The organism is Sphingobium sp. DEHP117 (genome assembly GCF_030867385.1).
Classification (GTDB): domain Bacteria; phylum Pseudomonadota; class Alphaproteobacteria; order Sphingomonadales; family Sphingomonadaceae; genus Sphingobium.
Window position 1 is genome coordinate 672,336 of the sequence record NZ_JAPFBJ010000001.1, and the last position, 227,429, is coordinate 899,764.

Annotated in this window: 214 protein-coding genes, 3 tRNA genes and 1 pseudogene (2 of these 218 cut by a window edge); 146 read left to right on the forward strand and 72 right to left on the reverse strand. The window is 62.8% G+C overall.

Annotated elements, in window-relative coordinates; all coding sequences use genetic code 11:
* Positions 1-573, reverse strand: partial view of a hypothetical protein gene (locus OOT33_RS03385; protein WP_307748606.1) — the 5' portion only. Its footprint begins 36 nt before the window's first position; 573 of the gene's 609 nt are visible here — the first part of the coding sequence; it begins with the start codon at positions 571-573; its stop codon lies beyond the left edge, outside the window.
* Positions 574-819: 246 nt separating this feature from the next.
* Between OOT33_RS03385 and OOT33_RS03390 the strand changes: the two genes are divergently transcribed.
* On the forward strand, positions 820-1,863 hold the full coding sequence (locus OOT33_RS03390) for an MBL fold metallo-hydrolase (protein WP_307748608.1): 1,044 nt from the start codon (positions 820-822) through the stop codon (positions 1,861-1,863).
* Between the two features lie 84 nt (positions 1,864-1,947).
* On the opposite strand, the gene OOT33_RS03395 is transcribed toward OOT33_RS03390, so the two are convergent.
* On the reverse strand, positions 1,948-2,814 hold the full coding sequence (locus OOT33_RS03395; RefSeq protein ID WP_307748609.1) for an MBL fold metallo-hydrolase: 867 nt from the start codon (positions 2,812-2,814) through the stop codon (positions 1,948-1,950).
* A gap of 63 nt (positions 2,815-2,877) precedes the next feature.
* Between OOT33_RS03395 and OOT33_RS03400 the strand changes: the two genes are divergently transcribed.
* The 3 genes from OOT33_RS03400 to OOT33_RS03410 are packed head-to-tail and all read left to right on the forward strand — an operon-like array spanning position 2,878 to position 4,506.
* Positions 2,878-3,210 carry a metalloregulator ArsR/SmtB family transcription factor gene (locus OOT33_RS03400; RefSeq protein WP_307748610.1) on the forward strand — a complete coding sequence of 111 codons (333 nt, stop codon included), beginning with the start codon at positions 2,878-2,880 and terminating at the stop codon, positions 3,208-3,210.
* Complete coding sequence (locus tag OOT33_RS03405) at positions 3,207-3,737, forward strand: rhodanese-like domain-containing protein (protein WP_307748613.1); 531 nt, start codon at positions 3,207-3,209, stop codon at positions 3,735-3,737. Before OOT33_RS03400 ends, OOT33_RS03405 begins: the two co-directional genes overlap by 4 nt.
* 1 nt (position 3,738) lies before the next feature.
* Positions 3,739-4,506 carry a TSUP family transporter gene (locus OOT33_RS03410; protein WP_307748616.1) on the forward strand — a complete coding sequence of 256 codons (768 nt, stop codon included), beginning with the start codon at positions 3,739-3,741 and terminating at the stop codon, positions 4,504-4,506.
* A gap of 7 nt (positions 4,507-4,513) precedes the next feature.
* On the opposite strand, the gene OOT33_RS03415 is transcribed toward OOT33_RS03410, so the two are convergent.
* From OOT33_RS03415 to OOT33_RS03425, 3 genes are all read right to left on the reverse strand, one after another.
* Entirely contained in the window at positions 4,514-7,105 is a 2,592-nt protein-coding gene (locus OOT33_RS03415; protein ID WP_307748618.1) for an HAD-IC family P-type ATPase, read from the reverse strand.
* 73 nt (positions 7,106-7,178) lie between these two features.
* Positions 7,179-8,069, reverse strand: a complete 891-nt coding sequence (locus tag OOT33_RS03420; RefSeq protein ID WP_307748620.1) for a ribose-phosphate diphosphokinase — start codon at positions 8,067-8,069, stop codon at positions 7,179-7,181.
* Entirely contained in the window at positions 8,066-9,553 is a 1,488-nt protein-coding gene (locus OOT33_RS03425; RefSeq protein WP_307748622.1) for a thymidine phosphorylase, read from the reverse strand. Before OOT33_RS03425 ends, OOT33_RS03420 begins: the two co-directional genes overlap by 4 nt.
* A gap of 188 nt (positions 9,554-9,741) precedes the next feature.
* Here OOT33_RS03425 and OOT33_RS03430 point away from each other — a divergent pair, with 188 nt between their 5' ends.
* The 4 genes from OOT33_RS03430 to OOT33_RS03445 are packed head-to-tail and all read left to right on the forward strand — an operon-like array spanning position 9,742 to position 15,644.
* On the forward strand, positions 9,742-10,476 hold the full coding sequence (locus tag OOT33_RS03430) for an ATP-binding cassette domain-containing protein (protein WP_307748623.1): 735 nt from the start codon (positions 9,742-9,744) through the stop codon (positions 10,474-10,476).
* Complete coding sequence (locus tag OOT33_RS03435) at positions 10,473-12,836, forward strand: FtsX-like permease family protein (protein ID WP_307748625.1); 2,364 nt, start codon at positions 10,473-10,475, stop codon at positions 12,834-12,836. The genes OOT33_RS03430 and OOT33_RS03435 overlap by 4 nt, the downstream gene beginning before the upstream one ends.
* On the forward strand, positions 12,836-13,990 hold the full coding sequence (locus OOT33_RS03440) for an efflux RND transporter periplasmic adaptor subunit (RefSeq protein WP_307748627.1): 1,155 nt from the start codon (positions 12,836-12,838) through the stop codon (positions 13,988-13,990). The genes OOT33_RS03435 and OOT33_RS03440 overlap by 1 nt, the downstream gene beginning before the upstream one ends.
* A gap of 58 nt (positions 13,991-14,048) precedes the next feature.
* On the forward strand, positions 14,049-15,644 hold the full coding sequence (locus OOT33_RS03445; RefSeq protein WP_307749280.1) for an MBL fold metallo-hydrolase: 1,596 nt from the start codon (positions 14,049-14,051) through the stop codon (positions 15,642-15,644).
* Positions 15,645-15,697: 53 nt separating this feature from the next.
* On the opposite strand, the gene OOT33_RS03450 is transcribed toward OOT33_RS03445, so the two are convergent.
* The 4 genes from OOT33_RS03450 to OOT33_RS03465 are packed head-to-tail and all read right to left on the reverse strand — an operon-like array spanning position 15,698 to position 17,781.
* Positions 15,698-16,390 carry a VIT1/CCC1 transporter family protein gene (locus OOT33_RS03450; RefSeq protein ID WP_307748628.1) on the reverse strand — a complete coding sequence of 231 codons (693 nt, stop codon included), beginning with the start codon at positions 16,388-16,390 and terminating at the stop codon, positions 15,698-15,700.
* On the reverse strand, positions 16,387-16,863 hold the full coding sequence (locus tag OOT33_RS03455) for a hypothetical protein (protein ID WP_307748630.1): 477 nt from the start codon (positions 16,861-16,863) through the stop codon (positions 16,387-16,389). The genes OOT33_RS03450 and OOT33_RS03455 overlap by 4 nt, the downstream gene beginning before the upstream one ends.
* Before the next feature lie 53 nt (positions 16,864-16,916).
* Positions 16,917-17,540, reverse strand: coding sequence for a cytochrome b/b6 domain-containing protein (locus OOT33_RS03460; RefSeq protein ID WP_307748632.1), 624 nt, complete (start codon positions 17,538-17,540; stop codon positions 16,917-16,919).
* Positions 17,533-17,781, reverse strand: a complete 249-nt coding sequence (locus OOT33_RS03465; protein WP_307748633.1) for a hypothetical protein — start codon at positions 17,779-17,781, stop codon at positions 17,533-17,535. The genes OOT33_RS03460 and OOT33_RS03465 overlap by 8 nt, the downstream gene beginning before the upstream one ends.
* Before the next feature lie 378 nt (positions 17,782-18,159).
* Here OOT33_RS03465 and OOT33_RS03470 point away from each other — a divergent pair, with 378 nt between their 5' ends.
* Both OOT33_RS03470 and OOT33_RS03475 read left to right on the forward strand, forming a co-directional pair.
* Entirely contained in the window at positions 18,160-19,794 is a 1,635-nt protein-coding gene (locus OOT33_RS03470) for an MFS transporter (RefSeq protein WP_307748635.1), read from the forward strand.
* Positions 19,795-20,132: 338 nt separating this feature from the next.
* Positions 20,133-21,344, forward strand: coding sequence for an integrase arm-type DNA-binding domain-containing protein (locus tag OOT33_RS03475; RefSeq protein WP_307748636.1), 1,212 nt, complete (start codon positions 20,133-20,135; stop codon positions 21,342-21,344).
* Here the strand turns inward: OOT33_RS03475 and OOT33_RS03480 are convergent.
* Positions 21,319-21,510 (reverse strand): helix-turn-helix domain-containing protein, encoded by a 192-nt coding sequence (locus tag OOT33_RS03480; RefSeq protein ID WP_118072437.1) that lies wholly within the window; start codon positions 21,508-21,510, stop codon positions 21,319-21,321. The two genes, OOT33_RS03475 and OOT33_RS03480, sit on opposite strands and share 26 nt — an antisense overlap.
* The gene (locus OOT33_RS03485) at positions 21,507-21,713 is read right to left on the reverse strand and encodes an AlpA family transcriptional regulator (RefSeq protein WP_118074540.1); all 207 of its coding nucleotides are present in this window, start codon (positions 21,711-21,713) and stop codon (positions 21,507-21,509) included. Before OOT33_RS03485 ends, OOT33_RS03480 begins: the two co-directional genes overlap by 4 nt.
* A 408-nt stretch (positions 21,714-22,121) precedes the next feature.
* Here OOT33_RS03485 and OOT33_RS03490 point away from each other — a divergent pair, with 408 nt between their 5' ends.
* The 9 genes from OOT33_RS03490 (at position 22,122) to OOT33_RS03530 (ending at position 33,632) form a co-directional block, all read left to right on the forward strand.
* The gene (locus OOT33_RS03490; RefSeq protein ID WP_205525240.1) at positions 22,122-22,337 is read left to right on the forward strand and encodes a helix-turn-helix domain-containing protein; all 216 of its coding nucleotides are present in this window, start codon (positions 22,122-22,124) and stop codon (positions 22,335-22,337) included.
* Positions 22,334-25,330, forward strand: coding sequence for an HsdR family type I site-specific deoxyribonuclease (locus OOT33_RS03495; RefSeq protein WP_307748637.1), 2,997 nt, complete (start codon positions 22,334-22,336; stop codon positions 25,328-25,330). The genes OOT33_RS03490 and OOT33_RS03495 overlap by 4 nt, the downstream gene beginning before the upstream one ends.
* Positions 25,320-25,952 (forward strand): hypothetical protein, encoded by a 633-nt coding sequence (locus OOT33_RS03500; RefSeq protein WP_307748638.1) that lies wholly within the window; start codon positions 25,320-25,322, stop codon positions 25,950-25,952. The genes OOT33_RS03495 and OOT33_RS03500 overlap by 11 nt, the downstream gene beginning before the upstream one ends.
* A gap of 58 nt (positions 25,953-26,010) precedes the next feature.
* Entirely contained in the window at positions 26,011-27,381 is a 1,371-nt protein-coding gene (locus tag OOT33_RS03505; RefSeq protein ID WP_307748129.1) for an IS1380 family transposase, read from the forward strand.
* Positions 27,382-27,582: 201 nt separating this feature from the next.
* Positions 27,583-28,269 carry a restriction endonuclease subunit S gene (locus OOT33_RS03510; protein WP_307748639.1) on the forward strand — a complete coding sequence of 229 codons (687 nt, stop codon included), beginning with the start codon at positions 27,583-27,585 and terminating at the stop codon, positions 28,267-28,269.
* Complete coding sequence (locus OOT33_RS03515; RefSeq protein ID WP_307748640.1) at positions 28,266-29,348, forward strand: AAA family ATPase; 1,083 nt, start codon at positions 28,266-28,268, stop codon at positions 29,346-29,348. The genes OOT33_RS03510 and OOT33_RS03515 overlap by 4 nt, the downstream gene beginning before the upstream one ends.
* Before the next feature lie 11 nt (positions 29,349-29,359).
* Positions 29,360-30,985 carry a type I restriction-modification system subunit M gene (locus OOT33_RS03520; protein WP_307748641.1) on the forward strand — a complete coding sequence of 542 codons (1,626 nt, stop codon included), beginning with the start codon at positions 29,360-29,362 and terminating at the stop codon, positions 30,983-30,985.
* Positions 30,986-31,902: 917 nt separating this feature from the next.
* Positions 31,903-33,030, forward strand: a complete 1,128-nt coding sequence (locus OOT33_RS03525) for a hypothetical protein (RefSeq protein ID WP_307748642.1) — start codon at positions 31,903-31,905, stop codon at positions 33,028-33,030.
* An 11-nt stretch (positions 33,031-33,041) separates the two neighbouring features.
* Complete coding sequence (locus OOT33_RS03530; protein ID WP_307748643.1) at positions 33,042-33,632, forward strand: hypothetical protein; 591 nt, start codon at positions 33,042-33,044, stop codon at positions 33,630-33,632.
* 25 nt (positions 33,633-33,657) lie between these two features.
* On the opposite strand, the gene OOT33_RS03535 is transcribed toward OOT33_RS03530, so the two are convergent.
* Together OOT33_RS03535 and OOT33_RS03540 are read right to left on the reverse strand one after the other, a co-directional pair.
* Complete coding sequence (locus OOT33_RS03535; RefSeq protein WP_373690520.1) at positions 33,658-34,005, reverse strand: conjugal transfer protein TraD; 348 nt, start codon at positions 34,003-34,005, stop codon at positions 33,658-33,660.
* Positions 33,944-34,249: a conjugal transfer protein TraD gene (locus OOT33_RS03540; protein ID WP_307748644.1), complete on the reverse strand. Its 306-nt coding sequence runs from the start codon at positions 34,247-34,249 to the stop codon at positions 33,944-33,946. The genes OOT33_RS03535 and OOT33_RS03540 overlap by 62 nt, the downstream gene beginning before the upstream one ends.
* A gap of 172 nt (positions 34,250-34,421) precedes the next feature.
* On the opposite strand from OOT33_RS03540, the gene traA reads away from it, so the two are divergent.
* Both traA and OOT33_RS03550 read left to right on the forward strand, forming a co-directional pair.
* Positions 34,422-37,307: a Ti-type conjugative transfer relaxase TraA gene (gene traA, locus OOT33_RS03545; protein ID WP_307748645.1), complete on the forward strand. Its 2,886-nt coding sequence runs from the start codon at positions 34,422-34,424 to the stop codon at positions 37,305-37,307.
* A gap of 10 nt (positions 37,308-37,317) precedes the next feature.
* Positions 37,318-38,097, forward strand: coding sequence for a DUF6118 family protein (locus tag OOT33_RS03550; RefSeq protein WP_307748646.1), 780 nt, complete (start codon positions 37,318-37,320; stop codon positions 38,095-38,097).
* 143 nt (positions 38,098-38,240) lie between these two features.
* Here the strand turns inward: OOT33_RS03550 and OOT33_RS03555 are convergent.
* Positions 38,241-38,327, reverse strand: a tRNA-Leu gene (locus OOT33_RS03555).
* Positions 38,328-38,487: 160 nt separating this feature from the next.
* Here OOT33_RS03555 and OOT33_RS03560 point away from each other — a divergent pair.
* The 5 genes from OOT33_RS03560 to gltB all read left to right on the forward strand — a co-directional run bounded on the left by OOT33_RS03560 (position 38,488) and on the right by gltB (position 47,113).
* Positions 38,488-39,417, forward strand: coding sequence for an NAD-dependent epimerase/dehydratase family protein (locus OOT33_RS03560; protein ID WP_307748647.1), 930 nt, complete (start codon positions 38,488-38,490; stop codon positions 39,415-39,417).
* 5 nt (positions 39,418-39,422) lie between these two features.
* Positions 39,423-40,226 (forward strand): undecaprenyl-diphosphate phosphatase, encoded by an 804-nt coding sequence (locus tag OOT33_RS03565; RefSeq protein WP_307748648.1) that lies wholly within the window; start codon positions 39,423-39,425, stop codon positions 40,224-40,226.
* 175 nt (positions 40,227-40,401) lie between these two features.
* Complete coding sequence (locus tag OOT33_RS03570) at positions 40,402-41,859, forward strand: FAD-dependent oxidoreductase (RefSeq protein WP_307748649.1); 1,458 nt, start codon at positions 40,402-40,404, stop codon at positions 41,857-41,859.
* Positions 41,856-42,578 (forward strand): DUF2059 domain-containing protein, encoded by a 723-nt coding sequence (locus OOT33_RS03575; protein ID WP_307748650.1) that lies wholly within the window; start codon positions 41,856-41,858, stop codon positions 42,576-42,578. The genes OOT33_RS03570 and OOT33_RS03575 overlap by 4 nt, the downstream gene beginning before the upstream one ends.
* A 17-nt stretch (positions 42,579-42,595) precedes the next feature.
* Positions 42,596-47,113 (forward strand): glutamate synthase large subunit, encoded by a 4,518-nt coding sequence (gene gltB, locus OOT33_RS03580; RefSeq protein ID WP_307748651.1) that lies wholly within the window; start codon positions 42,596-42,598, stop codon positions 47,111-47,113.
* Between the two features lie 121 nt (positions 47,114-47,234).
* Here gltB and OOT33_RS03585 read toward each other — a convergent pair whose 3' ends face one another.
* Both OOT33_RS03585 and OOT33_RS03590 read right to left on the reverse strand, forming a co-directional pair.
* Positions 47,235-47,396 (reverse strand): hypothetical protein, encoded by a 162-nt coding sequence (locus OOT33_RS03585; protein WP_164975560.1) that lies wholly within the window; start codon positions 47,394-47,396, stop codon positions 47,235-47,237.
* Between the two features lie 61 nt (positions 47,397-47,457).
* Positions 47,458-49,056: an isocitrate lyase gene (locus OOT33_RS03590; RefSeq protein ID WP_307748652.1), complete on the reverse strand. Its 1,599-nt coding sequence runs from the start codon at positions 49,054-49,056 to the stop codon at positions 47,458-47,460.
* 176 nt (positions 49,057-49,232) lie between these two features.
* Here OOT33_RS03590 and OOT33_RS03595 point away from each other — a divergent pair, with 176 nt between their 5' ends.
* Complete coding sequence (locus OOT33_RS03595) at positions 49,233-50,627, forward strand: short-chain fatty acyl-CoA regulator family protein (protein WP_307748653.1); 1,395 nt, start codon at positions 49,233-49,235, stop codon at positions 50,625-50,627.
* A gap of 62 nt (positions 50,628-50,689) precedes the next feature.
* Here the strand turns inward: OOT33_RS03595 and OOT33_RS03600 are convergent, their stop codons facing one another.
* On the reverse strand, positions 50,690-51,658 hold the full coding sequence (locus OOT33_RS03600; protein ID WP_307748654.1) for a DUF4349 domain-containing protein: 969 nt from the start codon (positions 51,656-51,658) through the stop codon (positions 50,690-50,692).
* Between the two features lie 77 nt (positions 51,659-51,735).
* Here OOT33_RS03600 and OOT33_RS03605 point away from each other — a divergent pair, with 77 nt between their 5' ends.
* Genes OOT33_RS03605 through OOT33_RS03620 form a run of 4 tightly spaced genes read left to right on the forward strand, consistent with a single transcriptional unit; the run spans position 51,736 to position 58,548 of the window.
* Positions 51,736-53,124, forward strand: a complete 1,389-nt coding sequence (locus OOT33_RS03605) for a TIGR03013 family XrtA/PEP-CTERM system glycosyltransferase (protein WP_307748655.1) — start codon at positions 51,736-51,738, stop codon at positions 53,122-53,124.
* 12 nt (positions 53,125-53,136) lie between these two features.
* Positions 53,137-55,245: an XrtA/PEP-CTERM system histidine kinase PrsK gene (gene prsK, locus OOT33_RS03610; RefSeq protein ID WP_307748656.1), complete on the forward strand. Its 2,109-nt coding sequence runs from the start codon at positions 53,137-53,139 to the stop codon at positions 55,243-55,245.
* Positions 55,245-56,624: a PEP-CTERM-box response regulator transcription factor gene (gene prsR / locus OOT33_RS03615; protein ID WP_307748657.1), complete on the forward strand. Its 1,380-nt coding sequence runs from the start codon at positions 55,245-55,247 to the stop codon at positions 56,622-56,624. The genes prsK and prsR overlap by 1 nt, the downstream gene beginning before the upstream one ends.
* Complete coding sequence (locus tag OOT33_RS03620; RefSeq protein ID WP_307748658.1) at positions 56,608-58,548, forward strand: tetratricopeptide repeat protein; 1,941 nt, start codon at positions 56,608-56,610, stop codon at positions 58,546-58,548. Before prsR ends, OOT33_RS03620 begins: the two co-directional genes overlap by 17 nt.
* Here OOT33_RS03620 and kdsA read toward each other — a convergent pair.
* The 4 genes from kdsA to OOT33_RS03640 all read right to left on the reverse strand — a co-directional run bounded on the left by kdsA (position 58,545) and on the right by OOT33_RS03640 (position 62,164).
* A complete protein-coding gene (gene kdsA, locus OOT33_RS03625) occupies positions 58,545-59,378 on the reverse strand; it encodes a 3-deoxy-8-phosphooctulonate synthase (RefSeq protein ID WP_307748659.1) in 834 nt (277 codons plus the stop codon). The genes OOT33_RS03620 and kdsA overlap by 4 nt on opposite strands.
* Complete coding sequence (locus OOT33_RS03630) at positions 59,375-60,172, reverse strand: 3-deoxy-manno-octulosonate cytidylyltransferase (protein WP_307748660.1); 798 nt, start codon at positions 60,170-60,172, stop codon at positions 59,375-59,377. The genes kdsA and OOT33_RS03630 overlap by 4 nt, the downstream gene beginning before the upstream one ends.
* Positions 60,173-60,181: 9 nt before the next feature.
* Entirely contained in the window at positions 60,182-61,162 is a 981-nt protein-coding gene (locus OOT33_RS03635) for a KpsF/GutQ family sugar-phosphate isomerase (RefSeq protein WP_307748661.1), read from the reverse strand.
* A 72-nt stretch (positions 61,163-61,234) separates the two neighbouring features.
* A complete protein-coding gene (locus tag OOT33_RS03640; protein ID WP_307748662.1) occupies positions 61,235-62,164 on the reverse strand; it encodes an alpha/beta hydrolase fold domain-containing protein in 930 nt (309 codons plus the stop codon).
* Positions 62,165-62,270: 106 nt separating this feature from the next.
* On the opposite strand from OOT33_RS03640, the gene thiE reads away from it, so the two are divergent.
* The 5 genes from thiE to OOT33_RS03665 all read left to right on the forward strand — a co-directional run bounded on the left by thiE (position 62,271) and on the right by OOT33_RS03665 (position 65,976).
* Positions 62,271-62,966 (forward strand): thiamine phosphate synthase, encoded by a 696-nt coding sequence (thiE, locus tag OOT33_RS03645; RefSeq protein WP_307748663.1) that lies wholly within the window; start codon positions 62,271-62,273, stop codon positions 62,964-62,966.
* A 130-nt stretch (positions 62,967-63,096) separates the two neighbouring features.
* Positions 63,097-63,606, forward strand: coding sequence for a DapH/DapD/GlmU-related protein (locus OOT33_RS03650; protein WP_307749282.1), 510 nt, complete (start codon positions 63,097-63,099; stop codon positions 63,604-63,606).
* On the forward strand, positions 63,603-63,917 hold the full coding sequence (locus tag OOT33_RS03655; RefSeq protein WP_307748664.1) for a phosphopantetheine-binding protein: 315 nt from the start codon (positions 63,603-63,605) through the stop codon (positions 63,915-63,917). The genes OOT33_RS03650 and OOT33_RS03655 overlap by 4 nt, the downstream gene beginning before the upstream one ends.
* Positions 63,896-65,257: an AMP-binding protein gene (locus OOT33_RS03660; protein WP_307748665.1), complete on the forward strand. Its 1,362-nt coding sequence runs from the start codon at positions 63,896-63,898 to the stop codon at positions 65,255-65,257. The genes OOT33_RS03655 and OOT33_RS03660 overlap by 22 nt, the downstream gene beginning before the upstream one ends.
* Positions 65,257-65,976: an SDR family oxidoreductase gene (locus OOT33_RS03665; RefSeq protein ID WP_307748666.1), complete on the forward strand. Its 720-nt coding sequence runs from the start codon at positions 65,257-65,259 to the stop codon at positions 65,974-65,976. The genes OOT33_RS03660 and OOT33_RS03665 overlap by 1 nt, the downstream gene beginning before the upstream one ends.
* 559 nt (positions 65,977-66,535) lie before the next feature.
* Here OOT33_RS03665 and OOT33_RS03670 read toward each other — a convergent pair.
* From OOT33_RS03670 to OOT33_RS03680, 3 genes are all read right to left on the reverse strand, one after another.
* Positions 66,536-67,516, reverse strand: a complete 981-nt coding sequence (locus OOT33_RS03670) for a hypothetical protein (RefSeq protein ID WP_307748667.1) — start codon at positions 67,514-67,516, stop codon at positions 66,536-66,538.
* 203 nt (positions 67,517-67,719) lie between these two features.
* Positions 67,720-69,090, reverse strand: a complete 1,371-nt coding sequence (locus tag OOT33_RS03675; protein WP_307748129.1) for an IS1380 family transposase — start codon at positions 69,088-69,090, stop codon at positions 67,720-67,722.
* 312 nt (positions 69,091-69,402) lie between these two features.
* Positions 69,403-69,687, reverse strand: coding sequence for a hypothetical protein (locus OOT33_RS03680; RefSeq protein WP_307748668.1), 285 nt, complete (start codon positions 69,685-69,687; stop codon positions 69,403-69,405).
* A gap of 384 nt (positions 69,688-70,071) precedes the next feature.
* Here OOT33_RS03680 and OOT33_RS03685 point away from each other — a divergent pair, with 384 nt between their 5' ends.
* On the forward strand, positions 70,072-70,701 hold the full coding sequence (locus OOT33_RS03685; protein WP_307748669.1) for a transposase: 630 nt from the start codon (positions 70,072-70,074) through the stop codon (positions 70,699-70,701).
* A 344-nt stretch (positions 70,702-71,045) separates the two neighbouring features.
* On the forward strand, positions 71,046-71,513 hold the full coding sequence (locus OOT33_RS03690; RefSeq protein WP_307748670.1) for a hypothetical protein: 468 nt from the start codon (positions 71,046-71,048) through the stop codon (positions 71,511-71,513).
* Between the two features lie 105 nt (positions 71,514-71,618).
* Here OOT33_RS03690 and OOT33_RS03695 read toward each other — a convergent pair whose 3' ends face one another.
* A complete protein-coding gene (locus OOT33_RS03695) occupies positions 71,619-71,834 on the reverse strand; it encodes a hypothetical protein (protein WP_307748671.1) in 216 nt (71 codons plus the stop codon).
* 166 nt (positions 71,835-72,000) lie between these two features.
* On the opposite strand from OOT33_RS03695, the gene OOT33_RS03700 reads away from it, so the two are divergent.
* From OOT33_RS03700 to OOT33_RS03710, 3 genes are read left to right on the forward strand one after another with little or no spacing between them, the layout of a single operon-like run.
* Positions 72,001-72,630, forward strand: a complete 630-nt coding sequence (locus OOT33_RS03700; protein WP_307748669.1) for a transposase — start codon at positions 72,001-72,003, stop codon at positions 72,628-72,630.
* A 46-nt stretch (positions 72,631-72,676) separates the two neighbouring features.
* The gene (locus tag OOT33_RS03705) at positions 72,677-72,868 is read left to right on the forward strand and encodes a hypothetical protein (protein WP_307748672.1); all 192 of its coding nucleotides are present in this window, start codon (positions 72,677-72,679) and stop codon (positions 72,866-72,868) included.
* 46 nt (positions 72,869-72,914) lie between these two features.
* Positions 72,915-73,106, forward strand: a complete 192-nt coding sequence (locus OOT33_RS03710; RefSeq protein WP_307748672.1) for a hypothetical protein — start codon at positions 72,915-72,917, stop codon at positions 73,104-73,106.
* Between the two features lie 30 nt (positions 73,107-73,136).
* Here OOT33_RS03710 and OOT33_RS03715 read toward each other — a convergent pair whose 3' ends face one another.
* The 3 genes from OOT33_RS03715 to OOT33_RS03725 form a co-directional block, all read right to left on the reverse strand.
* Positions 73,137-74,036 carry a hypothetical protein gene (locus tag OOT33_RS03715; protein ID WP_307748673.1) on the reverse strand — a complete coding sequence of 300 codons (900 nt, stop codon included), beginning with the start codon at positions 74,034-74,036 and terminating at the stop codon, positions 73,137-73,139.
* Between the two features lie 437 nt (positions 74,037-74,473).
* On the reverse strand, positions 74,474-74,998 hold the full coding sequence (locus tag OOT33_RS03720; protein WP_307748674.1) for a hypothetical protein: 525 nt from the start codon (positions 74,996-74,998) through the stop codon (positions 74,474-74,476).
* An 801-nt stretch (positions 74,999-75,799) separates the two neighbouring features.
* Positions 75,800-76,735 carry a DUF808 family protein gene (locus OOT33_RS03725; protein ID WP_307748675.1) on the reverse strand — a complete coding sequence of 312 codons (936 nt, stop codon included), beginning with the start codon at positions 76,733-76,735 and terminating at the stop codon, positions 75,800-75,802.
* Between the two features lie 260 nt (positions 76,736-76,995).
* Between OOT33_RS03725 and OOT33_RS03730 the strand changes: the two genes are divergently transcribed.
* Together OOT33_RS03730 and OOT33_RS03735 are read left to right on the forward strand one after the other, a co-directional pair.
* On the forward strand, positions 76,996-79,140 hold the full coding sequence (locus tag OOT33_RS03730; RefSeq protein WP_307749283.1) for a DPP IV N-terminal domain-containing protein: 2,145 nt from the start codon (positions 76,996-76,998) through the stop codon (positions 79,138-79,140).
* 71 nt (positions 79,141-79,211) lie between these two features.
* Complete coding sequence (locus OOT33_RS03735) at positions 79,212-80,432, forward strand: aromatic amino acid transaminase (RefSeq protein WP_307748676.1); 1,221 nt, start codon at positions 79,212-79,214, stop codon at positions 80,430-80,432.
* Between the two features lie 15 nt (positions 80,433-80,447).
* Here OOT33_RS03735 and OOT33_RS03740 read toward each other — a convergent pair whose 3' ends face one another.
* Complete coding sequence (locus OOT33_RS03740) at positions 80,448-81,857, reverse strand: patatin-like phospholipase family protein (RefSeq protein WP_307748677.1); 1,410 nt, start codon at positions 81,855-81,857, stop codon at positions 80,448-80,450.
* A 148-nt stretch (positions 81,858-82,005) separates the two neighbouring features.
* Here OOT33_RS03740 and OOT33_RS03745 point away from each other — a divergent pair, with 148 nt between their 5' ends.
* Positions 82,006-83,031, forward strand: a complete 1,026-nt coding sequence (locus OOT33_RS03745) for an aspartate-semialdehyde dehydrogenase (protein ID WP_307748678.1) — start codon at positions 82,006-82,008, stop codon at positions 83,029-83,031.
* A 5-nt stretch (positions 83,032-83,036) separates the two neighbouring features.
* Positions 83,037-83,801, forward strand: coding sequence for an alpha/beta fold hydrolase (locus tag OOT33_RS03750; protein WP_307748679.1), 765 nt, complete (start codon positions 83,037-83,039; stop codon positions 83,799-83,801).
* Here the strand turns inward: OOT33_RS03750 and OOT33_RS03755 are convergent.
* A complete protein-coding gene (locus OOT33_RS03755) occupies positions 83,798-84,280 on the reverse strand; it encodes a redoxin family protein (protein ID WP_307748680.1) in 483 nt (160 codons plus the stop codon). The two genes, OOT33_RS03750 and OOT33_RS03755, sit on opposite strands and share 4 nt — an antisense overlap.
* A gap of 131 nt (positions 84,281-84,411) precedes the next feature.
* On the opposite strand from OOT33_RS03755, the gene OOT33_RS03760 reads away from it, so the two are divergent.
* From OOT33_RS03760 to trxA, 10 genes are all read left to right on the forward strand, one after another.
* Positions 84,412-85,005 (forward strand): YqgE/AlgH family protein, encoded by a 594-nt coding sequence (locus tag OOT33_RS03760; protein ID WP_307748681.1) that lies wholly within the window; start codon positions 84,412-84,414, stop codon positions 85,003-85,005.
* Between the two features lie 148 nt (positions 85,006-85,153).
* On the forward strand, positions 85,154-85,645 hold the full coding sequence (locus OOT33_RS03765) for a hypothetical protein (protein ID WP_307748682.1): 492 nt from the start codon (positions 85,154-85,156) through the stop codon (positions 85,643-85,645).
* A gap of 159 nt (positions 85,646-85,804) precedes the next feature.
* Positions 85,805-87,196 carry an adenosylhomocysteinase gene (ahcY, locus tag OOT33_RS03770; RefSeq protein WP_373690521.1) on the forward strand — a complete coding sequence of 464 codons (1,392 nt, stop codon included), beginning with the start codon at positions 85,805-85,807 and terminating at the stop codon, positions 87,194-87,196.
* A 112-nt stretch (positions 87,197-87,308) separates the two neighbouring features.
* A complete protein-coding gene (locus OOT33_RS03775) occupies positions 87,309-89,675 on the forward strand; it encodes a PAS-domain containing protein (RefSeq protein ID WP_307749284.1) in 2,367 nt (788 codons plus the stop codon).
* 5 nt (positions 89,676-89,680) lie between these two features.
* Positions 89,681-90,133: a tRNA (adenosine(37)-N6)-threonylcarbamoyltransferase complex ATPase subunit type 1 TsaE gene (tsaE, locus tag OOT33_RS03780; RefSeq protein ID WP_307748684.1), complete on the forward strand. Its 453-nt coding sequence runs from the start codon at positions 89,681-89,683 to the stop codon at positions 90,131-90,133.
* Entirely contained in the window at positions 90,130-91,119 is a 990-nt protein-coding gene (locus tag OOT33_RS03785; protein WP_307749285.1) for a phosphotransferase, read from the forward strand. The genes tsaE and OOT33_RS03785 overlap by 4 nt, the downstream gene beginning before the upstream one ends.
* On the forward strand, positions 91,116-91,835 hold the full coding sequence (locus tag OOT33_RS03790) for a sugar phosphate nucleotidyltransferase (RefSeq protein ID WP_307748685.1): 720 nt from the start codon (positions 91,116-91,118) through the stop codon (positions 91,833-91,835). Before OOT33_RS03785 ends, OOT33_RS03790 begins: the two co-directional genes overlap by 4 nt.
* On the forward strand, positions 91,828-94,818 hold the full coding sequence (addB, locus tag OOT33_RS03795; protein ID WP_307748686.1) for a double-strand break repair protein AddB: 2,991 nt from the start codon (positions 91,828-91,830) through the stop codon (positions 94,816-94,818). The genes OOT33_RS03790 and addB overlap by 8 nt, the downstream gene beginning before the upstream one ends.
* Positions 94,815-98,246, forward strand: a complete 3,432-nt coding sequence (gene addA, locus OOT33_RS03800) for a double-strand break repair helicase AddA (protein WP_307748687.1) — start codon at positions 94,815-94,817, stop codon at positions 98,244-98,246. Before addB ends, addA begins: the two co-directional genes overlap by 4 nt.
* A gap of 70 nt (positions 98,247-98,316) precedes the next feature.
* Complete coding sequence (trxA, locus tag OOT33_RS03805; RefSeq protein WP_307748688.1) at positions 98,317-98,637, forward strand: thioredoxin; 321 nt, start codon at positions 98,317-98,319, stop codon at positions 98,635-98,637.
* On the opposite strand, the gene truA is transcribed toward trxA, so the two are convergent.
* A complete protein-coding gene (gene truA, locus OOT33_RS03810; protein WP_307748689.1) occupies positions 98,634-99,371 on the reverse strand; it encodes a tRNA pseudouridine(38-40) synthase TruA in 738 nt (245 codons plus the stop codon). The two genes, trxA and truA, sit on opposite strands and share 4 nt — an antisense overlap.
* Positions 99,368-100,273: a methionyl-tRNA formyltransferase gene (gene fmt, locus OOT33_RS03815; protein ID WP_307748690.1), complete on the reverse strand. Its 906-nt coding sequence runs from the start codon at positions 100,271-100,273 to the stop codon at positions 99,368-99,370. The genes truA and fmt overlap by 4 nt, the downstream gene beginning before the upstream one ends.
* A gap of 55 nt (positions 100,274-100,328) precedes the next feature.
* On the opposite strand from fmt, the gene recR reads away from it, so the two are divergent.
* The 3 genes from recR to rmuC all read left to right on the forward strand — a co-directional run bounded on the left by recR (position 100,329) and on the right by rmuC (position 103,022).
* Positions 100,329-100,925, forward strand: coding sequence for a recombination mediator RecR (gene recR, locus OOT33_RS03820; RefSeq protein WP_307748691.1), 597 nt, complete (start codon positions 100,329-100,331; stop codon positions 100,923-100,925).
* A 48-nt stretch (positions 100,926-100,973) separates the two neighbouring features.
* Positions 100,974-101,504, forward strand: coding sequence for a peptide deformylase (def, locus tag OOT33_RS03825; RefSeq protein ID WP_307748692.1), 531 nt, complete (start codon positions 100,974-100,976; stop codon positions 101,502-101,504).
* Positions 101,505-101,582: 78 nt separating this feature from the next.
* Positions 101,583-103,022, forward strand: a complete 1,440-nt coding sequence (gene rmuC / locus OOT33_RS03830; protein WP_373690488.1) for a DNA recombination protein RmuC — start codon at positions 101,583-101,585, stop codon at positions 103,020-103,022.
* Between the two features lie 289 nt (positions 103,023-103,311).
* Here the strand turns inward: rmuC and OOT33_RS03835 are convergent, their stop codons facing one another.
* From OOT33_RS03835 to OOT33_RS03845, 3 genes are all read right to left on the reverse strand, one after another.
* Positions 103,312-104,160 carry a flagellin gene (locus OOT33_RS03835; protein ID WP_307748693.1) on the reverse strand — a complete coding sequence of 283 codons (849 nt, stop codon included), beginning with the start codon at positions 104,158-104,160 and terminating at the stop codon, positions 103,312-103,314.
* A 352-nt stretch (positions 104,161-104,512) separates the two neighbouring features.
* Positions 104,513-105,361 carry a flagellin gene (locus tag OOT33_RS03840; protein WP_307748694.1) on the reverse strand — a complete coding sequence of 283 codons (849 nt, stop codon included), beginning with the start codon at positions 105,359-105,361 and terminating at the stop codon, positions 104,513-104,515.
* Between the two features lie 90 nt (positions 105,362-105,451).
* A complete protein-coding gene (locus OOT33_RS03845; RefSeq protein ID WP_307748695.1) occupies positions 105,452-105,631 on the reverse strand; it encodes a hypothetical protein in 180 nt (59 codons plus the stop codon).
* Between the two features lie 97 nt (positions 105,632-105,728).
* On the opposite strand from OOT33_RS03845, the gene OOT33_RS03850 reads away from it, so the two are divergent.
* The 25 genes from OOT33_RS03850 (at position 105,729) to queE (ending at position 127,486) form a co-directional block, all read left to right on the forward strand.
* Positions 105,729-107,036 (forward strand): sigma 54-interacting transcriptional regulator, encoded by a 1,308-nt coding sequence (locus tag OOT33_RS03850; RefSeq protein ID WP_307748696.1) that lies wholly within the window; start codon positions 105,729-105,731, stop codon positions 107,034-107,036.
* Between the two features lie 20 nt (positions 107,037-107,056).
* Positions 107,057-107,422, forward strand: a complete 366-nt coding sequence (gene fliE, locus OOT33_RS03855; protein ID WP_307748697.1) for a flagellar hook-basal body complex protein FliE — start codon at positions 107,057-107,059, stop codon at positions 107,420-107,422.
* Positions 107,423-107,453: 31 nt separating this feature from the next.
* A complete protein-coding gene (fliF, locus tag OOT33_RS03860) occupies positions 107,454-109,235 on the forward strand; it encodes a flagellar basal-body MS-ring/collar protein FliF (protein ID WP_307748698.1) in 1,782 nt (593 codons plus the stop codon).
* A complete protein-coding gene (gene fliG, locus OOT33_RS03865; RefSeq protein WP_307748699.1) occupies positions 109,228-110,259 on the forward strand; it encodes a flagellar motor switch protein FliG in 1,032 nt (343 codons plus the stop codon). The genes fliF and fliG overlap by 8 nt, the downstream gene beginning before the upstream one ends.
* A 1-nt stretch (position 110,260) precedes the next feature.
* Positions 110,261-110,890, forward strand: a complete 630-nt coding sequence (locus OOT33_RS03870; protein ID WP_307749287.1) for a flagellar biosynthesis protein — start codon at positions 110,261-110,263, stop codon at positions 110,888-110,890.
* Entirely contained in the window at positions 110,887-112,215 is a 1,329-nt protein-coding gene (locus OOT33_RS03875; protein ID WP_307748700.1) for a FliI/YscN family ATPase, read from the forward strand. Before OOT33_RS03870 ends, OOT33_RS03875 begins: the two co-directional genes overlap by 4 nt.
* Entirely contained in the window at positions 112,212-112,658 is a 447-nt protein-coding gene (locus OOT33_RS03880; RefSeq protein ID WP_307748701.1) for a hypothetical protein, read from the forward strand. The genes OOT33_RS03875 and OOT33_RS03880 overlap by 4 nt, the downstream gene beginning before the upstream one ends.
* 2 nt (positions 112,659-112,660) lie before the next feature.
* Positions 112,661-114,496 carry a hypothetical protein gene (locus tag OOT33_RS03885; protein ID WP_307748702.1) on the forward strand — a complete coding sequence of 612 codons (1,836 nt, stop codon included), beginning with the start codon at positions 112,661-112,663 and terminating at the stop codon, positions 114,494-114,496.
* A gap of 38 nt (positions 114,497-114,534) precedes the next feature.
* Positions 114,535-115,212: a flagellar basal body-associated FliL family protein gene (gene fliL / locus OOT33_RS03890; protein ID WP_307748703.1), complete on the forward strand. Its 678-nt coding sequence runs from the start codon at positions 114,535-114,537 to the stop codon at positions 115,210-115,212.
* A gap of 54 nt (positions 115,213-115,266) precedes the next feature.
* Positions 115,267-116,136, forward strand: a complete 870-nt coding sequence (locus OOT33_RS03895; protein WP_307748704.1) for a FliM/FliN family flagellar motor switch protein — start codon at positions 115,267-115,269, stop codon at positions 116,134-116,136.
* A gap of 13 nt (positions 116,137-116,149) precedes the next feature.
* Complete coding sequence (fliN, locus tag OOT33_RS03900) at positions 116,150-116,476, forward strand: flagellar motor switch protein FliN (RefSeq protein WP_307748705.1); 327 nt, start codon at positions 116,150-116,152, stop codon at positions 116,474-116,476.
* Between the two features lie 4 nt (positions 116,477-116,480).
* A complete protein-coding gene (locus OOT33_RS03905) occupies positions 116,481-116,774 on the forward strand; it encodes a flagellar biosynthetic protein FliO (protein ID WP_307748706.1) in 294 nt (97 codons plus the stop codon).
* A 58-nt stretch (positions 116,775-116,832) separates the two neighbouring features.
* Complete coding sequence (gene fliP / locus OOT33_RS03910; protein ID WP_307749288.1) at positions 116,833-117,579, forward strand: flagellar type III secretion system pore protein FliP; 747 nt, start codon at positions 116,833-116,835, stop codon at positions 117,577-117,579.
* Positions 117,580-117,592: 13 nt separating this feature from the next.
* Positions 117,593-117,868: a flagellar biosynthesis protein FliQ gene (gene fliQ / locus OOT33_RS03915; protein ID WP_307748707.1), complete on the forward strand. Its 276-nt coding sequence runs from the start codon at positions 117,593-117,595 to the stop codon at positions 117,866-117,868.
* Positions 117,869-117,890: 22 nt separating this feature from the next.
* Entirely contained in the window at positions 117,891-118,673 is a 783-nt protein-coding gene (gene fliR / locus OOT33_RS03920; protein WP_307748708.1) for a flagellar biosynthetic protein FliR, read from the forward strand.
* A 3-nt stretch (positions 118,674-118,676) separates the two neighbouring features.
* On the forward strand, positions 118,677-119,819 hold the full coding sequence (gene flhB, locus OOT33_RS03925) for an EscU/YscU/HrcU family type III secretion system export apparatus switch protein (protein ID WP_307748709.1): 1,143 nt from the start codon (positions 118,677-118,679) through the stop codon (positions 119,817-119,819).
* Between the two features lie 59 nt (positions 119,820-119,878).
* Positions 119,879-120,337 (forward strand): hypothetical protein, encoded by a 459-nt coding sequence (locus OOT33_RS03930; RefSeq protein WP_307748710.1) that lies wholly within the window; start codon positions 119,879-119,881, stop codon positions 120,335-120,337.
* 65 nt (positions 120,338-120,402) lie between these two features.
* On the forward strand, positions 120,403-121,815 hold the full coding sequence (gene fliD / locus OOT33_RS03935; protein ID WP_307748711.1) for a flagellar filament capping protein FliD: 1,413 nt from the start codon (positions 120,403-120,405) through the stop codon (positions 121,813-121,815).
* A 39-nt stretch (positions 121,816-121,854) separates the two neighbouring features.
* Positions 121,855-122,247 (forward strand): flagellar export chaperone FliS, encoded by a 393-nt coding sequence (gene fliS, locus OOT33_RS03940; RefSeq protein WP_307748712.1) that lies wholly within the window; start codon positions 121,855-121,857, stop codon positions 122,245-122,247.
* A gap of 219 nt (positions 122,248-122,466) precedes the next feature.
* On the forward strand, positions 122,467-123,654 hold the full coding sequence (locus tag OOT33_RS03945) for an acetylornithine transaminase (RefSeq protein ID WP_307748713.1): 1,188 nt from the start codon (positions 122,467-122,469) through the stop codon (positions 123,652-123,654).
* A 17-nt stretch (positions 123,655-123,671) separates the two neighbouring features.
* Positions 123,672-124,598, forward strand: coding sequence for an ornithine carbamoyltransferase (argF, locus tag OOT33_RS03950; RefSeq protein WP_307748714.1), 927 nt, complete (start codon positions 123,672-123,674; stop codon positions 124,596-124,598).
* Positions 124,599-124,608: 10 nt separating this feature from the next.
* Positions 124,609-125,538, forward strand: a complete 930-nt coding sequence (locus OOT33_RS03955; RefSeq protein WP_307748715.1) for an Hsp33 family molecular chaperone HslO — start codon at positions 124,609-124,611, stop codon at positions 125,536-125,538.
* Positions 125,539-125,662: 124 nt separating this feature from the next.
* The gene (locus OOT33_RS03960; protein WP_307748716.1) at positions 125,663-126,091 is read left to right on the forward strand and encodes a hypothetical protein; all 429 of its coding nucleotides are present in this window, start codon (positions 125,663-125,665) and stop codon (positions 126,089-126,091) included.
* A gap of 52 nt (positions 126,092-126,143) precedes the next feature.
* Positions 126,144-126,842 (forward strand): 7-cyano-7-deazaguanine synthase QueC, encoded by a 699-nt coding sequence (queC, locus tag OOT33_RS03965; RefSeq protein ID WP_307748717.1) that lies wholly within the window; start codon positions 126,144-126,146, stop codon positions 126,840-126,842.
* Positions 126,839-127,486: a 7-carboxy-7-deazaguanine synthase gene (gene queE, locus OOT33_RS03970; protein ID WP_307748718.1), complete on the forward strand. Its 648-nt coding sequence runs from the start codon at positions 126,839-126,841 to the stop codon at positions 127,484-127,486. Before queC ends, queE begins: the two co-directional genes overlap by 4 nt.
* A 14-nt stretch (positions 127,487-127,500) precedes the next feature.
* Here the strand turns inward: queE and OOT33_RS03975 are convergent, their stop codons facing one another.
* Together OOT33_RS03975 and lipB are read right to left on the reverse strand one after the other, a co-directional pair.
* Entirely contained in the window at positions 127,501-127,827 is a 327-nt protein-coding gene (locus tag OOT33_RS03975; protein WP_307748719.1) for a hypothetical protein, read from the reverse strand.
* A 31-nt stretch (positions 127,828-127,858) separates the two neighbouring features.
* Entirely contained in the window at positions 127,859-128,542 is a 684-nt protein-coding gene (lipB, locus tag OOT33_RS03980) for a lipoyl(octanoyl) transferase LipB (RefSeq protein ID WP_307748720.1), read from the reverse strand.
* Positions 128,543-128,617: 75 nt separating this feature from the next.
* Between lipB and OOT33_RS03985 the strand changes: the two genes are divergently transcribed.
* Entirely contained in the window at positions 128,618-129,379 is a 762-nt protein-coding gene (locus tag OOT33_RS03985; protein ID WP_307748721.1) for a hypothetical protein, read from the forward strand.
* Here the strand turns inward: OOT33_RS03985 and OOT33_RS03990 are convergent, their stop codons facing one another.
* The 3 genes from OOT33_RS03990 to OOT33_RS04000 are packed head-to-tail and all read right to left on the reverse strand — an operon-like array spanning position 129,380 to position 131,290.
* The gene (locus OOT33_RS03990; RefSeq protein ID WP_307748722.1) at positions 129,380-129,964 is read right to left on the reverse strand and encodes a GNAT family N-acetyltransferase; all 585 of its coding nucleotides are present in this window, start codon (positions 129,962-129,964) and stop codon (positions 129,380-129,382) included. It lies immediately after the preceding gene.
* 7 nt (positions 129,965-129,971) lie between these two features.
* Positions 129,972-130,835 (reverse strand): oxygen-dependent coproporphyrinogen oxidase, encoded by an 864-nt coding sequence (gene hemF, locus OOT33_RS03995; RefSeq protein ID WP_307748723.1) that lies wholly within the window; start codon positions 130,833-130,835, stop codon positions 129,972-129,974.
* On the reverse strand, positions 130,832-131,290 hold the full coding sequence (locus OOT33_RS04000) for a TrmH family RNA methyltransferase (protein WP_307748724.1): 459 nt from the start codon (positions 131,288-131,290) through the stop codon (positions 130,832-130,834). The genes hemF and OOT33_RS04000 overlap by 4 nt, the downstream gene beginning before the upstream one ends.
* A 232-nt stretch (positions 131,291-131,522) precedes the next feature.
* Between OOT33_RS04000 and petA the strand changes: the two genes are divergently transcribed.
* Genes petA through OOT33_RS04015 form a run of 3 tightly spaced genes read left to right on the forward strand, consistent with a single transcriptional unit; the run spans position 131,523 to position 134,284 of the window.
* Entirely contained in the window at positions 131,523-132,092 is a 570-nt protein-coding gene (gene petA, locus OOT33_RS04005) for a ubiquinol-cytochrome c reductase iron-sulfur subunit (RefSeq protein ID WP_307748725.1), read from the forward strand.
* Between the two features lie 11 nt (positions 132,093-132,103).
* A complete protein-coding gene (locus OOT33_RS04010; protein ID WP_307748726.1) occupies positions 132,104-133,423 on the forward strand; it encodes a cytochrome b N-terminal domain-containing protein in 1,320 nt (439 codons plus the stop codon).
* A 15-nt stretch (positions 133,424-133,438) separates the two neighbouring features.
* A complete protein-coding gene (locus OOT33_RS04015) occupies positions 133,439-134,284 on the forward strand; it encodes a cytochrome c1 (protein ID WP_307748727.1) in 846 nt (281 codons plus the stop codon).
* Between the two features lie 156 nt (positions 134,285-134,440).
* Here the strand turns inward: OOT33_RS04015 and OOT33_RS04020 are convergent.
* From OOT33_RS04020 to purM, 3 genes and pseudogenes are all read right to left on the reverse strand, one after another.
* Positions 134,441-134,515: transfer RNA gene (locus OOT33_RS04020), tRNA-Val, on the reverse strand.
* 126 nt (positions 134,516-134,641) lie between these two features.
* Positions 134,642-135,229, reverse strand: a pseudogene (gene purN / locus OOT33_RS04025) (phosphoribosylglycinamide formyltransferase); the annotation flags it as partial.
* Positions 135,219-136,340 (reverse strand): phosphoribosylformylglycinamidine cyclo-ligase, encoded by a 1,122-nt coding sequence (gene purM, locus OOT33_RS04030; protein WP_307748728.1) that lies wholly within the window; start codon positions 136,338-136,340, stop codon positions 135,219-135,221. The gene purM and the pseudogene purN, both read right to left, overlap by 11 nt.
* 107 nt (positions 136,341-136,447) lie before the next feature.
* On the opposite strand from purM, the gene OOT33_RS04035 reads away from it, so the two are divergent.
* Genes OOT33_RS04035 through OOT33_RS04050 form a run of 4 tightly spaced genes read left to right on the forward strand, consistent with a single transcriptional unit; the run spans position 136,448 to position 141,992 of the window.
* Positions 136,448-137,698, forward strand: a complete 1,251-nt coding sequence (locus OOT33_RS04035; RefSeq protein WP_373690489.1) for a heavy-metal-associated domain-containing protein — start codon at positions 136,448-136,450, stop codon at positions 137,696-137,698.
* Positions 137,695-138,330 carry a chromosomal replication initiator DnaA gene (locus OOT33_RS04040; protein WP_307748729.1) on the forward strand — a complete coding sequence of 212 codons (636 nt, stop codon included), beginning with the start codon at positions 137,695-137,697 and terminating at the stop codon, positions 138,328-138,330. Before OOT33_RS04035 ends, OOT33_RS04040 begins: the two co-directional genes overlap by 4 nt.
* Positions 138,331-138,332: 2 nt before the next feature.
* Positions 138,333-140,471, forward strand: a complete 2,139-nt coding sequence (locus OOT33_RS04045) for an RNA degradosome polyphosphate kinase (RefSeq protein ID WP_307748730.1) — start codon at positions 138,333-138,335, stop codon at positions 140,469-140,471.
* Between the two features lie 3 nt (positions 140,472-140,474).
* Positions 140,475-141,992 carry a Ppx/GppA family phosphatase gene (locus OOT33_RS04050; RefSeq protein WP_307748731.1) on the forward strand — a complete coding sequence of 506 codons (1,518 nt, stop codon included), beginning with the start codon at positions 140,475-140,477 and terminating at the stop codon, positions 141,990-141,992.
* A gap of 4 nt (positions 141,993-141,996) precedes the next feature.
* Here OOT33_RS04050 and OOT33_RS04055 read toward each other — a convergent pair whose 3' ends face one another.
* The gene (locus OOT33_RS04055) at positions 141,997-142,329 is read right to left on the reverse strand and encodes an I78 family peptidase inhibitor (protein ID WP_373690490.1); all 333 of its coding nucleotides are present in this window, start codon (positions 142,327-142,329) and stop codon (positions 141,997-141,999) included.
* A complete protein-coding gene (gene rnd, locus OOT33_RS04060; protein WP_307748732.1) occupies positions 142,326-143,501 on the reverse strand; it encodes a ribonuclease D in 1,176 nt (391 codons plus the stop codon). Before rnd ends, OOT33_RS04055 begins: the two co-directional genes overlap by 4 nt.
* Positions 143,502-143,615: 114 nt before the next feature.
* On the opposite strand from rnd, the gene aspS reads away from it, so the two are divergent.
* The 7 genes from aspS (at position 143,616) to OOT33_RS04095 (ending at position 149,746) form a co-directional block, all read left to right on the forward strand.
* A complete protein-coding gene (gene aspS, locus OOT33_RS04065; RefSeq protein ID WP_307748733.1) occupies positions 143,616-145,397 on the forward strand; it encodes an aspartate--tRNA ligase in 1,782 nt (593 codons plus the stop codon).
* Between the two features lie 51 nt (positions 145,398-145,448).
* On the forward strand, positions 145,449-145,820 hold the full coding sequence (locus OOT33_RS04070; RefSeq protein WP_307748734.1) for a DUF6364 family protein: 372 nt from the start codon (positions 145,449-145,451) through the stop codon (positions 145,818-145,820).
* The gene (locus tag OOT33_RS04075; RefSeq protein ID WP_307748735.1) at positions 145,817-146,200 is read left to right on the forward strand and encodes a PIN domain-containing protein; all 384 of its coding nucleotides are present in this window, start codon (positions 145,817-145,819) and stop codon (positions 146,198-146,200) included. Before OOT33_RS04070 ends, OOT33_RS04075 begins: the two co-directional genes overlap by 4 nt.
* Positions 146,201-146,210: 10 nt before the next feature.
* The gene (locus tag OOT33_RS04080) at positions 146,211-147,002 is read left to right on the forward strand and encodes a polyphosphate kinase (RefSeq protein ID WP_307748736.1); all 792 of its coding nucleotides are present in this window, start codon (positions 146,211-146,213) and stop codon (positions 147,000-147,002) included.
* A gap of 74 nt (positions 147,003-147,076) precedes the next feature.
* On the forward strand, positions 147,077-147,799 hold the full coding sequence (gene epsC, locus OOT33_RS04085) for a serine O-acetyltransferase EpsC (protein ID WP_307748737.1): 723 nt from the start codon (positions 147,077-147,079) through the stop codon (positions 147,797-147,799).
* Complete coding sequence (locus OOT33_RS04090; RefSeq protein ID WP_307748738.1) at positions 147,799-148,140, forward strand: DUF2794 domain-containing protein; 342 nt, start codon at positions 147,799-147,801, stop codon at positions 148,138-148,140. Before epsC ends, OOT33_RS04090 begins: the two co-directional genes overlap by 1 nt.
* A gap of 163 nt (positions 148,141-148,303) precedes the next feature.
* Positions 148,304-149,746 (forward strand): porin, encoded by a 1,443-nt coding sequence (locus tag OOT33_RS04095; RefSeq protein WP_307748739.1) that lies wholly within the window; start codon positions 148,304-148,306, stop codon positions 149,744-149,746.
* 22 nt (positions 149,747-149,768) lie between these two features.
* Here OOT33_RS04095 and phoB read toward each other — a convergent pair whose 3' ends face one another.
* The 7 genes from phoB to OOT33_RS04130 form a co-directional block, all read right to left on the reverse strand.
* Positions 149,769-150,467 (reverse strand): phosphate regulon transcriptional regulator PhoB, encoded by a 699-nt coding sequence (gene phoB, locus OOT33_RS04100; protein WP_307748740.1) that lies wholly within the window; start codon positions 150,465-150,467, stop codon positions 149,769-149,771.
* Between the two features lie 14 nt (positions 150,468-150,481).
* The gene (gene phoU, locus OOT33_RS04105; protein ID WP_307748741.1) at positions 150,482-151,171 is read right to left on the reverse strand and encodes a phosphate signaling complex protein PhoU; all 690 of its coding nucleotides are present in this window, start codon (positions 151,169-151,171) and stop codon (positions 150,482-150,484) included.
* A 29-nt stretch (positions 151,172-151,200) separates the two neighbouring features.
* Positions 151,201-151,971, reverse strand: coding sequence for a phosphate ABC transporter ATP-binding protein PstB (pstB, locus tag OOT33_RS04110; RefSeq protein WP_307748742.1), 771 nt, complete (start codon positions 151,969-151,971; stop codon positions 151,201-151,203).
* A 7-nt stretch (positions 151,972-151,978) separates the two neighbouring features.
* Entirely contained in the window at positions 151,979-153,253 is a 1,275-nt protein-coding gene (gene pstA / locus OOT33_RS04115) for a phosphate ABC transporter permease PstA (protein WP_307748743.1), read from the reverse strand.
* On the reverse strand, positions 153,250-154,581 hold the full coding sequence (pstC, locus tag OOT33_RS04120) for a phosphate ABC transporter permease subunit PstC (RefSeq protein ID WP_373690522.1): 1,332 nt from the start codon (positions 154,579-154,581) through the stop codon (positions 153,250-153,252). Before pstC ends, pstA begins: the two co-directional genes overlap by 4 nt.
* Before the next feature lie 113 nt (positions 154,582-154,694).
* Positions 154,695-155,756, reverse strand: a complete 1,062-nt coding sequence (locus OOT33_RS04125; protein ID WP_307748745.1) for a substrate-binding domain-containing protein — start codon at positions 155,754-155,756, stop codon at positions 154,695-154,697.
* Positions 155,757-155,848: 92 nt separating this feature from the next.
* Complete coding sequence (locus OOT33_RS04130) at positions 155,849-157,129, reverse strand: ATP-binding protein (RefSeq protein WP_373690523.1); 1,281 nt, start codon at positions 157,127-157,129, stop codon at positions 155,849-155,851.
* Positions 157,130-157,204: 75 nt separating this feature from the next.
* Between OOT33_RS04130 and OOT33_RS04135 the strand changes: the two genes are divergently transcribed.
* Genes OOT33_RS04135 through OOT33_RS04150 form a run of 4 tightly spaced genes read left to right on the forward strand, consistent with a single transcriptional unit; the run spans position 157,205 to position 159,799 of the window.
* Positions 157,205-157,648 carry a hypothetical protein gene (locus OOT33_RS04135; RefSeq protein ID WP_307748747.1) on the forward strand — a complete coding sequence of 148 codons (444 nt, stop codon included), beginning with the start codon at positions 157,205-157,207 and terminating at the stop codon, positions 157,646-157,648.
* A 5-nt stretch (positions 157,649-157,653) separates the two neighbouring features.
* A complete protein-coding gene (locus OOT33_RS04140) occupies positions 157,654-157,959 on the forward strand; it encodes an HPr-rel-A system PqqD family peptide chaperone (protein WP_307748748.1) in 306 nt (101 codons plus the stop codon).
* Positions 157,944-158,810 carry an HprK-related kinase A gene (locus OOT33_RS04145; protein WP_307748749.1) on the forward strand — a complete coding sequence of 289 codons (867 nt, stop codon included), beginning with the start codon at positions 157,944-157,946 and terminating at the stop codon, positions 158,808-158,810. Before OOT33_RS04140 ends, OOT33_RS04145 begins: the two co-directional genes overlap by 16 nt.
* The gene (locus OOT33_RS04150) at positions 158,807-159,799 is read left to right on the forward strand and encodes a nucleotidyltransferase family protein (RefSeq protein ID WP_307748750.1); all 993 of its coding nucleotides are present in this window, start codon (positions 158,807-158,809) and stop codon (positions 159,797-159,799) included. The genes OOT33_RS04145 and OOT33_RS04150 overlap by 4 nt, the downstream gene beginning before the upstream one ends.
* On the opposite strand, the gene OOT33_RS04155 is transcribed toward OOT33_RS04150, so the two are convergent.
* Positions 159,796-160,461, reverse strand: coding sequence for an HAD-IA family hydrolase (locus OOT33_RS04155; protein WP_307748751.1), 666 nt, complete (start codon positions 160,459-160,461; stop codon positions 159,796-159,798). The genes OOT33_RS04150 and OOT33_RS04155 overlap by 4 nt on opposite strands.
* A 163-nt stretch (positions 160,462-160,624) precedes the next feature.
* Between OOT33_RS04155 and glmU the strand changes: the two genes are divergently transcribed.
* The 4 genes from glmU to trxB all read left to right on the forward strand — a co-directional run bounded on the left by glmU (position 160,625) and on the right by trxB (position 165,686).
* Entirely contained in the window at positions 160,625-161,920 is a 1,296-nt protein-coding gene (gene glmU, locus OOT33_RS04160; protein ID WP_307749291.1) for a bifunctional UDP-N-acetylglucosamine diphosphorylase/glucosamine-1-phosphate N-acetyltransferase GlmU, read from the forward strand.
* 34 nt (positions 161,921-161,954) lie between these two features.
* On the forward strand, positions 161,955-162,785 hold the full coding sequence (locus tag OOT33_RS04165; protein ID WP_307748752.1) for an AIM24 family protein: 831 nt from the start codon (positions 161,955-161,957) through the stop codon (positions 162,783-162,785).
* A gap of 35 nt (positions 162,786-162,820) precedes the next feature.
* Positions 162,821-164,644: a glutamine--fructose-6-phosphate transaminase (isomerizing) gene (gene glmS / locus OOT33_RS04170; RefSeq protein WP_307748753.1), complete on the forward strand. Its 1,824-nt coding sequence runs from the start codon at positions 162,821-162,823 to the stop codon at positions 164,642-164,644.
* A gap of 76 nt (positions 164,645-164,720) precedes the next feature.
* Positions 164,721-165,686 (forward strand): thioredoxin-disulfide reductase, encoded by a 966-nt coding sequence (gene trxB, locus OOT33_RS04175; protein WP_307748754.1) that lies wholly within the window; start codon positions 164,721-164,723, stop codon positions 165,684-165,686.
* 9 nt (positions 165,687-165,695) lie between these two features.
* Here trxB and OOT33_RS04180 read toward each other — a convergent pair whose 3' ends face one another.
* Both OOT33_RS04180 and OOT33_RS04185 read right to left on the reverse strand, forming a co-directional pair.
* Complete coding sequence (locus tag OOT33_RS04180; protein ID WP_307748755.1) at positions 165,696-165,992, reverse strand: phosphopantetheine-binding protein; 297 nt, start codon at positions 165,990-165,992, stop codon at positions 165,696-165,698.
* Positions 165,993-166,008: 16 nt separating this feature from the next.
* Positions 166,009-167,013, reverse strand: coding sequence for a GNAT family N-acetyltransferase (locus OOT33_RS04185; RefSeq protein WP_307748756.1), 1,005 nt, complete (start codon positions 167,011-167,013; stop codon positions 166,009-166,011).
* Between the two features lie 30 nt (positions 167,014-167,043).
* On the opposite strand from OOT33_RS04185, the gene OOT33_RS04190 reads away from it, so the two are divergent.
* The 12 genes from OOT33_RS04190 (at position 167,044) to OOT33_RS04245 (ending at position 182,541) form a co-directional block, all read left to right on the forward strand.
* Positions 167,044-168,591: an acyl-CoA ligase (AMP-forming), exosortase A system-associated gene (locus tag OOT33_RS04190; RefSeq protein ID WP_307748757.1), complete on the forward strand. Its 1,548-nt coding sequence runs from the start codon at positions 167,044-167,046 to the stop codon at positions 168,589-168,591.
* A gap of 2 nt (positions 168,592-168,593) precedes the next feature.
* On the forward strand, positions 168,594-169,832 hold the full coding sequence (locus OOT33_RS04195; protein ID WP_307749292.1) for a pyridoxal-dependent decarboxylase, exosortase A system-associated: 1,239 nt from the start codon (positions 168,594-168,596) through the stop codon (positions 169,830-169,832).
* Positions 169,833-169,987: 155 nt separating this feature from the next.
* Positions 169,988-170,638 (forward strand): XrtA/PEP-CTERM system exopolysaccharide export protein, encoded by a 651-nt coding sequence (locus tag OOT33_RS04200; protein WP_307749293.1) that lies wholly within the window; start codon positions 169,988-169,990, stop codon positions 170,636-170,638.
* A gap of 18 nt (positions 170,639-170,656) precedes the next feature.
* A complete protein-coding gene (locus OOT33_RS04205) occupies positions 170,657-172,177 on the forward strand; it encodes an XrtA system polysaccharide chain length determinant (protein WP_307748758.1) in 1,521 nt (506 codons plus the stop codon).
* A 14-nt stretch (positions 172,178-172,191) separates the two neighbouring features.
* Positions 172,192-173,151 (forward strand): AAA family ATPase, encoded by a 960-nt coding sequence (locus OOT33_RS04210; RefSeq protein WP_307749294.1) that lies wholly within the window; start codon positions 172,192-172,194, stop codon positions 173,149-173,151.
* A 6-nt stretch (positions 173,152-173,157) separates the two neighbouring features.
* On the forward strand, positions 173,158-174,747 hold the full coding sequence (locus tag OOT33_RS04215) for a hypothetical protein (protein WP_307748759.1): 1,590 nt from the start codon (positions 173,158-173,160) through the stop codon (positions 174,745-174,747).
* A gap of 28 nt (positions 174,748-174,775) precedes the next feature.
* Complete coding sequence (locus tag OOT33_RS04220; protein WP_307748760.1) at positions 174,776-175,984, forward strand: XrtA/PEP-CTERM system-associated ATPase; 1,209 nt, start codon at positions 174,776-174,778, stop codon at positions 175,982-175,984.
* 24 nt (positions 175,985-176,008) lie between these two features.
* The gene (locus tag OOT33_RS04225; RefSeq protein ID WP_307748761.1) at positions 176,009-176,878 is read left to right on the forward strand and encodes an XrtA system polysaccharide deacetylase; all 870 of its coding nucleotides are present in this window, start codon (positions 176,009-176,011) and stop codon (positions 176,876-176,878) included.
* Positions 176,860-177,921 carry a FemAB family XrtA/PEP-CTERM system-associated protein gene (locus OOT33_RS04230; protein ID WP_307748762.1) on the forward strand — a complete coding sequence of 354 codons (1,062 nt, stop codon included), beginning with the start codon at positions 176,860-176,862 and terminating at the stop codon, positions 177,919-177,921. The genes OOT33_RS04225 and OOT33_RS04230 overlap by 19 nt, the downstream gene beginning before the upstream one ends.
* Before the next feature lie 6 nt (positions 177,922-177,927).
* Positions 177,928-179,139: a TIGR03087 family PEP-CTERM/XrtA system glycosyltransferase gene (locus OOT33_RS04235; protein WP_307748763.1), complete on the forward strand. Its 1,212-nt coding sequence runs from the start codon at positions 177,928-177,930 to the stop codon at positions 179,137-179,139.
* Entirely contained in the window at positions 179,136-180,635 is a 1,500-nt protein-coding gene (gene xrtA / locus OOT33_RS04240; RefSeq protein WP_307748764.1) for an exosortase A, read from the forward strand. The genes OOT33_RS04235 and xrtA overlap by 4 nt, the downstream gene beginning before the upstream one ends.
* 13 nt (positions 180,636-180,648) lie before the next feature.
* On the forward strand, positions 180,649-182,541 hold the full coding sequence (locus OOT33_RS04245) for an XrtA/PEP-CTERM system amidotransferase (protein ID WP_307748765.1): 1,893 nt from the start codon (positions 180,649-180,651) through the stop codon (positions 182,539-182,541).
* Here OOT33_RS04245 and OOT33_RS04250 read toward each other — a convergent pair.
* The 3 genes from OOT33_RS04250 to argJ are packed head-to-tail and all read right to left on the reverse strand — an operon-like array spanning position 182,538 to position 185,193.
* Positions 182,538-183,338, reverse strand: a complete 801-nt coding sequence (locus OOT33_RS04250; protein ID WP_307748766.1) for an inositol monophosphatase family protein — start codon at positions 183,336-183,338, stop codon at positions 182,538-182,540. The genes OOT33_RS04245 and OOT33_RS04250 overlap by 4 nt on opposite strands.
* On the reverse strand, positions 183,335-183,964 hold the full coding sequence (locus tag OOT33_RS04255) for a LysE family transporter (RefSeq protein WP_307748767.1): 630 nt from the start codon (positions 183,962-183,964) through the stop codon (positions 183,335-183,337). Before OOT33_RS04255 ends, OOT33_RS04250 begins: the two co-directional genes overlap by 4 nt.
* Before the next feature lie 5 nt (positions 183,965-183,969).
* Positions 183,970-185,193, reverse strand: coding sequence for a bifunctional glutamate N-acetyltransferase/amino-acid acetyltransferase ArgJ (argJ, locus tag OOT33_RS04260; RefSeq protein ID WP_307748768.1), 1,224 nt, complete (start codon positions 185,191-185,193; stop codon positions 183,970-183,972).
* Positions 185,194-185,479: 286 nt separating this feature from the next.
* Between argJ and OOT33_RS04265 the strand changes: the two genes are divergently transcribed.
* The 3 genes from OOT33_RS04265 (at position 185,480) to secA (ending at position 189,745) form a co-directional block, all read left to right on the forward strand.
* Positions 185,480-185,878 (forward strand): winged helix DNA-binding protein, encoded by a 399-nt coding sequence (locus OOT33_RS04265; protein ID WP_307748769.1) that lies wholly within the window; start codon positions 185,480-185,482, stop codon positions 185,876-185,878.
* Between the two features lie 99 nt (positions 185,879-185,977).
* The gene (locus OOT33_RS04270; RefSeq protein WP_307748770.1) at positions 185,978-186,898 is read left to right on the forward strand and encodes a TonB family protein; all 921 of its coding nucleotides are present in this window, start codon (positions 185,978-185,980) and stop codon (positions 186,896-186,898) included.
* A 126-nt stretch (positions 186,899-187,024) separates the two neighbouring features.
* Positions 187,025-189,745: a preprotein translocase subunit SecA gene (gene secA, locus OOT33_RS04275; protein WP_307748771.1), complete on the forward strand. Its 2,721-nt coding sequence runs from the start codon at positions 187,025-187,027 to the stop codon at positions 189,743-189,745.
* Between the two features lie 15 nt (positions 189,746-189,760).
* Here the strand turns inward: secA and OOT33_RS04280 are convergent, their stop codons facing one another.
* A complete protein-coding gene (locus OOT33_RS04280; RefSeq protein WP_307748772.1) occupies positions 189,761-190,273 on the reverse strand; it encodes an N-acetyltransferase in 513 nt (170 codons plus the stop codon).
* A gap of 113 nt (positions 190,274-190,386) precedes the next feature.
* On the opposite strand from OOT33_RS04280, the gene OOT33_RS04285 reads away from it, so the two are divergent.
* The gene (locus tag OOT33_RS04285; RefSeq protein ID WP_307748773.1) at positions 190,387-190,779 is read left to right on the forward strand and encodes a dihydroneopterin aldolase; all 393 of its coding nucleotides are present in this window, start codon (positions 190,387-190,389) and stop codon (positions 190,777-190,779) included.
* Between the two features lie 6 nt (positions 190,780-190,785).
* Here the strand turns inward: OOT33_RS04285 and OOT33_RS04290 are convergent, their stop codons facing one another.
* On the reverse strand, positions 190,786-192,579 hold the full coding sequence (locus tag OOT33_RS04290; protein WP_307748774.1) for a cation:proton antiporter: 1,794 nt from the start codon (positions 192,577-192,579) through the stop codon (positions 190,786-190,788).
* Positions 192,580-192,707: 128 nt separating this feature from the next.
* Entirely contained in the window at positions 192,708-193,928 is a 1,221-nt protein-coding gene (locus OOT33_RS04295) for an NADP-dependent isocitrate dehydrogenase (RefSeq protein ID WP_307748775.1), read from the reverse strand.
* 174 nt (positions 193,929-194,102) lie between these two features.
* Between OOT33_RS04295 and OOT33_RS04300 the strand changes: the two genes are divergently transcribed.
* A complete protein-coding gene (locus OOT33_RS04300; RefSeq protein WP_373690491.1) occupies positions 194,103-194,858 on the forward strand; it encodes a phosphatidylserine decarboxylase in 756 nt (251 codons plus the stop codon).
* On the forward strand, positions 194,855-195,622 hold the full coding sequence (locus OOT33_RS04305) for a CDP-alcohol phosphatidyltransferase family protein (RefSeq protein ID WP_307748777.1): 768 nt from the start codon (positions 194,855-194,857) through the stop codon (positions 195,620-195,622). The genes OOT33_RS04300 and OOT33_RS04305 overlap by 4 nt, the downstream gene beginning before the upstream one ends.
* 158 nt (positions 195,623-195,780) lie before the next feature.
* Here the strand turns inward: OOT33_RS04305 and OOT33_RS04310 are convergent, their stop codons facing one another.
* Positions 195,781-196,011 carry a hypothetical protein gene (locus tag OOT33_RS04310; RefSeq protein ID WP_307748778.1) on the reverse strand — a complete coding sequence of 77 codons (231 nt, stop codon included), beginning with the start codon at positions 196,009-196,011 and terminating at the stop codon, positions 195,781-195,783.
* A 234-nt stretch (positions 196,012-196,245) separates the two neighbouring features.
* Between OOT33_RS04310 and rpsB the strand changes: the two genes are divergently transcribed.
* From rpsB to rpmE, 12 genes are all read left to right on the forward strand, one after another.
* Complete coding sequence (gene rpsB / locus OOT33_RS04315) at positions 196,246-197,007, forward strand: 30S ribosomal protein S2 (RefSeq protein WP_307748779.1); 762 nt, start codon at positions 196,246-196,248, stop codon at positions 197,005-197,007.
* Positions 197,008-197,104: 97 nt separating this feature from the next.
* Complete coding sequence (tsf, locus tag OOT33_RS04320) at positions 197,105-198,031, forward strand: translation elongation factor Ts (protein ID WP_307748780.1); 927 nt, start codon at positions 197,105-197,107, stop codon at positions 198,029-198,031.
* Between the two features lie 98 nt (positions 198,032-198,129).
* The gene (pyrH, locus tag OOT33_RS04325; RefSeq protein WP_307748781.1) at positions 198,130-198,864 is read left to right on the forward strand and encodes a UMP kinase; all 735 of its coding nucleotides are present in this window, start codon (positions 198,130-198,132) and stop codon (positions 198,862-198,864) included.
* Between the two features lie 21 nt (positions 198,865-198,885).
* Positions 198,886-199,443 (forward strand): ribosome recycling factor, encoded by a 558-nt coding sequence (gene frr, locus OOT33_RS04330; RefSeq protein ID WP_307748782.1) that lies wholly within the window; start codon positions 198,886-198,888, stop codon positions 199,441-199,443.
* The gene (gene uppS, locus OOT33_RS04335) at positions 199,433-200,161 is read left to right on the forward strand and encodes a polyprenyl diphosphate synthase (RefSeq protein WP_373690492.1); all 729 of its coding nucleotides are present in this window, start codon (positions 199,433-199,435) and stop codon (positions 200,159-200,161) included. The genes frr and uppS overlap by 11 nt, the downstream gene beginning before the upstream one ends.
* Entirely contained in the window at positions 200,161-200,889 is a 729-nt protein-coding gene (locus OOT33_RS04340; RefSeq protein WP_307748783.1) for a phosphatidate cytidylyltransferase, read from the forward strand. Before uppS ends, OOT33_RS04340 begins: the two co-directional genes overlap by 1 nt.
* Positions 200,871-202,055, forward strand: a complete 1,185-nt coding sequence (locus tag OOT33_RS04345) for a 1-deoxy-D-xylulose-5-phosphate reductoisomerase (protein WP_307748784.1) — start codon at positions 200,871-200,873, stop codon at positions 202,053-202,055. Before OOT33_RS04340 ends, OOT33_RS04345 begins: the two co-directional genes overlap by 19 nt.
* Positions 202,052-203,185, forward strand: a complete 1,134-nt coding sequence (gene rseP / locus OOT33_RS04350) for an RIP metalloprotease RseP (RefSeq protein WP_307749296.1) — start codon at positions 202,052-202,054, stop codon at positions 203,183-203,185. Before OOT33_RS04345 ends, rseP begins: the two co-directional genes overlap by 4 nt.
* A 73-nt stretch (positions 203,186-203,258) precedes the next feature.
* Positions 203,259-205,928, forward strand: a complete 2,670-nt coding sequence (bamA, locus tag OOT33_RS04355; RefSeq protein WP_307748785.1) for an outer membrane protein assembly factor BamA — start codon at positions 203,259-203,261, stop codon at positions 205,926-205,928.
* Positions 205,928-206,602, forward strand: a complete 675-nt coding sequence (locus OOT33_RS04360; RefSeq protein WP_307748786.1) for an OmpH family outer membrane protein — start codon at positions 205,928-205,930, stop codon at positions 206,600-206,602. Before bamA ends, OOT33_RS04360 begins: the two co-directional genes overlap by 1 nt.
* Before the next feature lie 6 nt (positions 206,603-206,608).
* The gene (fabZ, locus tag OOT33_RS04365; RefSeq protein ID WP_307748787.1) at positions 206,609-207,091 is read left to right on the forward strand and encodes a 3-hydroxyacyl-ACP dehydratase FabZ; all 483 of its coding nucleotides are present in this window, start codon (positions 206,609-206,611) and stop codon (positions 207,089-207,091) included.
* Between the two features lie 111 nt (positions 207,092-207,202).
* The gene (rpmE, locus tag OOT33_RS04370) at positions 207,203-207,427 is read left to right on the forward strand and encodes a 50S ribosomal protein L31 (RefSeq protein ID WP_307748788.1); all 225 of its coding nucleotides are present in this window, start codon (positions 207,203-207,205) and stop codon (positions 207,425-207,427) included.
* 65 nt (positions 207,428-207,492) lie between these two features.
* Here rpmE and OOT33_RS04375 read toward each other — a convergent pair whose 3' ends face one another.
* The 4 genes from OOT33_RS04375 to OOT33_RS04390 form a co-directional block, all read right to left on the reverse strand.
* A complete protein-coding gene (locus tag OOT33_RS04375; protein ID WP_307748789.1) occupies positions 207,493-207,954 on the reverse strand; it encodes a hemerythrin domain-containing protein in 462 nt (153 codons plus the stop codon).
* 99 nt (positions 207,955-208,053) lie between these two features.
* Positions 208,054-208,608, reverse strand: coding sequence for a dCTP deaminase (gene dcd / locus OOT33_RS04380; RefSeq protein WP_307748790.1), 555 nt, complete (start codon positions 208,606-208,608; stop codon positions 208,054-208,056).
* A gap of 73 nt (positions 208,609-208,681) precedes the next feature.
* On the reverse strand, positions 208,682-209,368 hold the full coding sequence (locus OOT33_RS04385) for a GH25 family lysozyme (protein ID WP_307748791.1): 687 nt from the start codon (positions 209,366-209,368) through the stop codon (positions 208,682-208,684).
* Positions 209,369-209,373: 5 nt separating this feature from the next.
* Positions 209,374-209,856: a UPF0262 family protein gene (locus OOT33_RS04390; protein ID WP_307748792.1), complete on the reverse strand. Its 483-nt coding sequence runs from the start codon at positions 209,854-209,856 to the stop codon at positions 209,374-209,376.
* Between the two features lie 115 nt (positions 209,857-209,971).
* On the opposite strand from OOT33_RS04390, the gene OOT33_RS04395 reads away from it, so the two are divergent.
* Positions 209,972-211,459: a replicative DNA helicase gene (locus tag OOT33_RS04395; protein ID WP_307748793.1), complete on the forward strand. Its 1,488-nt coding sequence runs from the start codon at positions 209,972-209,974 to the stop codon at positions 211,457-211,459.
* A gap of 28 nt (positions 211,460-211,487) precedes the next feature.
* On the opposite strand, the gene OOT33_RS04400 is transcribed toward OOT33_RS04395, so the two are convergent.
* From OOT33_RS04400 to lepB, 5 genes are all read right to left on the reverse strand, one after another.
* Positions 211,488-212,558, reverse strand: a complete 1,071-nt coding sequence (locus OOT33_RS04400) for a L,D-transpeptidase (protein ID WP_373690524.1) — start codon at positions 212,556-212,558, stop codon at positions 211,488-211,490.
* 122 nt (positions 212,559-212,680) lie between these two features.
* A tRNA-Leu gene (locus OOT33_RS04405) sits at positions 212,681-212,764 on the reverse strand.
* A 74-nt stretch (positions 212,765-212,838) separates the two neighbouring features.
* Positions 212,839-213,753 carry a GTPase Era gene (era, locus tag OOT33_RS04410; RefSeq protein ID WP_307748795.1) on the reverse strand — a complete coding sequence of 305 codons (915 nt, stop codon included), beginning with the start codon at positions 213,751-213,753 and terminating at the stop codon, positions 212,839-212,841.
* Positions 213,743-214,417: a ribonuclease III gene (gene rnc / locus OOT33_RS04415; RefSeq protein WP_307748796.1), complete on the reverse strand. Its 675-nt coding sequence runs from the start codon at positions 214,415-214,417 to the stop codon at positions 213,743-213,745. The genes era and rnc overlap by 11 nt, the downstream gene beginning before the upstream one ends.
* 11 nt (positions 214,418-214,428) lie before the next feature.
* Positions 214,429-215,250 carry a signal peptidase I gene (gene lepB / locus OOT33_RS04420; RefSeq protein ID WP_307748797.1) on the reverse strand — a complete coding sequence of 274 codons (822 nt, stop codon included), beginning with the start codon at positions 215,248-215,250 and terminating at the stop codon, positions 214,429-214,431.
* Positions 215,251-215,386: 136 nt separating this feature from the next.
* Between lepB and pgi the strand changes: the two genes are divergently transcribed.
* From pgi to OOT33_RS04435, 3 genes are read left to right on the forward strand one after another with little or no spacing between them, the layout of a single operon-like run.
* A complete protein-coding gene (gene pgi / locus OOT33_RS04425) occupies positions 215,387-216,895 on the forward strand; it encodes a glucose-6-phosphate isomerase (RefSeq protein ID WP_307748798.1) in 1,509 nt (502 codons plus the stop codon).
* Positions 216,892-218,241 carry a glutathione-disulfide reductase gene (gor, locus tag OOT33_RS04430; protein ID WP_307748799.1) on the forward strand — a complete coding sequence of 450 codons (1,350 nt, stop codon included), beginning with the start codon at positions 216,892-216,894 and terminating at the stop codon, positions 218,239-218,241. Before pgi ends, gor begins: the two co-directional genes overlap by 4 nt.
* 11 nt (positions 218,242-218,252) lie before the next feature.
* Positions 218,253-219,074 (forward strand): TSUP family transporter, encoded by an 822-nt coding sequence (locus OOT33_RS04435; protein WP_307748800.1) that lies wholly within the window; start codon positions 218,253-218,255, stop codon positions 219,072-219,074.
* Positions 219,075-219,077: 3 nt separating this feature from the next.
* Here OOT33_RS04435 and OOT33_RS04440 read toward each other — a convergent pair whose 3' ends face one another.
* Positions 219,078-220,493, reverse strand: coding sequence for a short-chain fatty acyl-CoA regulator family protein (locus tag OOT33_RS04440; protein WP_307748801.1), 1,416 nt, complete (start codon positions 220,491-220,493; stop codon positions 219,078-219,080).
* A 122-nt stretch (positions 220,494-220,615) separates the two neighbouring features.
* Here OOT33_RS04440 and OOT33_RS04445 point away from each other — a divergent pair, with 122 nt between their 5' ends.
* The 6 genes in view from OOT33_RS04445 to bioB are tightly spaced (at most 53 nt apart) and all read left to right on the forward strand, a layout consistent with a single transcriptional unit that may run on beyond the window.
* Positions 220,616-222,148, forward strand: coding sequence for a carboxyl transferase domain-containing protein (locus OOT33_RS04445; protein ID WP_307748802.1), 1,533 nt, complete (start codon positions 220,616-220,618; stop codon positions 222,146-222,148).
* 21 nt (positions 222,149-222,169) lie between these two features.
* A complete protein-coding gene (locus tag OOT33_RS04450; RefSeq protein WP_307748803.1) occupies positions 222,170-223,354 on the forward strand; it encodes a beta-ketothiolase BktB in 1,185 nt (394 codons plus the stop codon).
* Between the two features lies 1 nt (position 223,355).
* A complete protein-coding gene (gene mce, locus OOT33_RS04455; protein ID WP_307748804.1) occupies positions 223,356-223,799 on the forward strand; it encodes a methylmalonyl-CoA epimerase in 444 nt (147 codons plus the stop codon).
* Positions 223,796-224,566: an enoyl-CoA hydratase-related protein gene (locus tag OOT33_RS04460; protein WP_307748805.1), complete on the forward strand. Its 771-nt coding sequence runs from the start codon at positions 223,796-223,798 to the stop codon at positions 224,564-224,566. The genes mce and OOT33_RS04460 overlap by 4 nt, the downstream gene beginning before the upstream one ends.
* Positions 224,566-226,692, forward strand: a complete 2,127-nt coding sequence (scpA, locus tag OOT33_RS04465) for a methylmalonyl-CoA mutase (protein WP_307748806.1) — start codon at positions 224,566-224,568, stop codon at positions 226,690-226,692. The genes OOT33_RS04460 and scpA overlap by 1 nt, the downstream gene beginning before the upstream one ends.
* 53 nt (positions 226,693-226,745) lie before the next feature.
* Positions 226,746-227,429, forward strand: partial view of a biotin synthase BioB gene (gene bioB, locus OOT33_RS04470; RefSeq protein ID WP_307749297.1) — the 5' portion only. Its footprint extends 261 nt past the window's final position; the window shows 684 of its 945 coding nt (coding positions 1-684); its start codon is at positions 226,746-226,748; the stop codon falls past the right edge of the window.

A 227,429-nucleotide genomic window follows, 5' to 3' on the forward strand; every position in this document is an offset into this window, starting at 1 on the left:
GCGATGCAGGATGACCTTGCCGGCGTCCTCCTCCAGGCACGCCGCTTCGAAGTTCACGACGCCAAGATCATTGGGCGTCAGAATGATGCGCACTGCGCCATGATCATTATCGTCAAGCATTATTCGCCCGGACGTCAGTTGATGCATCGGCACGCTCAGCTCGACCCAGCGCGGCACCCTCATGTCGCCTTCCGGCATCGACCAGCCGTAACTCTGGGTGTAGCCTTCCAGGGGTTCGCCGCTGTCGAAGCCGATGCGGAAATCGACCCCAGCGATGCCCCCACCATCGGGCCAGGTGACCAACAGCGTCGGCGTGGCGCCGTCAATGGAGACGAGCGCTCCCCTTGAAAACGCGGGCGGGACCGGCTTCGGCTCGGTGAAAAGGCAGGTCTTGCCCTCCACGATCTGCCAGCGCCCTTGCGCGCTTTCATCGAGCGCGCCAGCAGCGAGACCGTAGCGAAACCTGCCATCGGCGGTCAGCTCCAGCCCGCCTGCGACATCAGGCCCTTCGGCAAGCCGGTATCGACCGACCAGCGCCGGCGCCGCCAGGCCGGCCTCGGGGATCAGTATCATCGCCGCAGCGATCAAGGCAGGAAGACGTCGCACGGCGGGATAGTGAAGCCAATCCCCTTAAAGCGCCACAGATTTTCACGCGTCGGGCGTGCTAGGGCTTCCTCCGGGCTATGCAACCGGGTCTGCAGATGGTAACCGGCGACGCACAAGAAGCGCACGCATGCGAGCGTTTCCAAGGCTTTGTGCGACGTCTTCTTGGAGGGGTTGGAATGCAAAGCCCTTCAACAGTTGACGAAATGACGAACAATGTCGGACCTGAATAACGGACTAGATTATCTCAAAGCGCAAAGGCCAGCCATCGGCAGCGGCGATCAGGTTGAAATCGCGCCGGGCGTTCACTGGGCCGCGATGCCGCTGGGAGGGCGGCTGGAGGCGATCAACGTCTGGGTGCTGCGTGACCGCGCCAACTGGTCGATTGTCGACACCGGTTTGCGCAACGCCGCGACGATCACGGCATGGCGAGCCTTGATGAACAGCCTGTTCGATAATGGACGGCCTGACCGGATATTCTGCACCCATATGCATCCAGACCACGCCGGCCTTGCAGGCTGGTTCGCCGCCGATTTCGGGGCGCGTTTATGGATGTCGCGCCTCGAATATTTCGTCTTGCGGATGCTGACGGCGGATCAAGGCAAGGCAGCACCGGGAGAGGCGATTGATTTCTATCGCTCGACTGGCTTTAGCGATGCCTCGATCGACCAGCTGAGGTCGCGCTTCGGCGAATTCGGGCGTATGGTCTATCCGCTGCCTCAGGCCTTTCATGCCGTGGCACATGCCGACCTGATCGATATCGACAATGACGAATGGCAGGTGATCGTGGGGGAGGGGCACTCACCCGAACATTGCTGTCTCTACAACCCATCGCGCAAGCTGTTCATATCGGGGGATCAGGTGCTGCCGACCATTTCCAGCAATGTGTCGGTTTACCCCTATGAGCCGGATGCCGATCCGCTGACGCGCTGGTTGTCCACCTTGCAGCGTATCAAGGAGATGGTACCTGCCGACGTGCTGGTCCTGCCCGCACATGGCCAGCCTTTCTTCGGCCTGCATCAGCGTATTGACCAGTTGCTGGAAGAGCATGAGCGCGGGCTTGCAGCACTGGACGAAAAATTGTCTGTTCGCTCGCGACCGGTCGATCTTTACGGCGCTCTGTTTCGCCGCGAGATCACGCCCGTCCTTGAAATCATGGCGGTCGGCGAGACGCTCGCTCATCTCGCGTGCCTTCGGTCGCGGGGGCAAGCGGCGATGGAGATGGATGACGCGGGCATCCAGTGGTGGTCGCGGTCCTAGGGGCTGTGGGGATTCAGCCGATAACTTGAGCGGAACGAATACGTCTGCCTTTCTCGTTGAAGACCGGCTTGCGCATTTGCTCCTTCAGATCGCGTTCATTGGCAGCTTCAGGTAGACGTGGCCATTTTGTGTAATGGGAGGTAGCGCGCCTCCGCGAATATTCACCTGCAGAGAGGGCAGGATGAGAAGCGGCGCTTCGAGCTGCGCATCCCGCGCCCGGCGCATCGCAACGAAGTCGGCCTCGCTGACGCCCTCATGCATGTGGACGTTACCGGCGTTTTGCTGGGCAACGCTCGTTTGCCAACGATACTCCTGGCGCCCTTCGGGAAGATAATCATGGCCCACAAACATCCGCGTATCGCCCGGCAGGGCAAGGATCTTCCGGATCGAGCGATAGAGGGCCTCCGCACTGCCGCCAGGAAAATCGCTACGTGCTGTGCCATAGTCAGGCATGAACAGCGTATCGCCTACGAAAGCAGCGTCGCCGATGTGATAGGTGACACACGCAGGCGTATGACCCGGGGTATGCAGCACGCGGATTTCGAGTTCACCCAGCGGGAGTGTGTCGCCGTCATCAACAAGCCGGTCGAACTGGCTGCCGTCTGGCGCAACGTCATCAGCCTCGAACAGCGTCGCGAACACCTTTTGCACCTCGGTGATGTGCGCGCCGATCACCACCGGCGCGCCCGTCTTTTCGCGCAGATAATGCGATGCCGAGAGATGATCGGCATGCGCATGGGTTTCAAGCAGCCATTTCAGCTGCAACCCCCTGGTCTGGACATAGTCGAGCAGTTTGTCGGCTGACTGGGTCGAGGTGCGCGCATTGCGGGGGGTGAAATCCAGCACGGGATCGATGATCGCGGCGTGGAGGGTGGCGGGGTCGTGAACCACATAGCTCACGGTGAAGGTGGCGGGATCGAAGAAGGCTTCGACATGAGGTTGCGAGGACATGGGCGTCTCCTTTCTCACTATATTAGGTGTTGCTAAATTAGAATCAATACATATATTGCACACATGTTTGATTTGACCCGCTTCGACCTTAGCCTGTTCCAAGAAAGCGCCCACCGCGCGGCCGCCCTGTTGCGCCTGTTGGGCAATGAAAAGCGCCTCATGATCCTCTGCCAGCTCGTCGATGGCGAGCTGTCGGTGGGGGCGTTGCAGGCGCGTATCGGCCTATCGCAATCGGCGCTGTCGCAACATCTCGCGCTGCTTCGGGAAGAAGGTATCGTCGCCACCCGGCGGGAAAGCCAGACTATCCACTACCGCATTGCCGATCCTGCGGCGTTGCGGGTGATCCAGACACTGGCGGAGCTGTTCTGCCCGCCCGAACTGAGGAAAGACGTATGACCGCCATGCTTCACAAGCTTTCGCCGCGGGATGTGCAGGGCCGCCTGGCAGCCGGCCGCGCCGTGCTGGTCGATATCCGCGAGCCGGACGAATTCGCCCGCGCCCATATCCCATCCGCTGTTTCCCAACCCCTATCCGCTCTCGAGCAGGCGCACCTGACGGTCGATCCCGGCACCGACGTGATCTTCACCTGCCGCACCGGCATGCGGACGGCTGGCGCCTGCGACCGCCTCGCCGCACGGGTCGAGGGTGATGCCTATGTGCTCGACGGTGGACTCGATGCCTGGGCAAAGGCCGGTCTGCCGATCGAGCAAAACCGCAGGGCACCGCTGGAAATCAACCGGCAGGTCCAGATGACCGCAGGCTTGCTGATCCTCACCGGCGTCGCCCTTGGCTTTGCGGTTGCGCCCGCATGGTTCGGCCTTTCCGCCTTCGTCGGTGCGGGGCTCACCTTCGCGGGCGTGACCGGGACATGCGGCATGGCACGGCTTCTTATGCTCGCGCCATGGAACCGCGTGCGGGCCTGAGATGGGGTGGGAGGCCTTTTTTCTGGCAGCAGCCGGGGGCGCCCTGGTCGGATTTCTGCTGACGCTGTTTGGTGGCGGTGGGTCCGTTCTGGCGACGCCGTGGCTGATCTATGTGGTGGGCCTCGCTGATACCCATGTCGCGATAGGCACTTCGGCGGCAGCGGTTGCAGTGAACGCCGCCGCTGGTCTCGTGGCACAGGCGCGGGCGGGCAAGGTCAAATGGCCCTGCGCCACGGTGTTCGCCCTCGCCGGACTGTCAGGAGCGCTGATCGGCGCCCATGTTGCGAAGGAGATCGATGGTCGCGCGCTCCTGTCCTGGTTCGCGATCGCGATGATCGTGGTGGCCCTCTCGATGCTGGTTCCCCGTCGCAGCGAAGGCGACCCAGGGGTACATCTGACGCCCGCCCTCGTGCTCAAGCTTGCGCCGGTAGGGCTCGTCACGGGCCTCGCCGCGGGGTTCTTCGGGATCGGTGGCGGGTTCCTCATCGCGCCCGGCCTTATGGCCGCGACCGGCATGACGCTCGCCAACGCCGGCGCGTCCTCGCTTGTATCGGTGGCGTTGTTCGGCTCTGCCACAAGCGCCTCGTATGCCGCCTCGGGACTGGTATCGTGGCCGCTGTTCGGAGCGTTGGTGCTGGGCGGAATAGCCGGTACTTTCGGCGCGATGCCGGTTTCGCGGAGGCTGGCAGGGCAGCCTCGTGTGGCGCGCGCTATGTTTGCAGCGATGGTCATTGGCGTAGCGGTTTTCATCCTTTTAAACCGGCACTGACTGCCTTTTATTCCAGCAGCAGGCTTCGCCACATTGGCTTGACCCGTTCAAGCATCAGCACCGCCACGATACTGGCGACCACGATAACGGCCATTTCGTGCATGCCGACGGGAGTAAAAGCGAACAGGCTGGTGACCGGGGCAACAAACTGCGTCGCCAACAATATGATGGCCACACCGCCCAAGACCCATCCCAGCGCGGGATTTGGTCTGCGCAACGCAGATGTCACCGACGCGCTGAAGCGGCGGTTAATGAGGATAAGCCCCGTGATCCCCAGCACCAGTGCGATGAATGCGGCCGCACGAAGCTGTTGGGCCTCTAGACCTGAGTGCCAGAAATACAGGGTAAGACCTCCGGTAAACCCTGTTATGACGGCTCCCTGTATCAGCGACCAAAAAACCAGCCGCCGCGAAAGCAGGGGTGTATCGACCCGGCGGGGCGGCCTTTGCATCACGTCCTTTTCTTCCACCTCTGCCTCAAAGGCGAGCGAACAGACCGGATCGATGATCATTTCGATAAAGGCGATGTGGATCGGCCCCAGCAGCAGCGGCATACCCGTCAGCAAGGGCAAAAGCGCCATGCTAGCCACGGGGATATGCACTGCGATGATGAAACCCATCGCCTTGCGCAAATTGTCATAGATCCGCCGCCCCATCCGCATCGCCTTGACGATAGACCCGAAATCATCGTCGAGCAGAATGATAGCCGAAGCTTCCCGCGCCACGTCCGTTCCACGGCCGCCCATGGCGATACCGATATGAGCCGCCTTGAGCGACGGCGCATCGTTGACACCATCACCGGTCATGGCGACAACTTCACCGGCAGCCTTTAGTGCTTCGACCAGGCGCAGCTTTTGTTCGGGCATGATGCGTGCCCATATACGGACAGAGGCAATGCGTTGCTGAAGCTCCCTATCATCCATCGCCGCAAGGTCATTGCCGGTCAGGATGTCACCCGCGTCTATTCCTGCCTGCTCCGCTATGGCGCGGGCAGTCTGCGGATAATCGCCGGTGATCATGACGACGCGAATGCCAGCCTGGCGGCACAACCGAACCGCGTCAGGAACGGATGGCCGCAAGGGATCGGCAAGACCAACGAGCCCCCTAAAGTTAAAAGAAAATTCCCGCTGGGACATGGGAAGGTCCCGATCAGGCCAGCGGGCATCGGCAATTCCCAGTACGCGCAGGCCGCTGGCTGCCATGGCATCAACCGTTTCGTTCAACGCGCTTCTGGCGTCTGCGGACAAACCGCAGAGGTCAGCAATGGCCTCGGGCGCACCCTTGGTGGCGACAATCCGCTCGTTGCCCTGCGCGTCATTGCCCCACACATGCGACATCGCCAACAGCTCCGGATCAAGCGGATAGTGACGGTGCAGCGTCCAGCCTGCCTGCTGGCGCCTCCTGACTGTGTCGGGCGCGTGTTGATCGCCCAGTTCATGAAATGCGACTTCCATCGGGTCGCTGGCCTGCTGGGCACTCGCAAGGATGCCCAGTTCAGCCAGCAGGTGGAACCCGTCCTCCGGTTGCAGGTCGCCAACTCCATCGCGGACGAGCACACGACCATCAGGCAGATGCAATTCGGCGATCCGCATGCGGTTCTGGGTCAGAGTGCCCGTTTTGTCGGTGCACAGAACGGTTGCGGAGCCCAGGGTTTCGATCGCGGCGGCGCGCCGCGTAAGCACCCGCTCGCCTGACATACGCATGGCTCCCATTGCCATGAAGATCGTCAGCACTACCGGAAATTCTTCCGGAAGCATCGACATGCCGAGCGCTATCCCCGCGAGCGTCGCTTCCAGCCAGCTTCCGCGGAACATCCCGTACAGGACAATGGCCAAAAGGCTGGCAGTTGCGCCTATGGCCGCAAACCAAAGGACCACCCGGCGCGTCTGCTCCCTCAGTCGAGGCGTCTCGGTCTCCAGGGTGGAAAGGACCTGTCCGATCCGGCCGATTTCGCTGGCGGTGCCGGTCGCGGTGACGGAGCAACAACCGCTACCGCGAACCACAAGCGTTCCCGAATAGACGAATGGCAGATCATCTCCACCGGGACGCTCAAGCTTGTCCGGCGGGTTTGGGCCGCAAGCAGATTTGCGGACGGCGACGGACTCGCCCGTCAAGAGCGATTCATCGATATGGAGCCCATCACATTCGCAAAGCCACCCGTCCGCAGGGACACGATCGCCCTCGCGGAGCAAGACGAGATCCCCGCTTACCACTTCGCGGCTGGGGATGCGTTTGCGCATACCATCACGGATAACCAGAGCATGCGGGCTTGTCAGATCGCGCAAGGCTTCCAGCGCATGTTCGGTGCGGGTTTCCTGCACAACGGTAATCACGATCGACAGGCAGGCGAAGGCGACGAGAATCAATGCTTCATGAAGATCGCCCAACAGAAGGTAGATGAAGCCCGCCGCCACCAGCAACGCGATCATGGGTTCGCGCACGACATCCACGACAATCCGAAGGACCGTCCGCCCGTTCGATCGTGGCAGTTCGTTGGGGCCGTCCGCAAGGAGACGCGCCGCCGCTTCTGGTTCGCTCAGACCGGAACGGCCAAGCAATCTCCCTGCCTGCAGGGACTCAGGATTTGCAGCGGCTGTCATGCCTCAGGCCTCGCTCCTGTCACCCCATATACTGTGTGTTGATGCCTCGATGAGAAGTGTGGACCCGCCGGCATCAGACGAAGTTGTGCGCGCAAATGGCTTCGGCCAGTGCCGGTGCAATAGAAATATCAGCCGCTGGCCCCGGAATCGTATCCGTGGCACGCACCGGGTCGATCCCGTTCTCGAAAAGACTATCAAGATCCTTCCCGTTGGCCAGGCAATGCGTTGCCACAGCGCTTATTCTTGTGGCGCCGCCCGCTCTGAGCAATCTGGCACATGCATTGAGGGTGCCTCCGCTGGAGATGATATCGTCTACCAGCATGACCGGGCGACCGGACGCCCGGCTTTTATCGGGCAGAGCGATTTCCACTGTGCGATCGCCCCGCCTTGTTTTCGTGCAGATCATAACGTCCAGCCCCAAGGGGGCGGCGATAGCGTCCACCCATTGCCGCGATTCCTCGTCGGGTCCGACGAGCAGCGTATCGGGCGTTGTCATCGTTGCAAGAGTGCGCGCAATGGTGGCAGCCGCTGATACCGTGATTGCAACGATGCCCGGCGCGACCGCTTGCAGGGACGGCGTGCGATGCAGATGCGGATCGACCGTGATCAGGCCATCGAAACTGGCGGCGATCAGCTTCCCGATCACGCGCTGAGAGACCGCTTCACCGGCCGAGAACGCCCTGTCCTGTCGCATGTAACAGAGATAGGGAGCGATCAGGACAATGCGGTTGGCACCGCCGTCCCGCAGCGCCGACGCGGCGAGAAGCAACGGGACCATCTTGGCGTCCGGTCGATCCAGCGAACAATACAGCAAAGCCGTAGAGGTGCTCTTGCCGACCCGCACGAAGCTCTCACCGTCCGGGAACGGACGCGTTTCTATGGGCAGGCTCGCGATCCCAAGCCCAGAGGCCAATCGCTGTGCTTCGGCCCGGTTGGCCATGAAATAGTGGAGCGTGGTGCTCATGGCGTCACATCATAGCCTGGGTTTTCCGATGCGAGTTCCTTTGCAAAACCCAGGCCTGTCTGAGATGTCGCGTGGATGCGGTAGAGTGGTTCTCCTTTTCCCACAATATCCCCAACTTTGCAAAGCAGGTCGATCCCGGCACCCTTGTCCATTGGCGCTCCAGCAAGGCGAGCGACCCGGGCTATCAGGTGACAATCGATCGATGCAACCCTGCCGTCACGCGGGGCGGGCACTTCATGACTGAATTTGCCGATTTGGGCTTGCTCCGGTTGCTTCCCCTGTGCGGCGATCAGACGTTCCATTGCCTGCAGCGCTGCGCCGGATGCCAATAGTTCGGCTGCGCGCGCGTAGCCCTGTCCACCGCGTAGCCGTGGATCGAAATCGAGCACGCGCCCGGCCAGCATGACCGACCGGTCGCGAAGATCGGCAGGGGCATCGAGGTCGTTCCGCAAGACGGCCATGACATCTCTGGCTTCCAGCACCGGGCCGATGCCCCTGCCAATGGGCTGCGAACCGTCGGTGAGGACGACATCGACTGTGATACCGATCTTGTGGGCGACATATTCGAACAATTTGCGCAGCTGCACCGCCTGGCTTTGATCGCGCACCTTGGCGGTAGGGCCGACGGGAATGTCAATCACCAGATGGGTCGAGCCTGCAGCCAGTTTCTTCGACAGGATTGAGGCCACCATCTGTTCGAATGTGTCTATCCTCAATGGACGCTCGACCGAGATGAGAACGTCGTCCGCCGGTGAAAGGTTAACCCTTCCGCCCCAGGCCAGAACAGCAGATTCCGCCGCAACGATCTCCTGCATCCGTTCCGCCGAGATGTCGACATTGGCGAGGACTTCCATTGTGTCCGCAGTACCGGACGGCGAGGTAATCGCCCGCGAGCTGGTCTTCGGAATGATGAGGCCATGGGCCGCGACGATAGGCACAACGATCATCGACGTGCGGTTGCCGGGAACGCCGCCGATGCAATGCTTGTCCACCACCAATGGAGAAGACCATTTGAGGTTGTTGCCCACACCGGCCATGGCGCGCGTCAACGCCAATGTTTCCTGCGTGGTCATGAATGCGGCGCAAGCAACCAGGAATGCCGCGATTTCCATCGGCGAATACCGATGTCTCGCGATATCCCGGATGATGGCGACAATATCTGCTTCTTCCAGAGTGTCTCCGCCGATTTTACGGCGCACCGCCTCAAGGCTGGCGGGCGGTTTAGCTTGAGCAATGGAGACTTTTGTTCCTTCGGGAACGCCCAGGCGCCGAAAGGCCTGTTCGCCCAGGCCTATCTCACCCGCGCGCAAAAGATGCTCGTCATCCATGATCGCCAGGGTCGCAAGAATGGCGTTGCTGGCATGACATATCTCGATCTTGCGCAGCGCCTGGAACTGTTCGGCGCCATACCCATTGCCGGTGCGAGGAAGAAATGCAGTATTTTCGGGGTAAGTATCGATCGCGACAAGGCGGACCTTAAACATCGCAAAGTGCCCTTTCCGCTGAGACTTCGTGACCGACGTGCTCCCACGCAGGATGTTTACGTGATACTATACCCGCAGGGGTCAGCCATATAATTGTTCTGGCGCAAGGTCAGCAAATCGAGCAGCCTGCACAATGGCGCAGGCGACGAAGCCCCCCGGCAGATGTGAGGGACTTGATTGCGATGCATATGGATGGTCCCATCACCGGCATTTCCCCGCAGGCGCCTGCCTTCGTTGCTACTGGCTTGTGCAAGATATACAAGACTGGAGAAACCGAGGTTCACGCGCTGCGCGGTGTCGATCTCTCGATTCCCTCGGGTGAGATATTGGTCCTTCTCGGGCCTTCTGGCAGCGGCAAGTCGACTCTGCTCAACATTATCGGCGGACTGGACCGCCCTTCCTCCGGATCTTTGCTCTTTGGCGAGACGGAGCTGACCCAGCTGGATGATGCGGATTTGACCCGATTTCGCAGGGCACAGGTCGGTTTCATATTCCAGTTCTATAATCTGCTGCCGAGCCTCACTGCAGAAGAGAATGTCAGGCTCGTCACCGACATTGCCGAACACCCGATGGACCCGGCCAAGGCGTTGGCATTGGTTGGCCTTGCCGAACGAAGCGACCATTATCCTGCGCAACTATCGGGAGGCGAGCAACAGCGGGTCGCCGTCGCCCGCGCGATCGCCAAGCAGCCTGGCGTGCTGCTCTGTGACGAACCCACCGGCGCGCTTGACAGCGGCACGGGCATTCACGTCCTGAAGACGCTGGCGCAGGCCAATCGCGAACTGGGCACGACCGTCGTCATCATTACCCACAACGCCGGCATCGCCGCCATGGCACATCGCGTCATCCGCTTTCTGGACGGTCGCATCGCGCGAATAGAGGTCAATGACCAGCCGGCCGATCCTTCGGATATCCGGTGGTGAGGGCGCTCGATCTCAAGTTGATGCGCGACCTGTGGCGGTTGCGTGGCCAGGTGCTCGCCATCGCGTTGGTGCTGGCCGCCGCCACGGCGACCTTCGTAATGTCCCGCGGAGTCCACCATTCCCTAACCGTAACCCGAGACGCCTATTATGCCCGAAATCATTTTGCCGATGTCTTTGCCGGATTGACCAGGGCACCGCGCAGTGTCGTATCCCGGATCGCAGAAATACCAGGCGTGCGGCGGGTCGAGGGAACGCTCCAGCAATATGTCACGATCGATTTTCCGGACCGGGTCGTTCCGGTGCGTGCGCTGCTCAACTCCATCGACGAGAAGGGGCGGAATCAACTCAACCAGTTGACTTTGCGCCGGGGACGCCTGCCGCAAGCGGGTGCCCCGGGCGAGGCCGTGGTGGACGAGGCATTCGCCGAGGCCAACCGGCTTGCCATCGGCAGCGAGATCGACGCGCTGATCTACGGCCGTAAGCAGCGCCTGCGCATTGTCGGCATCGGCTTGGCGCCCAACTATATTTACGCGATCGCGCCCGGGGATATTATTCCCGATAACAGCCGGTTCGGCGTGCTCTGGGTTGGACGAAGGGCGCTGGAGGCGGCCACGGACCGCACCGAGGCGATCAACACGGTCTCGCTTACGCTTGAGCGCGGCGCATCGGAGCCGGATGTCATACGCGCGGTCGATGCTACGCTGGCGCCTTATGGAGGGACGGGCGCCTATGGCCGCAAGGACCATCTCAGCCACGCCTTTCTCGACAACGAGCTGACGCAACTCAGCGCGATGACGCGGGTCATTCCGCCGATATTCCTGCTCGTGGCCGTCTTTCTGGTTTACATCGTCCTAGGCCGCCTGATCCGGACAGAACGCACGCAGATAGGGCTCATCAAGGCGTTTGGATATTCTGATTGGGCGATTGGCGGCCACTATCTCAAATTTGCGCTGGTTGTGGCTCTCCTCGCTGCCGCGTTGGGCGCGATCGCGGGTATCTGGATGGGCGGGGCGATGACCCGTCTCTATGCCCAATATTATCGCTTCCCACTCCTCTATTACCGGATTTCTCCGTCGGTCATACTCAGTGCTGCAGTGCTCTCCTTCGGCGCGGCGGGGGCGGGGGCGATCGGCGGCATGCGATCGGCCGTCCGGTTGACGCCAGCCGTCGCGATGTCACCTCCGCCGCCCCCTTCCTATAGGGCAGGAGCGATTGAGAAGCTCGGCAAGGCGGCCCGGTTCTCCGCCATCGGCAACATGATCGTCCGCCATATCGCACGCTGGCCCGGACGCTCTGCCATTACGGTGTTGGGGGTGGCGCTGTCCGGAGCGCTGCTTTTCGCGACCATGCAGTTCATAGATTCCAGCCGCACGATGCTCGATTCCTTCTTCTTTCGCGCGCAGCGGCAGGACTTGACAGTCACCTTCACCGAGCCGCGCAACGAGGACGTCCTGTTCCAGCTCAGCCAGCTCCCCGGCGTCCTGAGGGTCGAGCCGACGCGGATCGTGGCCGTGAAAATCGGTCATGGCAGCAGGGTTGAGTGTACAGCGATAGAGAGTGCGCCGCTCGATTCCCAGCTCAGCCTGCGCATTGACCGCAGCGGAGCAGCCATTGCGTTGCCGGTGTCCGGACTGATGCTAAGTCGCCAGCTGGCGGACAAGCTCGTAGTGCGTGCGGGCGATCATGTAGAGGTTGAAATGTTGGGCGGCCGTCGTTCGCGGCTGACCATGCCGGTCGTAAGCGTCGTGGAGGAATTCATTGGCGAGCGGGCTTACGCCGCCGAGGCGACTCTGGAGAGAATCGCGCGTGATGCTGCACCGGTCGGTGCGGCGCTGATCCGGATCGATCCTGCCTATCGATACCAGATAATGACCCATCTCAAAGACATGCCATATGTGCTGGGCATAACGGAAAAGACCGCAGCACTGAAAAAATTTGAGCAGATGATCGATGACAACATGCTCACCATGATCACATTCTATGTCGCCTTCGCGTCTGCGATAGCGGTGGGTGTGGTCTATAACAGCGCGCGAATACTCTATTCAGAGCGCGCTCACGAACTGGCAACGCTTCGGGTCCTCGGCTATTTTCGCAGCGAGGTCGGCATGATTTTGTTGGGTGAGCTCGCTCTGCTGGTGGTAATATCCGTCCCGTTCGGTTGCCTGATCGGCTATGGTATGGCCCAGTTGATGACGGCGATGTTCAGCTCGGATCTCTTTCGCCTGCCTTTTGCGCCATCCCGCGCCAGCTATGGCTGGTCTGTGGTAATCGTTTTGTGCGCGGCGATGGCGACCGCTCTCGGTGTCGCCCGCCGGGTACAACATCTTGACATGGTGCGTGTCCTGAAGGCGCGCGAGTGATGGGCGAGACGCTCCGACGGTGGCGTTGGGCCCTGGCGATCGTCGCTGTTCTGGCCGCTGGACTGGCCTATGCGTTCTGGCCACAGAGGACGCTCGTCGATGCGGCCACGATAACACGGGGACGGATGGCTGTCGGCATTACCGATGACGGTGTTACGCGCGCGAAGGAACTGTATGTCGTTTCGGCACCGGTGACCGGTTATCTGAGCCGGATCGACCTGGAAGTCGGTGACAGGGTGACGCGCGGGACAGTGGTGACGCGAATGAGCGGGCGTCCTTCTACGCCGCTCGACCTGCGCAGCCAACGGGAATTGCGCGCCGCACTTGCTGCTGCGCGTGCCAATGAAAGCGCGCTTGCGGCATCGCTGGCGCAGGCACGGCGCGATCTGGCGCGCGCCGAAGAGATTGCGGGCAGGGGCTTTCTGCCACGCTCCCAGCTCGAAGCAGCGCGCACGCGGGTAACAATCACCCGGGCTTCGCTGGCGCAATCAAGGGCCGAGATTGCCCGGATCCAGGCCCAGGTCGCACCGCCTACGGGAGCCGATGCGGGTGCGGCGATTCCGGTGCGCGCTCCGGCGACCGGGTCGGTGTTGTCGGTGGTCAACGAGAGTGCCGGGGTCATACCCGAAGGTACTCCACTCATGGCCATTGGCGACCCCCGCCAGATCGAAGTGGTGGTCGACCTGCTGTCGCGAGAAGCGGTGCGGGCGAAGCCGGGTGACAGGGTCGAGATCACCCAGTGGGGTGGCGAGATGCCGCTGACGGGGCGCGTGGAACGGATCGAGCCGTTCGGGCGACTGAAGGTGTCAGCGCTTGGCATCGAGGAGCAGCGCGTCAACCTGATCATCGCCTTCGATGCCGCCAGCCTCCCCCGGGCAACGCGTCTTGGACATGGGTATCAGCTCGACGCCACCATTCTCCTGTGGAGCAAGCCCGACGCGATCCGTGTGCCGATTGGCGCGCTCTTTCGTGATGCGGGCGGCGCCTGGCATGTGTTCGTCATCGACCGGGGACGGGCGCGCGAACGCGCAATCAGGATCGGACATATCAACGACGAATTCGGCGAGGTGCTGGGCGGCCTCGCAGAAGGAGAATCGGTCATACTGAATCCCGGCAGCACCATGGCCGATGGCGCCCGGGTCAAACCGCGGTGACTGACCGCAATCACACCCAGCGCCAGCCCATCCAAACTCAGGATCGGAGAACTTCGTGATGCTTTCGCTCTCAATCCACGGTGCGGCCCGAACCGTGACCGGTTCGTGCCTTGAATTTCGATCGGGAGCATCCCGCATATTGATCGACTGCGGCTTGTTTCAGGGTTCACGCTCGCTTGAGACGCTTAATCACGGGCCCCTGGCGTTCGACCCGAAATCGATTGACGCGGTGGTACTGAGCCATGCCCATATCGACCACAGCGGTCTGTTGCCCCGGCTGGTCGCGGAAGGTTTCAGCGGCGCAATATGGTGCACGGTGGAAACGTCGGATCTTTTGGAGTTCATGCTCGCCGATGCGGGACGCATCCAGGAATATGAGGCCGAGCGCCGCAATCGGCGGCGTGACCGCGCAGGCGAAGAGCCGTTCGTGCCTGTTTATACCGAAGAAAACGCCATGGCCGCATGGCGGCTGACCCGGCCGGTGCCATTGGAGGAATGGTTCGAACCGGCGCGAGGGTTTCGCATCAAGCTCTGGAATGCCGGTCATATTCTCGGCTCGGCATCCGTTGAACTCGAAGCGGAAGGCACGCGCGTGCTGTGTTCGGGCGATATCGGACCAGATAACAAAGCGTTCCACGCCAGTCCCCATTCGCCCACCGGCTTTGACCATGTGATCTGCGAGTCCACCTATGGCGATCGTCTTCGCCAGCCTGTTTCGATCGCGGACAGAAGGCATATGCTCGAAACGGAGATAGTGGAGGCGCGCGCACGTGGGGGCAATCTGGTGGTGCCGACTTTCGCGCTGGAACGCACGCAGGAACTGTTACTCGATATCGCCTCGCTCTCCAGCAGCGGTCGTATCGGAAATGCGATGGTCTTTGTGGACTCGCCTCTGGCAAACAGGGCGACCGGGGTCTTTCGCAAATATGCCGATCAGCTGGAGGACACAGGCGGGGCTGACGTCTTTGGACATCCTTCGATCCAATATGTGAATGACGTATCCGAATCCATGCGGCTCAATTCCATGTCTGGCACGATCATTCTGGCTGCATCGGGAATGTGCGAAGCTGGACGCGTTCGCCATCACCTTTTTTATAATCTCCCGCGCAGGGACTCCACGATCCTGTTCGTGGGTTTCCAGGCCGAAGGATCGCTCGGCCGGGTCATTCTTGATGGCGCCAAGCGTGTAAGGATTTCAGGGCGCGATGTTACAGTCCGCGCACAGATTCGCCGGATTGAGAGCTATTCGGCCCATGCGGATCAGGCCGAACTGCTGAAATGGATCAAGGGGCGAGGGCCGATAGCGGGAAGCCTGTTTCTGGATCATGGTGAACCCGGTGCCATTGAGGAACTAAGGAAACTTGCAGAGCTTCAGAGGCTCGCTCCTTCTATCCTCGTTCCCGAGATTGGCGAGGTCTACGAACTGAAGGCAGGCGAACCGGCGCGTCGAACCAGGACAGGGAGACCCGAACTGCAACAGGCTATCGGTCGTGACTGGCAGAACGATTACGCCGAACTCGCCACGACCCTCAAACGTCGGCTTGGCAATATCCCCGATCCCGGCGCCCGACAAAAGGCCATCGACGAAATGCGGAAAGTGCTCGATAGCTACACAGAGTTTCGCGACGCCAGAAAGCAGCGCAGGCCGTCCTAGGGCAATTTCCAGCCACCGCGATGAACATGCAGTCGGCAGGAGAGCAGGCGCCCTCAGACTGCCGTGCCGACCAGTCGCCCGATGCCCGCCGTCAGCGCCATGGCCAGCGCGCCCCAGAAGACCACGCGAACGACTGGACGCCCCACCGGCGCACCGCCTGCGCGCGCGCCCAATGCGCCGAGAAGAGCCAGGAACAGGATCGACCCCGCCGCCTCACCGGGCACAACAAGGCCAATCGGAAGCAGTGCGGCCAGGAGCACCGGTAGCAGAGCTCCGGCCGTGAACATGCCGGCGGACGCCAGCGCCGCGAGCACGGGGCGGGCGGTTGTTGTCGCGGTGATGTGAAGTTCGTCGCGCGCATGGGCGCCAAGGGCATCATGCGCCATCATTTGTGCGGCGACCCTGGTTGCGGTCTCCGGATCGACACCGCGGCTGACATAGATGCTCGCCAGCTCCTGCTGCTCGAATTCGGGATTTGCGGTGAGTTCGGCACTTTCGCGCGCGATGTCGGCAGATTCAGTGTCGACTTGCGAGCTGACCGAAACATACTCGCCCGCTGCCATGGACATCGCCCCCGCGACAAGACCAGCCATGGCGGCAACCAGGATCGATTGCCTGTCGGCGCCTGAGGCTGCGACGCCGATGATCAGGCTCGCGGTCGATACGATGCCGTCATTCGCACCAAGAACTGCCGCGCGAAGCCAGCCGATGCGTTCGACAAGATGCGTTTCCTGGTGGAGTTTCATGTCCCATTTTCCTTGGAACGGATCAGGTCCGGGTCGATGAGGTCATCCAAAAACAGCGTGACGAGACCGGTATGGCCGGCGACGCCTGCCTTAGCATAGATCCGGGTCAGTTGCGCTCTTATTGTGCCAACAGCTGCGCCGCGCAGTTGTGCGATGGCGGCGATATCCGCTCCCTTGATGGCGAACAGGGCAACGTCCGCTTCGGCCGCCGTCAACTTCCACTCGGCAAATCGCAACCGGATCAACTCCGCCACGGCCTCACGGGACAGCGCCACAGCCATTTCGTCGGCACGGGCCTGTTCGATCAACCCGCGAACCTGCACCGCCCCAACCACGACCGCCACGAGCAACGCCACGGCAGCCGCGCCCTCTGCGACCAAGTGGCCGGACCAGCCCTCCGCAGCGACATCGGACAGAAAATCAACGAGGAACAGGACTGAGGCGAGTGCCTGCAAGGCCACCACGATCGTCATCGCAGTGGCCTTGTTATGCAATCGCGCCTGCCGTTTCGAAACCATGGCTCAGCTTAGCGGCAGCCGGGCAGCATCGCCAGCGCGAGATTCCGCTTCTGCCTGCGGCTCTCGAAAATGACCCCGGCCACATGCGCCAGAATCAACACGTAAAGAAGATTGACTGCGGCTTCATGCACGTCCTCGCCAGGGGACTCTTCCGCTTCTTCGCCCTCGGATTCTTCATTGATCCCGGTCTCCTCGTCTCCTTCTTCGTCCCCAACTGTCTGTCCGGCCTCCACGGCGGCATGGTTTTCCGCATTTGATGTGCCGGGTAGCCCCGCCATGGACACCCCAGAGGCTATAACCACCAGCAGCGTGCCCCAGATCGCATAGACCATCAGCGCTCCGACGGGGTTGTGCGATCGGTGTTCGGCGTGGCGGCCTGCCCTGATATCGCGGATGTGGGACAGCGCCTTGCCGGGACTGGGCGGGAATGCCGAGAAGCGCGCTTCCGCCGGCCCGACCAAGCCCCATAACAGGCGCAGGGCTAGTATGGCGGCAAGCGCATAGCCGACCCAGACATGGGCCGACGACCCTTCTTCCGTGACAACGGCGTTGGCAAGGATGGCCGACGCGATCGCCCAGTGCGTCAGTTTGACCAGCGGATCCCAGCGGCGAGTGGGCGTTGCCTCAGTCATCGTCATGGTCCTCGCGGGGCTCAACAGACGAGCGCCGTTCAGACTGATGGTCCGACCGGCCGTGTTTTTCATCCTCGGGGCGGATATCCTTTCGTTCGTGAGCGATATGCTTGGTGTGGTCGCGCTGCGCTGTCGGACCTGATTTTGGCGCAACAGGCGCGGGCGATGCGGCTACGCTGTTGGTCGGGCTTGCTAGAGCCCACGCAATAGCCGCGAGGGCGAGTGTCGGAATACGGATCATGCTTTGTCTCCCTATGTGAGTGGAAGCGAAGTCGATGATCGTCCATCGCCATTGGCGCCATTGCAGCAGCGCTTAAACGGGCTCGAATAAGCGCGTGCTTAGCGCCAATGGCGAGAACCGCTGTCTCCACATCCGCGCCTCGCGCGCCAAGACGATGAGCCTGAGCTTGTGAAACGCTGGTCTGCCTGCAGATAGGCCGGGGAACAGGGCTTCCTTCATCGGAGCGAACCGCCGTCGCCTAACCTACGGATTGGCAGACAAAAATTGTTCCTTGCGGCATTTTCCGATTGCCAACCGCATCATAACGGGCCAGCGACTTCCGCTGATCAGGAGCAGACTTTGCCAACGACGGCCGCCGTACCACCGCCCCGAAACCCCATGCGGGAAGCACTCAGCTATCCGGTGTTCCGCCGCATCTGGGGCGCTAGCCTTTTCTCAAACTTCGGCCAGCTGATCCAAAGCGTCGGCGCAGCCTGGGCGATGACCGAGCTGACCGGCAAAGCTGATATGGTGGCGCTGGTCCAGACCGCGACCTTCCTCCCAATGATGCTCTTCGCGCTATACGCTGGCGCCATTGCCGACACTTATGACCGGCGCAAGGTCGCGATGTTGGCGATTGGCATCGCCTTAGTCTCCGCAGCGGCGATGACGGTGACTGCACGGCTGGGGCTACTTGCGCCGAACCTGATCCTGGTCTTCACATTCTTCATCGGCACCGGGATCGCGCTGTTTGGTCCTTCGTGGCAGGCTTCGGTGAGCGAACAGGTGCCATCGGCATCGGTGCCCGGAGCGATTTCGCTGAACTCGATCAGCTACAATATCGCTCGCAGCTTTGGCCCCGCAATCGGCGGCGTGATCGTCGCGGTGGCGGGCGCTGCGGCAGCATTCTTTGTCAACGCGGTGTTCTTCCTGCCCATGTTGATCGTTCTGTTCCTCTGGAAGCGGGACCAGGAACCTTCGCGTCTGCCGCCCGAACGCCTCAATCGCGCGGTCGTCTCCGGCGTGCGTTATGTCATCCATTCGCCCAAGATCCGCGTCGTCATCATTCGCACGATTATCACCGGCACGCTGGGCTGCGCATTCCAGGCGCTGATGCCGCTCGTGGCCCGCGATCTGCTGCATGGTGACGCGCGGACCTATGGCCTGTTGCTCGGCGCTTTCGGGATCGGCGCGGTAACAGGCGCCTTCGCGATGAACGGTCTGCGAGAACGATTCACCTACGAAACCCTCGTGCAGGCGACCTCATTGACACTGGGTATTGCCATGTTGGGAGTGGCAGTCAGCCCGTGGACCCTGCTCACTGTTGCCGCACTCGTGGTTGGAGGGGCGAGCTGGATGATCTCGGTCACAATCTACAACATCAGTGTCCAGACCGTGCTGCCCCGGTGGGTCTCGGGACGAGCCTTGGCGGCGTACCAGACCGCGATTGCCGGAGGCATGGCGACAGGTGCCTGGGTTTGGGGACATGTCGCGCAGGCCTTCGGCGTGAGCGTGGGGCTGAGCGTGGCTGGCTTCGGCTGCATGTTGTCGGCAGGTGCGGCGATCTGGCTGCGGCTGCCCCACGCCACCGATCCTGCTGAAGACAGGGCAAAGATGCTGGCAGAACCGCAGGTGGATCTTGAGCTTACGCCGCGCAGCGGCCCTATCGTCGTCGAAATACTCTACACCGTTCCGCGCTTTCGCGCCCGAGCATTCTATTCGATCATGCAGGAAATCCAGCTGATCCGCCAACGCAACGGTGGCTATAGTTGGTCGCTCGCCCGAGACATCGGCAACCCGGAACTGTGGACCGAACGGTTTCATTGCCCCACCTGGCTTGATTACTTGCGCCAGCGCAGCCGTCCGACACAGTCAGAGCACGAGATGTTAGAACGCGCCAATGCCTTTCATGAAGGCGAATCTCCGCCGCTGATCCGACGCATGCTCGATCGCCCGTTCGGCTCGGTCCGCTGGCGCGAAGATGTGCGCGAGAATGCCGTGGCGGCGGTGCCTCCGGGGCCGGCAGCACCTTAGAGCACGCTGCGTTAAAGCTGACGCAGACCAAAGCAATTTTCGTAAATGTGAGAGGGTGCCAGAAGGGTGGCTAGCGCTTTCAATCTCGCCTACAAACCTAATTATCTCAGATACTTAGGTGAGTCGTGGTGCCCAGAAGAGGCGTAAAAATTCTGTCTCAGGCAATGCCGAGGCATCCCTAACCACACTGTAATTTTGCCGATTTGGCTTGTAAGGTGTTCGCGGTCGGTCGCCCACATTTGCCTGAAATCCCACCGATTTGTGGGAACGAATGTGGGAGCATTTTCGGCAGCCATTCCGTGGGAACGGCAGCCGAAGATTCCCTAAACGGGACTCGAATGATGGCACTGACTGCTTTGAAAGTGAAGAACGCGAAACCGGGACGTCACGTCGATGGCCGTGGCCTTTGCCTGCTGGTCAAGGAGAGCGGCGCGGCAACCTGGGTGCTGCGTATGCAGCACAAAGGCAGGCGGAGAGATTACGGGCTTGGCTCTGCCTTGGACGTATCCCTTGTGGAAGCCCGAGAGGCCGCAGTGGCGCTGCGGAGCAAAGTTCGCGCTGGTGCTGATCCGGTGGCTGAGCGGCGCAAGGCACGCAAAGTCATACCGAGTTTCGAGACGGCGGCGCGCGACTGCTACGACGCGTTGAAGGAGGGCTGGAAGAACCGCCGTTACGCGAACTGGATTTCCAGCTTCGAGAACCACGTATTCCCGCACATCGGCACCAAGCCGGTTGATCAGGTGGACAGCACCTGCGTTGTCACCGTGCTGTCGCCCATCTGGCTGGTAATACCGGAAACGGCACGTCGCCTGCTTCAGCGCATAGGCGCAGTCCTGGACTTCGCCCATATCAAGGGCTGGCGCGCCGAGGAGGCTTCCCTGCGCTCGGTCAGAAAGGGTCTTCCGCGCCAGACGGCAAAAGCGGTGCATCTGGAAGCAATGCCCTTTGCCGAGGTGCCCGCACTCATGGCGCAATTGGCAGCAGCGTTACCTACGACCGGCAGGGACGCGCTCCGCTTCACGATCTACAACGCGGTGCGCTCAAACGAGACGCGCTTCGCGGTATGGACCGAATTCGATCTGGAGAAAGCGATCTGGACCATTCCCGGCGAGCGCATGAAGGCGCGGGAAACCCATGTCGTGCCGCTGTCGCCACCCGCTGTGGCACTGCTACGCAAGCGATGGAATGAGCGGACCAGCGATGACGGGTTGGTATTCTCGGCAGACGGCAAAAAGCCAATCAGCGACATGACGATGACCAAGTTGCTCCGCAACGATGGCATCACTGGCGCAACCGTTCACGGCTTCCGGTCGTCCTTTACGGACTGGGCAGCGGAGAAGACAGATTTCCCGAAGGAAGTTGCCGATAAGGCATTGGCGCACAAGCTGAGCAATCAGGTCGAAGCCGCCTATCGGCGGACGGACTTTTTCGACAAGCGCCGCGATCTGATGGCGCGTTGGGCTGAGTTCCTTGACGCCGGAAAGGCCGTCGCCAGCATCGACCCAGCCGAGGCGGCAGGCGAGCCTACTCCGGCTCGCGCCGCCGCATAATCAGCCGGTGAAGGCTGGCGGTGACTATGCGTGTCGATTTGCCGAGCTTCACCGCTTCGACATCACCGGCAGCGATCAGCTCATACAGCTTGGTTCGCCCGACGCCGATCATGCGTGCGGCCTCGTTGACCTTCACGCAGAGTGGTTCGGCAACCGGCGCTGTCACTGCCCTGCACCTTCATTGCGATACGAGACCGGATCGTCGATCCAACGGTTGACCGCAGACTCGCGCCAGCCTGCGCCATGAATGCTGATCTTCACTTGGGATGGAAAGGTCCCCTCGGCGATCTTGCGATACATGGTGGAGCGGGACAGCCCGGTCCGGGCGAGAACGGTTTTCAGGCGGATGATTTTGTCGGTGCTGGACATGGTACGGATTTCCATTCGCTGGTCGTTTCTGACACCCCCTGAGTGCAAGATTTGTTGACCCAGCCGCAGGACGCAAGGGCATTTCCGGTGTCATACAACACAGTCGCACAAGCGGTTATACTGACAAATCCAAGGATAGAGACGGATACGGAATGTTGGAGACGGCCACGGACGCCAAAGAAATCGTACTCCGGGCGGCCAAATATTTTCGGAGTTTCGTGGCATTTTTTCCTGATCCAAGATTTTGAGCAGAGAAGGCGGAGATTTGCGCCACGCCAGACGACTTTTCGGGTGCGAATCGCGCGATTTCTCCGTCAACTTCGCCGGCAATAGCGATTGCAATCCCCATTCGTTGACTCTAAACGACTCTAGGCGACTTTGAGCTTATCTAGCGGGGTTTACGCAATCATGGCCGAACCATGGGTAACCGCCGAAGCTGTGGCGAAACATTTGGGCGTGGTGAAAGACACCATCTATCGCTGGCGCGAATGTAGGAACCTGCCTGCGCACAAGGTCGGCCGCCTTTGGAAATTCCAGATATCCGAAGTGGATGAATGGGTCAGGCTGGGTGGCGCAGACGACACCACCTCGAATGCAAATAATCAGGCCGGATCGGACCAATGACGACAGCCGAAAGCACAATCGAACGGGAACTGATCTCCAAGCTCGAAGAGCTGAAATACGAGTATCGCTCAGACATCCGTGATCGTGCGGCGCTGGAGCTGAACTTTCGGCAGAAGTTTGAGGCGCTGAACCGCGTTCGCCTGACAGACAACGAGTTTCAGCGGCTACTGGAAAGCATCACTACGCCTGATGTGTTCGCAGCCGCAAATGTGTTGCGCGGATATAGCAGCTTTGAGCGCGACGATGGTACGCCGCTAAACTACACTTTGGTCAACATCAGGGACTGGTGCAAAAACACCTTCGAGGTAGTCAACCAGCTTCGCATCAACACGGATAACAGCCATCACCGCTATGACGTGATTCTGCTCATTAACGGCGTGCCAGTTGTTCAGATCGAACTAAAGACTATGGCGGTCAGTCCGCGCCGTGCCATGCAGCAGATCGTCGATTACAAGGCCGATCCGGGAAACGGGTACGGCAAGACGCTGCTTTGCTTCCTGCAGATTTTCGTTGTCAGCAACCGTACCGACACATGGTATTTCGCCAACAACAACGCCCGACAATTCAGTTTCAACGCGGACGAGCGCTTCCTGCCGATTTATCAATTCGCCAGCGAAGACAACAAGAAGATTACCCATCTCGACAGCTTCGCCGAGAAGTTCCTGGCGAAGTGCACGCTTGGCCAAATGGTCAGCCGCTACATGGTGCTGGTCGCCAGCGAACAGAAGCTGATGATGATGAGGCCCTACCAAATCTACGCCGTGAAGGCGATTGTGGAGTGCATCCACCAGAATTGTGGCAACGGCTATGTATGGCACACCACCGGCAGCGGAAAGACGCTGACATCCTTCAAGGCATCGACCTTGCTCAAGGACAACGATGACATTGCCAAATGCCTTTTCGTGGTGGACCGCAAGGACCTCGACCGGCAGACCCGCGAGGAGTTTAATCGTTTTCAGGAAGGCTGTGTCGAGGAAAACACCAACACCGAAGCCCTTGTACGCCGCCTGCTATCGGATGACCGGGCCGACAAGGTGATCGTTACCACCATTCAGAAACTTGGCTTGGCGCTCGACGATACCAATCGCCGACAGTCGGGCAAAAAGCAGACCTACAAGGAGCGGTTGGAATCGTTGCGTGACGAGCGCATCGCGATCATCTTCGACGAATGTCACCGCTCCCAGTTCGGGGACAATCACAAGGCCATCAAGGAATTTTTCCCGAAGGCCCAGCTTTTCGGTTTCACCGGCACGCCGATCTTCGAGCAGAACGCCAGCTATAGCCAGATTGAGGGCGAGCAGGGCAGCTATCGCACCACAGACGATCTGTTCCAGCGCAGTCTGCACCAGTACACGATTACCCACGCCATTGAGGACCGCAACGTGCTGCGGTTCCATATCGACTACTACAAGCCCGAGGGCGAAAAGCTGCCCAAACCGGGCGAAGCGCTCGCGAAAGAGAAGGTTATCGAGACCATTCTGGCGAAGCACAACGCTGCCACTGCCAACAGGAAGTTCAATGCTGTCCTGGCGACAAGCTCGATCAACGATGCCATCGACTACTATGAGAAATTCGCCAAGATTCAGGCGAAACGGCAGGCCACCGATCCTGAGTTCGAGCCGCTGAAGATTGCCTGCGTCTTCTCGCCGCCCGCCGAAGGCAACAAGGATGTGCAGCAGATTCAGGAGGATCTGCCGCAGGAGAAGGCGGACAACGCACAGGACCCGGAGGCCAAGAAGACTGCGCTCAAGGCGATCATCAGTGATTACAATGATCGCTACGGCACCAACCATAAGATTGGCGAGTTCGATCTCTATTATCAGGACGTGCAAAAGCGCATCAAGGATCAGCAGTTCCCCAACGCCGACCTACCGCGCAAGGGCGCGGAGAAGATCGACATCGTCATCGTGGTGGACATGCTGTTGACCGGCTTCGATTCCAAGTTTCTGAACACGCTCTACGTGGACAAGAACTTGAAGCACCACGGGCTGATCCAGGCATTTTCGCGCACCAACCGTGTGCTGAACGACACCAAGCCATACGGCAATATCCTCGATTTCCGTCAGCAGCAGGCGGCGGTGGAAGAGGCCATTGCCCTGTTCTCCGGCGAGAAGATCGACAACCCCCGGCAAATCTGGCTCGTCGATCCTGCGCCAAAGGTCATCGAGAGCCTGCAAAACGCCATGCAGACGCTTGGCGAATTCATGGAATCGCAGGGTCTGTCCAACACCCCGGAGGACGTGCCGAACCTGAAGGGCGATGCCGCGCGCGGGCAGTTCATTACCTTGTTCAAGGAAGTACAGCGGCTGAAAACCCAGCTCGATCAGTACACCGATCTGAGCGAGGAGCAGGCCGATGTCATTAGCCAGACTGTGCCGACAGACGCCATGCAAGGCTTCCGCAGCATGTACCTGGAGACAGCAAAGCGGCTCAAGGAGAAGCAGGATAAGCCTGGCGGGGCAGACGATCCGGTAGTGGACCAGCTCGACTTCGAGTTCGTGCTCTTCCACTCAGCCGTGATCGATTATGATTATATCATGGGCCTGATTGCCCGCTACACGCAAAACCTGCCAGGCAAGCTGAAAATGAGCCGCGAGCAGCTCATCGGCCTGATTCAGTCCGATGCCAAGTTCATCGACGAGCGGGACGACATCGCCGAGTATATTCGCGGCCTGTCTGCCGATCAGCCTTTGGACGAAAAGGAAATCCGCGCCGGTTACGAACGATTCAAGGCCGCGAAGAAGGTGCAGGCGCTGACAGCTATTGCCGACAAGCACGGCGTGGGCGCAGCTGCGCTGCAAGACTTTGTCGATGTCGTGTTGCGACGTCGGATTTTCGATGGTGATGGCCTGAGCGAGCTGATGGCACCACTGGAGCTTGGTTGGAAGGCACGCACGCAAGCCGAGCTGGCGCTGATGGAAGACCTTGCGCCCTTGCTCCACAAGCTGGCCCAGGGCCGCGAGATTTCCGGGCTGAGTGCGTATGAACAGTAACGACGTGAGCGCAGAGGCGGGCAAAGGCATCCCGAAATTGCGGTTCCCGGAGTTTCTGGGGCAACCGCTACATAACGTTCAACTTGGCGATGTGACCGACGAGGCATCGACCCGGAATGGCGGCAAACTCGCAGCTGCGTCAGTCATGGGAGTCCGGAAGGAAGGCGGTATCGTTCCGATGGAGGAACGATTGGTTGCGGGAGATATCTCCCGCTACAAGCTCGTCCGCAACGATTGGTTTGCTTACAATCCGATGCGCCTGAACATCGGTTCGATAGCGCGATGGCAGGGCGATGACGAGATTCTCGTTAGCCCGGATTACGTTGTGTTTCGTTGCTCGTCGCGAGCCGAACCGACGCCAATTATTCCGGAATATCTCGACCATTTCCGCAGCTCCCGACAGTGGGACGCATTCACAAATGAGTCCGGCGACGGCGGGGTGCGCATTCGCATCTACTACCGCGACCTTGCGCGAATGCGGTTGCTGTTGCCCAGCGCCATCGAGCAGCACAAGATCGCTGATTGCCTGTCATCAATCGATGCGCTGATTGCTGCCGAAGCGGACAAGCTAGCCCGGCTTATTCATCGGGCTTGGTCAGAAGGGTTGGCGGGAGTGGTGTAAGCGATTGCTTTCATGTAGGAAAATGGGTGTCTAGACCAGTCCTGCAGCGAGGCAATTTATGCCACGGGCCACACCCGCCGGGAGCGATGATAGCGCGCCGGGATTTTCGTTTCCAGCGATCGGGCGCAAGAAGATCACAGCCGCGTTCGACGGAGGTCGGCTCACCTCGGATGGCGGTGTTCTGCTGCTGGCACAGGCCGAGCGCGCGATGGGGCTTTGCCGGCGGCTTGCGGCTTGCATTGCCGATCCGCGGGACCCTGTGCGGGTGATCCATCGCCTTGATGACATCCTGCGTGCCCGGGTGTTCGCGATCGCCTGCGGCTATGAAGACGCCGATGATCTCGACGCTCTGCGCGACGATCCGGGCTTCCGCCTGGCGCTGGGCAAGCTGCCGGGATCGGGCGCGGGGCTGGCCAGCCAACCGACGATGAGCCGGTGGGAAAATGCGCCGACCACACGCGAGCTGGCCAGGATGATGGCCGCGATGATCGACATCTACTGCACCAGCTACCCCGCCGCGCCGGCGGCGGTGACGCTGGATATCGATGACACCTGTGACGTTGTTCATGGCTATCAGCAGCTCTCCTTCTGGAACGGGCATCATGGCGAGCGCTGCTTCCTGCCGATCCATGTCTACGACACTGCCACCGGCCGACCGGTGGCGATGCTGCTGCGCACCGGCAAGACACCGTCGGGCGCCGAAGCTGCCGGCCACATCCGGCGCCTGGTGCGCCATCTGCGCCGGCACTGGCCCGAAACGCACATCACCATCCGCGGCGACGGGCACTATGGCCGGCCCGAGGTCATGGCCTTCTGCGAGGCGGCCGGCGTCGACTACGTGTTCGGCCTGCCGACCAACGCCGCGCTGCGTGCTGATCCCGAAATCGTCGCTGCCGCCGATGCCTGCGCGGTTAAGCGGGCTCAGCGCCAATATCCGGTCCTGCGCAACTATGCCGAGACCCGCTACGGCGCGAAGAGCTGGAAGTGCCAGCGCCGCGTCGTCGCCCGGATCGAGGCCAGCACGCTGGGCATGGACATCCGCTATGTCGTCACCTCGCTGGCCGAAGGTTCGGCTGAGCATATCTACGACACCCTCTACTGCGCGCGCGGCAACGCCGAGAACCTGATCAAGCGCCACAAGACCCAGCTTGCCAGCGATCGTACCTCGTGCCGCTCAGCCAATGCTAACCAGATGCGCCTCATCCTGCACACCGCCGCCTACTGGCTCGTGTGGCGCATCCAGCAGGAAATCCCGAAGGCTGCCGCGCTCGCCACCGCCGAGTTCGCAACGCTGCGCCTGCGGTTGCTCAAGGTCGCCGCCCGCATCATCGAAACCGCTACGCGCATCCGCGTCGCCTTCGCGTCAGCCTGTCCCGATGCCAGCCTGTTCAGAACCATTGCCACCGGCCTCCGGCCGGCACCCACATAACCAGCGCGGCAGTGCCGCCCAAAGCCCGAGCCCTCGTCCTTCAACCTCGAAAAGCCCATCGATCCTGACGCGGTGAAAAAACCGCCGGAGGAGCTTGCTCTGATCACCCGGCGACCGACAAACCATGCTCGCACGAACCCGGAGCGGAGGCCTCATGAATAGTGCGGGCTAGAGGCGCTCAAGAAACATAAACGGGGCTTGATGCAGCAGTTTTTCCCCGCCCCCGGCGAAACCACCCCTCGTCTGCGATTTCCGGAGTTTCAAGGCGCGGGAGATTGGGAAGAACAGGCCCTTGGGAACTTGTTAGAATTTCCTCCCAACTATGGTGCTAATGCACCCTCTGCGCCTTATAGTCCTGATCTTCCGACCTATCTACGCATTACTGACATTTCCGAGGACGGTCGCTTCATTCGCGAAAGTAGGATGTCCGTGGAGGTTGAGGCGACGCCAGACAATTCCATGCAAGCTGGGGACATCGCGCTGACTCGAACTGGCGCGAGCGTAGGAAAGTCGTATCTTCACAAAGAGGCCGAAGGGCCACTTGTTTTTGCGGGATTCTTAATCAGAATCCGCCCAAATTCGAATTTAATAATTCCTGAATTCGTTTCTCAATTCTTCAATTCATACAGGTATTGGTCATGGGTTGAAAAAACGTCCACTCGCAGCGGGCAGCCAGGTCTAAATAGCACGGAATTCTCAGCATTGCTGATCCCATTACCGAAAAACAATCAAGGCAAGGGTATCCAGGAGCAGAGAAGGATTGCAGACAGCCTATCTTCCATCGATGCGCTCATCGTTTCTCAGAGCGATAGGATCAACGCGATCAAGACCCACAAACAGGGCCTCATGCACCAGCTCTTCCCCGTCGCGAGCGAGGTGCAGGTGTGAGCAAGCCTCGCCAATACACTTACAAATCAGTGAAAAAGGTGGTGCAGCGACTCCGTGATGACCTCAACGGAGGTGGGCAGCAGTTTGTGCTGCTTTATGCCTATAACGGTATAGGCAAGACCCGCATTTCCATGGGCTTTAAGGATAAGGGAAAGCAGGGCGATGCGCGCGACACGCTGTATTTCAATGCCTACACCGAGGACCTGTTTCTCTGGGACAACGACCTCGACAACGACGTTGTCCGCACTATCAAATTCAATGAAAAGTCGCGGTTCTTTGCGGGCATAAAAGACCTGGCGCTTGAAGAGAGCATTCAGAAGTATCTCGGCCGATATGCTGATTTTGATTTTGACATAGACTATGCCAACTGGACGATCTCGTTCAGCAAGGGCGGCAATAACCACATCAAGGTGTCGCGCGGCGAGGAGAACATCTTCATATGGTGCCTGTTCATGGCGATATGCGAACGCGTGATCGACAAGCACCCGTCGTATGCTTGGGTCAAATACCTATATATCGACGATCCGATCTCATCGCTTGACGACAACAATGCCATTGCGGTCGCCTGCGATCTCGCGAAGCTGCTCAAGCGAGAGGAGAACGAGCTCAAGGTCGTTTTCTCGTCGCACCACGCCCTGTTTTTTAACGTTGTATGCAACGAACTGAAAAAGAAGCCGCACAAGAAATATTTCCTGCATCGCCCCAACCGGGGTGAAACCTTTGTGCTTCAGGCGACAGACGACACGCCATTCTTTCACCATGTTGCAATGTTGGATGACATTCGCAACGCCGCCAATTCGGGTGCGCTGTACACCTATCACTTCAACAAGTTACGGAGCATTCTGGAAAAGACAGCGATCTTTTTCGGGCACAACGATTTTTCCGCATGCATTCATGGCGTTGATGATGAAGCGCTTTATGCGCGTGCCCTGAACCTGCTCAGCCATGGCGAATATGCCATCTTCGAACCCCGAGAGATGGGGGACGACAACAAACAGCTCTTCCGCCAGATTCTGGATGCTTTCCTTGCCCGATACCAGTTTGCCTTGCCAGAGCTTCTGGCCCGGCCCGCGACATAAATGAGTAGACCATGACCGACCAAGAGCAGAAGCAACTCGGCAAGACCCTTTGGGCCATCGCCGACACCTTGCGCGGGGCGATGAATGCGGACGATTTCCGCGATTACATGCTGGCATTCCTGTTCCTGCGCTATCTGTCAGACAACTACGAGATCGCCGCCGCCAAGGAACTCGGATCGGACTACCCCAAGCTTAAGCTTGAAGACAAGCGCGCGCCGTTGTCGCTTTGGTACGCGGAAAATCCCGAGGACACCGAGGCCTTTGAAAAGCAGATGCGCCGCAAGGTGCATTACGTCATCCGCCCGGAATATCTGTGGACCAGCATCGCGGAACTGGCGCGCAAGCAGGACATCGAACTGCTCGACACCCTCCAGAAAGGACTGGAGTATATCGAGACGGAATCCTTCGCCAGCACGTTCCGGGGCCTGTTTTCGGAAATCAATTTAGCGTCGGACAAACTGGGCAAGATCTATGCTGAGCGCAATGCCACCTTGTGCAAGATCATCACCGAGATCGCCAAGGGGCTGAAGGAGTTTTCAACCGACAGCGATACGCTGGGCGATGCCTATGAATATCTGATTGGCCAGTTTGCCGCCGGGTCCGGAAAGAAAGCGGGGGAGTTTTACACCCCGCAGTTTGTGTCAGACATCCTTTCGCAGATCGTGTCACTTGACGGGCAGGAGCCGAAGAGCGGCCAGCGCGCTCACATGGATAGCCTGATGGATTTCGCCTGCGGGTCCGGCTCGCTCTTGCTCAATGTGCGCCACCGCATGGGCGCGCACGGGATCGGCAAGATTTTCGGACAGGAAAAGAACATCACCACTTACAACCTGGCGCGCATGAACATGTTGCTGCACGGGGTGAAGGATACCGAGTTCGAGATTTTCCATGGCGACACGCTGACCAACGACTGGGACATCCTGCGCGAAACGAACCCTGCCAAGATGCCGCGTTTCGATGCCGTGGTTGCCAACCCGCCGTTCAGCTATCGCTGGGACCCCAGTGAAGCGCTGAGCGAGGACGTGCGGTTCAAGAACTACGGTCTTGCGCCAAAGTCCGCCGCCGACTTCGCGTTTCTGCTGCATGGCTTCCATTACCTCAAGGACGATGGGGTGATGGCCATCATCCTTCCGCACGGCGTGCTTTTCCGTGGCGGCAAGGAAGCGGAAATCCGCAAGAAGCTGCTCAAGGACGGGCATATCGATACCGTGATCGGTTTGCCCGCGAACCTGTTCTACTCCACCGGCATCCCGGTGTGCATCCTGGTGCTGAAGAAGTGCAAGAAGCCCGATGACGTGCTGTTCATCAATGCAGCGGAACATTTCGAGAAGGGCAAACGGCAGAATTACCTTGGCGACGGGAAGGACGGCAAACCGGACCACATCGGCAAGATTATCTCGACCTATCAGCACAGGACTGAAGAGCCGCGGTATTCTCGCTGCGTCTCGATGGAAGAGATCGAGAGCAACGACTTCAATCTCAACATCTCCCGGTACATCAGCACGGCGACGGCGGACGAGGAGATCGACTTAGGCGCGGTTCACGAGAAGCTGACGGCACTTGAGGGCGAAATTGCTGTAGCAAGAGAGCAGCACAACGCCTTCCTGAAGGAACTGGGCCTGCCGCCATTGCCATGAGGGAGGGTGCTTGAGGTGACAGATCTCGACCCTCGGGTGCTCTCGGAATGCGGCGCCATGCTGTTTGCGAACACTTTAATCGAAGAATTCTCAGCCGAAAGCGATTCTGCACGTCATTCTGTATCTTGAGAATCGAGCAGTATTGTGATTCATTCGCACTATACAGTGGGGGGTGAGCCATGAGTCGTTTCGTTCGGCTAGCTTTGACGCTTCTTTCGCTTTTTACTTTGCTCGGGGTGCCTGCATCCGCGCAATTTCCCGGGCCTAGCCCATTCATCCCTCCACTTAATCAAATCGCTGTGGATCCCAACTGGGGGCCGATTTGCGCTGGAATACCTGAGCCGGGTTTTGGACCAGCTCCTTGCAACATGGTTCAACAGGAATTGTCCGTACGACAAAAAATGGGAGCTATCCTACCCGGGCTGCAACAAATCGGCTTCAATGTCGGGATCGGGCCAATATGCGCCGGTCCCCTCGGTCCAGGACCTTGCATTCAAGTCGCGCGGTGGATCGCAATGCAGCAGGTCGCGCAGCAACAGTTACCGCCGCTTACTCCGATTGCCAATATACCGGGTGTCGGCCCGATATGTGCTGGTCCCCTAGGTCCCGGCCCATGTGAAGCGGTGAGGGTCTATCTGGCGCAAGCCACGTTTGGTGCACCGGCTCCTTTTAGCCTTTCGGACGTTCATGTCTCAGGGTCTGCTGGCAATTTTGGTCCCATCTGCAACGGACCATTCGGGGCCACGCCTTGCTCATTGGTTGGCCAGCTGGGGTTAGATGGAATCGGGTCTGGGTCAATTCCCGGGCAGGCATCCTTTAATCTTCCACAGCTGTCTGGCCCGGCGTCCCTTGCGGCTGCATGCGCAAGTAGGAGCGGATTAAACATTGGGAGTTTCGTTGGCTGCACTGGACAGCAAGTGATATTGCCTGAAAAGCAGCAGGCTATTCTGGATTGTGCAGTTTCAAACCATAATACCGAAGATTTTGGGAAATGCGCTGCTCCACTCACGGGGATTACTCTTTCTGACAATCAGCGTAAGTTGGCTAATTGTGCCATGAATGCGGGCGGAGATTCCGCGGTTTTCGCGGGCTGCGTCGGCATATCGTCTCTCGGAGCCAATGAGCAGGCAATTTTAAATTGTGCGGCGCAATCTTCTGGCTCCTCTCAATCTTTCGCCACTTGCGCGGGGGCACGCTTTCTTAAAGCTCAAGAACGAGAGGTCATTGAATGCGCGATAAGCGCGTCTGACGCCAAGGCATTTGCGGCGTGCGCTACTTCAAACTCATCGTTGAAAATGTCTGATGAACAGAGAGTTCTGGCGCGCTGTGCAGTTTCGAGTAACGGCGACGAAAGTCAGTTCCTATCGTGCGCTGGATCGGCGTTCGTATCGAATGGTTTAGGCAACAACGAGAAGGCTGTGTTGGCCTGTGCAACGACCTCTCAAGGCAGCTCGTCGAAGTTCGCAGAGTGCGCGGCAAACAAGTTGGTGGGTGGGAGCCTGAGTAAAGAACAACAGGTCGCAATACGCTGCGCGGCGGAGTCTGGCGGCGATGTTGGAACGTTTGGGGGCTGTGCTGCGGCCAATATGTTTAGCCTTCAACTCAACCCGGAGCAGCAGATTGCGGTGCAATGTGTCGTATCCACCGGGGGCGAGCCAACGACCGCCGCTGGATGCATAGCTTCGCGGTTGACGTTGCGCGAACTTACCAAATGTCTCAGTGACGGAATCGGCGGGAACGGATGTTTCGGTGATTCCAATGATTTGGTTGGTAAAAATGGGTTTGTCGCAAGGACATTTGGCCAAATTGCGGGAGGTCCGAACTCCGTGATAAATAACCCAAACCAGATATGGGGCGGTGACAACTCGTTTGTACGCAATCCCGGTCAAATATGGGGAGGGCCAAATTCATTCTTCAACAACCCAGGTCAAATTTTTGGAGGACCAAACTCAGTTTTTAACAATCCTGGCCAGCTCTTGCCTAGCCCCAAGCCGGTACAAGTCGGTAGCATAGGCGGAAAGCGGATTTGTCTTCCTTGGTGCTAAGGAGCTATTTTATGCGCCGTGCAGCAATATCAATCGTTGGCATTGGCTATTTTGTTCTCTCGAACCCGGTCCTCGCCCACGAAAAGGATCTACGAACAATGACCGATTCCAGCGGAGAAACTGAAGTAGCGTTCTGTTACAGGCCCAGCCCAAATTCCTTTGGGCTTCCTGGGCATGCATTTGTTGCCTTTAGCGCACGCAATCCTGCGGGGGTACGTGATTTCCGCGCGGTCGGACATACGGTCGCAAGCGGCGCCTCGAGTGTCTCAGCAGCATTCTCCTATTTCGGCGGCGGGAGTGTGTCAGGCGCTCAGATGGAGGAGCGGTACACATCGATCAAGCAAGCATGCTTAACGGTGAAGGTGGATCGAGCCGTATTTCAAAACGCGGTGTCGGCAGCTCAGCCGACGCTCTCAAAACTCGGATTTCCCGCGACAGTAGCCTCGTCAATGGAGCGTTACTCCTTAGGATCAAACGATTGCATAACTTTCGCGGAAAAAGTTGCAACGGCAATCAAGCCTGCTGGGTTGACTGTACCTAGTCGATCCTCAATCGACACCCCATCGTCATGGATCAATAAGTTGATCGCCTCAAACCCATAATTCGTACGACAGTGTATGTTCCCACTCATTGCGAACGCAAACGTGGTGCATGTTCCTGACGCTTGGGTTCATTTTCGCAGTCAAACGCCCGCTTGCCCTTCCGCTTCCAGAGCACCAGCGCCTGCTCCCGTTCTTCGCCCCGCAGCTTGGCCGCAACGGTGAGGAACGCCCCGTAGAGCGTGGCGCGATCATCGTCGGTGAGTTCGACCAGTCCGGCCTTCACGACCAGTCCGCCCAGTTCGATCAGTTGCCGTGTGCGTTCGCGGCGTTTGACCTGCCATTCGCGCATGCCGGTTCGCGCCTTTGCTGCCTCAAGCCGATGCCGCGCCGCCGCCAAGCGGGAGAGTGCCATCCGGCTGGCCTTGAGGTCCATCGCCACGCTTGCGCGCCTTGCTCTGAAAGAAGGCCGCGCCGCGTTTGCGCCATGCCTCCTTCCTTTGGGCTTCGCTGGTTTCCGCGATGACGAGCAGCGCACCGGCCAGCGTTTCCGCATCGGTCGCATCGGCCCCTGTGGCGATCACCAGTTCGCCGAGCTGCTGCACGCGGCGTTCCTTAAGTTGCTTCGCCTTGTCGGCGAGCGCCTTCAATTCCGAATCAAAGTCACGGGGTTTGCGCATCGAAGTTCTCCATTGAGAGGTGATGCGCTGATGATAATATCGATGCTCTCCCAATGCTGTAGAGTCGTCGAGACGGCCTGATACTGAATAGTCCCGAGCAGGATTTTATCATGGGAGGGCGCGCTTATACGTCGTGCCGACGTCGCGCTCATGGCGTAGATGGATTGCCGTCATGGCGATCTTCCACCTCTCCGTCAAAGTCATCAGCCGGTCGAGCGGGCGCAGCGCTGTTGCTGCCGCCGCCTATCGCGGGGCCGAGCGGCTGCACGACGAACGGCTCGACCGCGACCATGACTTCACCAACAAGGACGGGGTTGTCCATTCCGAAGTGCTGTTGCCGGAAGGCGCGCCGGAGGAATTTGCCGACCGCGAGAAGCTCTGGAACGCGGTCGAGGCTGCCGAGAAGCGCAAGGACGCACAGCTTGCCCGCGAGGTCGAATTCGCCATTCCGCGCGAGCTGACCAAGGAACAGGGCATCGAGCTGGCGCGCGAATTTGCAGAGGCCGAGTTCGTCGAGAAGGGCATGATCGCCGACCTCAATGTCCATTGGGATATTGGCGCAGACGGCCAGCCCAAGCCCCATGCTCATGTCATGCTCACCATGCGCGAAGTCGGGAAAGATGGGTTCGGCGCGAAGGTGCGTGAGTGGAATAAGGCCGAACTGGTCGAGCAGTGGCGCGAGCGCTGGGCCGATCATGTCAACCAGCGCCTTGCCGAGCTCGATATCGACGCGCGGATCGATCACCGCAGCCTGGCGGCGCAGGGCATTGCTTTGGAGCCGCAGGACAAGATCGGTCCCGCCGCATCGCGCATGGGCGTGCGCGGGCTTGAGGCCGAGCGGATCGAGGAACATCGCGCCGTCGCACAGCGCAATGGCGAGCGAATTATCGCCAATCCCGCTGTCGCCCTCGACGCGATCACGCACAGTCAGGCCACTTTCACGAACCGCGACCTTGCCATGTTCGTGCACCGGCACAGCGACGGCAAGGAACAGTTCGATTTGGCGATGGGCGCAGTGCGCGGATCATCAGACCTTATCGCGCTGGGCAAGGACAGTCGCGGCGAAGAGCGATTCACATCGCGGCTGATGATCGACACCGAGCAGCGGCTTGGCCGCGCATCGGAATTGCTCGCGGAGCGCGAGCGGCATGGGGTCGAAGGCTCAGGCCGGGAAGGAGCACTGGCGCGCGCTGCGGAACGTGGGCTTGCGCTTTCCGGCGAGCAACGCGCAGCATTCGAGCATGTGACCGATGGGCGCGGCCTCTGCGTCGTTGTCGGCTATGCCGGGACCGGCAAAAGCGCGATGCTGGGCGTTGCCCGCGAGGCTTGGGAAAACGCTGGCTATACCGTTCGCGGTGCGGCGCTGTCCGGGATTGCCGCCGAGGGGCTGGAGCACGGTTCGGGCATTGCCTCGCGCACCATCGCCAGCCTTGAACATCAGTGGGGCCAAGGCCGCGAATTGCTCACGTCGCGCGATGTTCTTGTCATCGATGAGGCTGGCATGGTCGGCACGCGCCAGATGGAGCGCGTGCTGTCCCATGCCGCCGATGCGGGCGCGAAAGTTGTCCTGGTTGGCGACCCGCAGCAGCTTCAGGCCATCGAAGCGGGAGCTGCCTTCCGTGCGATCCATGAACGGCATGGCTGCGTCGAAATCAGCGAGGTTCGCCGCCAGCACGAAGGCTGGCAGCAGGATGCCACCCGCCATCTTGCCACCGGGCGCACAGGCCTTGCCATTCAGGCCTATGGCGAACGCGGCATGATCCACGCCGCCGACACCCGGGAAGCTGCACGCCACGAGCTGATCGAGCGCTGGGACCGCGACCGGCAGGCCAGCCCCGGCGCTAGGGGGATCATTCTCACCCACACCAATGACGAGGTGCGCGAACTCAATGAGGCAGCGCGCGGAAAGCTGCGCGCCAGTGGCGAGCTGGGCGACGACGTGACCATCCGCGCCGAGCGCGGCGAGCGCCAGTTCGCCAGCGGCGACCGCATCATGTTCCTGCGCAATGAGCGGGGCCTGGGCGTAAAAAATGGCACACTCGGCACCGTGGAGCAGGTGTCGCCGCAGCGCATGGCCGTGCACACCGACGATGGCCGCAGTGTCGCCTTCGATACCAAGGACTATGCGCACATCGACCATGGCTACGTGGCCACGATCCACAAGGCGCAGGGTATGACCGTGGACCGGGCGCATGTGCTGGCGACGCCGGGCATGGACAGCCACAGTGCCTATGTGGCGATGTCTCGCCACCGTGACGGCCTTGCCCTGCACTATGGGCGCGACGACTTCGCCGATCAGTCCAGACTTGTCCGCACGCTCAGCCGCGAGCGCGGCAAGGACATGGCGAGCGACTACAAGCCAGAGCAGCAGTTCGCAGAACGGCGCGGGATCACCTTCCGCGAGCGCATTGTCGAGATTGCACGGCAGTTGCCGGAGAGAGCGAAGTCCATCTTCGCCGGATTCCGTCCGCAGGCCAACCGGCTCGAACCCCTGCCGACCGATCAGGCTGCCCTGTCCGACCAGCGCCGGGCGGTCGAGCGCTATCTACGTGCTGCCAACGACATCGGGCAGATGCGCGAACAGGGATTGCCCGTCCTGCCACACCAGCGCGACGCGCTGGAGAAGGCCGGGAAGGCGCTCGATGCGATCCGGCCCCATGGCGCAACCGACCTCGCCAGCGCCTTGCAGCGCCAACCCTCGCTCGCCCGTGAGGCCGCCGATGGTCGCAGCCAAGGTGCAATCCGAGCCATGCAGCTTGAGGGCGAAATCCGCGTCGATCCCGCGCAGCGCGCCGACCGCTTCGTCAGCGACTGGCAGCGGCTGGGGCAAGCACGGCAAGCCATGCAGCGCGATGGCGACAGCAAGGGCGCGCAGAGGCTCACTAATCGCATGACGGACATGGCGAAGAGCCTGGAGCGTGACGCGCAGGTCGAATCCCTGTTGCGCGGTCGCACCCGCGAGCTGGGCATCAAGACAGAACTCGGTCGCGATCTGGCCCGCGACCTTGCCGCCTCCATCACGATGGAGCGGAGCCGGTCAATCGGCATGGGCCTGTAGGAGAAGCGTAATGGATACCGATGATGATGACGTAGAATTGACCTTGGACCTTGAGCCGGAGCCGGACCCCGTTCCCGACGCGCCCGTTCCGGAGGCCGCAGGCGACCCCGCCGCCGAGGCGTTTGCCCGCCTTGAAGGTGAACTGGCCTTGATGCGCCGGGCGGTTCAGCACCTTGCAGCCGAGCGCGCAGACATTGTCATTCCCGACTACGGCCCGACTCTTACCGACATGGCCAAGCGGATGAGGGCGATTGGCGAGAGCCTGAAAGGCATGGCGGGTCATCCGGCGATGCAGATGACCCCTGACAGCATTGGCAATCGGATAGCCACAGCAGCCGAAGCCGCGCGGCGCAGCGATCAGGACAGAATTAGCCAGGCTCGGAGCGACTTGAACCACGCCGCCCAGGAGATGCGCAGCGTCACCGCCCACGCACGCACCGCCGCCGAGCAGCGGCAGCAGCTCTACCAAGTAGCGGGCGGAGCCTTGCTGGCAGGCATCCTACTTTGGTCTTTCCTCCCAGGCAACGTTGCCCGTGCCATGCCCGAAAGCTGGCACTGGCCGGAGCGCATGGCAGCGCGGATGGTCGGCGCATCCTCCCGCTGGGACACTGGCTCACGGATGATGAAAAGCGACAGCCCGGAGGCATGGAATGCACTTGTGCAAGCTGCCGAAATCCAGCGCGACAACCGCGATGCCATTGACGCTTGCCGGAAGTCCGCTGCAACGTCGCAACGGCCAGTGCGATGCAGCGTCAAGATTCGTCCCATGTCGCAGCCAAACAGCAGATGATCGCATCAGCGAGGTTGGGTTGGCGTCCCGGAGAGGGCCGACAAGGATCACCACGACCCACGCAGAATGTGGGAATGAATGTGGGTTCACTTTTTCAGAAGCTCCACTTTATCGTGTAAAAACAACACGATAAAGTGGTTGACTGGTGCCCAGAAGAGGACTCGAACCTCCACGCCCTTGCGAGCGCCAGCACCTGAAGCTGGTGCGTCTACCAATTCCGCCATCTGGGCACGGGGTAGGCGGCGCGCTTAGCCTTTTGGGTCGCGGGTTGTCAATCGCGCATCCCAGAAAATTTGCGACGCCGCCCTCGCGTCTGCGCGCAGGCCATTGTCTCATGCGCGGCCATGGTGCATTGGCGGTGCAGGCATTCGCAAGCGCAAGGATGATTTCATGCTGGTGACGGTTTTCGGGGGTGGCGGGTTCCTGGGGCGCTATGTGGCGCAGGAGCTGCTGGGCAGGGGCTTTCGCGTGCGCGTGGCGGAGCGGGAGCCTGCCAATGCGCTGCGGGTGAAGCCGCTCGGCAATCTCGGCCAGAGCCAGCTCGTGCACGCCGATGTGCGCAATCCTGCCAGCGTGGCGCGCGCGGTTGCCGGGGCCGACGCAGTCGTGAACCTCGTCGCGGTGCTCAAGGGCGATATGGACGGCATCAACCACATAGGCGCCGCGAATGTAGCAAAAGCGGCGGCGGAAGCGGGCGTGACGACGCTGGTGCATATCTCGGCTATCGGGTCGGACGCGCAGAGCCAGTCCGCTTATGGTCGTTCGAAGGGGCAGGGCGAGCAGGCGGTCCGCGCGGCGGTTCCGGCGGCGACGCTCATCCGCCCGTCTATCCTGTTCGGGCGGGAGGATCAGTTCACCAACCCGTTCGCCAACCTCATCCGCATGGCGCCGGTGCTGCCGATCATCGCAGGCGAGACGAAATTCCAGCCGGTCTATGTCGTCGATGTCGCCCGCGCGATCGCGACGGCGGTGGCGGATGCGGCAGCGCATGCGGGCAAGACCTATGAGCTGGGCGGGCCACAGGTGCTGAGCATGGCGCAGATCAACGCGTGGCTGGCAGACGCCATCGGTCACAAGCCCGCGATGTTTGCGATGCCGGCCTGCGCGTCGGAGTGGCTGGCGCGCCTCACCGGATGGCTGCCCGCTGCGCCGATCACGCTCGATCAGTGGCGCATGCTGCAGGTGGACAACGTGGTCGATGCCAAGGCCAAGGGGTTGGCGGATCTCGGCATCGCGCCCACGCCGCTCGCCGCGGTGGCGGACCAATGGCTGGTGCAATATCGCAAGCACGGCCGCTTCACAGCGCGCGCCAAGGCCTGAGCCGCATGGCTGACGATATTGCGACGCCCATCATATTGGGCATTGTCGAGGGTGTGACGGAATATCTCCCCGTGTCCTCGACCGGGCACCTGATCCTTGCCACCGAGCTTTTGGGTTATGACGCCGAGAAATGGGCGCTGTTCAACATCGCGATCCAGCCGGGGGCGATCCTGGCGATCCTGGTGCTGTACTGGCGCACCTTCTGGGCGGTGTTGATCGGCATGATGAAGGCGGAGCGCCACGCATATGCCTTCGTCACCAACCTGCTTCTGGCGTTCATCCCGGCGGTGGTGCTGGGGCTGGCCTTTGGCGATGTGATCGAGCTGCTGCTGGAAAATGCGGTGGTGGTGGCGTGGGCGCTCATTATCGGCGGCTTCTCGATATTGTGGGTTGAGCGGATCGCCAAGCCCAAGCACGCTGGCGGCATTGCCGACGTGGGCGCGCGTACGTCGATTTTGATCGGCCTGGTGCAGTGCATCGCGATGATTCCGGGCGTCAGCCGCTCCGGTGCGACGATATTGGGCGCAATGGCTTTCGGGGTGGAGCGGCGCACGGCGGCGGAGTTCAGCTTTTTTCTGGCCGTGCCGACGCTGACCGGGGCGACGGCGCTTCAGCTCTACAAACATGGCGCGGCGCTGACGAGCAACGATATGCAGGCGATCGGCATCGGTTTCGTTGTGTCGTTCATCGTTGCGCTGCTGGTGGTGAAGGGGTTCGTCGCGGTGGTGAGCCGCATCGGCTTCGCGCCGTTCGCATGGTATCGCATCGTCGCCGGAGCCGCAGCCTTGGTGTGGCTGGCTGCACGATAGGGCCGAAACGGACGCAATATTCAATATCAGCGCGACGAGGCGAGGCGCCTAACTCATCTCTGAATCGCAAATAGGTAGTGCATACTTACCTAAACCACATTTTTCGCGTGACTTCTGCGGAAATTGCGCCTATGTGCGCGGCTCCACCCGAAAGGTTAGCAGGAGCTTGAGTGTTATGGGCGACAACCCCATGCTGAAATTCGTTGGCACCGCGCAGGATTATCCGTCCAAGCGCACGGCCAGCGAGCGCGCCCATGACTTTGGCGAGATCAGCAAGACCTTCCTGCTTGAAAAGGCGGAGGAACAGGCCTCGCGTTGCTCGCAATGCGGCGTGCCATATTGTTCCACCCATTGCCCGCTGCACAATCATATTCCGGACTGGCTGCGCCTCACCGCCGAAGGGCGGCTGCGCGAAGCCTATGAGCTGTCCAATGCCACCTCGACCATGCCCGAGATCTGCGGCCGCATCTGCCCGCAGGATCGTCTGTGCGAGGGCAACTGCGTCATCGAGTTTTCCGGCCATGGCTCCGTCACCATCGGCTCGGTCGAGAAGTTCATCACCGATACTGCGTGGAAGGAAGGCTGGGTCGAGCCGCTCGTGCCCGGCAAGGCCACCGGCCAGTCCGTCGGCATCATCGGCGCGGGTCCGGCTGGGCTGACCACGGCGGAATATCTGCGCGCGGCGGGGCACGAGGTTCACGTCTATGACAGGCATGACCGCGCCGGCGGCCTGCTGACCTATGGTATCCCCGGCTTCAAGCTGGAGAAGGACGTGGTCATGCGCCGCGTCCAGCGCCTGAAAGACGGCGGCATTGTTTTCCATGAGGGCTTCGAGGTCGGCCGCGACGCCACGCTGGAGCAGCTGCGGCAAAAGCACGACGCGATCCTCATCGCAACCGGCGTCTACAAGGCGCGCGATATCAAGGCGCCGGGCGTCGGCGCTCCGGGCGTGGTCGCCGCGCTGGACTATCTGATCGCCTCCAACCGCGCGAGCTTTGGCGACGATGTGCCGGGCCATGCGGACGGCAGCCTGCTGGCGAAGGACAAGCATGTCGTCGTGATCGGCGGTGGCGACACCGCGATGGACTGCGTGCGCACGGCTGTCCGCCAGGGCGCGAAGTCGGTCAAGTGCCTCTACCGGCGCGACCGGGAAAATATGCCCGGATCGCAGCGCGAGGTGCAGAACGCGGAGGAAGAAGGCGTCGAGTTCGTGTGGCTCTCCGCGCCGGTGGCGTTCGAGGGTGTGGATCATGTCTCCGGCGTCAAGGCGGTGAGGATGCGCCTCGGCCAGCCGGATGCCAGCGGACGCCGCGCGCCGGAGGCGGAGCCGGGCAGCGAGTTCACGCTGGAGGCGGACCTCGTCATCAAGGCGCTGGGCTATGACCCCGAAGAGCTGCCCAAGCTGTTCGGATCGCAGGACCTCTCCGTCACCCGCTGGGGCACGTTGCGCGTCGATCACAAGAGCATGATGACGAGCGTGGACGGCGTGTTCGCGGCAGGAGACATCGTGCGCGGCGCAAGCCTCGTCGTCTGGGCCATCCGCGATGGCCGCGACGTGACCGAGCATATGCATCGCTATCTCAAGGCGAAGGCCAAGGCGGGCGTTCCGGCAAGGGAAAGGGAGCTGGCGTGAGGTGGGTGATCCTAGCGAGCAGCTTACTATTCATTGCTGAGCCAGCTGGCGCGGAGATTACAGCCCGTACCCCTGACATTGGAATAGCATCTCCCAAGGCCTACGAGTTGCTGGAGGTTGTGTCTCCATCAGATGAGCTGCAACGTCAGCTTGTGCAGAATTTTCAAAAAAGCTTCAATCAGGGTTTAGAGAATGATCCGAAGATCCTCACCCTCGAGAAACGTAAGCCGGGGCTTATAGCGTCGATCGAAACTACTGTGGCAGCTCAGCTGAAAATTGTCGCTCCCGCAGAGGTTGTGCGGTTACAAAATGTTTTGGCAGCCGCTTATCAGCAGCTGTTAACCGAAGAGGACATGGACGTAGCAATTGCTTTTTTCAAAAGTCCTGCAGGAAAACGGGCGGCGGATAAGATGAAGGCTGGTGGGCAAGAAGCTATTGATAGCATGCGTCAGAACGGCAGCCTCGGCCAAGACCTTTCCAAAAGCATGAACAAGGCGGTGGACAGTGCCTCCACCGCTGGGTTGGAAGGACTGAGCGCCGAAGATAGCGCAGCGTTTGTCGAATTCAGCAAGCAGCCAGCGAGCTATAAACTTATTGTGGCTCGATCTCAAATTCTCGCTGTCGCTACTGCAGAAGCTCAAGCGATGACACAGCGCATCGCGGAAAAAATTGGGCCTCAGTTAGCAAGCGCGATGCAACGACATATGACATCAAAGTGATTTCGGAAGATAAAGCCATGACCAACGAATCCGAACGTCTCCGCCTCGCCGAAGTCGGCATGTATCGCCCGGAGTTCGAGTCCGATGCCTGCGGCGTCGGCCTTGTCGCGGCCACTGATGGCAAGGCGTCGCGCCGCGTCGTCGTCTCGGCCATCGATGCGCTCAAGGCCGTGTGGCATCGCGGCGCTGTGGACGCGGATGGCAAGACCGGCGACGGTGCGGGCATCCATGTCGATCTGCCGGTGCGCTTCTTTGACGATGCCATCGCCGCATCGGGGCACAAGCCCAAGCCCAACCGCCTTGCCGTCGGCATGGTGTTCCTGCCGCGCACGGACCTTTCCGCGCAGGAAACCTGCCGCACGATCGTCGAGAGCGAGATCATCGAGGCGGGCTACACCATCTATGGCTGGCGTCAGGTGCCTGTCGATGTCTCCGTGATCGGCGAGAAGGCGCAGCGCACCCGCCCCGAAATCGAACAGATCATGATCGCCGGGCCGATGCCCGAGGCGCAGGACATGGCCGAGTTCGAGAAAGAGCTCTATCTCATCCGTCGCCGGATCGAGAAGAAGGTCGTCGCCGCGCAGATCAATGACTTTTACGTCTGCAGCCTGTCGTGCCGCTCAATCATCTACAAGGGGCTCTTCCTCGCGGAGAGCCTGTCGGTCTTCTACCCGGATCTCAACGATGAACGGTTCGAGAGCCGCGTGGCGATCTTCCACCAGCGTTATTCCACTAACACCTTCCCGCAATGGTGGTTGGCGCAGCCGTTCCGTACGCTCGCGCACAACGGCGAGATCAACACGATCCGCGGCAACACCAACTGGATGAAGAGCCACGAGATCAAGATGGCCGCGCTGGCCTTTGGCGAGCGGTCCGAGGACATCAAGCCCGTGATCCCGGCAGGCGCGTCAGACACTGCCGCGCTCGATGCCGTGTTCGAGGCGATCTGCCGTGCCGGGCGCGATGCGCCGACCGCGAAGCTCATGCTGGTGCCCGAAGCGTGGCAGGCAGGCGATGACCTGCCCCAGGCGCACAAGGATATGTACAGCTATCTCGCCTCCGTCATGGAGCCGTGGGATGGCCCCGCCGCGCTGGCGATGACGGATGGCCGCTGGGCGGTGGCAGGCGTGGACCGCAACGCGCTGCGCCCGCTGCGCTATACGCTCACGTCCGACAATCTGCTGATCGTGGGGTCCGAGACCGGCATGGTCGTGGTGCCGGAATCGAGCGTGATCCAGAAGGGCCGCATGGGTCCGGGCCAGATGCTCGCGGTCGATCTCGCCGAGGGCAAGGTCTATGCCGACCGCGCGATCAAGGATCGCATCGCGGCAGAGCGCCCCTATGGCGAGATGGTGAAGGGCTTCCGCTCCATGGCGGACATGCCCGCCGCCCCCAAGGATGCCCGCCCGGTTTACGAGCGCGCCGAGCTGGCCCAGCGCCAGATCGCCGCCAACATGACGCTGGAGGACATGGAGCTGCTCCTCTCGCCGATGGTGGAGGACGCGAAGGAAGCCATCGGCTCGATGGGTGACGACACGCCGCTCGCCGTAATTTCGGACAAGCCGCGTACGGTCAGCCACTTCTTCCGCCAGAATTTCAGCCAGGTGACGAACCCGCCGATCGACTCATTGCGTGAACGCCATGTGATGAGCCTCAAGACGCGATTCTCCAACCTTGCCAATATCCTGGAGGAAGGTTCTCAGAACGCGCACGTGCTGGTGCTGGATTCACCGGTGCTCACCTGCGCGGACTGGAGCCGGCTGAAGGCCTGCTTCGGAAAGAGCGTGGCGGAGATCGATTGCACCTATCCGGCAGACAGCGGCGCGGACGGCCTGCGAGCAGCCATAGCCCGCATCCGCAACGAGGCGGAGCAGGCAGTGCGCGCCGGGCAGAGCGAACTGTTCCTGACGGACGAAGCGACCGGTCCGGAGCGCCTCGGCATCGCCATGGTGCTCGCCGCCGCAGCCGTCCACACCCATCTCGTGCGCAAGGGCCTGCGTTCCTACGCGTCGGTCAACGTCCGCTCGGCCGAGTGCCTCGATACGCATTATTTCGCGGTGCTGATCGGCGTCGGCGCGACCACGGTGAATGCCTACCTCGCCGAGGCCTCGATCGCGGATCGCCACGCGCGCGGCCTGTTCGGCGATATGGACCTAGACACCTGCGTCGCGCGCTATCGCACGGCGGTGGACGAAGGGCTTCTGAAGATCATGTCCAAGATGGGCATCGCGGTCATCAGCAGCTATCGCGGCGGCTATAATTTCGAGGCGGTGGGCCTGTCCCGCGCGCTGGTCAACGATCTGTTCCCCGGTATGCCGTCCAAGATATCGGGCGAGGGCTACGCCTCCTTGCACTACAGCGCGACGCTGAAGCACAAGGCGGCCTATGACAGCGCGGTCGCGCGCCTGCCCGTCGGTGGTTTCTATCGCCAGCGCAACGGCGGTGAGGCACATGCCTACAGCGCGCAGCTGATGCACCTGCTGCAGACGGCGGTGGCGACGGACAGCTACTCCACCTATCTCCAGTTCGCGCGCGGCGTTAAGGATCTGCCTGCCGTCTATCTGCGCGATATGCTGGAGTTCAACTACGCGCAGGAGGCGGTGCCGATCGACGAGGTCGAGGCGATCACCGAAATTCGTAAGCGCTTCGTGACGCCGGGCATGTCCTTGGGCGCGCTCAGCCCTGAAGCGCACGAGACGCTCGCCATCGCCATGAACCGCATCGGCGCCAAGGCGGTGTCGGGCGAGGGCGGCGAGGATTCTGCGCGCTTCAAGCCCTATGCCAATGGCGACAACGCAAACTCCAACATCAAGCAGATCGCTTCCGGCCGCTTTGGCGTGACGGCGGAATATCTCGGCGCGTGCGAAGAGGTCGAGATCAAGGTCGCGCAGGGAGCAAAACCCGGCGAGGGTGGCCAGCTCCCCGGCTTCAAGGTGACGGAGTTCATCGCCCGCCTGCGCCATTCGACGCCGGGCGTTACGCTCATCTCGCCGCCGCCGCATCATGACATCTACTCGATCGAGGATCTGGCGCAGCTCATCTATGACCTGAAGCAGATCAACCCGCGCGCGCGCGTCTGCGTCAAGCTCGTCAGCCAGTCCGGCATCGGCACGGTGGCGGCGGGCGTCGCCAAGGCGCATGCGGATGTCATCCTCGTCTCCGGCAATGTCGGCGGCACCGGCGCATCCCCGCAGACCAGCATCAAGTTCGCTGGCCTGCCGTGGGAGATGGGCCTTGCCGAGGCCAATCAGGTGCTGACCCTGAACGGCCTGCGCCACCGGGTGAAGCTGCGCACCGACGGCGGCCTCAAAACCGGGCGGGACATCGTGATCGCGGCGATCCTTGGCGCGGAAGAGTTCGGCATCGGCACGCTGGCGCTGGTGGCTATGGGCTGCATCATGGTGCGCCAGTGCCACAGCAACACCTGCCCGGTGGGCGTCTGCGTGCAGGACGAGCGGCTGCGCGCCAAGTTCACCGGCACGCCGGAAAAGGTCATCAACCTGATGACCTTCATCGCCGAGGAAGTGCGCGAGATACTGGCGCGGCTGGGCGCGCGCAGCCTCGATGAGGTTGTGGGCCGCACCGAGCTGCTCCGGCAGGTCAATCGCGGCGCCGAGCATCTCGATGATCTCGATTTGAATCCGATCCTCGCCAAGGTCGACGCGCCGGACGAGCATCGCCGCTTCAACATCCCGACGCACCGCAACGAGGTGCCGGACAGCCTGGACGCTCAGATCATTTCGGACGCCAAGGCCGTGTTCGAGCGCGGCGAGAAAATGCAGCTCACCTACACCGTGCGCAACACGCATCGTGCGGTCGGCACGCGCTTCTCCGCGCGCATCACCGAGACCTTCGGCATGAGCACGCTGGCGGATGGTCATGTGCACATCCGCCTGCGCGGCTCGGCGGGGCAGTCGCTGGGTGCATTCCTGTGCAAGGGCGTGACGCTGGAGGTATTTGGCGACGCCAACGACTATGTCGGCAAGGGGCTGTCAGGCGGCGTCATCGCGGTGCGCCCGATGGTCAGCTCGCCGCTCGAAAGCCAGAACAACACGATCATCGGCAACACCGTGCTCTACGGTGCGACGGCGGGCAAGCTGTTCGCGGCGGGGCAGGCGGGCGAGCGCTTCGCCGTGCGTAACTCCGGCGCGCAGGTGGTGGTCGAGGGCTGCGGCGCCAATGGCTGCGAGTATATGACCGGTGGCACGGCCGTGATCTTGGGGCGTGTCGGCGCGAACTTCGGCGCGGGCATGACCGGCGGCATGGCCTTCGTGCTGGATGATGACGGCAGCTTCGCCGCGCATGCCAACCCGGAGAGCATCGTCTGGCAGCGGCTGGAAAGCAAGCACTGGGAAGGTGTGCTGCGCGATCTCGTCGAGCAGCATGTCGAGAAGACGGGCAGCAAATGGTCCTCGGCCCTGCTGGAAGATTGGGAGCGCCGCCGGGATCAGTTCTGGCAGGTCTGCCCCAAGGAGATGATCTCGCGCCTCGCCCATCCGCTCAGCGATCGGCCGGAGGTGGTGGCGGCGGAATAAGTCGCCACTTCTGCTTGATCTTCACAACCCAAATAAATGACCCGCCGCAGCCTTTTGAAAGCTGCGACGGGTCAAGACTTTCCTCCCCAGGAAAGCTCGGGTCCGTTGGGTCAGCCCTGCTTCAGGACAGGCGACCCAGGCGGTGATAGAGGTTGGCGAACTTGGAAGAACGCGGATCGTCCTGGATCTTCTTGATGTAGTCCGCGACGGCCTCCTTCATCAGCTCGAAGTCCTCAGTCGAAAAGACTGCGCGAGAGCGGGCTGGAGTGGGTTGTTCGTCCATATTGATATCTCCTTGATGTCTGGAGCGGGGGAAAGATACGCCCGCTCCGTCTATCATCAAATCAGGCCGCGGCGAACTGATTCATCGTGTTGTCCTTGCCGGCTGCCTTGAGGGCAGCTTCACCGGCAAAATACTCCTTGTGATCGTCGCCGATGTCGGAACCGGACATGTTCTGGTGCTTCACGCAGGCGATACCCTGGCGGATTTCCTGACGCTGCACGTTCAGCACATAACCCAGCATGCCCTTGTCGCCGAAATAATCCTTGGCAAGGTTGTCGGTGCTCAGCGCGGCCGTGTGATAGGTCGGCAGCGTGATGAGGTGGTGGAAGATGCCAGCCTGAGCCGCCGCGTCCTTCTGGAATGTGCGGATGCGCTCATCCGCCTCGGCAGACAGCTCGCTGTTGTCATAATCCACGCTCATGAGCTTAGAGCGATCATAGGCCGACACATCCTTGCCCTCGGCAGCCCATGCATCATAGACCTGCTGGCGGAAGTTCAGCGTCCAGTTGAAGCTGGGGCTGTTGTTATAGACCAGCTTGGCGTTGGGGATGACTTCGCGGATGCGGTTCACCATGCCGCCGATCTGGCCGATATGCGGCTTCTCGGTCTCGATCCACAGCAGGTCCGCACCGTTCTGCAGCGAGGTGATGCAATCGAGCACGCAGCGGTCCTCGCCGGTTCCGGAGCGGAACTGGAACAGGTTGCTGGGCAGGCGCTTCGGGCGCATCAGCTTGCCGTCGCGGGCAATCAGCACGTCGCCGTGGCCGACGTTGGCGGGGTCAACCTCATCACAGTCGAGGAAGCTGTTATACTGGTCGCCGATGTCGCCCGGCTCCTTCACATAAGCGATCTGCTTGGTGAGGCCGGCGCCGAGGCTGTCGGTGCGCGCAACGATGACACCATCGTCCACGCCCAGCTCGAGGAAGGCGTATCGGACAGCGCGGATCTTCGCGAGGAAGTCCTCATGCGGCACGGTGACCTTGCCGTCCTGGTGGCCGCACTGCTTCTCGTCGGAAACCTGGTTCTCGATCTGGATGCAGCATGCGCCGGCCTCGATGAACTTCTTGGCGAGCAGGTAAGTCGCCTCGGCGTTGCCGAAACCCGCGTCGATGTCGGCGATGATCGGAACGACATGGGTTTCGTAGTTGTCGATCGCATGCTCGATCTGCTTGGCCTTGACCTGATCGCCTGCCTCGCGCGCTGCGTCGAGATCGCGGAACATCATGCCCAGCTCGCGCGCATCGGCCTGCTTCAGGAACGTGTACAACTCCTCGATCAGATCCGAGACCGAGGTCTTCTCGTGCATCGACTGGTCGGGCAGGGGGCCGAACTCGCTACGCAGCGCGGCGACCATCCAGCCGGAGAGGTAGAGGTAACGGCGCTTGGTGGTGCCGAAATGCTTCTTGATCGAGATCAGCTTCTGCTGCCCGATGAAGCCGTGCCAGCAGCCGAGCGACTGGGTGTAGTTGGCAGGGTCGGCGTCATAGGCGGCCATGTCCTCGCGCATGATCTTCGCGGTGTATTTCGCGATATCGAGGCCGGTGTTAAAGCGGTTCTGCAGGCGCATGCGCGCGGCGGACTCGGCGCTGATGCCGTCCCACGGGGCGCCGTTGCTCTGGATCAGGCTGCCGGCCTTTGCGATTGTTTCCTGGTAGGACATGGATGCCTCCTTCACGCTGGATAAGTGTCTTTATAGGGGCGAGATTGATCCCCTTGAGGAGATGGTGCGCCGCAACATGGATTCGCGCCATCAAATTTGTCAAAAATTCTGGCAATATCGTCAGGAAATGTTTAGTTACCGCTGTTAAGTTGTAAAAAACTTTACAGGATCACCGCATGGCCGAGCGCAAGATTTATGCAGGGCACGCCGTCCGCAGGTTGCGGCGCGCGGCGGGGTTGACGCAGGTCGCGCTGTCCAGCGCGCTCGATATCTCGCCGAGTTATCTCAATCTGATCGAGAAAAATCAGCGGCCGCTGTCTGCCGCGTTGATGCTGCGGCTGGCGGACCAATTTGATTTCGATCCGCGCAAGCTCGCCAGCGATGCGCCGGGCGGCGGCCTTGAGGGGATGCGCCGCAGGCTCGCGGACCCGTTGTTCGCCGATCTCAATCTCGAGCGGGCGGAGATCGAGGAGTGGCTCGCTGCCGCCCCCGCCGGGGCCGAAGCATTTGCCCGCGCGTTCGATCGTATGAGCGAGGGCGACGTACCGTCCGGCGTCTCGGCAGAAGCGCTGCCGGTGATGACGGTGCGGCGCGAGATTGAGCGCTGGCGCAATCATTTTGCCGATCTCGATGCGCAGGCCGAGGCGCTGGCGGACGAGTTGCGCATCGCCACCGGCGATCTTTACAGCGCGCTGGCCGAGCGGCTCCGGCAAAAGCATCAGCTCGCCATCCGTATCCTGCCGGCGGAGGTTATGCCCGATCATGTGCGCAGGCTCGATCTTCACGCGCGCCAGTTGCAGCTCTCCGAGATGCTCGACAACGCCTCGCGCACCTTCCACGCGGCTTTCCTTATTGCCGAGCTGGAGGCGCGGGCCGAGATCGATGCGCTGGTGCACGGCGCGGGCTTTGCCGACCGCCACGCCGAGCGCCTGTTCCGCCGCCACCTCCTCAGCTATTTCGCCGCCGCGGTGATGATGCCCTATGACCGCTTTCTGCGCGCATGCGAGGCAAGCGGTTATGACCCGCTCTTGCTACAGCGCCGCTTTGGCGCGGGATATGAACAGGTCGCGCACCGCCTGACGACGCTTCAGCGCGTCGGCGCGCGTGGGCTGCCCTTCTTCATGGTGCGGATCGACCGGGCAGGGCAATCGTCGAAACGCTATGCGGGCGCTTCAGCCGCGCCGATGGTGGAGGCGGACAATCGCTGCCCCCTGTGGGCGATCCACAGCGCGTTCGACCGGCCGGGGCAGATGATGCCGCAACTGGTTGAGCTGGAAGACGGGGAGCGCTGGTTCACTCTGAACCGTACCGTGGCGGGGCAAAGCGCGGGCCTGCGCACAGGGCAGGCGATTTTCGCGATCGCGCTGGGGCTAAAAGCCGAGTTCGCCCGGCCACTGCTCCACGCCCGCGGCCTCGATCTCGCCCAGGGCGACGCGCAACCCATCGGGCTGGGCTGCACCGCCTGCACCCGCCCCACCTGCACCCAACGCAGCGCCCCGCCCCGGGGGCGGGCACTGCGCTTCAACGAGCGCGAGCGGGGGCTGACGCCGTTTGAGTTTGTCGGGGATTGACGCTCCTCACAGGCACCCCGGGTGTGATCCGGGTGCACGCATTCTTAAAGCTCTAGAGATTTTTATTCTCGACCGGGATGACTTTCTGAAAACAGCCATCTTCTGAAATATTTTCGCCACAGCACGATAACTAGCGCTCCGGTGAGAAGCCAAGGCAACAGCGTGATTGCTATCATGATTATCACTGAAATACCTGATACGATATTCGTCCATCCGTCCTTTATGGCTCCAATGATCGGTCCATCACTCAAGCTTTGGTCAACATTGCCACTGGCATAATCCAATGTCATCGGTGTGGTTGTAAGCTTCAATGAAGCATCCCGCTGTACGGTTTGAGCGTCGCGAATATCACTTCCGAGAGTGCTCATCTGAGCCTGTAGCTCCTGCCGCTCGGCTGATCCAAGGTCGGTTCTCTTCAGCTGGTTCTCAATGCGCGCTCGATCCGCAGCCAGAGATTTTTGTTCCGCCTGAGAGGAGGCGACAGCTTGTCCCGTCTCTTCACTTTCAATACGAGAACTGGTGAGCATGCCGCCATGCTTCGTTGTCAGGTTGATAGCCTCCCGTCCGAACTGACGGGCGGCTTGGGGTGCCAGTTTTAGTTGTAGCGAAGCGGAAATGGTTCGGTCCCGACCCACTTCGTAGCTCATTGCACTGATCCGGCAGAGATTCGATCCTAGGGCTTCACACCGCGCTGCGTGATCCTCCTGAGCTGTAGCAACGCGCTCTGGCGGAAGAAGAAATCCGTATCGATAAGTTAGCGAGAGTCCCGGAGCAGATGAAACTCCGACATTCGGACCCGAAACAGCTTCTTCTGCTGAAGTTCGCGAGGCTTCTTCAGACTTTTGTCCACACGCTGCGACAAACAAAAGGGCAACGATAAAGAGTTTCCGCATGTACTCACTCCCCCTTACGGCGAAATGCCTTTTGGCGCACCATGATGCAGGCGGCAAATTGTTGCAATCCACCGTCAGTCGTTCAAACCTGTAAAAAATTCCGTCACCGTTCAACAATTGTTCGTGAATATGCGCCATAGCTCCTAACCTGTCGGGAAATCTTACAGCGGGCGTTCGTCCTGCCGTGGGATGGCCTCGAAAGTGGGTGAGGACGCATGGTTCGGATTTTCAAGCATTATGTGCCGCATGCCGTCCTGCTGCTGGGCCTGCTCGATTTCGTCCTGCTGATTTGCTCGGCCGAGATTGCGTGGGTGCTCCGTGCGCGCCAGATCGGCATGGAGGTGGACTATATCCTCAACCGCGCGGTGCCGCTGCTGGGTTTCGCGGCGGCATTGCAGGCGGCGATGGTGGCCGTAGGCGTCTATGGCACGGAAGCCCTGCAATCGCTGCGCTTCTCTGTCGCGCGCGTGCTGGTCGCTGTCTCGCTGGGCGTGATCCTCCACAGCGTTCTCTATTTCCTGCTGCCGGGCATGGCGCTGTGGCGCTCGAACACGCTCTACGCGATGGTGATCGCCACCGTCGCCCTAATTGGCTTGCGCATGCTGCTCGGCTCCATTTTCGGCGGAGAGGTTTTCCGCCGCCGCATCATCGTGCTGGGCGCAGGCGACCGGGCAGATCGCATCCGCCAGCTGGAAAAGCGGCAGGGCAGCAGCTTTTTCGTCGTCAGTTACATTCGCATGAGCGACGGCGAGCCGGTGATCGAGGAGGCGATCCCGCGCAAGGCGATCCACAATCTCGCGGATTATGTCGTGCGGTTGGGGGCCAGCGAGGTGATCCTCGCCTTGCAGGAGCGGCGCAACGCGGTGCCGATGGACGACCTCCTGCGGATCAAGACCACCGGCGTGCACGTGAACGACCTCTCGACCTTCCTGGAGCGTGAGACGGGCCGGGTGGACCTCGACAGCGTCAACCCGAGCTGGCTCATCTTTTCCGATGGCTTCTCGTCGGGCCGCAGGCTCTCCACCGTCTCCAAGCGCTTTTTCGACCTGAGCGTCAGTGCCATCCTGCTGCTGCTGACCGCGCCGTTGATCGTGCTCGCCGCACTGCTGGTGAAGCTCGACAGCAAGGGACCCGCCTTTTACCGCCAGAAGCGCGTGGGGCTTTACGGGCAGGAATTCTGGATCACCAAGCTACGCACCATGCGCACCGATGCCGAGGTGGATGGGCAGGCGGTGTGGGCGGAGAAGGACGACCCCCGCATCACGCGGCTCGGCTATTGGCTGCGCAAGCTGCGGATAGACGAGCTGCCGCAATGCTGGGTGGTGCTGAAAGGCGACATGAGCTTCGTCGGCCCCCGGCCGGAGCGGATGCAGTTCGTCAAGGATCTGGAGAAGGATCTGCGCTTTTATGCCGAGCGGCACATGGTCAAGCCCGGCATCACCGGCTGGGCGCAGATCAACTATCCCTATGGCGCTTCTCTCGAAGATGCCCGTCACAAGCTGGAATATGACCTCTATTACGCCAAGAACTACACGCCCTTTCTGGACATATTGATCCTGCTCCAGACCGTTCGGGTGATCCTCTGGCATGATGGTGCGCGCTAGGCGGAGCGTGGGATGAGCGCCACTCTGCTCTTTGTAGGTGACTGGGGCCATGTGCTGGCCGCCGCGCTGTTCGCCGTGCTCAGCGTGCTCACCGGACGGCGCCTTGCCACGCAACAGGCGGGCAAGCTGCTGGTGGTAGCACTGGCGCTCACATCGACATGGCTGCTCTCGGTTGCGTTCGGCGGCGTGGACAGGCTGGAGACGGGGGTATTGGAATCCCTGCGCAACTGCGGCTGGCTGGTGTGCCTGTTCGTGCTGCCCGCACGGCTGGGCGGTGGGGTTTCCCGGCAGGCGCGCGGCGCACGACCGCTGTATCTGATGCTGGCGCTGTTGCTCGTCGCGCAAACCGGGCTGGACGTTCTGGCCAGTATCGGCGCGGCGGAGGGGGTGGTATTTGCCGGCGCTTCGGAAAGCGCGGTCCTGTTGCGCCTGTTGTGGGCGATCGGCGCGCTGCTGCTGATCCAGCGCATTTACATAGCGTGCAGCGCCCATGTGCGTGGCGTGATCGGGCCGATCGCGGCGGCGCTGGCGGCAATGTGGGGATATGATCTCATATTGTACGGGGCAGCGTTCGCCCAGGCAGAAGGGCTGATGGCGCAGCTGTTCGCATTGCGCGGCATCAACATGGCGGCGCTCGCGCCTGTCATGGCGCTGGCCGGGCGCACCGGGCGCACTGCGGTGGTAGCGCCTTCGCGCGCGCTGGCGCTGCGGGGCTTGGGTGTCGTGCTTGGGACGGTGCTCTCTCTTCTGATACTCGGCCTGTTGCTCGCGCTCGATACTCTTGGCAGCCCGCTGGTGAAGGCGGCAGCGAGCGCGGTTCTGTTTGTTTCGGTTGCGGGTGGATTGCTCTTCGTGCCGGCGACGCGGCTTCATCGCGTGGCCAAAGTACTGGCCTCCAAGCATCTGTTTCGCCACCGCTACGACTATCGCGAACAATGGATGGCCTTCGCCGATACGCTCGGGCGGGGCGCGCAATCGCATTGCGAGGCGGCAATCCACAGCCGGGTCATCCGGGCGATGGCGGATATCACCCAGTCTTCCTGTGGCGCGCTGTTGCTGGCGGAGGAGGGCGACGCTGCCTGCGTCTGGGCTGCGGACTGGAACTGGAAGGCGCCCCATGGCGACCGGGCGGATTTCGCCGAGCCATTGATGCAGCGGATGCAGTCTCGCGGCTGGATCACAGACCTCCCCGTTGCGCGTGCGCAGGGTGACGCTTTGCCCGGTTGGCTGGTGGAGGATCAGGCGGGCTGGGCGCTCGTTCCCCTCGTGCATTTCGATCAGCTCGTCGGCGTGATGCTGTTGGGACACCCGCCGCTCCGTCGCGCGCTCGATTGGGAAGATTTCGACATGCTGCGCGCCGCCGCCCGCCAGGTGGCGAGCTATCTCGCGGAGGCGCGCGGGCAGGCCGCACTGGCCGAAGCGCGGCGCTTTGAGGAATTCAACCAACGCTTCGCTTTCATCCTGCACGATATCAAGAACCTCGTCAGCCAGATCGCGCTCACCGCGCGCAATGCGGAACGCCACGCGGACAACCCGGAATTCCGTGCAGACATGATCCTGACGTTGAAAGACTGCGCGGGCCGGATGAACACGCTGCTGGCTCGTCTGGGCCAGCACGGCAGCCCGGATGAGCCGCTCCATGTCGAGCCGCTCGCGCTAGGCGAAGTGCTGAAGGCTATAGCCGCGAGGCAGGGCGCAGCACATCCCGTCCTTATCGAGGGCAACCGCAACCTTCTTGTCAATGCGGACCGGATGAAGCTGGAGCAGGTGCTCGCCCATCTGGTGCAAAACGCCATCGAGGCGTCGGACGCTTCCAGCCCCGTGGTGCTGCGGGTCGAGAAAGGCGATGGCGGGCAGGCGGTGCTGCACGTGATCGACCATGGCTGCGGCATGACGGCGGACTTCATGCGCGGCGAGCTGTTCCGGCCCTTTACCTCTACCAAGCAGGGCGGCTTCGGCATCGGCGCCTATGAGGCGCGCGAACTGGTCCGCGCGATGGGTGGGCAGCTCTCGGTCGCCAGCGAGCCGGGCAGGGGAACGTGCGTTTCCGTCCATCTGCCAATGGCGGCGACACACTCACCGAAATCATCCGCTCCCGCCCGTGATGAAAGGGCCGCCTGATGTCAGACAGCCGCGCCAATGCCCCTCTGCCCAAGCTGTTGATCGTTGAGGACGACCTCGGCCTGCAGCGGCAACTGCGCTGGGCCTATGAGGATGTGGAGGTGGTGTGCGCATCCAGCCGCGCCGAGGCGATCGAGATGCTGCGCGCGCACGAGCCGGATGTGGTGACGCTCGATCTCGGCCTGCCGCCGGACCCGGACGGCACCAGCGAGGGCTTCGCCACGCTTGCCGAAATTCTCGTGCTCAAGCCGGATACCAAGGTGATCGTCGCGTCCGGCCATGGCGCGCGCGAGAGCGCATTGCGGGCGATCGCGGAGGGCGCCTGGGATTTCTATCAAAAGCCGATCGACATCGACACGCTCGGGCTGATCGTCCGCCGTGCCTTTCATGTGCATGCGCTGGAGCGCGAGAATGCCCGTCTTGCCGCGCGCGGGGCAGGCGATGCGCCGGTGCTGGGGCGGATCATCACCGCCGCGCCGGAGATGCTGAAAGTGGCGCGGACGATCGAGCGCGTCGCCGCCGCCAATGTCTCGGTGATGTTGCTGGGCGCGAGCGGCACCGGCAAGGAGCTGTTGGCGCGCGGCCTTCATGACGCCAGCCCGCGCAAGGATGGGGCATTCATCGCCATAAACTGCGCGGCGATCCCCGAGACGCTGCTCGAGTCCGAACTGTTCGGCCACGAAAAAGGCGCGTTCACAGGCGCGGTGAAGACAACGCCGGGCAAGATCGAGTTGGCCGAGGGCGGCACCCTCTTTCTCGACGAGGTGGGAGACATCCCCCTGCCGCTTCAGGTCAAGCTGCTGCGTTTCCTGCAGGAGCGGGTGATCGAGCGCATCGGCGGGCGGCAGCCGATCCCGGTGGATACCCGCATCGTCTGCGCCACCCATCAGAACCTGGAGGAAATGATCGCGGGCGGCACCTTTCGCGAGGATCTCTATTATCGCCTCGCCGAGATCGTCGTGCGCATCCCGACGCTGGCGGAGCGGCCGGGTGACGCGCTGCTGCTGGCGCGCCATTTCCTCACGCGGTTCGCCGAGGAGATGAAGCGGCCGGTCACGGGCTTCGCGCCCGATGCACTGGCGGCGCTGGACGGCTGGGGCTGGCCCGGTAATGTGCGCGAGCTGGAAAACCGCGTGAAGCGCGCGGTCATCATGGCGGATGGCAAACTCGTCACCGCCGCCGATCTGGACCTTGGCCCGGCGGAGCAAGGCAGCGCCGCCTCCCTCAATCTCAAGAGCGCGCGCGAGCTGGCGGATCGTGCCGCCATTTCCCGTGCGATTGCCCGCAGCGAGGGCAATATCTCGGGCGCGGCGAGAATATTGGGCATCAGCCGCCCGACCCTTTACGACTTGATGCGGTCTTATGACATCAGCGCGTAACCTCCTGTTGTCCTTTGCTGCGATAGCGCTCTTCTTTGCCGTGCCGCATGCCGTGGCGGGGCCGCGCGAGGATGCCAAGGCCGGGCTGGCACGCGCGCTGGCCGCGCTCCAGCAGGATGATCCGAGGACGGCGCGAGTCGAGCTGATGAACGCGATCAAGGCCGATCCCACGCTGGCCGAAGCGCGGATCCTGCAGGCGCGCGTGCTGCTGATGCTCGGCAACGGGCGCGGCGCGCAGGATGAGCTCGATCGCGCCCGTCAGCTTGGCGCGCCGCTTGGGCCGATGCGCCATTTGCGCGCGCATTCCGCGCTGCTGCTGGGCGATCCCGAGGCCGCGATCAGGGAAGCCACCGCGCCGGATGCCGACCCGCGTGAAATCCTGTTTCGTACCCGCATCGAGGCGCAGGCCTATCAGGCGCTCGGCCGCTTCGTCGAGGCGGCGCAGGCGTTTGACCGCGCACTGGCGCTCGCGCCGCAGGACAGCACCTTGTGGGCGGACATCGCCCGCTATCGCATCGCCACAGGCGACATTGCATCGGCGCTCGCCGCCTCCGACCGCGCGATTTCCCTGGCTCCGAAAAGCGTCGATGCGCTGACACTGAAAGCTGTGCTGGCGCGCGATCAATATGGCCTCACCGAGTCCACCCGCTGGTTTGACGCGGCGCTGAAACGCAACCCGGATTATGTGCCCGCGCTCACGGAATATGCGGCCACGCTCGCCGATATGGGCCGCGCGTCCCACGCCGTCGCGCTCACCCGCCGCGCTCTCACCAACGCGCCCGGCCTGCCTCGTGCTTATTTCATACAAGCGCTCATCGCCGCGCGTGCGGGCAACTATACGCTCGCCCGCAGCCTGCTCGCCCGCACCCATGGCGCACTCGATGGGCAGGCGGCGACCCGGCTGTTGCGCGGGGTGCTGCATATGGAGGGCGGCAACGCGACGCTCGCCATATCAGAGCTGAAACCGCTGCTCGCCGCGCAGCCGCTCAACATCCGCGCGCGCCTGCTGCTCGCCCGCGCGCTTTACGCCGACGCGCAATATGCCGATGCGGAGGCGACACTGTTTCCGCTGGTGGAGCGCGCCGACGCAGGCACTTATGCGCTCACCCTCGCCGCGCATATCCACCGCGCGCTGGGCCATGATACGGTCGCCGCGAAATTCGCCGCCCGCGCTGCCGCCATGACGCCAGGGCCATCGCTCGTCTATCGCGGGGCAGGAACGCTGGGCGAAACCGCGCCTGCAGCAAACGCCAATCCCAAGGCCGCCGCGCCCAATCTGCGCTATATCCGCGCGCTGTTGGAGGCGGGGCAGGGGCCAGCGGCGCTCACGCGCGCCAAGGCATTACAGGCCGCCAACCCCGGCGCTCCTGCCGCAGCCATAGCCCTTGGCGACACGCTGCTCGCGGCAGGCAAACCCGCTGACGCTGGCCAGGCTTATGCCGCGGCCGGCAACCTGCGCTTCGATGAAGACACCGCGCTGCGATTGATCGATGCGTGGCGCCGCGCAGGCAGGCGAGAGCGCGCGGAGTATGCGTTGCGCCTCCTGCTTTGGCAAAACCCGGCCAATGTGCCGGGCCAGCGCCTCGCCGCGACCTATTGGCTGGCGGCGGGGCAGCATGAGCGCGCTTTGTGGGTGTTGGAAGGGCTGCGCGAGCGGCTGGGCAATGAGGATGCGCTGCTGATGGCCAACCTTGCCTATGCCTATATCGGCGCGGGCGATGCGCAGGCGGCGCTGCCCTTTGCGGTGCATGCCTATCGCCTGTTGCCCGCCAGTGCAGTAACGAGCGATGCGCTCGGCTGGGCGTTGTTCAACACCGCGCCGGGAGACACGCGCGCGATCGAGCTGCTCGAAAAGGCGGAGGCACTGGCGCCGGGTGAGGCGCTGGTGAAACGGCATTTGCGCGAGGCCCGCGCCGCCGGCTAGGAAAGACGCGCCTTTGCCAGCCGGTCATGCGCCACAAGATCGCCCAATAGCGCGCCCAGCTCATCGACAGGCACCATGTTCGGGCCATCGCTCGGGGCGTTGTCGGGATCCTCATGCGTCTCGATGAAAACCGCCGCCACCCCTACGGCGCAGGCGGCGCGGGCGAGCGGGGCAACAAACTGCCGCTGCCCGCCAGACGAGCCACCCTGTCCGCCGGGAAGCTGCACGCTGTGCGTCGCATCGAACACAACGGGCCAGCCGCTCTCCGCCATGATCGGCAGCGCGCGCATGTCGCTCACCAGATTGTTGTAGCCAAAGCTCGCGCCACGCTCGGTCAGCAAGATGCGCTCGTTTCCGGTCGAGGCGACCTTGGCGGCGACATGCGCCATATCCCAGGGGCTAAGGAACTGGCCCTTCTTCACATTGACCGCGGCGCCCGTGTCTCCAGCGGCGAGCAGCAGGTCGGTCTGGCGGCAGAGGAATGCCGGGATCTGCAGCACATCGACTGCCTCGGCGGCGCGGGCGCAATGGCCCGCCTCATGAACATCGGTAAGCACAGGGCAGCCGAATTCCTCGCGGATGCGCGCCAAAATCTCCAGCCCCGCCTCGATGCCCAGGCCTCGCTTGGTGGAATGCGAGGTTCGGTTGGCCTTGTCATATGAAGCCTTGAAGATGAAGCGGGTGCCGGTGGGTGCACAGGCCTGCGCGATCCGCTCCGCCATCATGCGCGTGTGATCGAGGCTTTCGAGCTGACACGGCCCGGCAATCAGCACCAGCGGCTCGGCATTGCCGATGCAGATGTCGCCAACGGTTACAATGCGGCCGGTCATGCCATCTCTCTCAGTGCCTGCTCGATGCGGGGGATATCATGCGGATTATTGAGCTCCCAGAACACACGGCCTCGCGCCTCCACCTCGACGCAGCGTATGCTGTGCCCATGTTCGAGGAAACGCAACTGCTCAAGCCCCTCCAGCTCCTCCAACCGGCCGGGCGGCAGCGCGCTGTAGGCGGCGAGCGCTTCCCGCGTATAGGCATAGACGCCGACATGATGCCACACCGGCGGAGCGGCCTTGTCGTCCAGCCTGGCGGGGTCGAGCCAGGGGATCACTTCCTTGGAAAAATAGAGCGCGTTTCCTCCAGCACCGAACACCGCCGTTGTGCCGCCCACCCGACCGGCGCGGCGATCCTCGATGAAATGCGCGTAGGTTTGGGCGTCGCAGCGCAGGACCGGAGTTGCGACGGCGCAGTCGCTGTTTTGCATGGACTCGATCAGCGCCGTGAGGAACCACGGAGGGGTCAATGGTGCGTCGCCCTGAAGGTTGACGATGATGTCTGTGTCTAGTTCCGCGTTCGCAACCGCCTCGGCGCAGCGCTCGGTGCCGTTGCGACACTCAGGCGCAGTCATGATCACCTGTGCGCCGAACTCTGCGCAATGGCTCGCGATCCGGTCATCATCGGTGGCGATATACACATCATCGCGCGCAGCGGCGGCGCAAGCTGCCTCCCAGCTCATGCGAATGAGGGTCTTGCGCGCGCCATCGGGCAGCGTCAGTTCCGCAAGCGGCTTGCCCGGATAGCGGGTCGAGGCATAGCGGGCCGGAATCAGGATGGCGGCGCGCTTCACCGGAAGATGTCAGGCCACGCCCGCGCGCAGCAGATCATGCACATGCAGCACGCCGACCGGAACGCCTGACTCGTTCACCACCGGCAGCACCGAGATCGCGTGCCGGTTCATCAATGCCAGCGCCTCGGCCGCCAGTGTCTCGGGCTTCACCGAAACCGGCGTGCGCGTCGCGATTGCGCCTGCCGTGCGGTCCATCAGGCCAGCCATGTTGCGCCGCAAGTCGCCATCGGTGACGACACCAGCCAGCTTGCCGCTCTCCGGCTCGGTCACGATCGCCATGCCAAAGCCTCTGGCCGTCATGGCGAGCAGGGTTTCGGCCATGCCCGCGTCAAACGGGACGATGGGCAGTTCTTCGCCGCCATGCATGATCTCTGCCACGCGGCTCAACTGCGCGCCGAGGCGGCCGCCGGGATGAAGCTGATGGAAATTCTCCGCCGCGAAGCCGCGCGCTTCCATCAATGCGATGGCGAGCGCGTCGCCAAGCGCCAGCATCAGCGTGGTCGAGGTGGTCGGCGCGAGGCCATTGGAACAGGCCTCAGGCGCGTTGGGCAGCAGCAGCCCATAATCCGCCGCGCGCATAAGCGCGCTGTTGCTTCGTGCCGAGATGGCGATCAAGGGTATCTCGAAGCGGCGGATATAGGCGAGAATGTCCTTCAGTTCTGCAGTCTCACCGGAATTCGACAGCAGCAGGCAGACGTCGTCCCGCGTGATCATGCCCAGGTCGCCATGGCTTGCCTCGGCCGCATGGAGGAAGATCGCCGGCGTGCCGGTTGAAGCCAAAGTGGATGCAATTTTCCGGCCGATATGCCCTGATTTGCCTATCCCTGACACAATAATCCGGCCGGGCGCATCAAGCATTGCCTCGACTGCGCGCTCGAATTCAATAGGAATAGTATCCGCAAGCATTTGTAATGCTTCGGCTTCAGTCGTCAAAACCCTGCGCGCGGCGGCGAGAATCTGAACGTCTGGATCCCTGACGAGTTTTATCATTACTGGCTCGTCTATCGAAGCAAGGCACGATATTCAAGTTTTTGCAATGCAGCATGACGGCGAAGCGAGTGCTCAGCGCGGCGGGATGAGCCTCTTGAACGTCGCCAGGATTGCTTCAAGCTCCGTCTGCGCAGAGGGGATAGCGGCGCGCATGGTCAGGAACCCGTGCGTCATCCCCGCCGCTTCATGCGCTACCACTTGCACGCCAGCCAACTCGAGCGCAGCAGCATAGGCCCGGCCCTGATCGCGCAGTGGATCGAGCTCCGTCGTCACCACCAGCGCAGGGGGCAGACCCACTAGGTTCCCCGCCATGGGCGAAGCCCGAAAATCCGTATCATCGGGGCGAAAATGCTCGGCGAACCAGCGCATCAGATGCCTGTCGAGCAGATAGCCCGTCGCGAATTCCCGGAACGAGGGATAGCGCGTCGCGAGGTCTGCTGCCGGATAGAAGGCGAGCTGAGCCGCCACGGGCAGGGCGGCAGGCGTGTCACGCAACGCCATCGCCGTACTGATCGCGTAAGCGCCGCCACAGCTGTCTCCAGCCAGGATGAGCGATGTCGCCTTCACCGGAAGTGCAGCCGGGTTGCCCGCTACCCAGCGCGCTGCGGCCTCGCAATCCCGCTGGCCGGTGGGGGAGGGGTGTTCCGGCGCGCGGCGATATTCCACAGACAGAACCGGCAGATCGAGCGTGCGCGCCATCTCCGCGCACACCGGCGCATAGATGTCCACATCCCCCAGCGCCCAGCCGCCACCGTGGAAATAGAGCATCATCGGGCCGGGCGCGCAATTTGCCTTGTCGTCGAACAGGCGCAGGCCGATCGTGCTGCCGTCGGCCAGCGGCACCTCCAGCCAGCGGTCGACCGCCACAGGCTCCAGCGGCAGGTCCGTCGTGCGCGCCAGCCTGCGCACCACGCGGCGGGCGACCTCGACCGGCATCTCGTGCAACCTCGGGTGGGAAATCGCATTGTCGGCCGCGACATAGGCGGCAACATCGGGTCTCATCGGCGGCAGGTTCATGAAGGGTGCATAGCGGCAGGAGAGGGCGGGGTGAAGCGCGCGATGCGACGGGCACACTGGCACAGCGGCTCATCCCGCGCTAACAGGCGGTATGACCGACTTTACCGACGACGACCTTGCCCTCGACCCCAACTTCGCTGACCGGTTTGAGCGCGACATGCGCCGCCCGCCGTGCCAGCTCTATCTCATCTCGCCGCCCGTCATAGACGCCGCGTTCGAGGACATGCTCAAAGCCGCGTTCGATGGTGGCCCGGTGGCGGCGTTTCAGCTCCGCCTCAAGGGGCTGGAGGATGACGCCATCGCCCGCGCCGCCGAGCCGCTGCAAAAGCTGTGCGCCGATCATGACTGCGCTTTCATCATCAACGACAGCATGGCGCTCGCCAAAAGGCTGGGTGCGGATGGCGTGCATCTGGGCCAGGGGGATGGCGACCCGCGCGAGGCGCGCGCGCTGCTCGGCCCCTCGGTGCAGATCGGCGTCACCTGCCATGACAGCCGCCACCTTGCCATGGAGGCGGGAGAGGCAGGCGCGGATTATGTCGCGTTCGGCGCATTCTATCCCACGCGAACCAAGGAGACGCACCACCGGCCAGATCCCTCCATCCTCTCCTGGTGGAGCACCGTGTTCGAGCTGCCCTGCGTCGCCATCGGCGGGATAACGGCGGAAAATGCCGCGCCGCTGGTGCGCGCGGGCGCGGATTTCATCGCGGTGAGCGGCGCAGTCTGGTCACACAGCCAGGGCGCGCGTTACGCAGTTGCAGAACTGGCCGGATGTTTATCAGATCGTTGAGAAACATGGTTAATGTTAGAAGATGAAACAGTTTGAAATGGTGCGACGCACAGTATGGAGTTGGTAATCAGTTCGTGGTATTTACTCTTCCTTGGGGACGAGTGAATTCGAAGAGGCGGGGCGCGTGGCGATGTCCTATAGTCCATTGGTGCGTTTGCGGCGCTTTCTGCACGGCTTTCTGGTCGTGAAGTGCGTCAACTGGTATTATCGCACGATCTGGGGAATGCACATCGGCCCGGACTGTCGCATCTCGCTTTCCGCCAAGCTCGACAAGGCGAACCCGGACGGCATCGTCATCGGCAAGTCGACCGCGATCACCTTCGGCGCGGCGATCCTCAGCCATGATTTCGTCAACAACGTCCATTCCACCACGCGCATCGGCGATTATTGCTTCATCGGCGCGCATGCCGTCATCATGCCGGGCGTCAAGGTCGGCGATCACAGCATCGTCGCCACCGGCGCGATCGTGATGCGCGATGTGCCGCCGCACACGGTGGTGATGGGCAATCCCGCCCGCCCGATCGAGCAGAATATCCAGACCGGGCGCTGGGGCATCCGCATCCGCGATCCGCAGAATGTGCCGCCCGAAGTCGCGGTCCCCGCATCGCCCGACAAGCCAGACCTGAAAGCCGTATCATGACCCAGATGTGGGCACCTTTCGCCGGAGACGGCCAGCCGCTGATCCTCACCGCGGACGAACTGCGCACGCGCATCACATCGCTGTTCAACGAGATGTGGCGCGAGGACCGTGAGGACGAACCGCCAGCATTAGTGGATGATACCGTCCTGCTCGAAACCGGGTTCGACAGCATGGCCTTTGCGGTGCTGGTCGCGCGGCTGGACGACGAGCTGGGCTTCGACCCGTTCACCATGGTCGAGGAGCCTGTCTATCCGCAGACCTTCGCGGAGTTCGTCGCCTTCTACGCGCAATGCGCGCCCAAGCCGGAGTGACGGCACCGCTGGCGCAGGCGATTGCCGCGCTCGATCTGCCAGACGACCATGTGCTGGTCCGTTCGCCCGATCGGGCGCTGAGCGCGGGCGATCTGCGCCTGATCGCGCAGTTGGGCGTGGTGCTGGCCGGTGTCGGCGTGGCGCTGTGCATTGCCGAACCGTTCGAGATGCTGCGCGCGTTGCTGAGCCTCGATGGCCGGGTGGCGGCGCTGCTGCTGCTCGCGCCCGATCTTCCCGCCGAAACCGCACAGACCGTGATGCGCGAGGCGGGCGTGGACCGTGTCGTGACGGAACGCGAAGACCTCCCCGGCGCCATGACCCTCGACGCGCTTTTGGCAGAAGGCGGGGAGGGCGCGCCGCTCGCCACGCAATGGCTGCTCACCACCTCCGGCACCACCGGAGTCCCCAAGCTGGTGCGGCATGAGCGCGCCACGATCTTCCGCGCCGTCAAAGCGCCCCGCGCCGCCGCAGACGCAGACCGCTGGGCCATGCTCTATGACCCCAGCCGGTTCGCGGGTACGCAGGTGATGGCGCAGGCGCTGCTCGGCGGCGCGTGCCTGCTCACCCCGCGTTCCGGCATGACCACCGGCGAGACGGTCGACTGGCTGGTGGAGCAGGGCTGCACCCATATTTCGGCCACGCCCTCGCTGTGGCGCAGGCTGCTGATGGCCCCCGGCTCGATGCGCCTGCCGCTGCGGCAGATCACGCTGGGCGGAGAGATTGCGGACGACGCCATCCTCGCCGCGTTGAAGGCGCGCTTCCCGCAGGCGCGCGTCACCCATATCTATGCCTCGACCGAGGCGGGCACCGGCTTTGCCGTGCGCGATGGCAAGGCGGGCTTCCCGGCGGACTGGCTGGCGGAAGGCGCGGAGATAGACGGCGCGCGCCTCTCTGCGCGCGATGGCATGTTGTGGCTGCGCCCGCCGGGCGAAGCGCGTAGCAGCGCCGCGCATATCGTGCGCGATGATGCCGGGTTCATCCGCACCGGAGACCGGGTGGCGATAGAAGACGGCCGCGCGCGCTTCTCGGGGCGGGAGGATACCACCCTCAACGTCGGTGGCGTCAAGGTTCAGGTCGAGGCGGTGGAGGAAATCGTCCATTCCCACCCCGCCGTCGCCCAATGCCGCATCACCGCCAAGCCGAGCGCGATGATGGGCAGCCTGCTCACCCTCTCGGTCGTGCCGCGCGCGGAGGTGGAGGCCGATGCCGCCACCCTGCGCCAGGAAATCGCCCTCTGGTGCAAGAGCCGCCTGCCGCCGCCCGCGCGCCCGGCGACGATCCGCATCGTGCCGGAAATCCCGGTCAGCATCGCGGGCAAGACGGAGCGGACGGGGGCCTAATGAAGAAGATCGTCGTCACCGGCGTCTCGCGCGGGCTGGGGCTTGCGCTGGCGAAAGCGCTGCTGGAAGCAGGCTATGGCGTGATCGGCCTCGGGCGCGGCGAAAGCCCGGCGTTCCGCGCGCTGGAGGCGGAGCATCCCGGCCAGACCGCCTATGTGCAGGGCGACATGGCGGATATCGCCGCGCTCTCCGGCATCGCGCGCACCATCACCAAGTCCTATGGGCCGGTCTATGGCCTCGTCAATAATGCGGCCATCGGCGGCGCGGGCGTCCTCGCCACCATGCACCAGGCCGATATGGAGCGGATCATGGCCACCAACCTGATGGGGCCGATGACGCTGACCAAATATCTGATGCGCTCCATGCTGGCGCGCAAGCAAGGGCGGATCGTCAACATCAGCTCCATCTCGGCGCAGAGCGGCTTTCACGCCATGTCCGTCTATGCCGCGAGCAAGGCGGGGCTGGAGGGATTCAGCCGCGCCCTCTCGCGCGAGGCGGGGAAATATGGCGTGACCGTGAACTGCGTCGCGCCCGGATTTCTCGAAACTGAGATGACCGAAGGCTTTGGCGACGACGCTCTAGCCTCGATCCGCCGCCGCGCGCCATTGGGCCTGCCGACATCGGAGCAGGTGGCGGGCGCCGTGCTGTATCTGCTGTCCGACGCCGCCGCGCGGGTGACAGGGACGGTGATGACGGTGGATGGGGGGAGTACGGCTTAGGAATTTGGAGCGTAATGGGCTAGGATTGCAGGTGTAGGGTTGCGAACTGAGGAGGGTGGGCGGGATGAGCAGAATATGTTTGGGGGTTATTGCAACTGTCACCGTAATTCCTGAATTACTCGATTCTGCTGCCCACCAAGGCTTTTTGACGTCATCGCCATCACGATACTGCGCTCCCACCGCATCTGTCGCATTAGTGTGATCCGTGGTCAGGTTGATTATCAAAGTTTCCCCAATTTGGTTGGGGCTACCAGCTCCGTTAAGGGCATTTTTGAGACTTGTCACACTGGAGGCGGCCTGAAGTAATCCAGGTATAATTTGTAACAACCTTTGCACCTGCTGAGAAGCGGTGCTACCCTCATATGCAATAAAAACATCAGGTAAATTGGAAGTTGAAATTTTAATACCATTGCTCAACGTATTATTATTCTTAGGATGGTTAAAAAGACCAGTAGAAGGAAGTTTTATTGTCCCTATGCTGCCAAGATTATACGTAGAACTTAATCGAGTTCCATCGTTCCACTGTATTTTTACAGGTGCCACAGACTGAGACATGAAGTTATCCTTCTTTTTTAGAAATTTCGTATTTTATCTTTATTATGTATTTCGATAAATTAGATTCTTGTGGAAAGACATTTATATATTCCTCTATCATATTTTTCTTATTATCATCAGGATGATATCTATAAGCTTCATACAAAAGCATCATATTCTCATATTTATAAAGCTCTTTTTGCTTTTTATCGCATCGACCACTCTTCCATTCGTCTGCGTTCTGAACTTCAACCTGTCGGCTGATTTCAGTTCTGTTTTTCTCAAGCATTTCATTTAGATAATTTGCAACAACAAGATTATTATCCAATGCTGATTTTAGTGCAAAAAAAGCAATATTATTATTGAATTGAAGCACCCAATTTCTATCAAAAAATATTTGATTGTTTTTAATATCATAATCTATTTCCGGTATGATATTTTTCCCTATGACATTTTCGTCATAAGCGATGTCTATGTATTTTCTTTGTCCTGTACGTAGAAATTCGTATATAGCATTATCAATAAATAAATTTTCATATAGAAATAATATGGTGCTTGGGTATTCCATGCCGTTGTTCTTATAATCATAATATTTTATTATATCTTTCCGTAGTGCGCGAATTTTGTAAAAAATCTCGCTAGCGTCGCCATTTTTATCCCAAATTCGATTTAATTCTTGGGACAGAACTACAATTTTATACACCGTTCTCCCGAAGGTTTCTTTGTCCTTTGTCCTTAGTCTTTCGCGATGTAGGTCCCACTCGGGCCAAAACGCTATATCACTCAGTTCGCTCTTGGCCATCTCTCCTGGATAATGAAAATTAATATACTCAAATGAACCAGCGCATTTCCCCTTCCAGCGAGGATCTGGTATATGCAAAGGAGCCGACGGCACCTCCTTCGCCAAATTACTGGCAGCATCGGTGTTCGTTGTAGGTGTCCCGCAGCTGACAAGCGTCACCACAACATTACAGAGTATGGCTCGCTTGCGTAGGTCTATTAGCATCGAGGAGCATCCTTACTGTTGCGCAAGCAAGCTAACCCGCACTATTCATGAGGCCTCCGCTCCGGGTTCGTGCGAGCATGGTTTGTCGGTCGCCGGGTGATCAGAGCAAGCTCCTCCGGCGGTTTTTTCACCGCGTCAGGATCGATGGGCTTTTCGAGGTTGAAGGACGAGGGCTCGGGCTTTGGGCGGCACTGCCGCGCTGGTTATGTGGGTGCCGGCCGGAGGCCGGTGGCAATGGTTCTGAACAGGCTGGCATCGGGACAGGCTGACGCGAAGGCGACGCGGATGCGCGTAGCGGTTTCGATGATGCGGGCGGCGACCTTGAGCAACCGCAGGCGCAGCGTTGCGAACTCGGCGGTGGCGAGCGCGGCAGCCTTCGGGATTTCCTGCTGGATGCGCCACACGAGCCAGTAGGCGGCGGTGTGCAGGATGAGGCGCATCTGGTTAGCATTGGCTGAGCGGCACGAGGTACGATCGCTGGCAAGCTGGGTCTTGTGGCGCTTGATCAGGTTCTCGGCGTTGCCGCGCGCGCAGTAGAGGGTGTCGTAGATATGCTCAGCCGAACCTTCGGCCAGCGAGGTGACGACATAGCGGATGTCCATGCCCAGCGTGCTGGCCTCGATCCGGGCGACGACGCGGCGCTGGCACTTCCAGCTCTTCGCGCCGTAGCGGGTCTCGGCATAGTTGCGCAGGACCGGATATTGGCGCTGAGCCCGCTTAACCGCGCAGGCATCGGCGGCAGCGACGATTTCGGGATCAGCACGCAGCGCGGCGTTGGTCGGCAGGCCGAACACGTAGTCGACGCCGGCCGCCTCGCAGAAGGCCATGACCTCGGGCCGGCCATAGTGCCCGTCGCCGCGGATGGTGATGTGCGTTTCGGGCCAGTGCCGGCGCAGATGGCGCACCAGGCGCCGGATGTGGCCGGCAGCTTCGGCGCCCGACGGTGTCTTGCCGGTGCGCAGCAGCATCGCCACCGGTCGGCCGGTGGCAGTGTCGTAGACATGGATCGGCAGGAAGCAGCGCTCGCCATGATGCCCGTTCCAGAAGGAGAGCTGCTGATAGCCATGAACAACGTCACAGGTGTCATCGATATCCAGCGTCACCGCCGCCGGCGCGGCGGGGTAGCTGGTGCAGTAGATGTCGATCATCGCGGCCATCATCCTGGCCAGCTCGCGTGTGGTCGGCGCATTTTCCCACCGGCTCATCGTCGGTTGGCTGGCCAGCCCCGCGCCCGATCCCGGCAGCTTGCCCAGCGCCAGGCGGAAGCCCGGATCGTCGCGCAGAGCGTCGAGATCATCGGCGTCTTCATAGCCGCAGGCGATCGCGAACACCCGGGCACGCAGGATGTCATCAAGGCGATGGATCACCCGCACAGGGTCCCGCGGATCGGCAATGCAAGCCGCAAGCCGCCGGCAAAGCCCCATCGCGCGCTCGGCCTGTGCCAGCAGCAGAACACCGCCATCCGAGGTGAGCCGACCTCCGTCGAACGCGGCTGTGATCTTCTTGCGCCCGATCGCTGGAAACGAAAATCCCGGCGCGCTATCATCGCTCCCGGCGGGTGTGGCCCGTGGCATAAATTGCCTCGCTGCAGGACTGGTCTAGACACCCATTTTCCTACATCAAAGCAATCGCTTACACCACTCCCGCCAACCCTTCTGACCAAGCCCGATGAATAAGCCGGGCTAAACGCCGATTCGCCTCATCCAATCCCGCCTGTCTTGGCCCGGTATCCACCGGCACTACCCGTCCCTTGGCGCCATTGCCGGGTGAGGGCATATAGATCCAGGTGGTGCCGCCCGTATCGGCGGCCGCTTGTCTGTAAAGGGCCTTCGCCCTGCCCTCGTTGACGGGCACGCCATTCCCCTCCTCGAACCTGATACCAAGATCTAGCTGGGCCTGTTTGTCGCCGGCGCGGGCGCGAGAAGCGAGCGACTGAAGTTCGCTGTCCGCAGCGCCGGGATGAGCGATATGCCCATATAGCTTGAGGAGGCGCAGGCGCTGGTGGCCAGCAGCGCGGCGGGGAGCAGCAGCGTTTTGACGGTGAAGAGCGGCCGGAAGCGGCTGTGCGCATGGCTGGCTTTTGCGCACACCTGGGCGCGTCGCGCGGGCGGCTGCACCGCCTGCCTCGCGCAGGACGCGGTTTTACTCGGTCCGCGTAATGTTGCGCGCATGTTATCGCACCATGTCATTATCAGGCCCACTCTCATACTGGTTGGATAATATTTTCATGGGGTGGTCAAGGACAATAGAACATCCATTTTGGACGTATTGTGCTTGACACGGATGGCTATGGCACATTTGCTTGAGTTTTATGGCATATGTCTCATACTGGGACACGATATGCTTGGATATGACTTGCCGGTTACATGAACGGCTGTGTGGGTCCGAGCTCTGCCGGTGCCGTGTCTGAACAGCGGGAATGACTGGCATTATCGCTCCCGCCTGATTATGATTACGGTGACAGTTGCAATAACCCCCAAACTCTCTTATCCACTTCGTCATGGCCCGGCTGCCCCGCGTTGTCCTTTCATGTCCTTTCAGGAATCCCCCATCACGTGACCCAGCGCGGTAACCGGCGCGAGCGGACATTTTTTGAGGACGGGGATTTTGCGCTGTACCTCGATCTGCTGGCGGATGCTGCGGAACGGGCGCATGTGGAGATCTGGTCTTATTGCCTGATGCCTAATCACGTTCATATCGTGGCCGTTCCTTCCGATCCGGATGGGCTGTGGCGGACTTTCAGGCGGCTGCACCGGGAGTATACCGGCTTTATCAATGCCCGGATGCGGGTGACCGGCCATCTGTGGCAGGGGCGCTATGGATCTGTCGCGATGGACGAAGCGCACTTTGTGACGGCGCTGCGCTATGTTGCGCTCAACCCCGTTCGAGCGCGGTTGGTGGAACGGGCGCAGGATTGGCAATGGTCGAGCACACGGGCGCTGATCGCGGGCGCAAGCACCCGGTTCGTCAATGTCGCCCCCGCGCTGGAGCGGGTGGGAGACTTCGCCGCATTCCTCGGTCAGGAGTTCGACGAGGCTCTGAGCTATGCCGCGTTGCGCAAGGCCGAGAGCGTAGGCCGCCCGATCGGCTCGCGCGAATGGCTGGCGGACGTGGAAACCCAAACCGGCCTGAGCCTGATCCCCAAACCGCGCGGCCCCGCGCCAAAGCCGACGATAAAGCTGTGAGTATGGGGTTATTGCAACTGTCACCGTAATTCACCGTAATTCCGCATTCCTCGGTCAGGAGTTCGACGAGGCTCTGGGCTATGCCGCGTTGCGCAAGGCCGAGTGCGTAGGCCGCCCGATCGGCTCGCGCGAATGGCTGGCGGACGTGGAAACCCAAACCGGCCTGAGCCTGATCCCCAAACCGCGCGGCCCCGCGCCAAAGCCGAGGATAATGCCGTGAGTATGGGGGTTATTGCAACTGTCACTGTAATTGTGTCACTGTAATTGTGGCGGAAAAAATGTATTTCCGCGTTGGCCTCAGGATCATGCTGCGGTAGACCCATTTAGGCACCCTGGATACTGAGATGATCGAAGCATTAGCTGACATGTTCGCAACCGCGCAGGCTCCCCAAATCGTTTGGGAGGGAAAACCTGTTTACGCGATCTATGAAATCATCCCTGCTCCCAATGGTGTGATTGTAGAGTTCTTGAGCGCGACCGCAGTTCCGGTACAGGGTCTGACATTGAAAGCCAGCGGAGGAGTGCTTGTAGTCAATGGGGTGGAAGCCCCCGAGATGCTGCTGTGGTGCGACACCGCCCCTGATACGGTTGTCGTTCAGGTGAAACAGGAACCAGGCAAGAAAGTCGTTCTCAAGCTCTGGAACATCTGGCGTGGGAATATGGGGGGAGTAGATGTTACCCAGGCATGGTTAGGCAACGCGGGGATGCGAATAGAATGTAGCCAAGGTGGGCGAGAGCTGTTGCTTCGCTGTAGCGATGGCGAGGGCTCTGTCGACTTCGGTGACTTAGAAGCGCGCGTTACGATCACTTAACACGTCTCTGGGGTCACCCCGCGAGGTTTTGTCCTCGGTGATGGGTGCGGCGTGTGATGCACGCCCTTGAGAGCGTAGTAGGATGATCGGCGCGCGGGCTTCTCCCTAATCCACTGGCGCGAGTACGGCGGTGATGCGTTGTTGGGCGATGAAGGCGTCGATGAGGCGGATGACGGTCTGCTGATCTTCCCGTCCTAGTTCTTCGAGCGCCTGAAATCTGCGGAACAGCCGGATGTTGGCGAGATCGGACTCTTCGGTGCGAGTGCCGGGGTGACAGGGATTACGGTGACAGTTGCAATAACCCCCAAACTCCGCGCTCACCAAAAACCCCCTGTCCTACAGCCCGCGCCCTCTGATACAGCACACACCAAGGTCCATCGTCCCCGCCTTGCGATTACGGTGACAGTTGCAATAACCCCCAAACTCTCTTATCCACTTCGTCATGGCCCGGCTGCCCCGCGTTGTCCTTTCAGGAATCCCCCATCACGTGACCCAGCGCGGTAACCGGCGCGAGCGGACATTTTTTGAGGACGGGGATTTTGCGCTGTACCTCGATCTGCTGGCGGATGCTGCGGAACGGGCGCATGTGGAGATCTGGTCTTATTGCCTGATGCCTAATCACGTTCATATCGTGGCCGTTCCTTCCGATCCGGATGGGCTGTGGCGGACTTTCAGGCGGCTGCACCGGGAGTATACCGGCTTTATCAATGCCCGGATGCGGGTGACCGGCCATCTGTGGCAGGGGCGCTATGGATCTGTCGCGATGGACGAAGCGCACTTTGTGACGGCGCTGCGCTATGTTGCGCTCAATCCCGTCCGAGCGCGGTTGGTGGAACGGGCGCAGGATTGGCAATGGTCGAGCACACGGGCGCTCATCGCGGGCGCAAGCACCCGGTTCGTCAATGTCGCCCCCGCGCTGGAGCGGGTGGGAGACTTCGCCGCATTCCTCGGTCAGGAGTTCGATGAGGCTCTGAGCTATGCCGCGTTGCGCAAGGCCGAGAGCGTAGGCCGCCCGATCGGCTCGCGCGAATGGCTGGCGGACGTGGAAACCCAAACCGGCCTGAGCCTGATCCCCAAACCGCGCGGCCCCGCGCCAAAGCCGACGATAAAGCTGTGAGTATGGGGGTTATTGCAACTGTCACTGTAATTCCGCGCTGGAGCGGGTGGGAGACTTCGCCGCATTCCTCGGTCAGGAGTTCGATGAGGCTCTGAGCTATGCCGCGTTGCGCAAGGCCGAGAGCGTAGGCCGCCCGATCGGCTCGCGCGAATGGCTGGCGGACGTGGAAACCCAAACCGGCCTGAGCCTGATCCCCAAACCGCGCGGCCCCGCGCCAAAGCCGACGATAAAGCTGTGAGTATGGGGGTTATTGCAACTGTCACTGTAATTCCGCGCTGGAGCGGGTGGGAGACTTCGCCGCATTCCTCGGTCAGGAGTTCGATGAGGCTCTGAGCTATGCCGCGTTGCGCAAGGCCGAGAGCGTAGGCCGCCCGATCGGCTCGCGCGAATGGCTGGCGGACGTGGAAACCCAAACCGGCCTGAGCCTGATCCCCAAACCGCGCGGCCCCGCGCCAAAGCCGACGATAAAGCTGTGAGTATGGGGGTTATTGCAACTGTCACCGTAATTACCATCTATCTTTAGAATCTTTTAAATCCCCTCCAACCGGCCGATTGGTGTTGACAAGAATGAAGTTGTTCGGATGAAGGCCAGTTCTGTTACTGTACGATCCATTAAATATATTCTTATTGTTAATAACTTGATCGACGGTCATGTGCTCACCGCTAGGTAAGCTCAACATTCTGTCAAATGTATTTGCGTATGCCGATAAAAATTTGGACCCGTTATCAGAAAAATAGCCTCCGTACGCCGATGGAACAAGTTGAAACGCACGAAACACGTCGTCGCCAAGTATATCTTGCGCCTGGATGCCGTTAAATGTTCCAGAGAGCGCCTTTTTTGCTACTTCTCCATGACCTCTTAGTCCGTGAGAAAATTCCCTCACATAAATATGACCCAGCTCATGCCAAATCGCAGACGCCGCAAAATCCGCCGCCGAAATAAACCCTAAAGCGGTTCGGTCCTGGACCGAAAATTTCCCTCCTCCTAACGAAGTCCAGTCGTTCAGATTTCCAGTGAACACATCTATCTTGGCAGTGGTGAATTTTGGTACAATAAGGTCAACCGATTCTGAAATTCCATAAGAGCTATCTAATACGATATTAGTAGTTAGATACAAAGAAGGCTCATTCGTTGTTTGTGCATAAGCTCTGTTATCATTATTCAGATCATTTTTTCCTCGAATTTCTATAGGCGATCCTGTCCATGTTGCAGCAGCGTGCGCGGCTAGCGCCTGCCTAAATATTGCTGTACTCGGTGAATTTTCTATAGGCCTCACAAAGCTTTGAACAACCGAGAGAGGCACGTCATAGAAAGTTATCGCAGGTGTATTATATGTAGAATTTGCTGGAAGCGTTATAACCCTCCCCCCATTGGATACGACCAATGTGTTACCCAAACTACCCATACAACCTCCGAATTACTTTATAAACATTATACCGTTAAAAGTTGTGCCCTCGCCGCAATCGACGATACCTTCAAACAATGTTACCCGAATCCAAGTATTATTCTTTGGCCATGGAACATCTTCTCGTTTGATTATTAAATACCGCACATGCCAATTCATATCGTTAACGCGATATTTCACCAAAGGCGGGCCATTAAAAAACACGTTTTCTTCGATTTCCTTTGAATTAACCTGTGTTTCTATGCCATTTGTAGTTACTATTTTGCAATAATCTGGAGTTATATCGCGCCTATAATGCTTATTTTTTTCTAAAAAAATTGATAAATATTCCGATTTACTTATACCGCAAGACGACAGAAAAATTGACAAAGTGGTCACGACTACTGAAATAGATAATCTATTGCACAAATTATTGTTCGACGCCTTTAACATAAAATTCACTCGCAACTACCATTGCATAATACTACAAAGCCGAGCCGCTTCTTCGCCTCATCCAACCCCGCCTGTTTCGGCCCCGTATCCACCGACACCACCCGCCCTGGTGCACCATTGCCGGGCGATGGCATGTAGACCCACATGGTGCCGCCCGTGTCCGCCGCCGCTTGTCCATAGAGCGCCTTCGCTTTCCCTATATCAAGGGGTACCCCATTCCCTTCCTCAAACCGGGTGCCCAGCTCCAGCTGCGCCTGCTTTTCGCCCGCGCGGGCGCGGGAAGCGAGGGATTGCAGCTCGGCGTCGCTTGCGTCGGGGACGAGCGATATGCCCATATAGCTTGAGCTGGCGCAGGCGCTGGTGGCCATCAGCGCGGCAGGGAGGAGAAGGGATCTGATGGTAGAGAGCGACCGCGAGCGGCTGTGCGAATGGCCGGCTTTGGCACGCGCCTTGTCGCGTCGCGCGGGCGGCTGCACCGCCTGCGTCGCGCAGGACGCGGTTTTACTCGATCCGCGTAGTGTTGCGCGCATATTATCGCACCATGTCATTATCAGGCCCACTCTCATACTGGTTGGAGAATATTTTCATGGGGTGGTCAAGCACAATAGAACATCCATTTTGGACGTATTGTGCTTGACGCGGATAGCTATGGCACATTTGCTTGATTTTTAGGGCACATGTCTCATTATGGGACACGATATGCTTGGATATGACTTGCCGGTTACATGAAACTCCGTGCGGGTCTGGGCTCTGCCCGTGCCGTGGCTGAACAGCGGGAATGACTGGCATTATCGCTCCCGCCCCGCCTGGGCGATGCTGGTCTGTAGCGGCGAGAGCAGGTAGGAGATGATGCGCCGCGTGCCGGTGCGGATGTCGGCGGTGGCGGCCAGCCCGGATCACGGGATCACGGTGACAGTTGCAATAACCCCCAAACTCCGCGTTCACCCAAAAACCCCCTGTCCTACAGCCCGCCCTCTCTGATACACCCCCTCCCAAGGTCCATCGTCCCCGCCTTCCGCGTGGCAGGCCCCGCGCCGCATCCCGCCGCCTGACGCTGCTTGTCTCAGGCCCGCCAGCGGCACGTCTGGCCTCCCTCTCGTTTGAGAGAACAGCGCGCCGAGGCATGGTATAGACGCGGCCTTGCGAACCGGCGCGACGGGCCATGCTCGCCCGCGCCACCCAAACAAACCCTCGGGCGGCGGGAGTGGCTGGCCCGGTCTATGGCTCTTTCATAATCCTGAAAAACCACGCCCGCGCGCGCCGCTCAGCGCCGAAGGTCATGAGCTCGACAGCCCCCTACAGGGCGTGACTTTCGTGACTTTCGGGCGGCCTCAGTGCCTCAGCTTCGCCACGCCGCTAAGCGCCAGCACGATCACCCCGCCCAGCACCAGGCCGCTCAGCGCCGCCAGCGCCGCGCCGGTGAACCAGCCCAACACGCTGCCTAACGCTCCGCCCATTGCCCCAGCCTGCTCCGCCAGATGCGCGATCGGATGGCCGGGGAAGGGCAGGCCCAGCTCCTCCAGCCCATGCACCACGATCCCGCCGCCGACCCACAGCATCGCCGCCGTACCCACCACGGTGAGGCCAGCGAGCAGCGGCGGCATCGCGTTCACCAACAGCGCGCCCAGCCCGCGCGTCAGGCCATCGCGGCGGCACAGGTGCAGGCCGATGTCATCGAGCTTCACGATCAGCGCCACCACGCCATACACCGCGAGCGTGATGAGCAAGCTGACGACCACGAGGATCACGCCCTGCTCCCACAGCGGCGTATCGGCCACGCTGGCAAGCGCGATCGCCATGATCTCCGCAGAGAGGATGAAGTCGGTGCGAATCGCGCCCTTGACCGTCGATTGCTCGACCTGCGCCGCGTCCGTCGGCTGCACCAGCGCCTCGGCCTCATGCGCCTCGTGCGGCAGCCATTTGCCGATCAGCTTCTCCGCCCCCTCAAAGCAGAGATAGGCTCCGCCCAGCATCAGCAACGGGGTCAGCGCCCAGGGCGCAAGCGCGCTCAGCAGCAGCGCGGCGGGCAGCAGGAACAACAGCTTGTTCCGCAACGAGCCAAGCGCGATGCGATAGACGATCGGCAGCTCGCGGTCCGGCGTCAGGCCCGTGACATAGCGCGGGGTCACGGCGGCATCGTCGATCACCACGCCCGCCGCCTTGGTGCTGGCCTTGGCGGCGGCGGCGCTCACGTCATCGAGCGAGGAGGCGGCGAGCTTCGCCATTGCGGCGACATCATCGAGCAGGGCAATCAGGCCGACGGACATGGGGTTTCCTTGGAATTGAGCAAGGCCCCATGTGGGGCAAGCGGGCAGAAGGGTCAATGATCGACGAGTTGAAGCGGCCGCATCGTTTTGTCGCTTGTCAGGGGCGGTATGTCGGGTAGGAATTGGTGCGCCCCCCGGAGACACTCCCCATGTTTCGCGCCGCAGTCCTCCTCTCCCTTGCCGGAGCCATGCTGATGACCCAACCGCTTGCTGCGAAGGGCAGGAAGCCCGCCGCGCCGCCGCCGCCTTCGCCGCTCGTCATGCCCGCGCAAAAGCCCTTGAGCCTGGAGCGCATCTTCGCCAGCCCGGATCTCGCGGGCAGCCAGCCGCGCGCGATGAAGCTCTCGCCCGATGGCAAGCTGGTCACGCTGCTCAGGAACCGCGCGAACGACAAGGACCGCTTCGACCTCTGGGCGATAGACACGGTGACGGGCAAGGAGCGGATGCTGGTCGATTCGCTGAAGTTGGGGAGCGGGGCGGCGCTGTCCGAAGCGGAAAAGATGCAGCGCGAGCGCGCCCGCATCGGCGGCACGCGCGGCATCGTGTCCTATGACTGGTCGCCCGACGGCAAGCGCATCCTAGTGCCACTGGATGGCGAGCTGTTCCTCGCCGCGCTGGAGGGGGAGGCTGTGCGCCTCGGCGCGGCGGGCGCGCTCAACCCGGCGGTCAGTCCGAAGGGGCGGTATCTCTCGTTCGTACGCGGCGGCAACATGGTCGTGCTCGACATCGCGACCCGGCAGGAGAAACAGCTCACCCAGGGCGCGAGCGACACGGTGAGCTGGGGCGTGGCGGAGTTCGTGGCGCAGGAGGAGATGGACCGGCAGGCGGGATACTGGTGGTCCCCTGATGACGCGCATATCGCCGTGGCGCGGGTGGACGAAAGCGGTGTCGCCATCGTCAACCGCGCGGCGATCGGGGCGGAGGGGACCAAGATCTACCCTCAGCGCTATCCGCTGGCGGGCACGGCGAACGCGGTGGTCGAGCTTTATGTGATGGACCCGCTCGGCGAACGGCAGGTGAAGGTCGATCTTGGCGAAGACAAGGACATCTACCTCGCCCGTGTGGATTGGGCGAAGGATGGCAAGACGCTCTATGTCCAGCGCGAGAGCCGCGACCAGAAACGGCTCGATCTGCTCGCCGTCGATCCCGCAACCGGCGCGGCGAAGGTGATCCTTACCGAGACAGCGAAGACCTGGCTCAACCTGCACAACAATTTCCGCGCGCTGGCAGACGGCAGCTTCCTGTGGTGGTCGGAAAAGTCGGGCAACGGACATCTCTATCATGTCAGTGGTACCAAATGGACCGCGCTCACCAGCGGCGCGTGGCAAGTGCGCGACGTCATCGGGCTGGACGAAAAGCGTGGGGTCGTGTGGTTCACCGGCAACCGCGAGACTCCGCTGGAGCAGCACGTCTATAGCGCGCCCCTGTCCGGCAAGGGCGAGGTCAAGCTGCTGACTGAGCCGGGCTGGTGGAACGGCGGGGTGATGGACAGCGCGGCGGGCAGGATCATCGTCAGCCGCTCCAGCCCGGAGCAGCCGGTGCAGCTTTATCTCGCCGACAAGGACGGCAAGCGCCTGCGCTGGCTCTCGGAAAACGCGCTCGATGGTGCCCACCCTTATGCGCCCTATCGCTCCGCCCATGTGCACACAGTTTTTGGCTCCATCAAGGCGAAGGATGGCAGCGACCTCTTCTACAAGCTGCTGACGCCAAAGCTGGAGCCGGGCAAGCGCTATCCGGTCTTCATGATCCATTATGGCGGGCCGGGCGCCGGGCGTCAGGTGACGAGGGCGTGGGGCGGGGTGTTGCAGCAATATCTGGTGCAGCGCGGCTGGATCGTGTTCGCCATCGACAATCGCGGCACGCCGGACCGGGGCAAGGCGTTCGAGGATGAGATCCATCGCGCCATGGGCGGCGTGGAGGTGGAAGATCAGCTGGCCGGGGTGGATTGGCTGAAGGCGCAACCCTTCGTAGATCCAAAGCGCATCGCAACCTATGGATGGTCCTATGGTGGCTATATGACGTTGAAGCTGTTGCAAAAGGCGCCGGGCGTGTTCGCGGCGGGGATCGCGGGTGCGCCGGTGACGAAATGGGAGCTGTATGACACCCACTACACGGAGCGTTATCTGGGTGATCCCAACGCCAAGCGCAGCGCCTACCCCGCCTCCAATGCTCTGGCGGATGTAGCGCAGATCAGCGATCCGCTGTTGCTGCTACACGGCATGGCGGATGACAATGTCGTGCTGGAGCACAGCACCGCCTTCATGACCGCGATGCAGGAGGCAGGTCGCCCGTTCGAGCTGATGCTCTACCCCGGCCAGACCCATCGCTTCGCTGGCGAAGGCGTAAATGTGCACGAATGGCGCACGATAGAGCGCTTTTTGGCGAAGGTCGTGGCGGGTGACTGAATCTCTGATGTCTTCCGGGGCTTTGCTCCTTATAGGGCGATGATCGAGCGACGAACAGGCAAGTAGAACCTATGAGTACCACCCAGGCAGCCGACATGGCCAACGCCGCCCTTTCGCCTTTCGGGGCGCTGGAGCATCAACCGGGAGATGCGCTGCTGTCGCTCATCGTCGCCTGCGCTGCGGATCCGCGGCCCGACAAGATCGACCTCGGTGTCGGCGTCTATCGCGATGCGAAGGGCGAGACGCCGGTGCTCGACTGCGTGAAGCTGGCGGAGCGGCGGCTTGTGGAAGAGCAGGGCAGCAAGGCGTACCTCGGTGCGGACGGCAACCGGGTCTTCGTCTCCCTGCTGGGTGACGTCGTGTTCGGCGAGGGCATGGGAGGCAGGAGCTATCATACCGCGCTGCAGACGCCCGGCGGCACTGGCGCATTATGCCTCGGCGCGGAGCTCATCGCGCGGGGTAATCCGGGGCGCAGCATATGGATGGGTGAGCCGACATGGCCCAACCACGCGCCGATCTTCCGGAAGGCGGGCGTGCCGATCAAGACCTATGAGTATTATGACGTCGCGGCGATGCGCGTCCGTTTCGACCTTCTGGTTCAGGCGCTCGAGCAGGCGGAGAGGGGGGACGTGTTTCTGCTGCATGGATGCTGTCATAACCCTACCGGAGCGGAACTGACGGGTGACCAGTGGCAGGAAATAAGCCGGATCATGAGCGCGCGCGGCCTCGTACCCTTTGTTGATGTGGCGTATCAGGGGCTTGGCGATGGACTGGCGGAAGACGCGGCGGGCGTCCGCGCGTTTCTGAACACCGCGTCGCAAGCCCTGGTGGCCGTCAGCTGCAGCAAGAATTTCGGCATCTATCGCGAGCGCACCGGCGCGCTCTATGTGCTGGCGGAGACGGCCGACGAGGCGGCGCGCTGCCATGAAAATCTGGTGTCGCTGAGCCGGGTATTCTGGTCAATGCCGCCAGATCATGGTGCCGCCATCGTCGCGGCGATCCTAGAAAACCACGAGCTCAAGCAGATGTGGCGGCACGAACTGGGCGAGATGCGGGATCGAATCAACAGCCTGCGAGGTCAGCTCGCTGCCGCACACCCGGCCTTCGCGCCGCTGGCTAGCCAGCGCGGCATGTTCGCTACACTCCCGCTCAGTCCAGAGGCCGTCCTTTCGCTCAAGGAGGGGCATGGCGTGTATATGACATTGTCCGGCCGGATCAATATCGCGGGGTTGGGGGCGGAGACCGTTTCCCGCTTCGCCGAGCTGGCCGTGCCCCTGCTTGGGCGCTCGTAGCAAGAGTGAGCGCCGCTATTGCGGCGACGGCTCGTTATCATTGGCGGGGGGAGGCAGTATCTCCTTGGTGATCGGCGGGAGGCTTTCCTTGCGATCCGCGCTGATCGACATCAGATCGCTCCATGGCTTGTCGGCTCGCGCGCGGCCATAGTCCATCAAGCAGGCCATGAAATCGGGGTCGAACATCCGCCCCTTCTTCTTCGCGGTGTCATAAAGCGTCTTGCAGCTGGTGGATTTGCCTTTCAGCATGAACAGATGTTTGTCCCAGCCGTCCGCCGTGACGAAGCGGATCGGGCCACCCGGCTTCTGCAGGCGCAGTCCAGCGATGGAACCGACCTCAAGCTGGTTGGTGACGATCGCCTGCGCACGTTGGGCCGCCGTAAAGGCATCGGGAGACTTGTCGGCCTCGCCATTGTCCTCTGACAGCGCTGTGGGTCCGTTGCGGATTACGTAGAAGGGCATGTCGTTGATGCTCTCCGCCGGGCGTTTGGTTTCGTAGGCGCGGACTGCGCGGCCCAGTTGCTCCGCCCAGTTGGCGAATACGGACTGTCGCACGCCGCCGTCGTAATAAGCGCGCCCATTGATGCGAACCTGCTGGAACGTCACCGGCATAGCGGACGACGCCAGCGCTGTGCCCGCGATGCACGCGCGGGCGTTGTCGGCGGAAGTCCGGGTAGCGATCTGGTGGATATCGGAATAATAGAAGTCGCCCGACCGCGCCTCGATATAGCCCACGAGTATCTGTCGATCGGCCTTGGCCAAAGCGCTGATCGCCGGGCAGTCTGGCTGATCCGCTCCGAGCGTGGTTGGAGGGCACAGCGCTGTCTCGATGCGATGGTATAACGGCACCAAACCGGCAAAAGACCCGGTAAACAGCGCGCGCCACTTGGCGTTGCGCCGCACGACCCGATGTTCCTTGTCGATCGTGTAGGCCGCTTTCAGCCATTGCCACTTGTCCGGATGGTCCGACCCCACGAACATTGCCTGCATGCTCCCCGTGGAGACGCCGGTGATGACGAAGAAGTTGGGCACTTCACCTTTCTCGGCCAGACGGGAGAGAAAACCTGCGCCGAATGCGCCCCATTGCCCGCCCCCGGAAAGCAGCAGAACAGCAGGATCTCCCAGAGCCGGATTATCTTTCAAGGGATCTGCGGCGTGAAGCTTTTGCCGGAAAACGGCTTGCTGATAAGCATAGAGCGTGCGGGTAAGAAGGCCGCTTTCGGTCTGACCATCGCCCAGCGGCGTGAGGAATCCCTCCTGCCCACGGATCTGTCGTTCTATCGGCGAAAGGGGGAGAGGGTGGCGGAAAGCGATCTTGCCGGGCGGCGCCTCGGTAAAGCCATTGCAATGAACATCCAGCGATCCGCGCGTGGCACAAGCCGATAGTGCCAGATACGCCAAGAGAATCAGTCCCATACGTCCCATAATTGGTGTCTCCCCCGATACACCTGAAATTATGCGACCCGCCTTGCTGGCTGTTATCGAGCGGGATCATAGCCCCTTTGCTTTCGCAGGCGCAATAGGCTATGGGCGCGCGCTTGAGTATCAATCCTGACCATATTGGAGCGTTAAATTGGGGTATCGTGTCGTTGTCGTCGGGGCCACGGGAAATGTCGGTCGCGAAATGCTCAACATCCTTGCAGAGCGGGAGTTTCCGGCTGACGAAATCGCAGCCGTGGCTTCCCCGCGCTCGACCGGGACCGAGATCGAATATGGCGAGACAGGCAAACTCCTGAAGGTCAAGAACATCGAGCATTTCGATTTCGCTGGATGGGACATTGCGCTGTTCGCCGCCGGCTCCGGCCCGACCAAGGAATACGCCCCCAAGGCGGCTGCGGCGGGCTGCGTCGTCATCGACAACAGCTCGCTCTACCGGATGGACCCGGATGTGCCGTTGATCGTGCCAGAGGTGAATCCGGATGCCATTGACGGCTATACCGCGCGCAACATCATCGCCAATCCGAACTGCTCAACCGCGCAGATGGTCGTCGCCCTGAAGCCGTTGCATGATGCGGCGAAGATCAAGCGGGTGGTCGTTTCGACCTACCAGTCTGTGTCCGGTGCGGGCAAGGAAGGCATGGACGAGCTGTTCGAGCAATCGCGCAACATCTTCGTCGGCGATCCGGCCGAGCCGAAGAAGTTCACCAAGCAGATCGCGTTCAACGTGATCCCGCACATCGATGTCTTCCTGGATGATGGCTACACCAAGGAAGAGTGGAAGATGGTCGTCGAGACCAAGAAGATCCTCGATACCAAGATCAAGGTGACCGCGACCTGCGTGCGTGTGCCGGTGTTCGTCGGCCACTCGGAAGCGATCAACATCGAGTTCGAGGACGAGATCAGCGCCAAGAAAGCACAATCCATTCTGCGCGAGGCACCGGGCGTCATGCTCGTCGACAAGCGCGAGAACGGCGGATATGTCACCCCGGTCGAGTGTGTGGGCGACTATGCGACGTTCGTCAGCCGCGTGCGCGAGGACCCGACGGTCGATAACGGACTGGTGCTGTGGTGCGTGTCCGACAATCTGCGCAAGGGCGCGGCGCTGAACGCCGTGCAGATTGCTGAACTGCTGGGGCGGCGGCACCTCAAGAAAGGCTGATAGTGGTGGCGGAGGTCCGCACCAGCTCGCTATCCGGCTTCGATGGCGCGGCGTTAGCCGTGCATGAGATGGGCGATGCGGGCGCGCGGCCCGTGCTGCTGCTGCATGGCCTGTTTTCCAGCGCCGAGGTCAACTGGATCAAATATGGCCATGCCGCCTGCCTCGCAGCGGCGGGCTATCGCGTCATCATGCCGGACCTGCGCGCTCATGGGATGAGCGCCGCCCCGCACGCAGCACAAGCCTATCCGCGCAACGTGTTGCTGATGGATGCGCAGGCGCTGATAGCGCAGCTGAGCTTGACCGATTTCGATATCGGAGGCTTCTCCCTGGGCGCGCGCACCACTGCCGCTTTGCTGGCCAATGGCCTGCGTCCGCGGAAGGCTATTCTCGCCGGAATGGGGTTGGAAGGACTTGGCGGCTGGGAGGGGCGCCGACAGTTCTTCCTCGATGCGATCGACAACCGAGAGACCGTAAAGCGCGATGATCCGCATTTCATGGCGGTAATGTTCATGAAGACGATGAAGATCGATCCGGTAGCCGCGCGGCTGCTGCTGTGCGCCGGGATTGACGTCGATCCGGCGGCGTTGGTCGCGGCGGATATTCCGATCGGTGTGATTTGCGGAGACGAGGATCAGGATAACGGATCCGCCCCCGCCTTGGCGCGCCAATTGGCGCAAGGCCGCTATATCGAGGTGCCGGGCACCCACATGAGCTGTATCGCCCGCCCCGAGCTGGGGCAGGCGATACGGGATTATCTGTTAGGACCTTAAAGCTGAGCCAGCATGTGCTCGGCGCTGGAAACCTTGAATTCGCCCGGCCCCTCGACGTTCAGCTCTTCAACGACGCCGTCGTTGACGATCATCGAAAAACGCTGGCCGCGCGTGCCCATGCCGAACTTGCTGCCGTCCATCTCCAGCCCCACGGCCTTGGCGAAAGCGCCGTTACCGTCGGCCAGCATCGTAACACTCCCGTCCGCATTGGCGGATTTCCCCCATGCGCCCATCACGAATGCGTCGTTGACGGCGGTGCACGCGATCTCTTCCACGCCCTTGGCCTTCAGCTCGGCAGCCTTTTCTACGAAGCCGGGCAGGTGCTTGGCCGAGCAGGTCGGCGTGAATGCACCCGGGACCGAGAAAAGGGCGACCTTGCGCCCCTTGAAAAAGCTCTCACTGTCAACCTGTTCCGGTCCGTTTTCGGTCATTTTCACGAAGGTGACGGCAGGGATCTTGTCGCCTTTGGCTATGGTCATGGGAAACTCCTCGGCTGTGGTTGTGATTGCAAGGTTCAAGTGGGGGATAATCGCGCCAAGTCAAGCGTTCAAATGGAAGGGTCATCTTTTTGGGCTGGCGCGTGCTGTGTGAGCGGGAGTAACATGGACGAATGACAGGCGCGGACCAAAACGAGGAAGGCCTTGAAGGGAGCCCCCGTTTTTACGGCGGGCGGATGTTGCTCGCCATGCCGGGAATGGTGGATCCCAATTTCAGCCGTGCTGTGATCGCAATGTGTGTGCACGACGAGCACGGAGCTATGGGGCTCGACGTGGGGCACGCGATCGAAGGCATGAGCGTAGCGGAGCTGATGGCGGGGTTCGGCATCGAGGCGCCTCAGCTCGCGCATGTGCCTGTTATGCGGGGCGGGCCTGTGGAGGCACAACGCGGTTTCGTGCTTCATTGTGGGGATTGGGGCGGGAAGGATAGTCTCTGCGTTGCCGAGAACTGGAACCTCTCCGGCTCCATGGACGTGCTCAAGGCAATTGCGGCCGGCGAAGGTCCATCGCACTACATCATAGCGCTCGGCTATTCGGGCTGGAGCGCCGGGCAGCTCGAGCACGAAATGCACCTGCATGGTTGGTTCCTTGGAGGAACCCTGCCGGCCGATCTGGCGCGCGTTGCGCCAGGCAGTCGCTGGGATCAGTGCTATGCCGCCTGCGGAGTAGATAGCAGGCTTTTGACCGGAAACACCGGCCAGGCCTGAGCTTCAGATCAACATGGAAAGTTTGTTCCTCCGCTCACCTCGGAACTCTACCGTTTCGTCGAATGAACGCCCTATTAACCCTGTCTGATCATGCGCCGGTAGTGCAAACGAGTCATCGTATAATCTGACCGGGTGAACGGGGAACTCTATGAAATCTATTGTAGGTGCGCTGGCTGCTGGGCTGGCGCTGTTTTCAGCTGATGCCCACGCGGCGGCATGTTGGAGCGATGCTGCCTATGAGGCGGCTCAGCTGCGTGATCTGGATACAATGCTGATGGTGGCGACGTTGCGCTGCCGCGTCAAGGGCAACGACTTCAGCGCTGATTACAACAGGTTCGTGGTGGAGAAGCGCCCGATCCTTGCTGCGGCGAACACCGAGATCCAGTCCGCATTCGCCAGCTCGGTCGGCAAGGTCAAGGCGCTGGGCGCATACGATGATTTCATGACAAAGATCGCCAACAGCTATGGCAACGGCATGTCCGGCATGTCCTGCGATGACTTTGCGGCGCTTGCCCGAACAGCCGCGGAAGCGCCTGCTGCACGGACGAATCTTGTGACGCTCGCCAACGCGGTGGGATCCGCGCCGCCAGTGCCGATCGCTCGCTGCTCCGTCAGCGTTGCCATGACCGAGGCAAAATAGCCTCCTACTTTCTGCTGCCGCTTTAGGCAGCTATTTAAAGAAAGCTTTATATTGCCTTGATAGGTGCGACGGCGATTGCTAATGGGCAATCAGCCGCAGCATTGCTTTGCCGCGCGCGCCATCTGACGCATTTCAGGGAGAATGTTCGTGTCCACCGCCGTGCTTGAGAAGGATTATGTGATCGCCGACATCGGTCTGGCGGACTTTGGCCGCGCCGAAATAGCGATTGCCGAGACGGAGATGCCCGGCCTGATGGCGCTGCGCCAGGAGTTTGGCGCGTCCCAACCCTTGAAAGGGGCGCGCATCACCGGCAGCCTCCACATGACGATCCAGACCGCCGTGCTCATCGAGACGCTTGTGGCGTTGGGCGCCGAGGTGCGCTGGGCGACATGCAACATCTTCTCGACGCAGGACCATGCCGCTGCCGCCATTGCCGCTGCAGGCATCCCGGTGTTCGCGGTGAAGGGCGAAAGCCTTGCCGAATACTGGGATTATGTCGGCAGCATCTTCGACTGGGGAGGCGAGACCGCCAACATGATCCTCGACGACGGCGGCGACGCCACCATGTTCGCGCTGTGGGGTGCGCGCGTGGAAGCGGGCGAAAAGCTGTTCGAGCCGGGCAACGCCGAGGAGCAAGAGTTTGTGCGCGCCCTCAATGCCTTCCTCAAGGCCAAGCCGGGCTACCTCACGCAGACGGTGAAAAACATCAAGGGCGTGTCCGAAGAGACGACCACGGGCGTGCATCGCCTGTATCAGATCGCCAAGGAAGGCAAGCTGCCCTTCCCGGCGATCAACGTCAACGACAGCGTGACCAAGAGCAAGTTCGACAATCTCTATGGCTGTAAGGAAAGCCTGGTCGACGCGATCCGCCGCGCCACCGACGTGATGCTGGCAGGCAAGGTCGCATGCGTCGCGGGCTTCGGCGATGTCGGCAAGGGCAGCGCCGCCTCCCTGCGCCAGGGTGGCGCGCGCGTGATGGTGACGGAAGTGGACCCAATCTGCGCGCTGCAGGCGGCGATGGAGGGATATGAGGTCGTGACGATGGAAGAGGCCGTCACCCGCTGCGACATCTTCGTCACTGCGACCGGCAATGAGGACGTCATCACCGCCGAGCATATGAAGGCGATGAAGCCGATGAGCATCGTCTGCAACATCGGCCATTTCGACAGCGAGATCCAGATCGCAGCACTGTCCAACTACAAGTGGACCGAGGTGAAGCCCGGTACCGATCTGGTCGAGTTCCCGGACGGCAAGCAGATCATCATCCTTGCCAAGGGCCGCCTTGTGAACCTGGGCTGCGCCACCGGCCATCCCAGCTTCGTGATGTCTTCCAGCTTCACCAACCAGACGCTGGCGCAGATCGAGCTGTTCACCAAGGCTGATCAATACAAGAACGAGGTCTATGTGCTGCCCAAGCACCTCGATGAAAAGGTTGCGGCGCTGCATCTCGAGAAGCTGGGCGTAAAGCTCACCAAGCTGACCGACAAGCAGGCAGCTTATATCGGCGTACCACAGGCTGGGCCGTTCAAGGCGGATCATTACCGCTATTGAGATCTCAGTTACGAGACACAGAAAGAGGCGAACGGAAAGTCCGCCTCTTTTTCGTTTCTGGTCAAAGCAGACGCTTTGCGGCTTAGGTTAATTGCGCTAGTCCGCTTGAATGATGCAGGTATCGGCGACGGTAATGGTGGTGGCAGGCGCGGTGATGGCGCTGTGGCTCGCCGCAGCTGTTTACGTGCTCGTCACGGGCCTGAAGCTGCGGCGCCGTGGCCATCATCAGCGCGAGCAGGCGGACAGGCTGGCGGCGCTGCTCCAATCGGCCCCCGCCGTGCCGATGCTGATCAGACCCGATGGCCGCATCGAGGCCCCGGCGCGGCTGGCGGGCTGGCTCGGCCTTGCCGCGGTCCCTGCCTATCTCTCTGAGTTGACCAGCGAAGGAGGCTGTTTCGATGCGGCGGACAGCGCTGCGCTTTCGGCGGATATCCTCTCCGCTCAGCGCGGGGCCAAGAGCTTTTCGCGCGCAATCATGGTCCGGGGGTCCAGCCGCGCGTTGCTGGTGAAAGGCGCGCCCGCCGGGCCAGACCTCGCCAACCCTGGTGCGGCGATCCTATGGCTGTTCGACGCGACCGAGAGCCAGACGCGCATTGCGACGCTGGAGCGCGAAGGCACGCTGCTGCACGATGCACTGGAGGCACTTTCCGGCCTGATCGAAGCTGCGCCGCTGCCGATGTGGCACAGAAGCGCCGACCTCAAGCTCAGCCTCGTCAACAGTGCCTATGTCCGTGCGGTGGAAGCGCCGAGCGCCGCCGACGTGATCGGCCAGCAGATCGAGTTATTCGAGACGATAGATGGCCTGCCGCCACCGGAAGCCGCACGCATCGCGCTGGACAAGGGCGAGGTGCTCACTCGCGTGGTGCCCGCGACGCTGGGGGGCGAGCGGCGCATGATGCAGGTGGTCGAGGTGCCGATGGGCCGCGCGGGCGTGGCGGGCTATGCCATCGACAAACAGGACTATGAGAGCGCGCGGACGGAGCAGGCGCGCACGGTCGCGTCCCAGCGCGACATGCTGGACAGGCTCACGGCGGCTGTCGCTCAATTCGGTCCGGACCGGTCGCTGGTGTTCTGGAACAAGGCATTCGTGAGCCTTTTCGCGCTGAAGCCGGAGCATCTGGTGGACCGGCCGGAGTTCGAGCGGGTGCTGGACCGCATGCGCGAGGGCGAACGCATCCCGGAGCATCGCGATTTCCCGGCGTGGCGATCGGAAAGACGGGCATGGTTCACCGCGCAAGAGGCGAGCGAGGAGAACTGGCTGCTGGCCGATGGAACGCACCTGCGCGTCTTTGCCCAGCCGATGCCCGATGGCGGCCTGCTGCTCGTGTTCGAGGATCGGACCGAGCATATCCAGCTCTCCAGCGCGCGTGACACGCTGTTGCGCGTTCGCACCGCGACGTTCGACAGCCTGTTCGAGGGCATAGGCGTGTTCGCTGCCGATGGCCGCCTACACCTTTGGAACAACCGCTTCCGCGCGATCTGGGGCGTGGAGGAAGGGGTGCTGGCCGCGCATCCGCGTATCGACGACTTCATGACCTCGCTTGCGGGCAAGCTGGCGCGCCCGCCTCAGGCCAGCCTGGTACGAGAGCTGATGCGATCCTGCACGGTTGACCGCAAGCAACGCAACGGGCGCATTGGCTTTGCCGACGGGCGCACGTTCGATTTTGCGGCGATTCCGCTGCCTGACGGAAACGCACTGTTCACGATGCTGGACGTGACGGACAGCCGCCGGATCGAGCATGTGCTGCGTGAGCAGAATGAGGCGCTGGCTGAAGCGGACAAGGTGAAGACTGCCTTCCTCGCCAATATGAGCTATGACCTGCGCACCCCGCTCACTTCCATCGGTGGCTTCGCCGAGATGATGAAGGCTGGTTATGCGGGCGAACTGCCGGCAACGGCGCAGGAGTACGTCGGGGCGATCCTGGATTCCACGGCCAAGCTGTCCGGCCTGATCGACACGGTGCTTGACCTGACGCAGGGAGAGGCGGGCACGCTGCCGCTGGAGCGCGAGCCGGTCGACCTCGCCGCATTTGTCGCTGCCTGCCGCGATCGCTGGGCCGCGCCCGCGAGCGCCAAGAAGATCGAGCTGGTGGCGGACATCAAACCTTCGACAGGGCGGATCATGGCCGACGAAAAGCGGCTCGCGCAGGCACTCGACAAGATCATGGACAACGCCGTCCGCGTGGTGCCGGAAGGGGGGCGCATCTCACTGCATGCGGATGGGCAGGTGGGCGGCGCCCGTCTGATCGTGTCAGACAATGGGCCCGGCATGGATGCCAAGAGCCAGGCCCGCGCATTTGACCGGTTCAGCCGCATGAATGACACCGGGCGCGGCGATGCGCAGGGCCTTGGCCTGCCGCTCGCCCGCCAGCTGGTGGAGGCCCACGGTGGGAGCCTTTCGCTGATTTCGGAGCCGGGAGAGGGGACCGTGTTCACAATGGAGCTGCCCCGCGGCGACCTGCCTCGGCTGGGGAAATAGCCAGCATGGCAGGGGTGTTCGCGCGCACCGAGGAGGAGATGCTGGGGGTAGGAGCGGCGCTGGCCGCCGTTCTGCGCGCAGGAGACATCGTTGCTCTTTCCGGCGGCTTGGGTGCGGGTAAGACGACGCTCGCACGCGGACTGCTCTCTGCCCTCGACTTGGCAGAGGAGGCGCCGAGCCCGACCTTCGCGATCGTGCAGCCCTATGCTCCGCCGGATGTGTCGTTGCCGGTCGCGCATGTGGATCTCTATCGCCTCGATGATGCCGAAGAGGTGGCAGAGCTGGGGCTGGAGGAATATCTGGCCGACGGCGCGCTGCTGATCGAATGGCCAGAACGGTTGGGGGGGCGGCTGTGGCCGGACGCGCTGCTTGTCCACATCGATTTCCACGCTGAAGGCGCGCGGCGCTTGACAGCATCCCTGCCGCCGTCTTGGAGGGACCGATGGCCGTTTCCATGATTCCACCGCACGCCGCGCCTGCTTTTCTCAGCTCTGTTGGATGGGGCGGGGCGGAGATTGTGCCACTAGCGGGCGATGCCTCGTTCCGCCGTTACTTCCGTGTGGAAGATCGTACGCGCAGGGCAGTGCTGATGGACGCGCCGCCGCCGCATGAGGATCCGAGACCGTTTCTCAAGATTGCGCGCTATCTATCTGAAAACAAGCTCGCCGCGCCGGAGATCTATGGTCAGGACCTCGATCACGGCCTCGTGTTGCTGGAGGATTTTGGTGATGCGCGGGTGCGGGACTGGCTCGATGAGCACCCGGCGGACGAGCAGTCGATTTATGCCCGCGCTGTTGCCTTGCTCGCGGACCTGCATAAGGCCCCGGCAGCAGCGGCTCCACCCTATGATCGCGCGGCCTACAACCGCGAACTGGACTTGCTGACCGAATGGTATTGCCCGGCGATGGGCCTCCACGCGGACCTGCCCGGCTATCGCGCCGCATGGGATGCGGTGCTGCCCATTGTCGAACATGATAAGGCCCCGCGCGTCACCGTATTGCGCGATTATCATGCCGAGAACATCATGCTGATCGAGGGGCGGCCCGAGAGCCACAATCTCGGCCTGCTCGATTTTCAGGACGCGTTGATCGGTCATCCGGCCTATGACCTCGTGTCGCTGTTGCAGGATGCGCGGCGCGACGTTTCGCCTGAGCTCGAGGCCGCAATGCTTGCGCATTACAAGGCGCTCGCGCAGCCGGGCGAGGGCTTCGATGCTGCCTATGCAGTGCTGGGTGCTCAGCGCAACGCCAAGATCATCGGTATTTTTACGCGCCTGTGGAAGCGCGACGGCAAGCCGCGCTATCTCTCTTTCCTGCCGCGCATGTGGGGCCTGCTGGAGCGCGATCTGGCGCATCCCGCGCTGGCGCCTGTGAGAGAGTGGTTCGCTCGCAATATCCCAGCCGAGGTGCGCGCCCGTTCGCCGGAGAAGCAGGCCGCCGCATGAGCACCAGGCTCACGACCGCGATGCTGATGGCGGCGGGGCTTGGCAAGCGGATGCGCCCCCTGACCGCCACCCGGCCCAAACCGCTGGTGCGCGTGGCGGGCAAGGCGCTGATCGACCATGCGCTCGACAAGATCGAAGGGGCGGGCATCGGGCGCATCGTCGTCAACGTCCATTATCTGCCGGACAGCATCATTGCGCATCTCAAGGCGAGGCGGAGCCCGGCCGAATATCTGGTCTCTGATGAGCGGGGACGGCTGCTGGAAACCGGCGGCGGCCTGATGAAGGCGGCGCATTTGCTGGGCGATACGCCGTTTCTGTGCGCCAACAGCGACAATCTGTGGGTGGATGGGCCGCGTGACTCGATCCTGATGCTGGCGGAGCTGTGGGACGACGCGAAGATGGACGCGCTGCTGCTGATGATTCCCCATGCGCGCGCCACCTGTCACAATGGCCCCGGTGACTTTCACATGGCACCGGACGGGCGGCTTTCCCGCCGCAAGCCGGGTCATGTTGCGCCGTTCGTCTATACCGGCGTGCAGATTCTCTCACCGCGCCTGCTTGTCGACCCGCCGGGCGAGGTGTTTTCGACCAATATCTTCTGGGACCGGGCGATGGCGGCAGGCCGGCTTTATGGTGCCTCTCACCCCGGCCTGTGGTTCGATGTCGGCACACCGCAGGCGATCCCCGTAGTCGAGGGCGTGCTGGGTCGTGGCTGAGGGCGTCCGGCCCGCTATCCATACCATACCGGCACACCGGTCTTTTGCGGATGCGCTCGCCACCGGGATCATCGCGCGACATGGCAAGGACGTGCTGGCGCTGGCGCGCGGCATCGTGCTGCTGCCCAACAACCGCGCGGTGCGGGCGCTGAGCGACGCATTCGTGCGCGCATCGGGCGGCGGGCTGCTGATGCCTCGCCTCGTGCCGATCGGTGATGAGGAGCTGGGCGAGCGGCTGGGCAGCGCGCTCGACCCCATAGGAGCGGGCGCGGACATTCCGCCCGCCATCCCGACGATGGATAGGCAGATGATCCTCGCCCGGCTGGTGAGCCAGGTGCGCGCCGAACATCGCCAGCCAGTCGACGCCGGGGAGGCGATGCGGCTGGGGCAGGCATTGGGCGCGACGATAGACCAGCTTCATGTCGCACAGGTCAACCCGCGCGCCTTGGCCGAGCTTGACCTTGACGATGTGCTGTCCGGCCACTGGAACGCTTCGCTACGGCTGCCCGAAATATTGCTGGACCGGTGGCCTGACGAACTCGCGCGGCTCGGCATGATCGATCTGGCGGACAGGCGCAACCGGCTGCTCGGCCATGTCGCGCGGCGCTGGCGCGAGGCGCCGCCCGCCGGGTTCGTGATCGCGGCGGGCATCGCCACGTCCGCACCCGCCATCTGCGCAGTGCTGCGCACGGTGGCGTTCATGCCCGGCGGAGATGTTGTGCTCTCCGCGCTCGACCAGCATATGAGCGGGGACGAGTGGGACAGCATCGGTCCGTTCGAGCCTGATCCGGTTACCGGCCGCCGCCCACGCGCCGAGGAAAGCCACCCCCAATATCAGCTAAAGATGATGCTCGATCGCATCGGCGTCGCGCGGGACGAGGTGGCGTTGTGGCGCTGGGGCGGCGGGCACGACGCCCGCGCGGCCCGCAGCCGCAACATCTCCAACGCCATGCTGCCGCCGGTACATACGACCAAGTGGCGCGGGCTGAAGGCCGATGAGCGCACGCTGAACGGGGTGCGCCTGCTTGAAGCCGCCACCCCGGCACATGAGGCTCAGGCAATCGCACTCCTTCTGCGCGAGGCGATGGAGGAACCGGGGCGCACCGCGGCGCTGGTGACGCCGGACCGAGAACTGGCGACCCGTGTCTCGGCGCATCTGGCGCGCTGGGGCATCGTGGCGGACGACAGTGCGGGGCAGGCGCTTCACCTTACCCCGCCGGGTGCGCTTGTGTTGGCACTGGCACGTATGGCGGCAGAGCGCTTTGCGCCGGTGCCGCTGCTTGACCTTTTGAAGCATCCGCTGGTGCGCAAGGGCGAAGGGCGGGTCGCGTGGCTGGAGGAGGTGCGAGGGCTGGATCTGCTGCTGCGGGGGCCACGGCCTGGCCCGGGCACGGCAGGGTTGAAGGCATTGCTCGCGCCGAGAGCCGATGACCGTCAGGCGAAACTGCGCGCGCATGTTGCCGAGTGGTGGGCGCGCGAAGCTGCGCTATTTGCGCCGCTCGATGCGTTGGCCGACGGTCCGCCGGGGCCGATGCTGGCCCTGATCCGCGAAATTGCTTCTGCGCTCACCGGCGACCAAATCTGGGCGGGATATCAGGGTCGGGCGCTGGCGGAACGCTTCGCGGAGATGGAGCGTGGGGCGGCGCATGGCCCGCCAATGGTTGAGGTGCGCGCGTTGCCCGATCTGTTGGAGCGGATATTGGAGCAATGCGCTGTGCGTCCGCCGCAGGGTGGCCATCCGCGTATCGCTATCTATGGCCTGCTTGAGGCGCGGCTTCAGCAGGCGGACCTGATGATCCTTGCCGGGTTAAACGAAGGCACCTGGCCGGGCCTGCCCGCGCCTGATCCGTGGCTCGCCCCGCGAATCCGGCAGGAGCTGGGTCTGCCCGGGGTGGAGCAGCGCATCGGCCTTGCCGCACATGACTTTGCCTCGGCGCTCGGCGCCCCGGATGTGGTGATCAGCCGATCTCGCCGTGCGGGCAACGCGCCCGCCATCGCCTCGCGCTTCTGGTTGCGGCTGGAGGCGATTGCGGGTGAGAACCTGCGCCATGCGCATGATCCGCTGCGCTGGGCCGATGCGCTGGACGATCCGGGTGCGGTGAAGCCATCGCTGCGCCCGAATCCGTGCCCGCCGCTGGCCCTGCGACCCGATGCGCTGGCGGTGACGCAGGCTGACAGGCTGGCGGCGGACCCCTACGCCTTCTATGCCGGGCGCATCCTGCGCCTGCAGAAGCTGGAAAGGGTGGATGCCGACCCAGGCGCGGCGTGGCGCGGTACGCTTGTCCACAAGGTGCTGGAGCTGTGGTTTCGCGAAGACAAGTGCGACCCGGCACGATTGGAGGCGCGCACGGCCGAGATGGTGGGCGGCATCGGCTCTCATCCGATCGTCCGCGCGCTGTGGCTGCCGCGCGTTATGGAGTCGGTGCGCTGGCTCGGCGCGCAGGTGGCGCAAGATGCAGAGCAGGGGCGGCATATCATCGCGGTCGAGACCAGGGGCGCGATTACGCTCGGCGGCATCGGTTTGAGCGGCACGGCCGACAGGATCGACCGGCTTGCCGACGGCAGCCTTGCCATAGTCGACTACAAGACCGGCAAGCCGCCCGGCCCGGCGCAGGTCAAGGCGGGTTTTGCGCTTCAGCTTGGCCTGCTCGGCGCAATTGCGCGCGAGGGGGGCTTTGGCGAAGCCAAGGCAGGCGGCGAGGTCTGCGCCTTCGAATATTGGTCACTGGCCAAGGGGCGTTACGGCTTCGGTTATCGGTCCAGCCCGGTGAAGCCCGGTGGCACTGACAAGGTTGTGGCCACGGAGCAGCTTGTCGATCATGCGCGCGCGTATTTCCTGGCGGCGGCGGAGAAATGGCTGACCGGCGAGGAACCGTTCACCGCGCAGCTGAACCCCGACCTGCCCGGCTATGGTGACTATGACCAGCTGATGCGGCTGGAGGAATGGTATGGTCGCGCGGACAGCCAGGAGGACGCGGCATGAGCCGGGGGGCTGTGGGATTGCTGCCGCTCAAAGGTGCGCAGGCGCGCGCCGCCGCTCCGCAAGCGCATGTCTGGCTCTCCGCTTCGGCGGGTACGGGCAAGACGCATGTTCTGACCGCGCGGGTTTTCCGCCTGCTGCTGGGCGGGGTGGACCCGGAACATATTCTCTGTCTCACCTTCACCAAGGCGGGTGCGTCCGAGATGGCGGAGCGGGTGCACGCGCGCCTCGCCGCATGGGTGCAGATGAGCGACGCCGACCTTGCGGCGGACCTCCATGCGCTGGGTGAGGACATCAGCCCTCCGGTGCGCGAGCGGGCGAGGCGGCTGTTCGCGCGCGTGCTGGAGGCGACGGGCGGCGGCCTCGCGATCCAGACGATTCACAGCTTTTGTCAGCGCCTGCTCGCTTCCTTTCCGCTGGAGGCCGGACTGGTGCCGGGCTTTCGCGCGCTGGAGGAAGGCGAACAGCAGCAGTTGGCGCGCCTCGCGCTGGAGGAACTGGTCGTAGATGCCGAGGCGCAGGGGGATGAAGCGCTGATCGATGCGCTGCATGCGCTGGCGCTGCGGCTGGGCGAGGCGGGGGCGGAGCGTTACCTCCATCGCTGCGCGCGCGCGCATGACGCCTTTGCCGGTCTGCCCGACGATCTGCGCGGCTGGTTGTTCGCGGCGCTCGATCTGCCAGAAGGGGACATTGAGGAGGCGATTGCCGCAGCGTGCATGGACGAGGCGATCGACGGTGCGGGGCTCAGGCGGCTCGCCAAAGCGAACGCGGACTGGGGTACGAAAACCGGGCTGGGTTATGCCGATTGCATCGCCGCATGGCTGGGCGCAGCGCCGCCTGTTCGTGCGGCCACGCTGGACGATCTCGGCAAATGCTTTTTGACGGGCAAAGGTGAGCCGCGCGCGGTATCGGCAGGACAGATCAAGGCGGATGAAGAATATCAAAATCTTGCATCCGATATTTGCGGTTGGATATCAGAACTTATCGCGCTCCGCACCCGCGCAGCCTATGCGGATGCAGTGGCGCAGGCGCTGGTGGCCGGGCGCGCTTATGCCCGGGCTTATGAAGCGGCAAAGCGGCGGACGGGCGCTGTCGATTTCGACGACCTGATCGCCCACGGCGCGGCGCTGCTGGGCAGCGACGGGATTGCCGACTGGATCCGCTACAAGCTTGATGCGCGGATCGACCATATCCTTGTCGATGAGGCGCAGGATACCAACAGCCGCCAGTGGACGATCATCAACGCGCTGGTCGACGAATTCTTCAGCGGTGAGGGCGCGCGCGGCGAGCGACTGCGCACCCTGTTTACAGTGGGTGACTTCAAGCAGGCGATCTTCGGCTTTCAGGGTACCAGCCCTCGTGCATTTGCCGAGGCGCGCGATCATTTCCGCGCGCGTGCCTATGCGGCGGAGCACATATTCCATGATCTGTCGCTGGACGAGAGCTTCCGTTCGACCCCGGCAGTGCTGGAGGCTGTGGACGCCTGCGTGGAGGAGATCGGGCCGGAAGCTTTGGGCCTGCCGCCAGGCGCTGTGCATCATGAAAGCCGCAATCGCTATCCGGGCCGGGTCGCGCTCTGGAAGCCGGTCAGCGCGGTGCCGATGGAAGGCGATGCGGCCGAGGACGACGAGGCGGAAGGCGCGGAGGACTGGCTTTCCGATCAGGACCGGCTGCTTGCCGAACGCATCGCGCGGCAGATCAGAGGGTGGATAGCAGGCGGCATGATGCTCGCGTCCAAGGGGCGGCCGGTACAGGCAGGCGACATCATGATCCTGCTGCGCAAACGCGGTGATTTGGCGCGGCTGATCGTGGCGCGGCTCTATGAGGCCGGGGTACCGGTGGCGGGCGTGGACAGGTTGCGGCTGCAGGCGCCGCTGGGGGTGCAGGACTTGATGGCGGCGCTGCGCTTTGCTGCCCAGCCGGAGGATGACCTGAACCTCGCGTGTCTGCTCGTCTCGCCGCTGATCGGCTGGACGCAAGACGAACTCTGGCAGCGCGCGGCGCCGCGCAAGGGTAGCCTGTGGCGGCACCTGCGAGAGAGCGGAACTGCGCCCGCTGACGATATGTCGGCGCTTTATGAAATTCTGGCCCGCGCGGATTTCATTACGCCTTACCGCCTGCTCGAGCATATCCTCTCCGGCCCGATGCAGGGGCGGCGCAGGCTGGTTGGGCGGCTGGGGGCGCAGGCGCTGGACAGCATCGAGGAGCTGCTCAACGCCGCGCTGCGCCACGAACAGCAGGAGGTGCCCTCGCTCCAGCAATTCATCGACTGGTTCGACCGCGAAGAGGGCGACATCAAGCGCGAGAGCGAGGGCGGGGGAGGCGCGGTGCGCATACTCACCGTCCATGGGGCGAAGGGGTTGCAGGCGCCGGTGGTGATACTCGCCGATGCCTGCGCAGACCCGGAGGCGGCGCAGCGGCGCGAGGCGCTGGATATTCCATTGGGGGACGGCACCTCGCTGCCCGTGCTGCCGCCGCGCCGGGCAGAGCGGTGGGGCAGAATCGAAGATGCCGCCTTCATCGCCGACGCAACCGAGCGTCAGGAACATTGGCGGCTCCTCTATGTCGCGATGACCCGTGCCGAAGAGCAGCTTTACGTCACCGGGGCATTGGGTCCACGCGCCAAGGGCAAGATTGCCGAGGCGAGCTGGTATGCCTGCGCAGAGCGGGGGCTGGCGGCTCTGGGTGCGCAGTGGGGGGAGGAGGGCGATTGGGGGGCGACACTCGAGTGGTCCGGGTCGGAAGCGCTTGCGCCCAAAGCAGCCCCTGCCCAAGCGGCGCGCGCCGTGCCGCCTCTCACGCCGCTGCCCGAATGGGCGCGCCAGGCCGCACCGGCCGAGTCGCGACCGTCGCGCCCGCTTGCGCCGACCGCCCCGGGGGACGACGATCTACCCATGCCGCCGCCATCGACCGCGATGCAGGCGGCGGCCCTGCGCGGGCAATTGCTTCATAGTTTGTTTGAGCGGCTGCCCGATGTCGCGCCGGAGGAGCGGCGCGATGCTGCGCTGCTCTGGCTGGAGCGGCAGGGCGGCGTTGCGGATTCGCAGGAGCGGGCTGCGCTCGCCGATCAGGCGCTCGCGGTCATCAACGACCCGCAACTTGACGGTCTGTTCGGCCCGGATGCGCTTGCCGAGGCGCCGATCGCCGCCGTTGTGGGTGAGGATGTGGTGCAGGGCGTGATCGACCGGTTGGTGATCAGGGCGGAGACCGTTCACCTCGTTGATTTCAAAACCGGCCGTGTGCCGGAAGGCGCTTCGGCCATTCCTGTTCCGCACCTGCGCCAGATGGCGGCCTATGCGGCGGCCCTAGCCGTGGTCTTCCCCGACCGTGCCATCGAGGCATCGCTGCTCTATACCGCCGGTCCGCGATTGTTCACGCTGTCACAAGGATCCCTCGCTCCTCACAAGCCCGGCTTTTCGCCCGAACAATAATCCTTCGTGCGGCGAACCGTTGTGGTGCGCGCGGTGCGGCCCTACATTGCCTTCAGAAAAGGAGATTCATATGGCGACCAAGGCGATCAGCGACAGCAGTTTTCAGACGGACGTGCTCGGTTCGGATGTGCCCGTTCTTGTCGATTTCTGGGCCGAATGGTGCGGGCCGTGCAAGATGATCGGCCCGGCGCTCGAGGAAATTTCCGATGAGCTTGACGGCAAGGTGGTCATTGCCAAGCACAATATCGACGATCATCCTGACATGCCCGGAAAGCTCGGCGTGCGCGGCATCCCGACCATGATCCTGTTCAAGGATGGTCAGCCCGTTGCCACCAAGGTCGGCGCTGCACCGAAAAGCCAGCTCAAGGCGTGGCTTGAGCAGCAGCTTTAATAGCGGGCTTCGACGAAATATAATCCATCCGGCGGCGCGTTGAGACCCAGCGCGCCGCGGTTTTTGGCGGCGAGCGCGGCCGCCATGTCCTCCACCTGCCATGTGCCCATGCCGACGAGCGCGAGGCAGCCGACCATTGAGCGCACTTGGTGATGGAGGAAGCTGCGCGCGGCCGCATGGATGGTAATGCGATCTCCCTCCCTCACGACGTCCAGCCGATCCAGTGACTTGACCGGGCTATCCGCCTGGCACTGAACGGAGCGGAAGGTGGTGAAGTCATGCTTGCCGATGAGCAAAGCGGCGGCCTGCGCCATCTTGTTCTCTTCAAGATGCTGAGGGATCTGCCACGCCAGACCCTTCTCGAATGTGAGCGGCGCGCGGCGGTTGACGATGCGGTAGACATAAGACCGCCCGAGGCAGGAAAAGCGCGCGTGCCAATCGTCCGGCACGATCTCGCAGGCGTTGATGGCTATCGGGTCTGGCCGCAGATGCGCGTTAAGCGCCTCCATCAAGCGGAAGGGCGCGATTTCCTTGGCGATATCCGCATGGGCGCGCATGGCGAGCGCATGAACACCGGCATCGGTGCGCCCGGCGCAATGCAGGGCTGGCTGTTCGCCGGTGATCCGCTCCAATGCTTCCTCTATCGCCTGCTGCACGGTTGGGCCATGCGCCTGCCGCTGCCATCCCATGAACGGGCGGCCGTCGAACTCCACTGTAAAGACAAAGCGGGTCATGCAAGCCGCGTTCCGGCGGGTATGGCAAAGCCGCGCAGCAGCTCGTCCACGCCCATGGCCCCCTTGCCGGCGCGCTGGATGAGGGTGGGACGGATGCTGTCCGCCCCGCAGCCGATCAGAAGACGATCGTCCAGCACGAGGCCGGGCTGCCCCGGCTGCGCGACCACGTCCGCCGCCAAAAGCTTGAACCGTTCTTCGCCGAGCGTGAGAAATGCGCCGGGCGCGGGGTTGAAGGCGCGCACCTGCCGCTCCGCCTGAATTGCGCCCGCCGCAAAGTCGATCCGTGCCTCGTCCTTCGTGATCTTGGCGGCATAGGTCACGCCGTCGCCAGCCTGCGCAACCGGGGGGTAGGCGGGGAGGTCCGCCAGCGTATCGACGATCAGGCGCGCGCCCATTTGCGCCAACTCCGCTGTGAGCGCGCCCGCCGTCTTGCCGTCGACCTCCGTACGCGCAGTGGCGCGGACCGGGCCTGTATCCAGCCCTGCCTCCATCTGCATCACCTGAACGCCGGTTTCCGTGTCACCCGCGAGGATTGCGCGCTGGATCGGCGCAGCGCCGCGCCAGCGCGGCAACAGTGAGCCATGCAGATTGAGGCAGCCATGCCTGGGCGCATCGAGAATAGCTTGCGGCAGGATCAGCCCATAGGCCGCAACGACCGCGACATCGGCGTTCAAACCCGCAAATGCCGTCTGTTCCTCCGCGCCCTTGAGCGAGACCGGGGTGCGCACCTCCAGCCCCATCGCCTCAGCTGTGGCATGGACGGGGGATGGGCGCAGCGCCTTGCCTCGCCCGGCGGGACGGGGCGGCTGGCTATATGCCGCGATGATCTCATGCCCTGCCTCGTGCAACGCTTCCAGCGCAGGAACCGCAAAATCAGGCGTGCCCATATAGATGATCTTCATGGAAACCCTCTCAAGCCCTTGTGCAACCGCGATGCAAGCCCTTATGTGCTTCCCCATGGCCTCACCCGAAATCGAAGCGTTGACGCAGGCTCTTTCCCGCCTTCCGGGCCTCGGCCCCCGCTCGGCCCGGCGCGCGGTGCTCTATCTGCTCAAAAAACGTGAAAGCGCCCTCGGCCCGCTGCTTCATGCGCTGGAACGGGTGAACGAGCGCCTCTCGACCTGTTCGATCTGCGGCAATGTCGACACCACCGATCCGTGCGGTATTTGTGCGGATCCGCGCCGGGATGCGCGATCGCTGTGCGTGGTCGAGGACGTGCCGGACCTGTGGGCGCTCGACAAATCCCGCCTGTTTCCAGGGCGTTTCCATGTGCTGGGCGGGCGGCTCTCAGCGCTCGAAGGCGTGCGGCCGGAGGATCTGGGCATCGGCAGCCTGGTTGCGCGTGTCTCCGCAGGCGGCATTGACGAGGTCGTGCTCGCCATGAACGCTACGCTGGAAGGGCAGACGACCGCGCATTATATTGCCGAGCGGCTGGAGGGCATGCCCGTCCGCCTTACCCAGCTTGCCCATGGCCTGCCCGTGGGCGGAGAGCTGGATTATCTTGACGAGGGTACGCTCGCGCAGGCCTTGCGGGCGCGAAGACCACTCGGATAAGCAGCCGAATCTCTTGATAATCTCGCTTTGTTCCCATATCTGGGGCTTATGGCCATTCTTCCAATCATCGAGGCGCCCGATCCGCGCCTGCGCACCATTTCGACGCCGGTGGAGTCGATCGACGACGCGCTTCAGCAGCTCATCGACGATATGTTTGAAACCATGTATGCCGCCCCCGGCATCGGGCTGGCGGCAATCCAGGTTGGCGTGCCCAAGCGCCTGCTGGTGATGGACCTTCAGGAGCCGGAGTCGGATGAGGAGGGCGCCCCGCCGGTGCGGAACCCGCGCGTTTTCATCAACCCGCAGATCCTCGAAGGGTCGGAGCAGCTGTCGATCTATAACGAGGGGTGCCTTTCCGTGCCCGATCAGTTTGCCGAGGTGGAACGCCCGGCGACAATCCGGGCGAGCTGGCTGGATCGGGAAGGGCGCATCCATGAGCAGACGCTGGACGGATTGCTGGCTACCTGCCTCCAGCACGAGATGGATCATTTGAACGGCGTGTTGTTCATCGATCACCTATCCAAGCTGAAGCGCGATATGCTTTTGAAAAAACTGGAAAAGGCTCGCCGCGCGGCCTGATCTGGTCTTCGTGCTTGCACGTCGCCCGGTTAACCGATATGTTCCCATTTCGTTCTCAGGTGGGTGGAGTGGAATTGCGTGGAGCCACTGGTCTTCGGCATCGGTTTTGTCGCACTTCTCATTGGGCTGATGCTCGGTTGGGTTTTCGGCACGCGGCCCCTCGCAGAACTGCGTCGGCGCGAGCGTGAGGCGGCGGACGGGCTGGTTCGCGCCGAGGAACAGCGCAATTCTGCCTTGCGCGACATTGCCGAAGAACAGCGCCGCGCCGAGAGCGCGCGCTCGGAATTACTGGCGGTGCGCGATGATCGGGATGCCTTGCGTACCCGGCTCGCCGCGCTGGAGGCAGAGACGCAGGCACGGACCGAAAGCTTTGAGGCGCAGTTGCGTGCGCTCGGCGAGGCGCGTGAACAGCTGTCGGCGCAGTTCAGCGAGATCGGCGGCAAGCTGTTGGGCGAGGCGCAGCGCGCGTTTCTTGAACGCGCGGATCAGCGGCTGTCGCAACAGCATGAGCGATCCGAGGCGCAGCTGAAGGCTTTGCTCCAGCCGATTGGCGACAGCATCCGGCAGCATGACACCAAGATTTCGGAGATAGAGCGCTCCCGCACCGAGGCTTATGGCGAGCTGAAAGGCCTGATGGACTCGATGCGGGCCGGGCAGGAGCGGGTGCAGGCCGAGGCGCAGCGGCTGGTGACCTCGCTTCGGGCGGCGCCCAAGGCGCGGGGTCGCTGGGGTGAGCAGCAGCTGCGCAATGTGCTGGAAAGCTCAGGCCTTTCCGAGCATGCGGATTTTCAGACCGAAGTAAGCGTGGAGGGCGCGGATGGCCGCCTGCGCCCGGACGTGATCGTGCGGATTCCAGGCGGCCGGAGCCTGGTGATCGATGCCAAGGTATCGTTGAATGCCTATCAGGATGCGTTCGAGGCGGATGGCGAGAGCGCGCGGGCGGAGTGTCTCGCTCGCCATGTTGCCGCGATGCGCACCCATGTCGATGCGCTCGGCCGCAAGGATTATCAGGCTCAATTTGCGGATACGCCCGATTATGTCATCATGTTCGTGCCGGGTGAGCATTTCCTCACCGCAGCGCTCGATAGCGAGCCTGGCCTGTGGGATTATGCCTTTGCCAAGCGAGTGCTGCTGGCGACGCCGACCAACCTCATCGCCATTGCCCGCACGGTCGCGGCGGTGTGGCGGCAGGAGAAAATGGCGCAGGAAGCCAAGCAGATTGGGCATCTCGGCAAGGAGATTTACGAGCGACTCTCCGTGGCGGCATCCGGCCTCAAGAAGATGGGGCGCAGCCTCAACAGCGCGGTCGCAGATTATAACAGGTTCACGTCGAGCTTCGAAAGCCGCGTGCTCGTCACCGGGCGCAAGCTGCGAGACCTCAATATCGAAACCGGTGGCCGCGAGATCGAGGAGCTTGAGCAAATCGAGACCCTGGCGCGCGATCCAGTGGTGCCTGAAGCCGCTGCCGACACGTTGACGGCAGATTTGCAAGTGGATGCTAGCGCTGTGCCGCAATAGAAAAACCCTCGCTTTGGGGGAAGGCGAGGGCTTTGATTTTTCTATAGAAATTATGATTTTGTGGTCGCGTGATCGAAGAGTGGGACCCCCGGCACGGAGGGGGACTGGAGAGTGCCGGGGGTCATAAGACCGGCTTGAGGCGGACCAATACCATGGGCCGGTCCCGACCATTTTCCAGATGACCGCGAACGGGCATCGTCTCGGAAAATGGTCTATCCTGTATTCGGAACATTTTCAGGCGGAAAACCGGTTTCCACTTTGCCTGAAAATGCTCCCAAGCCGAACTTTATTACTGGATCAGTTTCAGGACGCCCTGCTGAGCCTGGTTGGCCTGCGCGATCATCGCGGTGGAGGCCTGGTTGAGGATCTGCGCCTTGGCGAGTGTGGTCGTCTCGGCGGAGAAGTCCACGTCCTCGATGCGCGAGCGGGCTTCGGTCAGGTTGGTGACGGTGGACGCGATGTTGTCGACCGTGACCGACAGGCGGTTCTGGCTGGCGCCAAGCGATGCACGAGCCGAGGCGACGGCGGCGAGCGCCGTGCTCAAGGTTGCAAGTGCCGCTGATGCGTTGGTGGTGTTGGCTAGGTCGATTTCGCTCGTGCCAGCTGTACCCTGAGTAGCCGCTTTCTTGATCACCAGGTTGGTGGTCGTGGCGTTGGTGAGTGTTACCGCCACCGTATCGCTCGCATTGATGCCAGTCTGAATGGAGACACTAGCCGATGAACCATCGAGCAGAGCCACACCGTTGAAGTTGGTGGTGGTCGCGATCGTGTCGATCTGGTCGAGTAGCGCGCGGCTTTCATTGTCGAGCCCCAGACGGTCGGCGTTGGTCACCGTGCCGTTGGCGGACTGCACCGCCAGCTCGCGGATGCGCTGGATGATGTTGCTGATCTGGCCGAGCGCGCCCTCCGCCGTCTGAGACATGGAGATGCCGTCATTGGCGTTGCGCGAAGCGGCAGTCAGTCCCTTGATCTGCGCGGTCATCTTGGTGGCGATGGCGAGGCCGGCGGCGTCGTCCTTCGCGCTGTTGATGCGCTTGCCCGAAGACAGGCGCTCCATCGACTCCTGCAACTGCATGGAGGCGCTTTGCGAGGCGCCTTGGGCGCGCATCGCGGCAATATTGGTTCCGATAACAGTCATTTTGGTCCCTTTCTAACAGGTAGGTCGCCACGGCATGGGAGCCATCGCGGCCTCGAAAGGGAGAAACGGCGGGCGCCGCCGGAGCTTTAACTGCTATGGTAAATTTTTTCGTGCGCCCTGTTTATAACGTTGTTTCAAAACGAAATAATATTGTTTTCTCGGTGTGAGAAAGCCTCCGCCCTGGGGGGAGGGCGGAGGAATTGTGCGAAATATGTCTGTGGCGTTTTTGCCTTGTGGTCTTTGATCGAAGGTAAGACCCCCGGCACGGTGGGGACTGGAGTGTGCCGGGGGTCCGATGACTTGCCGGGGAGGACCAAAACCCCGGCCGGTCAATTCAGTTCACTCTCTGATCTTAGCGGATCAGCGAGAGGACACCCTGCTGAGCCTGGTTGGCCTGCGCGATCATCGCGGTGGAGGCCTGGCTCAGGATCTGCGCCTTGGCGAGGTTGGTCGTCTCGGAAGAGAAGTCCACATCCTCGATGCGCGAGCGGGCGTCGGTCAGGTTGGTGACGGTCGAGCTGATGTTCTCGACAGTAACCGACAGGCGGTTCTGGCTGGCGCCGAGCGATGCACGGGCCGAAGCGATCGTGCTCAGTGCGGTGTCCAGGGTTGCCAGTGCGGCAGAGGCGTTGGTGGTGTTGGCGAGGTCGATTTCGCTCGTACCGGCCGTGCCCTGGGCAGCTGCCTTCTTGATCACCAGATTGGTGGTGGTGGCATTCGCCAGCGTCACGGAAACGGTGTCCGAAGACCCGGTGCCGGTCTGGATGCTGACGCTGGTGGCAGTGCCGTCGAGCAGCTTCACGCCGTTGAAGTTGGTGGTGTTGGCAATCGCGTCGATCTGATCGAGCAGCGCGCGGCTTTCGTTGTCCAGGCCAGCGCGGTCAGCGTTGGTCACGGTACCGTTGGCGGACTGAACAGCCAGCTCACGAACGCGCTGGATGATGTTGCTGATCTGGCCGAGCGCGCCTTCCGCCGTCTGAGCGAGCGACACGCCGTCATTGGCGTTGCGGGCGGCAGCATTGAGGCCGCGGATCTGCGCGGTCATCTTGGTGGCGATGGCGAGGCCAGCGGCGTCGTCCTTCGCGCTGTTGATGCGCTTGCCCGAAGACAGACGCTCCATAGAAGCCTGAAGCTGCATTCCGGCCGAGCTCGAAGCAGCCTGGGCGCGCATTGCGGCAATGTTGGTTCCGATAACAGTCATGGTTTTCCTCTTTCCTGAAGAATGTTTCGGTCGCTTGCCTCGTTGACGCTTGCGGCCTCGAAGCGAAAAAACGACGATTGCCGGGGCCGCTTAAGTCGTTAACGGCCCGGATTTGCCGCCCGACCGGCAAAAAAGCGGCAAAAACTGGCCAAGCGGGGAGTGCTGAAACCCACGAATTTCTGCCGAATTTTCGGCTCCGGCAATGGCAACGGCAAAAAAATGCAAAAAGGCGGAAAAAAATTGCCGCCCGGCAATAAAGGCGGCAGCCATTAACCATATCCTAAGCGTTATTACGCACAATCGCCCCATCGAAGGGACAGGAATGTGCGGGGGCACGGACCTGTCGACATGATGGGGACTGGAAACGATGTCTACTTTTGGCATCAGCGACGCGCTCTGTGCGCGCGTGCCTGCCTTGCAGGCCTGGCTGGAGCATGCCTATCTCGATATTGCGCCTGTCGCCGCGCATTTGCCGCGCGACAAGGGCAGCATCTATGTGATGCTTGCAAGCGAGATCGCCTTTGCGAACTGCAGGGACATACTCATTGACTATCGCGAGGGCGAGCCGCGCTTTATCCGGGCCGCAAACGGACTGCCCGCTCGGGTCGAGTTCGGCCCGGCCGATACCGAGTTCGCCTGCGCGCTGGTGGCGGAGCTACTGCGCCCGTCCGGCACGCCTGCGGTGGGGGATGGCGCGAGCGCGCGGCTGATGATGCTGGCCTCCCGCATCGCCATGAGCGACGCGACCGTGCTGATCCAGGGAGACACTGGCACCGGCAAGGAAGGCATGGCGCGCTTTCTCCATGCCCGCTCCGGCCGCAGGGAACGAGACTTTATCGCGGTCAACTGTGCGGCGCTGCCCGAGACGATGATGGAAGCCATGTTGTTTGGCCACAAGAAGGGCAGCTTTACCGGCGCGGCGCAATCGTCCGACGGCCTGTTCCTGGCGGCGGATGGCGGCACCCTGTTCCTCGACGAGATTGCCGAGTTGCCGCTGAACCTTCAGGCCAAGCTGCTGCGCGCGCTGCAGGAGGGGGAAATTCTGCCCGTGGGCGCAACGCATCCGGTGCCTGTCAACGTGCGGGTGATAGCCGCCTGCAACCGCGACCTTGCCGCTGAAGCTGACGCCGGGCGCTTTCGCAGCGATCTGTACTGGCGCCTCAATGTCATGCCGCTGGCGATGACGCCGCTCGCCGAGCGCCGGGGTGATGTGCTGGCGATTGCGGCGGCGATGCTGCTGGGCTTTGACGAGAAGCATAACCCGGAAGCCGAGTTCATCTGGCCGACCGAAGACACCATCAGCGCGCTCAAGGCCCATGAATGGCCGGGCAATGCCCGTGAACTGGGCAATGTGCTGCAACGCGCGCTGGTATTGCGCGAAGGCGAGCGGATCGTCGCCAGCGATCTGTCACTGATGGCGCCGGTCGCGCCCTTCGCCCAGCCGCAGCGGGCGCTGGCGCCGCAGGTGCCGGTGGTGGAACCTATTATAATGTCCGGTTCACGCGGACGGCCGACACGACTTCAAGATATAGCGCGGGCCTCCAAGCTCGATGCGGTGCGCCACGCGCTGCGCGAGGCGGACGGACATCGGGCGCTTGCCGCGCGCAAGCTGGGAATTTCCGAACGCACGCTGCGTTATCGGCTCGCCGAGCTGCGCAATCTGGCGCTCGCGTGAAACGCAGGGAGGGCTGAGCGATGAACGGCATTTCCACTGACAGCATCATGGCGATGCGCAACGCCATATTGCAGAAGAACGCGGCGCTGCGCGATGTTTCCGGCACTCCCGGCGGCGCTCAGGTCGATGGCGTCAAGGGCGGCGGCGTCGGCGCGCCCTCCGGCCCGGCGGATTTCACTACGGCGCTTAAAGGCGCGCTGGAGAAGGTCAACGGCCTGCAAAGCGAGGCCAGTGCTGCGGCCAGCGCGTTCGAGCGTGGCGAGACGACCGACATAGCAGCGGTGATGCTGGCCAAGCAGAAGGCTTCCGTGAGCTTCGAGGCCACGCTGCAGGTGCGGAACAAGCTGCTTTCTGCCTATCGCGATATCATGAGCATGCCGGTGTGATGCGAACGGAATTTCGGGGAAACGATAAATCATGAATGATCCTTTCACACCTGCACCTGCGGCTGCCCCTGCTCTTCCGGCGGTTTCGGCGCCCGCCGCGGGCGGCTTTGCCCGGCCGAGCTTCCGCTTTGGTGACATATTGAGCCAGCCAGCCGTGGCGAAGAGCCTGCCGATGCTGGGTCTGCTCGGTGTGGTCGGCGCGGCCGCGCTCGCCTGGACGACCCTGCGCGAGCCGCCGCAGCGCGACCTGTTCCGGGGTCTGCCGGACAGCGAGAAGGCGGCCGTCGCCGACGCGCTTGACAAGAATTCGATGAAATACAAGTTCGACAGCCAGTCCGGCGCGATCACGGTGGCGGAGGACGATTATTTCAAAGCGAAGATCATGCTCGCCTCCGAGGGGCTGCCAAAGAGCGCGCCCGATGGCAACAGCATGATCGACAGCCTGCCGATGGGCGCCAGCCGCGCGGTCGAGGGAGAGAAGCTGCGCACCGCGCGCGAGATGGATCTGGCCCGGACGATCGAAGCGATTGACGGGGTCGAGGCCGCGCGGGTTCACCTCGCGGTGGAGGCGCCGAGCATCTTCCTGCGCGATCGGACCAAGCCGGCCGCCTCCGTGATGTTGCGCCTCGCCAGTGGCAAGTCGCTGCAGGACGGGCAGGTGCAGGCTATCGTGCATCTGATCGCCTCATCCGTTCCCGATCTTTCAACGGAAGCCATCTCTGTGGTCGATCAGAACGGCAACCTCCTCTCCAGCGTGGGCGGGGTCGAGGGCGAGACGGATCGCCAGATCGCTGTTCAGCAAAAGATCGAGGAAGGCTATCGCAAGGCGGTGGTCGCTTTGCTGACGCCGATCGTCGGCGCCGGCAAGTTTTCGACCGAAGTTCACGCCGATGTGAACTTCAATGAGCGCCAGGCCACGCGCGAGACTTATCCGCAGGATGAAGCGCGGCTGCGTGTGGAGCAGGGCGCGTGGCAAGCGGGCAATCCGAACAACGGCCCCGGCCTTCCCGCAGAGCCGGGCGGCATCCCGGGTGCGCTCTCCAACACCGCGCCTCCCGCGCCCGGTGTCGGCACGCAGGCCGCGAATGCGCAAGCGGCGGCTGGCGCGAATGGCGCAACGCCGCCTTCAGCCGCCCAGAACGGCCAGACCCTGCCCAATATCGCGCCGTTGCGCACGCAGGAGAGCTACAACCGCAGCTTTGAGCTGGGCCGCGAGGTATCCGTCACCCGTGATGCGGTCGGCACTGTAAAGCGGCTGTCGGTCGCGGTGGCGCTCGATAATGCGCCCAATGGCAAGCCCCGTACGCCGCAGGAGATCGCGCAGCTCGAAAATCTGGTCAAGAACGCGGTGGGGTTTGATCAGGCGCGCGGAGACACCGTGGCACTGACCTCGCGCGGCTTCGCCAAGGATGCGCTGGGCGAAGACGCTGGCCCGCCCTTCTACGAAGCGCCCTGGTTCAAGATGCTGGTGCGCAATCTTTCGGCGCTCGCGGTCGTGATCGTGGTGGTGATCGGCATCGGCAAGCCGCTGTTGAAGAAAATCGGCGAGGTAAAGGCCGCACCGACGATATCGCCCGCCGCCCGTGCCGCCAAGCGGCAGGAAATCGGCCTCCAGATGTCGCAGGAGCTGGCAAAGGCCGCCCAGGCCAACCCCGGCAGCCATATGGTCACGCTCGATATGATCAGCTCCACGCCGGACTACGCCCAGCGCGCCGACCTGATCCGCAACTTCGTGAAGCAGGACCCGGACCGCGCCGCGCTCGTCGTGCGTGATCTGTTGAGGGAAGGTAGCAAGGCCAAAGAAAATGCCTGAGCTTGATCTCGACGTAGACGAAGAAAATCTGAAGCCGCTGCATGGCAGCGCGGCAGCGGCCGTGCTCCTGATGCTCTTCAACGAGGACGAGGCTGCGGAGATACTCTCGCGTCTGGAGCCGGACGAAGTGCGCCAGCTTGGCTACGCCATGTATGATGTGGCCGACGTGGAGATCGAAGAGGTCAACCAGGCGCTCGACCAGTTCGTCAGCAAGGCACGCCGCCGCACCACCATCGGCTATGGCGCGACTCGCCACATCCGTGGCGCGATGCACAAGGCCCTGGGGCCGGAGCGTGCCGACAATATCCTCGCGCGCATCACACCGCCGACCCGCACGACAAAGCTTTCGATGCTCAAATGGATGGAAGCGGGGGAGATCGCCGCCATCATCGAGCAGGAGCACCCGCAGGTGATGGCGATCATCCTCGCGCATCTCGAGCCGCGCGCGGCGGCGGACGTACTCTCGATGCTGCCGCTGGAGTGCCAGGAAGATGTCATCTACCGCGTGGCGACATTGGGGCCTGTCAGCGCCGAGGCGCTCGACGACCTCGAAGTCATGATGTCGAGCGGCACGCCGACCCAGAAGAAAGGCGCAACATCGCAGCGCGGCGGCACGAGCGAGGCGGCTGCGATCATGAATAATGTCCGCAAGGATATGGAACAGCGCATCATGAAAGCGCTCACCAAGCGAGACAAGATCATCAGCCAGACAATCGAGGAGGAGATGTTCATCTTCGACAACCTGATCGAGCTGGACGACAAGAATATGGGCGCGCTGCTGCGCGGCATCGATACCGAGCTACTGGTCGTGGCCTTGAAGGGCGCGAACGAGATGCTGAAGTCGAAGATGCTGGGCTGCATGTCCCAGCGCGCGGCGCAGTCGATCGTGGACGAGATGGAGGAACGCGGGCCGATGCGCCTTGCCGACGTCGTCGACGCGCAGAAGAAGGTGGTGGCCGAGGCCCGCCGCCTTGCCGAACAGGGCACGATCATGCTCGGCGCAGGGGGCGACGACTTTGTCTAGAGTGTTCACACCGGCGCAAATCGGGGAAGCTCAGCCGGTTTCTATCGGCATGCTGGGCAATGCGGCGGCCGGAACGCCCTTTCGTGCGCGCTTTGCAGACGGGCAGGAGGTTTCTCACACCCGCCCGGCTTCGTCGCCAGCGCAGGGCCGCCAGGATCCGCTCGAACAGGCGCGGGCAGACGCCTTTGCGGAGGGGTTCGATGCGGGCATGCGCATCGCAGGCGAAAACCACGCCGCCGATACGGAGGCGAGCGCGCGGCTGGCGCAGGCGCTGGAGCAGATCGTCCCCGCCGCCAATGGCGCGTTGTCCGAAATGCTGTCCGTCGCCGTCAGTCGGCTGGTGAGCCAGATCGTGGGCGAAGCGCCTGTGAATGCGGAGTTGCTGCATCAGCGGGTGGAAGCGGTCGCCGCTTTCATCGAGGATGAGCAGGCGCGCACGGCGCTGTGCCTCAATCCCGAGGACATACCGCTGCTTGGGGGCCGGGAGGTTGCCTGGCGGATCCAGCCCGATGCATCCGTTGCGCGCGGCTGCGTGCGCCTCGATGCAGGCGATGGCTGGATCGAGCATGGGCCTGATGTGCAGCTCTCGCGGTTGAAGGCACTGCTGGATGACATGGAGGGTCAGGGATGATCGCCGCCGCGCTCGCTCATGCCGAAAAGCTGCTGGATCACACCGTGCTGCCTGACGCGCCGCGCCATGTCGGCCGCCTCATCAGCCATGATGCGGGCATGCTGGAGGTGACGGGCTTCAACAGGCCGGTCGGCACAGGCGCGCGGATCGCATGCTCTGGCGGTGGATTTTCGAGGGCCGAGGTTGTTGGCTTTCGTGGCAACAAGGCCGTGCTGGTGCCTCTCGACATGGACTCCGCGCTGGAAAATGGCGCGCGGGTGGAGCCGGACAGCGCCGCCAACATGGTGCAGGTGGGCGAGGGGCTGATCGGGCGCATAATCGATGCGATGGGCCAGCCGCTTGATCGCAAGGGGCCGGTGCTCGCGCAGGGCCATTGGCCGTTGAACGGCGTGCGCGGCAATGTGCTCGATCGTGGACGCGTGACCGAGCGCTTCGATCTGGGCGTCCGTGCCGTCAACGCGCTGCTTACCGCCGGGCGTGGCCAGCGCATCGCTATCATAGCGGGGTCAGGCGTCGGTAAATCGGTACTGATGGGCCAGATGATCGCCGGGGCCGAGGCCGATGTCGTCGTTGTCGGCCTTATCGGCGAGCGTGGCCGCGAGGTGAGCGACTTCATCGAAACCAAGCTTTCGGGCGGAATGATGCGCAAGAGCGTCGTCGTCGCCGTGCCTGCGGACCACCCGCCGGTGCTGCGCCTGCGCGCTGCCGCCCGCGCGACGGCCATCGCCGAATATTTCCGCGCGCGCGGCAAGCAGGTGCTGCTCCTGATCGACAGCCTCACCCGCTGCGCCCACGCGCAGCGCGAGATCGGCCTGTCGCTGGGCGAGCCGCCTGCGATGAAAGGCTATCCGCCCTCCGCGCTTTCTCTCATTCCGCGCCTTGCCGAGCGGGCAGGGGTGGATACGCGTTCCGGCGGTTCGATCACCGCGCTCTACACTGTCCTTGCAGATGGCGACGACACCGACGACCCAATCGTCGACGCCGCCCGCGCCATCGTCGACGGGCATATCGTTCTATCCCGGCACCTCTCGGAACAGAGTATCTTTCCGGCCATAGATGTCGGCAAGTCGCTCTCTCGCGTGATGGCTGACGTGACGGATGATGCTCACCTGGGCGCGGCCGCGATGTATCGCGCGCTATGGGCAGCCTACGAGGAAAATCGCGATTTGATCCTTATGGGTGCCTATCGCCCGGGCAATGATCCGCTGATCGATGAGGCAGTGTCGCGCCGTCAGCAGGTGCTCGATTTCCTGCGCCAGAGCGCGAAGAGTCAGGTTGATATGGACTCTAGCATTGCCGCGCTACAGGCGGAGTTCGGCATATGAGCGGCAAGCTGGTATCCCGGCGTCAGCGGCTTGTGAGGGTGCGGGATGTGCAGCACACCATGGCCGTGGCGGAGACAGTCCGCGCGCGTGACGAAGCCGCCAGCATCGAGCATAACGCCCAACGGGTCGCGCGGGTTCGCGCGGACCTGTTTCACAATGATCGCAATATGATAGGCGGTACACTTGCGGCCTACCGTGAAATGGCGGAGCGGCTTGAGCGGGCGGGCAAGCAGCTTGAAGGTGCGCTGTATGACGCGCGCAAGGTGGTCGACTACAAGCAGGAAATGCAGGTTGAGGCCAGCCGCGAAAAGGAAATTGCGGAGAGACTCAAAGCTCAGGCAGCGGCTCGGGCCGAGGCGACACGGGAGGCGCGCATCGCTGCAATCCCACCGCACAAAATGCTGAAAATGCGCATGATGGCTCAGATGGGGGATAAGGAATGACCATGGCACTTTCCAACGCAACGCATGGCGCGCCGAGAAAAGCACACGGCGCGGTTCGGGGGGCACCCGTGACGGGGCTCGAGTTCTTGACCGAGAGTGGCGACCTATCGGCCGTGACCGCCACCGGCAAGGAGGGCGTTGATTTTTCCACGCTGATGCAGGGAATCATGCAACCCGTCCCAACTCTGGATTCTGCGGCTGCGTCGGCATCGCCCCTGCCGGTCTCCCCTCCCGAAGCGAAACCCACTGAGGCGGGCGAGCATAATCCGGACGCCGCCGTGGCATTGCTGGCGGTGGCGCTGGGAAATCCCGATGCGCCAGTCGCGCCTCCTTCTCAAGTCGCGGTGACGGTGCCGCAGGTCACGAAGCAGCCAGACGCAGCGCCGCAGGCAGCCATGGATAAGGAGCATGGTCCAGGTACCGATGGCAAGAATGCCGCTGCCTTCCAGCTCGCAGCCGAAAAAGCAGTCACACGCCGGGCCGCTGCCTCAGCCAAGAAGCAAGCCGACGTTGCGCTTCAGGAGCAAGAGAGCGAGGAAACCAGGGGAACGAAGGCAGAAGGGAAGCCGACTGATGCCGTAGCCTCCGCGCAGGCTCCGGCCGCGCAGGAACCCGGCGCTCAGAGTCTGTCTCCGCCACAAACTCTCTTAGAAACGGCGACCACACCCTCTGCAACCGCGCCCGATCCCAAAGCTCAGAGCCTGTTTCACTCGAATGCCCCCATTCAGGGCGCGCGCACGCCGGTTGCCCAGCCGGTGTCGGTCTCCGTCGGCGAGAATGAGGCCCGCGAGCCTCGGCCGAGCGAAGGACACGAGGCGATGAGTGCGCTGGAGATCACTGACGGCACAACCCGCGCCCAGCCAAGCTTCGTGACGACGCCGTCAAAGCAGGGTGCAGGAGAAAAAGCGCCTGCTGCCGAAGCTCTGAGCCCCGCTGAAGCGAGTATGCTGGAGCAGATAGCTGGGAGCGAGGGACCTGATTTCAAATCAAAGCAAAAGACAATAAGTTATTCTGAAAAAACCGAAAAATTTGGTGATGGTCAGTCTGATCGATCGCCCGCGAATGCTCTGAAAGACCTCTCGCACTCGCGTGAGGTGCGCGCGATGGAGGGGGCTGACGCTCCCACTGCGCGTCTGGACGTAGCGTCTATCGTGTCGCGTGTCGAAGGTGCCAGCCAGCCGCTGCCCGCCTCAACCGCGTCGGTCGCTCCTTTGGGCCTTCAGCCTGCATCGAGCCTGAGCGTGGCCGGAAGCCTTGGCCAGCAGGTGGTCGACATGGGCGTCAGCGGCCAGTGGATCGAGGATGTCGCGCGCCAGATCGCGAGCATCGCTGCCAATCCAGGTCACGGCAGCTTCCGCATCGCCTCGCACGAGTTGGGCGCGGTACGGGTGGACATCGCACCCAGCGCGATCGGCAGCGGGTCGGACATTTTGATGCGTGTCGACAATGACGCTGCCTTTGCCGCTCTCAGCGACGACAAGGAGCGGTTGATGCAGGATGCGCGCATGGCGTCCGTGCGCATCGGCGAGCTGCGCATTGATCGCGTCAACTCGCCGCAGGAGGCCGCGCGTGGTGACATGGGCGGCAATAGCCAGCAACAGCAGAACCCCGCCAACCCGCAGCAGGGCAACCAGTCGTCCCAGGCACAGACAAGCGCGCAGATGGGAGGAAATGGCGGACACCAGCAGGGCAGGCAGGACGCCGCCGCGCTCGCTGGACAGAATCAGGGGGGGCAAAACCCTAAAGCTCCATTCACCACGACCGTTATGAGAGATGGGCAGGCCGATGAGGCTGGTCCGACGCGCTCCGGGCGGGGCGACAGCGCTCGCTACGCCTGAAGCAAGCGCGAAACGGGGCATGATGCAGGACCGGACCAATGGCTGAAGACATTATCGACGCACCCGCAAAGGGCGGCAAGGGAAAGGGGATGATCATCATCATCCTCATCGTGCTGCTGATGAGTGGCGCGGGCGTTGCCGGTGGCCTCTTTGCCGCCGGCGCCTTTGGCGCGCATGAGGAAGAGGAAGTCGTCGAACTGGACCCCAACCGGCCAGTCCTGGTGAAAAAGGGGGAGGATCCACTCGCCGTGGCCGAGAAGGCCATTGCGGACTCTGGCGCCACCCCCACCGAAAGCGGCGGTGAGGGAAAGAAGGACGCGGGCGTTCCCCATGTCGAGACCGACTTCAAGATCCCCAAGGGCGGCATAGACCTGCCGCGCCCCAAGAAACCGTCCGAATATCAGGCGACCTATTTCCAGATGCCTGCACCCTACACGTCTAACCTCGCGGATACCGATTCGCTGGTGCAGGTGGCGATCGCCATTTCCACATTTTACGACGCGCGCGTGACCGACGCGCTCAAGACTCATGAGCTGGCGCTGCGCTCCGCGATTCTCATGCTGCTCTCGCAACAGAGCGGTGTTGAGCTGTCTACCCCACAGGGCAAGGAAGCCCTCCAGCAACGTCTTACCGCGCTTATTAACAAAATATTGCGTGAAAAGACGGGCTATTCCGGGGTTGATAACGTTTATTTTACCAATTTCATTATTCAATAGGGCGTCCAAAGCCCGGGTTAGTCCTCTGGCGGCGGACAGGGGACTGATTGGGTTATGGACGACGTACAGCCTTATACGTTCGGGACTTCCGAACCGCAGACGCCTGTGTCGCTTTCCGGCATGGACCGGATCGGCGAGCGCGTGGCGCGGCATTTGCGCACGATGCTGGAGCAGATCATCGGCGCCAAGCCCAACCTGACGACCAATCCGGCAGAGATGGTCAATTATGACCTCTGGTCCGCGATGGCGCCGAATTTCTGCTCGCTCTCAACCTACAAGCTGCATCCGCTCAAAGGTGCGATCCTCGTCAAGCTCGACGCCGGGATGGTTACGTCCATGGTCGAGCGCTTTTATGGCGGATCGGGAACGCGGCCGGCGGCGGAGCGGAGCGAATTCACGCGCAGCGAAGACCGTCTGCGTGCAAAAATGTCTGACGACGTAATGAAGGCGCTGATCGCCGCCTGGGCAGACCTGCTGCCGATGGACATGTCGCTTGCGTCGCGTGAGCATGATCCGCAGGCGCTGGTGTTCGCCGAGGCGACCGACCAGCTGCTGAGCCAGACCTTCACTCTCCACATGGGCAAGGGCCAGGAGTGGACGATCGAGCTGATGTTCCCGCTGGTTGCGCTGCGCCAGCTCGAACCGCTGCTCGCTACCAATGCTCCAGACGAGATTCAGCTGAAGGACCCTCTGTGGCAGGCACGCCTTGCCCGCCAGATGGGTAACATCCGCCTTCCGGCGAAGACCGTGCTGGCGCGGCCAAGCCTCACTCTCAACGAACTGCTTAACCTCAAGAACGGGGATGTGATCCCCGTGACTATCGAACGCTATGTGCCCCTTCTCGTGGGCAATCGTGTGCTCGCCCAGGGGACGATCGGCGAGCAAAGCGGCCGCGCGGCCTTCATGATCGAAAAGATGAACTAAGGACCACAATGACATGAGCGATATGAGCGAAGCACCGAAGATGGAGAGCGCGATTGGCAAGATGAATGCCAGTCCGCAGTTTCATCTGCTGTCGAACATCCCGGTGCGCCTCACGGTGGAAGTCGGCTCCACGAGCCTGCGCCTGTCGGAGATCCTTGATCTTGCCGAAGGCAGCGTGGTCGAGCTGGATCGGCAGGCCGACGACCTGCTCGACATCATGGTCAACGGCGCGCTGATTGCGCGTGGCGAGGTGGTTACGGTCAATGGTCGCTATGGCATCCGCGTGGTCGATGTGGCGAATACCGAGGCGATGATGGCCGGCGTCGAGCGGCGGGGCTGAGCCGATGTTCTGGTACTTCGTAAAGCTTGCGATCATGCTGCCCCTGGTTGGCGGCATGGCGTTTGGCGCTTTGTGGCTGTGGCGCAAATATCAGCCCGGCCTGCTCGGCGCACAGGCGGACCGCGCGATCAAGGTTCTGGAGATGCTGCCGATGGGTACATTCGGCAAGCTCGCGGTCATCGAGTTCGATGGCCAGCGTGTGCTCGTCTCCGTCACCCGTGGACGGATCGAGAAGATCGCTGACGGAGCATCTGCGCCGCGCATCGGCACGGGCGGGAGCGACCTGCGTGCGCGCTAAGGCTCTCGTTATTGCGGTTATCGGTCTGATAGCCGCGTTTGTGTTTACCCATCCGGTGATGGCGCAGGTGGCTCAGGGTGCACCCGCGCTGCCGCCGCCTCCGGCTGTTTCGCCCGCTACGGCGAATGGCGGCGCGTTGACGCGCGCGCTGGGTGAAGTCTCCGGTAACGGTGCGCCGCTTTCCTTGAGTCTCCAGATTCTCATTCTGATGAGCCTGCTGACGGTGCTGCCGTCGCTCATTCTGATGATGACCAGCTTCACCCGCATCATCATCGTGCTGTCGCTGCTGCGGCAGGCGCTGGGCCTGCAACAGACGCCGCCCAATCAGGTGCTGGTCGGCCTTGCGCTGTTCCTGTCGATGTTCGTGATGCGCCCAACGATCGACGCCGTGAACCAGCAGGCCTTCACGCCCTATGGCGCGGGGCAGATCAGCATTGAGGAGGCGGTCGGCCGCTCCGCCAAGGTGTTTCATGTCTTCATGGCGAAGCAGACGCGCCAGAGCGACCTCAAGATGTTCTCCGGTCTTGCCGAGGCGCCGCAATATCGCACGGTGGAGGAGGTGCCTTTCTCGATCCTGTTGCCTGCGTTCGTGACCAGTGAGCTCAAGACCGCATTCCAGATCGGCTTCATGATCTTTCTGCCGTTCCTCATCATCGATCTCGTTGTCGCATCGACGCTGATGTCGCTCGGCATGATGATGCTGTCCCCCTCGATCATATCGATGCCGTTCAAGCTGCTGCTGTTCGTGATGGTGGATGGCTGGGCGCTGACCATGGGGTCGCTCGCCGGCTCGTTTGCAACATAGGCAGAACGGGACGATGGAAAACTCGGATTTCTTCTTCGGTATCGCCCAGCAGGCACTGTGGGTCACGGCGCTCGCATCCGCGCCGATCCTGATACCCGCACTGGTGGCGGGCATGCTGCTCGGCATGATCCAGGCGGCGACCTCGATCAACGAGCAGACACTCACCTTCGTGCCCAAGCTGATCGTCGTCGCGGCGATGCTGGCGATCTTCGGCGGGTCGATCATGATGCTCATCGCGGATTTCACGCGCGAGGTGTTCGAGCGCATTCCCGAAGTTCTCGGCAGCTGAGCCGGGCGGGAGGCGCAGGCACATGTTCCCCGCAGGCTTCGTCGGTGTCGAGAATCAGCTCTGGATCTGGCTCGTCGCGATGATTCGCCCCGGTGCGGCTTTTCTCGCCGCCCCGATCTTCGGCGCGCGCGCGGTGCCGGTGCAGCTGCGGCTCATCCTGTCGCTCGCCATCGGCATGGCGGCCATGAACAGCGTGGTGTTCCAGATGCCCGCAGGCGGCGTGGCGAGCTTCGATGGCGTGCTGCTCGTGATGGGCGAGGTGCTTGCCGGGCTGGCGATGGGTTTCGCACTTCAGATCGGCTATGGTGCGGCCTTCGTGGCTGGCGAGACGATCGGCAACGCCATGGGCCTGGGATTTGCCGCGATGGTTGATCCGCAATCCGGCCAGTCGACTCAGGCGATAGGCCAATTTCTCTCGATCCTCGCCACCTTCCTCCTGCTCGGCATGAACGGCCATCTGTTGCTCGCCAGCTATGTCGTGAAAAGCTATCAGGCGATGCCGCCGGGCGGGGCGATGCTGTCTAACGACGCGATCTATGGGCTCGTGATGTTCGGCGGGACTTTACTGGGTGCCGGCTTGACCATCGCCTTGCCGGTGACGTTCGCGCTGGTGCTGATCCAGCTGGTCATGGGCATGCTGGCGCGCTCTGCTCCCTCGCTCAACCTGTTTGCCGTCGGCATGCCGGTGGCGATCATCGGCGGGCTGATCCTTCTTGCCATCACCGCGCCGGTGATGGGGCAGGGGATCGCGGATTCGTTGCAGGCGGGTCTCGATCAGGCCCTTGCGATAGCGAGCGGCGGGTAAGCCATGGCCCAGCAATCCAACGGTGGCGGTGAACGGACAGAAAAGCCGACAGCCAAGAAACTGGCCGACGCCGCCAAGGAAGGCGACCTTCTCCAGTCGCGCGATCTGGCGACGGCGCTGGTGGTGATGGCAGGCGCGGGCTGGCTGGCGATGGCCGGGCCGATGATCATGAGCGCAATGGAAGACATGCTGTCGCAAGCGCTCCAGTTCCAGCGCGAGGATGTGATGGATTTCAGCCCGGCGGAGCGGGGGGTCAGCCTGATGTCCGGCCTCGCCCTCCCGGTGGGCGGGATCATGCTGGCGACGATCATTGCCGCGATTGCCGCGCCCGCCATGCTCGGCTCGCTGGGTTTCCGCACCAAGGCGTTCATGCCCAAAGCCTCCAAGCTTAACCCCGCCGCAGGCCTCAAGCGCATGTTCGGCATGAACGGGCTGGTGGAGCTGGGCAAGTCGATCCTGAAGGCGCTGCTGCTGGGCTCGGTCGGCATCTGGCTGGTTTCGAGCCGCCTGGCCGAGATCACCACGATGGGCGCGGGCGGATTGCAGGCGGCGGCTGGCGAGATCGGCGATGTGTTCGTCACCGCCTGTCTCGTAATGGCAGGCGCGTTGATGCTGATCGCGGGGATCGATGTGCCATGGCAGATGTTTCAGCGGTTCAAGCGCCTTGCGATGAGCAAGCAGGACCTCAAGGACGAGCACAAGGAGTCGGAAGGCTCGCCGGAGCTGAAGGGCCATATCCGCCGCAAGCAGATGGAAGTGCTTTCGGGCAGTACGCGCAAGGCGGTGAGCGAGGCGAACGTTGTTCTGATGAACCCGACTCACTTTGCCGTCGCACTGCGGTATCAGCCCGGCAAGGACTTTGCGCCGGTCGTGGTCGCCCGCGGGTGCGATGCGATCGCGTTTGCGATCAAGGAACTGGCCGAGGCGAACAAGGTGCCGGTGCTGCAATATCCGGCGCTTACCCGCGCAATCTACTTCACGTCGCGCGCGGGGCAGGTGGTGGACGAGGCGCTGTTCGTCGCCGTGGCGACGATCCTTGCCTTCCTCTATCGCGTCGAGCACCGTATGTCCGCGCAGAGCGATCTGCCGCCGATCGACGTGCCGGAAACCATGCTTTTCGACGCCGACGGCCGCAAACAGGGTTAAAATCCGCTTAATCGGATTCATCCACCGAGGCTTTACACGCCGCCTATAATGGTGGTGCCATGAATGAGTTCGTGCCCCGGATAGACGCGATCGCGCCAGAGCGCATCGTCGCCACGCGCCCGGCGCCAGCGGTGCCGCTGGTGCAGGCGGCGGCGTCTGCGGCCAACGCGTCCAACGGCTCGGGCGTCAATCCGGATAGCGGCGAGGGCGCGCGGCGCGAGCAGATGGCCAGCGCGTTCGACTATGCGCGCGTACAGGCGCGCGTCGCGGACATCCTCGCCGATATCGCGGGCAGCAGCGAGCCTCCCGCGCAGGCGCGCGCAACTGCCGAGGCACATCTCGAAGCGTTGAAGCCCGTGCCCACTGTCATCATCCCGATGCTGCCCGCCAGTGTGGAGGTGGTTGAGCGTGCGGTCGAGGTCGCCCGGGCGGTCGCCCAGCAGGCCGAACTCGCCCGCGCGGCGCAGGCTCATGTGTCCAAGGGCGCTGTCGACCAGATCCTGTTAGTTCACGCATAAAATAGGCTTTTTCGCCCTAAAATTCCTGCGCGCCTGTCCGTTCTATCCCCTTGGAGGGAATGATCATGACCAGCATCGGCAGCAGCATAGCGACCATCATCGGCGGCGGCTCGGGAATCGACACCGGCGCGCTGGTAACGCAGCTCGTCAACGCCACCCGCGCCCCGCGTGAGCAGGCCATCACCAGCAAGCAATCCCTCAACAGCACGCGCGTCTCTGCGCTTGCTTCCGCAACCAGCTCGCTGGCCACTTTCTCGACCGCGCTGACCGAGGCGATGCAGAACGCCAACCTCGCGGGTCAGCCGGTTTCCAACGATCCCACCATCGTTGCGCTGAGCACGCTGCCGGGCGGCAAGCCGCAGGGGCTGCCAGCGCAGATTGAGGTGCAACAGCTCGCCGCCGCACAGGTGCTCGAGTCGGTAAACCTTCCCGCCCGCACGGACCCTGTAGGCCTCGGCACGTTGACGCTCACTACCGCGTCCGGCGCGAAGACGATCACCATCGACGGCACCAACAATTCGCTGGACGGTCTTGCCGCCGCCATCAACGGGGCCAATGCAGGCGTCACCGCCAGCGTGGCGGTCGACAATCGCGGCGCGCGCCTGATCATCAAGGGCGCGTCGGGCGCAACCAACAGCTTCACGCTTACAAAGGAGCTGACCGACACGGCAGACACGAATCTGTCCCGGTTCACCTTCGACGGCACGACCGGCGGCATGACGCGCCAGCAATCGGCGCTCGACAGCATCATCAAGATCGACGGCATCGAATATCGCAACAACACCAACACCGTCGACACTGCGCTGCCCTATGTCCGCATAGACCTCAACAAGGCCGCGCCGGGCACGCTGGTCACGCTCGCCACCAACGAGCCGACCTCGACGGTCAAGGATCTGGTGACCGAGTTCGTGAGCGCCTACAACACGCTGCGCACCGCGCTGAACGCCGCGACCGCCCCGGGCACTGACACCAAGTCCGCAGGCGCGCTCGCCGGTGACAGCGGCGTGCGGGACATGTTGCGCAAGCTCTCCGCGCTGAGCACGACGAGCCTCGCAGCATCAGGCACCTATCGCTCGCTGAGCGATATCGGCGTCAAGACCAATCAGGATGGCACGCTCAGCCTGGACACGACGCGCCTCGATGCCGCAGTCGCGGCCGACCCCTCGGGCGTGGCGCAGATGCTCAATCCCTCCGTCAGCACCGCCTCCACGCCCGGCATCGCCAAGGTCGTCGCGGATCTCAAGACCTCGGTCGAAGCGAGCGGCGGGTCGATCGCCGCATCCAAGAGCAAATATGACAAGCTGGCGGCGGACTACGCCAAGCAGATGGAAAAACTGAACGAGGACATGACCGATTATGAGGACCAACTCAGCAAGGTGTATTCGGCGATGGGCACCAAACTCGCCGCGCTGAAGGCCACGCAGAGCTACCTGACCCAGCAGATTGACGTCTGGACCGGCGGCAGCAGCAAGAACTGATTTGTAACGCTATAAAGAGAATTACAGGACCGACACCGCATGTATTATTCCCCCGGATTTGCAGGAAATGCCAGCCGTCGTTACGCCGCCGTTCATGCCGGCAGCCGCGTGGAGAGTGCCACGCCGCACGGGCTGGTCAAGATTTTGTTCGAGGAGCTGCTGCTGGCGATGGACGCCGCCGCGCTGGCGATGGACAAAGGCGACCGGCTGAAGGCGAACGACAAATATATCCGCACGCTCTCGATCATCCATGCGCTCGATGCCAGCCTCGATATGGATCATGGCGGCGAAATCGCGGTAGGGCTGGCGCAGATTTATCGCGAATGCCGCCGCCTCATGATCTCGGCACACCAAACCGGGAACGCGGCCGACGTGCGCAAGGCGCACGCGATCATCTCCGAAATCGCCGACGCCTGGAACCGTATCGGGTAAAGGTTGCGGAAACGGCGGCGCCACGATATAGGCGCGGCTCGCCGGACCATTTTCGAGCTGGCTGGTACAGCCAGCGGCTCGGAAATTGGTCATATATTGATCAAGGCATTTTCAGTGGAAGTGCTTTGGAGGGCGGCCCGGCGGGGGTCGCCTTTTTGCGTTTGGTGCACGCGCACCGCTTCAAACCGGCCATACGGCCCGCGCTAGAAAGGGAAGACCATGTCGATCACGCCGCTCATGCCTGTATATCCCCGGTGTGGTGTGCGCCCGGTGCGCGGCGAAGGCTGCTATCTCTTCGGCGAGCGCGGCGAGAAATATCTGGATTTCGCGAGCGGTATCGCGGTCAACGCGCTGGGGCATGGCGACGCGCGACTGGTAAAGACCATCGCCGATCAGGCCGCGACGCTGATGCATGTGTCGAACCTCTATGGCAGCCCGCAGGGCGAGGCGTTCGCCCAGATGATCGTTGATTCGACCTTTGCCGACACCGTGTTCTTCACGAACTCCGGTGCAGAGGCGGTGGAATGCGCGATCAAGACGGCGCGCCGCTATCACTACGCCAACGGCCAGCCGGAGCGGCACAAGATCATCAGCTTCTCCAACGCCTTCCACGGTCGGACGCTGGGCACGATCTCAGCCACGAACCAACCCAAGATGCGAGACGGGTTCGAGCCGCTGTTGCCGGGGTTCGAGGTGCTGGCCTTCAACGACCTTGAGGCGGCAGCGGCTGCGATCGACGAGAATACCGCGGGCTTCCTGCTGGAACCGGTGCAGGGCGAAGGCGGCATCCTTCCAGCCACGCAGGGCTTCCTGACAGGACTGCGCGCCCTGTGTGACAAGCACGGGTTGCTGCTCATCTTGGATGAGGTGCAGTGCGGCGTGGGGCGGACCGGCTCACTGTTCGCGCATGAGCAATATGGCGTGATGCCGGACATCATGGCCGTCGCCAAGGGCATCGGCGCAGGCTTTCCGCTTGGCGCGTGCCTTGCCACCGAAGAAGCGGCCAAGGGCATGGTCGCGGGCACGCATGGCTCGACCTACGGCGGCAATCCGCTCGCCATGGCGGTCGGCAGCACCGTCTGGGGCATCATCAACCAGCCGGAATTTCTTGCGCATGTGAACGCGATGGGCGAGCGGCTGCGCGGCGCGCTGGAGCAACTCATTCCCAATCACGACACTCTGTTTGACAGCGTGCGGGGCATGGGCCTGATGCTCGGACTGAAGCTCAAGAGCGACAGCCGCGCCTTCGTGGCGCATCTGCGCGACAATCACGGCCTGCTCACCGTCGCGGCCGGCGACAACGTGGTGCGCATCCTTCCGCCGCTGGTGATCGACGAGAGTCATATCGTGGAGTGTATCGAAAAGCTGTCTGCCGGCGCGCGGGACTATACCCCGCCCGCCGCCTGAACGCAGGGGGGAGCACCATGACCCGGCATTTCCTCAATCTATCCGACGCAGGGGCGGACGCCGTCTCCGCAATGCTTAATGACGCCATTGACCGCAAGGCGGCGCGCATGGGCAAGCCCAAGGGCACGGCGGATGCCGATGCGCCACTTGCGGGCCATACGCTCGCCATGATCTTCGAGAAGAACTCGACCCGCACCCGCGTCAGCTTCGATATGGCGATGCGGCAGTTGGGGGGATCGTCGCTGATCCTCGATGGCGGCACATCCCAGCTTGGCCGGGGGGAGACGGTGGCAGATACCGCGCGTGTCCTCAGCCGCATGTGCGACGCGATCATGATCCGTACCGACGACCACGCCAAGATCGAGGAGATGGCCGCCTATGCCACCGTCCCGGTCATCAATGGCCTCACGGATCTGTCTCATCCGTGCCAGATCATGGCCGATTTGCTGACCGTGATCGAGCACGGCCTCGCGCTGCCGGGCAGCCAGTGGGCATGGCTGGGCGACGGCAATAATGTTCTCCACTCGATCATCGAGGCAGCGGGGCTGCTCAAGTTCGATGTCCGTATCGGCGTCCCCGAAGGCTATGAGCCGGACCCGCGCTTTGCCGCCGAGGCGCAGCAGCGCGGCGCGCGCATCGCCCTCTCACGCGATGCGACTGAGGTCGCTCGCGGTGCGGATGTGGTTGTCACCGACACCTGGATCTCGATGGGGCAGGCCCATGCGCAGGAAAAGCTCGCTGCGATGATGCCCTATCAGGTGACGCAAGCGTTGATGGATCTTGCAAGGCCCGATGCGCGTTTCCTCCACTGTCTGCCCGCGCATCGCGGGGAGGAGGTGGTCGACGCCGTGATCGACGGGCCGCGCTCGCTGGTGTGGGATGAGGCGGAGAACCGCATTCACGCGCAGAAATCCGTGCTGTTGTGGGCGCTGGGCCTCTTGTGAGAAAGTGCGGATGAGCGACGGACCAATTGTCGACAGCGCGCTGGGCTTCACCATTCCCTCGCGCCATGCGCGCGGGCGGGTGGCGCGGCTGGGTACCGTGCTGGACGAGGTGCTCTCCGCGCACGCCTACCCGCCAGTAATAGAGCGGCTGCTGGCCGAGGCACTGGTGTTGTGTGCGTTACTGGGCAGCACCCTCAAAAATGATGCGGGTCAGCTGACCCTGCAGGCGCAGACCGAGGCGGGCGTCGTCAGTCTGCTGGTGGCGGACTATATGGCGACGCCCGGCGGCGGCGCGCTGCGGGGCTATGTCCAGTTCGATGGCGAGAAGCTGGCGATGCAAGGCAGCGAACCGACCCTGTTCGGCCTGTTCGGCAAAGGGTATCTCGCGATCACGGTCGATCAGGGGGCGAGCGAGGGCACAGAGGCCCATCGCTATCAGGGCATCGTGCCGCTGGAGGGTGCAAGCCTCGCCAAGGCGGCGGAGCATTATTTCTTCCAGTCCGAGCAAATCCCCAGTTTCGTGCAAATCGACGTGCGGCACGGGCAGGACGGCGCCTGCATCGCGGGTGGCATGTTGGTGCAGCACCTGCCCGAAGGAGAGGTCGGGCGTGAGCGGCTGCATGTGCGCCATGATCATCCGGAATGGGAGCATGTGCAGGCGCTGGCGCACACCATCAACGCCTCAGAGTTGACGGATACGGCGCTGGGTTTGGACGAGATAGTCTGGCGGCTCTTTCATGAGGAAGGCGAAGTACGCGTGCAGCACATAAGTGCTCTGTCCCGCGGTTGCAGATGTGACGAGGCGCATATCCGCAGCGTTATCGGCCAGTTTCCTGCAGGTGAGCGGGCAGAGATGGCGGATGAAGCAGGCAACATCAATGTCGATTGCGCCTTTTGCTCGAAAATCTTCCCAATCTCGCTCGCCAGTTTGAACAATTGAACATTAACCCTCTTCCTTGATCGACTTTCCCTCTTTTTGCCTTAATTCCGCATTATCCAGCCAATAGGGGATGCGTGGTTCCGTCTGAGCAACTTCGACGGAAGGGTATGTGAGGGGTACATGCATGGATATTTGGGTGCGCTTTGCAGCCGCTGCCGCCCTGTCAATGTGGGGGACGGCGGCGCTCGCGGTTTCTGCCGGAGGCCCGGCGCCATCGGCCGGGAGGATGACGGCGCTGCGGCAAATTGAAAAAGGGCAGTGGGAGCTTCGGGAGCGGGGGACAAAGCAACCCGCTGCGCCACGCCGGCTGTGCGTCGGTGATCCTGCCCAGCTGCTGCAGGTGCAGCATGGCGATGGCGGATGCAGCCGGTTTGTCGTTGCCGATACGGACAATCACGCCATCGTAACCTATCAGTGCAACGGCCGGGGCAATGGCCGGACGGACCTGCGCGTGGAGACCCCGCGCCTTATCCAGATCGATTCGCAGGGCGTAGCCGATGGGGCGCCGTTCGCTGTTTCGCTGGAGGGACGCAGGACGGGTGAATGTCGATAATTCGCGCGTAAAGAGCTTGCGCGCCCGGGCGGCGGGACTATAGCGCCGGGCAATGAATCACTCCCCTCAATCAAAGGCCGTAGTGCTGCTCTCAGGCGGTCTGGACAGTTTTGTCGCGGCGGCCCTGGCGCGTGAGGCGGGGTTTGCGCTTTATGCACTCACCATCGACTATAACCAGCGGCACAGAGTGGAGCTGGAAAGCGCGCGGCGGATCGCGGCAAATCTGAGGGTGGAGAGGCATGTCGTTCTGCCGCTGGATCTGACGGCTTTCGGCGGATCGGCGCTGACCTCTGCCGATATTGCCGTCCCCAAGGATGGCGTCGGTGCGAGCGGGGAGGGTGGAATCCCGCTGACTTATGTTCCCGCGCGCAACACGATCTTTCTTTCGCTGACTCTTGGTTTTGCTGAGGTCGTAGACGCGCAGGACATATTCATCGGCGTCAATGCGCTCGATTATTCGGGCTATCCGGATTGCCGGGCGGAGTTCATCGAGGCCTTTGCGAATATGGCGGCGCTTGCCACGAAGGCGGGGGTGGAGGGTGCGCCGGTCCGGATCAACACGCCGCTCCAGTTCATGACCAAGGCCGACATCGCGCGCGAAGCGGCGCGGCTGGAGCTTGATGCGGGGCTGAGCTGGTCCTGCTATGACCCTACGGAGGATGGCAAGCATTGCGGGCAATGCGACAGCTGCCGCTTGCGCGCAAAGGGCTTCATTGAGGCGGGCCTGCCAGACCCGACCGTTTACGCATGACCTACGCCGTCAAGGAAATGTTCCTCACTCTTCAGGGCGAGGGCGCAAGGGCGGGGCACCGGGCGGTGTTCCTGCGATTTGCGGGGTGCAATCTGTGGTCCGGGCGCGAGCAGGACCGGGAAAACGCCACCTGCCGTTTTTGCGACACGGATTTCGTTGGCACCGATGGCCCAGGCGGAGGCAAATTTGCGGATGCCTCTACTGTGGCGGAGGCGGCGGCTGCCTTATGGGGCGCGGGCGGGGCGCATCGCTATATCGTGCTGACCGGCGGAGAGCCGATGCTTCAGGTGGACGACGCGCTGGTGGATGCGTTGCAGGCGGCGGGCTTCACGATCGCGATCGAGACCAACGGCACATTGCCCGTCCATCCCGGCATCGATTGGGTGTGCGTCAGCCCCAAGGCGGGAAGCGACGTCGTCCAGCGTTCCGGCGATGAGCTGAAGCTCGTCTGGCCGCAGCCCGGCTCTTTTCTGCCAGGGCAGGGGGCGGAAGAGATGGAGGACTGGGCCTTCGCGCATTTCCTGCTCCAGCCGCTCGACGATGCCCGGCAGGAGGCCAACACAGCCGCGTGCATAGAACGTGTCATGGCCCGGCCCCTGTGGCGGCTCAGCCTTCAGAATCACAAGCTGGTAGGTCTGAAATAGGCGCTGGGCGGCGCTTATTGATCGGCGACTACCTCTTCATCGGCGGGCGCGGCAGTATTGTCTGCCTCGCTGGCGTTACCCGTGGGAGAGGCGGCCGGTGCGGCACCGTTGCTGAGTGCAGCAACCGGTGTCTCCGTCTGTACGCCGTCGAGGTCCGTCATCGCGTCCGATATGGTGCCGTCGGCCTTTTCAAGGTCGGAGAGATGCGCCTGTGTCGTGTTGCCCTTTTCGCCGCCGCCGCATGCCGCCAGCGGCAGGCTGGCCGCGACCAGAAAGGCGAGCGGCGCAAGGCGCAAGCGGGGGAGGGGGAACGGCATCACTGTCTCCTTGGCGGTCGTCATCATTCCTCCCTAGCTCCGCGCCGCGCCGTGCTCAAGCGGAACAGGCTGTCGCCGCCGGGCATTTGCGCAGGGCGGCAATGAAAGCGGGGAAATGGTCCCGCAGGGCGTCGTCGAACTCCGCCATGCTCGCTTTCACACCCAGCGCCGCGAGGCTGGTGACGGGAAATTCCGAAATGCCGCAGGGTACGATGCCGCTGAAGTGTGTGAGATCCGGGTCGATGTTGACCGAAAAACCATGCAGGGTAACCCATCGGCGCACCCGCACGCCGATGGCGCCGATCTTGGCCTCGCGCCCGTCAAGGTCGTCCGTCCAGATGCCGATGCGCCCCTCTGCCCTGCGCGCGCTCACGCCGAAATCGGCCAGCGCGGCAATCACCCAACCCTCGAGATGATGGACGAAATTGCGGATGTCCTTGCCCCGCTGCCCCAGATCGATGCTGAGATAGCCGACACGTTGACCCGGCCCATGATAGGTATATCGGCCGCCGCGCCCGGCGTCGTATACCGGAAAACGCGGATCGAGCAGCTCCGCCCGGTTGGCGCTGGTGCCGGCAGTGTAGAGCGGGGGGTGCTCGATCAGCCAGACGCGCTCGTTTGCCTGACCCCCTGCGATGGCCGCTGCCCGCGCTTCCATTTCCTCCAGCGCCTGCGGATAGGGCACGGGGTCCTGTTCCACCTGCCATTCGATGGCATCTGTGTCTGCTGTCATGGTCATGGCTGTTCTTGACTTGAATTGCCGCACCCATCAAGAGGAATGACAGGGTGAAGGCGCGGGGCCGCCACGGAGAACATGACTGTTATGAAGCCGGTTTCCTTGAGCGCTGCGTGGGAAGAAACCCTGGCCTTCATGAAGCGCGAAGGCGCTCTCGTGTTTCCGGTTGCTCTGCTTTTCATTGCCATTCCACTGGCGCTCATCTTGCAGGTCCTGCCCGACCAGATGCGGAACATGACGCCGGGAACGCCGCCACCTGCCGCCGCTGTATTGCCGAACGGCGTGAAGATGACGATCGCCGCTGCCGCTCTCGTCATCCTCGGCGGGGCATTGAGCTGCTATGCGCTGGCGGCAAAGCCGGGGATCAGCCTGCGAGAGGCGCTGGCGCTCGGCTTTCGCCGCGTGCCGCATGCGTTTGCGGCGGCTTTTCTGGTGGGGCTGGGGCTGGCCATTCCCCTGGTGGCGTTGTCCGCCGTTTCGCCTGCAGTGGGTCAGCTCTACATGCTGGCAGCGAGCCTCTTCTTCTCGGTGCGTTTCCTGTTCCTGAACGTCGCGATCGTCGATCAGCTGGATGGGCCGATAGCGGCGGTCAGGCGTTCATGGGCGATGACGCGCGGCAATTTCTGGCGTTTGTTGCTGTTGATCGTGGCGGTCGCCGTGCCGATCATGCTGGTGCAGGTCGTGGCGGGGATGCTGCTGGGCTTGATCGGATTTGCGCTGGGCGGGCCGGAATTGGGCAAGCAGCTGGGTGATCTCGCCACTGCAGTCGTTCTGGCCCTGGGACAGTTGTTCATGATCGTGCTCACCGTGCGGCTTTACCGCCAGCTATCGGCTTCCTGATCAGCCTACCATCGGAACATGCGGTGCGGCGCTGGCCGGCAGCACGCCGGTGAGTCGCGGATCGGAGAATATTTCCACCGCTCGATGCACCGGCACAAAGCCTGCATTCCGATAAAGGGACTGCGCGCGCGGGTCGTCCAGCGAGCAGGTCTGCACCGCGAGCTTGGTAACGCCCTTGCGCCAGCCGAGCGCCAGCGCCTGCGCCATCAGCCATTGTCCCAGCCCCTGGCCGGTGAGTTGCGGCACGAGGCCGAGGAAAGCGAGTATGCATTGCTTGGAATGGCGAAAATCCAGCTCCAGCAGGCCCACCTCTATGCCCTTTGGATCAAGCACGGCGTGCACTTCAACCAGCGGATCGTGAATCGTGGCTTTCAGTTCGTGGTCGCTCAGCACGAGACGGGAGAACCACAGCCAATGTTCACCCACACGGCGGAAGAGGATGCGGTATTTCTCCGGTTCGGCTTCTTTCCACCGCGCCAGGCGCAGCGGGCTGCTAAGCAGAGGCGCTGGTTTGGGCCGCTGTGTCATCTCGAAACGGGTAACGACCGTCGCCACCTCGCCCGCTTTGACCGGGATCAGCGCCATCGCCTCGCTAACTCCAGCGCGCCATCGGCGGCAGGCTCATCAGAATCGCATCGATATTGCCGCCTGTCTTGAGTCCGAACAATGTGCCGCGATCATAGACGAGATTGAACTCGGCATAGCGGCCACGCCATTCAAGCATACGTTCCACGTCCGCCTGATCATAATCATGACCCATGCGCCGCCGCACGATCGGCGGGAAGGCGGCAAGAAATGCCTCGCCCACCGCGCGTGTGAAGGCGAAGTTGGCGTCAAAGCCTGCGTCATCCGCGCATTCGAGATGGTCGTAGAAAATACCGCCCACGCCCCGGTGCACCTTGCGGTGCGGAATATAGAAATAGTCGTCCGCCCATTTCTTGAAGCGGTCATAATAGTCCCGTCCATGCGCGTCGCAGGCGCCCCGCAGTTCACTGTGGAAGTCGGACGTATCCTGATCGTAAGGGATCGGCGGGTTGAGATCTGCCCCGCCGCCGAACCAGCGCTTGGTGGTGACGAGGAAGCGCGTGTTCATATGCACGGCGGGTACATGCGGGTTCGCCATATGGGCGACGAGGCTGATGCCGGTTGCGAAAAACGCAGGCGCCTCCTCGGTCGCGCCGTTGATGGTTTTCGCGAACTCAGGCGCAAAGGAGCCGCCAACGGTCGAGACATTGACGCCGACCTTTTCGAAGACTTTCCCCTTCATCACACCGCGCACGCCGCCGCCGCCTTCGCCCGGCGCGATCCCATCGCCCTCGCGGTCCCACTCAGTGTATATGAACTGCGCGTCGCTGCCTGCTTCGCGTTCGATAGCCTCGAATTCGGCGCAAATGCGGTCTCGCAGGGACTCGAACCAGTCTCTCGCAGCCTGTTGCTGGGGGTCTAGCGGGATCATTCGGGCAACGTTCCTGTCTGGCGCATGGCTTCATGCAGGGCGATGCCCGCAGCGACAGCAATATTCAAGGACCGAAATCCCGGCGTCATCGGAATTCTGACCCGTTTTGCGACGCGGGCGTGGACATCAGGCGGAACGCCCGCGCTCTCGCTGCCCAGCAGCAGCGCGTCGGTGACCAGAAACTCCGCTTCGTGCAGCGCGCAGGTTCCGCTCGATGTGAGCAGCACGACACGTGATCCGGCTTCGGTCCGTGCGTCGAAGAAGGCGTCTGCATTCGCATGACTCACCGTTTCCGCCCGGTCTCCATAATCCATCGCGGCGCGGCGCAACTGCTTGTCTGATGCAGGAAAACCGCAGGGCATGATGATGTCGAGCGGTATGGAAAAACAGGCGGCAAGACGCATGATCGTGCCGACATTCCCGGCGATATCGGGCTGGTAGAGGGCGATCCGCATGATGTCTGCCTAGCCCCGACGGCCGGGTTTGTCACGATCGTGGCAAAATGCAGTTGGCAAATCCTGCGGTTCGGCGCTATCAGGCGCGCGATGCGGCAAGGGGGCTTGCGCGACAAACCGGTGGGGGCGCGCGTCAAACCTCTTGAAAAAGCCCGGATGACCGGGCAATGCAGCGCGCATTACAGGCTTCACGGTTCTCGTGAATCGGGGTTGAACGACAAGGGTTGAATGCATGGCGACGCTAGAGAATACCGCAGGCGAAGGGGTTTCGGCAGAGGGCGGCGGCGTCCGCCGTCGCGATTTCATCAATATTGCCGCCGTCAGCTTTGCAGGCGTGGGTGGCGTGGTGGCGGTGCTGCCGCTCGTCAACCAGATGAACCCCAGCGCGGATGTGCTGGCGATGGCGTCGAGCGAGGTCGATCTTTCGGGCATCCAGCCGGGACAGGCGATCAAGACCACGTTCCGCAGCCAGCCGCTGTTCGTTCGCCACCTTACCCCGGAAGAAATTGCCAAGGCCGATGCTACGGACGCCTCCACCCTGCGCGATCCGCAGACGCTGGAAGAGCGCGTGGTAGACGGCAAGACGCAGTGGCTCGTCACCATGGGCGTGTGCACTCATCTGGGCTGCGTTCCGCTGGGCGCGGGTGAGGGCGAGAACAAGGGTGAGTTTGGCGGCTATTTCTGCCCGTGCCACGGTTCGCACTACGATACCGCAGGGCGCATCCGTAAAGGCCCGGCGCCCCGTAATCTCGAGGTGCCGCCCTACACGTTCACCTCTGACACCGCCATTCTCGTAGGCTGAGGAACAGATCCATGAGTTTTCCCTGGGCAAATCATTATACCCCCAAGGCTCCACTGATGCAGTGGATCGACGAGCGGCTGCCTTTGCCGCGCCTCGTCTACAACGCGGTCGGCGCTGGCTATCCTGTGCCGCGCAACCTCAATTTCTTCTGGAACTTCGGTGTGCTTTCGGGCCTCGCGCTGATGATCCAGATCGTCACCGGCATCATCATGGCGATGCATTATGGCGCCAATGAGCTGGTTGCGTTCTCGTCGGTCGAGCATGTTATGCGCGATGTGAACGCCGGCTGGCTGATGCGCTATGCCCACGCAAACGGCGCGAGTTTCTTCTTCATTGTGGTTTATCTCCACATCTTCCGTGGCCTTTACTACAGTTCCTATAAGGCCCCGCGCGAGATGGTGTGGCTTCTGGGCCTTGTGATCTTCCTGCTGATGATGGCGACGGCGTTCATGGGCTATGTGCTTCCCTGGGGCCAGATGTCGTACTGGGGCGCGAAGGTGATCACCGGCCTGTTCGGCGCAATCCCCGTTGTGGGCGAGCCGATCCAGACCTGGCTGCTGGGCGGTTTTGCCCCGGGTAACGCCGCGCTCAATCGCTTCTTCTCGCTCCATTATCTGCTGCCGTTCGTGATTGCCGGTGTTATCATCCTGCACATCTGGGCGCTGCATATCCCGGGGTCTTCGAACCCGACAGGCGTCGAGGTCAAGGGTCCGCAGGATACGGTTCCGTTCCATCCCTATTACACGGCGAAGGACGGTTTCGGCGCGGGCATCTTCTTCATCCTGTTCGCGATTGCGGTCTATTTCGGCCCGAATTTCCTCGGCCACCCGGACAATTATATCGAGGCAAACCCGCTCTCGACCCCGGCGCATATCGTTCCCGAATGGTATTTCTGGCCGTTCTACGCGATCCTGCGTGCCTTTACCTTCGATTTCTTCTTCATCCCGGCGAAGCTGCTCGGCGTGCTTGCGATGTTCGCGTCGATCCTGCTGCTGTTCTTCTTGCCGTGGCTGGATACCTCGCCGGTGCGTTCCGGCAATTACCGCCCGATGTTCAAGAAGTTCTTCTGGATCCTAATCGCGGACGTGCTGGTGCTCGGCTATTGCGGCGGCGCACCGGCGGAGGAGCCGTTCGTGATGATCTCGCAGATCGCGGCGGCCTATTATTTCGCCCATTTCCTGATCATCCTGCCGCTGATCGCCGCGTTTGAAAAGCCGTTGCCGCTGCCCGGTTCGATCACGGAGTCGGTCCTCAACAAGGGCGGGTTCGAAGGCGAGCGCGATGCGCTTCCCGGAATGGGCAGCGATACTCAACCGGCCGGTGCGGCATAAAGGGGGCATAAGAAAATGGTTCGCATTGGTGCATTTCTCGTCGGCCTGTTCTTTTCCGGCTGGCTTCTCGTCTCCTTCATCATGGGTGCGGTCGCTTATGTGAGCGAACCGCCCGCGCCGACGGCGGAGCGAGAATTCCATAAGCATCCCCGCCACGCTGGCTTCAGCTTTGAGGGACCGCTTGGCCATTATGACAAGGCGCAGCTGCAGCGCGGGTTTCAGGTGTTCAGCGAAGTCTGCTCGGCCTGCCACAGCCTGAAGTTTGTGTCGTTCCGCGATCTTGCGGCGCTCGGTTACAACGAGGCTGAGGTCAAGGCAATCGCCAAGAACTGGAAGATCAAGACGCCGGACGTCGATCCGAAGACCGGCGAGGTGGCCGGGCGGGATTCGATGCCGTCTGACAAGTTCCCCAAGCCTTTCGCTAACAATGTTGCTGCGGCAGCGGCGAACAACAATGCGGTTCCGCCGGATCTCTCGCTGATGACCAAGGCTCGGCATGATGGCAGCAACTATGTGTACTCGCTCATCACCGGCTATCAGGCGCAACCAGCCGAGCTTCTGAAGAAATTCCCGGACGTGAAGACGCCGGAGGGGCTGCACTACAATCCCTATTTCGCTAACCTCAACCTCGCCATGGCGCCGCCGCTGACGGCCGAGGGACAGGTGACCTATGGCGAGGGTCAGCCCAAGCCGACCGTCGACCAGATGGCGAAGGACGTGGCCGCTTTCCTTACCTGGACGGCTGAACCGAAGATGGAAAACCGCAAGAGCGCGGGCATTGCGGTGCTGTTCTTCCTGCTGATCGCGACAGCGCTGGCCTATATGTCTTACCGGAACATCTGGGCCGAGGTGAAGCACTGAGCTTCGCGCCACAGAGGCAAACAATTGGAAGGGCGGTTCCTCATGGAGCCGCCCTTTTTTTAGGAAGTGAGCTGTACTGTGCGTTGCGCAGATACGCATACGCGCGCCCTCAGCGCACATGCAGTGCTATGTCGATTGTTAGAGACGAGAGGGGAATGGTGGGCGTGGCAAGGATTGAACTTGCGACCCCTGCGATGTCAACACAGTGCTCTACCACTGAGCTACACGCCCACACTTCAACCCGATCCGCAGCAGGTCGTGCCTCGCCGCAGCAGGAGACGCGCTGTTAGCCGCGTTGCGCGGTCAGCGCAAGAGGGGGAATGTCGAAAATCATACACAGCCCCGTCCTCATCAGACGCGGCCGACATACTCCGCCAAAACGCGGCTATAGAGCTGATGCTCTGCAATCAATACCCGCGCCGCCAGCGTATCGGGTGTGTCGCCGGGAAGGATCGCCACTTCGGTCTGGCCCAGCACCGGGCCATCGTCCAGCTCCGCCGTCACGATATGGACCGAACAGCCGCCATGCGTGTCTCCAGCATCCAGGGCGCGCTCGTGGGTATGCAGGCCCTTGTACTTGGGCAGCAGAGAAGGATGGATGTTGAGCATCTTGCCGTGCCAACCGGCCACGAATTCCGGGCTCAGGAGGCGCATATAGCCTGCCAGCGCCACGAATTCGGCCCCCGCCTTGCGTATTTCCCCGTCGAGGATCGCGTCGAACTCCGCGCGCTTCAGGCCCTTGTGGCTATGGGCGAAGGTTGCGATCCCTTCCGCACGGGCCAGCTCAAGGCCCTGCGCTTCAGGGTCGTTCGAGGCGACCAGAACTATCTCGAAGGGGCATTCCCGCGCCTTGGCCGCATAGACCAGAGCCGCCATGTTCGACCCGCGCCCGGAAATGAGAACTGCGACCCGTGCCCGTCCGCCGCGCGGCGGCTCAGCCGTCATGCTGCGCTTCCCACGCGCCACGCGCGGACCATGCCTCGCGCGATCCGGCGACGGTGCAGCCCTTGGGCCCCCTCTCGATGCAGCCGATGCGTTCCACCCGCTCGCCCGCATCCTCGAGCGCCTTGATTACGCTCGCCGCCTTATCCTCGGCGACAACCAGCACCATGCCGATGCCGCAGTTGAAGGTGCGGGCCATTTCGGCGGGTTCGATGTTACCCTGGGCCTGCAGGAACGCCATCAGGCGCGGCTGCGGCCATGCGTCGGCATCGACGAAAGCGCGGCAGCCTTCGGGCAGTACGCGCGGAATATTCTCCAGCAGGCCGCCGCCGGTTATGTGCGCCAGCGCGCGAATGCGCCCTGCGCGGATCTCGGGGAGCAGCGATTTCACATAGATGCGGGTCGGCGCCATCAGCGCGTCGATCAGCAAGACATCCTGATCGAACATGGCCGGGCGGTCGAGCTTCCAGCCTTTGTCGGCGGCGAGGCGTCGCACCAGCGAATAGCCGTTGGAATGGATGCCGGTCGAGGCAAGGCCAAGCAACACATCGCCCACCTTCACCCGGTTGCCCGTCAGCGCCTCGCTGCGTTCCACCGCGCCGACGCAGAAGCCCGCGAGGTCATAGTCGCCATCGGCGTACATGCCCGGCATCTCCGCCGTTTCGCCGCCGATCAGCGCGCATCCAGCCTGCTTGCAGCCTTCTGCAATGCCCGCGATCACGCGCTCGGCCACGCCATTTTCCAGACGCCCGGTGGCGAAATAATCGAGGAAGAACAATGGCTCCGCGCCTTGCACGATCAGATCGTTGGCGCACATCGCCACAAGGTCGATGCCGACCGTGTCATGCCTGCCGCTGTCGATCGCGAGCTTCAATTTGGTGCCGACACCATCATTTGCCGCGACAAGCAGAGGGTCCTTGAATCCCGCCGCCTTCAGATCGAAAAAGCCGCCGAAACCGCCGAGATCGGCGTTCGCGCCGGGTCTGCGCGTCGATTTCGCCAGCGGCGCTATGGCGCGCACCAGCGCGTTACCCGCGGCGATATTCACGCCCGCCTGCGAATAGGTGTAGCTGTGCGGTTGCTCTTGCGCGGCGGAGTCGGTTGGCTTGGTCATGGGATTCAGCGCCTAGCCCATTTATGGATTTTATCAAGGTGCGGCGAAAAGCGCCCGGCCTGCAATTGCCTGTTGGAATTCGCGCAATTTGCCGCCAAAAGAGCGCCGTGACGATTGCCGAACGCCTTTCCCTCCCTTTGCGTTTTTCCGGTCTGCTGCGGCTGCTGGCCTTCCCGTTCGTAATCGCGCTCGGGCTGGCGGCGGCGCATCTTGTGGCGCAGATGGAAGGCGAACGCGGCGTCCCGCCGATCGCCAGCAGCGGCGATTTCGAAGTGAGCGGCATTCATGTCGATGTCTATGCCGCCAATGCCGATGCCGCGCGCACGGCGGGCTGGCGGCTCGCGCAAAGGCTGGCCTGGAAGAAGTTGTGGGCGCAGACCAATGGCGGCGCGCTGGGGCTGTCCGATGGCCAGCTTGACCAGATCGTTTCCGGCATCGAAGTGGAGTCCGAGCAGATAGGCCCCAACCGCTATATCGCGGACCTGCGCGTATTGTTCGACCGGGCGCGCGCCGGGCAGATCCTGGGTGTCACCAGCACGGCACTGCGCTCGCCACCGCTGCTGGTGATCCCGATCCTGCGGCAGGGCGGTGTCTCTACGGTTTTCGAGACGATCAACGAGTGGCAGAAGGCGTGGGCGCGCTATCACACCGGCAACAGCGCGATCGACTATGTGCGCACCAGTGGATCCGGCCCGGATGCGTTGCTTCTCAATGCCGGGCAGATCGAGCGGCGCGGCCGCAACTGGTGGCGCAACATTCTCGATCAATATGGCGCGGCGGACGTGGTGTTCCCCATCGCGCGGCTGGAGCGGCAATGGCCCGGCGGCCCGGTGATCGGGCGGTTCGCTGCGCGCTATGGCCCCGACAACCGCCTGCTCGGCGAAGTTACGCTACGCGCCGAGAGCGAGGCTGCTGTTCCCAAGATGCTCGATCAGGCGATCGAGAAACTGAATGCCATCTATACGCAGGCCTTGCTTGACGGGCGCCTGCGACCCGACCCGTCGCTGGTGATCGAGGAGCCGCTCAACGCAACTGAGCTGGATCTCGGCAACATGAGCGACCTGCCGGTGGAGGTCACGGATGTGCCGCCCGTCGCTGGCCTCTCGACCTACGCAATCCAGTTCGACACGCCCGATGTCAACTCCGTCACCCAGGGCGAGGCCAGCGTGCGCGCCATTCCCGGCGTGCGCTCTGCCAACACCAGCAGCCTGGCGCTCGGCGGCGTATCTGTGATGCAGGTGAGCTATGAGGGCAGCTTCGAGATGCTGCGCGCCGGGCTTCAGGCGCGCGGATACAGCGTCAACGCCAACGGCACGACTTTGCGCATCACCCGGCGCGGGGCGGGCGGAACGCCATGAGCCAGATCGGCCTGCCGTTTGACTGGCAGGAGCAGGGCGGGCAGGGGCAGTTCATCGTAGGCGATGCCAACCGCCTGGCGCTCGATCATATCGAACGGTGGCGAGACTGGCCCATCCCGATCTCGATACTCTCCGGCCCGCCCCGCTCTGGCAAGTCCGCGCTGGGTCGCCATTTTGCGGGTCTCTCCGGCGGCGTGGTGATGGATGACGCCAACCGCCAGCCCAACGAAACGCTGTTTCATCAGTGGAACATCGCGCGTGATACCGGCGTGCCGTTGCTTCTCATCGCGCGCGAAGCGCCGGAGCTGTGGACGGTGGCGCTGCCTGATCTGCGCTCGCGCCTTGCCGCCGCGCCGCATGTGCGCATCGCCGAGCCGGACGACGCGCTGATGCTGTCGCTGATCGAGACGGGATTGGCGGCTGCGGGTTCCGCCTATGCGCCGGACGTGCCGGAGTGGCTGGCCCGCCGGATAGAGCGCAGCTACGCCGCGCTGGCGAGCACGCTCGATGTCCTCAACCGCGCCTCGCTCGCTTCCGCCCGCAAGATTTCCGTCGCCAGCGCAAAAGAGGCGCTGCAAAATAGTCATCTTTTTCCTATAGAGAGGGATGAAACGGGACAGGGACACAGCTGAGCATGTCTGAGGCCGATCCGGTCATCGCCCTCTCGGGCAGTGGGGACCGCTATTTCAACCGGGAGCTATCGTGGCTGGCCTTCAACCGCCGCGTGCTGGAGGAAGCGACCAACCCGGCCCATCCGCTGTTGGAGCGGCTGCGCTTCCTTTCCATCAGCGGCACCAATCTCGACGAATTCTTCATGGTCCGCGTGGCGGGCCTCAAGGGGCAACAGCTCGACAATGTCGACCTGCGCTCGGCCGATGGCCTGACGCCCGCCCAGCAACTGGCGGCAATCGGGGTTGAGGCGGATCAGCTGATGCGCGAGCAACAGCGCGTGTGGCATGTGCTGCGCGGCGATTTGGCCGCGAGCGGTGTCGAGGTGATCGATACCCAGACGCTCAGCCCCGATGTGGAAGCATGGCTGGAGGAGCATTTCCTTACGCAGATATTCCCCATCCTCACGCCGCAGGCGCTGGACCCGGCGCACCCGTTCCCATTCATCCCCAACCTGGGTCTTTCCTTGTTGTTTGACCTCATCCGTAAGTCCGACGGCGAGAATGTGCGTGAGCTGGTGATGATCCCGTCTTCGCTGCCGCGATTCTTTCGCATACCTGGCCATCCGGCGCGCTACATGGCGCTGGAAAGTGCGGTAAGGCGGTTCAGCCATCGATTGTTCCCCGGCTACGAAGTCCGCGAAAGCGGCATTTTCCGCGTGATCCGAGACAGCGACATCGAAATCGAGGAAGAAGCGGAAGATCTCGTTCGCTATTTCAAGAGTGCGATCAAGCGGCGGCGGCGCGGGCGCGTCATCCGGCTGGAGATCGAGGCTGCGATCCCCGACTCGGTCGAAGACATGCTCCAGAACCTGATGCAGGGGCAGGACGCGCTGATAGCCGATATTGACGGCTTCATCGGCATCGGCGACCTCTCCGCCGTGGTCGAGGAAGACCGGCCGGACCTCAAGTTCGAACCATTTGCCCCGCGCTTCCCGGAGCGCATTCGCGAATATGGCGGGGATTGTTTCGCCGCGATCCGTGCGAAGGACATCGTCGTCCACCACCCCTATGAGAGCTTCGACGTCGTCGTCGCGTTCCTCAAGCAGGCGGCGGCGGACCCGGATGTGGTGGCGATCAAGCAGACGCTCTATCGCGCGGGCAAGCAGTCCGCCGTCATTCGTGCGCTGATCGACGCGGCCGAGGCAGGCAAGTCCGTCACCGCCGTGGTTGAGCTGAAGGCCCGGTTCGATGAGGAGCAGAACCTGCTATGGGCCAGCGCGCTGGAGCGGGCGGGTGTTCAGGTCGTCTATGGCTTCATCGACTGGAAGACCCACGCCAAAATCTCGATGGTGGTGCGGCGCGAGGGCGATACGTTCCGCACCTACTGCCACTTTGGCACCGGCAATTATCACCCCATCACGGCGCGCATCTATACGGACCTCAGCTTCTTCACCGCCGATCCGCGCATCGGGCGTGACGCCGCCTCGGTGTTCAACTACATCACCGGCTATGTGGAGCCGAGCACGCTGGAACTGCTCACCATGTCGCCGCGTGATCTGCGTCCGCGCCTCACGCAATTGATCGACGACGAGATCGCTCACGCCCGCGCCGGTCGCCCTGCGAGCATCTGGGCCAAGATGAACAGCCTCGTCGATCCCGCCATCATCGAAAAGCTTTATCAGGCGAGCAATGCGGGCGTGCAGATCGATCTGGTCGTGCGCGGCATATGCTGTCTGCGGCCAGGTGTGGCGGGAATGTCGGAGAAGATCCGCGTCAAGTCCGTCATAGGCCGGTTCCTGGAGCACAGCCGCATCGCGGTGTTCGGCAATGGCAATAAGCTGCCGCACAACGGCGCCAAGGTTTTCATCAGCTCGGCGGACTGGATGCCGCGCAATTTCGACCGGCGCGTGGAATATATGCTCCCCATCCTCAATCCCACCGTGCACGATCAGGTGCTTGATCAGGTGATGGTCGCGAACCTGATCGATACCGAGCAGAGCTGGGAGCTGGGGCGGGACGGGCGCTATGTGCGGCTCGACCCCGGCGAAAAGCCGTTCAACCTGCATCGCTATTTCATGACCAACCCCTCGCTTTCCGGGCGCGGCGCAGCGCAAGAGCAAGGCGACGCCGCACCCAAGCTCAGCCTGCGTTATCGCGTATAACTCATGACCCTGCTTGAAAAATTCACATCGACGCCATCCGCGGTGGCTGGCGCTACCGCCCCCGGCCGTCGGGCAATCATCGACATTGGTTCCAACAGTGTGCGCCTCGTCATCTATGACGGGCCGGCCCGTGCCCCCTTCCTGCTGTTCAACGAAAAGGTTTCGGCTGGGCTGGGCGCGGCGCTCTCGACAACCGGACGCATCGACGACACGGCGATGGAGCGCGGACTGGAGGCTCTCCAACGCTTCGGCTTGCTCGCGCGCGAGATGGATGTTGCGGACATGCGCTGCATCGCCACCGCCGCAGTGCGCGAGGCGACGAACGGGATCGAATTTGTAGATCAGGCGCGGCGACGCACCGGCCTCGAAATCGAGATATTGTCCGGCGCGGAGGAAGGGCGCGCGGCAGGTTTGGGCGTCATATCAGCGGTACCGGACGCGGACGGCATCGTCGCCGATCTTGGCGGAGGAAGCCTGGAACTGGCGCGGGTAAAGGCAGGAGCGGTGCATCAGGTCGTCTCGCTGCCGCTGGGTGTGCTGCGCCTCTCTGCCATTCGTGCCAGCGGCAAGATGGCGCTCGCGAAATTCGTGGCGAAGGCGCTCAAGGAGGCGGGCTGGGCGGCGGTGGAGCGGGGGCTGCCGCTCTATCTTGTGGGCGGCTCGTGGCGCGCGCTCGCGCATCTCGATATGCAGCTGGTGCAGTTCCCGCTGCCGGTGATCCATCATTATTCGATGCTGCCCGAACGCGCCGCGACGCTCGCGCGCGTCACCGCGTCGATTGGTAAGGCCCGGGTGAAGAAGATACCAGCGATCTCAGGTTCGCGTATCTCGGCACTTGCTCCTGCTGCGGCACTGCTTCGGGTACTGGTGCGGCAATTGGGCAGCAGTGGAATGATCGTCTCCGCCCATGGTCTGCGCGAAGGGTTGTTATTCGAGGGGCTGGGGCCAGAAGAACGCGCGCTCGATCCACTGCTGGTGGCTGCCGAGGCGGAGGGTGAGGCGCAGGGGCGCTTTCCCGGCCATGGCGCATTGATCGATCAGTGGATCGCGCCGTTGTTTGAGCATGACCCCCCACAATTCGAGCGGATTCGCCGGGCGGCGTGCTTGCTGGGCGACGTTGGTTGGCGCGCGAACCCGGATTTTCGGGCGGAGCGAGGCCTGGAGATCGCGCTGCACGGCAACTGGGTTGGCATAGATGGCTGGGGCCGTGCGATGCTGGCACAGGCGCTCTACAGCAATTTCGGCGGAGGCGGCGGGTTGGCGCCGGGGCTGGAGCAGTTGGCTCCCACCGAAGACCTGGCCCGGGCCTGCCAGTGGGGGCTTGCGATTCGGCTGGCGCAGCGTCTGTCCGGTGGGGTTGCGGGGCCGCTCGGCAAGGCGGAGCTGCTGCGTGACGAAACCGCCATCACGCTGGTGTTGCCACGCAGCCACGCGCGCTTGACCGGCGAAACGGTAAACCGCCGCCTCAAGAATCTGGGGCAGGCGATGGGGCTGGACTGGCGCGTGGCGGCAAAAGACTAAGGCGTCAGCCGCAGGCGGTGGTGGTGATCACCAAATTGTCGTCATAGCTCACGGTCAGCCGGTCTTCGCGGAAGTCCATCGTCACGGCGGTGCGTGGCGGCACCCAGCGCAAGGAACGCGCGCCGGTTGCGGTGAGGAGGCGCGCGCCGGTTTCGGCTGTCGCCTTTTCGCCTACGAAAAGCCAGGTCTCCTCGCCACCACTGACTTGCTTGAGGCCCGCCGGGTTGCACACGCCGGCCGTTGGCTGCTGCGCGGCGGCGGAGGAGGGCACATCAAGCGGCGCGCAGCCGCTTACCGCGATCAGTGCGCCAAAACCAGCCAGACATGCGATTTTCACGAAACCATATCCGTGCGCGTCATAAGCAGCTTGCCTTCCACAACCGTAAAGGCCAGCCGTCCCTCGACCAGATCGAGCGCATCCCGCCCGAACTGCTCGAACCGCCAGCCCTCCAGGATCGAAAGCCCGTCGCGCACGCCCGCTGCAAGCATTTCGACGTCATCCGTGCGGGCGATGAGACGGGCAGCCACATCGATCTCCTTGGCGCGAATCTTGAGCAGCAGCTTGAGCAGATCCGCCACCAGCGCGCCGTCCTTGCCAAGGCCGGGCCGCTTGGGGTCGCGCTCGGGCATCTCCTCGCGCGGCAAGGGTTTGGCGTTGCTGATCGCCTGCATCAGCCGCCCGCCGATATCGTTGCTCTTCCATGAGGCGGAAAGACCGCGCACCTTGCCCAGATCGTCCTGATTGCGCGGCGGATGCGAGGCCATGTCGGCCAGCGTCTCATCCTTCACGATGCGGCCACGCGGAATATTCTTGTCCCGCGCTTCCTTCTCGCGCCATGCGGCGAGCGCCTTCAAGCGCCCCAGCACTTCGGGCTTGCGGCTGGATACGCGCACGCGCTTCCAGGCGTCTTCGGGCCGATTTTCATAATTGGATGCCTCGGCGATGCGTTCCATCTCGTCGTCGAGCCAATCACCACGCCCGGTCGCGCGCAGCTTTTCCAGCATCATCGGAAAGAGCTGGATCAGGTAGGTTACGTCGCCGATGGCATAGTCGATCTGGCGCTTGTCGAGCGGCCTGCGCGCCCAGTCCGTAAAGCGCGCGCCCTTGTCGAGCGTGACGCCCATCCAGGCGTCGACCAGATTGCCATAGCCAATCTGCTCGCCCAGTCCCAGCGCCATCGCCGCGATCTGGGTGTCGAACAGGGGGTGCGGCGTCTTGCCGGTCAGGTTGTAGATGATCTCCAGATCCTGCCCGCCCGCGTGAAAGACCTTCAACACATCCTCATTATTCACCATCAGGTCGAGCAGGGGGGTCAGGTCCAACCCCGGCGCCTTGGGGTCGATCGCGGCGGCTTCATGCTCGTCGGCAATCTGGACCAGGCACAGCTCCGGCCAATAGGTGTTTTCGCGCATGAACTCTGTATCCACCGCGACCCACGAGGAGCGGGAGAGGCGTTCGCAGAGGGCTGAGAGGTCTTTGCTGTCGGTAATCAGCGGATGGATTTGCATATGGTCTTCGTTCACATTATGGGCGGGCGCGCAGGTGCACTGCGGTCCTCTTACGAGTGTTTCAGCGCGCCATAGCCGGGTTACATCCATTTGTCATATTCAGAAACGAGCCTCATGCACGCATATCGCACCCATACCTGCGCCGAGCCGCGCCCCGCCCACGCCGGAGAGATTGTTCGCGTGTCCGGCTGGGTGCACAGAAAGCGGGACCATGGCGACCTGGTGTTTATCGATCTGCGCGATCATTATGGCATGGTGCAGATCGTCACAGAGGTGGACGGGCCGGTCTTCAAAGTGATCGAGGGCTTGAAACCCGAGAGCGTGGTGACGATCACCGGCAAGGTTGTGGCGCGCGCCAAAGAGGCAGTGAACCCCAACCTGCCCACCGGAGAGGTGGAAATTCGCGCCGAGGATGCCGTGGTGCTGTCCGCCGCCGCGGAGCTGCCTCTCCCTGTTGCGGGCGAACAGGAATATCCGGAGGATGTGCGCCTGCGCTATCGCTTCCTCGATCTGCGGCGTGAGACGTTGCATGCCAACATCGTCAAGCGCACCAGGATTATCTCTGACATGCGCCGCCGGATGGAAGGCGCTGGCTTCACCGAATATTCGACCCCGATCCTGACGGCGAGCAGCCCTGAGGGCGCGCGCGATTTCCTTGTGCCCAGCCGCATCCATGCGGGCAAATTTTATGCGCTTCCGCAGGCGCCGCAGCAGTATAAGCAGCTGCTGATGGTTGCGGGGTTCGACCGTTATTTCCAGATCGCGCCGTGCTTCCGCGATGAAGACCCGCGCGCGGACCGTCTGCCGGGCGAGTTCTACCAGCTCGATCTCGAGATGAGCTTCGTCACACAGGAAGACGTGTGGAATACGATGGAGCCGGTGATCGCGGAAGTGTTCCAGGCGTTTGCTGACGGTAAGCCGGTGACTCCGGCGGGCAGCTTCCCCCGGATTCCCCACGCCGAGGCAATGCTGAAATATGGCTCTGACAAGCCTGACCTGCGCAATCCCGTGCTGATCACGGATGTGACCGAGCATTTCGTCGGCTCCGGCTTCGGCATCTTTGCGGGCATCGTGGAGGGCGGCGGCGTGATCCGCGCGATTCCTGCTCCCGGCGCGGGCGCGGGCAGCCGCAAGTTCTTTGACGACATGAACCTCTGGGCGCGGGGCGAGGGCTATTCCGGCCTCGGTTACATCAATATCAAGGATGGCGAACCGGGCGGCCCTATCGCCAAGAACCACGGCCCGGAAGCAACCGCCAGGCTGATCGAGGCGCTGGGCCTCGGCCCCAATGACGGCGTGTTTTTTGCGGCTGGCAAGGAGGCGCAGGCGGCGAAGCTGGCTGGCCTCGCGCGCATCCGCGTCGGCGAGCAGCTGGACCTGATCGACAAGGACCGGTTCGAACTGTGCTGGATCGTCGATTTCCCGTTCTACGAATATGACGAGGACGAGAAGAAGCTCGACTTCGCGCACAACCCGTTCTCGATGCCGCAGGGGGGCATGGAGGCTCTCGAGGGCAGCGATCCGCTGTCGATCAAGGCCTATCAGTATGACATGGTCTGTAATGGCTACGAGATCGCCTCCGGCTCGATCCGTAACCAGCACCCGGACCTGATGGTCAAGGCGTTCGAGCTGGTCGGCCTCTCGAAACAGGATGTCGAGGAGCGCTTCGGCGGCCTCTATCGCGCGTTCCAATATGGCGCGCCGCCGCACGGCGGCATGGCGGCTGGTGTGGATCGCATCGTGATGCTGCTCTGCGGCGCGCAGAACCTGCGCGAGATTACGCTGTTCCCGATGAACCAGCGCGCGGAAGATCTGCTGATGGGCGCGCCGTCTCCGGCGGCCTTAAAGCAGCTGCGCGAGCTGCATATCCGGGTAGTGGAACCACAAAAGGGCTAACCCCACCCGGTTGCACTTGCAAATCTGTGAAACTGTGATACTGTGACGTTCATGAAGAACGTCACCATATCGCTCGACGATGAAACCCACCGCAATGCCCGCATCCGCGCGGCGGAGATGGGCACGTCGCTCTCCGCGCTGGTGAAGCAATATCTCGAATCGCTGGGCGATGCGTCCGGTGCGGGCTCACAGGAGGTGCGGGACATGCAAATGGGATATAAGGCCATGCCTACCTCCATGGAGAAGCCGGAGGGGCCGCCCTATTGGGTGAATGGCAAGAAGGTGTTCACGCCAGACGGCAAAACGCGCCAGCCCGGTGCGCTACGGGGCAAGATCCATATGGCGGATGATTTCGATGAGACGCCAGAGTGGCTGATCGACGCCTTCGAGGGCAAGAACACCGATCTGCCCTGGCCCGAATGAGGCTGCTCCTCGATACGCATGTGCTGCTGTGGTGGCTGCAGGACAGTCCGCGTCTCGGCCCCACAGCCCGCAGGCTAATCGGGGACAGCCGCAACTATCTCGCGATCAGCATAGCCTCGCCGTGGGAGATTTCCGTCAAGCACCGTATCGGCAAGCTCGATGACAGCGGCGCGGCGGTAATCGCACAGCTGGACGCGATGGGGATGGAGTTGATCGGCCTCACGCCCGCGCATCTTGCCGTGCTGGAAGGCTTGCCTGCGCATCACCGCGATCCGTTCGACCATATGATCATCGCGCAGGCGAAGGCCGAGGGGATGACGATCATGACGGATGATGCCATCATTCCGCGCTATTCCGTTCCTTGCGTGGGTGTGGAATAATGGCGGTGATATGACCATCTCCCTCTCCGATTACGAAGCCGGTCTCGATTTCGATGGCGATTATGATGCGGCGCTTTCTGATCTACAGGACCGGCTGGAGCGCATTCAGACCGCGCATATCGTGCATGGCCGGCGCAGCGTCATCCTTTTCGAGGGGTGGGACGCTTCGGGCAAGGGCGGCATCATCAAGCGCCTTACCGCTACGCTCGACCCGCGCTATTATCAGGTCTGGCCGATCGGCGCCCCCAGCGAGGAGGAAAAGGATCATCATTTCCTCTGGCGCTTCTGGCGTCGCCTGCCTTCGGCGCGCAATATCGGCATATTCGACCGCAGCTGGTACGGCCGCGTGCTGGTGGAGCGGGTGGAGGGCTTCTGCACCGAGCGCGAGTGGAAGCGCGGCTATGACGAGATCAACGAGTTCGAGGCGCAGCAGATCGACAGCGGTACCAACATCGTAAAGCTGTTCGTCCATGTGACTCAAGAGGAACAGGACAAGCAGCTCGCCGAGCGGCTGGATGATCCATGGAAGCGATGGAAAACGGGGGCGGAAGACTATCGGAACCGTGCGCGACGGGCGGATTATCTCGAAGCGATGCACGAGATGTTCCGCCTCACCGACACTCGCTGGGCTCCCTGGACGGTGATCGATGGCAACAATCGCAAGGCGGGGCGCATTGCCGCGCTGACAGCCATCGCAAATGCGCTCGAAAAATATGTGCCAATGACCATGCCGGATGCCGATCCCGCCGTTGTGGCACTGGCGCACGAGGCTTTCGGATACCGCAAACCCGACGCCGAATAGCGTTCACTTTCGTCCGGACTGGAAAATTCCCGGGAAATGTGCTATATAACCGCTTGAACTGAGGGAAGTGTGCCATGCTGGGCGGGTTGATAGCGTATCTGGATTCGATAAAAGCGCGTGATCCCGCGCCGCGCTCGCGTATGGAGATTTTGCTATATCCCGGCGTGTGGGCGGTGTTCTGGCATCGGATTGCGCACCGCCTTTTCAGAGCGCGGCTCTATTTCCTGGCACGTTCGGTCAACCACCTCGCACGGTTTCTGACCGGGAACGACATTCACCCAGGCGCGAAAATCGGCCGCAACCTCTTTATCGACCATGGCTTCACCGTCATCGGGGAGACAGCGGAGATCGGCGACAATGTGACGCTATATCAGCATGTTACGCTGGGCGGTACGGATCCTGCCAACGGCATAGGTGGCAAGCGCCATCCCACCCTTTCCGACGGCGTGATCGTTGGTTCAGGCGCTCAGGTGCTGGGGCCGATCATCGTGGGTCCGCGCGCGCGGGTCGGGGCCAATGCGGTGGTCACGAAAGACGTGCCGGAGGGCGCGACGATGGTGGGCATCCCGGCGCGGCAGATGCTCGTCGATGTCTCGGCCTATCAGCGCGATTTCGTACCCTATGGCACTCCGTGCAGCGAGGTGTTCGATCCGGCGACGCAGAAGCTCGAAATCCTGCAATGTGAGGTGGAACGCCTGACAAAGCTGATCGCTGAGCTGAAAAAGGAACGCGATCTCAATCAAGAAGGTGGTGCGCTGTTTCGGGGTGATGAAGCCGAGGAGCGTGGTTGCGCCTGATGGGCGAGATCACTCCGTTTCCGCAACACAGGCAACCGGGGCAGACCGGTTTTGAGCGGCAGGAGCTGTCGCGCATCATGGACCTGTATGGCCGTATGGTCTCCGCCGGCCACTGGCGTGACTACTCGATGAACTTCGACAAGGATGCAGCCGTGTTCTGCGCTTTCCGCCGCGCCGCAGAGAGACCCGAATATCGCATCGAAAAGCGCCCTGCGCTGCGCAACCGGCAGGGCATGTGGGCGCTGATCGGCGAGGCGGGCGCGGTATTGAAGCGCGGGCAGGAGTTGGCCGGAGTGCTCGCGCCGGTCGAGCGCAAGCTGGTCAAGCTGATAGATCAGTAGCGTTGGCCAGTGGCGTCTCGTCTGCGGGATGAATAAAAATAACTCTACCTTAGTACTTGACATATGATTGTCAGCGTTTCACTGTCATGCAATCGGCGCGAAACGGGCAATATGGTGTAGCGATGTTGGAACTACCGCGTCAAACTGTTGACGGAGGCACCCAATGACGCTTCGTATCTCGTTTCCCGTGGCCCTGTTGCTCGGCTGCTCCGTGTTCCCAGCAACCGTCAAGGCGCAGGCCATCAGCGCGCGGGAGGCCGCGGCGCTGCGAGCGGAGATGACGGCGTTAAGGGCGCAGGTAGAGGCATTGCAGGCGCGCCTTGATGAGGCAGAAAGCGGCGCGGAGACGGCCGCTGCCAGCGCTCAGTCCGCAGCCGCCACCGCCGAACGCGCCTCGACCAACGCGCAGAAGGCGGTCGAACTCGCACAGAAGGCTCCCACGATCAAGTTCAAGGGCGCGCCGGAGATCAGCGACGGCAAGGGCTGGTCGTTTAAACCACGCGGCCGCTTCCAGTGGGATGTCGCCAGCGTCAACGCCCCTGACGGTGTCAACAATCCCGGCTTGGGTTTTTCCAACAAGGTGCGGCGGCTGTATCTTGGCTTTCAGGGGACGATTCCAGGCGGATTCGGCTATCGCGTGGAAACGGATATCGCCAACAGCACCGTGACGTTGACGGATGTCTACCTCACTTATGATCGCGGGCCATTCAACGTCACGCTCGGCCAGTACAAGCCTTTCGGCTCGCTCGATGAGCTGACGAGTGATCTTGATACCAGTCTCATGGAGCGCGCGGCGTTCGTGCAGGCCTTCGGTTTCGAGCGGCGTCTGGGCCTCGGCTTCGGCTATGCCAAGGGCGATGTGGTGGCCAATGCGGGCGTGTTCACCGATGACATCAAGGCGCTGTCCGGCAACAACACCGGCACGACCGTCAACGGAGACGCGAACAACAGCTATAGCGTCGATGGCCGCATCGCCTGGATGCCGAAGCTCGACAAGGTGCAGCTGCATGTCGGCGGCTCGGTGCACCTGCGCGACATGAACAATCTTTCGACCACCAACGTTACCTATCAGGCCCGCCCCGGCACTGGCACTACTGACGTGCGTTTCATTTCTGCTGGCGGCAGGAGGGTGAGCAAGGAGTTCGGCGCGGGGTTGGAGCTGGCGGCGATTTCCGGCCCGCTACACGTCACCGGCGAAGCATACTGGTTCCGCCCCGAGCTGGTATCGAACGGCAGGAACGCGCAATTTTTCGGCGGCTATGGCGAGGTCGGCTATATGCTGACGGGGGGCGATACTCGGCCCTACAAGAAAGGCACCTTTGGCTCGGTTTCGCCCGTCAAGCCGGTGGGCAAAGGGGGCTTCGGCGCGGTGCAACTCGTGGCGCGCTATGATTATCTCGATCTCAACGACCCGACGCGGGCGATCCAGGGGGGTACGCAAAAGGGCTATTATGCGGGCGTCAACTGGTGGCCGGTCGAGTATATCAAGTTCATGCTCAACTATGGGCACATGGATTACAGCAACGCGACCCAGGTGGATACGACGAACGGCGACCGCAGCTATGGCGTCGATACTGTAGCCGCACGCGCTCAGCTGAGCTTCTGACAAGGGTTATGGGAAGCGGCCTTTAATGCGCCGCTTCAGAATCCAGCGCGTATCCGGCCGAACGCACGGTGCGGATGATATCCCTGCGCCCGCCGACGTTGATCGCCTTGCGCAGGCGGCGGATATGCACATCGACGGTGCGCAGCTCGATGTCGCTGTCATGGCCCCACACGCTGTCGAGCAGCCGCTCGCGCGAGAACACCCAGCCCGGATGCTCCAGGAAATGCTTGAGCAATCGATACTCGGTCGGCCCCAGCGGGATCATCTGGCCCGCCCGGCGCACCTTGTGGCCCACGGTATCCATTTCGATGTCCGAAAAGGTCAGCGTCTCTCCTGCCAGCGCCGGTCGCACGCGGCGCAGCACGGCGCCCACCCGCGCCACCAGCTCACGCGGGGAAAAGGGCTTGGTGACATAGTCGTCCGCCCCGGTCTCCAGCCCCCGCACCCTGTCCTCTTCCTCGCCGCGGGCGGTGAGCATGATGATCGGCACATTCGCGGTGTTGGGGTTTCGGCGCAGGCGGCGGCAGACCTCTATGCCCGACAGGCTCTCGACCATCCAGTCCAGCAGCACGATGTCCGGAATGCGCTCCTGCGCCAGGATCAGCGCCTCCTCGCCATCCACCGTGTGCGAGACCTCGAAGTCTTCCTTGCGGAAATGCCAGGTGACAAGCTCGGCGAGGGCGGCATCGTCCTCGACCAGCAGCATATGGGCGCGGCTCATGCAAAAAGCTCCGTTCAGCTTTCGATTTTAACGTCCTTGTCGCGCTCGGGCAGATATTCCCCGGTCGCGGCATAATAGACCATCTCGGCGACGTTGGTGGCGTGGTCGCCGATGCGCTCCAGGTTCTTGGCGATGAACAGCAGGTGCGCGCACTCCGAAATCGTCTTGGGGTTCTCGACCATGTAGGTCACGAGTGTGCGGAAGATGCTGTTGTAGAAGCTGTCGACGACCGAATCGCGCGCAATCACCGCTTCGGCGAGCAGCGCATCGCGCGCGGAGAAGGCATTGAGCGCATCGCCCACCATCTCGCTAGCCACCTGCGCCATCGAGGGCAGAAGCGAAATCGGCTCGATCGTCCGATGATCGCCGATCTTGGGCACGCGCTTGGCGATGTTTTTGGCATAATCACCGATGCGTTCGACCACGCCGACGATCTTCAGCGCGGCGATCACCTCGCGCAGGTCGTCCGCCAGCGGCGCGCGCAGGGCGATGATCTGCACCACCAGCCGCTCGACCTCAGACTCCAGCGCGTCGATGCGCTCGTCACCGAGCACGACTGCCTTGGCTTTCTTGGTATCCTGCTCGACAAGGGCGGTCATCGCCTCATCGATTGCGGTTTCCACCCGTCCGCCCATCTCGGCGATAAGGCCGCGCAGGCGGTTGATGTCTTCATCAAAGGCTTTGACAGTATGCTGTTCGGCCATCGTTCATTCCTCCAGCATGGCAAAAGGGTTCAGCCGTAGCGGCCGGTGATATAATCCTTGGTGCGATCCTCGCGCGGATTGGTGAAGATTTCGGATGTCGAGCCATATTCGACCAGTGTTCCCAGGTGGAAGAAGGCGGTGCGTTGCGAAACGCGCGCGGCCTGCTGCATATTGTGGGTCACGATCACGATGGCATAGCGGCCGCGCAGCTCGTGGATCAGTTCCTCGATCTTGGCGGTAGCGATCGGGTCGAGCGCGGAGCATGGCTCGTCCATCAGGATCACTTCCGGCTCCACCGCAATCGCGCGGCCGATGCACAGGCGCTGCTGCTGCCCGCCCGACAGTGCGGTTCCGCTGTCCTTGAGGCGATCCTTCACCTCGTCCCACAGGCCTGCGCGCCGAAGCGACGATTCGACGATCACGTCGAGGTCCGCCTTGGCGCTGGCGAGGCCATGAATACGCGGGCCATAGGCAATATTGTCATAGATCGACTTCGGGAACGGATTGGGCTTCTGGAACACCATGCCGACACGCGCGCGCAGCTGAACCACGTCCATGCCGGAGGAATAGATGTTCTCGCCATCGAGCGTGATTTCGCCCTCCACCCGCGCACTCGCCACCGTGTCGTTCATGCGGTTCAACGTCCGCAGAAACGTCGATTTGCCGCAGCCGGAAGGGCCGATGAAGGCGGTCACGTTGTCGGTATCGACATCGATCGAGACATTCTGGATCGCCTGCTTCTCGCCATAATAGACGTTGACGTTGCGGGCGCTCATCTTGGGTGGGGTGGGCTGTGACATAAGCGCGTTACCAACGTCTTTCGAATTTGTTGCGGAGGTAGATAGCGATGCTGTTCATGCTGAGCAGGAAGAGCAGCAGCACGATGATCGCGGCGGAGGTCTTTTCGACGAAGCCTTTGCTGACTTCATCCGACCACAGGAAGATCTGCACCGGCAGCACGGTGGCGGGGTCGGTGATGCCGCCGGGCGGGCTGGCGATGAACGCGCGCATGCCGATCATCAGCAACGGCGCCGTCTCGCCCAGCGCGCGGGCCATGCCGATGATCGTGCCGGTCATGATGCCCGGCAGCGCCAGCGGCAGCACGTGGTGGAAGACGACCTGTATCGGCGATGCACCGATGCCGAGCGCCGCGTCGCGGATCGAGGGGGGCACCGCCTTGATCGCGTTGCGCCCGGCGATGACGATCACGGGCATCGTCATCAGCGCCAACGTCAGGCCGCCAACGAGCGCGGCTGATCGAGGCAGGTGCAGAACGTTGAGGAACACCGCGAGGCCGAGCAACCCAAAGATGATCGAGGGCACCGCCGCAAGGTTGTTGATCGACACTTCGATCATGTCGGTCCAGCGGTTGCGGGGCGCATATTCCTCAAGATAGAGCGCCGCAAGCACGCCCACCGGAAAGCTCAGCAACAGCGTTACAGCCATCGTCAGCAGCGACCCCTTGAACGCGCCCCAGATGCCGACCTGCGTCGGGTCCGTACCGTCGCTGGAGGTGAGGAAATCCCAGTTGATCGCGCGGCTTGTCAGTCCTGCCTTCTCCAGCCGGGCATAAGCCGCTTCGGCGGCAGGCTGGCCCTCGGATTTCGCCGCGACGTCCAGCTCGGCCGAGGCGGGCAGGTGGAGCGTCACGCTCTTTTGCAGGATCGCCGGGTCCGCCTTCACCGCATCGCGCACCACCAGCCATGCGCCGGGTGCGATCCACGCACCGTCCTTGCCCAGCGCGCTGGTGGCCGCCTGATCCGTCAATGCCTGCCAGTTGACGCTGGAGAGCACTGCCTCTGCCCCTTCGCCGCGAAGGCTGGCGGGGTCGATCACGATCGGCGCTTTCGGGAAATCAACACGCACCGCAATCTCGGTGCGCGTAAAGCCCCCCAGGCCGCCGCTCAACATCGAGATCATCAGATAGGCCAGGAACCCGGCGGACATCAGGATCGCCGCGAGACCGATGCGGCGAAAGCGACGCTCGGACGCATAGCGCGAGGCTATGCGCTTGCGCATGGCATCGCCTTTCCAGTCTGTCGGCTGGCGGCGCAGCGCGTCGGGCGAAACAGGCGCGTTCATTCGTAAGCCTCGCGATAGCGCTTCACAACCTGAAGCGCGACGATGTTGAGCAGCAGAGTGACGACGAACAGCACCAGGCCGAGCGCGAAGGCGGCGAGCGTCTTCGCGCTGTCGAACTCCTGATCGCCGGTCAGGAGCTGGACGATCTGCGTGGTGACGGTGGTTACGCTGGCGAACGGATTGAGCGTGAGGTTGGCGGCAAGCCCTGCGGCCATCACCACGATCATCGTCTCGCCGATCGCGCGGCTGACAGCGAGCAGCACGCCGCCGACCACCCCGGGCAGCGCGGCGGGGATCAGCACCTGCCGGATCGTCTCACTCGTCGTCGCACCCATGGCGAGGCTGCCGTCACGCATGGATTGCGGTACGCTGTTGATGCTGTCGTCCGCCATCGAGGAAACGAACGGAATGATCATCACGCCCATGACAAGCCCCGCCGCCAGCGCGCTTTCCGAAGAAGCGTTGTGAATGCCGATCCATGCCGCAAAATCGCGCATGTTGGGGGCGATGGTGAGCGCTGCGAAATAGCCGTACACCACCGTGGGCACACCGGCGAGCACCTCCAGCATGGGCTTCAGCCAGGCACGCGCGGCCGGCTTGGCATATTGGGTGAGGTAGATCGCGCTCATCAGGCCCAGCGGGATCGCGACGAACATCGCGATGATCGCCCCGATGAAGATCGTGCCCCAGAACAGCGGCACCGCGCCAAACGCGTTTTCATTGCCATATCCCATCGCGGCGGACTGTGGCGACCATTTGAGGCCGAACAGAAAGTCGAGCGGGCTGACCATCGAGAAGAAGCGCAGCGATTCCCACAGGAGCGAGCCTACGATGCCCACGGTGGTGACGATGGCGATCAATGAAGCGAGCAGCAGCGCGGACATCACCACCCGCTCCACCTTGGTGCGCGCTCTGAAATCCGGACGGATGCGCGTGAAGGCGAAGGCGCCTCCCGCAAGAGCGAGCATCAGCGCCGCGAGCGCGCCGCCGAGCGAATAGAATCTGTTGGCGGAGCGATATGGCTCGATCAGCGCGTTGGCACGAGGGTCGAATGCCGCCTGCGCATTGCCCTGCGCGATGTTGCGCGCCTCGCTGAGAATGGCGGAGCGACTCATCGCGTCCATCGGCAGCGCGGCGGCGGCCGGATCCTGCAGTACACGGCCGGTCACGAGGCCGGGCATCACGTTGGCCCAGATGGCGAGGAACACTAGCGCCGGTCCCAGTACCCAGAGCGCTGCATACCAGCCATGATAGGAGGGCAGGGAATGAAGCAGCGGACGTTTCCGGGAGCGATCGCCGGTCTGTGACGCAGCCGGGGCCAGCCGCATAGCTTTGGCGCGCGCAGACAGCCAGGCGATCAGCCCCAGACCCAAAATCAGCGTGATGATTGCAACCCCGTTCACGTCGCCCGATTCCCTTTTTGTTTGATGGGCCGGCTCTATTATTTCAGGTCGCTGCCGTCCATCGCCGTCAGTGACTTGGCGACCTCGGCATTCTTGGCGCGGGTCTCGTCCGTCGCAGCGACCATGCCGCGCTTGGCGAGATATCCACCCGGCTCCCAGGCCTTGGCGAACTCGGCGACATATTGCTGGAGGCCGGGAATGGCCTGCAGATGCGCCTTCTTCACATAGATATAAAGGGGGCGCGCGCCCGGATATTTGCCGCTGGCAACATTGTCATAGGTTGCCTCGACGCCGTTCAGCGGAATGTCCTTCAGCGTCGTGCGGTTTTCCTCGAGGAAGCTGAAGCCGAAGATGCCGACGCTGTTCGGGTTCGCGCCGAGTTTGGAGACGATGAGATTGTCGTTCTCGCCCGAGTCGACATATTTCCCGTCCTCGCGCACGCGGGTGCAGGTGGCCTTATAGGCCTTCTCGTCCTTCTCCTTCAGTTCCTTCATCGCCGGATCACTCTGGCAGCCCTTTTCGAGGATCAGCTCTGCCAGCGAATCGCGCGTGCCGGAGGTAGAGGGTGGGCCGAAGACCGAGATGGCGACCTTGGGCAGGCTGGGGTCGACATCGGCCCAGGTCTGCGTCTTGTTCTCGCCCTTGCCGAACGGATTGGCGGCCAGCGCCTTATACACCAGCTCCGGCGTCAACTTGAATCCGGGGCCCTTGTTCGATTCGGCGAAAGCGAGGCCGTCGACACCGATCTGGATCTCGACGATTTCCTTGACGCCATTGGCCTGGCAGCTCTCAAACTCGCTCTTCTTCATCCGGCGCGAGGCGTTTTCGATGTCGGGGTGCTGTGGGCCCACGCCGGCGCAAAACAGCTTCATGCCCGCGCCCGTGCCGGTCGATTCGACGATGGGGGATTTCATGCCCGCATTGTTCTGAACAAACTGCTCGGCAACGGCGGTGGCGAACGGATAGACGGTTGAGGAGCCGACCGCGCGAATCTGGTCACGCGCGCTGCCGCCGCCACCGGTGCTCGCCTGATCCTGACAGGCCGTGAGCATCGTCGCACAGGCAAGGGCGGATACGGCGAAAACTGCTCTTTTGCTCATGCTTATCTCCTCAAAAAGCGGCGTGGCCGGTCCCTTGGGAACGGGGCCATAACGGTGCTTGATGCACCCATTGTGACGGTTTGATTGCAGTTTTATGACAATGTCTCTGGCGCGCTGTTTTCGGTGTCCTTACCGTCCCGTTCGTCGCTGCGATCCGCCTGCGGCAACAGCACCGAGACTGTGGTGCCCTTGCCCATCACGCTCGCGATATCGAGCCTGCCCCGATGCCGCTCGACGATGTGCTTCACGATGGCGAGGCCAAGGCCCGTGCCGCCCAATGCGCGGCTCCGGCCCGAATCGACCCGATAAAAACGTTCGGTCAGGCGGGGCAGATGGTCTGGCGGAATGCCTTCGCCCTCGTCGCTGACCTCCAGCCGGATCATCCCCGGTTCCACGGCGCGCGCCTGCACCGTGATGGGCGTACCAGGCCGGCCATATTTGGCGCTGTTGCTCACAAGATTGTGCAGCAGCTGGCCGATCTGGAGGCGGTCGCCCTGCACCGGGGGAAGATCGTCACCGATGGCCGAGACGATATCGCCGCCGCGCTCGCCCAGATTCTGGCGTGAAACGGAAAGCACTTCGGCGATGAGATCGGGCATCGCGATCATCTCCGTCGGCAGGCGATGCTTGTCCGCCTCTATGCGCGAGAGCGACATGAGGTCATCGACCAGCTGCCGCATCCGCCTCGCTTCGCTCTCAAGGATGGAAAGGAAGCGCGCCCGCGTTTGCGCGTCGCCACCTGCGTTGGGGTCCTGAAGTGTCTCTATGAACCCCAGGATTGCAGCGAGTGGCGTTCGCAGCTCGTGGCTGGCGTTGGCAACGAAATCGCCGCGTGCCCGCTCGGCGGCATGAAGGTCTGTCTCGTCGTCGAGAAAAACGAACAGGCGCTGGCTATCGAGCGGGATGATTCGCATGGCCCAGCGCTGCGCCCGCGTCCCCAGCCCGACGATGTCGATCTTCGTGGGAGCGGTCAGAGCGTCCGCACTGGTAAGGCGCTCCGCCGCAGCCGGGTGGCGGATGGCGATGCGCACGTCCTCGCCCAGTATATGCTGGCCGAGCAGCTTGAGCGCGGGAGAGTTCGCGGTGAGCACGCGTCCGCCGGCAATGATCAGAACGGGGGCATCCAACCCATGGATGATGCTGCGAAAGGCGGGCAGGTCCACATAGTCTTCCCGTGGGCTTAGCTTCTCCGCCGGGGGTGGAGGGGCTATATGCTCCTCCTCCGGATGAAGCATCAGGAAGGTCAGAACCAACGAGCTCGCTACCAATATCGCGATAACGTCCAGCCCCGCGCCCACGATCAATGCCGCGCCGATGGACACCAGTATCACCGTCAGCGCGGTGGCAAGCTGAAGGCTCCTGCCCTGAATCATCATGTGCACTCTGGATTATTCTAAAGAATATTGCGATGGAATGATGACAGTTTTGTAGAGGGCGGGTGGGACAATATGAGCGAACGCAAGCCGGACGACGCCGAGGCGCTGCCGCCCACGCAAGAGCAGGCGGAAACCTCGGCACCCGGGCGGGAGGTCGCAAGGCGCAGATTGCTGCTCGGCGGTGGGCTGGCGGCGGCTTCGGCGGTCGTGTCGGTCCGCCCCGCGCTGGCGCAGACGGCGGCCTCGGTTTTGCATTGCCAGATTCCGGTTCCTGATCCCTCAAGGGCCGGTCAGGCAATCGCCGCCGATGGCACGATAGTGCCCGCCGGTACGCAAGGATCGTTCCCCGCGAGCGGGCGGCCGTTCACCGGCGAAGAGGTGAAGGCGGCGCTGCGCGGTCGCACGCTGCCGGGCACCAGCTATGAGCAGAGCCGCGCCTACCTCAATTATATCCGCCGCCTGCAAAGCGGGACCAGCGGCTTCACCTGCTACGCTTCGTTGCAGATGCCGCGCTGACGGTGATGGCAGCGGCAGGCGCGCAAGGCTATGCGCGGTGCGCGGAAGGGGGGCTGGTCTGGCGCGAGCTGGATGGCCTGGTGCTGGTCTATCACCGCCCCTCCGGGCAGACGCACATGCTGGCCTCGCCGCTGCCGGAGATCATGGCAGCGCTAACGGACAATCCACAATTGCCCTCAGCTTTGTTGGCCCATCTTTCCGAAGCATATGATCTGGCCGATGATGACGATGGGCTTGCCGCGCTCGAATTGCACCTCGCGGAGTTGACGGCTCTCGGGCTGATCAGGAGCGCGCCATGCGCCACGCCCTGACGCTCGGAATAGGCCCCGCGACCTTTCGAATAGGCTCCGAATGGGGCCAACCCATCGACCAGCTAAGCGCGCTCTATGCTGCCTACCCACAGGACGCCGCAGCAGTGGCGGACTACACGGTGCGGCTTGAGCCTGCCGGGCCTTTGCGGCGCTGGTGGCGGCCTTCGGTGCGGATCGCGGGGGACCATATGCTGCCCGATGCCGCGCCGATGGCTCTGCGCCATGGGCTGCTCGCCGCCGAGATGGGGATGAACCTGCAAATGGCGCTGGGGTGGCGGCGGCATCTGCTGATCCATGCCAGCAGCGTCGAGAAAGACGGTCGGGCGCTGGTGATGACCGGCGAGTCCGGATCGGGCAAGTCCACGCTCGCGGCGCTGCTGGGCGAGCGCGGCTGGCGTTTCATGGGTGACGAATTCGCCCTGCTCGATCTGTCGGACGGGGGCGTGCACCCCTTTCCGCGACTCGTATCCCTCAAGAATGCCGCGATTGAAGCGATGCGCGCTGAAGTGGGGGACAGCGCGCGCTTCGGTCCGTTGCTGGAGGATACGCCAAAAGGCGCGATCCGGCATCTCGTGCCGCCTGCCGATGCCATTGCCCGCATGCGTGAGGCGGCCGTGCCCGCCCTTCTGCTGTTCCCGCGCTATGGCGTCGCGCGCGATGTAAGGCCGGTGGGGCAGGGGGAAGTCTTCATGCGCCTGACGCAGGCGTCCACCAACTATGTCGCGCTTGGGGAGGAGGGGTTCGAAGCGCTGCACCGCTTCGTTACCGAGGTTCCCGCGCTGGCGATCGATTATGAGAGCGGCGACGAGGCCGCTGCCATGATCGACGAGTTGTGGAGCGCATTGCCATGAGCGCGCGGGCGCTGGTGGCGCTGCTCCGCGATCCCGTCCGCGCGAGTGCCTTGGCCGAAAGCGAGTGGAACGGAATAATCTCCGCCGCCCGCGCAGAGCGCCTGCTTGGCACGCTCGCCGTGCGGCTGGAAGGCGTCGATGTGCCCGATCCGGTGAGCGCGATCCTTGCGGATGCTCAGCTGGACGCCGAGCGGGAAAAACGCATCGCCTTGTGGGAAGCGAACCGCGCCGCCGCCGCCCTCGCACCGCTTGGGCTGGAGCCGATCCTGCTGAAAGGCGCCGCCTATGCTGCGGCCGGGCTGCGGGCCGGGAAGGGCCGGATGATCGGGGACCTCGATATTCTCGTGCCGCGAGATCGGCTGGATGAGGCGGAGGCCGCTCTGCTTGCCGCCGGGTGGGAGTGGGTGAAGCCGGATCCCTATGACGACGCCTATTACCGCCGCTGGATGCACGAGCTGCCGCCGCTGATCCATCGGGAGCGTGACCGGATGATCGACGTCCACCACACCATTCTCCCGCTCACCGCCCGGCCCCGGCCAGACGCGGCGGCGCTGATCACGCAGAGTGTGGAGCTCGGTGGCGGGCTGCTGGTGCTGTCACAGGAGGACAGGGTGCTGCACGCCGTCGCGCATATGATGGCGGACGGAGATCTTTCAGGAGGTTTGAGAAACCTGTGGGATATCCGATGTCTGCTTGCCGATATTGAGGATAAATCGGCACTAGATCGGCGCGCGGCGCATCATGGATTAACTGCCCATCTGGCGCGGGCGCGGCGGCTCGTGGCCCATGTCTATGGTGATGGCCTGCGTTTGACCTTCGCCGACCGTCTCTTCGTCCGCCGCCTTCTGTCCCGTGACGCGTGGGGGCAGGACAGCCGCAAATGGCTCGGCCTCGCCTTCTACATCCGTTCGCATCTGCTACGGATGCCGCCGCTCATGCTGATGCGGCATTTGTGGACGAAATGGCGAAAAGGCCATCGGCCTGCCTAGGCCTCCCACGCCTCCAGCATCGTCACCAGATCATCGAACCGATGCAAGATCGCGTCCGCGCCTAACTCTGCGCTCACATCCACAAACCCGAAGCTCACGGCGATGCTCGCCATTCCCGCATTCTTCGCCCCGTCTATATCGTTCGACGTGTCACCCAGAAACACGCAGCGCCCGCCACCCGCGCGCCGAACCATTTCGTGCAGGGGTTCGGGATGCGGCTTGGCTTTCCCCACGGTGTCGCCGCCTACGATCGCGTCGAACACCGGCTCCAGCTTCAGCGCGCGCAACAGCGGCAATGTGAACCGCTCGAATTTGTTGGTGCACACCGCGAGCTTCATTCCCCGCCCGCGCAGTTCCGCCATCGCTTCCGCCGCGCCGGGGTAAAGCCGGGTGTGATCGGTCAGATGCTCCTGATACCAGGCCATCAGCACGGGCGTGAGCTGGTCCAGCAGGTCCGGCGTATAGTCGCCCGATGCCTTCAAGGCCCGCTCCAGCATAACGCGCGTGCCTTTGCCGACGAAACGCTTGATCTCGTCCACCTCGTGCGGCGGCAGGCCGACGGTGGAGAGGGTATAGTTCACGGCGGCGGCAAGATCGAGGCTGCTGTCCACCAGGGTGCCGTCAAGGTCAAAACCAACGATGTCGAAAGGAATTTGTGCCATCGCCGCGCCCATGCCTTCAGAGCTGTGGCATTGGCAAGCCAAACATGGCAGAGGGGCGATGCATGTGTGGTGTTTTGCATGAGGTCGGGTGACGGGCGTGAGCGAATATTCGGAAGCGAGGCCGCTGGCCGTCATCATTCTCGCGGCTGGGCAGGGCACACGGATGAAATCCGGCCTGCACAAGGTGCTGCACCCCATTGCCGGGCGGCCGATGCTGATGCACCTCCTCTCCACCGTCGAGGCGCTGGGCGTTGAGCGCAAGGTCGTGGTCGTCGGCGCCGGGCGGGAACAGGTCGAGGCGGCGGTGGCCGGGCATGGCGTCGATATCGTCGTTCAGGCACAGCAGCTCGGCACCGGCCATGCGGTCGCGCAGGCGCATGATGCGCTTGAAGGCTTTGCGGGCGATGTGCTGATCCTCTATGGCGACGTGCCGCTGGTCCGTGCCGAGACGATGCGTGCGATGATCGAGCGACTCAACATGGCCGATGCGCCGCGCAGTGTGGTGCTCGGCTTCCGGCCTGACCATGCTGGCGCCTATGGCCGGATCATTGCAAACAATCAGGGCCTGATCAGCAAGATGGTCGAGTTTAAGGACGCCTCGGCCGAGGAGCGCGCGGTGACCTTGTGCAACAGCGGGCTGATGGCCGTGCGGATGAGCGACCTGTTCATCCTGCTCGATCAGATCGGCAACGATAACGCCGCAGGGGAATATTATCTGCCCGATATCGTGATGCTGCCCGGCAGCCAGAGTGCGGTGATCGAGACCGATTCGGACGAGGTGGCGGGCGTCAACAGCAGGATCGAGCTGGCGGCGGTCGAAGCGCGCTGGCAGGAGCGTCGGCGCGAGGAGGCAATGCGCGAGGGCGCCACGCTGATCGCGCCGGAAACCGTATTTTTCGCGCATGATACGGTGCTGGGCCGCGATGTGGTGATAGAGCCGCATGTGGTGTTCGGGCCGGGCGTCGTGATCGAGGATGGCGTGACGATCCACAGCTTCTCGCACCTTGAGGGCGCGGTTGTGCGGGGCAGTGCACAGATCGGCCCGTATGCGCGGCTGCGGCCCGGCGCGGACATCGGCAAAAAGGCGCGGGTCGGCAATTTCGTCGAGGTCAAGAAGGCGAGCCTTGGCGAGGGCGCAAAGGCCAACCACCTGTCCTACATTGGCGATGCGTCGGTAGGGGCGGGCGCGAACATCGGCGCAGGCACGATCACCTGCAACTACGACGGCTTCCTCAAGTACAGGACCGAGATCGGCGAGGGCGCGTTTATCGGCTCCAACAGCGCGCTGGTCGCCCCCGTGACCATCGGCGAGGGCGCGATCGTCGGCGCGGGCAGCGTGGTAACGCAAGATGTTTCCGCAGATGCGCTGGCGCTGGTTCGCGCGCCGCAGCAGGAAAAGTCCGGCTGGGCCGCCCGGTTCCGCCAGATCATGCAGGCTCGCAAGGCCGCGAAATCCTGAAACCCCCAGTCTCATTCGTTTCGAGGAGTATCTGATGCAAAACAGCCCGTGGAGCCACCAACGGAAAGCCGGCGTGGCAGACGATATCGACTTCGAGATCAAGGGGCAGGAGCTCCAGTTCCTTGAGGTGGAGCTGGATCCGGGCGAAAGCGCCATATCCGAAGCGGGTGCGATGGTGTGGAAGGACGCGGCCATCGCAATGAGCACCGTGTTCGGCGATGGCAGCGGCGGCGCGGACCAGGGTTTCATGGGCAAGCTGCTCGGCGCGGGCAAGAGGCTGGTGACGGGCGAGAGCCTGTTCACCACCGTCTTCACGCATCAGGGCCAGGGCAAGGCGCGCGTCGCCTTTTCCGCTCCCACGCCGGGCGCAATCCTTCCGCTCAAGCTCGATCAATATGGCGGCACGCTGATCTGCCAGAAAGACAGTTTCCTGGCGGCGGCGAAGGGCGTGTCGATCGGCATCGCCTTCCAGCGGCGGGTGATGACCGGCCTGTTCGGCGGCGAGGGTTTCATCATGCAGCAGCTTACCGGAGACGGCTGGGTTTTCGTGCAGATGGGCGGCACGGTGGTAGAGCGGGAGCTGGCGCCCGGCGAGGAGATCCATGTCGATACCGGTTGCCTTGCTGCCTATACCGCCAATGTCGACTTCGATCTGGTGGCGGCAGGCGGCATCAAGTCGATGCTGTTCGGCGGCGAAGGCGTGTTCTTCGCGCGGCTGCGCGGGCCGGGACATGTCTGGGTTCAGTCGCTCCCCTTCGCGCGGCTTGCCGGGCGGATGCTGGCGGCGGCGGGCAGCCGGGGCGGGCAGAATCGCGGCGAGGGATCGGCGCTCGGCAGCCTGGGCGATCTCATCAGCGGCAACTGAACGGCAGCAAAACTTGAAATCGAAGGCTTGAAACGATGTGCGGCATTATCGGGATTGTGGGGAAGGAAGATGTCGCGGAGCGGCTGCTGGATGGCCTGAAGCGGCTGGAATATCGCGGCTACGACAGCGCGGGCATCGCCACCGTCCATGACGGCGCGATCGAGCGGCGGCGCGCCGAGGGCAAGCTCGGCAATTTGTCCAAGGAGCTGCGCGACGAGCCGCTGCCCGGCATCATCGGCATAGCGCACACCCGCTGGGCGACGCACGGCGCGCCGACGACCGCCAACGCCCATCCCCACGCCACGCGCGAAGTGGCGCTGGTCCATAATGGCATCATCGAGAATTTCAAACCGCTACGCGAGGAGTTGATCGCGCGCGGGCGGCATTTCGATAGCCAGACGGATACCGAGGTCGTCGCGCATCTGGTGAGCGAGAAGATCGAGCAGGGTGCCTCGCCGGAGGAGGCTGTGCGCGATGTGCTGCCCCGCCTGCATGGCGCCTTTGCGCTCGCCATCCTGTTTCGCGCGCATCCTGACCTGCTGATCGGCGCGCGCCTCGGTTCGCCTCTGGTGGTGGGCTATGGCGAAGGGGAAACCTATCTGGGTTCGGACGCGCTGGCGCTCGCGCCGCTGACGCAGAAAATCGCCTATCTGGAGGAGGGCGACTGGGTGGTCGTTACCCGGGCGGGTGCGCGTATCTTCGACCGTGACAACAACCCCGTCGAACGCCCCGTCACCGTATCCGGCGTGTCGGGCGCGATGATCGACAAGGGCAACCACCGCCACTTCATGGCGAAGGAGATTTACGAGCAGCCCGTCGTCGTCGCCCAGACGCTGCGCTCCTACCTGCGGCGCATGGAAAATCAGGTGTCGCTCCCCGATATGGATTTCGACCTGGGGCAGGTGAAGCGCGTGACGATCGTGGCGTGCGGCACGAGCTATTACGCGGGTCTGGTGGCCAAATACTGGTTCGAGAAGTTCGCGCGTGTGCCGGTTGACATCGATGTGGCAAGCGAGTTCCGCTATCGCGACCCGGTGCTGGAGCCGGGCGGGCTTGCGCTGTTCATCAGCCAATCCGGCGAAACGGCGGATACGCTCGCCGCCCTGCGTCACGCCCGGGCGCAGAATCAGATCATCGCCGTCGTCGTCAACGTGCCGACGAGCAGCATGGCGCGCGAGGCCGACCTGCTGCTGCCTACCCATGCCGGGCCGGAGATTGGCGTCGCCTCGACCAAGGCGTTCACCTGCCAGCTTGCCGTGCTTGCTGCGCTCGCCGCCAATCTGGCGCGGGCGAACGGCAGGCTGAGCGCTGAGGAAGAGGCAGAGATCGTCTGGCACCTTTCCGAAGCGCCCGCCGCGATGAACCAGGCGCTTTCTCACGATGCGGAGATCGAGGCGATGGCGCATCTGGTCGCGCCTGCGCGGGACGTGCTCTACCTCGGGCGTGGACCGGATTATCCGATGGCGCTGGAAGGCGCGCTCAAGCTCAAGGAGATCAGCTATATTCACGCCGAGGGCTATGCGGCCGGAGAGATGAAGCATGGCCCGATCGCGCTGATCGATGACAACGTGCCCGTAATCGTCATTGCCCCATCCGGCCCGCTGTTCGAGAAAACCGTCTCCAACATGCAGGAGGTGCAGGCGCGCGGCGGCAAGGTGGTGCTGATATCCGACGCGGAAGGCATAGCGCAGGCGGGCGAGGGCTGCATGGCGACGATCGAGATGCCAAAGGTCCACCCCTTGATCGCGCCGCTGGTCTATGCGGTGCCGGTGCAGCTGCTCGCCTATCATGTCGCGGTGGCGAAGGGCACGGATGTCGATCAGCCGCGCAACCTCGCCAAATCGGTTACGGTGGAGTGACAGGCCTGTTACCTCTTGCGATCCAGCCAAGCGAACCTATTTCGATCAAGAGATTCGTACGATCGAGGGGCAGGCAATGACCACCACGAAACACACACGCATGTTGATTTTGGGCTCGGGCCCCGCCGGTCTGTCCGCCGCGATCTATGGCGCGCGCGCGGGGCTTGCGCCGCTGGTGGTGCAGGGCATGCAGCCTGGTGGCCAGCTGACGATCACGACGGATGTCGAGAATTACCCCGGCTTTCGCGAGGTCATCCAGGGCCCGTGGCTGATGCAGGAGATGCAGGCGCAGGCCGAGCATGTCGGCGCCGAAATGGTGTGGGACCAGATCGTCGATGTGGACCTGTCTCGCCGTCCGTTCCGTCTCACGGGCGATGGCGGCAGCGTCTATACTGCGGACACGCTGATCATCTGCACCGGCGCGCAGGCGCAATGGCTGGGCGTGGACGGCGAGCAGCATCTCTCTGGCAAGGGCGTATCGGCCTGCGCCACCTGCGACGGATTTTTCTATCGCGGCAAGAAGGTCGTGGTGATCGGCGGCGGCAATACGGCGGTGGAGGAAGCGCTCTACCTCACCAATCATTCTTCCGACGTGACGCTGATCCACCGGCGCGACAGCCTGCGCGCGGAAAAGATCCTGCAGGAGCGCCTGTTCGCCCATCCGCATATCAAGGTGCTGTGGAACAAGCGGGTCGAGCGTTTCGTCGGCGGCGGTGATCCCGAGGGGCTGGTCGGCGTCGACCTCGTCGATACACTGACCGGCGAGGCGTCGCATGAGCCGACGGAGGGCGCGTTCGTCGCTATCGGTCACAAGCCCTCGACCGAGCTGTTCGCGGGCAAGCTCCCGCTCGATAACGGCTATCTGGTTGTCGAAAAGGGCGGATCGAAAACTGCGATACCGGGCGTGTTCGCCGCTGGCGATGTTGCCGATCAGGTCTATCGCCAGGCGGTAACGGCGGCGGGCATGGGCTGCATGGCCGCGCTGGATGCCGAGCGTTTTCTCGCCGAAACGGAGTTCGAGGCGGCGCAGGCGGCGGAGTAAATCTCGCCGTTACCGCCGGGTGGCGAGCTTGCCGTCCACGAAGGCGGCCAATGTACCGAACGTCTCGAAGGTTTCGCCGTCTACATCGTCGTCGTCGATCACGATTCCGAATCGGTCCTCGATTTCGGTCAGCAGGGTGGCGACGGCCATCGAATCCAGTTCCGGCATTGCGCCGAACAGCGGGGTGTCCGCCTCCAGCCCTGCCGCTACGTCTTCTGCCAGCGCCAACACATCCCGCAGGCAATCGCGCAACCGCGCATCGACCGGGTCTGAGTTTACGCCTGATATCTGAGAATTATCGCGCATGGGCGCGCCTCTATACTCAAGCGGGGCGGCGGACAAGCTGGGAAATGCGGGTGCGCAACGCTGGCCACCATTGCGCAGGCTTGCGCGGGTCAAAGCAATCGAGCCTCAGCATCGGTCGCGTCCGCTCCATCCAGTCGCGCTTGTAGGCATTGTCACCCGTGCCGTAGTCGATGCGGGAAACGTGCTCATTGTCGATCATGTGGCCGAACATGTGGTGGCTCAGCAACGTGCCGGGGGAATGCATATCCTCCGCATTGTCGTGCGCGATCTTGTGAATGCACGCGGTACCGCCTTCGATCGTCCAGAGCTGCGCGGCGACCGCGCGGCCGCCCTTCCGCGCAATACCCAGCCGCAAAGCGCCTCGCTGTGCGGCCTCATGTGCGATCGCGTGAACCATGGCAGGATAAGGCTCGGCGTTCTTCCAGCTGGCGCCATAGACGCTGCAATACTCGTTCCACAGGCCATCACTGATCTGCGTGTGGATTTCAAAGTCATAGCGGCGGGCGCGCCCCTTGCGCTTCACCGAAGCACGAAGGGCACCGGGGCGATTCCGCCAATAGGATGCGAAATTCCGCCCGGCCAGATCGACGATATGATTGCTTCCCTGCGCGGTCAGCAGCGCGATCCACCCCGCGGAGGCGAAGGCGCGCCGCAGCATCTCGGGCATGGCATCGCCATCATTGTCGATGAGCGGATAGAGACTGACCCTCCCCGCCGAGCCCCGCAGCCTCGCCGCGATTTCGCGCACCAGTGCCTCGCGCGTGGCCACATCCGCAACGCCCTCCACTATCGGCGCATAGGAGAAGCTGTAATAATTGGCGAGCGCGCTCAAATGGCCCGTTTCCGCTTCGCGCACCAGAGGTAGCGCACAGCGCGCGCCATTGGTCTGCGCCTCGGGTATCAAAAGCTCCTGCCCGGCAAAGCAATGCTGCGCCAGCATGTCGAACCAGCCGCGCAGGGCAAAGCCAGTTGCGTCGCTATCGTCTTTCCGTGGCGGGGAAATGTCTCTATCCCGGTTCATCGTTCCACTCTCTAGCGTATAGTCGTGCAGATGGGGTTAAGTGATTTGCCAGTGAAGCCGATAGACCATCTGCCTCTTGCCGGTGCGGCTGTGGCGGGAGCGGAAGCGCAGGCGATCGCTGGCAAGGCGGGCGCGCTGAGTTATGCCGCGCTCGAAGAATCGGTCGGGCAGATGGCGGGCTGGCTTGATTCCTTGGGCTTTGCGCCGGGCGCGCGGGTAGCGAGCTGGGTGGCCAAGGGACGACTCGCCTGCATCCTCCCTCTAGCCGCGCCGCGTGCCGGGCTGATCCATGTGCCGGTCAACCCACTGCTCAAGCGCGCGCAGGTGGCGCATATAGTTGCTGACAGCGGCGCGAGGTTGCTGATCGGCACGCCCGCCCGCCTCGCTGCGCTGGAGCCGGGCGACGTGCCGCAGGAGTGCCGGGCAATTGCCGAAGACGCGGCTCTGGCAGGCTCGCAGGCCAGCGACCCCGTGCCGCCGTCGGCCGCCGCGCCGGATGATCTCGCCGCGATCCTCTACACCTCCGGCTCGACGGGCAGGCCCAAGGGCGTGATGCTGAGCCACAGGAACCTCTGGCTCGGCGCGGTGTCGGTGGCGGAATATCTGCACCTCTCCCCTGAGGATCGCGTGCTCGGCGTGCTGCCGTTCAGCTTCGACTATGGCCAGAACCAGATGTTTTCCACATGGGCGGCAGGAGGCGCAGTGGTGCCGCTCGATTATCTGACCGCACGCGATGTGATGAAGGCGGTGGAGCGGGAGGATATCACCACGCTCGCCGGAGTGCCGCCGCTCTGGGTGCAGCTGACCGAGGCGGACTGGCCCACCGAGACGGCGGCGCGGCTACGGCGGATCACCAATAGCGGCGGGGCGTTGACCAAAGCCCTGATCGGGCGGCTATCCGCCTTGTTCCCCAATGCCGACATCTACCCCATGTACGGCCTGACCGAAGCGTTCCGCTCCACCTATCTGCCGCCGGAACTCGTAGCGACCCACCCCGAGAGCATGGGCCGCGCGATTCCGCATGCGGAGATCCTCGTCTGCCGCCCTGACGGCAGCCTGACGGCGGAGGATGAACCGGGGGAACTTGTCCATTGCGGGCCGCTGGTGGCGCAAGGCTATTGGAACGACCCGGTGCGCACGGCGGAGAGGTTCCGCCCCGCGCCGCCCTCGTCCAGCTATGACGGGCTGGCGGTATGGTCCGGCGATACCGTGCGGCGGGATGGCGAAGGCCTGCTTTATTTCGTCGGGCGCGAGGATGCGATGATCAAATCGGCCGGCAACCGCATCAGCCCCACGGAGGTCGAGGAAGCCGCCCAATCGGTGCCGGGCGTGGCCGAGGCGGTGGCCTTGGGCGTGCCGGATGCACGGCAGGGGCAGGCGGTACTGCTGCTGGTGCGGGTGACGGACGACAGCGCAGTGGATGCGCTACGCGAGAGCCTGAAGAAGGAGCTGCCCAATTTCATGATGCCGTCTGACATCCGCGTGGTGGAGGCTTTTCCGCGCAACGCCAATGGCAAGATCGACCGGGTACTGGTCGCGCAGGACTGGCGCATGCTGGCCAAGGAGTCTGTGGCATGAGCGTGAAGCCGATGGGGCCGATCCCGCCCGGATTTGAAGCCGAGGAGGGCATGTTGCTGATCGGCGGCTGCGGCGCGGCGGCGCTGGCCGATGAAGCGGGCGATACGCCGCTGTTCGTCTATGACATGGCGCTGGTGCGCGCTCGGGTGGCGATGCTGCGCGAGGCGATGCCCGACGGGCTGCACCTGCACTATGCGATCAAGGCCAATCCCTTCCCGCCGCTGCTTGCCGCCATGACGGAGCTGGTCGACGGCTTCGATATCGCCTCTGGCGGGGAACTTAAGCACGCTCTTGAGGCGGGCATGAAAGCGGAAGCGATCAGCTTCGCCGGGCCGGGCAAGCGTGATGACGAGCTGCGCGCCGCCATTCAGGCAGGCGTAACGATCAACCTCGAATCCGAAGGCGAAGCGGCGCGGGCGTTGCGGATCGGCGAGGTTGTGGGCGTGAAGCCACGCCTCGCCGTGCGCGTAAACCCGGATTTCGACCTCAAGGGCTCGGGCATGAAGATGGGGGGCGGGGCCAAGCCCTTCGGTGTCGATGCTGATCGCGCTGCGGCGCTGGCGCGGCAGGTGATCGATGCCGGGGCGGACTGGCGTGGCTGGCATATTTTCGCGGGCAGCCAGGCGCTCGACGCCGCAGCGATCATTGAAACGCAGGCGGCGACTTTGGGTCTGGCGGCCCGGCTATCGGAGCAGGTGGGCGCCACCCCGCCGCTCGTAAACCTCGGCGGCGGCTTTGGCGTGCCCTATTTCCCCGGAGACCTGCCGCTCGATATCCGCGCGGTCGGCCTCGCGCTGGAGGAGGGGCTGACGCTGGCCCCCGATGCGCTGGAAGGCGCCGCCTTCGCGCTGGAGCTGGGGCGCTATCTGGTCGCCGAAGCAGGCGTCTATCTCACCCGCGTGATCGATGTGAAGGAGAGCCACGGCGAACGCTTTGCGGTGGTGGACGGCGGCCTGCATCATCAGCTGGCGGCGAGCGGTAATTTCGGCACGGTGGTGCGGCGCAACTATCCGATTGCAATCGCTAACAAATATGGGATGACGGACGCCGAGGAAGAGCCGGTGAGCGTCGTCGGCTGCCTGTGCACTCCGCTGGACCGGCTGGGGGAGCGCGTGCTGCTCCCCAAGGTCGAGGCGGGAGACCTCGTCGCGATCTTCTGCGCCGGGGCATATGGCGCCACCGCATCGCCCGCCGCCTTCCTTGGCCACGCACCAGCCCGAGAGATATTGCTTCAGGAATGAGGGATTCCGCCGCGTAGCAGAGATTTTACAGCCAATCCTAACGCAATGTTCACCGTTTCCGGGCAATAGCGGCTATTATCGCTGATCTGTGCGTTCCAGGTATTTTCCGGGAATGCACCCGAACGGCAGAGCCTTTTTGAGTTGGGATGGACGGCATGATGCGTGGTGGCTGGACGAGATTGATCACCGGGCTGGTAGCCTGCGGCACTGTGCTTGGCGGTTGCTCCGGCAGCGGCGCTTCCACCAGCGCACAGCTTCCACCCGCAAGCTTCGTTGGCACGCAGGAAGGGCCGGGCGAGGAATATATCATCGGGCCATTGGATGAGCTGACGATCTTCGTCTGGCGCAATCCCGAGCTCGGCGCCAAGGTGCAGGTGCGCCCTGATGGCCGCATCACCACGCCGCTGATTGCGGACATGCCTGCCGTCGGCAAGACGCCCAAGATGCTGTCCGAAGACATCAAGCTGGCGCTGACGCAATATATCCAGAACCCGCTGGTGTCGGTGATCGTCAACAATTTCTCCGGCACCTACAGCCAGCAGATCCGCATCGTCGGCGCGACCGAAAAGCCCGCCTCCATCCCCTATCGCGCCAACATGACGCTGCTCGATGCGATGATCGCGGTGGGCGGCCTCTCCGAATATGCCGCCGGCAACCGCGCGCGCCTTGTCCGCTATGACAAGGAGACCGGCAAGCAGAAGGAATATAAGGTGCGCATCAATGACCTGATCAAGCAGGGCGATACCAAGGCCAATGTGCAACTTTCGCCGGGCGATGTCATCATCATCCCCGAAAGCATGTTCTAAGGGATCGAGCGAACCACCATGCCGAGCCTCTATGACGAACTGCTGATCGCGCTCCACGGAGTCTGGAACCGCCGCTGGCTGGCGCTGGCGGTGGCCTGGGGCGTGTGCGTCGCGGGTTGGCTGGCGGTCTCGCTGATCCCCAACGCCTATGAATCGAAGGCCAAGGTGTTCGTTGCGACCCAGTCGGTCATACAGGACAAGATCGGCATTTCGGCGGTTGAACAGCAGAAAAACCTCGATGCCATCCGCCAGACCTTGGGCAGCGCCGCCAACCTCGAAAAGGTGGTGCGCGGCACAGACCTTGCCGGAACGGTCGCGTCTGATGCCGATGTCGCCGCGCGTGCCGGATCGCTGAAGGACAAGATCGCCATCGTCTCCAGCGAAAACAACCTGTTCGAGATTACGACGACGATCGCGGACAGCGGCAATTCAGACCGCGCCAATGCCCGCCTCGCCAACCAGATCACGCAGAAGCTGATCGACATCTTTCAGGAAGAGAACATCACCGGCAACCGTGATGAGACCAGGCAGGGCCTTGCTTTCCTCGATCAGCAGATCGCGCAGACCGGCAAGGCGCTGGCAGACGCGGAAAAGAAGCGGGTGGAGTTCAACCAGCAGTTCGCAGGCATCTTGCCCGGCGCCGGCTCGATCTTTGACCGCATGGCGGCGGCGCAGACCGAGCTGAACCAGATAGAGTCGCAGTTGATGGGCGCGCAGAGTGCCTTGGCGGCGATGAACGGCCAGCTGGCCGGGACGCCCGCGACCATACCGGGCGGCGGCGTGGGCGGTGGCAGCCCCTCGGCCTTGGCGCAGGCGCAGGGAGAGCTGGCGTCTGCCAAAGCGCGCGGCTGGACCGACGCGCACCCGGACGTGGTGGCGCTGAAGCGCCAGATCGCCGCAATCAAGGCAGCGGGCGGCGGCGCTGCGAGCGCAGGCAGCAGCGCCCCCAACCCCGCCTATCTCTCTATCCGCTCGATGCAGGCAGAGCGCGCTGCGGCCGTGCAGGCGTTGCAGGCCCGAAGGAGCCAGATCGAGGGCGATCTTGCCGCCATCACCGCGCGCCAGATCGCCGACCCCGGCCTCGCCTCGGAGGGAGAACGGCTGGATCGGGACTATGACGTCCTGAAGGCGCAATATGACAAGCTGCTCGCTGATCGCGGCGAGGTGCGCCTGCGTGGCGACGTGCAGAGCGAGACCAAAGGCGCAAGCTTCCGCATCATCGATCCACCGAGCATGCCCACCGCGCCCGCTTCGCCCAATCGGCCGTTGCTGCTCGTCGGCGTGCTGATCGTCGGCATCGGCGCAGGCGTCGGCGCGGCGTTCATGCTGGGGCAGGTGCATCCCACCTTCCCGACGGCGGCGCGGCTGGCGAAAGCGGCGGGCCTGCCCGTCATCGGCACGATCACAGAGACGCTGAACGCCTCGCAGGTTGCGGAGCGCAAGCACAAGATGAAGCTGTTTGCGGGCGCGAGCGGCGCATTGGGCGCGGCGTGCCTGCTGCTCATCGTCGTCGAGTTCATCCAGCGCGGCATGGCATGAAGGACAAGCCGGACATGGGTAAACAGGATTTCCCGCACCGCGACCGCGACGCTGCCACCCCGGCTAAGGGCCTGCTGGAGCGCGCATCCGACATATTTGATTTCAGTGGAGCCCTGAAAGGCCAGGGACTACCGCCGCTTGCCGTTCCGCCCGAGCTGATTCCCCCGCCGCCCGTTTTCTCCCCGCCCGCCGCACAGACTGATGTGCCAGCGAGTGCCGCCAGGCCCCGCGCGGCGGATTGGGGCGGCCCGGTGCAGGCCATTGACCGTGCGGTGCTGGCCGAAAATGGCTTCCTCGTCCCCGGCGCGCCGATCAGTGGGCTCGCCGAGGAGTTCCGCATCGTCAAGCGCGAGCTTCAGGCCGCGCTGCGTGCCGAAGGCGAGGCGCGGGCAGACGGCAAGCTCGTATTGGTTGCGTCGGCGCACCCCGGTGATGGCAAGACATTCTGCGCCATCAACCTCGCGCTATCGCTTGCGGCCGAGAGCGCGGTCGAGGTTTTGCTGGTCGATGGCGACGTCGCCAAGCCGGATGCGCCACGCCTGCTCGGCTTGCAGACCGGCAAGGGTTTGCTGGATGCGCTGGCCGATCCGGCTGTGCGGATCGAGGATTGTGTCATCCGCACGGATGTTCCCGGCCTGGCCGTGTTGCCCGCAGGCGCGGGCAGCACCAGCGACACCGAATATCTCGCCTCCGCACGCATGGGTGAGCTGATCGCGGCACTGATCTCCGGGCGGCCGGAGCGTATCGTCATCATCGATTCGGCACCGTTGCTGGCAGCCTCGGCGGGGTCGATCCTTGCCACCCATGTCGATCTGACCCTTCTTGTGGTGCGGGCCGATCGGACCAGCGAGACGGCGCTGCGCGATGCGGCAGAGCTTCTCAATGGCTGCCGCAACGTGCAGCTGATGCTGAACGGGGTGAAATTCTCCGCCAGCGGCCGCCGCTTCGGCACCTATTATGGCCGGGAGGGCTGAAACGCCGTGCGCCGCACTCTCCTTTCCCTGACCGCATTGGCCGCCGTGGCCGCGCATCCCGCGCAGGCGCGGACCGAGGTGCATCCCTATATCGAGGCGAGCCAGACCTTCCTGGCAAACCTGAAGGGCGGCGCGGAGGACGTGCTGACCTACACCTCGCTCGCTGCAGGGGTCGACGCGACGCTTCAAACCGCCCGCACCGAAGTGCGCGCCGACGCCCGCTATGAGCATCAGTTCGGCTGGGGCAAGCGGGCGGTCGATAGCGACATCCTTTCCGGCATGCTGCGCGGGCGCTATGCGGTGATCCCGAACCGTCTGAGCATCGAGGGCGGCGCGCTTGCCACGCGGGTGCGTACCGATGGCCTGTCGAGCGCCAATGGCGGATCGCTCATCACGGCGGGCGATTCGGTGTCGCAGCTCTATTCGCTCTATGCCGGGCCGACCCTCACCACTCATGTAAACGACCTCTCGGTCAACGCGGCCTATCGCATCGGCTACACCCGCATTGAGGACGATGTGAACCTGAGCGTAGGCGGCATCCCGGCGTTCGGCGTATTTGACGAGAGCGTCTACCAGACCGCAACCGCATCCGTCGGCATGCAGCCCGGCCCGTTGCCCTTTGGCTGGTCGGTGGGCGTCGGCTATGACCGGGAGGACGCGAGCGAGCTCGATCAGCGTTATCAGGACAAGTGGATCCGCGGCGACGTGACCGTGCCCGTGTCCGCCACGCTCGCTCTTGTGGGCGGGGTTGGCTATGAAGACATCAAGATCGACCAGCGCGCGGCATTGGTGGACAATGCTGGCAACCCGGTGCTGGACGGCAAGGGCAGGCTGATATCAGACACCTCCGTCCCGCGCCTCGTCGCCTATAACGTCGAAGGCCTGATCTGGGATGCAGGGGTGCTGTGGCGCCCCAGCCGCCGCACCTCGCTTGAGGCGCGCATCGGCGAGCGCTATGACAGCATGCACTATATCGGCAGCTTCACGTGGCGCGCCAGCCCGCACAGCCTGTTCCAGATCGCCTATTTCGACCGGATCGACAGCTTTGGCCGCGCGCTGCACGGCAATCTCGTCGCCTTGCCGACGGATTTCATCGCCGCGCGCAATCCGTTCAGCGGCGACCTCACCGGCTGCGTCAGCGGCCAGAACGGCGGCACCTGCCTTAATGACACGCTGGCCGCGATCAACGGCTCCAACTTCCGCCATCGCGGCATAGCGGCGCAATATGGCTGGACAGGGCGCCGGTGGAACTGGGGCGCTGCCGGCGGCTGGTCCCAGCGCAAGTTCCTCGCCCCGCGCGGATCGATCTTCACCGGAGTCAGCGGCGCGCACAGCGATTATTACTACGCGCAGCTGTTCGGCGGCGTTAAGCTGGATATCGCCTCAAGCCTCGGCGCCAGCCTCTATGGCAATTATCTCGATGCGCCGGTGGGCGGCATTGATGTGACCAATTACGGGGCGTACACCACCTACAACCGGCAATTCGGGCGGCATCTGAGCGCGCAGGCCTCGCTGGGGCTGGACGCGCTCGATACCACCGCAATCGACACGATCGTCAATCTGCTGGGGCAGGTGGGCGTCCGCTATACATTCTAGGGGCACCGCCCCGTGGAGAGACACGACGATGTATGATCAGTTCTACGCGCTGAAGGGCCGCCCGTTTCAACTGACGCCGGACCCGCATTTCTATTTCGAGAGCGGCACGCATCGCAAGGCGCTGTCCTATCTTGGTTATGGGCTGGCGCAGGGCGAGGGGTTCATCGTCATCACCGGCGAGATCGGTGCGGGCAAGACGACCTTGGTCGGCCATGTCATGTCGACGATCGACCCGCAGCGTCTCACCGCGGTCAAGATCGTCTCGACCCAGGTCGAGGGGGACGACCTGCTGCGCCTCGTCGCGCAACAGTTCGGCATCACGGAAGACCATCTGCCCAAGGCGCAGCTGCTTCAGCGGATCGAGGCTTTCCTCCATGCGCAGGCACGCAAGGGGCTTCGCACGCTCCTGATCGTAGACGAGGCGCAGGGGCTGTCGGTGTCCGCCATCGAGGAGCTGCGGATGCTGAGCAACTTCCAGCTCGGCGGTCAGGCACTGCTGCAGATCTTCCTGCTCGGCCAGCCGGAATTTCGCACCCTGATGAACGCGCCGGAGCTGGAGCAGCTGCGCCAGCGCGTGATCGCGACGCATCACTTGGAGCCGATGCTGGCCAACGAGGTGGAGCCCTATATCCGCCACCGCCTTTCGCTGGTCGGCTGGACGAATAACCCGCATTTCACCGCTGATGCCTATGCCGCCATCTATGCCGCGACAGACGGCGTTCCCCGCCGCATCAACGCGCTGATGAGCCGGGTGATGCTGTTGGGTGCCGTCGATCACCTGAGCGAGATAGACGCGCATGCGGTCGAGGCCGTTGCCGCCGATATGGGGCTGGTTGAAAGCGCAGTGGATACCACACCGGCATCCGCGCCCGCGCCGATCGTAGCCGAAGTGGTCGAGCCGACAGAGGAAGCAGCAGCGCCCGATATCCAGCCGGTTGATCTGGCGGAAGTCGTTGAGGAACCAGCGCCGGTCGTCGACCTGGTCGATACCGCCGACGCCGTCCCGCTGGAGCTACACCGCATTCGCGAGGAACTGGACGAGCTGCGCCGCGTGATCAACCTCAGCGGAGATCGCGCGCCAGAGCAGCGCGCGCTGGCCGAGCGTCTTGACGCCATCGAGGCGCGGGTTCACGGCCTCGAGTCGCGCGGCGACGAGCAGGAAGCGGCGCTGCGCAAGGTGCTCAACCTGCTGGTCGACTGGGTGGAAAACGAAAACCCGGAAAGCCGCGCGGCCTGAGCGGCCCAGGATGACGAGGCATTGATGGCAAGTATTATCAATGCACTATCCGTTGATGTTGAAGACTGGTTTCAGGTCGGCGCCTTCGAGACCACGATAAAGCGTGCCGATTGGAGCGCGTGCGAATCCCGCGTCATGCGCAATACCGACCGGCTGCTCGATCTATTTGCCCGCCGCAATGTGAAAGCCACGTTCTTCACGCTGGGCTGGGTGGCGGAACGGCACCCGGACCTCATTCGCCGCATCGTTGCCGCCGGGCATGAGCTGGCCAGCCATGGCTATGACCATCAACGCGTCTTCACCTTCACGCCCGAGCAATTCCGAGCGGATCTGCGCAAATCGCGCGCGCTGCTGGAGCAGGCGGGCGCGGTGCCGGTGCGCGGCTATCGCGCGCCGAGCTTTTCCATCGACGCACGCACGCCCTGGGCGCATGCCCTCCTCGCCGAAGAAGGTTACAGCTATTCGAGCAGCGTCGCGCCGGTGCGCCACGATCATTATGGCTGGCCCGAGGCCCCGCGCTTTGCCTATCGCCCCCTGGCCGACTCCTCGCTCATCGAACTGCCGGTTACGACCGCGCGGGCATTCTGCCGCACCATCGCGGCGGGCGGCGGCGGCTTCTTCCGGCTGATGCCCTATGGCTTCACCCGCTGGGCGGTGGGCCAGGTCAACCGAACCGATCAGCGCCCGGCGATCTTTTACTTCCACCCGTGGGAGATCGACGCGGATCAGCCGCGCGTCGCAAACGCACCGCTCAAGTCCCGCCTGCGCCACTATACCAACCTCGCGACCACCGAGGCCAAGCTCGACCGGCTGATTGTTGCCTTCCGCTGGGGCAGGGTGGATGCGGTCGCAGCCGATCAGGCAAGGGATGCGCCATGCTGGCCCGCCGCATGATCGTCTCGCCCGCCAATCTGGACGACGCGGCGCAAGTCGCCGCGCTGGAGGCATGGATCGGCGCGCGCTCGGACTCAACGCCCTTTCACCGTCCTGCTTGGATCAACGCGGTCGCGCGCGGCACCGGCCAGCAGGCGATGATGCTGGTGTGCCGTCATGGCGGCGGCGACATTGCGGGCGTACTGCCGCTCAATCTCATCCACTCGCCCCTGTTCGGGCGTGCCTTGGTATCCAGCGGCTTTGCGGTCGATGGCGGGATTTTGGCCGAGGATGCGGGTGTAGCCGAGGTGCTTTCCGCCGAATGCTGGCGCTTGGCGGAGGCGATGAGCTGCCCCACGGCAGAGCTGCGCGGCGGTGCATTGCCGCGCGAGGGCTGGGCGCTCAAGACCGGCGCCTATCTCAATTTCGCGAAGCCATTGGAGGCGGATGACGAGGCGCAGCTGCTCGCCATCCCCCGCAAGCACCGCGCCGAGGTGCGCAAGGGGCTGGACAATGGCCTTGATATTGAGTTCGGCCGCAGCGCGCGTCTGCTCGAAATCCACTATCGGCTCTACGCCGAAAATGTGCACCGGCTCGGCACGCCGGTGTTCCCCAAGGCGATGTTTGCCGAAGTGCTCTCCGCATTCGGCGACAACGCCGACATCGTGCTGGTGAGCAAAAACGGCGCGCCGCTCACCACCATATTCAGCCTCTATCACAATGGCGTGTGCATGCCCTATTGGCAGGGCGCGACGCTCGCCGCGCGCAAGCTGCGATCCAACGAGGCGGGCTACTTCCACCTGATGGCCCATGCCCGCCAACGCGGCTGCACCCACTTCGATTTTGGGCGTTCCAAGGTCGGCACTGGCCCTGCGGCGTGGAAAAAGACCTGGGGCTGGGAAGGCGAGCCGTTGACCTACGCCACCCGCGCCGCGCCGGGCCGGGAAGCGCGTGACATCAACCCGCTCTCACCGCAATATCAGCGCAAGGTAGAGCTGTGGAAGAAACTGCCCCTGCCGCTGGCAAGCTTCATCGGCCCCTACATATCGCGCGGGCTGGGCTGAGGCGTCATGGCCGCTGCGGGCGAAATATTGTTCCTGGTGCATCGCATCCCGTTCCCGCCGGATCGGGGCGACAAGATCCGCTCGCATCATATCCTGCACGCGCTGGCCGAGATCGGCCCGGTGCATGTCGGCTGCTTCGCCGATGACGCGCGGGACATGGCCTTCGCCGACGAGATGGCGGCGCTGACAGCAAGCCAGCGTGTGCTGATGCGGGGGCGGTCGCGCGCGGTGGCGGGCGTGAACGGTTTGCTCAGGCGCCAGCCGATGCTGGTCGCGATGTATGAGAGCGCGGCGCTGCACCGCTGGGTCCGGCATGTGCTGGCAACCCGCCCGATCCGCGCCGTTGTCACCTATTCCGTCCAGATGGCGCATTTCGTCCCGCGCGATCTGCCAGAGGGCGTGCGCTTCGTGATGGATTTCGTCGATTTCGACAGCGCGAAATATGCTGCCTATGGGGCGGGGCAGGGCGGCGTGATGGGCTGGGTCAACCGGCGTGAGGGCCGCGTGCTGATGCGCTTTGAGGCGGAGACAGCGCTGCGGGCGGATGTCTCCACCTTCGTCAGCGCGGCGGAGGCGGATATGTTCGTGCGCACCGCCGGGGTGCAGGGCGCGGATGTCCGTGCGCTCGATAACGGCGTTGATTTGAACTATTTCAATAGATTGTCGCAATATCCTGCTATCGAAAATCGGGGAGTCCCACTGCTCGTCTTCACCGGGCAGATGGACTATCGCCCCAATATCGAAGCGGTCCAGAGCTTCGCGCGCGAGGCGTTGCCCACGATCCGCGCCGCGCATCCCGATGCCCGGTTCGCCATCGTCGGCCGCAACCCCGCGACGGAGGTGAGTGCGCTCGGCAATCTTCCCGGCGTGATCGTCACGGGCGGCGTGCCCGATGTGCGCGGCTGGCTGGCGGCGGCGGATGTTGTTGTCGCACCCCTGCGGATCGCGCGCGGCATCCAGAACAAGGTGCTTGAGGCGATGGCGATGGCGCGGCCGGTGGTCGCCTCCCCGCAAGCCGCCGAGGGCATAGACGCGGAGGAGGGCAAGCATCTCATGATCGCCCGCGATCCGGCTGAAGAGGCTCAGGCAGTGTTGGCGCTGCTCGCTGATCCCCAACGCGCAAAAACGCTGGGCCAGGCGGCGCGCGCGCGCATGGAGGCCCGCTATGACTGGGCAGCGACTCTCGCCCCGTTACGGGATATGGTGACCGGCGGATGACCGACCCGGGCTGGCGCGGTCAACTGACCCTGCTCGGCGGCCTCACGCTCGCCGTGCTGCTGCTCTTTCATCATGACGCCGCAGATATGGCGCGCATCTGGTGGACCAGCTCGACCTATGGCCATTGCCTGTTCATCCTGCCGCTCATCGGCTGGCTGGTGTGGCAGCGCGCCGGGCAGATCGCGCAGCTTACGCCCGCCACTTGGACGCTTGGGCTGGCGTGGCTCGGCGCGGGAGCCTTGCTGTGGCTGCTCGGCGATGCGGCGAGCCTTGGGGTGCTGCGCCATGGTGGCCTGATCGTGATGCTGCAGGGCGTGGTTATGGCCTCGCTCGGTCTGCAAGTAAGCCGCGCGCTGCTGTTCCCGTTGTTTTACGCGTTTTTCCTTGTGCCGGTGGGCAGCGAGCTGGAACCGGTGCTGCAACTGCTGACCGCCGACATGGCGATGCCGCTGCTGCGCCTTGTTGGCATCCCCGCGCATATCGAGGGCATCTTCATCACCACGCCCACAGGCTATTTCGAGGTAGCCGAGGCGTGCTCCGGCGCGAAGTTCGTGGTGGCGATGACGGCCTATGGCGTGCTCGTGTGCCAGGTCTGCTTTCGCTCATGGGTTCGGCGTGCCATCTTTCTGATGTTCGCCCTCGCAGCCTGCGTGCTGGCGAACGGCGTGCGCGCCTTCGGCACCATCTATGTCGCCCACAAGCGCGGCATAGAGACAGCGGTCGGCGTCGATCATGTGGTTTGGGGGTGGCTGTTCTTCGCCGTCGTGATGGCGCTGGTGATGCTCGCTGCATGGCCGTTTTTTGATCGCAAACCCGGCGAGCAGGCGCTGGATATGGATGCGCTGCGGCGGATCCGCTTTCGGCCCGGCCCTCCCGCCTCCATTATGGCGGGCATGGCCCTTGCCGTCATGACCGCCGCACCGGCATGGAGCCATGTCTCTGCGCTGGCGGGCAGGGGCGACCTTGCCACCATGGCACCCCCGGCCATCCCCAGCTGGCAGCGCACCGATGCGCCGATGGCCTATGCATGGACGCCGCATTTCACCGGGGCCGATCGGACCGTTCAGGCCCGCTATGCGGATGCGCGCGGCCATATCGTCGATCTCGCCATTATCGCTTATGCTCGCCAGTCCGAGGGCCGCGAACTCATCGGCTTCGGGCAGGGCGCCGCCGACCCGGAGAGCGAATGGACATGGTCCTCCCCTGCATGGGCGCCTGATGAAGCGCGAGGCGAAATCATCACCGCGCCCGGCCCGGTGCGGCGGCATGTCGTCAGTTTCTACCGCGTCGGCGGATCGGGGATGACGGGGAGCAGCGCGCGGATCAAGCTCGCCACCATGAAGGCAAAGCTGTTGATGCGCGACCAGCGCGCGCTCGCGATACTGATCTCGGCCGAGGTTCGCGAGGGCGCGCCCGCCGAAGCGGCCATCCGCGCTTTTCTACAATCGCTCGGCGATCCGCAATCGCTGGCTGACGCCATCGCGCCAAGCCGCTAAGGGCCAGAACATCATGTGCGGCATTGCGGGCATCTTTCATCTTCAGACGGCCAAGCCGGTCGATCCTGCGCGCGTGCAGGGCATGATCGACGCCATGCCGCATCGCGGGCCTGACGGCACCGGCGTGTGGACCGCGCCGGGCGTCGGGCTGGGTCATTGCCGCCTCTCGATCATAGACCTTGCGGGCGGTGCGCAGCCGATGGCGAACCAGGACGCCAGCCTCATTGTGACCTACAATGGCGAGATCTACAATTTCGCCCAAGTGCGCGCCGAGCTGGTGGCGCTGGGCCATAAATTCCGCACGAGCGGCGACACAGAGGTCATCCTTCACGCCTATCGCCAGTGGGGCGAGGCGTGCGTGGAGCGGTTCAACGGCATGTTCGCCTTCGCGCTGTATGATGTGGCTACGCAGTCGCTATGGCTGGTGCGGGACAGGCTCGGCGTCAAGCCGCTCTACTACGCGCAGGTGTCTGACGGCAGCGTGATTTTCGGCTCGGAGCTGAAGGCGCTGCTCGCCCATCCGCTGCTGCGCCGCGCGCCGGATTTGAGCTCGGTCGAGGATTACATCGCGCTCGGCTATGTGCCCGATGACGCCTGCATCGTCGCGGGCGTCAAAAAGCTCGGCGCGGGTGAGCATCTGCGTCTCGTGCGGGGAAGGGGGCTTGCGGCTCCCAGGCGCTGGTGGGACGTGACCTTCGCCGACCGTTCCGTCGCCAAACCCGCCGCGCTGGCGGAGGAACTGGTGGCGCTGATGCGCGATGCGGTGAAGCTGCGCATGGTCGCGGACGTGCCGCTGGGCGCGTTCCTCTCCGGCGGGGTGGACAGCAGCTCCGTTGTCGCGATGATGGCGGAGCAATCGCCAAGAGCCGTCAAGACCTGCACCATCGGCTTCGATGTCGAGAGCCTGGACGAGCGCGGCTATGCCGATCATGTCGCGCGGCGCTTCGCCACCGATCACCGCACGCGCATCGTTTCGCCGGACGATTACGGCCTGCTCGACCGCATCGTCGGCCATTTTGACGAGCCCTTCGCCGATGCCTCCGCGCTGCCCACGTTTCGCGTGTGTGAACTCGCGCGCGAGGAGGTTACGGTCGCGCTATCCGGGGATGGCGCGGACGAGGCGTTTGCGGGCTATCGCCGCCATCTGTTCCAGCATCGCGGCGAGGGGCTGCGCGGGCTGTTGCCGCAGGGGCTGCGCGGGCCTTTGTTTGGCGCGCTGGGCCGAGCCTATCCCAAGGCGGACTGGGCCCCACGCTGTCTGCGCGCGAAATCGACCTTTCAGGAGCTGGCCATAAGCGGCGGCGAGGCTTATGCGCGCGCGGTTGGCTTCACCACGCCGGAACTGCGGGCCAGGCTCTATGGCGCGGAGTTCGCCCGCGCCATCTCCGGCCACCGCGCCGAGGATCGCATCGTCACCGCGATGGACGGCGCCCCCGCGCGTGACCCGCTCGACCGCGCGCAATATGCCGATCTCAAGATCTGGCTGCCCGGCGATATCCTTACCAAGACAGACCGCATGAGCATGGCCGTCAGTCTCGAGGCGCGCGAACCGCTGCTCGACTATCGCCTTGTCGAATTCGCCGCGCGCCTGCCCGTCAGTCAGCGCATTCATGGCAACACCGGCAAATACCTCATGAAGCGGGCGATGGAGCCGCATCTGCCGCACAATATCCTCTATCGTGGCAAGATGGGCTTCGTCACGCCGATCGCGCAATGGTTTCGCGGGGCGTTGGCGAACGAGGCGGCGGCGGTGGCGGATGGCTCGATGCTGGCGCGCACCGGCTGGTTCGACCGCACGACGATGGCCAGGCTGGCGCAGGATCACAAGGCGGGCCGCGCCGATCATGGCCGGCTGCTGTGGCAGCTGCTGGTGCTGGATAAATCCCTGGCGCGGCTGTTCGGTTAGCCGAATAATATCCCCGCCGCCTTGTCCCACATCGCGGGAGACGCGGCAGCAAGCATCCCGGTCGCATCCGATGAAGCGAGATAGGGCGCACCGTCGAACCGGCAGGCCATTCCCCCCGCCTCGTTGAGGAACAGCACGCCCGCCGCATGATCCCAGGCGAGCGTTCGCTTGAACAGCGCAAGGTCGTTCTGCCCCAGCACGATGCGGGGATATTGCTCTGCCGCGCAGCGGGGAATGCTGACGATATCGAGCTGCCCCTCAAGCCGCGCCTCGATGTCCGCCCGCTCCTGCGGGTTCAGGAACAATGTCGAAATGCCCGCGAGCGGCAGCTCCGCTCCGCTCTCCCGCGCGGCGATGCGCTGGCCGTTGATCGTCGCGCCTTGTCCGCGCGCGGCATGGCACATGCGTTGTTCGAGCGGATCATAGATCCAGCCTGCAACCGGCACGCCCCGTTCCGCCAGCGCGATGATGACGCCGAAGGGCGCGCGCCCTGCTGCGAAGTTGCCGGTGCCGTCGATCGGGTCGATGATCCAGCACAGCTCGCTCGCCAGACCGTCCAGCAGCGCCGGGTCTGCCGCGCAGGCTTCCTCGCCCACGATCAGCGCCTCGGGCAGCAGCCGCGCCAGCCCCTCTGACAACCGCGCCTCGCTCTCCCGGTCGGCGATGGTGACAAGGTCGTTCTTCGCCTTCTCGATCACCTCGTGCGCGGCAAGGTTCTGATAGCGGGGCAGGATCACCTCCTGCGCCACGCTCTGCATGAGTGCGGACACCGCGTTGTTGAGCGCCGCGCCCGTCATGCCTGCACCCGCGCAAGCGCCATGCCTGCCGCCACTGCCATGAAAACCCCGCCTGAAACCCGCGCGACGCGCCTCTCTGCCGTGGGCGAGAGCGCCAGCCCGCCCAGCCTGTAGGCCAGCAGCCCATAGCCCATGAGCACCAGTACTTCGAGCGTGATGCCGATTGCCGCCAATGTAGCGAGCTGCGGCGAGACCGGCCGGCTGAGCACCAGGAAGGGCGGCAGGAAAACGGTGAAGAACAGCAACGCCTTCGGGTTGGCGAGTTGGACCGCAATGCCGGTCGTTAAACCGCGCAAAACGCCGACTTGCCTTCCCGCGCGCCCGGTTTCCAGATGCGCGCGGGCGCGCCATGTCTGTATGCCGAGCCAGAACAGATAGGCGATGCCCGCCCAGCCGAGAACGGCCAGCACCTCCGGCGCGCGCTTGACCAGCGCGACAAGCCCGGTGCCCACCATCACATACCACAGCCCATTGCCGGCGTTGATGCCCATGATGGCCCCCGCCATGCCGCGCAGCGACCCACCGAGCGCCAACCCTGTCACCGTCGCCACGGCAGGGCCGGGCATCAGGCATGCGATCAGGTCAGTGATGGCAAAGGCAATCAGGAGGTGCGCTGTGCTGTCCACCGCCTTCAGCTTCGGTAATCGGCGTTGATGGATATGTAGCCGTGGGTCAGGTCGCAGGTCCACACGCTGGCGCGGCCATCGCCCAGCCCGATGTCGACCCCGATGGCGATGTTTTGCCCTTTGAGATGCGCCGCAACCGGCGCTTCGTCATAGCCTTCGACCGGATAGCCATTGGCGGCGACCTGCGTCGCGCCGAAACTGATCGAGAGCTTGTCCCGGTCCGCCGGCTCGCCCGCCTTGCCGACGGCCATGACGACGCGGCCCCAGTTGGCGTCCTCGCCGGCAATCGCTGTCTTGACCAGCGGTGAGTTGGCGATCGAGAGGCCGATGCGCCGCGCACTCTCGTCAGAAGCCGCGCCTGTCACGCGGATCTCGATGAACTTGCGCGCGCCCTCACCATCTTTCACCACCAGATGCGCGAGCTGGGTGCAGATGTCGGTCAAGGCCGCCTGAAAAGCGTCTGCGCCGGGGCTGTCGCGGCTGACGAGCGGCGCGTTCCCTGCCTTGCCGGTGGCGAAAACGAGCACGGTATCAGACGTCGAGGTGTCGCCATCAACCGTGATGCAGGAATAGCTCTTGCCGTTCGCTTGCGTGAGCATCTGCTGCAACAGCGCAGGGTCGATCGCCGCATCAGTAAAGATGTAGCCGAGCATTGTCGCCATATCGGGGGCGATCATGCCGCTACCCTTGATGATGCCGGAGAGCGAAACCTTCCTGTCGCCGATGATGGCGGACGAGGTCGCGCCTTTGGGGAAGGTGTCGGTAGTGCCGATGGTGAGCGCGGCATCCTCCCAGCTGCAGGGCGCGGCGGTGAGCGCCGCTTCCACCCCCGCGCGCGCCTTGTCCTTGGGCAGCGGCACGCCGATGACGCCGGTGGAAGAGACGAACACTTCGCTGGGCGCGCAATCCAGATGCGCCGCCACCTGGCCCATGATCTGCTCCACCGCCTCGCGCCCGCGATAGCCGGTGAAGGCATTGCTGTTTCCCGCGTTGACCACGAGCGCCCGCGCCCGACCACCGATGATGCCCTCGCGGCACAGCTCCACCTCGCTGGAACAGCACAGGTTTTTCGTCGTAACTCCAGCGACTGCGGTGCCCGGTGCAAGCTCCGCATAAGTGAGGTCGCAGCGGTCCCACTCCTTGTAGCGCGCCCTGGCCACGCGCAGGGTCACGCCCGCGATATCGGGCAAAGCAGGGAAGGCGGCAGGGGCGAGAGGCGAGCGTTCCATGGCTTCGCGCTTAGCGAATTTGGGGCAGGGGTCAATTCCGGAACACAGTGGATTGTAATTCCCTTACTTGTTCCTTTGAGCGGGAGGAAAAACAAGAATACATTCATAATGGAGTAAACACCCGGTTCCATTCATCGTTAAAACATGAAAAACGGTATGGTATATCCAGAATGGACCAATGTTATCGCGATAGGGCTCGTTAATATCTTTATTTTGTTATTCAAAATCAAGAATTTCGGTTTGTGCGAGGCCTATGGTAGCCAGTTTATAGTTCCATGTGAGAACAATGCCTGACGAGACCGGCCATCTAGCTGTAACGCCTCAAGAAAATTCCGCATTCGGAAACAGTTTTCATGTCGGGGAACTCATCGGCCGTGCGCGGCAGTTCGTCGAGCTGCGCCGAGCGCGCGCAAGCTTCTTGCCGAAGGAGCTGATGGGAGAGCCCGTGTGGGACATGCTGCTGGATCTGTTTATTGCCGCCTGTGAGTCGAAGCGCATATCCGTCAGCAGTGCATGCATTGCATCCGGGGTCCCTCCCACCACAGCACTTCGCTATCTCGTCAAGATGGAAAAGCACGGCCTGATCGAGCGAAGCGAAGATGATACAGACGGCCGCCGCGTTTATGTGGCCATATCGCCGGTTGCGCGCCAGGCCATCAGCGAATGGCTCCATAGCATCGCTTGAACCATCGGGGTGGACCTCGCTTGTCATGCGCTCAAGGAGCTGGCACTGATGCGGCCGGGCCATGGGGGCGGTAGCATTATGAGTATGATAAGGGGCATCATGCTGGTGGCTGTCGCTGCCCTCAGCATCAGCGCCGCGAGGGCCGATATACCGAAGGCACCACCGCTGGCGCCGCAGCCGGTCATGCTCCCGCCCGCTCCGCTGCTCACAAAGCCCGCACCTCCTCTGCCGCCGGTGCCCAAAGTGCGTGCCAAGCCCATATCGCAACCTGGCTCATGGTTCAGTTCGGATGATTATCCTGCGGTCGCCTTGAGGATGGGCGTGTCTGGCTTGGTGAACTTCCGCCTCTATATCGATCCTGCGGGGAAGGTGAGCCATTGCCAGATTGTAACGAGCAGCAATTTCGAGATTCTGGATAACGCGGTGTGCGATCTCGTGCAACGGCGCGCGCAGTTTTCTCCCGCGCACGACGCCAAAGGGCGCCCGGTAGCGGATGTCTGGAGCAGCCGCTTTTTCTGGAAATTGCCCGAGGCGGGCAATCGGCCCTTGCTGGAGATGGATGCTTCGTACCTTCTGTCGATAGACCAGATTGGCGCCGTTCAGCACTGTGCGCTGGTATTCAGGAATCCGCCTTCGCCAGCCGACGATTTCTCCTGCCCGAACTTCGACAACATGCCCCGCTTGGCGGGCTTGGAAATGCGCAACTATGGTTCCCAGCCGTTGATTGACGTGCAAATGACCATTGCCAACGCATTCAGCGAAGCCGCGAGAGACAGGGCAATGCAGCCCGTCCTGGGATTCGAGCAAAGATCGTTGCTCGTCTTCGCTATGGAGATGGATCCCACAGGGACCATTACGAAGTGCAGCCTGACTCAACAGAGAGGGAGTGCTTCCCTGGCGCGGGATGTCTGCAGAGAGTCCTTTCTCTATCGAACCTTCGCGCCGGTCAGAACACTGGATGGCCCGCCAGTCTCAACGCGATTCTGGTATGTCGAGCGCATCCTTCGCAAGCTGCCCTAGCCCCCGTCGCGTCCGCAGTTCGCGACCACCTCAATTGACTTCCCGCCGCCCTGATCCTACATCGCGGCGGTATTTTAAGCGCGTGCTCTGCGAGGGGCGGCGCACATCGTCAGTCAGGATGATTTCATGCTCGGCGCGCTCGCCAAATCCCTCTTCGGTTCGTCCAATGATCGTTACGTCAAGTCGCTGGGCAAGCTGGTCTCCCAGATCGCCGGGTTCGAAGGCTCCATTTCCGCGCTGACCGACGAGGAATTGCGGGATCAGACCCGTAAATTCCGTGAGCGGCTGGCAGGCGGCAAGGAAACGCTCGACGATCTGCTGCCCGAAGCCTTCGCCACCGTGCGCGAGGCGGGCAAGCGCGTGCTCGGCATGCGCCATTTCGATGTGCAGATGATCGGCGGTATCGTGCTCCACCGTGGCGAGATCGCTGAGATGCGCACCGGCGAGGGCAAGACCTTGGTGGCGACGCTGGCTACCTATCTGAACGCGCTCGAAGGCAAGGGCGTGCATGTCGTGACTGTCAACGATTATCTTGCCCGGCGTGACTGCGACTGGATGGGCCAGATCTATCGCTTCCTCGGCCTCACCACCGGTGTGATCGTCCCCGGCCTGCGCGAAGACGAGCGGCGCGAAGCCTACAACGCCGACATCACCTACGCCACCAACAACGAGCTGGGCTTCGACTATCTGCGCGACAATATGAAGTATGACCGCGCGCAGATGGTCCAGCGGCCCTTCAATTATGCGATCGTCGACGAGGTGGACTCGATCCTGATCGACGAAGCCCGTACGCCGCTCATCATCTCAGGCCCGACGGACGACAAGTCCGAGCTGTATATCGGCGTCGACGCGCTGGTAAAGCAGCTTTCCGAAGAGGATTACGAGAAGGACGAGAAGCAGCGCAACATCACGCTGACCGAGGATGGCACGGAAAAGGTAGAGCGGTTGCTTGAAAATGCCGGCCTGCTCGTCGGCTCCAACCTTTATGATTTCGAGAATACGCAGGTCGTCCACCACGTCAACCAGTCGCTGCGCGCCAACAAGATGTTCAAGCGCGACATCGATTATATCGTCAAGGACGGCAAGGTCATCATCATCGATGAGTTCACCGGCCGCATGATGGATGGGCGCCGCTGGTCGGATGGGTTGCATCAGGCGGTGGAGGCGAAGGAAGGCGTCAATATCGAGCCGGAGAACCAGACGCTCGCCTCGATCACCTTCCAGAATTATTTCCGCATGTATCCCAAGCTTTCGGGCATGACCGGCACCGCCGCGACCGAAGCGACCGAGTTCCACGAGATCTACAAGATGAACGTGGTGACGATCCCCACCAACGTTCCGGTGCAGCGGCAGGACGAGGAAGACCTGTTCTACAAGAGCATCGAGGACAAGTTCGCCGGCATCGCGAAGACGATCCGTGAACATCAGGCCAAGGGTCAGCCGGTGCTTGTCGGCACGGTCAGCATCGAGAAATCGGAGATGTTATCCGATTTTTTGCACAAAGAGGGCGTGAAACACAGCGTTTTGAACGCAAGATTCCACGAAAGCGAGGCGCATATCGTGGCGCAGGCGGGGCGGCTGGGCATGGTGACGATCGCCACCAACATGGCCGGGCGCGGCACCGACATCCAGCTCGGCGGAAACCTTGAGTTCCGCATCGAGGACGAACTGAAGGACTTGGCCGAAGGGCCGGAGCGCGATGCCGCAATAGAGCGTATCCGCGTGGAAATAGCCATGGAAAAGGCGCAGGTTCTCGAGGCTGGCGGCCTTTGCGTCATCGGCACGGAGCGGCACGAGAGCCGCCGCATCGACAACCAGCTGCGCGGCCGCTCGGGTCGTCAGGGTGACCCGGGCCTTTCGCGCTTTTACCTGAGCCTCGACGACGATCTTCTGCGCATCTTCGGGCCGGACACGCTGTTCGCCCGCATGATGCGCTCCAGCCTGGAGGATGGCGAGGCGCTGCCCCCCTCCAAATGGATGTCCAAGGCGATCGAGACTGCGCAGAAAAAGGTCGAGGCGCGCAACTACGACATCCGCAAGCAGGTCGTCGAATATGATGACGTGATGAATGACCAGCGCAAAGTGATTTATGAGCAGCGCGGCGACATCATGGACGCCGAGACGGTCGATGACGTCGTTGTCGACATGCGGCACGAGACGGTAAACGACATCGTCGGCGCGCACTGCCCCCCCGGCACATATCCGGAACAGTGGGACGTCACAGGACTGAAAGCGGCGGTGCAGTCACGGCTCAACCTGGAACCGGACATCGACGGCTGGCTCTCGGAGGACACGGTCGCGCCAGAAATCATCGAGGAGCGTCTGGTCGCGCTGGCCGATGCGGCGGTGACAGAAAAGGCGGCGGCACTTGATGAGGGCAGCTGGCACAACATCGAGAAGAGCATTCTGCTCCAGAATCTCGATCATCACTGGAAGGAGCATCTGGCGACGCTAGACGCGCTACGTCAGGTTGTGCATCTGCGCGCCTACGCCCAGAAGACGCCGATCAACGAGTACAAGGCCGAGGCCTTTGCCTTGTTCGAGCGCATGCTCGGCAACATCCGTGACGACGTAACGCAGACGATCGCTCGAGTGCAGTTCCAGTTCGAGAATGCTGCCGACGTGCCCAATCTGCCGACTTTGCCGGATTTCATCACTAATTATGCGGCCGATAGCGGCAGCGGACCGGGTGTCGACGAGAACGGCTTCGTTACCACGCGCATTCCCGGCATTGCCGCGGGGGAGATTGGCGGCGATCCCTATGCACATCTGGGAGTCAGTCGCAATGCGCCGTGCCCCTGCGGATCGGGTAAGCGGTACAAGCATTGCCACGGGGCGCTGGCATAGCGCAGCGGCAGGGAACTATTTTCTGGGCCCCAGTACACCGCTGAGCAAGGCAGGCAGCGCAGAGCCGGGAACACTGCGTGCGAGCAAACGCCTCTGTTCGACCTGGCCCGGCGCTCGCCACCCCTTGGTCAAATCAGCGCTGAATCCCCAAAAGCGGCCATAATATTCCGGGTCACCGATCATCATCAGCGGCGCGTCGGCGCTCGTGTCCGCGTCGGTGATCAGCCGATCCATAAGCAGCTTGCCGAACCCCTCGCCCTGCCGCGCTGGGAGCACCGCGACAGGGCCAACCATGATGAGCGGCGTGACTACGCCGTCGTCGCCGACGAGTGCGACCGGCCAGCTCTGCAACAGCCCCACAAAAGCCCCCGCACCGTCGGCCAGAGCATAGCTGAATTCCGGCAGCCAGCGCATGCCGGTGCGGATGGCATAGGCGGTACGGCCATGGCGGTCCGTTCCGAATGCCGCGTCGAGCAGGGCGTCGATTGCGGGTTCTGACTGGCTGTGCAGGGGGAAAAGGGTCGTCACGCTTGCTGTTCTGTCGGTAAAAGGGCATGAGCGCCCGGGAGCCGCGCCCTTTAGCGCGCGAGCCGCAAAAGGAAAGATAATTCTGCGCGCATCGCAGGGGAGCATCGACACGCATGGCCGCCTATCGTACATCCGAGGAGAATTTTCTGGCGCTGGAGGTCGAGGACCTGCATGTCGACATCCTCACCGGGATCTATTCCGAAGAGACCCATCTTCCGCAGCCGCTGAAAATATCGGTGCGCGCGCTGATCGCGCAGGAACCACATTATGATTCGGACACCCCGCTGAGCCGGTCGAAGAACTATATGGATCTCAAGCACGCCGCCACGGATGCGTTGCCGAAAGATCGGCATTTCAAGCTGATCGAGGCGGTGGCGGACCATATCATCGACACGGTCTTTCTGCAGGATGGCAAGGTGCGGCACGTGGAGGTGAAAATTGTGAAGCTCGCGCTGTCCGAGAACGGAGAATCGATCGGCGTCACAATGGCGCGGGGGAGAGGGTGAGCCACCTCAGGCAGCAGGCTGGTCTTCCTTACGCAATCGGCGTAGGCGCGGTGCGTGCTCCAGCCGCGCCGCACTCTTGATATCCTGCCTCAGGTCCTCGCGCCGCTGATGGATTGATGCGATGACCGGGCCCATCGCCACGCCCAGTTCGACCAGCGCCGTCTCAGCGAGCTGAAGTGAACTTTCCAGCGTCTCGGGCACGGCCTCGGTCGCCCCGGCCTTGTAGAGCTGGCTGGCATGGTCGGCATCGCGCGCGCGGGCAATAACCGGCAGGTCAGGAAATGCGGCGCGGACGGTGGCGGTTATGCGTACACACAGCACGGGGTCATCCATCGTAAGGATCAACACGCTGGCATTCTCCAGCGCCAGGCTCTCGAGGGTTTGTGGCCGCGTGACATTGCCAAATCGGACGGAATAGCCCTCTCGCCGGCCCTCCAGCACGATGTCGGGGTCTGAATCCACCACAATATAGGGTTGATCGTGCCCGCGCAGTAGATCGCACACCATGCGCCCGACACGACCGAACCCCAGCACAACCGTACGTTCGCTCTGCGCGCCCTCGGCTTGCGGCTCATCCTGCGACTCCCGCGTATGGGCGCGGTGTTCGATGCGGCGGGCAAGGTCATGACCCGCGCGCGCCAGCAGCGGGGTGAGCGTAAGGCCGATGGCGGTCGCAATCTGCCAGAACACGGCCGCATCCTGATTGATGATGTTCGCCGCAGACGCAGTGGCCAGAACGATCAGAGTCGTTTCGGAAGGGCTGGCCATCAACAGGCCCACCTCGGCGGCGAGGCTCCGGCGGGCACCGTTCAGGCGCAACAGCGTGGCGGTGACCAGCGTCTTGATGACCACGACCCCAAAGATTGCGAGCAGGAGAGCGGACCATTGCTCGGCAATGATCTTGAGGTCGAGGCTCATCCCCACCGTGAGCAAGAAGACGCCTAGCGCCAGCCCCCGGAACGGCGCGGTGATGCCCTCCACCTCGCTGCGATAATCTGTCTCGGCGATCATCAGCCCGGCAAGCAGCGCGCCGACGATGGGCGAGAGGCCGGTGAGCGCAGTGGTAAGGCTCGCCATGATCACGACGAGCAGGCTGGCGGCCAGGAACACCTCGGGGCTTTTGGTACGCGCGGCTTGTGCGAAGATGCGCGGCAGGATGAACGGCCCGGCAAGCAGCATCGCGATCACGGTCACTCCGCCGATCAGCAGCGTGCTCATCAGGCCGCCAAGGTCTCCTCCTCCGCTTGCGGGTGCAATGGCGCCGAGCAGAAAGATGATCGGCACCAACGCCAGATCCTCGAAAAGCAGCATCGAAAAGGCGGTGCTGCCCACCTGAGATCTGGTGCCGACCATCGGCAGCACGAGCGCGGTGGAAGAAAGCGCAAGTGCGAGGCCGAGGCCGATGGCCGCTGGCGGGCTGTTCCCCATCAAAGTGAGGATGATGGCGATGAGGAGCGCGGATCCACCCAATTCGAGTGCACCGACTCCGAACACCATCCGCCGCATGCTCCAAAGCCGCTTGAAGCTCAGCTCCAGTCCGATGGAGAACAGCAGCAGGATGATGCCCAACTCGGCAAAGGGCGCGATCGCTTCCGGGCGCGAGATGCTCACATAGTAAAGCCAGGGATATTCCTGTGTCATCGCGCCCAGCCCCGATGGGCCGACGATCAGGCCCGCGAGAATGAAGCCGATTACCGGGCTGATACGGAAGCGGGCGAACATGGGGATGACGACGCCCGCCGCTCCGAGGATGACCAGAGTATCGCTCAGTCCGCTGGTGCTGTGAATCTCCAGTGCCATAGGCGCTCTATAAAGCAGGCGCAGGCGAAGCTGTCATGGGCCAAATCAAAAAATGGCCGGGAATTGAAAACGCCCGCGCAGGTAAGGCGCGGGCGTCATGAGCAGGTGGCTCGGTCAGGCGCCGGAGCTTATTTCCAGCTCGCCATCTCGGCTTCGAGATTGGTGCGGATTGCCTCGAAGAACTGCTCGGTCGTCATCCAGGCCTGCTCCGGGCCGATCAGCAGCGCAAGATCCTTGGTCATCGCGCCGTCTTCAACGGTTTTCACGCACACCTTTTCCAGCGTCTCGGCAAAGCGGGTGACCTCGGGCGTTTCGTCGAATTTGCCGCGATAGACAAGGCCCTGCGTCCACGCAAAGATCGAGGCGATCGGGTTGGTGGACGTCGCCTTGCCCTGCTGGTGCTGGCGGAAGTGGCGGGTAACGGTGCCGTGCGCCGCCTCGGCTTCGATGGTCTTGCCATCAGGCGTCATCAGCACTGAGGTCATGAGGCCGAGCGAGCCGAAACCCTGCGCCACCTGATCTGACTGGACGTCGCCGTCATAGTTCTTGCAGGCCCAGACGAACTTGCCGCTCCACTTCAGCGCAGATGCGACCATGTCGTCGATCAGGCGGTGCTCATAGACGATACCGGCTGCCTTGAACTTGTCGGCAAACTCGGCTTCGTAAACCTCAGCGAACAAATCCTTGAATCGACCGTCATAGGCCTTGAGGATCGTGTTCTTGGTCGAGAGGTAGACGGGCCAACCGCGGCCCAGGCCGTAGTTCATCGAGGCGCGGGCAAAATCGCGGATCGAGTCATCGAGGTTGTACATTCCCATCGCGACGCCGGAGCCCGGGAACTGGAACACCTCCTCGTCAATCACCTCGCCATTGTCTCCCTCCCAAACAAGGCGGAGTTTGCCGGGACCGGGCACGCGGAAATCGGTCGCCTTGTACTGGTCGCCAAAGGCGTGGCGGCCGACGACGATCGGGTCGGTCCAGCCTGGAATGAGGCGCGGCACGTTGCGGATCACGATCGGCTCGCGGAAGACGACTCCGCCGAGAATGTTGCGGATCGTGCCGTTGGGCGATTTCCACATCTTCTTGAGCTTGAATTCCTCGACCCGCGCTTCATCCGGCGTGATGGTCGCGCACTTCACGCCGACGCCGTATTTCTTGATTGCGTTCGCGGAGTCCACCGTCACCTTATCGTCGGTGCGGTCACGCTCCTCCATGCCCAAGTCGTAATAATGCAGGTCGATGTCCAGATAGGGCTTGATCAGGCGTTCGCGGATCCATTCCCAGATGATGCGGGTCATCTCATCGCCGTCGATCTCGACGACCGGGTTTTTGACTTTGATCTTGGCCATGGCTCTCGTCTGCCTTCTATCTGGATAAGGGGAGGATGCGATGCGCTCTAGGCAAAGCGCGCCGCGGTTTCAACATCTCATCTCAGCCTTATAGGGGGGAACCCTTGCCGAAAGCTATATCGGCGCCTCTCTGGGGCGTTGTATTGGGCGGCATCAGCGCCTAATGTCCCGTGCATGGAACCAGATATAGACAGGTCGCAAGGCGCGTTGACGCCCGTCGACTCGCAATCCGGCGTCAAATGGCGCTTCCCCGCAGTTCATCCGGAAGGGCGCAAGTTCGGTGCCATCGCCGTCGGCATAACCCTGTTGTTCTGGGTGCTCGGGTGGGAGGTATTGGCCTGGCTGATGGTGGGCGCGAGCATATGGGTCTTCGCCTTTTTCCGTGACCCCGTGCGCGCGACCCCACAGGGGCAGGATTTTCTTGTCGCTCCGGCGGATGGCCTCATCACCCTTATCCAGAAAGTTCCGCCGCCGCGCGAGATTGCAGGCGTGGACGGTATCGGCACAGCGCCCATGATCCGGGTGTCGATCTTCATGAGCGTGTTCGATGTCCACATCAATCGCACGCCGATTGCGGGCACGATCCGTCAGGTCGTCTATATCTCGGGCAAGTTCATCAATGCAGATCTTGATAAGGCGAGTGAGGATAATGAGCGCCAGCATATCGTCGTTGAGCGCGCCGACGGGCTGCGGATCGGCTTCACGCAGATAGCCGGGCTGGTGGCGCGGCGAATCGTGCCGTTCGTGAAGCCAGGAGACGTGGTGGCGGCAGGCCAGCGCATCGGCCTCATCCGGTTCGGCAGTCGGGTCGACATCTACCTGCCCGAGGGCACAGTGCCGCGTGTGGTACTGGGCCAGCGAACTATAGCGGGCGAGACTGTGATTGCCAGGCTCGGCGAAACCGAGCCGATGCGCGGAATTTTCCAGTGAGGCGCCGCCGCGCGATACCGAAGGGGTTGCGGCGCGGCATCTCGCTGAGGCAGGTGGCACCCAATGCGGTGACCGCGATGGCGCTGTGCTTCGGCCTCACGGGGGTGCGCTTCGCCATGAGCGGCCAGTGGCAACTTGCGGTGGGCAGCGTGATCCTGGCGGGGGTGCTGGATGGGCTCGACGGGCGTATCGCCCGGATGTTGCATGGCGAAAGCCGGTTCGGTGCGGAGCTGGATTCGCTTTCCGACAATATCGCCTTCGGTGTTGCTCCTGCGATCATCATTTATCTCTGGTCGCTACAATTTCTACCAAAGCTGGGCTGGGTGCTGGCATTGGCTCATGCGCTGATGTGTGCGCTGCGGCTCGCACGGTTCAACGCGGCGATCGATGCGGATGAGCAGCCGCACAAATCTGCTGGCTTCCTCACTGGCGTTCCGGCGCCAACGGGGGCGGGCCTGTTGTTCGTGCCGATGTATCTTTGGTTCGTAACCGACCAGGAAATTTTCCGGAGCTTTTACCTCGTTGCGCCGTGGACGGCTTTTGTTGCTTTCCTGATGATTTCGAGCATCGCGACGTTCAGCTGGACGGCGTTGAGGCTGCGGCGGACCATCAGGCTTGAGGCGATTGCTGTAGCAGGATTGCTTGCCGGGCTGTTGCTTACGGAACCGTGGGCCACGCTGCTGGCGATTTCGGTCCTCTATCTCGCGATGATCCCGTTCGGCATGATCAGCTATCGCAAGATCAGATCGGCGGCCGCACGGTAGGGTTGATCGACGGATTAGGGGCCGTGGGGATTCAGTTCAGATAGAGCCGAAAAGGGGGGTTTTCGAGCATCGGAGCGCAGCGTACTTAAAGGTACGTGAGCACCGAAGCGCAGAAAATAGCGCTTTGCAGGCCTATATGAATTGAATCCCCACAGCCCCTAGGCGACGAGGGGGAGCGGAGCGGGAGCAACAGCTGTGCGCGCGGGCGCAACCAAAATCGAGCGCGGCGCGATGCGAGCAGGTGGCAACGGAGCTTCCGGGATGACTTCATCCAGTTCCATTCGAAGTGCGGCCATCATCTTGCCCGCATAGTTGCGCAGCATCACTGCAATCGTGCTCAGGGCCGCCACCAGCGCCAGGGGAAAAATCAGTGCGGTTGCCGTCATCATATTCACCACCCGTCGATCTCAAGTCCATCCGGAGCAACGCATATTAGCCGTTTCCGGTTCCATGTTCCCTATATGTTCTCTTCTAGCAGTGAAGTCAACACCCCATTTCATCTTGCAATTCTGCCGCTCTCCAACTAATGGCGCCGCATTCCACATGGGATTCGCACATACCGGTGCCGGGTCTGAACGACGCGGTTACTGAATCCCAGAGGTAAAACCGGAAGGAGAAAGACCATGGCGGCACCTGTCGTCACCATACAGCAATTGATCGAGGCCGGCGCACATTTCGGTCACCAGACCCACCGCTGGAATCCTCGCATGAAGCCATATATTTTTGGCGAGCGGAACGGCGTTCACATCCTCGATCTCAGCCAGACCGTGCCGCTGTTCGCCCGCGCGCTCGAGTTCGTCTCCGCCACCGTTGCAGCCGGCGGCAAGGTGCTGTTTGTCGGCACCAAGCGCCAGGCGGCTGAAGCGATCGCCGAGGGCGCGCGCAAGTCTGGCCAGCATTTCGTCAACCATCGCTGGCTGGGCGGTATGCTCACCAACTGGAAGACGATCTCCGGCTCGATCAAGCGCCTCAAGACGCTCGAAGAGCGCCTGTCGGGCGACACCCACGGCCTCACCAAGAAGGAAGTCCTCCAGATGACGCGCGAGCGTGACAAGCTGGAGCTCAGCCTGGGTGGCATCCGCGACATGGGCGGCATTCCTGACGTGATGTTCGTGATCGACGCCAACAAGGAAGAGCTGGCGATCAAGGAAGCCAACACGCTGGGTATCCCGGTCGTGGCGATCCTCGATTCGAACGTCTCGCCCGATGGCATCGCCTTTCCGGTTCCGGCGAATGATGACGCCAGCCGCGCGATCCGCCTCTATTGCGAGGCGATTGCAACCGCAGCGACCCGTGGCAGCCGCGGAGCGCAGCAGGCCTCCGGCGTCGACATTGGCGCGCTTGCAGAGCCGCCGGTCGAGGAAGCCGTCGCCGCCGAAGCGTGAGCTTCGCCAGACTGTAATATTTTCTGGGCAGGGCGCTTGGCGGTAGCATACCGGTGGGCGCCCGCCCGTTTTGAAACCTCTTTCAAAGGAACTGATGATGGCTGAGATTACTGCCGCCGCTGTCAAGGAACTGCGTGACCGCTCGGGCGCGGGCATGATGGACTGCAAAAAGGCCCTGACCGAAGCCAATGGCGATATGGAAGCCGCTGTCGACTGGCTGCGCGCCAAGGGTCTCGCCGCCGCCGCCAAGAAATCGAGCCGCACGGCTGCCGAAGGGCTTGTGGGCGTTGCCGTGGCCGGCACCAAGGGCGTCGCTGTCGAGGTGAACAGCGAGACTGACTTCGTGGCCAAGAACGACCAGTTCCAGGATTTCGTGCGCAGCGTGACCAATGTGGCGCTTGCCAACGGCGCGACCGACGCCGAGGCGCTGGCATCCGCCGATTATCCGGGCGGCGGCACTGTGTCGGAAAAGCTCGTCGCCAATATCGCCACGATCGGCGAAAACCAGACGCTGCGCCGCGTCGGCTCCGTGTCGGTGAACAACGGCCTGGTTGTGGACTATGTCCACAACGCGGTCGTTCCCGGTCTCGGCAAGATCGGCGTTCTGGTTGCACTGGAAGGTGATGCCTCGGCAGACGTGCTCCAGCCCCTCGGCAAGCAGCTTGCGATGCACATCGCGGCGGCATTCCCGCTGGCGCTGTCTGCGGATCAGATCGACCCCGCCCTGCTGGAGCGCGAGCGCGCAATTGCGGCGGAGAAGGCTGCCGAGAGCGGCAAGCCTGCCGAGATCGTCGCCAAGATGGTCGATGGCGCGGTGGCGAAGTTCGCCAAGGAGAATGCGCTGCTGTCTCAGCTGTTCGTGATGGACAACAAGACTCCGGTCGCAGACGTCGTTGCCAAGGCGGCGAAGGAAGCTGGCGCTTCGATTACGCTCAAGCACTATGTCCGCTTCCAGCTCGGCGAAGGCATCGAGAAGGAAGAAAGCGATTTCGCGGCGGAGGTCGCAGCGGCAGCTGGCGTCTGAGCTATATTTTACTTCCGGGCGCCTCGGCGCTTGGCACAGTGGCGCGTGCTCATTAAGGTGCGCGCCATTCCTGTATCTAAAGCGGACTCACAAGACCTATGACACGACCCACGCCCAAGCGCATTCTGCTGAAGCTTTCCGGCGAAGTGCTGATGGGCGAGGGCGCTTTCGGCATCGATCCCATAACGGTGGATCGTATCGCGGGGGAGGTCGCCGCGGCCAAGGATGCGGGATTCGAGATCTGCATGGTCGTGGGCGGAGGCAACATCTTCCGCGGCCTTGCCGCTGCCGCCAAGGGCTTTGATCGTACCAGCGCTGACTATATGGGCATGCTCGCTACAGTGATGAACGCGCTGGCCGTACAGAATGCGCTGGAGCGCATGGGGCATCAGACCCGGGTGCAGTCCGCCATCCCCATGGAAACGGTGTGCGAGCCATATATCCGCCGCCGCGCGGTGCGGCATATGGAAAAGGGCCGCATCGTCATCTTCGCGGCCGGGACGGGCAACCCCTTCTTCACGACTGACACTGCCGCCGCCCTGCGCGCCGCCGAGATGGGCTGTGACGCGCTCTACAAGGGCACTAGCGTCGACGGGGTTTATGATGCCGATCCCAAGAAGGTGGCCTCTGCAAAGCGGTATGAATCAGTGACATTCGACCGAGTGTTGAATGACAATCTCAAGGTGATGGACGCCTCTGCCGTGGCGCTCTGCCGCGAGAACAACATCCCGATAGTCGTGTTCAATATCCGCGAGACCGGCAACCTCGCCCGTGTGCTGAGCGGCGACGGTGTGGCGACTATAGTCGGCCCGGCCACTGCCGAGGCTGCGTGAATTAGCGATAAGGAGAGCGAAATGGCCCAGTTTGACAAGGCAGACCTGGAACGGCGCATGAAGGGCGCTGTGGAATCCCTCAAGGGTGACCTTTCCGGCTTGCGCACCGGCCGTGCCAACGTGTCGCTGCTCGATCCGGTCAATGTCGAGGTCTATGGCGCGCATATGCCGCTCAACCAGGTGGCGACCGTCTCCGCGCCGGAGCCGCGCATGCTCTCGGTTCAGGTGTGGGACCGCAGCAACGTGACTCCGGTCGAAAAGGCGATCCGGTCGGCGGGGCTCGGCCTCAACCCGATCACGGACGGCCAGACGCTGCGCCTGCCGATCCCCGACTTGACCGAAGAGCGGCGCAAGGAACTGGCAAAGCTTGCCAGTCAATATGCCGAGAAGGCCCGCATCGCCGTGCGCAATGTGCGCCGCGATGGCAATGACAACCTCAAGGTGGACGAGAAGAAGGGCGAGATCAGCGAGGATGAGCGGAAGCGCTCCGAGACCGATGTGCAGAAGCTGACCGACAGCACGATCGCCGAGATCGACGCCGCCCTCGCGCACAAGGAAAAAGAAATCCTTGGCCAGTAAAGCAGCATCCGCGTCTGTATCTGCCGCCGGCGGTTCCGGCCCTACCCACGGTGCGCGCCATGTGGCCATTATCATGGATGGCAACGGGCGCTGGGCAAAGAAGCGTTTCCTGCCGCGCGTAGCCGGGCACAAGGCAGGCGTCGAGGCCGTGCGAAAGACGGTGCGCGCCGCGCGGGAGCTGGGGCTGGAATGCATCACGCTCTATGCCTTTTCGTCGGAGAACTGGAAGCGGCCGGAGGAGGAAGTTTCAGACCTCACCGGCCTGATGAAGCATTTCATCCGCGCGGATCTGGAAGAATTTCACGCCAACAATGTCCGGCTGCGGGTCATCGGTGACTATCGCGCGTTCGATGGCGAAGCGGCCGATCTGATCGAGGGCGCGCTGGCGCGGACGAGTGGCAATACCGGCTGCACCCTCGTCATTGCACTCAATTACGGCTCTCAGGACGAGCTGGCGCGGGCAGCGGCGAAAGCCGCCGCAAAAGGGACCATCACGCCCGAGTCGATCGCGGCGGAACTGGACACGGCAGGCCTTCCTCCGCTCGACCTCCTCATCCGCACGTCGGGCGAGGTGCGTCTTTCCAATTTCCTGTTGTGGCAGGCCGCCTACGCCGAGCTGTATTTCACGGATACGCTCTGGCCGGATTTCGACAAAAAGGCACTGGAGGCTGCGCTTGACAGCTTCGCCGCGCGTGAGCGGCGCTACGGGGGGCTGTGATGGTGGGCGCCGGGCCATCGGCAGGAGGAAGCGCCGCCGGGTCTGACCTGCGGGTTCGCGCCGTGTCCGCAGCCGCCATGGTGCTGGTTGCGGCCTTGGCGCTCTGGGCCGGAGGTGTCACTTTCGCACTGTTCGTGTGGGCAATCGGCCTCGCACTGATGTGGGAATATTGGGGCCTGGTGGTACGCATCACGCAGGACGCGGTCTCGCGCACGCTGTGGATGGTGGGTGGCGTGGCCTACATAGGCGCGGCATGCTTTGGGCTTCTGCTCTGCCCGCCTGAACTGCGCTGGTTGATAATTCTCCTCGTCATCGCCACCGATACCGGGGCCTATTTCGCCGGGCGGCGCTTTGGAGGGCCGAAAATCGCCCCCGCCATCAGTCCGTCCAAGACATGGGCGGGCCTCTATGGTGGTATGACCTACGCCGTGTTGGTGATGCTCGCGGCGTTCGTCAAATCCAAGTCTACCGTGCTTGGCGGGCCGGACCCGATCGCGCAGGTATTTCGCGATCATATGCCGACACTGGTGATGATGATGATGTCCGGTGCGGTGCTTGCTGTGCTGGCGCAGGCAGGGGATTTCTTTGAAAGCTGGATGAAGCGCCGCGCGGGCGTGAAGGACAGCGGCACGCTGATCCCCGGACATGGCGGGTTGTTTGATCGGCTGGACGGCTTGCTCCCGGTCGCCATCGTGGCGGGCATCTTTTCGTGGATCGTCATATTGTGACATCCTCGCGGCGCAGTATTTCCATCTTCGGCGCAACAGGAAGTATCGGCACTTCGACGCTTGATCTGATCGCGCGCGCGCCCGACGCTTACGAACTGCTCGTGCTGACAGCCAACAGCGACCCACAGGCCCTGGCGCAGTGCGCCATTGCGCACGGCGCGCGGCTTGCGGTGATCGCCGACGAGGCGCATTACACGTCGCTCAAGGCCGCGCTTGCAGGGTCCGGCGTAGAAGCTGCGGCAGGGCCGCAGGCGCTGGTCGATGCTGCTAGCCTCGGCGCGGACTGGACGATGGCGGCCATTGTCGGCTGCGCGGGGCTGGAGCCGACGCTCGCAGCGCTGGAGGGCGGCAAGACAGTCGCGCTCGCCAACAAGGAATCGCTGGTCTCTGCCGGCGGCCTGATGATGGAGGCGGCGCGGGCCTCGGGGGCGACATTGCTGCCGGTGGACAGCGAGCATAACGCGATCTTCCAGTGCCTCGCGGGCGGGAGCCTCAGCCAGGTCCGGCGGATCATTCTTACCGCCAGTGGCGGGCCGTTTCGCACGATGACGCTTGACGAGATGGCGCGGGTAACGCCCCAGCAGGCGGTGCGGCACCCCAATTGGTCCATGGGCGCGAAGATCAGCATCGATAGCGCAACGATGATGAACAAGGGATTGGAGCTGATCGAGGCAGCGCACCTGTTCCCTGTCGGCATTCGCAACATCGAAATCCTCGTGCATCCGCAGTCCGTGATCCATTCGATGGTCGAATATCAGGATCGCTCAACGCTGGCGCAGCTGGGGTCACCCGACATGCGCACGCCGATCGCCCATGCGCTCGCATGGCCCACCCGGATGGAGGGGCCGAGCGCGCCCCTTGATCTCGCCAGCATAGGCAGGTTGGACTTCGAGCAGCCAGATGAGGCGCGTTTTCCTGCCCTGCGCCTCGCGCGAGCGGCCGGGGAGGCGGGGGGCGCACTGCCTGCCGTGATGAATGCGGCCAACGAGATCGCCGTCGCAGCATTCCTGGATGGGCGGATCGGTTTTCTCGACATCGCCGCCATTGTTGAGCGCGCCGTCTCCGGCTATAGCGGCACCAAACCAGCCACGATTGCCGATGTGCTGGAGATCGACCGGGAAGCGCGATTGAGCGCACTCGGTATGGTGGAGAGTGTGACGGTCTGATGGCTTCCCCCGGTTTTCTGATGACGGTGCTGGCGTTCATCGCCGTGATCGGCCCACTCGTGTTCGTGCACGAGATGGGGCATTATTTGGTCGCGCGCTGGTGTGGTGTGAAGGCGGAGGTGTTTTCCATCGGCTTCGGGCCGGAAATCGCAGCGTGGGTCGATCGACGCGGGACGCGGTGGCGCATCGCGGCGCTTCCCTTGGGCGGCTATGTCAAGTTCGCGGGCGATATGGGCGTGGCCAGCCAGACCGACCCGGCATGGCTCGCCCTGCCGGCGGTAGAGCGCGCGCAGAGCTTCCCCGCCAAATCGGTATGGCAACGCATGGCGATCGTGGCCGCCGGGCCGTTCATCAACCTTGCGTTCGCGGTGCTGATCCTCGGTGGCCTCGCCATGACCTACGGCACGCCGGTGAGCGAGCCGGTCATCGGCAGGGTGGCAGCAGGCAGCGCGGCGGAGAAGGCCGGATTGAAGACGGGGGACCGCATCGTCAGCATCATGGGCCGTGAGATCGAGGATTTCCGGGATATCTCCGGCATCGTCAGCCTGAGGCCGGATGAGGTGCTGCCCTATGTGATCGAGCGCAATGGCACGCGGTTTGAGCGGGATATTGCCGCAGGCGTCCGGATCGAAAAGGATCGCTTTGGCAACATCTATCGTGTCGGCCTGCTCGGTGTCGGATCGAGTGCGGTGACGCTTCAGCCGGTGGGCATCCTCGAAGCGCCGGTGGTCGGTTTTCGTCAGGCGGTTGACGTCACCCGGACCGGGCTCGACGGCATGGGCCAGATCATCACCGGCCGTCGCCCCGTCACAGAGATGGGCGGGCCGCTGAAAATCGCGGATATCTCGGGCCAGGCGGCTATGATGGGGCTACCCAGCTTCCTGTTTTTCATGGCCTTGATCTCGATTAACTTGGGGTTCATCAACCTATTGCCAATCCCCATGCTCGATGGTGGACATTTGCTCTTCTATGCGGTCGAGGCGGCGCAGCGGCGGCCGGTCAGCCCGAGGGTGATGGAATGGGCCTATCGCTCAGGTCTCGCTTTGCTGCTGACGCTGATGATCATGGTGACCTTCAACGATTTGGGGTCATTCGGGCTGTGGAAGAGCCTGTCACGCTTGATTGGTTGACGCATATCGGGCAGGGCATGGGCGGCATCGGTTTTCGGACAGGATTGGGGTTAGCGTGAGACAAGACAGATATATGGCAAAGGCATTGCTGACCGGGACGATCCTCGGCGGCATCGTCCTGTCCGCCCCCGCCGTTGCGCAGGTTGCTCCGCCCCCGGCCGCCGCCCCAGCCGCCGAAGCGGCCGCGCCGCCCGCTGCCACGCGGACCATCAGCAACATCGTCGTGGAAGGCAACCAGCGCCTGGAAGGAGAGACGATCCTTTCCTATACCAAGCTGCGCATTGGCAACTCCTACACGCGCGAGACTTTGGACTCCGCGCTACGCGACCTTTACGAAACAGAGCTGTTCGCCGACGTTCAGATCCGCGACAATAATGGCGCGCTGACGGTCATCGTCACCGAGAATCCGGTGGTCAACCGTATCGTGCTCGAAGGCAACAAGCGGGTCAAGGAAGACAAGATCCGGCCCGAAATCAAGATGGCCGCACGCCAGATTTACACCCGCTCCAAGGTGCGCGCGGATGTGGCCCGCATCATCGAGCTGTATCGCCGCCAGGGGCGCTTCGCTGCCACGGTGGAACCCAAGATGGTCAAGCTTGACCAGAACCGCGTGGATATCGTTTTCGAGATCAACGAGGGGCCGAAATCCAAGGTCCGGCAGATCAACATCATCGGCAATAACGTGTTCGACGATGGCAAGCTGCGCGGCGAGATGGCCACCAAGCAGGCGCGCTGGCATAGGCTCTTCTCATCCGGCACCAGCTATGACCCCGACCGCATGGCGTATGACCAGCAGAAGATGCGTCAGTTCTACCTGACGCAGGGCTATGCCGACTTCCGTGTCGTGTCCGCCGTGGCGGAGCTGACGCCGGACAAGCAGGATTTCATCATCACCTATGTTGTCGAGGAAGGCGAACGCTACAAGTTCGGCGATGTTAAGGTGGAAAGCGACATTCGCGAGCTGCCGAGCGATCGGCTGACCGCGATGCTGCCGATGAAAAAGGGCGAGTGGTATAACGCCAAGAAGGTCGAGGATACCGTCGATCAGCTGAGCGAGACCGCTGGCCTGTTCGGCTATGCCTTCGCCAATGTCGATCCGGACTTCCAGCGTGACAAGGACAGCCGAACGATGGGCATCGCGTTTCGCATCGGCAACGCGCCGCGCGTGTATGTCGAGCGGGTGGACATCAACGGCAACACGCTGACGCAGGACAAGGTGGTGCGCCGTGAGTTCCGTCTGGCCGAGGGCGACGCATTCAATAGCTTTCAGGTAAAGCGCACCAAGGACAGGCTCCGGTCGCTCGGGTTCTTCCAGGACAAGCTCGATATCGAGCAAAAGCCCGGCTCGGCTCCGGACCGGATCGTGCTGGAAACCAACGTCGAGGAAAAATCGACCGGTGAGCTGTCACTGTCGGCTGGTTATTCCAGCCTTGAACGCATCATCTTCTCCGCCTCTGTCACACAGCGCAACTTCCGCGGCAAGGGGCAGGAACTGAGCACCAGCGTCGACTATTCCAAATATTCCAAGTCCGTGAACGTCGGTTTTACAGAGCCCTATCTGTTCGACCGGAACATCGCGCTGGGCGGAGACATTTTCCGCCGGGACCAGAACAGCTTCCGCTATTTGAGCAACAACGACCGCAGCCGCACCTATCAGCAGGTGACGACCGGGTTTCAGATACGCGCGGGCGTTCCGCTGACCGAGTATACCTCGCTCGCACTGCGCTACGGCCTCAATTTCGACGACGTGTCGCTGGATCGCAGCATCTATTACACCAACGGCCAGTGCGATCCGTTGCTTGCCGGGCGCTATTTGTGTGACGCGATCGGCAAACGGACGACATCGTCGATCGGATATTCGTGGATTTTTGACAACCGCGACAACCGCCTCCGCCCTACGCGCGGCAACAACCTGGTCTTCAGCCAGGATTTCGCCGGGCTGGGGGGCAGCGTGAAATATGTGCGCAGCCGCGTGAATGCGGGCAAGTGGTTCGGTCTGGGTAGCGGCTTCGTGCTCGCCGTGACCGGAGAGGCCGGGTATATCCATGGCCTCGGCAAACAGCGCTATGCCGCTGATACCAACGGCCAGCTTTATGCTGTCGATAAGGTGCGCCTCACAGATCGCTTCTTCCTTGGCGAGCCGCAGCTGCGCGGTTTCGACATCCGTGGTGTCGGGCCGCGCGTGATCCGCCAATTTGGCTCCTATGGCCCAAGCGGCTTTACCGGTAACGGGCAAAAAACTGACGACGCGCTCGGTGGCAGGCTCTATTATCTCGCCCATGCCGAGATCGAGATACCGCTCGGTTCCGGCGCGCGTGAGCTGGGGCTGAGGCCTTCGATCTTCATGGATGTCGGCGCTGTCGGTAAGCTGCGTAGGCCGGCGACGGCGAACTTCCAGGGATATTGCAGCATCGCTACTGGCACTGTCGGCGCAGACGGCACGACCAAGACTCAGACTGGTGGCAGCACAGTGCGGGCGAGCCAAGCATTCAACGGATCGTGTGTGGAGGGGAATATCCAGCCCTCCGGCCCGAATACGCCGTACCAAGACGTGACCTATATCGGTAACGCCTTCGAGGAAACTTATGTCGGCAACACGCTCGCGCCGCGCCTTTCGGTCGGTTTCGGCATTAACTGGAACTCGCCATTCGGCCCGTTCCGTATCGATATCGCCAAGGCGCTGCTCAAGGAACCAGGGGACGACACCAAACTCATCACCTTCAATATAGGGACTCAATTCTGATGAAGACTTTTTCGAAGTTCGCGCTGGCGGCCGCGCCCGCGTTCAGCCTCGCGCTGGCCGCCGTGCCTGCCCCGGCATTGGCGCAGTCCAAGCTCGGCATTGCCGTCGTCAATATCGGTCAGGCGATCGATGGGAGCGCTGCCGCCACAACCGCGCGCAGCCAGATGCAGGTGACCTATAAGGGCACGATCGACAGCCTCAATACGCGCCGCACCGCGCTTGAGGCGGAGATGAAGCAGAAAGCAGACGCGCTTCAGGCAGGCCTCAAGGCCGCCGGTGGCAAACCCTCGCCTGCTCTCCAGACCCAATATGAGGCTCTCCAGCGTCGTCAACAGGAAGCACAGGCCGAATTGCAGCGCCTGAGCCAGCCGGTCGCACTGGCCAACGCCTATGTGGAAGAGCAGATCGGTGCCAAGCTCAATGATGCGCTCAAGAGCGCGATGAGCAAGGCAAAGGTGGATTTGGTGCTCTCGCCTGAAGCGACTGTTTCGTATCAGCCTGCCGTTGACATCACCCAGATGGTGGTGACTGAGCTGAACGCGCTCGTACCCGCTGTCGGCATCGTGCCACCCGCTGGCTGGCAACCGGGCCAGGCCCAGCAGGCTGCACCCGCCGCACCGGCTGCCGCCGCAGCTCCGGCCGCGCCTGCCAAGGCCGCTCCGACAGGGCGCTGACAGACGATGAGCGAGGGGGAGAAGGACGCGGCGGGGGCACGCGGCCCGATGGACGTGCAAGCCGTTATGGCCGCCCTGCCGCATCGCTATCCGATGCTGCTGATCGACCGTGTGGTTTCGATGGTGCCCAACACCTCGATCCACGCGGTCAAGGCGGTGTCGGTGAACGAGCCGTTCTTTCAGGGCCATTTTCCGACGCGGCCAATCATGCCCGGCGTTCTGATCGTCGAGGCAATTGCGCAGGCTGCGGGGATATTGGCGGTCGAATCGCTGGGGCTGGCAGGCACCGGGCGGCTTGTCTATTTCATGGGCATAGACGGCGCGAAGTTCCGTCAGCCGGTAGAGCCGGGCTGCCTGATCGACTTTCACATCGAGTTCACGCAAGTGCGCGGCTCGATCTGCAAGTTTTCGGGCAAGGCCTATGTCGAGGGCAAGCTCTGCGCCGAGGCTCAGTGCACCGCGATGATATCGGAAGCGCCGAAAAACTGAGCTTCCGCGTATAATTCTTGCCTTTTCCAGCCTCGGCGGTTAAGGGCGGCGCTCGAATTTTCGTTACCCACGCTTGAGGCCGGTCGGAACCGGCCATCTATGGAGCATGACATGAAGCAGGATACCCACCCCGATTACCATTTCATCACGGTGCAGATGACCGACGGCACCACCTTCCAGACCCGCTCGACCTGGGGCAAGGAAGGTGACACGATGTCGCTGGAAATCGATCCCAAGTCGCACCCCGCATGGACCGGCGGCACGCGCAACATCGATCAGGGTGGTCAGGTTGCCCGCTTCAACAAGCGCTTTGGTGGGCTTACGCTCAAGAAGTAAGCGGTTCGCTTCGGCGGATACGAAAAGGGCGTCCGATTGGGCGCCCTTTTTTTCGTAGGGTTGGATCAGGCTGCGTTTCGATCTTGGCTGCCGGGGCTGCTCCGCACCGGGATGTTCTCTGCCACACCGAGTGCTGCCCGAGCCGCAGGATATAGCTTCTGATCTTCGCGCACGATCCGTTGGCTCAATGCGGCGAGGATCTGCCTCGTTTCCTCAGCGAATAGCGACCATTCCTTTGCGATCCGCAATTCGGTCCACTCGGCGAGATAATTGCGGAACATCGGCGCAAGATCGCCCATTTCACGCCGATAGCTGGCGGCAAGGCCCGAAACCGAAGACTTATTCGACCCGATCAACGCGGGGTAGAGATAGCTGTCTTCCAATGCGAGATGGGCCAGCAGTGCGCGTGCGAGGCGCCAGCGCACCGCTGCTACCGGGCGCGGCTCGGGCGCGCTGACGGCATGGAGCAGCTCGGCCGCTATATTGCCGAGGTCGCGATGTTGGCGCGCAAGTTCGTCGATCTGCATAAGCGAAGCCTTTCCTGCCTGGCATCCTGCCACGCAGTCGCTTCATTTCTCTGTATTATTATAGTTACCGAAACACTACCGCTGTCGATCGCCAGAGGCTTACAACCTTGGCAGCGTTACCCCACGCTGCCCCATATATTTCCCGGCGCGATCGGCATAAGTGACTTCGCACGGCTCATTGCCTTGCAGGAACAGGAACTGGCACGCACCCTCATTGGCGTAGATCTTGGCTGGCAGGGGGGTGGTGTTGGAAAACTCCAGCGTCACATGTCCCTCCCAGCCCGGCTCCAGCGGCGTGACGTTCACGATGATGCCGCAGCGCGCATAGGTCGATTTGCCCAGGCAGATCACCAGCACGTCCTTGGGCACGCGAAAATATTCGACCGTGCGCGCGAGTGCGAAGCTGTTGGGCGGAATGATGCAGACATCGGTCTTGCGGTCGACCAGTGACTTGCCGTCGAAATTCTTGGGATCCACCACCGCGCTGTCGACATTGGTGAAGATCTTGAATTCGTCTGCCACCCGCGCGTCATACCCGTAAGACGAAAGACCATAGCTGATACAGCCATCCCGCTGCTGCCGGTCAACAAACGGCTCGATCATGCCATGTTCGAGCGATTGTTCGCGTATCCAGCGGTCTGAGAGGATCGACATGCGGTATGGTTCTCGTTCTGTGTGAATGCGCCTGCTTGCCTAGAGCGGAACAAGTCGCCCTGCAAGCCCGCCCTCAATCGGCAACCACGACCCACTCGACAGGCACGTCTACCCCTTCGACGCGCCGCGCATTGTTGGCGGTCCACATCACCCAGCCGTGACTGGCGTAGTTGGGTTTCAGGAATGCGCGATCGAGCCAGAGCGTACGGTTGAGGCGGGTGCTGATGGCATAGAGCACCTCTGCCTGTGCCGAGACGTGCAACACGGCGGGCTTGCCCATATGCGCCTCGACGAGGTTTATCAACGTGTTGAGTTCGCTCACCACCTTATCTGCCGCCGGTGCGGGCGCGCAAGTGGGCGCGCCGTCCAGCCTGATTGCGGGGGGCAGGGCTGCGGCATCCCGGGGAACAGTGGTGAGGAACGCCGTTGCCTGCTCGCTCGCGCGTCCGCAGGGGTCGAACAGGATCTCCGCGCCATAGCGTATGCCGGCACGTTGGGCGCCGGCGAGATTGGCGGCAAAGCGCGCGTCGCGGCCCTGCCGCCCATTGACCGCGCGAATATACACAAAGTCGGGGTTGTGCACGATCAGGCTGCCCCACTCCACTGCGCCTTGAGCAGCCGATAGCGCCACGCCCTGCATCGGAAACTCAGTGCGCGGCGGCGCCCAGCTTTGCGCCGTACGCCACCCGAATGCCCCGACCCCCGCGATCAGCACGACCAGCATCAGCACCACAAGGGCGCGCTTTTTCGCTCGGCTCATGTTGCTCATTGTTTGATATGGAGCACGCAGATCAGCGTGAACAGCCGCCGGGCGGTATCAAAGTCGACCTCGATCTTGCCGTCCAGCCGCTCGATCAGCGTTTCCGCCGCCTCGTTGTGGATCGCGCGTCGAGCCATGTCGACCGTTTCGATCTGCTGTGCCGTCGCCTGTCGGATCGCCTGGAAATAGCTGTCGCAGATCGCGAAATAGTCCTTGATTGAGCGGCGAAAGCGGCCCAGCCCCAGGATTACCGCCTCCAGCGGCGTGCCGTCCTGCCTGTCGATCTCGATAACGAGGCGCCCTTCCTGCACGGACAGGCGCACTTTATATGGCCCCGCATAGCCGTCCTCATGCTCGCGCACCGGCTTGAAGAAATTCTCTTCCAGCAGATCGAAGATCGCAATTCTGCGCTCCTGCTCCACATCCGCGCTGCGCCAGATGATGCTCTCCTGATCGAGTGTAATGTCGATGATGCGCGGATCGGCCATGGCCCCAGCAGTGGAGCGGCGGGGCGGAGATTGCAAGAGGCCTGTTGTCCACATTCCATCCACAGGCTTGTGGACACCCTTGCATCTGTCCGCGCATCGGTGGACAATCGCGCGCATGGCCGAAGCACTGAAACTGGTGGAGGCGCCCGGGGGCGCGACCAAGGAATTACCGCGCAATATCGAGGCGGAAGCCGCGCTTTTGGGTGCACTGCTCATCGACAACCGAGTCGCGGAAGATGTGCAGATGAAGCTCAAGCCCGCGCACTTCTTCGAGCCGGTGCACGGCCGCATCTATGAGGCGATCCTGAAGCTGCTTGACAGGAACATGATCGCCAGCCCGGTGACGTTGAAACCGATGCTTGATCAGGACGAGGCGCTGAAGGGCCTGGGAGGTTCGGCCTATCTGGTGCAGCTGACCTCAAGTGGGGCTTCGCTCATCGGCGCGCGTGATTTTGCACAGCAGATTTACGATCTTGCCTTGCTGCGCGAGCTCGTGGGTGTCGGGCGTGAGCTGGTCGAGAATGCGCTCGATACCAGCGAGGATGTTGACCCCAAGGCACAGATCGAGGCGGCCGAAGTCGCGCTTTATCGTGTGTCGGAAGGGGAAGGCGAGGTAGGCTCGGTCAAGAACTTTCTCCAGGCTTCCACCATGGCCGTCCAGGTGGCGGAGCGCGCGCTCAACAGCGGCGGGCATGTCTCCGGCATCACCACCGGCATCGACAGCCTCAACGCCAAGATAGGCGGTCTGCACAATTCGGACTTGATGATCCTCGCCGGAAGGCCGGGCATGGGCAAGACCTCGCTCGCCACCAACATCGCTTATAACGCCGCATCGCGTTGGCTGCGAGATGAGGCAGACGGCATCCCGCCGGAAAAGAACCTGGGCGCACGGACGGCATTCTTCAGCCTGGAAATGTCCGCTGACCAGCTCGCCACGCGTATTCTGGCCGAGCAGTCCGGGATATCGGGCGAGGCGCTCCGTATGGGCAAGATCAGTCGGCAGGAGTTCCAGAACCTGTCCCGCGCGGCGCGAGAGCTGCAGGAGCTGCCACTTTATATCGACGATACGCCGGGCCTCACGATCGCAGCGTTGCGCACGCGCGCGCGGCGACTCAAACGACGGCATAATGTCGGCTTCATCGTGGTGGACTATCTCCAGCTGCTGCAAGGCTCATCAAAGGCGGGCGACAACCGCGTGCAGGAAATCTCGGAGATCAGCCGAGGGTTAAAGACGCTGGCGAAGGAACTGAACTGCCCGGTACTCGCCCTTTCTCAGCTCAGCCGTGCGGTCGAAAGCCGGGAAGACAAGCGTCCTCAGCTCTCGGACCTGCGCGAGTCAGGCTCGATCGAGCAGGACGCGGACATGGTCTGGTTCGTGTTCCGCGAGGACTATTACGAGATGGCGAAAGAGCCGAAGATGGAGGACGAGGGGGCCTACGCCATCTGGCGCGAGAATATGGAGCGCATTCACGGCCTTGCTGAACTGATCGTCGCCAAGCAACGCCACGGTGCCACCGGCAAGGTGCGCATGAAGTTCGACGCTAAGACGACGAAGTTCAGCGATTTGGCCGAGGGAGAATATGCCGATTACGGCTACGATTGAACAAGCCTGGATCGAGCCGTCTCCAAGCTCACTCCTGAAAGACCACTGGCGTGTTTGGCCGCACCATCTGCGCAACGCGCGCGGCATCCCAGTTCGTGAGGCGCACGCAGCCGTGGCTTTCTGCCCGACCGATCGACTCCGGTGCGCTGGTGCCGTGGATGCCGTAATGCGGCTTGGAAAGGTCGATCCACACCACGCCTACCGGTCCGTTGGGGCCGGGCGGTAACATCGTCTTTTTGTCGTCCTTGTCGGCATCCCAGAACAGGTCGGGGTTGTAGCGGAACTCCGGATTGCGGGACACTCCCAGCACTTTCCAGTTGCCGATGGGCAGCGGATCGTGCGTGCTTCCCATCGTCGCCGGGAACTGCGCGATCAGCCGGTCATCTTCACCGAGCACCCTCAGCACACCTTCGGATTTATCGACGACGATCTTCTCGCCTTCGGGTTGCGTAGAAGGCACGCCCAGCCGGGCCAACGTCCCGCTCCATCCGCGTTCGTCCGATGGAGGCGCGTCAACCTTCGCGTTGGGGATCGCGGGAACGCGGATGACCTGACCGGCGCCGACCTTGGCCGTCGGGCCATTCAACGCCACCAGCGTTTCCTGATCGGTATGAAACCGCTCTGCCAACGCCTCCATCAGCTTGCGATAGGCAAGCGAGGGCAATTTGGCCTGCGCCGCTTCATCCTTCGGGAAATCAGGAATGAACGGTCCGTTCGCGAACTCCGCCGGGATTTTCACCGACATTACCGCCGGTTCGGATCGCCACTGCTCCAGCACCTTGCGTGTGGCGTCATCCAGTATCCCGGTTTCTTTGAGGTCGTTTGCGCGCTGAAAGCCCTTGAGCGCCAGCGTGAAAGATTGCCCCTCCTTGCCGTCTATCACCCCCGGAGAAAAGCCCAGCCGGTCCAGCAAAACCTGGGTTCGCAAAACCGGCAGGGTGGCGGGCGTGGAAGTATCGCCCTGTACAGTTTCGAAAGCCAAGCCGGCCAGCGCGCTATCGGCACCGGCTTCCTTTCCCGCGGACGCCCTCTCTTCAGCGGTGTTATCACCAAAGCCTGCATTGCAGGCACTCAGCATCAATCCGGCAGCGAAAACCATTCCCAACTTCATTACAGCGTTCTCCTCTATCGCGAGGACAACGCACAAGGGGCTGTTAAGAGCCAGAAATTGAGAGTGCTGTCAGCGGTTTCACCACACTGGCCTGATGGCTCGTGGAATCATGGTGCGGATGGTCGGACTCGAACCGACATGTATTGCTACGGCGGATTTTGAATCCGCTGCGTCTACCATTTCGCCACATCCGCGTGGGCGCTCGCTATAGGGGGCAATGCAGGGGATGCCAAGTGCGGAAACGCAAGAAAGACGAGGCGATCTTCCCCTATTCCACCCAGTCCAGCCCGATGTCCCGATAGACCCCGCGATCTTCATCCCACCCTTCCTTCACCTTAACGTGAAGGTAGAGGTGCACCGGGCAATCAAGCAGCCGGCTCAGCTCCGCGCGCGCCTTCGAGCCGATCTCCTTGAGCCGTTGCCCGCCTTTGCCGAGCACGATCGCGCGCTGGCTCGATTTCGCGACGAGGATCTGTTGGTGAATTTCTACACTACCGTCAGCGCGCTCGGAGTATTTCTCGGTTTCAACCGCCGCCTCATAGGGCAGCTCGGCGTGCAGCTGGTGATAGAGCTGCTCGCGCGTGATCTCGGCGGAGAGCATGCGGTCGGTCGCGCTTGATACCTGATCGGCCGGGAAGTGCCATGGCCCCTCGGGCATCGCGCAGGCAAGCGCGGTTTTCGTCTCCGTCAGCCCATCGCCCGTGGCGGCACTGATGAAGAATGTATCGCGAAAGGCGATGCGCTCGTTCAGGCGCTGGGCGTGGATCAGCAGCTTGCCCTTGTCCGCAATATCCACCTTGTTGAGGATGAGGATCTTCGGTTCGCGCCGCCCCTCCAGCCCGCTCAGCATCGCCTCCACCTTCTCGCCGAGTCCCGCCTTGCCGTCTACCACCAGCGCGATGAGATCCGCGTCCTGCACGCCGCCCCACGCCGCCTGAACCATCGCGCGGTCGAGCCTGCGCCTGGGCGCGAAGATGCCGGGAGTGTCGACCAGTACGATCTGTGTTTCTCCTTCCAGCGCCACGCCAAGCACACGGGTGCGTGTCGTCTGCGCTTTTGGGCTGGTGATCGCGACCTTCTGCCCGACAAGGGCGTTTACGAGCGTCGACTTGCCGGCATTGGGCGCCCCAAGCACGGCGACGACACCGCATCGTTGAGGGGAAGCGTTTTGCTCAGAGGGCATTCAGTTGTTCCAGTAATTTGCGCGCAGCCTCGGTTTCCGCCTCTTGTTTCGATGAACCGGCGGCCTGGGCCTCGCCTACGTTGCGGATCGACACGAGCACGGTGAAATGCGGGGCGTGCGCGGGGCCGGAGCGCTCGGTAAGTGTGTATTCCGGGGCCCTGCGCTTGTGCGATGCGGCCCATTCCTGCAGGACTGACTTGGGGTGCTTGGGTGCATTGTTGCAGCCGGTCGCCCGGCTGTTCCAGATACAGCGGACGAAGCGGCCTGCAACCTCGATCCCCCCGTCAAGGTATAGCGCGCCGATCAAGGCTTCCAGCATATCGCACAAGACGTTCGCACTGTCCCTCGCGCCGTCATCGCGCGCCTGCTTGCCGAGGATCATGTGCTCCTGCAGCCCGATTTCGCGCGCGATCTCGGCACAGACCTCGCGCGAGACGAGCTGGTTCAATCGCGCGGAGAGCTTGCCCTCCGGCTCATCGGGATAAAGCTCGAAAAGCCAGGCACCTATGATGAGGCCGAGCACACGGTCACCCAGAAACTCCAGCCGCTCATAATGATCGGCCGAAGCGCTGCCATGGGTCAGCGCCTGCAGGAAAAGCGCGCGCTTCTGGGGAACCCATCCAGTAAGGTGCCGGATCCACTCAAGGCGCGCGGGGTCGTTCAATGGAGAAGAACTCAGAAGCCCTGCCCGATGCGATCGAAACGGGCGGCCGTGAACCATGTCCACGGCAGAAACCAGTTTGCGCTTCCGTCGGTGGAAAAGACGCTGATGAGCGCCCGCCCGACGAGATTTTCCTCCGGCACAAGGCCGATCGCCCCGCCGTCCTGCGCCGGGAAGCGGCTGTCGGCGCTGCGGTCGCGGTTGTCGCCCATCAGGAAGAGATGGCCCTCCGGCACGGTGATCGGCGCCCGGTTGTCGCCCGCGCCGTCGCTGTCGACATCGAGCACTTCATAGCTCTTGCCGTTGGGCAGGGTCTCGCGGAAACGGGGATAAGAGCACAGCCGCTCTTCTCCCTTGCTGATCTCGAACTCGGGGCGATAGCAAGGCGAAAGGCCGCCCTCCGAATTGGTCGCATCAATCATGTTCTGCGTTACCGGGATAACCAGATTGGCTATGCGTTGCTTGGGCACTGGCCTGCCATTGAGGATGACAACACCGTTTTGCATCGCAATCACATCGCCAGGCAAACCAATCACGCGCTTGATATAATCGAGGTTCTGGCTGGGCGGCGCCTTGAACACCACCACGTCGCCTCGCTCCGGCGTTCTGGCCAGTATCCGTCCCGGTATCAGGGGAATGCTGAACGGCAGCGAATAGCGCGAATAGCCATAGGGCCATTTGCCGACGAGCAGATAGTCGCCGATCAGCAGGCGCGGCTGCATGGATTCTGACGGAATGTTGAATGGCGCAACGATGAAGCTGCGGAGCACGAACACGAACAGGCCGAGCTTCAGCAGAAAGGTGATAAACTCGCGCGTTTCCGATTTCTCGCTCATACATGCCCTGAAAGTTGAGATTGGCGCGCACGGCTTTGCTTTGCTGCGGTGGCAAGGTCAAGCAAATGCGTGTATCTGCGCCTGTGATTCGTGCGAGGGGGCGCAACATCCGCACTCGTTTCACAGGAGTAACATCATGATGCAGCAGCTTTTGTCCGCCATTGCCAAGCTGCCGCGGCCGGATCTGCGCACCATCTTCGAAAGTGACCCCGGCAGGCTTGAACGGCTGACGCGCGACGTCGGGCCGCTGCGTTTTGACTGGTCGAAAACGCACATGACACCAGAGATCATGGCGGCCTTCGGCGAACTGGCGCAGGCTCAGGATTTTACGGGCAAGCGACACCAGCTTTTTTCCGGTGCGAAGATCAACAATACCGAGGGCCGCGCCGCCGAGCACAGCGCCGAGCGGGGAGAGGGCGCGCCGGACAGCGTCGCTGCGGCGAAAGCACTTCATGAGCGCATGCGCGCGTTGATCGACGTGATCGAGGCGGAGGGCTTCGGCCCCGTCCGCCACATCCTCCATGTGGGCATTGGCGGATCGGCGCTGGGGCCGGATTTGCTGATGGATGCGCTGGGGCGCGACGCCGGGCGCTATGATGTCGCGATCGTCTCCAATGTCGATGGTTGCGCGCTTGAGGAGGCGGTGAAGGATTTCGATCCCTCGGCCACATTGCTCGCCGTCGCCTCCAAAACTTTCACCACCACAGAGACGATGCTCAACGCCGCCAGCGCGATCGAATGGATGCGCGAGGGTGGGGTGGAAGACCCCTATGGCAAGGTGATCGCGCTCACCGCTTCGCCGGACAAGGCGATCGAATGGGGCGTCGATGAAACACGCATCCTCCCCTTCAACGAGTCGGTTGGTGGGCGTTATTCGCTTTGGTCGTCCATCGGTTTTCCAGCGGCGATCGGCCTTGGCTGGGATGCGTTTGAGAGCCTGCTCGAAGGTGCTGCGGAGATGGACCGGCATTTCCGCCTGTCTGCGCCCGAGGGCAACGCACCACTCATCGCCGCGTTCGTCGATCAATATTATGCGCGTGCAGGCGGCTGCCAGACCCGCGCCGTCTTCGCCTATGATGAGCGGCTTCGTCTGCTGCCGTCCTATCTCCAGCAGCTGGAGATGGAGAGCAACGGCAAGTGCGTGAAGGCGGACGGCTCCCCGGTCGATGGCCCGACTGCAGCGATCACCTGGGGCGGGGTGGGGACTGACGCGCAGCATGCGGTGTTTCAGCTGCTCCACCAAGGCACGCACCTTGTCCCGGTCGAGTTCCTCGCGTCGATCGAGCCCGGCCACGGTCTTGACCCGGCGCATCACAAGGTTCTGCTCACCAACTGTTTCGCGCAGGGCGCTGCGCTGATGCGAGGACGCGACAACGCGGCCGACCCGGCACGCGCCTATCCCGGCGGGCGGCCGTCAACCACCATCCTGCTTGATGATGTGACGCCCCACGCCCTCGGTGCGCTGATCGCCTTTTACGAGCACCGCACCTTTGCCAACGCCGTGCTGATGGGCATCAACCCGTTCGACCAGTTTGGTGTCGAGCTGGGCAAGGAGATCGCCAAGTCGATCGAGAAGGAGGGGACCTCAGGCTTCGATCCTTCGACGACGGCGCTGATCCGGCTGGCAATGGGAGACGCCACGTGAGCGATTTCGAATTCGACCTGTTCGTTATAGGCGCAGGCTCGGGCGGCGTCCGCGCGGCACGCGTTTCAGCGGGCTACGGCGCGCGCGTGGCTGTGGCAGAAGAGTATCGGGTAGGGGGCACCTGTGTCATCCGCGGCTGTGTGCCCAAGAAAATGCTGGTCTACGGCTCACATTTTGCGGAGGATCTCGAGGATGCAGCCCGCTTCGGCTGGACGGTCGAGAATGCGAAGTTCGACTGGAAAACCCTGAGAGACAATGTGCTCGCCGATGTCGATCGGTTGAACGGGCTCTACCAGAACACGCTCGATAACAACAAGGTCACGACGTTTCATGAGCGCGCGACGATCACCGGTGCGAACGAGGTCACGCTGGCGAGCGGCAGGGCGGTCAGCGCGAAGTACATCCTCGTCGCCACCGGCGGCTGGCCCGTGGTGCCGAATATTCCTGGCGCCGAACACGGCATTACCTCCAACGAGGCGTTTCATCTGGAGGATCTACCCAGACGCGTTGTGATCGCGGGCGGGGGGTATATCGCCAATGAATTTGCGGGCATCTTCCACGCACTGGGCAGCCAGGTCACGATCGTCAACCGCTCTGACCAGATCTTGCGCGGCTACGACGAACAGATCAGGGATCGCCTGCTCCAGATCAGCCTGACCAAGGGCATCGACTTCCGCTTCAACGCCCCGTTCGACCGGATCGAAAAGCGCGATGACGGCTGCCTCGTCGCGCACTTCAAGGACGGCAAGCCCCCCATCGAATGCGACGCCGTAATGTTCGCGACCGGCCGCACCCCCAACACAGATGGGCTCGGCCTTGAGAGCGCGGGTGTTGCGATCAATGATAAAGGCGCGATCGTCGTCGATGCGCACAGCCGCACCAATGTAAAGAGCATCTACGCGGTCGGCGATGTGACCGACCGGGTGCAACTGACGCCGGTCGCCATTCGCGAAGGTCACGCCTTTGCTGACACCGTCTTCGGCGGCAATCCGCGCACTGTCGATTATGCCTGCATACCGTCAGCCGTTTTCAGCAATCCGCCATTGGCTGGCGTCGGGCTTACAGAGAGCCAGGCGCGGCAGCAACTCGGCCAGATCAAGGTCTACACCTCGGATTTCAGGCCGATGAAGAATGTGCTGGCCGGGCGGCAGGAGCGCAGCCTCTACAAGATGATCTGTGATGCTGCGACGGATCGTGTTGTCGGTCTCCACATGATCAGCCCCGATGCGCCTGAGATCCTGCAGGCGGCGGCGATTGCCGTGAAGGCCGGACTGACCAAGCAGGCTTTTGACGACACCGTGGCGCTCCACCCGAGTATGGCCGAGGAACTGGTGCTGTTGAAGTGAGCATTGCCGGGATGTCGCCCGCCGACCTGGCCTTGCTGGCCGCTGCGCTGATTGGCGCGGGAGTGTTGAGCGGGTTGCTCGCCGGGATATTCGGCGTGGGCGGCGGCACGGTTATCGTGCCGGTGCTATATGACGTGTTCCGGCTGATGGGCGTTGCCGAGGATGTGCGCATGCCGCTGTGCGTGGGCACGTCGCTTGCCATCATCATACCCACATCGATCCGCTCGTTCCGCAGTCATCTCGCCAAGGGCGCGGTGGACATGGACGTATTGCGGGTCTGGCTGGCGCCGGTGGTGGGGGGTGTGATCATCGGTGTTGTCGTGGCGGCGCATGCGCCGGCCTGGCTCTTCAAAGCGGTATTCGTGCTGGTTGCGGGAATATTGTCTGTCAAGCTGCTGTTCGGCAGGCAGAACTGGGTGCTGGGCGACACGCTGCCCGGCAAGGCTCTGATGCGCGCTTATGGTGTCGTGATCGGACTGACTTCGGCGCTTATCGGCATCGGTGGCGGCGCGATTTCCAATCTGCTGCTCAGTCTGTATCGCAGGCCGATCCATCAGTCCGTCGCGACGTCTTCGGGCCTCGGTGTCATCATCTCGATCCCAGCCATGATAGGCTATGTCATCGGCGGGTGGAGCATCACGCCCCAACTCCCGCCCTTCTCACTGGGCTATGTCTCGCTGATCGGTGCTGCGCTGATCATCCCGACCTCGATGCTGGCCGCGCCCTGGGGAGTGCGCGCGGCCCACGCGCTGTCCCAGCGTCGGCTGGAGGTGGCCTTTGGCCTTTACCTGCTGTTTGTGGCAGCGCGCTTTTTCATCTCGCTGCTGAACTGAGTGTCACTCGATGGCATAAGGCACGACATCGCGGTTGTCCGGGTCAACACGGATGGGCCGGTCGGTCGGCGGAAAGGCGCGCTGGTCGCATCCCTGGCGTGGGCACAGGCGGCAGGTGATGCCGATTGGCGTGGCGGCGGCTTCATCGCGCAGCTGCAGCCCGTCAGCATAAATGAAGTTGGCGGCATGCTCTGTCTCACACCCCAGTGCCACCGCATAGCGTCGCGGCGCGCGGGCATAGCTGCCCGAAGGCTTGACCAGCCCCTTCGCCATCGAGACATAGCGCACGCCGTCAGGGGTCTCGCCCAGCTGGGTGACGATGCGATCGGGGATCGCCACGGCCTCATGCACGATCCACAACGGACACGCGCCGCCGAAGCGGGCGAATTGGAGGCGCGTGGCGCTGTGCCGCTTCGTGATATTGCCTGCCATGTCGACCCGGCAGAAGAAAAACGGGATGCCGCGCATGCCAGGCCGCTGCAGCGTCGACAGGCGATGGCATGCCTGCTCGAAGCTGACGCCGAACTGGCGCGCCAGCCGGTCGATGTCGTGCCGCTCAGCCCGGGCAGCGGCGCGAAAAGCGGTATATGGCATCATCAGCGCGCCCGCCGCATAGTTGGCCAGCCCCACCTCCAGCAATCTGTCCGCTCCCGGCAAGGACAACGTTGCCGTTCGCACCACATCGGCAATGATATCTGCGGCAGACAGGCGCATGAGCTGATGCGCGATCAGAAAGCGGCGGCTTTCGGGCGGCGCGGCAGCGTTCACGAACAGACGCCGGGCGCTGGCGTCATAATGGCGCAGCAGGGTCGAGCGGCTTTCGCCAACCGCCAGCAAGACGCCATGCCGGCGAAGCAATGCTTCCGCCATGTCCGCTTCGGCGAGGCGTTCGGAGGGGGCAATCTCGGCGCGCAGCTCCTCCGCTACGCAATCGAGCGCATGGACATAATTGCCCGTGTCGTGAAACCAGTCCCGCACCATTTCCCACGGCATGCGGGCCTGCGTCGCCATGTCGCTGGCAATCGCTTCCTCCACCATGTTGAGCCGCTCGTTGGTCTGGCGGAAAGCACGGTGCAGGTCGACATAGCGTGCGGCGAACTCCGGGAAGTGGAGGTGCAGCTTCTCGATCCGCTCGGCCTCCAGCGACGGCCCCGCTACATCCGGCTGGGCCAGCGCATGGGCAAACGCGCCGAGCAGTTGCTCGCCCTCGCGATTGTCGAACGCGGCCCAGTCTATCGGATAAGCCTCTGCCAGCGCAGCCTTTACCTTGGCGGTGAGCGGCCGGTCGTCATTCTCCAGCTGTGAAAGATAGGAGACGGATATCCCCAGAACGCGCGCCATCGCCGCCTGGTCCATGCGCTGGTCGATCCGCAATTGCCTCAGCCTGCCTCCGACGAAAAGTCTGTTTCCCTTTGCCATCCGCCCCTTTTATTTTGCAAAATCATCTTTTGCAAATTTGCAAATTCACATTTGCACTTTGCGTTACGCGGTGAAAGGAGCAGCATCCTGATCTGCACCGGAAAGCCCGAGGAAAATAGCGCATGACGAAAATGGCGATCATCGAGAAGCTGGAGCAAAAGCGCGCGGCCGCCCATCTGGGCGGAGGAGAAAAGCGCATTGCCGCCCAGCACGCCAAGGGCCGCCTGACCGCGCGCGAGCGGCTCGAGGTGTTGCTCGACGAAGGCAGCTTTGAGGAGCTGGACATGTATGTCGAGCATAACTGCATCGACTTCGGCATGGACGAGCAGCACATTCCCGGCGACGGCGTCGTTACCGGTTCGGGCACGGTCAACGGCCGCCTCGTCTTCGTCTTCAGCCAGGACTTCACGGTCTTTGGAGGTTCGCTGAGCGAGCGGCACGCGCAGAAGATCTGCAAGATCATGGACATGGCCATGAAGGTCGGCGCGCCGGTGATCGGCCTCAATGATTCGGGCGGCGCGCGCATTCAGGAGGGCGTGGCGTCTCTGGGCGGCTATGCTGAGGTATTCCAGCGCAACGTGCTCGCCTCAGGTGTGATTCCGCAGATCAGCGTCATCATGGGCCCCTGCGCCGGCGGCGCGGTCTATTCACCTGCAATGACCGACTTCATCGTGATGGTGAAGGATTCGAGCTATATGTTCGTTACCGGCCCTGATGTCGTGAAAACCGTGACGAACGAGATTGTGACCCAGGAGGAGCTGGGCGGCGCGGTGACCCACAGCACCAAGTCCGGCGTGGCCGATATTGCGTTCGAGAACGACATCGAGGCGCTGCTGGCCGCGCGTGACCTCGTGGACCTGTTGCCCGCCAACAATCAGGCGGGCGTGCCCGAGCGGCCCAGCGCCGACCCGTGGGACCGCATCGAAGACAGTCTCGACACGCTGATCCCGGCGAATACCAACCAGCCGTACGACATGCACGAGTTGATCCGCAAGACGCTGGACGAGGGCGACTTTTTCGAAATCCAGCCTACCCATGCCGGTAACATCATCACGGGCTTCGGCCGGGTTGAGGGGCGCACCGTGGGCATCGTCGCCAACCAGCCGATGGTGCTGGCGGGCTGTCTCGACATCAACGCCTCCAAGAAAGCCGGCCGTTTCGTGCGCTTCTGTGACGCGTTCGAAATCCCTATCATCACCTTCGTCGACGTACCGGGCTTCCTCCCCGGAGTGGGGCAGGAGCACAACGGCATCATCAAGCATGGCGCCAAACTGCTGTTCGCCTATGCCGAGGCCACGGTGCCGAAGATCACCGTCATCACGCGCAAGGCCTATGGCGGCGCCTACGACGTTATGAGCTCCAAGCATCTGCGCGGCGACCTCAATTATGCCTGGCCGACGGCAGAGATCGCCGTCATGGGCGCGAAAGGCGCGGTCGAGATCATCTTCCGTGGCAAGACACCCGAAGAAATCGCGGCGCGCACGGCGGAATATGAGGCGCGCTTCGCCAATCCGTTCGTGGCGGCATCCAAGGGCTTCATCGACGAGGTCATCATGCCACATTCGACCCGCAAGCGCATTGCGCTGGGCCTGCGCAAGCTCCGCAACAAGAGCCTCGAAAACCCTTGGAAAAAGCACGATAACATCCCGCTTTAATTGACTCTGGAAGGAATAAGAATGACTGCTGCACCGGTCTACATTGTCTCTGGCGCCCGAACCGCGATCGGTGATTTCGGCGGATCGCTCAAGGATGTGCCCGTCACTACGCTCGGCAAGACCGCGATCGCTGAAGCCATCGCGCGCGCGGGCATCACGCCGGACAAGGTCCAGCACGTCGTGATGGGCAATGTGATCCCTAACGAGCCGAAGGACGCCTATATCGCTCGGGTTTGCGCGGTGGAGGCGGGCGTCCCGGTCGAGGCGCCGGCGTTGACGCTGAACCGGCTTTGCGGCTCCGGGGCCCAGGCCATCGTCTCGGCCGCGCAGATGATCACGCTCGGTGAGTGCGACATTGCGGTTGGTGCGGGGGCGGAAAGCATGAGCCGCGCGCCCTATTGGATGACGGGCGTGCGCTGGGGCACCAAGATGGGCGATACGTCGATGATCGACGCGATGCTCGCCGTGCTGCATGATCCGTTCGAAAATATCCACATGGGCATCACGGCCGAGAATATCGCCCGCAAGCACCAGATCACGCGTCAGACGCAGGACGAACTCGCCGTCACCAGCCACAAGCGCGCTGCGCGGGCTATTTCCGAAGGGCGCTTCAAGGACCAGATCGTTCCCGTCGAAATCAAGACGCGCAAGGGTACGGTGGTTTTCGATACGGATGAGCATGTCCGCGCCGATGCTAACCTGGAGGAAATGGGCAAGCTGCGCCCCGCTTTCGAAAAGGAAGGCACCGTCACGGCGGGCAATGCGAGCGGGCTGAACGATGGCGCCGCCGCTGTCGTACTGGCCTCGCAAAAGGCCGTTGACGAGCAAGGTTTGAAGCCGCTGGCGAGAATCCTGTCCTGGGGCCATGCGGGCGTCGAGCCGAATGTCATGGGGCTTGGCCCGGTAAAGGCAGTACCGATCGCCCTCGAACGCGCGGGGCTGACGCTCGATCAGATCGACGTGATCGAGAGCAACGAGGCCTTTGCGGCGCAGGCATGCGGCGTGGCGAAGGAACTGGGTTTCGACCCGGACAAGGTCAACCCCAACGGCAGCGGTGTCTCGCTCGGCCACCCTGTAGGCGCGACGGGCGTGATCATAACGGTCAAGTGCCTGTACGAGCTTGCCCGCACCGGCGGCCGCTATGGCCTCATCACCATGTGCATCGGCGGCGGGCAGGGTATCGCCATCGTGGTCGAAAGGCTGTGACATGAAGTTGGGGCGTCTCAATCATATCGGCGTGGCTACGCCCGATCTTGATGCCAGCATCGCATTCTATCGCGATGTGATGGGAGCGAACGATATCACCGAGCCGTTCGTGCTGGAAAGCCAGAAGGTGCGGGTGTGCTTCGTCAACACACCGGGCGAGAACGGGACCGCCGGGACACAGGTTGAACTACTACAGCCCACCGAAGCGGATTCTGCCGTCGGCAAATGGCTGGCTAAGAACCCGCTCGGGGGGCAGCACCACATCTGCTTCGAGGTGCCGGATATCCATGTGGCGCGTGAGGAGTTTCTTGCCCTGGGTAAGCAGGTGCTGGGTGAGCCGCGCATCGGCGCGCATGGCACCCTCATCTTCTTCGTCCACCCGAAGGACATGGGGGGTATGCTGACCGAAATCATGGAAACACCGAAAGCCGGAGCGGCGCATTGAGCTATCAAGCGCTCCTTTACCACGTTGCCGACAATGTCGCGACGATCACGCTCAACCGCCCGGAGCGCATGAACGCGCTGAATTTCACGCTGCTGGCTGAGTTGACGGGCGCGATCCGGCAGGCGCAGGCAGACGGGGCGCGGGCGCTGGTGTTGACGGGCGCGGGCGATGCCTTTTGCTCAGGTGCGGACCTTGTCAGCGGGCTGCCGGCCGATCTGGGTAGATATCTGGAAGAGCATTATCATCCGTTTGTAGAGGCGCTGGCCGACGCGGACATTCCGGTGATCTCCGCGATAAACGGGCCTGCCGTTGGCGCGGGGCTGAGCGTCGCGCTGGCGGCAGACATTACGGTAATGGCGCGCTCGGCCTATCTGCTGCTTGCTTTCGCCAACATCGGCCTTGTGCCGGATGCGGGCGCGACATGGCTGGTGGCGAAATCGGCAGGCAGGGCGAAGGCGCTGGAGATGGCGCTGCTGGGCGAGAAAATCTCGGCGGAGCAGGCGCTTGATCTGGGTGTTGTAACGCGGGTGGCGGATGACGAGGCGGTGATGGCCGAAGCGATGAAGCTTGCGACCAAGCTCGCCAACGGCCCCTCAGTGGCGCTCGGGTTTATCCGCAAACAGGTTGCATCGGCGCTCAATGCTACGTTGCGGGAAACGCTGGAGATCGAAAAGGCCAATCAGACCGCAGCGGGATATACCGCCGATTTTCGCGAGGCCGTCACCGCATTCACGCAAAAGCGCAAGCCGGAGTTCAAGGGGCAATAATGGCTGATATCACCGATTGGAAAACGCTTGCCGACAAGGAAGTGAAGGGCAAATCGCTCGATTGGCAGACGCCCGAGGGTATTACCGTCAAGCCGCTCTACACGGCGGAGGACGTGACGACCGACCCCGGCCTGCCCGGCTTCGCGCCGTTCACGCGCGGGGTACGTGCGTCGATGTATGCGGGCCGCCCGTGGACGATCCGCCAATATGCGGGCTTTTCCACCGCCGAGGAGTCCAACGCTTTCTATCGCCGCAACCTTGCCGCCGGGCAGAAGGGGCTCTCCGTCGCCTTCGACCTCGCCACGCACCGCGGCTATGACAGCGATCATCCGCGCGTTGTCGGCGATGTCGGCAAGGCGGGCGTCGCCATCGACACGGTCGAGGACATGAAGATCCTGTTCGATGGCATCCCGCTGGGCGAGATGTCCGTCTCCATGACCATGAACGGAGCGGTCATCCCGATCCTCGCCTTCTTCATCGTTGCGGGAGAGGAGCAGGGCGTCGAGCGCAAGCTGCTCGACGGCACGATCCAGAACGACATCCTCAAAGAGTTCATGGTGCGGAACACCTATATCTATCCGCCCGAACCCAGCATGCGCATCATCTCGGACATCTTCGGCTATACCAGCCGTGAGATGCCCAAGTTCAACAGCATCTCCATTTCCGGCTATCATATGCAGGAGGCAGGCGCCACGCAGGTGCAGGAACTCGCCTTCACCATTGCCGACGGCATGGAATATGTGAAATACGGCGTAGCCTCGGGCCTTGATATCGACAAGTTTGCGGGCCGCCTCAGCTTCTTTTTCGCCATCGGCATGAACTTCTTCATGGAAGTGGCGAAGCTGCGCGCGGCGCGCGTGCTGTGGCACCGGGTAATGACCAGGCTCGGCGCGCAGGACGAACGCTCCAAGATGCTGCGCACCCACTGCCAGACATCGGGCGTATCCCTGACCGAGCAGGATCCCTATAACAACGTCATCCGCACAACTATCGAGGCGATGGCGGCGATGCTGGGCGGCACCCAGTCGCTCCACACCAACGCGCTCGACGAAGCGATTGCGCTGCCCACGGATTTCTCGGCGCGCATCGCCCGCAACACGCAGATCGTCATCCAGGAAGAGACCGGCATGTGCAATGTCGTCGATCCGCTGGGCGGCAGCTATTACATCGAGAGCCTCACGCAGGAGCTGGTCGACAAGGCGTGGGAAATCATCGAGCGGGTCGAGGCCGAAGGCGGCATGGCGAAGGCTGTGGCAGCGGGCTGGCCCAAGGCGATGATCGAGGAAGCCGCCGCCGCGCGGCAGGCGCGGGTTGACCGCGCCGAGGACGTGATCGTCGGCGTCAACAAATATCGTCTGGCGAACGAGGACCAGCTCGAAACGCTGGAAGTCGACAACGCCAAGGTCCGCGAAGGGCAGATCGCGCGGATCAACGCCGTGAAGGCAGCGCGCAATGAAGATGCGTGTGAGGCCGCGCTTTCCGCACTGACAGAGGGCGCGCGTGGAAACGGCAACCTGCTGGCGCTGGCTGTCGATGCCGCCCGCGCCCGCGCCACGCTGGGCGAGATCAGCGCCGCCATGGAACAAGTTTTCGGTCGTCACGCGACCGTTCCAACCCCAGTGAAAGGCGTCTACGCCGCCCCCTATCAGGGGGACGCGCGTTGGCGCCAGGTGCTCGACGGAGTGCAGGCCGTCGAGCACCGCCTGGGCCGCAAACCACGCATGCTGGTCGCCAAAATGGGGCAGGATGGGCATGATCGCGGGGCGAATGTCATTGCCTCTGCCTTCTCCGACATGGGCTTTGAGGTCGTCTCCGGCCCGCTGTTTCAGACGCCGGACGAAACGCGCGATCTGGCGCTGGAACGGTCGGTCGATGTCATCGGCGCATCCAGCCTGGCGGCCGGGCACAAGACGTTGATCCCCCAGCTGATTAATCTGCTCAAGGAAGCGGGCAGGGCGGATATCAAGGTGGTGGCAGGGGGCGTCATCCCCCCGCAGGATTATGATTTCCTTCGTGACGCGGGCGTGCAGGGCATTTATGGTCCCGGCACCAACGTGGTCGAATGCGCGGCGGATGTGCTGCGTTTGCTCGGCCACAATATGCCCCCACTGGAGGACGCTGCTTGACCGTTTTACCCCGCACAGACTGGACCCGCGCCGAGATTGCCGCGTTGTTCGATATGCCGTTCATGGACCTCGTGTACGAGGCGCAGACGGTGCATCGCGCCCATCATCCCCGCAACGAGGTGCAGCTCTCAACGCTGCTGTCGATCAAGACCGGCGGCTGCCCCGAGGATTGCGGCTATTGCTCGCAGAGCGTGGAGGCGGACAGCGGCGTCAAGGCGACCAAGCTGATGGACGTGCGCGCTGTGTTGCAAGCGGCGGCGCAGGCGAAAGACAACGGCTCCGGCCGCTTCTGCATGGGCGCGGCGTGGCGCAACCCCAAGGAGCGGGACATGCCCGCTTTGGTCGAGATGATCCAGGGCGTGCGCCAGATGGGCATGGAAACCTGCATGACACTCGGCATGCTGAGCGAGGGGCAGGCCCGCCAACTCGCCAATGCGGGGCTGGATTACTACAACCACAATATCGACACCGCGCCGGAGAATTACGCGAATATCATTAGCACGCGCACTTTCGAGGACCGGATCGAGACACTGGAAAATGTCCGCGCGGCCGGAATCAACGTGTGCTGCGGCGGGATCGTGGGCTTGGGCGAAACGCGCGAGGATCGCATCGGCTTCATCCATGCGCTCAGCACGATGCCGCACCCGGAGAGCGTGCCGATCAACGCACTGGTGCCGGTGAAGGGCACGGTGCTGGGCGATATGCTGGCCGATACGCCGCTTGCCAAGATCGACGAA

Bases quoted from the DNA above. Each gene is read 5' to 3' on its own strand.
- OOT33_RS04435 (WP_307748800.1), top strand. From the start codon at position 218,253: ATGTCGCCCGCCGACCTGGCCTTGCTGGCCGCTGCGCTGATTGGCGCG.
- OOT33_RS03960 (WP_307748716.1), top strand. From the start codon at position 125,663: ATGGATATTTGGGTGCGCTTTGCAGCCGCTGCCGCCCTGTCAATGTGG.
- secA (WP_307748771.1), top strand. From the start codon at position 187,025: ATGCTCGGCGCGCTCGCCAAATCCCTCTTCGGTTCGTCCAATGATCGT.
- OOT33_RS04045 (WP_307748730.1), top strand. From the start codon at position 138,333: ATGTCTGAGGCCGATCCGGTCATCGCCCTCTCGGGCAGTGGGGACCGC.
- fliG (WP_307748699.1), top strand. From the start codon at position 109,228: ATGCCTGAGCTTGATCTCGACGTAGACGAAGAAAATCTGAAGCCGCTG.
- OOT33_RS04165 (WP_307748752.1), top strand. From the start codon at position 161,955: ATGCAAAACAGCCCGTGGAGCCACCAACGGAAAGCCGGCGTGGCAGAC.
- OOT33_RS03485 (WP_118074540.1), bottom strand. From the start codon at position 21,713: ATGTCCAGCACCGACAAAATCATCCGCCTGAAAACCGTTCTCGCCCGG.
- trxA (WP_307748688.1), top strand. From the start codon at position 98,317: ATGGCGACCAAGGCGATCAGCGACAGCAGTTTTCAGACGGACGTGCTC.
- OOT33_RS03495 (WP_307748637.1), top strand. From the start codon at position 22,334: ATGACGACAGCCGAAAGCACAATCGAACGGGAACTGATCTCCAAGCTC.
- fliF (WP_307748698.1), top strand. From the start codon at position 107,454: ATGAATGATCCTTTCACACCTGCACCTGCGGCTGCCCCTGCTCTTCCG.
- OOT33_RS03880 (WP_307748701.1), top strand. From the start codon at position 112,212: ATGAGCGGCAAGCTGGTATCCCGGCGTCAGCGGCTTGTGAGGGTGCGG.
- OOT33_RS04375 (WP_307748789.1), bottom strand. From the start codon at position 207,954: ATGCAGATCGACGAACTTGCGCGCCAACATCGCGACCTCGGCAATATA.
- OOT33_RS03405 (WP_307748613.1), top strand. From the start codon at position 3,207: ATGACCGCCATGCTTCACAAGCTTTCGCCGCGGGATGTGCAGGGCCGC.
- OOT33_RS04290 (WP_307748774.1), bottom strand. From the start codon at position 192,579: ATGGCACTGGAGATTCACAGCACCAGCGGACTGAGCGATACTCTGGTC.
- fliD (WP_307748711.1), top strand. From the start codon at position 120,403: ATGACCAGCATCGGCAGCAGCATAGCGACCATCATCGGCGGCGGCTCG.
- OOT33_RS03955 (WP_307748715.1), top strand. From the start codon at position 124,609: ATGAGCGACGGACCAATTGTCGACAGCGCGCTGGGCTTCACCATTCCC.
- OOT33_RS03430 (WP_307748623.1), top strand. From the start codon at position 9,742: ATGGATGGTCCCATCACCGGCATTTCCCCGCAGGCGCCTGCCTTCGTT.
- pstB (WP_307748742.1), bottom strand. From the start codon at position 151,971: ATGTCACAGCCCACCCCACCCAAGATGAGCGCCCGCAACGTCAACGTC.
- OOT33_RS04130 (WP_373690523.1), bottom strand. From the start codon at position 157,129: ATGATTCAGGGCAGGAGCCTTCAGCTTGCCACCGCGCTGACGGTGATA.
- OOT33_RS03600 (WP_307748654.1), bottom strand. From the start codon at position 51,658: ATGGCGCATATTCACGAACAATTGTTGAACGGTGACGGAATTTTTTAC.
- OOT33_RS03650 (WP_307749282.1), top strand. From the start codon at position 63,097: ATGTCCTATAGTCCATTGGTGCGTTTGCGGCGCTTTCTGCACGGCTTT.
- OOT33_RS04285 (WP_307748773.1), top strand. From the start codon at position 190,387: ATGGCCGCCTATCGTACATCCGAGGAGAATTTTCTGGCGCTGGAGGTC.
- OOT33_RS03465 (WP_307748633.1), bottom strand. From the start codon at position 17,781: ATGATCCGTATTCCGACACTCGCCCTCGCGGCTATTGCGTGGGCTCTA.
- OOT33_RS03415 (WP_307748618.1), bottom strand. From the start codon at position 7,105: ATGACAGCCGCTGCAAATCCTGAGTCCCTGCAGGCAGGGAGATTGCTT.
- OOT33_RS04250 (WP_307748766.1), bottom strand. From the start codon at position 183,338: ATGACGGGCGCGGCGCTCAACAACGCGGTGTCCGCACTCATGCAGAGC.
- glmU (WP_307749291.1), top strand. From the start codon at position 160,625: ATGAAATCCGGCCTGCACAAGGTGCTGCACCCCATTGCCGGGCGGCCG.
- fliS (WP_307748712.1), top strand. From the start codon at position 121,855: ATGTATTATTCCCCCGGATTTGCAGGAAATGCCAGCCGTCGTTACGCC.
- hemF (WP_307748723.1), bottom strand. From the start codon at position 130,835: ATGATCCCGCTAGACCCCCAGCAACAGGCTGCGAGAGACTGGTTCGAG.
- OOT33_RS03535 (WP_373690520.1), bottom strand. From the start codon at position 34,005: ATGGACCTCAAGGCCAGCCGGATGGCACTCTCCCGCTTGGCGGCGGCG.
- OOT33_RS04015 (WP_307748727.1), top strand. From the start codon at position 133,439: ATGGTTCGCATTGGTGCATTTCTCGTCGGCCTGTTCTTTTCCGGCTGG.
- tsaE (WP_307748684.1), top strand. From the start codon at position 89,681: ATGGCAGGGGTGTTCGCGCGCACCGAGGAGGAGATGCTGGGGGTAGGA.
- OOT33_RS03530 (WP_307748643.1), top strand. From the start codon at position 33,042: ATGCGCCGTGCAGCAATATCAATCGTTGGCATTGGCTATTTTGTTCTC.
- OOT33_RS04270 (WP_307748770.1), top strand. From the start codon at position 185,978: ATGCTGGTGGCTGTCGCTGCCCTCAGCATCAGCGCCGCGAGGGCCGAT.
- OOT33_RS04135 (WP_307748747.1), top strand. From the start codon at position 157,205: ATGAGCGAACGCAAGCCGGACGACGCCGAGGCGCTGCCGCCCACGCAA.
- OOT33_RS04310 (WP_307748778.1), bottom strand. From the start codon at position 196,011: ATGATGACGGCAACCGCACTGATTTTTCCCCTGGCGCTGGTGGCGGCC.
- OOT33_RS03905 (WP_307748706.1), top strand. From the start codon at position 116,481: ATGTTCTGGTACTTCGTAAAGCTTGCGATCATGCTGCCCCTGGTTGGC.
- OOT33_RS03450 (WP_307748628.1), bottom strand. From the start codon at position 16,390: ATGAAACTCCACCAGGAAACGCATCTTGTCGAACGCATCGGCTGGCTT.
- OOT33_RS04140 (WP_307748748.1), top strand. From the start codon at position 157,654: ATGGCAGCGGCAGGCGCGCAAGGCTATGCGCGGTGCGCGGAAGGGGGG.
- scpA (WP_307748806.1), top strand. From the start codon at position 224,566: ATGGCTGATATCACCGATTGGAAAACGCTTGCCGACAAGGAAGTGAAG.
- OOT33_RS03895 (WP_307748704.1), top strand. From the start codon at position 115,267: ATGGACGACGTACAGCCTTATACGTTCGGGACTTCCGAACCGCAGACG.
- fliL (WP_307748703.1), top strand. From the start codon at position 114,535: ATGGCTGAAGACATTATCGACGCACCCGCAAAGGGCGGCAAGGGAAAG.
- OOT33_RS03875 (WP_307748700.1), top strand. From the start codon at position 110,887: ATGATCGCCGCCGCGCTCGCTCATGCCGAAAAGCTGCTGGATCACACC.
- OOT33_RS04220 (WP_307748760.1), top strand. From the start codon at position 174,776: ATGTATGATCAGTTCTACGCGCTGAAGGGCCGCCCGTTTCAACTGACG.
- OOT33_RS04395 (WP_307748793.1), top strand. From the start codon at position 209,972: ATGGCCGAAGCACTGAAACTGGTGGAGGCGCCCGGGGGCGCGACCAAG.
- fliE (WP_307748697.1), top strand. From the start codon at position 107,057: ATGAACGGCATTTCCACTGACAGCATCATGGCGATGCGCAACGCCATA.
- glmS (WP_307748753.1), top strand. From the start codon at position 162,821: ATGTGCGGCATTATCGGGATTGTGGGGAAGGAAGATGTCGCGGAGCGG.
- OOT33_RS04450 (WP_307748803.1), top strand. From the start codon at position 222,170: ATGACTGCTGCACCGGTCTACATTGTCTCTGGCGCCCGAACCGCGATC.
- OOT33_RS03760 (WP_307748681.1), top strand. From the start codon at position 84,412: ATGACAGGCGCGGACCAAAACGAGGAAGGCCTTGAAGGGAGCCCCCGT.
- pstA (WP_307748743.1), bottom strand. From the start codon at position 153,253: ATGAACGCGCCTGTTTCGCCCGACGCGCTGCGCCGCCAGCCGACAGAC.
- OOT33_RS04265 (WP_307748769.1), top strand. From the start codon at position 185,480: ATGCCTGACGAGACCGGCCATCTAGCTGTAACGCCTCAAGAAAATTCC.
- OOT33_RS03680 (WP_307748668.1), bottom strand. From the start codon at position 69,687: ATGCGCGCAACATTACGCGGACCGAGTAAAACCGCGTCCTGCGCGAGG.
- argF (WP_307748714.1), top strand. From the start codon at position 123,672: ATGACCCGGCATTTCCTCAATCTATCCGACGCAGGGGCGGACGCCGTC.
- mce (WP_307748804.1), top strand. From the start codon at position 223,356: ATGAAGTTGGGGCGTCTCAATCATATCGGCGTGGCTACGCCCGATCTT.
- OOT33_RS03850 (WP_307748696.1), top strand. From the start codon at position 105,729: ATGTCTACTTTTGGCATCAGCGACGCGCTCTGTGCGCGCGTGCCTGCC.
- OOT33_RS04225 (WP_307748761.1), top strand. From the start codon at position 176,009: ATGGCAAGTATTATCAATGCACTATCCGTTGATGTTGAAGACTGGTTT.
- OOT33_RS03460 (WP_307748632.1), bottom strand. From the start codon at position 17,540: ATGACTGAGGCAACGCCCACTCGCCGCTGGGATCCGCTGGTCAAACTG.
- OOT33_RS04010 (WP_307748726.1), top strand. From the start codon at position 132,104: ATGAGTTTTCCCTGGGCAAATCATTATACCCCCAAGGCTCCACTGATG.
- OOT33_RS04385 (WP_307748791.1), bottom strand. From the start codon at position 209,368: ATGAGCCGAGCGAAAAAGCGCGCCCTTGTGGTGCTGATGCTGGTCGTG.
- OOT33_RS03500 (WP_307748638.1), top strand. From the start codon at position 25,320: ATGAACAGTAACGACGTGAGCGCAGAGGCGGGCAAAGGCATCCCGAAA.
- lepB (WP_307748797.1), bottom strand. From the start codon at position 215,250: ATGAGCGAGAAATCGGAAACGCGCGAGTTTATCACCTTTCTGCTGAAG.
- OOT33_RS04300 (WP_373690491.1), top strand. From the start codon at position 194,103: ATGGAACCAGATATAGACAGGTCGCAAGGCGCGTTGACGCCCGTCGAC.
- fliN (WP_307748705.1), top strand. From the start codon at position 116,150: ATGAGCGATATGAGCGAAGCACCGAAGATGGAGAGCGCGATTGGCAAG.
- OOT33_RS03670 (WP_307748667.1), bottom strand. From the start codon at position 67,516: ATGCTAATAGACCTACGCAAGCGAGCCATACTCTGTAATGTTGTGGTG.
- OOT33_RS04180 (WP_307748755.1), bottom strand. From the start codon at position 165,992: ATGCGCGATAATTCTCAGATATCAGGCGTAAACTCAGACCCGGTCGAT.
- OOT33_RS03790 (WP_307748685.1), top strand. From the start codon at position 91,116: ATGAGCACCAGGCTCACGACCGCGATGCTGATGGCGGCGGGGCTTGGC.
- OOT33_RS03390 (WP_307748608.1), top strand. From the start codon at position 820: ATGTCGGACCTGAATAACGGACTAGATTATCTCAAAGCGCAAAGGCCA.
- OOT33_RS03675 (WP_307748129.1), bottom strand. From the start codon at position 69,090: ATGCCACGGGCCACACCCGCCGGGAGCGATGATAGCGCGCCGGGATTT.
- frr (WP_307748782.1), top strand. From the start codon at position 198,886: ATGGCCCAGTTTGACAAGGCAGACCTGGAACGGCGCATGAAGGGCGCT.
- OOT33_RS03420 (WP_307748620.1), bottom strand. From the start codon at position 8,069: ATGAGCACCACGCTCCACTATTTCATGGCCAACCGGGCCGAAGCACAG.
- OOT33_RS04200 (WP_307749293.1), top strand. From the start codon at position 169,988: ATGATGCGTGGTGGCTGGACGAGATTGATCACCGGGCTGGTAGCCTGC.
- xrtA (WP_307748764.1), top strand. From the start codon at position 179,136: ATGACCGACCCGGGCTGGCGCGGTCAACTGACCCTGCTCGGCGGCCTC.
- OOT33_RS04230 (WP_307748762.1), top strand. From the start codon at position 176,860: ATGCTGGCCCGCCGCATGATCGTCTCGCCCGCCAATCTGGACGACGCG.
- OOT33_RS03590 (WP_307748652.1), bottom strand. From the start codon at position 49,056: ATGTCCTACCAGGAAACAATCGCAAAGGCCGGCAGCCTGATCCAGAGC.
- OOT33_RS04150 (WP_307748750.1), top strand. From the start codon at position 158,807: ATGAGCGCGCGGGCGCTGGTGGCGCTGCTCCGCGATCCCGTCCGCGCG.
- OOT33_RS03785 (WP_307749285.1), top strand. From the start codon at position 90,130: ATGATTCCACCGCACGCCGCGCCTGCTTTTCTCAGCTCTGTTGGATGG.
- OOT33_RS04040 (WP_307748729.1), top strand. From the start codon at position 137,695: ATGAGCCAGATCGGCCTGCCGTTTGACTGGCAGGAGCAGGGCGGGCAG.
- gltB (WP_307748651.1), top strand. From the start codon at position 42,596: ATGACCAACGAATCCGAACGTCTCCGCCTCGCCGAAGTCGGCATGTAT.
- OOT33_RS04145 (WP_307748749.1), top strand. From the start codon at position 157,944: ATGCGCCACGCCCTGACGCTCGGAATAGGCCCCGCGACCTTTCGAATA.
- OOT33_RS04340 (WP_307748783.1), top strand. From the start codon at position 200,161: ATGGTGGGCGCCGGGCCATCGGCAGGAGGAAGCGCCGCCGGGTCTGAC.
- OOT33_RS03735 (WP_307748676.1), top strand. From the start codon at position 79,212: ATGAGTACCACCCAGGCAGCCGACATGGCCAACGCCGCCCTTTCGCCT.
- OOT33_RS03470 (WP_307748635.1), top strand. From the start codon at position 18,160: ATGCGGGAAGCACTCAGCTATCCGGTGTTCCGCCGCATCTGGGGCGCT.
- OOT33_RS03445 (WP_307749280.1), top strand. From the start codon at position 14,049: ATGCTTTCGCTCTCAATCCACGGTGCGGCCCGAACCGTGACCGGTTCG.
- OOT33_RS03775 (WP_307749284.1), top strand. From the start codon at position 87,309: ATGCAGGTATCGGCGACGGTAATGGTGGTGGCAGGCGCGGTGATGGCG.
- OOT33_RS03510 (WP_307748639.1), top strand. From the start codon at position 27,583: ATGCAGCAGTTTTTCCCCGCCCCCGGCGAAACCACCCCTCGTCTGCGA.
- OOT33_RS03475 (WP_307748636.1), top strand. From the start codon at position 20,133: ATGATGGCACTGACTGCTTTGAAAGTGAAGAACGCGAAACCGGGACGT.
- OOT33_RS03640 (WP_307748662.1), bottom strand. From the start codon at position 62,164: ATGAGACCCGATGTTGCCGCCTATGTCGCGGCCGACAATGCGATTTCC.
- OOT33_RS04440 (WP_307748801.1), bottom strand. From the start codon at position 220,493: ATGGCAAAGGGAAACAGACTTTTCGTCGGAGGCAGGCTGAGGCAATTG.
- OOT33_RS03990 (WP_307748722.1), bottom strand. From the start codon at position 129,964: ATGGCGCTGATCCCGGTCAAAGCGGGCGAGGTGGCGACGGTCGTTACC.
- OOT33_RS03635 (WP_307748661.1), bottom strand. From the start codon at position 61,162: ATGATAAAACTCGTCAGGGATCCAGACGTTCAGATTCTCGCCGCCGCG.
- OOT33_RS04185 (WP_307748756.1), bottom strand. From the start codon at position 167,013: ATGAACCGGGATAGAGACATTTCCCCGCCACGGAAAGACGATAGCGAC.
- rpmE (WP_307748788.1), top strand. From the start codon at position 207,203: ATGAAGCAGGATACCCACCCCGATTACCATTTCATCACGGTGCAGATG.
- OOT33_RS04235 (WP_307748763.1), top strand. From the start codon at position 177,928: ATGGCCGCTGCGGGCGAAATATTGTTCCTGGTGCATCGCATCCCGTTC.
- OOT33_RS03690 (WP_307748670.1), top strand. From the start codon at position 71,046: ATGATCGAAGCATTAGCTGACATGTTCGCAACCGCGCAGGCTCCCCAA.
- addA (WP_307748687.1), top strand. From the start codon at position 94,815: ATGAGCCGGGGGGCTGTGGGATTGCTGCCGCTCAAAGGTGCGCAGGCG.
- OOT33_RS03755 (WP_307748680.1), bottom strand. From the start codon at position 84,280: ATGACCATAGCCAAAGGCGACAAGATCCCTGCCGTCACCTTCGTGAAA.
- fliP (WP_307749288.1), top strand. From the start codon at position 116,833: ATGGCGCAGGTGGCTCAGGGTGCACCCGCGCTGCCGCCGCCTCCGGCT.
- def (WP_307748692.1), top strand. From the start codon at position 100,974: ATGGCCATTCTTCCAATCATCGAGGCGCCCGATCCGCGCCTGCGCACC.
- petA (WP_307748725.1), top strand. From the start codon at position 131,523: ATGGCGACGCTAGAGAATACCGCAGGCGAAGGGGTTTCGGCAGAGGGC.
- argJ (WP_307748768.1), bottom strand. From the start codon at position 185,193: ATGGAACGCTCGCCTCTCGCCCCTGCCGCCTTCCCTGCTTTGCCCGAT.
- aspS (WP_307748733.1), top strand. From the start codon at position 143,616: ATGCACGCATATCGCACCCATACCTGCGCCGAGCCGCGCCCCGCCCAC.
- OOT33_RS03605 (WP_307748655.1), top strand. From the start codon at position 51,736: ATGGTTCGGATTTTCAAGCATTATGTGCCGCATGCCGTCCTGCTGCTG.
- rnd (WP_307748732.1), bottom strand. From the start codon at position 143,501: ATGCAAATCCATCCGCTGATTACCGACAGCAAAGACCTCTCAGCCCTC.
- bamA (WP_307748785.1), top strand. From the start codon at position 203,259: ATGGCAAAGGCATTGCTGACCGGGACGATCCTCGGCGGCATCGTCCTG.
- OOT33_RS03400 (WP_307748610.1), top strand. From the start codon at position 2,878: ATGTTTGATTTGACCCGCTTCGACCTTAGCCTGTTCCAAGAAAGCGCC.
- thiE (WP_307748663.1), top strand. From the start codon at position 62,271: ATGACCGACTTTACCGACGACGACCTTGCCCTCGACCCCAACTTCGCT.
- recR (WP_307748691.1), top strand. From the start codon at position 100,329: ATGGCCTCACCCGAAATCGAAGCGTTGACGCAGGCTCTTTCCCGCCTT.
- OOT33_RS03505 (WP_307748129.1), top strand. From the start codon at position 26,011: ATGCCACGGGCCACACCCGCCGGGAGCGATGATAGCGCGCCGGGATTT.
- OOT33_RS03440 (WP_307748627.1), top strand. From the start codon at position 12,836: ATGGGCGAGACGCTCCGACGGTGGCGTTGGGCCCTGGCGATCGTCGCT.
- OOT33_RS04155 (WP_307748751.1), bottom strand. From the start codon at position 160,461: ATGGCACAAATTCCTTTCGACATCGTTGGTTTTGACCTTGACGGCACC.
- truA (WP_307748689.1), bottom strand. From the start codon at position 99,371: ATGACCCGCTTTGTCTTTACAGTGGAGTTCGACGGCCGCCCGTTCATG.
- phoU (WP_307748741.1), bottom strand. From the start codon at position 151,171: ATGGCCGAACAGCATACTGTCAAAGCCTTTGATGAAGACATCAACCGC.
- rpsB (WP_307748779.1), top strand. From the start codon at position 196,246: ATGGCGGCACCTGTCGTCACCATACAGCAATTGATCGAGGCCGGCGCA.
- OOT33_RS04075 (WP_307748735.1), top strand. From the start codon at position 145,817: ATGAGGCTGCTCCTCGATACGCATGTGCTGCTGTGGTGGCTGCAGGAC.
- OOT33_RS03835 (WP_307748693.1), bottom strand. From the start codon at position 104,160: ATGACTGTTATCGGAACCAATATTGCCGCGATGCGCGCCCAAGGCGCC.
- OOT33_RS03975 (WP_307748719.1), bottom strand. From the start codon at position 127,827: ATGACGACCGCCAAGGAGACAGTGATGCCGTTCCCCCTCCCCCGCTTG.
- traA (WP_307748645.1), top strand. From the start codon at position 34,422: ATGGCGATCTTCCACCTCTCCGTCAAAGTCATCAGCCGGTCGAGCGGG.
- OOT33_RS04190 (WP_307748757.1), top strand. From the start codon at position 167,044: ATGGGGTTAAGTGATTTGCCAGTGAAGCCGATAGACCATCTGCCTCTT.
- OOT33_RS03985 (WP_307748721.1), top strand. From the start codon at position 128,618: ATGACTGTTATGAAGCCGGTTTCCTTGAGCGCTGCGTGGGAAGAAACC.
- OOT33_RS03560 (WP_307748647.1), top strand. From the start codon at position 38,488: ATGCTGGTGACGGTTTTCGGGGGTGGCGGGTTCCTGGGGCGCTATGTG.
- OOT33_RS04295 (WP_307748775.1), bottom strand. From the start codon at position 193,928: ATGGCCAAGATCAAAGTCAAAAACCCGGTCGTCGAGATCGACGGCGAT.
- OOT33_RS03720 (WP_307748674.1), bottom strand. From the start codon at position 74,998: ATGCGCGCAACACTACGCGGATCGAGTAAAACCGCGTCCTGCGCGACG.
- OOT33_RS03730 (WP_307749283.1), top strand. From the start codon at position 76,996: ATGCCCGCGCAAAAGCCCTTGAGCCTGGAGCGCATCTTCGCCAGCCCG.
- OOT33_RS03540 (WP_307748644.1), bottom strand. From the start codon at position 34,249: ATGCGCAAACCCCGTGACTTTGATTCGGAATTGAAGGCGCTCGCCGAC.
- OOT33_RS04080 (WP_307748736.1), top strand. From the start codon at position 146,211: ATGACCATCTCCCTCTCCGATTACGAAGCCGGTCTCGATTTCGATGGC.
- OOT33_RS03740 (WP_307748677.1), bottom strand. From the start codon at position 81,857: ATGGGACGTATGGGACTGATTCTCTTGGCGTATCTGGCACTATCGGCT.
- OOT33_RS03565 (WP_307748648.1), top strand. From the start codon at position 39,423: ATGGCTGACGATATTGCGACGCCCATCATATTGGGCATTGTCGAGGGT.
- phoB (WP_307748740.1), bottom strand. From the start codon at position 150,467: ATGAGCCGCGCCCATATGCTGCTGGTCGAGGACGATGCCGCCCTCGCC.
- OOT33_RS04360 (WP_307748786.1), top strand. From the start codon at position 205,928: ATGAAGACTTTTTCGAAGTTCGCGCTGGCGGCCGCGCCCGCGTTCAGC.
- OOT33_RS03455 (WP_307748630.1), bottom strand. From the start codon at position 16,863: ATGACGATCGTGGTGGCCTTGCAGGCACTCGCCTCAGTCCTGTTCCTC.
- OOT33_RS03715 (WP_307748673.1), bottom strand. From the start codon at position 74,036: ATGGGTAGTTTGGGTAACACATTGGTCGTATCCAATGGGGGGAGGGTT.
- OOT33_RS03585 (WP_164975560.1), bottom strand. From the start codon at position 47,396: ATGGACGAACAACCCACTCCAGCCCGCTCTCGCGCAGTCTTTTCGACT.
- queC (WP_307748717.1), top strand. From the start codon at position 126,144: ATGAATCACTCCCCTCAATCAAAGGCCGTAGTGCTGCTCTCAGGCGGT.
- OOT33_RS03765 (WP_307748682.1), top strand. From the start codon at position 85,154: ATGAAATCTATTGTAGGTGCGCTGGCTGCTGGGCTGGCGCTGTTTTCA.
- fliQ (WP_307748707.1), top strand. From the start codon at position 117,593: ATGGAAAACTCGGATTTCTTCTTCGGTATCGCCCAGCAGGCACTGTGG.
- prsK (WP_307748656.1), top strand. From the start codon at position 53,137: ATGAGCGCCACTCTGCTCTTTGTAGGTGACTGGGGCCATGTGCTGGCC.
- OOT33_RS04390 (WP_307748792.1), bottom strand. From the start codon at position 209,856: ATGGCCGATCCGCGCATCATCGACATTACACTCGATCAGGAGAGCATC.
- tsf (WP_307748780.1), top strand. From the start codon at position 197,105: ATGGCTGAGATTACTGCCGCCGCTGTCAAGGAACTGCGTGACCGCTCG.
- dcd (WP_307748790.1), bottom strand. From the start codon at position 208,608: ATGTCGATCCTCTCAGACCGCTGGATACGCGAACAATCGCTCGAACAT.
- OOT33_RS04090 (WP_307748738.1), top strand. From the start codon at position 147,799: ATGGGCGAGATCACTCCGTTTCCGCAACACAGGCAACCGGGGCAGACC.
- OOT33_RS04210 (WP_307749294.1), top strand. From the start codon at position 172,192: ATGGGTAAACAGGATTTCCCGCACCGCGACCGCGACGCTGCCACCCCG.
- OOT33_RS03655 (WP_307748664.1), top strand. From the start codon at position 63,603: ATGACCCAGATGTGGGCACCTTTCGCCGGAGACGGCCAGCCGCTGATC.
- OOT33_RS03570 (WP_307748649.1), top strand. From the start codon at position 40,402: ATGGGCGACAACCCCATGCTGAAATTCGTTGGCACCGCGCAGGATTAT.
- OOT33_RS03490 (WP_205525240.1), top strand. From the start codon at position 22,122: ATGGCCGAACCATGGGTAACCGCCGAAGCTGTGGCGAAACATTTGGGC.
- OOT33_RS03845 (WP_307748695.1), bottom strand. From the start codon at position 105,631: ATGGCTGCCGCCTTTATTGCCGGGCGGCAATTTTTTTCCGCCTTTTTG.
- OOT33_RS04070 (WP_307748734.1), top strand. From the start codon at position 145,449: ATGAAGAACGTCACCATATCGCTCGACGATGAAACCCACCGCAATGCC.
- OOT33_RS04205 (WP_307748758.1), top strand. From the start codon at position 170,657: ATGCCGAGCCTCTATGACGAACTGCTGATCGCGCTCCACGGAGTCTGG.
- OOT33_RS03840 (WP_307748694.1), bottom strand. From the start codon at position 105,361: ATGACTGTTATCGGAACCAACATTGCCGCAATGCGCGCCCAGGCTGCT.
- OOT33_RS03520 (WP_307748641.1), top strand. From the start codon at position 29,360: ATGACCGACCAAGAGCAGAAGCAACTCGGCAAGACCCTTTGGGCCATC.
- OOT33_RS03395 (WP_307748609.1), bottom strand. From the start codon at position 2,814: ATGTCCTCGCAACCTCATGTCGAAGCCTTCTTCGATCCCGCCACCTTC.
- OOT33_RS04245 (WP_307748765.1), top strand. From the start codon at position 180,649: ATGTGCGGCATTGCGGGCATCTTTCATCTTCAGACGGCCAAGCCGGTC.
- OOT33_RS04125 (WP_307748745.1), bottom strand. From the start codon at position 155,756: ATGAGCAAAAGAGCAGTTTTCGCCGTATCCGCCCTTGCCTGTGCGACG.
- OOT33_RS04000 (WP_307748724.1), bottom strand. From the start codon at position 131,290: ATGCGGATCGCCCTCTACCAGCCCGATATCGCCGGGAATGTCGGCACG.
- lipB (WP_307748720.1), bottom strand. From the start codon at position 128,542: ATGACCATGACAGCAGACACAGATGCCATCGAATGGCAGGTGGAACAG.
- pyrH (WP_307748781.1), top strand. From the start codon at position 198,130: ATGACACGACCCACGCCCAAGCGCATTCTGCTGAAGCTTTCCGGCGAA.
- pstC (WP_373690522.1), bottom strand. From the start codon at position 154,581: ATGCGGCTGGCCCCGGCTGCGTCACAGACCGGCGATCGCTCCCGGAAA.
- OOT33_RS04400 (WP_373690524.1), bottom strand. From the start codon at position 212,558: ATGGTTTTCGCTGCCGGATTGATGCTGAGTGCCTGCAATGCAGGCTTT.
- OOT33_RS03725 (WP_307748675.1), bottom strand. From the start codon at position 76,735: ATGTCCGTCGGCCTGATTGCCCTGCTCGATGATGTCGCCGCAATGGCG.
- era (WP_307748795.1), bottom strand. From the start codon at position 213,753: ATGCCCTCTGAGCAAAACGCTTCCCCTCAACGATGCGGTGTCGTCGCC.
- trxB (WP_307748754.1), top strand. From the start codon at position 164,721: ATGACCACCACGAAACACACACGCATGTTGATTTTGGGCTCGGGCCCC.
- OOT33_RS03595 (WP_307748653.1), top strand. From the start codon at position 49,233: ATGGCCGAGCGCAAGATTTATGCAGGGCACGCCGTCCGCAGGTTGCGG.
- OOT33_RS04050 (WP_307748731.1), top strand. From the start codon at position 140,475: ATGACCCTGCTTGAAAAATTCACATCGACGCCATCCGCGGTGGCTGGC.
- OOT33_RS03665 (WP_307748666.1), top strand. From the start codon at position 65,257: ATGAAGAAGATCGTCGTCACCGGCGTCTCGCGCGGGCTGGGGCTTGCG.
- OOT33_RS04095 (WP_307748739.1), top strand. From the start codon at position 148,304: ATGACGCTTCGTATCTCGTTTCCCGTGGCCCTGTTGCTCGGCTGCTCC.
- queE (WP_307748718.1), top strand. From the start codon at position 126,839: ATGACCTACGCCGTCAAGGAAATGTTCCTCACTCTTCAGGGCGAGGGC.
- epsC (WP_307748737.1), top strand. From the start codon at position 147,077: ATGCTGGGCGGGTTGATAGCGTATCTGGATTCGATAAAAGCGCGTGAT.
- OOT33_RS03425 (WP_307748622.1), bottom strand. From the start codon at position 9,553: ATGTTTAAGGTCCGCCTTGTCGCGATCGATACTTACCCCGAAAATACT.
- OOT33_RS03410 (WP_307748616.1), top strand. From the start codon at position 3,739: ATGGGGTGGGAGGCCTTTTTTCTGGCAGCAGCCGGGGGCGCCCTGGTC.
- flhB (WP_307748709.1), top strand. From the start codon at position 118,677: ATGGCCCAGCAATCCAACGGTGGCGGTGAACGGACAGAAAAGCCGACA.
- purM (WP_307748728.1), bottom strand. From the start codon at position 136,340: ATGACCAAGCCAACCGACTCCGCCGCGCAAGAGCAACCGCACAGCTAC.
- OOT33_RS04445 (WP_307748802.1), top strand. From the start codon at position 220,616: ATGACGAAAATGGCGATCATCGAGAAGCTGGAGCAAAAGCGCGCGGCC.
- OOT33_RS03945 (WP_307748713.1), top strand. From the start codon at position 122,467: ATGTCGATCACGCCGCTCATGCCTGTATATCCCCGGTGTGGTGTGCGC.
- fabZ (WP_307748787.1), top strand. From the start codon at position 206,609: ATGAGCGAGGGGGAGAAGGACGCGGCGGGGGCACGCGGCCCGATGGAC.
- OOT33_RS03550 (WP_307748646.1), top strand. From the start codon at position 37,318: ATGGATACCGATGATGATGACGTAGAATTGACCTTGGACCTTGAGCCG.
- fliR (WP_307748708.1), top strand. From the start codon at position 117,891: ATGTTCCCCGCAGGCTTCGTCGGTGTCGAGAATCAGCTCTGGATCTGG.
- prsR (WP_307748657.1), top strand. From the start codon at position 55,245: ATGTCAGACAGCCGCGCCAATGCCCCTCTGCCCAAGCTGTTGATCGTT.
- OOT33_RS03930 (WP_307748710.1), top strand. From the start codon at position 119,879: ATGAATGAGTTCGTGCCCCGGATAGACGCGATCGCGCCAGAGCGCATC.
- OOT33_RS03885 (WP_307748702.1), top strand. From the start codon at position 112,661: ATGGCACTTTCCAACGCAACGCATGGCGCGCCGAGAAAAGCACACGGC.
- fmt (WP_307748690.1), bottom strand. From the start codon at position 100,273: ATGAAGATCATCTATATGGGCACGCCTGATTTTGCGGTTCCTGCGCTG.
- pgi (WP_307748798.1), top strand. From the start codon at position 215,387: ATGATGCAGCAGCTTTTGTCCGCCATTGCCAAGCTGCCGCGGCCGGAT.
- OOT33_RS03620 (WP_307748658.1), top strand. From the start codon at position 56,608: ATGACATCAGCGCGTAACCTCCTGTTGTCCTTTGCTGCGATAGCGCTC.
- OOT33_RS03660 (WP_307748665.1), top strand. From the start codon at position 63,896: ATGCGCGCCCAAGCCGGAGTGACGGCACCGCTGGCGCAGGCGATTGCC.
- kdsA (WP_307748659.1), bottom strand. From the start codon at position 59,378: ATGACCGGCCGCATTGTAACCGTTGGCGACATCTGCATCGGCAATGCC.